This is a genomic window from Pseudomonas sp. FW215-R2 (assembly GCF_058789255.1).
The window spans coordinates 1-223,116 of record NZ_JBYTBO010000010.1 but is presented as its reverse complement, the minus strand read 5'-3'; the positions used below and the strand labels follow the sequence as shown (position 1 = coordinate 223,116).

Below are 223,116 nucleotides of genomic sequence, written 5' to 3'. Positions count from 1 at the left end.
TCGAATCGACCGGCGTGACGGTGTCTGGCGAAGAGATGGACCGTATCGTGACGGTGCAGGACATCTTCGATCTGGTAACCCTGAAAATGAAGGAAACCGCATGACCCTGCGCACCCTTTGCGGAGTGACCGTACGTGCGGTCACGTCCGCGTTGCCCGAGCGGCGTGTGGGGCTGGACGACTTCGCCGAACTGTTCGGCGCCAAGGAAGTGGCCCGCATCGCCAAAAGCACCGGCATCGAATCGATCAGGGAAGCCGGATCGCTGGACACGTCCGACCTGGTGATCGCCGCGTGCCGTCACCTGCTGGATCAGGGCGTGTGCGCAGCGCAGGAGATCGACGGACTGATCGTCGTGACCCAGACTCCGGACTCGTGGGTGCCGGGCGTCGGTTTCCTGGTTCAGCAGGCGCTCGGACTGCCCCAGCACTGTCTGGTACTGAACGTGTCCGCCGGTTGCTCGGGGTACGTCACTGCGCTGGTTCAGGCCGGCGCGCTGATCGCCGCCGGCGCGTGCAAAAAGGTGTTGCTGTGCACCGGGGATGTGACCACCAAGCTGCTGGACGGGCGCGACCGGCATGTGAAGATGCTGTTTGGCGATGCAGCGTCGGCCACTCTGCTGGAGGCGGGCGAGGGGACGTTCGAGTTCCTGTGCGGAGCCGACGGTAGTGGTCGTGAGGCCCTGGAATCCGACATCGCCTACACGCCTGAGGGTGACAGCCAGACTCGTGCCTCGATCCAGCGTCTGCAAATGGACGGTACGGCGGTGATGAACTTTGCACTGAACCGGGTACCGCAGACCGTCAAGTCGCTGCTTGAAGCGACGGGGTTGACGCCGGCGTCGCTAGACTTGCTGGTGCTGCACCAGGCAAACGGGTTCATGCTCAACTACCTGCGGCGGATGATCGGCGTCGCGCCGGAGAAGATGCCGATCGACATCGACGATGTCGGCAACACCAGCTCTACATCGATTCCGATTGTCCTGTCTCGCCACAGCGCAGTTGGCACAGCGCAGGCCCAGAACGTCGTGCTGTGCGGATTTGGTGCCGGTCTGTCCTGGGGCGCATTGAAGCTCGACCTTCGGCGCACGCTCGCTGTGCCGCCGTGCTACGTGCCTGAAAAGGCCACGCAGGCGGCCGGCACCGGCGAACGTCTGGAAGCCTGACGAGCCAATGCTGTCGGAGCTTTCGGGGATGTCTGCGGGCACTCCCGAAAGGACTCCGGATTTCTCCATCGGATGAAAAGGGAAGCCACTGCATGTTCGGGACATTCTGGAAAACGCTCGGGATCTATGGCGACGGAACCGATGCCCACGGGATTTCACCCTCGCCGTTTCTTCCGCGATTCAATTTTTACGAGTTTCACCAATCGGGCGCAATTGATGCTCAGCCCGATGCCATCATCGCCGCCGTGTGTGCCTTGGACATGCGCGCGGATCGGGTGGCCGATGCCTTGCTTCGCCTGCGCGAACTGCCGGCAAAGCTGATCAGAGCCATCGGCAACCGACCGCAGCCCGCGCCCGCGCCGTTCGGTTTTGACACCTTCACCTTGCTGCGGCGCACTGACCACGAAGTGTCCCTGGGACTGGCGGGGCGTTTTTGGCGCCCGGATCTGGACGCTTGCCTTGTGGCGGATGCTCCGGCGTTCATGTCGCTGGACGATTCCCGCGTCGCCAGGCTGGTGTTGCGTTTTCAAGTCATCGAGCAGGCAGAGGGCGCACGTACGTTACGCACCGAAACGTTCGTGTTTTGCCCCAACACTCGAACCCGATGGTTGTTCACACCGTATTGGCTGGCGATCCGCCTGGCCAGCGGCTGGATTCGACGTCGAACCCTGGCGACGATCCAGCGGCAATTTCCGGCACCCATCCAATAGGCCGGGGCTGGCCGCCCTATGGGGGGATCGAATCGAGGTTCTGTAATAATTTGCATCAATTGGTTACATTTATAGCCTCAGCGAATCAATTCCTCCCGAGTCTCCCATGGCCATCAACTTCGACCTCAACGACCTGCAAGCCTTTCGCGCCGTGGTCGAGCAGGGCAGTTTCCGCAAGGCCGCGGACACCGTGCGCATCTCGCAACCGGCCCTGAGCCGACGCATCGAAAAGCTTGAAGACGCCCTCGGCGTGAAGCTGTTCGAGCGCACCACACGCAAAGTCAGCCTGACCCAGGCCGGACGCGGTTTCATGCCGAGTGTCGAGCGTTTGCTGGATGATCTGGATGTGGCGTTGCTCGGCATCAGTGAAGTTGCCTCGAACCGTCAGGGCCATGTCACCGTCGCCTGCGTGCCGTCGGCGGCGTATTACTTCATGCCACGGGTGGTCGCCCGCTATCACCAGCAGTTCCCGCGAATCAAAGTCAAAGTCCTCGATTCCAGCGCCCATGACGTGCTGACGGCGGTGGTCAATGGCGAGGCGGATTTCGGGCTGAGTTTCATGGGTACCCAGGAGGCGGGCGTGGATTTCGAGCCGCTGGTGCAGGAGAGCTACGTGGTGGCTTGTCGTCGTGATCACCCGTTGGCGGGGCGCAGCAGCGTCAGTTGGGATGAGTTTTACCAGCAGGACTACATCTCGCTGGACAAGACGTCGGGCAATCGTTTCCTGCTCGATCAGGCACTGGCGAAGGTGGTGCCGCAGCGGCCGAGCATCTGCGAAACCCTGCACGTGACAACGATGATCGGTCTGGTGGAAGCGGGGTTGGGGGTGGCGGCGGTGCCGTTGATGGCGATGCCGGCGGCGGATCATCCGATCCTGACGCGGGTGCCGCTGACCGATCCGCAAGTGATGCGCAGCGTGGGCATCATCAAGCGCCGGGGCCGTACGCTGACCCCGGCGGCATTGGAACTGGAGCGGCTGGTGGTGGAAATGAAAGTCCAGCCGCCTAAGGTCAGCGCTTGACCGAGTCCAGCCCCGTGGCCTGTACGTCGGCCTGGGCGGCCGGCGCGGCCAGATAGGCGAGCAACGCCTTGGCTTCCTGCGGATGCTGCGCACCGACCGGAATCCCCGCTGCAAAACGTGTTACCGACTGCACCGACTCCGGAATCTTCCCGACAAAACTCACCCCCGGCACCGGCAGCAATTCGCTGACCTGCTGGAAGCCCAATTGATAGTCGCCGGTGGCGACCACCGAGCCCACCGGAATTTTCGGGATCATCTTCGCCTTCGGTTTCAGCTGATCTTCGATGCCGAGCTTCTTGAACAATTGCTGCTCGATGTACACGCCGCTGGCGCTGTCCGAGTAGGCCACCGATTGCGAATCGAGCAGGGTTTTCTTCAGGGCGTCGACGTTGCTGATGTCCGGTTTCGGCGCGCTTTCGCGCACCACCAGGCCGATCCGCGAATCCGCCAGTTCCACCCGCGAGGTCGGGTCGACCTTGCCTTGTTTGATCAAGTCGTCGAGGGCGTAGCCGACCATGATCACCACGTCGGCCTGCTCACCCCGGGCGAGGCGATTGGGGATCGCTTCCGGTGCCTTGCCCATGGACGGGCCGAGAATGGTGTCGAGGGTGTTGCCGGTGTTCGCGGCGAACTTCGGGCCGAGGACTTTATAAGCCGCGGTGAAGCCGCCGGAAGTCATCACCCGCAACTCCTCGGCTTGGGCGAATGCGCTGAAGGCGAGGAGGGCGAGAGCGGTCAGATTGAAGAGCTTTTTCATGTTGGCTGGCTCCTCAAGCGACCGCAGGTTGCAGACGACCACCTGCGCGGCGATACAGATACAGCGTCGCGCACAACGCACACAGCGCGCCGACGCTCATCCAGTAACCCGGCGCAGCCTTGTCGCCGGTGTACTGGATCAGGAAGGTCGACATCGCCGGCGTGAACCCACCGAACACGGCGGTAGCGAGGCTGTAGGCCAGCGAGAAACCGGCCACCCGCACTTCCACCGGCATGATTTCGGTCAGCGCCGGAATCATCGCGCCGTTGTACATGCCGTAGATGAACGACAGCCACAGCAGCGACATCAGCATGTGGCTGAAGCTCGGCGCCTGCACCAGATACGACAGCGCCGGATACGTGGTGGCCAGGGCAAGCAACGACATGGCAATCAACAGCGGACGACGGCCAATCCGGTCGGACAGCGCGCCGCCAATCGGCAGCCAGAAGAAGTTCGAAACGCCCACCAGCAACGTCACCAGCAACGCATCCGACGTGCTCAGGTGCAGCACGGTTTTACCGAAGGTCGGCGCGTACACGGTGATCAGGTAGAACGCGGTGGTGGTCAGGGCAACCATCAACATCCCGCCAAGCACCACGACCCAGTTCTGGCCGAGGGTGCGGAACACTTCTTTCATGCTCGGGCGATGTTTGCGGGCGGCGAACTCTTCGGTTTCCGCCAGGTTGCGACGCAGCAGGAAGATGAACGGCACGATCATGCAGCCGACGAAAAACGGAATCCGCCAGCCCCAATCGGCAATCACGTCCGGCGCCATCCACTGGTTCAAGGCAAAGCCCAGCGCAGCTGCAACGATGATCGCAACCTGTTGGCTGGCCGACTGCCAGGCCGTGAAGAAACCTTTGCGGCCCGGTGTGGCAATCTCCGAGAGATACACCGAAACGCCGCCCAGTTCAGCACCGGCCGAGAAACCCTGCAGCAAGCGCCCGACCAGCACCAGCGCCGGGGCAAACAGGCCAATGGTTTCGTATCCGGGTACCAGCACAATCAATATCGTGCCGCTGGCCATGATCGACAGGGTGACGATCAAACCTTTGCGACGCCCGACGTCATCGATGTACGCACCGAGCACGATCGCCCCCAACGGACGCATCAAAAAGCCTGCGCCGAACACCGCGAACGTCATCATCAGGGAAGCGAACTCGCTGCTCGCCGGAAAGAACACCGCCGCGATCTGCGTGGCGTAGAAGCCGAACAGAAAGAAGTCGAACTGTTCGAGGAAGTTGCCCGAGGTGACCCGGAAAATAGCGCCGGCCCGCGAGCCGCCGTGTGGGATTGAGGCTGTCATCGAAAAATACTCCACCGCTTTTATGACGTGCGCGACGGGGAGGCGGCGCACGGTTTTTATTGGGGCGGATAGTGGCGCAGGGGGATCAATCTGTTAATTGCATAGTTGGCATGGATTGATGCGTGTACCGGATCAATGTGTCTGGGGGCGACTACACTTTCCGATCCGTCATCATCAAGAAACAAGGAATGATTCCGGAACCCCGCAGTCGGAGTTCAGGTATCACACATCTGAAGGAGGTTCACCGATGAACAACAAGACCCTGATCGCCAGCCTGGCCCTCGTCGCCGGCATCGCCGGGATCAGCCCGCTCGTTCAAGCGGCGCCAACCTCGACCGACACCGTCGAACGTTCGCCCATCGACGGCCGCGAACTGAAGGTCAACGACCGTGCTCCGGATGTCTATCAGCGCAGCGAAAAAGCCATCAAGAACTGGAAACAGAAAGGCCTCAAGCAACCCGATCCTCAGGCGCAGTGGGTGCAGATGAATGACAAGTACGTGATGGTGATGATTACCAACGGGACGATTGTGGATATCAAGCCGGTGGAGCGTTAGGCCACCAGCAACAATTGGCCATGGACGGTTGATTGCATTCGAGCGCCGTTCGGGTAAAACGCGAGGGGCGTTTCGAGTGACTGGATGTCAGGAGCAATTCGTTGGAAAAGAAACCCCTTTACCGCAAAGTAAACACCACGGCCCACAACGTCTGGCGCAACAACCCGGGCGGGCATTATCGGCATCAGCGAAACACCAAGGCTGAAATTCACAGTGAGGCTACACGCGGCTCGATGCATGGCATCAAGCATCATGGCTACGATTACACGCCGTTGTTTCGCTTTCTGCTGTCGCGTGTCGGTGGTGATTGGGACGAGATTTTCAGTGAGGCGGTGTCGCGGCTGGATCGGCAGGAACCGGTGTTCTGGATGGTCGCTCTGCATGAACATGAGCGAAGCGATGTCGTGGGGATGGGTGAGTCCAGCATCTACAGTGGGTTATACGTCGATGAGAACAAGCGCCTTCAAATCGTCAATCCCGACCTGAAGGCTGAAGACATGACGCCCAACTGCCAATGCTGCACGCATACCTTCAACGGTGTCGTGTTCGGTACCCCTGAGCGCTGAGATTCAATCGACCCGACTGTGAGTCACCGCCTGCCCGCCACCCAACCGATACTGATTATTCCCGCTGCGCTTGGCCTCGTACATCGCCAGATCCGCAATGTGCAGCAGCCGGTCCATGGTCGGCGCATGGTCGGGGAACACGGCGACGCCGAGGCTGGTGCCGATGTGGCGCTGGTCGTTGCCGATGGTGATCGGTGGGGACAGTTCGATGAAGATTTTCTGGCAGATGCTCCGCGCTTCGTCCTGCAGATTCAGGCCGGGGGCGAGGCCCTGGAGAATGACCACGAACTCGTCGCCGCCGATGCGGGCGACGGTGTCGCTGACCCGCAGGATGCGTTTCAAACGCGTAGCGGTGGTGATCAAAACGCGGTCGCCGGCGGCATGGCCGTAGCGGTCGTTGATGCTTTTGAAACCGTTGAGATCGATGAACACCAGCGCCACCCGGGTCTCGGTAGCGCGGGCATGCTCCAGCGCTTCCGACAGGCGTTCTTCCAGCACCAGTCGATTGGGCAAACCGGTCAGCGGGTCGAAATGTGCCAGGTGCTGAAGGTAACTGGCCGAGGCCTTCTCTTCGGTGATATCGCGCACCACGCCCATCATCTTGATCATCGCGTCATGATCGTTCTTCACCACATTGCCGGTTTCCCTTAGCCAGCGAATCGTGCCATCGGGCCAGACCACGCGGTATTCCTCGTCGTGGTTCTCACCGGTTTCCAGGCAACGCAATTCCCCGGCGCGTACCTTGGCGCGGTCGTCCGGGTGCACGCAGGAACAAAACAAGGCGTAGGAGGGCGTCACTTCGCCGATCTTGAAGCCGAACATGCCGAAGATTGCGTCGGACCAATAGAGCCGATCAGTGTCGACTTCCCAATCCCAGGTGCCGATCCGGGCGAAATACTGACTGCGCTTGAAGCGTTCGGCATCGCCATCCTGGTGAATGTTCTGGCCTTCGGCGGCGCGGGTGAGCAGTTCGCGATACTCGGCAAGCTGCCGACGCAGGGCACGCTCGCGACGAATCAGCACGGCGATCACGACCATCAACACAACGACAAGGGCGAAGCTGATCCAGAGTTGAGTCATTCAAGCGGTGCTGTCATGGCGTATCGATCCGGGAGTGATGGCGTGTCGCTATCTTAATTCACGGCCAACGCCGGAAACAGCGGCAACCTTGGGTCAAACGGTTGCCAATGGCCGGCATTTCTGGGAAAACGGCGGCCAGCGGAACAATAGAGTGAATGTTATGAATGATGAACTGCAGATAATCGATCTTCAGCCCGGCGACGGAAAAGCCGCCGTCAAAGGCGCATTGATCACCACCCAATACACCGGTTGGCTGGAAGACGGCACCGAGTTCGACTCCTCCTGGAGCCGGGGCAAGCCGTTCCAGTGCGTGATCGGCACGGGCCGGGTGATCAAGGGCTGGGACCAAGGGATCATGGGCATGCAGGTCGGCGGTAAACGCAAGCTGCTGGTGCCGGCGCATCTGGGGTATGGCGAGCGGACGATGGGCAAGATTCCGCCGAATTCGAATCTGGTGTTCGAGATTGAGTTGCTCGAGGTTTTGACGCGGGAGGATTGATTCCGGCGTTTGATGATCACAGTCAGGAATTGGCGCATGGACGTGTGGCACATGATTTTCCAGTTTGCCGAGTGGTTGGGCGAGAAGCACTCGTCGCACGGGCGCTGGTCTTACGGGTATATGGCTGTGCTCAACGCTGCTGTGGCGGTTGGCACTTGGGTTGTGGCCAGGGAACAGATAGCAAAGAGCAAAGTGCTCAAGGATCGTGTGACGACGACGCTGGCGTCTCGAAGCCTGACAGTGACTTCCTTTGCAGAAGAAGGCGGGCAACAGGTCAGATTCACCGGCGTTCTGCTGGAGGAAGAGGGGGTTTATACCGTGACCCTGACTCGCCAGGATGTTCAAGGCTCCATCGTTTCTTCGAGCGACGGATTGCACTCGTTGGAAGAGGTCGACCGTTACCTGAGAGGTCATACGCCGTTTATCTTGTCTGACTTTCGGCGCTGATTGCGTCCGCCTATACAACCCGCTGCCTCTTTTTACGGAGCCAGCGGGTTTTTTCTTGCCTTTACCCGAGGCGTTACGCAGCCATCGCCATCTCATCCAGCGTTGCGGCAACCGTGCTGGTCAGGCTCGGAAATCTGCGTTTGACGCTGTGAAGTGCCGGCATTACTCGGTTGCGGTCCAGTTTGCCGTGATCGCGGGCGAGCTGGACGAGGGCTTCGAGAGCGGCGGTGACGATGGATTTTCTTTCGCTTTCGAGCAGGAGCAGGCAAGCCTTCTCGGCCCATTGGCTGTCTTTCTCGTTGAGGCCGATGGAGATCAGGGCGGCGACGACTTGTGCATCGGATTTGCTGGCCATGGTGTTTCCTCAGATCGCGGGGTCGATGGTGTCCAGCGCCCGGTTGACCGCCAGTTCGCCGAACATCACCACTTGGGCGATGCCTAGCACGGTACTGCGGTAGGGCGGGTCCAGCAGCGCGGCGAAGTCGCTGAGCATCACGCTGGCCGAGGCCATCGATTCGCAGGCGTGGGCCAGCAGGGAATGCTGATCCATGTCGGGGGCGACGAGGAACATGCGGCCGGGGCAGTGTCGTTTCGGGGCGGAAGGTTTCAGGTAGTGGTCGAGGGCGCGTTCGGCGGCTTCGTGGAGTTTTTTTGAATCGGTTGTGGAGTAGGGAGAGGTCGGGTCGGATTCGGACGATACGTCTGTTTCCGGAGGATTAGGCGTTGGCTTGATCATTTGCTTGGAAACCTCCAAAAGAGGCTGACACGTTCTTGCGACTAAACAATAGGTGGCAGCTGTACGCAGGTTAGTCGACCAGTATCCAAGCACTACTGGCGCGCCCTAGAGCGCCCTACGCACAGCCGCCATTGAGTACAGGCGTGGAAATGCCTGACTGAAAAACAGCTTGCGAGCTTGGATAAAACGCCGAGCGACTAAACCCGTTCACTGACCATTCAGTGATGCGAATCAAGTTACGGGCAGGCCCCAAACCGCACAAGCCGGCGGATTCTGGCGTAGTTGTAGGCAAAGGCGCAAGGCGATGTAGCCTCCCGGATGGGGGCAAAATGATGCGTCATTTGTCAGGCTTAATGGCTCCCGCATGGGTCGGTGCCGACCCAGGAAATGAGCCTGCTCGTGAACATCTTCTTTGTGATACCGAATATTTAATAAGCCACTTCAGACTTGATTTATATCGGTTTCGATATAGCCTGCGAAGCACATCCAGATACCAGGAATCAGGCTAAACCATGAAGGATCATCAAAAACCACCCCAGCGTTTCTCAAGCGTCTGGGATGCACTGGAAGACACGCCGCAGGAAGCGGCCAACATGCGTCTGCGGGCCAAGCTGATGCGTACACTGTGCGAAACGATTCGTGCCTGGGAGCTTCCGCAGAAGGAGGCGGCCAAGCGACTTGGCATCACTCAGCCGCGCCTCAACGACGTACTCAACGGCAAAATCGACAAGTTCTCTCTCGATGCGCTGGTCAACCTGTCGGCCGCAGCGCAACTGGATGTAGACCTCTGCTTCTCGTCGTCCTCGCCACTGCAATGGGCCTGACAGACGAGGGTACCCAACGGCCCTGCCTCTGAAAAACCTTCCAGAGGCGGCGCCATCTGACGCGCCGCCTCATTCTTTCGCATCAAAATCTCAACCCGCGACGGACGGTCGAAAACAGGCCTTGCCCCTATCGATCGGAACAGCGACCATGCTCGCCATATAGGGGTAGGGGGTATAGGTATGTCGCACACACACGAACACAAAGGCGAGTTGCTCAACCGGGTCCGGCGCATTGCCGGGCAGGTTCAGGCCGTCGAAAAGGCGCTGGAGTCCGAGGCCGATTGCGCCAAGACGTTGCACCTGATGGCGGCGATTCGTGGCGCAGTCAATGGCTTGATGGAGCAGTTCATCGAGGCCCATGCCCGCGAGCATGTCGCCCATCCCGACCTCAGCGATGAAGCCCGCGCCCAGGGCGTGGAAGAGTTGCTGCAAGCCATCCGCCGTTATTCCAAGTGAGCACCGACCCCATGAATCTGACGACTCGGTCTGACGACTTTTCCCACGATCACCAGTTTCTTGGCGCGTCCCATGACGACAACGCCCGCCGCACCTTGTGGGTGGTGGCGCTGACGTTCGTGATGATGATCGGCGAAATTGCTGCCGGTTACCTCACCGGTTCCATGGCACTGCTGGCCGATGGTTTCCACATGGCGACCCATGCTGGCGCCTTGGGCATCGCGGCGGCGGCCTATGGTTTTGCCCGGCGCAACGCCAACAACCGGCGCTACAGTTTCGGCACCGGCAAGGTCGGCGATCTGGCGGGTTTTGCCTCGGCCATGGTGCTGGGGCTGGTGTCGCTGGGGATTGCCGGGGAATCGGTTTTCCGCCTGTTCGAGCCCACCAACGTAGCGTTCGGCGAGGCCACCTTGATCGCCGTGGTCGGCCTGGGCGTCAACCTGCTCAGCGCCTTTTTGCTGGCTGGTCATCACGGTCATCATGACCACGGCCATAGCCACGATCATGGCCATCACCACCATCACGACAACAACCTGCGCTCAGCCTACGTGCACGTACTGGCCGATGCGTTGACCTCGGTGCTGGCGATTGCCGCGCTGCTTGCCGGTCGCTATCTGGGCTGGGTGTGGATGGACCCGGTGATGGGCATCGTCGGTTCGATCGTCATCGCCAAATGGGCCTGGAACCTGATGCGTGACAGCGCCGCCGTGCTGCTCGACACCACCGATGAGCCGGTGGCCGAGGAGATCCGCGAGTTGCTGGAAACCTCCGACGACGTACGCATCAGCGACCTGCACGTCTGGCAGGTCGGCCCGCAGGCGCGGGCCGCGATTGTCAGCGTAGTCGCGGCGGCTGGCGTGACTGCCGAGGCGATTCGCGAGCGGCTGGCACCGGTGCATGAGCTGTCGCACCTGACCATCGAATTGCGCAGCGCCTAAGGCTGTATTTCGCTGAACAGTGGAATTCGTCCGTTCAGCGAAGGGCGGTAGTGCCAGGCGAACCGCTTCAGGTCGATGTCATGGGTGAGGATTTCACCGATGGTGGCGCTGGCAACGGTCATCGCCAACCTTTGCCCCGGGCATTGATGACGACCACTGCCGAACGTGAAACTGCGGCGGTTCGGGCGATCCGGCAGGAATTGATCCGGGTATTCATTCAGTGCCGGGTCGCGATTGGCCGAGGCGAGCAACACCAGAATCACGTCGCCCGCTTCAAAGCGTACGCCGTCGATTTCGCAGGTGTTCGCGACAAAGCGTCGAGTGTTCTGCACCGAAGGGTCGAAGCGCTGGACTTCGGCCAACAGCGACTCGACTGACACGTTGCGTAATTCCGGCTGACGCTGCAACGCCACCAACGCGTTGCCGATCAGCCCTGCGGTAGCTTCAAAGGTCTGCGAGCAAAGGCCGATCAGGTTGGCGATCAGCACGTCTTCTTCGCCTGAAAAGCGCTGTTGGATGTCGGCGAGAAACGGGTTTGGCTCCGCCAGTAATTCAATGAAGTAACCGTACAATTGCTCAGCCGCTCGATGCGCTGCCGCCAGTTGCAGGTCATTGCTCAGCGGTGAAAGGCACGCTGCAAAATCCGCAGTCAGCTCACTGATTGCCCGCGCTTGCGCCGGAGTGAATCCGAGCAAAGCCGCAACCACGCACACAGGGCCGCGAAACATTGCCTTATATAAGCCGTCGGCATCGTTAGTCACCAACCGTGCGGCGACCAGCGCCCTGACATCTTCGTCATTGATCAGCCCCAGCGGCGGCTCAATGGCCGAACGTGGGCAGCGCTGAGCTTCGCCGTCATTCATGCGCATCAACTGGCTGAACACCTTGCCCGCCATGCCATCGGCGATGGCTTTGGGCACCGGTTCCTGCACCGGGCGCACCCGGCAATCCGCATGCGCCAGCACCGCGCACACCGCTCGGGCGCTGCTGGCGATCCACAGTTTCAGTCCGTGATGAAAGGTCAAACCGCCCGCCGCGCGCAGTTTGGCGTAGTAAGGGTAGGGATCGGCGTGAGTCGCAGCGATGATCGGGTCCATGGTTCGCAACCTTGTCGGTGGGGAAAGGGAGAGTCGAGCGCTGAGTTTGACAGACAATGGTCTTATAGAGATCAAGGCGTGTTTTGGTGTGAGATACTTTGATAGCCAGATGTTAAATGCTGGCCAGTTGAACTGAAGTAATGGTGTGAAAGCAAGTTTTTAGTCTTCTGAATGGACTGTTTTAGTAGCTAAGGGAAATGACATGTATAAAAAAGAAATTGAATTTGACAAAAACAATAAGGCTCGCATTTATCAATTGATAATGCTGAAGGGGCACTGTCTTTTTGCGGGTGATATGCTGGATCTGGATTTGGGGGCGAAAGTCGAACCAAAGTTGGGGCACACATTCTTTAGTGATATGTCAGGTGCAGTTGATGTGCTTTTGTATTTTTTTATGAATGATGAAGTTACAAATTGCCTGCCGGAGCGCGGCCCCCTTCAGGAGCTGTTTGCGGAATTGAAAACAGAACATTTTAAAGAAGAGGACGAAAGACTGTTTCGAATGGCGATGGATGACATCAAGGATATGTACGGTAATCGTGTTGAATACATGATAGGCAGTAGTTTTCTGGATTTTACAGTCAGTTCTTATTCAGTGTTCGAGTTCTGGATGGGTAGGCTTTACGAGTCAATTAAGGAAACGGACGCCAAACGGAGAGAAAAAAAAGAAGCGTTTGTGAAGGAGCAGATAGGAGAATATAACGCAAAAACTGAACCTGAACGCCAGCAGATACTAAAAAATATAATGGAAAAAAGCAGCCCATTTATGTCGGGCAAGGGGAAGGTTGATTATATTTTTTCGAAGATGCCTTCTGATCTCGATGACCTTGATTTTCATAAAGAGGTGGTAGAGTTTTATGGGGCCCTCAGAAATACGGTGCATAATCTCGGGATTCATAAGGGACATAGAGACTACGAGTTATCACTTGGAAGTGGTGAGGTAACACTTCGTATAGGTGAATCTCATAGGACCAGTAATTGGTCTACTTCTATTGAGCTGTGTTATAAGTTGGTCGCTATCTATGTTGCCGCTATAACAAGCTTGGGCAAGGTAAATGAAGATCTTTGTGTAATCTATAAGTAGTGGGTGTGGCGATGTGTATTCAATGTGAAGCGCGAGTGTCGGGTTCTTGGGAGCGATTGGCAATCGGTCAGACGTACGTGACGCCTGATCAGATAAGGGGGGTCGAGTTCGAAATTTCACAGGTTACACCCGATTTCATTCGAATACTTCCGCAGAATATTTTGATCAATCAAACTGCGTTTGTCGCTACGCTTGCATATCTTTTTCATAATGCACATGGCGTTGAAAATCCGTGCCTTGTGGGGGCGAGTAATGAGCCCGATGACTCGGGTGCGTTATGTGCCTCGTCGCGAATGGAAAACAGAGGAGTACGCTGTATCAATTATGTGCTGCCGATTTTGCAGCGATCGGGGATCGTAGGAATATATGGTGGCAGAAGTAACTCAACGTGGTTGTTAGCCGATTAAATTCGATAATCATGCTTGCCATTGAGGGTGGGAAGAAGCAAGTTATGGTCGCAACAGGTCTAATCTATGATTTTCCAGCAGAAGCTATCGAAGGTGTGACCTGTAAAAGCAAAAGCCCCCATCGATCACTCGATGGGGGCTTTTGTACATCTGGCCGTCAGATCAAACCTTGACGATCCAGCCGGCTGGCGCTTCGACGTCGCCGGTCTGCACGCCGGTCAGCTCTTTGTAGAGCTTCTGGGTCACAGGGCCGACTTCGGTTTCGCTGTGGAACACGTGCAGGTGGTCGTTGTAGCTGATGCCGCCGATCGGGGTGATCACCGCAGCGGTACCGCAAGCACCGGCTTCCTTGAAGTCCGACAGCTTGTCGATGAACACGTCGCCTTCGACCACTTCCAGGCCCAGACGGGACTTGGCCAGTTCGATCAGCGACAGACGGGTGATGCCCGGCAGTACCGATGGCGAGTTCGGGGTCACGAACTTGTTGTCGTGGGTGATCCCGAAGAAGTTGGCCGAACCGACTTCCTCGATCTTCTTGTGGGTCAGCGGATCCAGGTAGATGGCGTCAGCGAAGTGCGCTTTCTTGGCCTGGGAGCCCGGCATCAGGCTGGCGGCGTAGTTGCCACCGACCTTGGCGGCACCGGTGCCTTGTGGCGCGGCGCGGTCGAAGGAGGAGATCTGGAAGTTGTGCGGGGTCAGGCCGCCCTTGAAGTAGGCGCCCACCGGGATCGCGAACACCGAGAAGATGAACTCCGGTGCGGTGCGCACGCCGATGTTGTCACCCACGCCGATCACGAACGGACGCAGGTACAGCGCGCCGCCGGTGCCGTAAGGCGGGATGAAACGCTCGTTGGCGCGAACCACGTCCTTGCACGCTTCGATGAATTGCTCGGTGGACACATGCGGCATCAGCAGGCGGGCGCAGCTGCGCTGCATGCGGGCGGCGTTCTGGTCCGGACGGAACAGGTTGATCGAGCCGTCCTTGCAACGATAGGCCTTCAGGCCTTCGAAGCATTGCTGGCCATAGTGAAGGGCAGTGGAGCCTTCGCTGATGTGCAGCACGTTGTCTTCGGTCAGGGTGCCTTTGTCCCACTCGCCGTTGCGAAAGTACGACAGATAGCGTTTATCGGTCTTGATGTAATCAAAACCCAGCTTGTCCCAATTGATGCTTTCGTTACCCATGACACCCTCTATCACTTAACAACCGTCGAAACGGTTCAAGGCTTCTGACGTTTTTTTGGATGGGCACAACAATACTTCATTCTTGAGCGGTTTCGCAGCCCGGGCGATGGGGGGAGCAGCAGATTTATTAGCCTGCTTATGAAAAAACTCCCCCGCGTCGGGTTTTTACAGGTGCAACGCATGCCCGAGGGCACGCAACGCCGCTTCCTGCACCGCTTCACCCAGCGTCGGGTGCGCGTGGATGGTGCCGCCGATGTCCTCCAGTCGCGCGCCCATTTCCAGGCTTTGCGCGAACGCGGTCGACAGCTCCGACACCCCGACCCCGACCGCCTGCCAGCCGACAATCACATGATTGTCCCGACGGGCGACCACCCGCACGAAACCGGTTTTCGATTCCAGGGTCATCGCCCGACCATTGGCCGCGAACGGGAAGTTCGACACGATGCAGTCCAGTCCCGCAGCCTTGGCTTCATCCGGCGTCTTGCCGACGACCACCAGTTCCGGGTCGGTGAAGCACACGGCAGCGATGGCGGTCGGGTTGAATTCGCGGGTCTTGCCGCTGATCAGCTCGGCGACCATCTCGCCCTGAGCCATGGCGCGGTGGGCCAGCATCGGCTCGCCGCTCAGGTCGCCAATGGCGTAGACGTTGCGCATGCTGGTCTGGCAGCGGCTGTCGATCTTGATCGCCGAGCCGTTCATGTCCAGGTTCAACGCTTCGAGGTTCCAGCCCTGGGTATTGGGTTTGCGACCGACGGCCACCAGCACCTGATCGGTTTCCAGGTTCAGGGTGTCGCCGTTCGGGTCGCGGACCTGCAACGTACCGTCGAAGCCCAGCACGCTGTGCTTGAGATACAGCTTCACGCCCAGTTGCTTAAGCGCGTCGTGCACCGGTTGGGTCAGTTCGGCGTCGTAGGCTGGCAGGATCCGATCCTGCGCCTCGACCACACTGACCTCGGCGCCGAGCTTGCGGTAGGCAATGCCCAATTCCAGACCGATGTAACCACCGCCGACCACGATCAGGCGTTTCGGTACCGACTTCGGCGCCAGTGCTTCGGTCGACGAAATGATCGGCCCGCCAATCGGCAGGATCGGCAGGTTGACGCTTTTCGAGCCGGTGGCCAGCACCAGATGTTCGCACTGGATGCGGGTGTCGCCGACGTCCACGGTCTTGCCGTCGACAACCTTGGCCCAGCCGTTGATGACCTGAACCTTGTGCTTCTTCAGCAACGCGGCGACGCCGGTGGTCAGGCGATCGACGATGCCGTCCTTCCACTCGACGCTCTTGGTGATGTCGAGGGTTGGCGCGGAAACGCTGATGCCCAGTGCCGAATGCTGGTTGTGATGTTGAGTCTGGTGAAACTGCTCGGCCACATGAATCAGCGCTTTCGACGGAATGCAGCCAATGTTCAGGCAGGTGCCGCCCAGCGATTCGCCCTCGACCAGAATGGTCGAAATGCCCAGTTGTCCGGCACGAATGGCCGTTACATAACCGCCAGGGCCGCCGCCGATGATCAGCAGCGTGGTGTTCAGAGTTTGCATTGCATCACTCCACAAACAGGGTCGCGGGTTGTTCGATCAGGCCACGAATGGCCTGGATGAAGAGCGCCGCGTCCATGCCGTCGACCACGCGGTGATCGAAGGAGCTGGAGAGGTTCATCATCTTGCGGATCACCACCTGGCCTTTGACGACCATCGGGCGTTCGACGATTTTGTTCACACCGACGATCGCCACTTCCGGCAGGTTCAGCACCGGGGTGCTGACGATGCCGCCGAGGGCGCCGAGGCTGGTCAGGGTGATGGTCGAGCCGGACAGTTCATCGCGGCTGGCCTTGCCATTGCGGGCGGCGTTGGCCAGGCGGGAAATTTCTGCCGCGCTGTCCCACAGGCTGCGCGCCTCGGCGTGACGCACCACCGGCACCATCAGGCCCACATCGCTTTGGGTGGCGACGCCGACATGCACCGCGCCGAGGCGGGTGATGACCTGGGCTTCATCGTCGTAGCGGGCGTTCATCTGCGGGAAGTCGCGCAGGGCGACGACCAAGGCACGCACGAGGAAAGGCAGCAAGGTCAGCTTGCCACGGCTGGCGCCGTGTTTTTCGTTCAGGTGGGCGCGCAGTTCTTCAATCGCGGTGACGTCGATTTCCTCGACATAACTGAAGTGCGCGGCACGCTGAGTGGCGTCCTGCATGCGCTGGGCAATCTTGCGGCGCATGCCGATCACTTGAATCTGTTCTTCATCGTTACGCTGGGCGTAAGCGGCGGCGACAGGTGCTGAAGCGTTCGACTGACCTTGCGCCAGATAGGCGTCGAGGTCTTCGTGCAATACGCGCCCGGCCGGACCGGAACCACGCACCAGACGCAGTTGGATGCCCAGATCCAACGCATGTTTGCGCACGGCCGGCGAGGCCAGCGGGCGTTCATCGGCTTCGCGGGCGACCATCGGGCCCTGGCAAACGGTAGCCGCCGGACGCGGCGCGGCAACAGCAGGCTTGCTTTCAGCGACGGCTTCGACTTTGGGGGCAACAGGTTCTTTCGCAGGAGCAGGAGCCGGTTTGTCGGACTCCTTCAGATTGCCTGCGCCTTCCACTTCGATGCTGATCAGAATACTGCCGACCGCCATCACTTCACCCGGCTGACCGCCGAGTGCAATCACCTTGCCGTGGACCGGCGACGGAATGTCGACCATCGCCTTGTCGGTCATCACATCCGCCAGCACCTGATCTTCAACGACCAGATCGCCGACCTTGACGTGCCACTGCGACAGTTCTACTTCTGCGATGCCTTCGCCGATGTCCGGCATCTTGATAACGTGCGTGCCCATTCAGACCTCCATGACCCGTTTCAGCGCCGCGCCCACTCGGGACGGCCCAGGGAAATACGCCCACTCCTGCGCGTGGGGGTAGGGGGTGTCCCAACCGGTGACGCGCTCGATCGGCGCTTCCAGGTGGTGGAAGCAATGCTCTTGCACCAGCGACACCAGTTCGGCGCCGAAACCGCAGGTGCGGGTGGCTTCGTGAACCACGACGCAACGGCCGGTTTTCTTCACGGATTTGACAATGGTTTCCAGGTCCAGCGGCCACAGGCTGCGCAGATCGATGACTTCAGCATCAACGCCGGATTCTTCGGCGGCGACTTGCGACACGTACACGGTGGTGCCGTAGGTCAGCACGGTCACGTCCTTGCCCGGACGGGCGATGGCGGCGACGTCCAGCGGCACGGTGTAGTAGCCGTCAGGCACCTGCGCGGCCGGGTGTTTCGACCACGGGGTTACCGGACGTTCGTGATGGCCGTCGAACGGGCCGTTGTACAGGCGTTTGGGTTCGAGGAAGATCACCGGGTCATCGTTTTCGATGGAGGCGATCAGCAGGCCCTTGGCGTCATACGGGTTGGACGGCATGACAGTGCGCAGGCCGCAGACCTGGGTGAACAGGGCTTCGATGCTCTGGCTGTGGGTCTGACCACCGTAGATGCCGCCACCGCAAGGCATGCGCAGGGTCATCGGCGCAGTGAATTCGCCGGCCGAGCGATAACGCAGGCGTGCCGCCTCGGAAATGATCTGGTCGTAGGCTGGGTAGACGTAGTCGGCGAACTGGATTTCCACCACCGGACGCAGACCGTAGGCGCCCATGCCTACGGCGGTCCCGACAATGCCGCTCTCGGAGATCGGCGCGTCGAACACCCGCGAGGTGCCGTACTTGGCCTGCAGGCCTTCGGTGCAACGGAACACGCCGCCGAAGTAGCCGACGTCCTGGCCGAACACCACAACGTTGTCGTCACGCTCAAGCATCACATCCATGGCCGAGCGCAGGGCCTGGATCATGGTCATGGTGGTCGTGGTCATGGCGGTTTCCAACTGAATATTGTTGTTGTGATCGTTCATGTCAGATCCCCAACTGCTGACGCTGGCGCTTCAAGTGCTCCGGCATCTCTTTGTAGACGTCTTCGAACATGGTCGCGGCGCTCGGAATCTGGCCGCCGGCGAGGGTGCCGTACTGTTCGGCCTGTTTCTGTGCGGCGATCACTTCGGCTTCGAGCTCGGCGCTGACGGCGGCGTGCTCTTCTTCCGACCAGTGGCCGACCTTGATCAGGTGCTGTTTCAGGCGGGCAATCGGGTCGCCCAGCGGGAAGTGGCTCCAGTCGTCGGCAGGACGGTATTTGGACGGATCGTCGGAGGTCGAGTGCGGGCCGGCGCGGTAGGTGACCCATTCGATCATGGTCGGGCCGAGGCCGCGGCGGGCGCGTTCGGCTGCCCAGGCGGAGGCGGCGTAGACCGCGTAGAAATCGTTGCCATCAACCCGCAGCGAGGCGATGCCGCAACCGACGCCGCGTCCGGCGAAGGTGGTGGCTTCACCACCGGCGATGGCCTGGAAGGTCGAGATCGCCCACTGGTTGTTGACCACGTTGAGAATCACTGGCGCCCGGTAAACGTGAGCGAAGGTGAGGGCAGTGTGGAAGTCCGATTCGGCGGTGGCGCCGTCGCCGATCCAGGCCGAGGCGATTTTGGTGTCGCCCTTGATCGCCGAGGCCATGCCCCAGCCCACGCCCTGGATGAACTGGGTCGCGAGGTTGCCGGAAATGGTGAAGAAACCGGCGTCCTTGACCGAGTACATGATCGGCAGCTGACGGCCCTTGAGCGGGTCGCGCTCGTTGGACAGCAGTTGGCAGATCAGGTCGACCAGCGGTACGTCGCGGGCCATCAGGATGCTTTGCTGGCGGTAGGTCGGGAAGCACATGTCGTCGATGTTCAAGGCCAGGGCCTGAGCGCTGCCGATGGCTTCTTCGCCAAGGCTTTGCATGTAGAACGACATTTTTTTCTGACGCTGGGCGACCACCATGCGGTTGTCGTAGATCCGGGTCTTGAGCATGGCACGCATGCCTTTGCGCAGGATCTCGACCGGGACGTTCTCGGCCCATGGACCGAGAGCATTGCCCTGGTCGTCGAGCACTCGGATCAGGCCACGGGCCAGGTCGGCGGTGTCGGCGGGTTCAACGTCGATGGAAGGTTTGCGCACCGTGCCGGCATCGGTCAGATGCAGGTAGGAGAAATCGGTTTTGCAGCCTGGGCGGCCCGAGGGTTCAGGGACGTGCAGACGCAGCGGTTCATACGCTTGGGTCATGGCTTCTACGCTCGATCTTGTGAATTTCTTGTAGTGAGCTGGCAGTCATTCTTCGATAAAAGAAATCTTGTCCTACAACAATCATAGGCCCGGGCAAGAAGAATATTTCTCTCTGTTTCGTTGCACTGGAGATCATTTGCAGATAGAAATTCTGCATAAACATAAAAAACAGGTGGTTTTGTCTCATGCGCAAACTGGACCGTACCGACATCGGCATTCTCAACAGCCTTCAAGAGAACGCGCGCATCACCAATGCCGACCTGGCCCGTTCGGTCAATCTGTCACCGACACCGTGCTTCAACCGGGTCAAGGCGATGGAAGAGTTGGGCCTGATTCGCGAGCAAGTGACTCTGCTGGACGCCGACCTGCTCGGGCTGCACGTGAACGTGTTCATTCACGTGAGCCTGGAGAAGCAGGTAGAGGAAGCTTTGCAGCATTTCGAAGAGGCGATTTCCGACCGGCCGGAAGTCATGGAGTGCTACCTGATGGCCGGCGACCCGGACTATCTGATCCGGGTGCTGGTGCCGACCATTCAGTCGCTTGAGCGCTTCATGATGGACTTCCTGACCAAGGTGCCAGGGGTGGCCAACATCCGGTCGAGCTTTGCGCTCAAGCAGGTGCGTTATAAAACGGCGTTGCCGTTGCCGGCGAATGGTTTGACGTTGGGTGTTTGAAGTCTGGGGTGCAGGGCTATCGGGTCAGCAGACGTCCTGCACATTGCCACAGGCATCAGAAAATGCGTCGGTACAGGTTGCAAATCAGCGGGAATATCACTTTGTGAGCCAATTCAAGGGCGATGTAGGTAACGACGGCAGCAAGAAAAGGGTCGAAACCGAGTGTGGTATCGGTCAGCCCGCCAAGATTGGTGAAGTAGGTGAAATGGTTAACGCAGCCCGGTGTGTCGAAGGTGAGGCCATATTGGGCGACACTGTCGGGAACGGAGCTGGACTCGCAGATTTTCGTTCCGGCAGTTCCCTCGAATTTCAATAGCCAGCCTAATGCCAATATGGACGCCACCCCAAGAATATCCGCTACAAGCCCGAACCGCCTCCCCATTCCTATGAAAATGACCTTGGATATCGCTAGCTCAACGAGCATTAGAAATGCGGTTCCCAATATAAAAAATGTAGTCGTCATCGAGGATCTGGCTCCAAGCCTTGGAAAAGCAAAATGCGTCATCAATGATGGCAAGTGGCCTTTATTTGGGCAAGGAATAGTCTTTGGAAGACAAATGCTTGGAGCTATCCGTGTCTGCTGACAGGCAGGCGCTTCTTATTGTTTTGGCACCTTATAACTTGTTGACAGGGATCTTCAGGTAAGTCACGCCATTGTCCTCCGCCGGCGGCATGTTCCCCGCCCGCACATTCACCTGAATCGCCGGCAGCAACAGCGTCGGCATGCCCAGTCCTGCATCACGTTTGGTGCGCATCTCGACGAACGCGGTTTCGTCGACGCCGTCATGCACATGGATATTGCTTTTACGCTGTTCGCCAACGGTGGTCTGACACTGTGAGGCGCGACCTTGCGGCGGGTAGTCGTGGCAGACATAGAGCTTCACGCTGGCGGGGAAGGCCAGCAGTTTGTGGATCGAATTGAACAGTTGATTCGCGTTGCCGCCGGGGAAGTCGCAACGGGCGGTGCCGACGTCGGGCATGAACAGCGTGTCGCCGACCAGGATCTGTTCGCCGTCGATCAGGTAGGCCATGTCCGCCGGGGTGTGGCCGGGGACGTGCAGGGCGGTGGCCTTGAGATTGCCGATCCTGAACGACTCGTTCGGCGCGAACAGGTGATCGAACTGTGAGCCGTCGACACGAAATTCCGGCTCCAGGTTGAACAGCGCCTTGAACACGTTCTGCACTTTGCTGATCGATTCGCCAATCGCGATCTTGCCGCCCAGCTCACGGCGCAGGTAGGGCGCAGCGGAAAGGTGATCGGCGTGAGCGTGGGTTTCCAGCAGCCACTGCACTTGCAGCTTATGGGCGCGAACAAAGGCAATGATCTTGTCGGCCTGGGCCGTGCAGGTGCGACCGGCGGCGCCGTCGTAATCAAGCACCGGATCGACGATTGCGCACTGCCCGCCATCGGCCTCGTAGACCACGTAGCTGTAGGTCGAAGAGGCGGGGTCTAGGAAAGCTTCAATCAGCGCGGGCATGGACACGGTCCTGTGCAGGAAGGTGGAAAGTCAGGGTTGCAACACTTTATGTAAAAACATAATGTTCGCAGCTTAAGTGACGTTGAAGGCATCCTGCAAATGCAATCCAGTCTGACCGAATGTGAAGTCGCCCAACTGCGGGCCTCGGCCTCCAAGGCCTGTTCGCTGCTCAAGGCCTTGGCCAACGAGGATCGGTTGTTGATCCTGTGCCAGTTGACCCAGGGCGAACGCAACGTCGGCGAGCTGGAGAAAATGACCGGCGTGCGTCAGCCGACCCTGTCCCAGCAATTGGGCATCCTGCGTGATGAAGGGCTGGTCGCGACCCGTCGTGAAGGCAAGTACATTTTCTACGGTCTCGCCAGTCATGAAGTCATCCAGGTGATGAAAACACTGTCCGGACTCTACTGCGGAGCCGTGCTCAAAAGCTGGGCGCAATAGACCCGGCTATCCTTGCGTGCAGCAATAAGGAACAAGCAATGAACGATCAACACTGGGGCCCATCCATCAGTGCGGACATCGTGGTCATCGGCGGGGGCACTGCCGGCATCGGTTTTGTCGCGAGCCTGCTCAAACGTGACCCGCACCTGAATATCACGGTGATCGAACCGAGTGCCCAGCATTACTACCAACCGGCCTGGACGTTGGTCGGCGGTGGCGCCTACGACGCCAAAGACACCGCCCGACCGATGAACAAGGTACTGCCGCGTCAGGCCACCTGGATTCAGGCGGCAGTGACCAACATCGATCCTGACACACGCCTACTCACCCTCAACGATCAACGCACCGTCACCTATCAGAACCTGATCGTCTGCCCCGGCCTGCGCCTGGCGTGGGAGAAGATCGAAGGCCTGCAGGAAAGTCTCGGCCAGCACGGTGTGACGTCCAACTACAGCTATCAGCATGCGCAATACACCTGGGAACAGGTGCAGAAACTGCGCGGCGGCAAGGCGCTGTTCACTCAGCCGGCGATGCCGATCAAATGCGCCGGTGCCCCTCAGAAGGCGCTCTATCTGTCCTGCGACCACTGGCTCAAGAATGGCGTATTGAACAAGGTCGAGGTTGAATTCAACCTGGCCGGCGCCGCGCTGTTCGGCGTGGCGACTTTCGTGCCGCCGCTGATGAAATACATCGAGAAATACAACGCGCGGCTGGCGTTCAATTCCAATCTGGTGAAGGTCGATGGCCCGGCGAAAACCGCCTGGTTTGACATCAAGGACGCGGACGGCAACGTCACCCGTCAGGCGAAAACCTTCGACTTGCTACACGTGGTGCCGCCACAGGTTTCGCCGGACTTCATCGCGCAGAGTCCGCTGGCCGAAGCCGCCGGCTGGTGCGAGGTCAACCCGCACACGCTGCAACATCCGCGTTATCCCGAAGTGTTTGCGCTGGGCGATATCTGCGGCACCACCAATGCGAAAACCGCGGCGGCAGTGCGCAAGCAAGTCGTGGTGGTGGCGGAAAATCTGCTGGCGTTGCGCAAGGAACTGGCGCTGCCACTGAAGTACGACGGCTACGGTTCCTGCCCGCTGACGGTGGAAAAGGGCAAGGTGATTCTCGCCGAGTTCGGCTATGGCGGTAAGTTGCTGCCGACCTTTCCCCTCGACCCGACCGTGCCGCGCCGTTCTGCATGGTGGCTGAAGGCGACCCTGCTGCCGTGGTTCTACTGGCACGGCATGCTCAAGGGCCGCGAATGGCTGACGAGCCTGTCCAAAGTCGACTGAGAACACTCTATGTTGCTGGCAAGTCTGTTTGGCGTGTTGATGGGGTTGATCCTCGGTCTGACCGGGGCCGGCGGCGGGATTCTCGCGGTGCCCGCGCTGGTGCTCGGACTGGGCTGGACGATGACGCAAGCGGCGCCGGTGGCGTTGTTCGCCGTCGGCAGCGCGGCGGCGGTCGGTGCCATCGACGGTCTGCGCCATGGTCTGGTGCGTTATCGCGCGGCGCTGTTGATTGCGGCACTTGGTGCAGTGTTTTCGCCGGTGGGCATCTACTTCGCCCATCAGTTGCCGGAAAAGATCCTGATGATCCTGTTCAGCCTGCTGATGGTGATGGTGGCGTGGCGCATGCTGCGCCGCGAACGCCAGGAGCCGGGCCCGAGCGATCATGGCCACGCCAGTTGGGGGCAGAAGAACTGCATGCTCAACGAACAGACCGGTCGCTTCGACTGGACCGCCAAATGCACCGCGACCCTTGCGGCGCTGGGTGCTGTCACCGGCGTGGTGTCTGGTTTGTTGGGCGTTGGCGGCGGGTTTCTGATCGTGCCGGCGTTCAAGCAACTGACCGATGTGCAGATGCGCGGGATCGTCGCCACTTCCTTGATGGTCATCAGCCTGATTTCCGCCATTGGCGTGATTGGCGCATTTCATGCCGGGGTGCGGATCGATCATCTGGGCGCGGCGTTTATCGTTGCGAGCATCGTCGGCATGATCGTCGGCCGCAAACTTTGCGCGCGGGTACCGGCGCGGGCGTTGCAGGTGGGGTTTGCCAGTGTGTGTCTGGTGGTCGCGGCTTATATGCTGCTGCGGGCGTGAGTCGTTAAGCAGAGAGAAAATCGCAGCCTTGGCTGCGATTTTTTTGTCACTGGTTGTACGCCGCCTCGGTGTTGTCGATCAGCGGGTTTTTCTCGGTCAGCACCACCTGGGCAATCTGATCCTTGCGCATGAATGTCACCTTCGGATGCGATTGCGCGTAACGGATAAAACGTTCCATCGCCTCGACCATCGCCGGCGTGCCGCCGATGCGGTCGTGCAGACTCACCGACATCATCCGCCGCTTGCTCGCGCCTTCGGCGTAGAGGCGATCGAATTCCAGCACCAGTTGCTGATAGAACTGCTCGGCGGAGAAGTGCCGGCCCTCGACCAACACGATGTCGTTGTTGCGCAGGGTGTAGGGCACCACGGCGAATTTGCGCCCGCGAACCATCGTCACGAAGGGTTCGTCGCGGCTGACGTCGTCGATGTGGTAGGTGAAATTCAGATCCTGCAGGACCTTCAACGTATTGGGACTGCGCCGCAGCCAGTTGGCGTTGTAGCCGACCGAGCGCTGGCCGGTGATTTTTTCCACGGCTGCGACGCCGTCGCCGATGAACTGTTTTTCCTGGGCGTAGTTCATGTTGTACGAATCGGCCCAGCGCATGCCGTGGGCTGCCAGTTCATGGCCGCGCTCGGCGATGGCCTTGGCCAGTTCCGGGTGCTTGAGCGCCGCTTCGCCGACCACATGGGAAGTGACCTTGATGCCGGTGCGGTCCCACAGATCAAGCATGCGCCACAAGCCTTCCTTGTAGCCGTAATCGAACCAGGTCTGCGCCGGCAGGTCCGGGTAGCCTTTGGGCAACGGTGTACCGGAGAACGGACTTTCAGCACCCTCGGGCTGGCCGCCGGTTTCGAATTGCATCGACACCGAAATCACCAGTTGCGAGCCATCCGGCCAGGGTCGTTCCTGGGCGAAGGCGAGGGCAGGCAGCATCAGGGCGGCTGCCAGCAGGTTTTTCAGCAGACGCGGGGAGCGTTGCCAGCGGGAAGTGGTCATAACGGGCACCTTGCAGGTTGAGAAGTGCTGCAAGGTTGGCATTCGCTACGCTTGGGAAAAATCCGCTGCGGGCGAGATGACCTTTAAACAAAATTTACGAATCCCGGCGACCCCGGCACACTGAAGCCATCTTCGGCACAAGGCCTTTCAATGAATCAATACGCCCCGCGCGACTGGCAGCCTCACGAGAAGCCCAGTCTGCCCGGTTCCCCCTCGACGCCGCTGCACTCCAACCCCAGGCGCCTGGCCTATGCGCTGGTGGGGTTGCTGGTGGCGCTGACCGGTGGTTTGGGCAATTCGCTGGTGGTCGCCAACCTGCCTTACCTGCAAGGCGCGATTGGGGCGACGACGGCTGAAATGGCCTGGTTGCCGGCGGCGTATGTAATGACCAACGTGTCGATGAACCTGCTGCTGGTGAAGTTTCGCCAGCAGTTCGGTTTGCGGGCGTTCACCGAGGTGTTTCTGGTTTTGTATGCGCTGGTGACCTTCGGCCATTTGTTCGTCAATGACCTGAGCTCGGCGATTGCGGTGCGTGCCGCTCACGGCATGGTCGGCGCGGCGTTGAGCTCGCTGGGCCTGTATTACATGGTGCAGGCGTTCCCGGCCAAATGGCGGATGAAGGCGCTGGTGCTGGGGCTTGGCACTTCGCAATTGGCGTTGCCGCTGGCGCGATTGTTCTCCGAAGACTTGCTGCAGATCGCCGAATGGCGCGGCCTGTACCTGTTCGAATTGGGCATGGCGCTGCTGTCGCTCGGCTGCGTGTTGATGCTCAAGCTGCCGCCGGGTGACCGCTTCAAGACTTTCGAACCCCTCGACTTTCTCACCTTCGCCATCCTCGCCAGTGGCGTGGCCTTGCTGTGCGCGGTGCTGTCCCTAGGGCGGATCGACTGGTGGCTCGAAGCACAATGGATCGGCATCGCCCTTGCCGCATCGATTGCCTTGATCCTCGCGGGGCTGGCCATCGAACACAACCGCAGCAACCCGATGCTGATGACCCGCTGGCTCGGCAGCGGGGTGATGATCCGCCTCGCGCTGGCGGTGATCCTGATTCGCATGGTGACCTCGGAGCAATCCACCGGCGCCGTGGGTTTCATGCAGAATCTGAACATGAGCAGCCAGCAGTTGCACAGCCTCTACGTGGTGATGCTGATCGGCAGCGTCGCCGGGCTGCTGACCAGTGCGCTGACCATCGACCCGAAACACCTGCTGATGCCGCTGATCGTGTCGCTGGCGTTGATGGCCACCGGTTCGATCATCGACAGCTCTTCGAACAACCTGACCCGCCCCGAAAACCTCTATTTCAGCCAGTTCCTGCTGGCGTTCGGCAGCACATTCTTCCTCGGCCCGACCATGGTTCTCGGCACGCGCAACGTGCTGACCAATCCGCGCAACCTCGTGAGCTTTTCGGTGTTGTTCGGGATCTGCAACAACCTCGGCGGCCTGATCGGCGCAGCGTTGCTGGGGACATTCCAGATCGTGCGCGAGAAGTTTCATTCCAGCCATATCGTCGAGCAACTGGTGCTGTCCGATCCGTTGGTGGCCGCCCGGGTACAGAGCGGCGGTTCGGCGGTCGGCTCCCTGATTGCGGACCCGAGCCTGCGCAACCTGCAAGGCATTCGCAGCCTGGCCAACGCCGCCACCCGCGAAGCCAACGTGCTGGCCTACAACGATGTGTTCATGCTGATCGCGGTGATCGCGATCTTGACCATGATCTGGATTTCCCTCCGTGCGCTGTGGCTGATCAGCACCACCAAAGCCGTCGCCCCGACACCTTCCGTACCTTCCAGCGGTGCCACTTCTTCATGACCGAACCGACCACCACGACCACCAATGCCATCGCCGCCACTCCCGAGGGAGAGGCGCCGCCGTCATCACCGAACACTGAACCGCGCTCGCTGCGGGTGCGGATCATCTCGTCGCTGGGCTTTGCCGCGATTGCCATCGTCGGTGTGCTGATCGTGCTTTACGCCTGGCAGTTGCCGCCGTTCAGCAGCGCGGTCGAGACCACTGAAAACGCCTTGGTGCGGGGGCAGGTGACGATCATCGGTCCGCAGCTCAGTGGTTATGTGTTTGAAGTACCGGTGCAGGACTTCCAGTTTGTGAAGGAGGGCGATTTGCTGGTGCGTCTCGATGACCGCATTTATCAGCAGCGTCTCGATCAGTCGCTGGCGCAACTGGCGGTACAGAAGGCTGCACTGGCCAACGTCGTGCAGCAGCGCAACAGCGCCGAAGCGACGATCAAGTTGCGGCAGGCGGTGGTGGCCGACAGCGAGGCGCAGCTGCGCAAAAGCGAGGCTGACTTGCGACGCAACACGGCGTTGGTCAATGACGGCTCAGTTTCCAAGCGCGAGATGGACGTGGCGCTGGCCGCCAATGCGCAGGGCATTGCGTCGGTGGCGCAGGCCAAGGCCAACCTGGAGATCGCCCGGCAGGACCTGCAAACGGTGATCGTCAATCGCGGCTCGCTGGAAGCAGCGGTGGCCAGCGCCGAGGCGGCGGTGCAACTGGCGCGGATCGATCTGTCCAACACCCGGATCATCGCCCCGCGCGACGGCCAGCTCGGGCAGATCGGCGTGCGCCTCGGTGCCTACGTCAATTCCGGGGCACAGTTGATGGCGCTGGTGCCGGACCAGAAGTGGGTGATCGCCAACATGAAAGAAACCCAGATGGACAACGTGCGGGTCGGGCAACCGGTGACCTTCACCGTGGATGGCCTGAACCACCGCAAGTTCACGGGTCATGTGCAGCACATTTCGCCGGGCACCGGTTCCGAATTCGCCTTATTGCAGGCCGACAACGCCACCGGCAACTTCGTGAAAATCGCTCAACGGGTGCCGGTGCGTATCACCATCGATCCGGGGCAGCAGGAGAGCGAACGGCTGCGACCGGGGATGTCGGTGGTGGTCAGCATCGATACGGCGGCGGGTGATACCCAGAAGCACTGACGTCAGGCAGCGATCATCGGCGGCAGGGTGCCGAGCACGGACACGGCCGCCACGGCACCGATCCCCAGCAACCACTCGAGCATCACGCTGCGCTTGAGGGTGTCGATCCGTTGTTCGCAATCACTGATGCGCAAGCGGTTGAACAGCGCCAGTGCGAGCATGCCGAACACCAGCAATGCCTTGATCAACAGAATCAGGGCAAATCCCGAGAACAACGGCGTCGGCCACCATTGGCCAGTGAGGACGCGCACGTTGATCAGCCCGGTGATCAACAGGCCGGCGACCAACACGTAGCCGAGCCCGCTGAACCGTTGCAGGACCTCACGAACCGTTTCGCCGGACTGGCGCAGGATCATCACCAGCATCAGCAACCCACCGAGCCAGGCGCCGACGCACGTCAGGTGAACCACCTGATTGAGGATCAGCATCTGGCCGCTGAAGCCGTCGAGCATGGCCCCGTGACCGACCGGGGCGAGGGTCATCAGCAGCAACGCGCTCAGGCCCAGCCGCAATGGTTGGCTCGATCGCCACGGGGTAAACAGCAACGCCAGCAACAGTGCATTGATCAGCAGATGCCAGCGCCACACCTGACCGAAAAATGTATGGCCCAGCACCAGCTCGACGGTGTCCGGATCGAACGCCGCAGCGGCCGAACCGGCCATGCTCGCGGTGATCAGCAACGCCCAGGCAACGCCGCTGACCAGCGCAATCGCCGCCAGCCAACGGGCCAGCCGCGCCAGGTGTCGATCCAGCGCCGGCGCTTCACCCTTGAGCAGCAGCGGCCGGAACAGCCAGGCCCCGAACAGCATCAACACCACGATGAAATGCAGGAACCGGCACAACACCAGCGCTTCACTCATGAATTACTGGCCAACCTTGAACTGATAGGCGCCTTCGCTCTTGTGCGTATCGACCGACACCGCGTGCCATTCGACCTTGTATTCGCCAGCGGTCAACGGTGCTTCGGGCGTGACGATCAGGGTTTTCTTGTCGCCTTCGGTGGTCAGCGGCTTGACCTTCACCGGCGCGCCATCGTGGGTCACGATGACTTTGGTGAAGCTGGCTTCGACGCCTTCGGAAAACACCAGGCGCAGATCCGCCGGCGCGGCGACGGTGCTGTCGGCGGCCGGGGTCTGGCTTTTCAGATGTGCGTGGGCGAACGCCTGGGAAGTGACGACCAGCGAGGCGAGCAGCGCGCCGGCGGTGAACAGGTTTTTCAGCTTCATGGGCAATCCCTTTTCAGTGAGTGACGGCGGACAGTATAGGGTGTGCCGTGCACGTTGCCTTGAGGTGAGACAAGGAGGCGGGTGGCGATCCTAAACCAGAAAAATGCCCGGGTGTGTGAAGAATCGTTCTTGGCTGTCGCCCCTTGCCCAGAGCGGATGCTAGTCTTCAACAACGTTGTCTTCAGGGAGCCCTCATGGGCAATCACAAGATCGAAATCCGCCGCACCAATGTCGACAAGATCCTGCTGGCGGCGGAAAAGGTGTTCGCCGAAAAAGGCTTCGGTGGCACCGCCATGGCCGACATCGCCGCCGAAGTGCAATTGCCGCGTTCCAACCTGCATTACTACTTTTCGACCAAGAGCGAGCTGTACAGCGCGGTGCTGTTCGACCTGCTGGAAGTGTGGAAGCAGGACGCCCTGTGCTTCGAGATGTTCGATGATCCACGCGTGGTGCTCAGCAGCTACATCCGCGCCAAGATGAATCATTCGCGCAGCCGGCCGTATGGCTCGAAAGTCTGGGCCAACGAAATCATCCACGGCGCGCCGACCCTGGGTGAGGCGCTGGATGTCAGCCTGTACGACTGGGCCAAGATGAAAGAGGCGAAGATTCGTCAGTGGGTGGAAGACAAGCGGATTCTGCCGGTGGAGCCGTCGAGCCTGCTCTATATGATCTGGGCGTCGACCCAGCACTATGCCGACTTCGATCACCAGGTGAACATTCTGAATGAGCATCAGCCGTTGTCGGACATGCAGTTCGAGCGGGCGGTGCAGACGGTGACGAGTGTGATTTTGCGGGGGATCGGGTTGGAGCCTTGATCGATCGTTCCCACGCATCGACGTGGGAACGATCTTTGGCTCAGGCACTTACATGGTAGGGATTGCGCGGATCATGATTCCAGTCCAGAAACGGCTTGCCCGTCTCCATCGGCACCATCTCGATGCAGTCCGCCACCGGGCAGGTGATCTGGCACAGATTGCACCCCACACACTCATCATCGATCACTTCATATGTGTGCGTGCCATCGGCCTGTTTCAGGCTGCTGATTGCCTGGTGTGACGTGTCTTCGCAGGCAATGTGGCACCGCCCGCAACCGATGCACGCTTCCTGATCGATCTTCGCGATGACCTGATAGTTGATGTCCAGGTACTTCCAGTCGGTCGTATTGCCCACCGCACGCCCGGAGAACTCGGCGATGCTGGCGTAGCCCTGACTGTCCATCCACCGCGACAAGCCATCCTTCATTTCATCGACAATCCGGAAACCGTGGAGCATCGCCGCCGTGCACACCTGCACCGCACCGCTGCCCAGTGCAATGAACTCCGCCGCATCGCGCCAACTGCCGATGCCACCGATGCCACAGATCGGCAGGCCTTGAGTCTGCGGATCACGGGCGATTTCCGCGACCATGTTCAGCGCTATCGGTTTGACCGCCGAGCCGCAATAGCCGCCGTGGGTGCTTTTGCTGCCGACGGTGGGCAGGGCGACCATGTGTTCGAGGTCAACACTGGTGATCGAATTGATGGTGTTGATCAGCGACACCGCATCGGCGCCGCCCCGGTATGCGGCGCGGGCGGCGACGCGGATGTCGGTGATGTTCGGTGTGAGTTTGACGATCACCGGCAGCGAGCAATAGGTCTTGCACCAGCGCGTGACCTGCTCGACGTACTCCGGCACCTGACCGACTGCCGCGCCCATCCCGCGTTCGGGCATGCCGTGGGGGCAACCGAAGTTCAGCTCGATGCCGTCGGCGCCGGTGGCTTCCACCAGCGGCAGGATGTTTTTCCACGACTCTTCGACACACGGCACCATCAGCGACACGATCAACGCGCGATCCGGCCAGTCCTTTTTCACCTGGGTGATTTCCCGCAGGTTGATTTCCAGCGAGCGGTCGGTGATCAGTTCGATGTTGTTGATGCCCAGCACTTCGCGGTTGGCGCCGTAATGCGCCGAAAAACGCGACGACACGTTGACCGCCGCCGGGTCTTCACCCAGGGTTTTCCAGACCACGCCGCCCCAGCCGGCCTCGAAGGCGCGCACCACGTTATAGGCTTTATCGGTCGGTGGCGCGGAGGCCAGCCAGAACGGGTTGGGGGCTTTGATACCGGCGAAGACAATCGAGAGATCGGCCATTTACGCAGCCTCCACGTTGAGCATCAGTTGAGCGTTGATCGCCTCGGCGGCGCGCTTGCCGTGTTGCACCGCTTGCACGGTCAGGTCCTGATCGAGGCTGGTGCAGTCGCCGCCGGCGTACACGCCGGGGATGCTGGTGCGCAGGTTTTCATCGACCTGGATGCGTTCGCCCTGACGCTTCAGCTCGCGGGCCAGCGGGTCGGCGAGGGCGCTGCCGTCGAAGGCCTGGCCGATGGCTTTGAAGATCGCATCGGCGGCCAGCTCGAACGTCTCGCCAGTGGTTTGCAGGCGACCTTCCACCAGATGCGTACGGGCGAAGCGCATGCCGCGCACCTTGCCTTGAGCATCGAGCAGCACTTCGTCCGGTTGCGCCCAGGTCAGCAGCCGCACCTGATTGGCCTTGGCAATGTCCTGCTCGTGGCCGGTGGCGCCCATGTCTGCCGCGCCACGGCGATAGACCAGATTGACGTCGCGGGCACCGAGGCGGGCCATTTGCACGGCCATATCGATGGCGGTGTTGCCGGCGCCGAGGACGATGCAGTGTTCAGCCAGCGGCAGTTGTGACAGGTCATCGGCCTGGCGCAGCTCGCGGATGTAGTCGGTGGCCGCGAGCAGGCCGGGCGCGTCTTCGTGGGCCAGGCCGAGTTGCTTGCTGGCGTTCAGGCCGAGGCCGAGGAACACCGCATCGAACTGCTGATGCAGCTCGCTCAAGGTCAGGTTATCGCCGAGTTTCTGCCCGTGGCGGATTTCGATGCCGCCGATTTGCAGGAGGAAATCCAGTTCCTTCTGCGCGTAGTCGTCGACCAGTTTGTATTTGGCAATTCCGTATTCGTTGAGCCCGCCAGCCTTCTCCCGCGCTTCGAAAATCACCACGTCATGACCGTGCATGGCGCTGCGATGCGCGCAGGACAGACCCGCCGGGCCGGCACCGACCACGGCGATGCGTTTGCCGGTGGCGGCGGCGCGCTGGAACGGGTGCTCGGTGAAGTGCGCGTTGTCCACGGCGTAGCGTTGCAGCAGGCCGATCAGCACCGGCGCGCATTCGTGGGCGTTGTTGCGCACGCAGGCTTGCTGGCAGAGGATCTCGGTCGGACAGACCCGCGCGCAACTGCCGCCGAGGATGTTCGCCGAGAGGATTTTCTGCGCGGCGCCCGGCACGTTGTCCTGATGGATGTTGCGGATGAACGACGGGATATCGATCTCGCTCGGGCACGCATTCACGCACGGCGCGTCGTAGCAATACAGGCAGCGCGAAGCTTCCAGATGCGCCTGACGGTCGTTGAGCGGCGGTGCCAGATCAGTGAAATGGCCGGCGAGGGCGGCCGCACTTTCGTGCGGGTGCGGGAGATGATTCAGGGTCTCGATCACGGTTTTTTGCCTCACGGTTATTTGAGGTTTTCTGCCTCTGTCGGGCAGTGGTTTTTTGTTGTCGATCGTTCCCACGCTCTGCGTGGGAATGCCTCAAGGGACGCTCCGCGTCCAGTGACGCGGAGCGTCACGGGCTGCATTCCCACGCAGAGCGTGGGAACGATCATCGGTAATCAGGGAATCAGCGTTTGACGGCCACAGGTCTGTGCAACTCAGCCCGCTTGCTCAACAAGTCAAACACCGCCGGATACGCCGGCCGTTCGATATACCGCCCGGCCCCACGCTCGGCGCGCAGGTCGCCGTCGGCCCAGACCACCCGGCCCTGGCTGACGGTATGGCTCGGCACACCGGTCACGGTCTTGCCTTCGAAGATGTTGAAGTCCACCTGCTGATGGTGGGTCTTGGCGGAGATGGTGCGGGTGCCTTGCGGGTCCCACAGCACCAGGTCGGCATCGGCGCCGACGCGGATTGCGCCCTTGCGCGGATAGAGATTGAAGATTTTCGCGGTGTTGGTGGAGGTGAGGGCGACGAAGTCCTGCATCGACAACCGTCCCGAGTTCACCCCTTCATCCCACAACACCGCCATGCGGTCTTCGATGCCGGCGGTGCCGTTGGGGATCTTGCTGAAGTCGTCGCGGCCGGCGGCTTTCTGCTCGGCGCAGAAGCAGCAATGATCGGTGGCGGTGGTGTGCAGATTGCCGCTCTGCAAGCCATGCCACAGCGCCTCCTGATGCCCGCGCGGGCGGAACGGCGGGCTCATCACGTAACCGGCGGCGGTCTGCCAGTCCGGGTGCTGGTAGACGCTGTCGTCCAGCAGCAGATGCCCGGCCAGCACTTCGCCGTAGACCGGTTGACCCTTGCTGCGGGCGTAGGTGATTTCGTCGAGGGCCTCCTTGGTCGAGACGTGTACCAGGTACAGCGGCGTGCCGATGGTTTCAGCGATGCGGATCGCCCGGCTCGCGGCTTCACCTTCGACCTGCGAGGGCCGCGACAGCGGGTGCGCTTCCGGCCCGGTGATGCCCTGGGCCATCAACTTGCGCTGCAGGTGATAGACCAGCTCGCCGTTTTCCGCGTGCACGGTCGGCACGGCGCCGAGTTCCAGGCAGCGCTCGAAACTCGCCACCAGCGTGTCGTCGGCGGCCATGATCGCGTTCTTGTAGGCCATGAAATGCTTGAAGCTGTTGATCCCGTGCTGGCTGACCAGTTCGGCCATTTCCTCGCGGACCTGCTCGCTCCACCAGGTGATCGCGACGTGGAAACCGTAGTCGGAGGCGGACTTCTCCGCCCAGCCACGCCACTGATGAAACGCTTCGAGCAGCGACTGCTGCGGATTGGGAATCACGAAATCGATGATCGAGGTAGTGCCGCCGGCCAGGCCTGCGGCGGTGCCGCTGTAGAAGTCTTCGCTGGCCACGGTGCCCATGAACGGGAGTTGCATGTGAGTGTGTGGATCGATGCCGCCGGGCATCAGGTATTGGCCGCTGCCGTCGAGCACTTCGGCGCCGGCGGGAATATCCAGGTTTTCACCAATGGCTTTGATCACGCCGTCAGCGCAATAGACATCGGCGCGGTAACTTTCATCATGGGTAACAACGGTGGCGCCACGGATCAACAGAGACATTCCGAGTTCCTCGCAGGCATGACCGACTTGTGCCGGTTCTAGATGTTTTATTGTTTGCAGCGCCAATGCGTAATCTTGTCAGCGCTGTCAGGAATAGACGCTAGTCGCAGTTTTACAATTGAGCAAGAATATTTTTTATAAGCTTATATCTGTTTTAAGTGACTGATAAATAACGATAAAAATACAAAATCACCAAAATGGTGAGGTGCTTCACCATTTTGACGCACTTGACAGGTTGGAAATATGAGCAAGATTTCCTATGTGAAATCAGCCGCTTGAAGTTGAGCTGCGGTTGATCGCCCACGACGAAAAAAAGTGCAGTGCACCAGATTGAGTCCTGACAGTTCGGACAACTTGCCTGGCATTTAGCCTGAGTGTTCAGTCAAGTTTTCCCGGCCTCATAAGGTGAATAATTAAAACTGATAAACATCAGTTGGTTACGCAAAGTTGAAAGCACGGCCCGATGCGAAAGCGGGGCACCCGGCACGTTTATTGATGCCGCCGCTGACACCATGGCCGGTGCAAGAAAGTTGTCAGTTCCTCCGGCCATCGTCCGGCTTGCACCCGCGTGTGCAGCCGCCTGATGAGCAAAAAAATAATCAGAAGAACAGTGGAGCGGCCATGCAACAGAACAGATCACAAGTGATCGAGCGCGACGGCTTGTTCGAGCTCGAAGCCGGCAGCGACGTCCTCGACAGTCCCCGTTACAACCACGACATGGCACCGACCAAGGTGCGCGAACGAACCTGGAACAAATGGCACATCACCGCGCTGTGGATCGGCATGTCGATCTGCGTGCCGACCTACACCCTCGGCGGGGTGCTCACCGCGTACTTTGGCCTGACCGTTGGCGAGGCACTGCTGGCGATTCTGTTTGCCAACGTCATCGTTCTGATTCCCCTCACACTCAACGCGTTTCCCGGCACCAAGTACGGGATTCCGTTTCCCGTGCTGCTGCGTTCGTCGTTCGGAATTCTCGGCTCCAACGTGCCGTGCCTGATCCGGGCGCTGGTGGCGTGCGGATGGTTCGGCATTCAGACCATGTTCGGCGGGCTGGCAATTCACCTGTTTCTCGGCTCGGTGTTTGAGGGCTGGAAATCCCTCGGCGGGACGGGGGAGGTGATCGGTTTCATGATTTTTTGGGTGCTGAACCTGTGGGTGGTGATTCGGGGTGCCGAGTCGATCAAGTGGCTGGAAACCCTGTCGGCACCGTTGCTGGTGGCGGTCGGCATCGGCTTGCTGGTGTGGGCCATGCCGAATGTGTCGATGACTGAACTGCTGGCGATTCCGCCGAAGCGTCCCGAAGGTGCGAGCGTGGTCAGTTACTTCGCCGCCGGGCTGACAGCGATGGTCGGTTTCTGGGCCACCCTTTCGCTGAACATTCCCGATTTCAGCCGATATGCCCGCAGCCAGAAGGATCAGATCCTCGGGCAGATTTTCGGCCTGCCGCTGACCATGTTCCTGTTCGCCGCACTGGGCGTGGTGATGACCGCCGCGTCGGTGAAACTGGTGGGCGTCAGCGTCTCCGATCCGGTGACCCTGATCGGCCATATCCAGAGCCCGGTGTGGGTCGCGGTGGCCATGGCGCTGATTATCATCGCCACGCTGTCGACCAACACCGCCGCCAACATCGTCTCGCCAACCAACGATTTCCAGAACATCGCGCCCAAGGTCATCAACCGCACCAAAGCGGTGATCCTCACTGGCTTCGTCGGTCTGGCGCTGATGGGCCATGAACTGCTGAAAAAGCTCGGATGGATTGTCTCCGATGTCAGCCTGGAAACCGTGTATTCGAACTGGCTGCTGGGCTATTCCAGCCTGCTCGGGCCGATCGCCGGGATCATGGTGGTGGACTATTTCCTGATCAAGAAACAGCAACTGGACCTGGCCGGCCTGTACCGCGACGACGTGTACCCGGCGTGGAACTGGGCCGGGTTCATCGCGTTCGGCGTGCCGGTGGTGCTGACCCTGCTGTCGCTGGGCAGCAGCGCATTCAGCTGGTTTTACAGCTACGGCTGGTTCACCGGCTCGGCGCTGGGCGGGTTGATCTATTACGGGTTGTGCGCGATGCGGACCAGCCCGGTGGTCGTCAAATCGCCGTTGTAATTCCCATAAGAACTGCCTGAGGAGATCCCCATGAACGCAGCCGTAGACGTTCTGCAATCGACCCATCAGCACATCAACCGCGACCGCTTGTGGGCGTCGCTCATGGAACTCGCCAAACTCGGCGCCACGGTCAAGGGCGGGGTCTGTCGCCTGGCCCTGACCGACCTCGACCGCCAGGCCCGCGACCTGTTCGTGCAGTGGTGCAAGGACGCCGGTTGCAGCGTCACGGTCGATGAAGTCGGCAACATCTTCGCCCGCCGCCCTGGCCGTAACCCGAACCTGCCCCCGGTGATGACCGGCAGCCACATCGACACCCAGCCCACCGGCGGCAAGTTCGACGGTTGCTTCGGCGTGCTGGCCGGGGTCGAAGTGTTGCGCACCCTCAATGACCTGGGCGTGGAAACCGAGGCGCCGCTGGAAGTGGTGGTCTGGACCAACGAAGAGGGCTCGCGCTTCGCCCCGTGCATGATGGGCTCCGGCGTGTTCGCGGAAAAGTTCACCCTCGAGGAAACCCTGGCCAAGGTCGATGCCGACGGCGTAACCGTCGGCGAAGCGCTGAACGCCATCGGCTACGCCGGGCCACGCAAGGTCAGCGGGCACAAGGTCGGGGCCTACTTCGAAGCACATATCGAACAAGGACCAATCCTTGAAGACGAGCAGAAAACCATCGGCGTAGTACTCGGCGCGCTGGGGCAAAAGTGGTTCGACCTGAAACTGCGCGGCGTCGAAGCCCACGCCGGCCCGACCCCGATGCACCTGCGCAAGGATGCTCTGGTCGGCGCTTCGGTGATCGTCGGCGCGGTCAATCGCGCGGCCCTCGGCCACCAACCCCACGCCTGCGGCACGGTCGGTTGCCTGCAAGCCTATCCGGGCTCGCGCAACGTCATTCCCGGCGAAGTGCGCATGACCCTCGACTTCCGGCATCTGGAACCGGCACGTCTCGACTCGATGATCAGCGAGGTGAAACAAGTCATCGAAGCGACGTGCGAAGAACACGGCCTGAGCTATGAACTGACCCCGACCGCCGACTTCCCGCCGCTGTACTTCGAAAAAGGCTGTGTCGAAGCCGTGCGCGGTGCCGCCAAAGGTCTGGGCCTGTCGCACATGGACATCGTCAGCGGCGCCGGACACGACGCAATCTTCCTCGCCGAACTCGGCCCGGCCGGTATGATCTTCGTGCCGTGCGAAGGCGGCATCAGCCACAACGAAATCGAAAACGCCGCGCCGGACGATCTGGCGGCCGGCTGTGCAGTGTTGCTGCGGGCGATGCTGGCGGCTTCGGCGGCGGTGGCGGGAGGACAGCGCGCCGCCTGACTTCAAACTGTCATCTGTACGTGCGACGTTGCCGCCCCTGAAAGGAAAGCCAGGGACGCGCAATGTCGCCCATCAAAGTCATCACCTCAGGCTCGGCGTATCTGGACATCGACGCCTACGCCTGCTGCATCGCCTACGCAGAGTTGCTCAACCTGCAAGGCATTCCTGCCCGCGCCGTCAGCAGCGCAAAACCCAATGCCAGTGTTTCGAACACCGTGCTCGGCTGGGGCGCGGTGCTGCACGATTACCGCCCGACTTCGAACGACGAGTTCGTGCTGGTCGACGTCTCCGATTACCACCATTTCGACCCGATGGTCGCACTCGATCGGGTGGTGGAAGTCATCGACCATCATCCGGGCTTCGAAGACCATTGGGCACAGACACTTGGATCGGCCGCCGACATCCGCCCGATCGGCGCGGCAGCGACTCAGGTGTTTCAGCGCTGGAAAGCCGCAGGCTTGGTGCCAAGGATCAGCGAGCAAAGCGCCGCGCTGCTGGCCACGGCGATTCTGGACAACACGCTGAATTTCACCGGGCAGATGACCACAACGGCGGACATCGATGCCTACGCCGAACTCGCGCCACACGGGAAACTCACGGCGGACTGGCCCGGGCAATACTTCCTCGAGTGTCAGGCCGCCATCGAATCAGACATGTCGGCTGCATTGGCCGCCGATCTCAAACGCATGAAACCCGAAAGCCGGTTGCCTGAGGTTTTTGCGCAGATGACCGTGTGGGATGCCAACGCGCTGATCGAGAAGTATCGCAGCGAGATTTGCCGCTGGATGGAGGGGCAGGGTGATGACTGGTTGCTGAACGTCATCTGCATCAGCCAGCACAAGAGTTGTTTGCTGGCCGAACCCGTGGTCAGCCAGCAGAAGTTGAGTCGTTTGCTGCCGATGGAATGGCAGGCTGGGTTGGCGTTTCTAAAACCCTCGATCTTGCGCAAGGAACTACTGAGCCTGGGGCTGAACGCAAACTCAGGCGGGTGAAGTGATTACCCGGGATTGTCGGTTTTACTCGCCGCGCCTTTTCGTCGTTCAACGCCATTCGGGTTGCCAACGTCCAGCAATCGTCTTTCCACCAGCACGTTCTCGAGCGCCTGGCGTTCGGCTGGCGCCATCTGGTGTTCGCGCTTTTTCAGCTCCAGCAGGATGGGGCTGGACCAGGTGCGATAGGTCTGTTCGATGAGGCGGTTGGATGTCATCAGTCTCTCCTTGATCAAGAGCCCGGTGTAGCTGGCAGGGGCTCAATCCGATGAGGTACTAACGTTAGTCGAGAAAGCCGAAAGTCGCGAACGCCGCCGGTGGGAGCTGACGAGACCAATCGTCGCACCGTCGCAGACGTCCGGGCCGAGCCATCCGTGTTTCGCGTCGGCTATGACGACCCGCAGCTGCGCAATGAATTGCTGATCCACGAGCCGATCCACGTGGTGATGCCGGCGGATCACCCGTTGGCCCGGCGCGACGTATCGGGCGGACGATGCCTCGCCGGTGCTCAAGCTGTTTCTGGATACGCTGCGGGAACTGGCCGATCACGCATCGCGATAATCAGGGACAAAGTTGCCCGGCACGATCACAACGGCCTGCGGTCGTAAACTTCACATGCGTGCATTTGTGGAGAGCCAATGAGCCGGGACGTCCTGACCACCGAAACCAATCGCCGTCAGTTGCAGCAGATCATTGCCGGCCTGTCCGACGGGGTGATTCTGCTGGAACTCGACCAGACGATTCTCTGGGCCAACGAGGCGGCGCTGGCGATGCATGGCGTCAGTCGCATCGGCGAGTTGGGCAACAACGCCGGGGAATACGTCGAGCGTTTCAATCTGCGTTATCGCAACAACCATACACTGACGCTGGAGCAGTACCCGATCAGCCGTGTGGCCGCCGGCGAGACCTTCAGCGACGTGCTGGTCGAAGTCACCCCGCGCAGCGATGAGGAGCGCACCTGGGTGCACAGCGTGCGCAGCATGGTGTTGACCGACCGCGACGGCGAGACCGAGTCGTTGGTGCTGATCATGAGCGACGTCACCGATTGGGCCAACGCCGAGCAGCGCTTCGAAAAAACCTTCAATGCCAACCCGGCGCCGGCAGTGATCTGCCGCCTCAGCGATCTGCGTTACATCAAGGTCAATCCGGGGTTCCTGGAAATGACCGGCTACACCCGCGATCAGGTGATCGGCGCCTCGACCTATGAACTGGATATTCTCGAACAGGCCGAGCGCAAGGACCTGGCGATCCAGCGCCTGCGCGATGTCGCGACCATTCCGCAGATGCAGGCTGAATTGCGTCTGCCGGACGGTGGCAGCAAGCAGGTGATCGTGGCGGGGCAGCCGCTGGTGCTCAATGACGAGGACTGCATGCTGTTTTCGTTCGTCGACATGGAGCCACGGCACAAGGCGGAAGTTGCCTTGCGCCAAAGTGAAGAGCGGTTCGCCAAGGCCTTTCGCCTGACCCCGGTGCCGATCCTGATTTGCAGTGCCGACGAGCAGCGGCTGATCGACGTTAATCAGGCCTTTCTCGATGCCCTGGCTTACGAGAGCGACGACGTGCTCGGCAAGACCGTCGCACAACTGGAATTCATCGATGAACCGGCGGAACGCGCCCGGTTGCTGGCGGCGCTGGAGAAGACCGGTCGGGTCGATCGCGTCGATATGCGGATCCGCAAGAAAGACGCCGAATTGCTGGAGTGCGCGGTGTCCGCCGACACCGTCAACATTCAGGACACGGTGTGCTATCTGCTGGTGCTGATGGACATCACCGAACGCAAGCGCACCGAGCTTGAGCTGGTGGCGGCGATTGAAGAGGTGATGAAGGATGCTTCGTGGTTCAGCCGTACGCTGATCGAAAAACTGGCGAATGTGAAGAAGGTCAATTCGCCGCAACTGCCGAGCGTGTCGTTCACCGATCTCACCGCCCGCGAGCGCGATGTGCTGGGGCTGATCTGTGAGGGGCTGGCGGACAAGGAGATTGCTGCGCGCTTGAAACTGGCGCCGAACACGGTGCGCAATCATGTGGCGACGGTGTATTCGAAGCTCGATGTGCACAGTCGCAGTGAGGCGATTGTCTGGGCTCGGGAGCGTGGGTTGTTTTCGGGGAGCAGCAGAGGGCAGCGGTAAGGTGCAAATGCACTAGTTCATGGGGTGCAAATTCGGGTGTTTGATCGGGCGGGGTGTTCTTAGTCTGGTGAGGTGCGATGCATTTTTTTGGTGATCGTGTCTCTTTGGAACCTGCTAATGGATCAGCCCTTTATGAATGTGTTGTTTTTCGTTGAGTCTCGTTGTGCGGAGCTGGCGCGATGATTTATCTGGCGCAGTTGCGGGCTCGGCTTGAGCGCAGTTTTTCGCCGTTGGCTTGTGAGTGTGTGGTGGATGGGGATCACTCCCTTACGGTGAAGTTGTATGAGCCGGTTTCGGGGCGGGTGGATCTGGTGATCAGTGGGTTGAGTCTGGATGCGTTGCGGACGCCGGAAGCGGTGGATGCCTTGATTGATGAATTGCGGTATGAGCTTGAGAGTAATTCTTTGCGGTCGCCCGGGTGAGCTTGGCGGCCTTTGGGCCGACCATGCTCTGGGTGGGTTTGGGTGAATATCCGTTTCTTCGGGTGTTGCGGCTGGCGGTTCCGCTCTTACAGCGGGTCACTTTTGACAAACGCCTCAAAAGTAACCAAAAAGTCTTTACCCTGACGTTCGGCCCTCGCTGTGGCTCGGGTTCCTTCGCTCCGGGATTGATCCGGGGGCATCGCCTACGGTTTGCTTCGCTGCACCTCCTCTCGATGTGTTTGGCTTCGCCACACGGTCGCTGCGCTCCCACCCCGGATCAATCCCTCCACTCAGCCTGCCGACGGGCCCTGCGATCAAAAGCGGTACTCGAGCTAACGCTCATCGTGTTGAGTGGTGAGGAGCGCGAAGCCGACTTGTGTGCTCTTTGATCGTTCCCACGCTCCGCGTGGGAATGCAGCCCGGGACGCTCTGCGTCCCAATCTGACATTCACCTGTTGGCACTGGCTTGTCAGTGGTGGCGACGGATCAGTCGACTCGTTCAATTGATAGCTACTCATCCCAAAAATCGACAGCAAATCCCACCAGTTCAAGCCATTTCACTGGCACTCGCAGCCCACTGGTCTATAAGGAATGAGTGGTTCGGTTTCCATAACCGGGCATTTGTACGCTCGGCAACGGGAGTTTTCTTCCTTTCATCGCGGGTCATCCTATGAACAATCCTGGGAAACGCGTGTGTTCATCGTTGTTGTCGGCTTTCGGTCTGGTGCTGCTCAGTGGCTGCGCCAGTCCTCCACCCCCTCCGCCGGCCGCGCCGCCTCCGCCACCGGAGCGTACCTGTCAGGTGATTGAAAATACCGAGGTCGCCGGTGATGCGTATGCCGACGGTCAAGTGACTCGACACATCTCAACGACCCGTTGCGTCACTCAATAGCCCGGGCGCCTGTGAAGGCGCGGGTTGAGTGGATTGTGCTGGTGGCCGATCTGGTCGGCACCGCGGTGTTTGCGGTTGAGGGCGCGATTGCGGCGATGCGCAGTCAGCTCGATCTGCTCGGGGTGATGGTGATTGCCTTTATCGTCGCACTCGGCGGCGGGGTGACCCGTGATCTGTTGATCGGCGCTACACCACCCAAGGCTGTGGCTGACTGGCGTTATCCGGCGCTGGCGTTTGCCATGGGCGGGGTGGCGTTTGTTTTTCATGAGCAGGTGCTGGGCTGGTCCGGTTCTACCTTGATCGTGCTGGACGCGGCGGGGTTGGCGCTGTTTGCCGTGGCCGGGGCGCAGAAAGCGTTGAATTTCGGGATCTCGCCGTTTGTGTCCATGCTGATGGGCACGATTACCGGCGTCGGTGGCGGGGTGCTGCGTGACATCGTGCTGGCGCGGGTGCCGGTGGTGTTGCAGGCGGATTTGTATGCCAGTTCGGCGTTTGTCGGCGCGGCGGTGTTGATCATCGGGCGCAGGCTGGGGGTTCCGCCAGTGGCTGCGGCGTTGCTGGCGGGGGCGGCGTGTCTGTTGTTGAGGTTGTTGTCGGTGCATTTCGGCTGGCAGTTGCCGAAGGTTCTGGAGGCATGAAAAAGGCAGCCCTTGGGCTGCCTTTTCGTTTGCGTCAGAAGCGGATCAGGACAGGAAACCGCCGTCCACGTTCAGCGAAACGCCGGTGGTGTAGCTCGACGCATCACTTGCCAGGTACAGCACGGCGCCGGCCATTTCGCTCGGGTCGGCTACGCGCTTGAGCGGGATCTGCGTCAGGGCCTGTTTCAGGATCGCGTCGTTCTTCACCAGGGCCGAGGCGAATTTGGTGTCGGTCAGGCCCGGCAGCAGGGCGTTGCAGCGGATGCCGAACTGCGCACATTCCTTGGCGAAGACTTTGGTCATGTTGATCACGGCGGCTTTGGTCACCGAGTAGATGCCCTGGAAGATCCCCGGCGAAATGCCGTTGATCGACGCCACGTTGATGATGCTGCCGCCACCGTTTTCGCGCATCAGCTTGCCGGCTTCCACCGACATGAAGAAGTAGCCGCGGATGTTCACGTCGACGGTTTTCTGGAAGGCGCCGAGGTCGGTGTCCAGCACGTTGCAGAACTGTGGGTTGGTCGCGGCGTTGTTGACCAGAATGTCGAGGCGCCCGAACTGTTCCTTGATCCCGGCGAAGACCTGGCTGATCTGTTCCATTTCGCCGATGTGGCAGGCGACCGCTGTGGCCTTGCCGCCGGCGGCGATGATGGCGTCGGCCACGTGTTGGCAGCCTTCGAGTTTGCGGCTCGAAACGATCACATGGGCGCCTTGCTGGGCCAGCAGTTTGGCGATGGCTTCACCGATGCCACGGCTGGCGCCGGAAACGAAAGCGATCTTGCCGTCGAGGTCGAACAACTGAGTCTTGGACATGGGATTCCCTTGTAGTAAGCCTTGTTATAACGCCGTCATCAGAGGCTGGATTTGGCAATGACCTGCAGGCTCATGTGCTCCAGCAGTTTGTTCATGTGAATGAACTGCGCGAAGCGTTTGTCCTGGGTCTGGCCATGGAAGAAGCGGTAGTAGATCTGCTGCACGATGCCGGCCAGACGGAACAGGCCGTAGGTGTAGTAGAAGTCGAAATTGTCGATCTGGATGCCGGAACGCTCGGCGTAGTAGTCGACGAATTCGCGGCGGGTCAGCATGCCCGGGGCGTGGCTCGGCTGGCGGCGCATCAGTTGCACCGGTGCCGGGTCGTCGGCCTGGATCCAGTAGGCGAGGGTGTTGCCCAGGTCCATCAATGGATCGCCGAGGGTGGTCAGTTCCCAGTCGAGCACGCCGATGATCTGCATCGGGTTGTTCGGGTCGAGGATGACGTTGTCGAAGCGGTAGTCGTTGTGCACGATGCTGGAAGTCGGGTGATCGGCCGGCATCTTGTCGTTGAGCCAGGCTTTGACTTTCTCCCAGTGCGGTGCGTCCGGGGTCAGGGCTTTTTCGTAGCGTTCGCTCCAGCCTTTGATCTGGCGGGCGACGTAGCCTTCAGGCTTGCCCAGATCGCCGAGGCCGCAGGCGTTGTAATCGACCCGGTGCAGTTCGACGAAACGGTCGATGAAGCTCTTGCACAGGGCTTCGGTTTTCGCCGAATCCAGGCCCAGTTCCGGCGGCAGGTCCGAGCGCAGGATGATGCCCTTGACCCGTTCCATCACATAGAACTCGGCGCCGATCACCGATTCGTCGGTGCAGTGCACGTAGGCTTTCGGGCAATACGGGAAGCCGTCGCGCAACTGGTTGAGGATGCGAAATTCGCGGCCCATGTCGTGGGCGGACTTGGCTTTGTGGCCGAACGGCGGACGGCGCAGGACGAATTCCTGATCCGGGTATTCCAGCAGGTAGGTCAGGTTCGACGCGCCGCCGGGAAACTGGCTGATCTGCGGCGTGCCGGTCAGGCCCGGAATGTGCGCCTTGAGGTACGGATCGATCAGGCTGGCATCGAGTTCTTCGCCAGAGCGGATACGGGTGGACTGGTCAGTAAGCGCCATGCTTATCCCTTCTGCTTATTTTGGAGGCCAGACATCATTGGCTAATCTAATGGCGCGCTCGGGCGGTCACAAGCGCGGTTCGGTCTTATAGGTTAGCGTGTTGCACGATAATCACCTTTGGGAATGTGCGCGGCGGGCCGCAGGCGACTAAGGTTTAGCGCGAATGCCTTGTTCAGAAAGGAGCTTTGAAATGGGCTGCCCGCAAGTCTGTGCCAGCGCCACCCTGCAATGCAGTTTCGGCGCCGCGCCGGCGGTGCTCAACGTGCTGCCGGTCAACCGCACGTTGACCGGCGGAATGCCGGCGGCGAACATCATGGATCATATTCCGCTGGTCAACGTCACCACCTTCGGCATGTGCATGAGCATGGCCAACCCGATGGTCGCCGCTGCCACGGCTGCCGCGTTGGGTGTGCTGACGCCGATGCCGTGCATTCCCGCCACCGCCTCGCCGTGGATCCCCGGCGGCGCGCCGACCTTGCTGTTGGGCGGGATGCCTGCAATCGATGCCAACAGCACGTTGATGTGCAACTGGGCGGGGGTGATCAAGATCGTGATGCCGGGGCAGATGCAGATGTTGATTCCCTGAGTTTTGTATTTGGCGCGAAATCCAAACCCCTCACCCCAGCCCTCTCCCGGAGGGAGAGGGAGCCGACCGAGGTGTCTTTCGTTGTACATCGACCTGAAATACCTAGTCGATTATGGATTCACAGCAGACCGTTCACGTCGGTGTAATTCGCAAATATTCCCGGATCGGTTCCCTCTCCCTCTGGGAGAGGGCTAGGGTGAGGGGCTCTTCTGGGGTTTCAGGCCTGCGCCGGATCCGTCCATTTGCGAAACCACCAGCGCACCCGGGAAATCGGCTTGCCATCGGCATCCAGCGGTCGACCGTCCTCGGCAAATCCCTGTTCGGGTTCCATCAATTGCCCATTCAGATAACGCGCATCCACCGCCGGTTTACCGTTGGGATGAAAGCGCTGATAACGCCCCTCACGCACGCCGTCGCGATAGAACTCGGCCTCCGCCACTTGTCCGTCGGGAAAGTAATTGAACGCTTCGCCATGCAATAACCCGCGCCGGTAGGTGGCCTTGCGCTGCAACCAGCCTTCGGGCGCATAGAAGCTGGCGATGCCCTGCAGTTTGTCGCGCACGAACGGCATTTGCGCCGAGACCTTGCCGTTGGGGTGATAGAGCAGGGAGGTGCCCTGCAATTCGCCCTGGCTGTAATTCAGGTCTGCCTGTTGGCGACCGTCATCCTTGATGCTCAATGGACCATCGAGTTGCCCGTCCTGCAGACGTCCCTTGAGGTGTTTGTCATCCTGTTGCAAATCCAGCGGTGTGATCGCCATGGCTTCTCCTTGTCAGTTGACCTGCACCAGCCCGCCCTTGATGGTCAGCATGCCGCCGCCGTCCACGGTCTGCGAGGCCGCGCCCTTGTTGGTCAGGCTGATGCCTGCGTCGTTGGTCAGCGTCGTCCCGGCCTTGTTGTCCAGCGAGGTGCCGGCCTGGTTGGTCATGGCCGTGCCAGCCTTCTGGGTGATCGAGGTGCTGGCCGAGGCCGCGAGATCCGCGCCGCTCTTGATCGTGAAACTGCCGCCGCTTTGCAGGGTGAGGGTGCCGCTGACCTTGATTGTCAGGTTGCCGTCCACCGTCAGGCTGTAATCGCCGGTGACCTTGTCGGTGTAGTTGCCGCCGGTGCTGTGGTTCTGGTCGGCGCCGACTTTCACGGTACGACTGTCCTTCACATCGAGGCTGTCGCTGCCGGTCTGGATGGTCACACTGCGTTTGCCTTTTTCCAGCGTGACGGTCTCGTCGCCATCCTTGACCGTGCGGGTGCGGGCGTTCTGCACCGTGAGGGTTTCGTCGTGGCCGACGGTGGCGGTGGTGTCGTTGAGCACGTTGATCTTCAGGTCTTTCTGCGCTTGCAGGAACACCTCTTCGGCATCCTTCTTGTCCTCGAAACGCAGCTCGTTGAAACCGCCGCCGCCCTTGGACGACTGGGTCTTGATCCCCGATTGAGTCTGGTTGGCGGGCAAGGCATAGGGCAGGGCGTTGTCGCCGTTGTAGACGCATCCGGTGACCAGCGGCCGATCCGGATCGCCGTCGATAAAGGTCACGATGACTTCCTGGCCGATGCGCGGTACGAACTGCATGCCAAAACCCTTGCCGCTCCACGGCAACACCACGCGCACCCAGCAGGAGCTGGTTTCATCGTTCTTGCCGTCGCGATCCCAGGGGAACTGCAACTTGATCCGGCCGTACTCGTCGGTCCAGATTTCTTCCCCGGACTTGCCGACCACGAGGGCGGTCTGCGGATGCATGCGTGGTTTGGGTGTGGTGCGTTGCGGGCGGAACGGCGTGGCTTTGGGGATTGCTTCGAAGCGGTTGCGATAGCTTTCGTGGCTGGCGTCGTGGGTGACATGCGTGACCACCCAATCGATATTCAGGCTCGGATCTTCGTGGCCGTCGAGGGTGAACCAGTGGCCCGGGATCAACCAACGACAATCGCTTTCGCCGACAAATCGCTTCTCTTCACTGCGCAAACCGTCGACCCGTTGCTTGGTCAGCGCATCACCCCGAGCCTTGGCGTTGTAACCACCGGGATGCTCGTAGATAGAGCGCGGCCCGGCCACGGCTTCGGCCTGGCCATAGAGTGAAGTGGTCGGCGTGGTGAACTCGTAATCCGTCGCTCGATACACGCCCGCGACAGCCTGCACGCACACCTGGCCGGAGCGGATGCCGTGCAGCTCACGTTCACCCATTTGCTGACCCAGATACTTGACCTTCGGCCCGTTGGGGATCTGCACGAAGGCATCGTTGCTGTCGCCCAGCACCAGCGTGTGCTTGCCGTCCTCGTGGGTGAAAAACCAGAAGATGCCTTCCTCTTCCAGCAGTCGCGAGACGAAGGCGAAATCGGTTTCGCCGTACTGCACGCAGTATTCGCGTGGCGTGTAACTGCCGGTCAGCGACAGCTTGAAGTCGGTGAAACCGTGGGCCTTGAAAATCGTGGTGACGATGTCCGAAGTGGCGAGGTTCTGGAACACCCGGTTGTTGCTGGCCAGGGTCAGCCACCAGAGCCACGGGCGCAATACGAGTTGATAGCGTTCGGCGGTGGCGTCGGCAGGGAGTTGGCGGATTTCGGCGACCAGTGCGTCGAAGGGACGGAGTTGGGCGTCGTTGTGCAGGGTGGTGGTGACGTGAGTGGCGACAGCGCTGGTCAGGGTGAGGGCGGTGCCGTCGTTGAGGCCGTTGAGGGTTTGCGAGCCGAGTGAGTTGAGCGATTCGTCACCGGCCAGCGAATCGGGGTAAAGCGCCGACAGCGAGGGGGCGGTGAGGGAGAGCGTGGTATTGCTGTCGGTGGAGCGGGGCATCAAATGGCCTGCTATTGATAGTTCAACTCATGAACGACAGTACTGGCATTGCCGTCCTGATAGTAGAAGTGCCACTTTGAGGTGAACGGCCAGTATCGGGCCACGTATTCACCCCAGATGACAGCATCTGTCCATGGGCCAAAATGCGTATAGGAAGTCGCGTTGTTCAGAGTAGCCGCGTTGTACTTGTCCGCCGGCAATAACCAGGAAATGTTAGTGCCGTATCTGGCCAGATCATCACGGGAGAAGACCGGTTTGTGATCGTCCTCAGTCGCCAGGTTGTAATGACGAACCCTGATAAAACCACCGTAATTCTGAATGCCTACGCAACAGCCCGTGAGATTTGCCGTAAGAAAAACAATCGGGTCGGTTCCGGTGGGGGCGGCAGGCAGGTCAATAAACAGTCCGCTGTCCTCACGCCACGCCAGGTAGTAGGCCCGATAAGGCCCGCCGGAATTGACCAGCATGTATTGCGGACCGGAAGACGGACGTTCCAGGTCGAAGTCAACTGTTCCTGAATGAGTTGTGTCTATGTTCATCATCAGGTGTGTTTTTGTTCTTTCGAGAATACTTTTCAACATGATGACTTTTCCTTATGTCTACCACGTGCTGCCTCATCGACTCCCGTTTGATTCTCTGGAGCTGTTCTCTTGCCGTCCGGTTTGCTTTTACCAGGCGTCAGTCCAGGAACGTGCCCAGTAAAGGCTTGTTCTTGTTAAGCCACGTGTAGTCAGATCCCCACATCAATACGGTACAGCGGTAAACCGACCAGCCGGCATCGGTTTTTACCGAGACAACCGTGTGTTCAAACCAGGTCTTCACAAACTTGTTAATGTCCTTCGCGCCTTCCTCGGCAGCCTGTTTGGCTTTGACGATAAATGCGCTGAGGTCGGTGGAGTCGCTTCCGGAAAAGTCTGCATCTGTGCGGCGAAACTTGGGGAGGGGCTCAACACCTTCAGGTAACGGATCGGGCATGTGTTTGCCGTCGGCATCATGAAAGAAGCGGTTGCCGGTTGCCGTTCCATGAACGGACAGCGCACAACCGTTCATTGAACACGTCACAACCAGCGTGCCTGTGTCCTGCCCTTTTGGGACCTCGATAGAACCTGCGTCAAAGTTTTTATAGGGGATATACCAATCGATGCCCGCCGCCGTGACGTTCAATTGCAATACACTTTTATTGCCCGTCGAGACGGGTGAAACACTGCAGTCCGGGGTGGCGGAGCCGCCTCGCACAATCAGGGCATGGCTGCCGAAAAAGGCTTCAGGGTTTGTGCGCAGCAATGACAGCAATGCTTCAGGCTGATCGGCCTTTTTTGAGTTTGATGAGGTATTGCCCATGGTTGAACGCCTTTTGAATAAATAAGCAGCGAATGACGAATAGCTCGGCCCGTTTGATTCCTTGCAAATGAAGGGTGCTATTCCAGCACCCATTCCGCTAACTTCCCGGTCACCTGCGTCATCAACACGTTCTCGACATCACGCGCCCCGGCCGCGCTGCATTTGGCGAGTACTGCTTTGACGATTCCTGCATCAAACTCGAACTGTTTGCCGGTCGCCGCCTTGTAGCGCCCGCGCAGTTTTTCCAGCTTCGCCAACACAATTCCTTCCAGCGTCGCCTCATCCAGCGGCCGGTACGCAACCACCGTCATGCGTGCCAGAAATGCCGGGCGGAAGGCTTGCAAAAGGACTTTGTGCAGCGCCTCGTTGAAGGCTTCAGAGCCGATCTGTGACTCGGGCGTATCGAGCAACAGTTCAGCGCCGACGTTGCTGGTGGCGAGCATCACGGTGTTCTTGAAGTCCACCACCAGGCCGGTGCCGTCCTCCATCAAGCCCTTGTCGAAGACGTTGTAGAACGCTTCCAGCACATCCGGATGTGCCTTCTCGATTTCGTCCAGTAACACCACCGAATACGGTTTGCGCCGTACCGCTTCCGTCAGCACGCCGCCACTGCCATAACCGACGTAACCCGGAGGGGCGCCCTTGAGTTGGCTGACGGTGTGGGCTTCCTGATATTCCGAGAGGTTGATACTGATCAGATTGCGTTCGCCGCCGTACAAGGCATCGGCCAGCGCATACGCGGTTTCGGTTTTGCCAACGCCCGTGGGCCCGACCAGCAAGAACACACCGACCGGTTTTTGCGGATCGGTGAGCCCTGCGCGGTAGGCCTGCAAGCGCTGGGCGATGGTCGCGAGTGCCGTTTTCTGGCCCATCACGCGCAAGCCCATGCGCTGTCCGAGGGTGCGCACGGCATGGGCTTCGTCGGCAAGCATTTTGCCGACGGGGATGCCGGTCCAGCCTGCGATCACGGCAGCGACGGTTTTGCTGTCGACCTGTTCGGGCACCAGCGGATCGTCCTGGCGAATCGCATCGAGGCCTGCCTCAAGCCGCAACAATTCGGCTGCCAGATGATCAATGCGACTGTCGGTGGCTTCGTCGGGCTTGTCGCTGTCGGCGCGTTCACTGAGGTCGAGCAATTCGCGGCGGGTGTCGAGCAGTTCGCGCACGGCGACGCGCTCTTCGCTCCAGCGGGTTTCCAGTTCGCGGATCGCCTGGACGTTGGTCTTCGATTCACTTTCCAGCAGGGTGATGCGTTCGCGGTGGTCGAGCCCTGTGGCCTGTTCACGACGCAGGCGCTCAACCTCTTCTTTCAGGCTTTGCTGGCGATGGCGCAGGCTCTCCAGCGGTGGCGGCACGTCGTGCTGGCCGAGGGCGACCCGGGCGCACGCGGTGTCGAGGACGCTGATGGCTTTGTCCGGCAACTGACGGCCGGAGATGTAGCGGTGCGAGAGTTTCACCGCTTCATGGATCGCCGCATCCAGAACCTGCACGCCGTGGTGCTGTTCGAGTTTGGCGGCCACGCCACGGAGCATTTCCACGGCGGTGATTTCATCCGGTTCTTCGACCTGCACAAGCTGGAAGCGGCGGGCGAGGGCCGGGTCTTTCTCGAAGTATTTCTTGTATTCCATCCAGGTCGTGGCGGCGAGAGTGCGCAATTCGCCTCGGGCCAACGCTGGTTTCAGCAGGTTGGCCGCATCGCTGCCGCCCTCGGCACCGCCAGCACCGATTAATGTATGGGCTTCGTCGATGAACAGGATGATTGGCTTGTCGGCGCTGCGAACCGCGTCGATCACGCCTTTGAGCCGTTGTTCGAATTCACCTTTGACCCCGGCCCCGGCCTGCAACAGACCCAGGTCGAGTACCCGCAGGCTGACTTCCTGCAAGGAGGGCGGCACGTCCCCGGCAGCGATACGCAGCGCCAGGCCTTCGACCACGGCGGTTTTGCCCACGCCCGGTGCGCCGACCAGAATCGGGTTGTTTTGCCGGCGCCTCAAAAGAATGTCGATGCACTGACGAATTTCGCCGTCGCGACCCACGATGGGGTCGATGCGCCCGGCGTGGGCGTCGGCGGTCAGGTCCTGGGTGTATTGATCGAGTACCGAGTCTTGCCGTGGCGTTGGATTTCCAGAAGACACAGAACGCGGGCCAACATGCTCGCGGGAGTTCTCCGTCCACTCCAGCAGGTTCGCGCGCAGGGCTTCTTTTGGAATTCGCAGCAATGACGACGCGCTGTTGAGCAGCAGGCTGCGGCGCTCGTCACGGTCGATCAACGCCAATAAAAGCAGCCCGGAACGAATGCTGTCGATGCCCAGCACACTGGCCTGCACCACCGCATCTTCCAGCAATCCCAGCGTGTGCGAAGACAGCGCCGGCGTGCGGGTGCTGCCAGCCTTGAACAGGTCCAGCGCCTTGTTGATTTCAGCCGTCAATGCATCCCGTTCCAGTCCGAAACGCGGCAGCAGAAAGGCAAAGTCTCCGCCCTCGATGTCGAGCAACTCCAGCAACAAATGCTCGATCTCGACAAAGTGATGCCCGCGTTGCAGGCATCGTTGCGCGGCGCGTTCGAGGGCGCGGCGGTTGTCCGGGTTGAGGCGTCCGATCAGGCTGGCCAGTTCCATTTCAGGTGATCTCCAGCTGACGAAGACGGGTTTCGATCCGTTGTACTGCAAGGCTGGCCTGACGCTGCAAACCGCCGTTCCAGCTCAACAACGCCGGGGTCTGGCGACCGAGTTTCATCGGTCCGGCGCCGCGTACCAGCATCACCAGTTTCACGTCCAGATCCGGGCCGAAATACAGCGCTGCCAGGCTGGCCAGTGCCGGGTGCGCCTCGCCGTCCGGCAAAAAGCGCCCGGCCTGCGCCGAGGATAAGGGGCCGAGCGTCAGGCGAATTCCGGCGTGTTCATCCCAGACCCGAGTGCCGGCGACCGCAGTGCGACCGAGTTGCAGATTGCGTCCGCCGGCCTTCATGACGCTGCGGCTGGCGGCCGGAATCTCACGCCATGCGCCTTCATAGGCGCTCAGCTCCACCGGCACGGCAAATTGCTCGCGGACAATGGCTGCGAACCCCGCCAGCGACCGGCGGCCATCGGCGTACAACGCCGTGCAGGCCAGAACGGCGCAGTCGGGAATCGCCTGGCGTTCCTGCAACGACTTGGGCAGCAACCCGGTCAGCGCCCGCAATTGCGCCTGCACCGGCGAAGCGCCGGGCGTGGTAAAGCCGAGGGCGATCCGGTGTTTGCGCATCACCTTGTAGAGCAGGCTGAGCAACCGATGCTGGAACAGGTCGAGGAACTCGGCGGGCGCGTGATCCTTGGCCCGGGCCCGTTGTTGCAGCCATTCCTGATAGGCGTAAGGCAACGGGCCGTCGGGGCCGCCGAGGCCGAACATCGGTGTGTTCAGGGTCAGCGGTTCGCCCGGTTTTTCCTCAAGGCTTTCGATCTGGCTAGCGGCGAACACGGGCGTCAACGGCCCGCGCAATTTCAACGCTTCGGCCTGCGGCGAGGTACCCGAGCCGAGGGAATCGGCCTGCGGCTGTTCGCGCTCCAGCAACAGCAACGCCTGCAACCATTCGAATGCCTGCGGATCGCGGCGCAGTCGCTGGCCCAGTGTCAGAGCGACAGGGGCATGCCGGCTTGGGGTTGCCATGCCTTGACCTCCTTGTCAGCCTGCATGAGCACCGTGCGCACAAAGCGATTGGCCGTGGCGTACACCGAAAAGAATTGCGCGAGCACCGCCGAGAACAGCACCGCGCTGCTGCCGACGAAATGCTGCGGATCAAGCTGCAACTGCACTTCAAGTCCGTTGCGCCAGCCGCGCCAGGCATCGGCACCGACGTGGCCGATCACCCGTTCGCAAGCGAGGCTCAGCAAGCCTTCGATCTGGCGCAGGGCGCTGGCTTCATCGCGCAGGTTATGCAGATGAAGAATTTCCTTCAGTGCGTCCAGCGCCTGTGGCCCTTCGACCAGCGACAGGTGATTGAGGGTCAGTTGCGACACCAGCCGCCAGCGCGAATCGCCGTCCAGTCGCGGCAGACTCTGCGGGCTCGGCGGATTGCGCAGGCGTGCCCACGCTACCGGGCCCGGCCGTTCGAATCCCAGCGGCGTACCGGCCGGCAGACTCTGGGCCAGATGCCGGTTGGTGCACAGCAGTTCGGCCGTGAGGCTGTAGTCGGGCAGATCGGTTTGCGGTTCAAAACGGGTGTCGACGACGCTGACCAAAAGATCGCTGCCGAGCCGGTTCGGCGACTGGCCACTGACTCGCCGCGCATGCCAGTAACGCTGTTGATTACCACCGCTGTGCTGGCTGCCGTAATAGGCGGGCAGGCGTTGCACGCCGGCACTGGAACTGGCGCGCATGCCTCGGATGCTGTGGATTTCGACGCTGTTTTCCCGGTGGCTGTCGGCGACCAGTCGGTACTCGCTGCGTGTGCCGTCGGGGCGCAACGGCTCGGAGGTTCGCGGGAACAGATTGATCACCGGCGCACAGCCCAGTGCGATGTCGCTGGCCTGCAAGTGCAGTCGGCCGGCCGGCGCACGGTCGAAAACGATGTAGAGGTAGAGCGTCTGGCTGTCGCTGGAAACGCCGGCAAGCGGCAAGTCGAAGAAGTGGAATTTTTCCGGGAAGGCAAAGTATTCCGCCAACAGACGCATGCCCGGGTGTACGCCGTCCTCGTCCGGCAGCAGCACTTCGTCGTCAGCGAACCCGACGATCTGCGGCAGTCCCTTCACCTTCGCCGGAATACTCCCCGGCGAGCCTGCAAGTACCTGAACCGCATGGGCGCCGAGCAGGTCATAGAGACCGGCATTGATCACGGGCGAGGCGGCGAGGTGAATGCGTAAACTTTCGATCTCCAGCTCGGACCATTGGCTTTCGCCCAGGCAACGCAGGCTCAGGCGCAAGGCCGAACGGGACTGCGCCACGCCGGTCAGTGCCTGGGCTTCGTCGCTGCCAAGCAGCAGCGCTTCAGTCACTTCGATCGGCCACAGCCGCACGGCGGCACTGGTGCGAAAGTGAATGCTTTCGCCCTTGCTGGTGGTGACGAACAGCGGCGTGTCCCGGGGCAGGGGATAGCCGCCGTCGAGTTTGCCTTTGCTCGGATCAGGTTCGAACTGCACGATGGCGCAGGACGGCAGCGGGCGCACGGCCAAGGGATAGAGCTGCTCCAGCAAGGCATCGCTGAACTCTGCGTAGTCGTCATCCAGACGCCGTTGCAGGCGCGCCGCGAGCAGGGCGAAGCCTTCGAGCAATCGCTCGACGTGCGGATCCGGGCATTCACCGGGAGACAGTTCCAGCCGCCGCGCGACTTTCGGATAGCGTTCGGCAAACTGGCTGCCGGCGTGACGCAACCAGGTCAGTTCGCGTTGGTAATAGTCGAGCAGTTGCGGGTCAATCGAGTCGCTCATGGCGCACCTCCAGCCCTTCGTTGCCGGGCTCGATGACAAAGGCCACCGGCCAGTGCTGCGAGCCGCTGCGCAACTCGCCGAGCAGACGGATGCTCAATCGCTGTGGCTGATCGGGGAGGGGATTGACCTGAACCTCGCCCAGCAGCAGGCGCGGTTCGAAATGGGTGATGGCCTCACGAATGTCCCGCGCCAGACGACGGCGGTCATCGCTGCGCTGCTGTTGCAGAGCGCTCCAGTCGGCGATGCCGTAGTCGATCACGCTGGGGGGCACCGTCAATGTGCGCGGGCCACGGCGGGTGTTGAACAGGCGCCCGAGCTCGGTGTGCACCGAGTCGAGCAAATCCTGCCGATCGAACTCCGGCGGCTCGTCGGCCTCGCTCCAGGCGAGGCGTTCGAACAGCGGTGCGCGTATGCCGGTGCCAGCCATGGCGAGGGCGTCCGGTTACTTGCTGGCCTTGTTGGCCGCCAGGTCCCAGACCGTGCCGGCGGTGCCTTCCTTGGTGCCGTCGTCTTTTTGCGCCGTGAGTTCCCATTTGATCTTGGTGAAGTTCAGGGAAATGGTTTCCACCGGTTTGCCACCGGTACCGCCGCTGACGCTGACGTTGGACAGCACCACGTTGGTCAGGGTGTAGATGATGAACGGCATCAGTTGCCCGCTGCCTTCGGCGGCGTTGCGGCCGATGGTGATCTTGGCTTCCGGGATCGGTTTGCCGGCGCAGCAGTATTCGTTGAGGGAGGGCGTCGAGCTGTCGACGAATTTGGTCAGGGTGAACTCGCCGATGTGTGGGCGGCCGGAGGTGCGCTCCGAGTTGCTGACGTCGTTGGTCACCTGCATCGCCACGTTGTGGCTGTAGGACATGACTTCGATCTTGTCCTTGTAACCCTCGAGCAGGCTGTCGCCTTTGATGTCGCCGCCGAGGTCGAGAATGATTGCATCCATCGCTTGAAACTCCTGAAAGGTGTCGCGCTAGACAAACAGGGGAGCGCCCGCAGGAACATCCTGCGGGCGTATGCGGGTCAGGCGGCTACCGGAGGCGGCAGCGTGGCGACCAGGCGGATCGATGCCGTCAGTTCTTCCAGCTGGAAGTGCGGCCGCAGGAACACGGTCGCGCGATAGGCACCGGGTTTGCCGGCGACTTCGGTGACGTCCACCCGTGCTTCGCGCAGCGGGTACTGCGCCTTGATCTCCTGCGGCGCGTTGTCGTTGATCAGCACGTAGTCGGCGATCCAGTTGTTGAGGTAGGTCTGCACGTTGTCGCGGGTCATGAAACTGCCGACCTTGTCGCGCATGATCACCTTCAGGTAATGGGCGAAACGCGAGGCCGCGAGCACGTACGGCAACATCGCCGAGATTCGCGCGTTGGCGTTGGCCTCGTTGGTGTTGTAGACCTTGGACTTGTTGGTGGTCTGGCCGCCGAAGAACACCGCGATGTCGCTGTTCTTCTTGTGGCACAGGGCGATGAAACCGAGGTCGTTGAGTTCCTTCTCACGACGGTCGGTGATCGCCACTTCGGTCGGGCATTTGAGCGACAGGTCGCCGGAGCTGGTGCGGAAGGTGTGCGCCGGCAGGCCTTCGACCGCGCCGCCACCTTCAGCACCACGGATCGCCGCGCACCAGCCGTACTTGGCAAAGGCTTCGGTGATGCGTTGCGACAGCGCCCACGCGGCGTTGCCCCACAGGTATTTGCTGTGGTCGGTGCCGTTGGTGTCTTCGACGTAGTTGATGCCTTCCACCGGCGAAGTGTCCGGGCCGTAAGGCAGGCGCAGCAGAAAGTGCGGCAGCACCAACGAGACGTAGCGCGAGTCTTCGCTCTCACGGAACGAGCGCCACTTGATCAGCTCCTGGCTCTCGAACACTTTCGACAGATCACGCGGTACAGCCAGTTCGGTGAAGCTGTTCATGTCGAACAGACGCGGGCTGGCGGCAGCGATGAACGGGGCGTGGGCGGCTGCAGCGACGTTCGACAGTTTCTCCAGCAGGCCGATGTCCTGCGGGTGGCGGCCGAAGGTGTAATCACCCACCAGCAGGCTGAACGGATGGCCACCGAAGGTGCCGTATTCCTCTTCGTAGATCTTTTTGAACAACGCGCTCTGGTCGAATTCGACGGCTTTTTCCAGGTCGTTCTGCAGCTCTTTCTGCGTCACGTTGAGCAGACGCAGTTTCAACCGGGTGCTGGTTTCGGTGTTCTGCACCAGCATGTGCAGGCCGCGCCAGGACGCTTCGAGTTTTTGCAGGTCCGGGTGATGCAGCACTTCGTTGAGCTGGGCGCTGATCAGCTCGTCGATCTGGCTGATACGGTCGTTGATCATCGCCACAGTGTCCTTGTCGATGGCCATGCCTTCGTCGAGTACCTGGGTGGCGAATTCCGCGAGCATGTCGCGGGCGTAGTCCTGCTGGCTGTCGTCATGGGCCATGCGGCCCTCGGCGATGATCCGGTCAAGCAGGGATAAAGTCTCGGCAGCAGCATTTTCGCTGGCTTGATTCTGGGCGGCGGCGGGCATGGCGAATTCTTCCTCGGTCAGGTGGACGATCAGGCTTGCGGTTCGGCCGGAGCCTCGGCATCAGCTGCCGGGGTAGCGGTGTCCGGGCGGGCCGATTTGATCTCTTGCAAGCCTTCGGTGTTGGCGATGACATCGCGCAACAGCTTGTCCAGATCATCGTTGCCGTCGAGTTTGGTCAGCAGATCGCGCAGGCGCTGACGGGCTTCGAACAGGCGGCGCAGCGGGGTGACTTGCTCCACCACCTTGACCGGGTCGAAATCGTCGATGTGTTTGAAGTTGAGTTCGATGTTCAGCTTGCTGTCATCGCCGCTGAGGGTGTTGTTGACTTGCAGCGTGGCACGGGGGCCGATGGAGGCGAGCACTTCGTTGAAGTTGTCGCGGTCGATTTCGGTGAAACGTCGCTCAGTCAGTTTTGCCAATGGTTCGAGCGGTTTTCCCGAGAGGTCGGCCAGGATCCCGACGACCAGCGGCAATTCCTTTTTCTCGATGGCGTTGCCGATTTCGACGTCATAGGTGATTTGCACTCGAGGCGGGCGAACCCGGTCGAGCTTGTGCTGGGTACTTTCTGCCATGTCGGCGGACTCCGATGCGATGAGCGGGCGCAATGCATCGGGGAGGCCCGTTCATCGCTTTCCCTTGCTGGACCACAGGTTAGAAAGGGAGGCAGATGACCTGTCGTTCCTTTGACAAACCTTCCACATTCGGCTGTAGGAACCGAACTACCCAAGACGCTAGAACAGGTCTATAAAAATGCAAGCGAAAAACATTTTTGGACTGTCTCGCGAAAAGGAAAATTCATTTTGTCTGCACGACTTTTTCTAACACTCGGGTTTGCGCTGCTCGCGGGCTGTTCGTTCTTCGGGCCGAAAGTCGACCTCGACAGCCTGACCCTCGACGTCGCGCCCAAGGCCAATGACGACACACCGATCGCCGTGGATTTCATCGCGGTCAACGATCCGGATCTGCTCAAGCAACTGTCGGGCATCAGCGCCCAGCAGTGGTTCGCCGGGCGCGAGCAGTACCAGCGCGACTATCGTCAGTTGATGAGCGTGTGGGGACTGGAGCTGGTGCCGGGGCAATTCATCGACCGCCAACCCTTCCCGCTGGGGGGCAAGCGGGCGGCTGGACTTTTAGTCTTCGCCAGCTATAACACACCCGGAGCGCACCGCTTGCGGCTGGACGATCAGAGCGATGCCTGGCTCAAGTTCGACAGCCGCGAGATGAGCCTGGTCAGCAAGGAAAACTGAAAAACACCGTCCGCCGCCGGTTTGCGGTGCAGTCGAAGGGAGTCGTATGAGTCTGCTACCTGACGCGGTCTGCTGGCATGAAGGCATGCAATTGCTGCCACAGCATTTTCAGTTGCAGGGCCTGCGGGCCGAGGCGCTCGGCGCGCATCTGGCCCAGGCGTGCAACCCGTGGTTCTTTGGTGTCGGCCACATGGAGTTCGACCCTTCGGCGATGAGTGCCGGGGTGGTGCGGGTGCTGTCGTTGCAAGGGACGATGCCGGACGGTTTGCCGGTCAATCTGCAGGCGGGAGTCGGGCCGTTGCTGGAGCTGGATGTCGGCCCGTCGATCAACGAAACCGACGATGCGACCGTCACCGTTTACCTGGCGATCAGTCCGCTGTGGCGCGCCGGTCAACTGTTGCCGCTCAAGGGGCGATTGCAGTCGGTGGTCGGCGAGGCGCTGCCGGATCTCACCAGCGGCGAATTCCCCGAATCGATCACGGTGTGGCGACCCAACCCGCGTCTGTGCACGCAACTGAACAAGGCCGATTCGATCTGCCTGCCACTGCTGAAAATCCGCAAGGAGGGCGGCGGTTTCCTGCCGTTGCCCTATACACCGCCGACGCCGGTCCTGTTACCGGAGTCGCCGCTGGGTCGGCGCATTGCCGGGCTCTGCGCGCGAGCCCGGGAGAAATGCCTGTTCCTTGGCGGGCGTCTGCGTCAGGCACAACAGTCCGGCAATCAGGACGATGCGCTGGAGATCCGCCGCCAACTGACCGCGTTATGGACGCGGCTGCCGGAAGTCGAAGGTTCGCTGAACAGTCGCATTGCCCATCCGCAGGGTTTGTACGTGCAGTTGCTGGGGCTGGCCGGCGCGTGGTCGGCGCTGGATCCGCTGGCGGGCGTGCCGTCGTTCGCGCCGCTGGACTTTTTCGAGTTGCAGCGCGGATACGAACCGCTGCTGGACTGGCTGGAAACCACGCTGGAATTGATCCGCGCCGGTTACCGCAGCATCGCTTTCGAACGCAGTGAACACAGCTTTTCCATTCAGTTGCCGGACGAGCAACCCAGTCAGCGGCTGGTCATCGGCCTGCGCATGCCCAACGGTGCCAGCGAGCAGGCGGCCGGCGAGTGGCTGCGCGGTGCGATCATCGCCTCGGCGCCACACATCGCCTTGCTCAGCCGCCAGCGCATGAGCGGCCTGACACACCAGGCCATGAGCCGCAACGAACAAGTGGCCTACAGCGTCGGCGACGACACCCGACTGTTTGTGGTGACGGCCGAAGGCAACTGGTTTGACGCGCAGTTGCCGCTGATGATCGCCGCGCCGGCCACCCGGCTGACCAGCAGTCCGTGGCAAGTGGTGCTGTTTGTCGCCCAGAACAGTGAAAGTGCCTGATCACACAAGGAACGCCGTATGTCGCAAGGAAGTGCCGCAAGCCTTGGGTTGCAGGACGCACCGTTGAGCAGCGCGTTCCGTCAGACGTGGCAGCAATGGCAACTGGACTGGACTCAATTGCCCAAGGACATCGAGGACGATGCGGCGCTGGTCGAAACCGTGGTCGAGCTGTCCACCCAGGCTTCACAGCGCTTGTGGCGTACGGCGTTTTCGCGGGTCGGCGACTCGGCGACCGAACAGGTCAAGGCGCTGGTGTACGCCTTCGTTGCGCTGGTCGATGAAACCCTGCTGTTCAGCCCATGGCCGGGCCAGGGCGCCTGGCAAGACAAACCGCTGGAGTCGCGCCTGTATTCCAGCCGTCAGGCGGGTGAGCAAGTGCCGGCGGCGATTCAAACCCTTCTCGATGAACAACAACCCACCACCCGTGACCTCGCCAACGTCTATCTGCAATGTCTGATCCTCGGTTTCCATGGGCGTCTGCGTGGCGAGCACAGTCAGGCGCAATTGGAAAAGTGGCGGCTGGCGCTGTTCACCTTTGCCTGGCAGGACGAGGCCAGTTACGACGATGTCAGCGAACGACTGGTCCAGCCGTCGCTGGTCGCACCCCTGCAACTGCCGGTGCGCACGGCGTTGCCGGACGGTTTTCGTCTGGCGTTGGGCATTCTGGCGATGGTGCTGTTGCTGACCGGGGTCGGCCAGTTCTTGTGGAGTGACATTCGTTCCGAACTGGAGCCAGTGCTGCAAACCACCGACTCGATGGCGGCGCCGGAGCAAGACTCATGAGTACCTTGTCGATCGTCGCGTGGGTGGTCGCGGTGCTGTTGCTGCTGGTGATCGTCGGTGTGGCGGTGTGGTGGCTGCGCACTCGAAGCGGCGCGGCGATCCGCAGCTTCTATCTTGCGGTGCGGCACATGGAGCAAGAGCAGGGCACTCACGATCGCTATCAGTTGCCATGGTTGCTGATGCTCGGTGATGAGGTCCAGGGCACGCAACTGGTGACTGAGTGGCGCCTGCAACCCACCGACAAACCGGCCTGGTTCGGCCGTTGGTGGTCGGACCCGGAAGGTGCGGTGCTGGTGGTGCCCCAAGGCTTGTTTCTGCCGGAAGACGGCATGCATCTGCAACGTGGCGGCTGGTGGCGACTGCTCGGGCTGATCCTGCGCCTGCGCAGCAAGCGTCCGCTCGACGGGGTGATTTGGACCGTGCCGGTCAGTCGCCTCGGCAATCTGGAACAGGCGACGCAGTTGGGGCTTGCGGCGCGCCGACGCTTCATCGATCTGCTGCAGCGCTTTGGCCTGAGTGTACCGGTGTACGTGATCGTCACCGGGCTTGAGGAACTGCCGGGGTTTCAGGACCTGATCAGTGCGCTGCCTGATGAGGCACGCGAACGCACCCTGGGCTGGTCATCGCCGTTTGCGCGGGATGCGGTGTGGCAGGGGCAGTGGAGTGATCAGGCGCTGGATCGCCTGCACCGCGCCGTCGCCGAAGCAGTGATTGAACTCGGCACCTTGTCCGGGCATTTGAGTGCTGACCTGTATGCCTTGCCGGAGCGTCTCGAAACGCTGCGACGGGGTCTGCAAAACGTGCTTGAGCCGGTGTTTCAGGGCAACGCGCAGGGCGAGGCACCGTGTTTTCGTGGTGTGTATTTCAGCGCCAATCAACCCTGCGAGGATGCGCTCGACGGGTTCAGCGCCGATGACAGCGGCTTGCAGCGCAGTGTGTTCATGCGTCAGTTGTGGCGCCAGCGCCTGGTCGGTGAGCGTGGTCTGGCGCAAGGGGTGCCACGGCTGTTGCGCCTGCGTCAGCGTTGGCAACGGCTGACGGCCGGCGTGGCGCTGGTGGTCGGGGTCGTCTGGGCGCTGGCGATGTTCTGGGTGTGGAACCAGTCGGTCAAGGACGCCCATGAACTGGCGCGGCTGATGCAAGGCGCGCACAAGAGCTACGTCACGGTCACCGACGAGGCGCACCGCGTCGAGCCGACCCGGCGCAACGTGCAGAGCTTCTGGCGGGTACTGGAAAAAGCGCCGCACTGGCACTACGTGTCGCTGGCGTTTCCGTCTTCGTGGATTTCCTCTGTGGACGTGAAGATCGAACGGGCGGTGTTCCAGGCTGCCCAGCGTCATATGGTTCAGCCGCTGCATGCGTTGCTGGTGGCGGAGTTGACGAAGCTCAAGGCGATCCGCACCACTGATCGGCGCAACAGCGTCGAAAGCGAAGACCCGGCCCAGTGGCAGAACTACCAGAAGGCCACGGACCTGGTGGACCGGGCGCTGCGCCTGGAGCAGCAGAACCAGTTGTTCGCTGAGGTGCAGAACAATCAGCGGGCACCGCTGGACGATCTGGTGCAACTGAGCAACAACGCGCTGTCGCTCAACCTCAACGCGGCGACGGTGCCCCACGCCGCTTATTACAACCGGCTGTTGGCGGCAGGGGACAATGGTGATTTGCAGGCGCTGGATCTGAGTGTCGAGCGGCCGCTGATCGTCAGCAACTTCAACGGGCTGATGGAGCGCTGGCTCGATCAGTATTTCCTCGCCGACAACTTTGTCAGCAAGGCCGGCTACCTCAAGCTGCACCTGGAACAGCTTGAGGCCGGGAGTGGCAACAGCCTCAGCGAGCTGGAAGACCTGCGCGCGCTGATCGATGACCTGCAAGCGGCGATCGCCCTGACCAATTCGACCTGGAGTCGCGGCAAGGGCCAGGAACTGGTGCCGGGCTACCGCGAATTTCTCGACAAGGTGCGCAAGAGCACGTTGCTCGGGCCGGCGGTCGAGCAACAACTCGACGCCCAGGCGGGCAAGTTGCAGCAGAGTTTCCGTGATCAGTGGATCGCTCAGGTCGGTTCGCGCGGCAACTTGTTGGTGCAGCAGGGCAGCGGGCAACTGGCGTTGCAGGATCAGGTGGTGAAGCTCAATAACGCGGTGCAGGCGCTGTTCAAGCGCGACTTCGTGTCCATCGCCATGCGCGCCACCGAAGACAACGTCAACCTGCAAGGCCAGACCGTCGATGGCGACGATCTCAACACCTCGCTCAACTATTTCGCCAGCTACAAGAGTTATGTCGCCGAAGAACTGCCGCGCATTCCCCCGGCTTATCGCGGTGCGCTGCTGCAAGCGGCTGAAGGCGCGGCGGCGCAGGCCATGTGGCTGAGCCTGAAAGATCACAACGACCAGACGCATCCCTATGCGGTGTTCAATGTGCAGGCCGAGCAGGCCATGGCTTTGCAGAAGGCGTTTGTTGAAGTCCATCGCAGCGATCTGGCGGCGCGTCTGCAAGGTGCGTTGAACCGTCGGGCCATGGCGCAGATCATCAACGGTCTGGATGAAATCACCGCACAACCGCTGTTCGGCGGACGGACTGAAATCAGCCAGTGGGACGGCTCGAAAAACCTCGGCTTGCAGCTGTACGGCGCCAGCGATGTGCAGGACTTGAAGCTGAGCCTCAAGCAGCAATTCAACACCATGCTCGGCATCACCGAGCGGCGCACATCGGCGTTGCAGTGGCTGATGACCCAGCAGGGCAATCTGTCGGCGCTGGATTACGAACGGGTGACCCAGTTCAGCGCGCTCAACGACGAACTGCTCAAGTACAAGGATTCGAACCCGGCCAGTTCGCCGGCGCAGATCGAGCAATTGGTCAGCCGCGATTTCATCGAGATGGACACCGGCTCCTGCGTGCAGGTGTTGCAGACCGCCAATCTGGCGGGCGGGCGCGGCACTCTGGCAATGCGTGCGGTGGAATTGCAACAGTCGGCCATGCAGCGTTGCCAGTACCTGCAACAGCAACAGGCAGCAGCGGCGTGGAATGAACTGGCCAACTATTTCAATCAGTACCTGGCCGATCGCTTCCCGTTTGCCAACGGTTTGCAGGCGCAGGATGCGGACCCCGCGCGGGTGCAGCATTTTCTGGAAATCATCGACAAACGCCTGCCGGTCGCCCAGGCCGGGCTGGTGCTGAGTCAGACCCCGGAACGACTGGCGGCGGAAGATTTTCTCAACCGTTTGAAGCAGGCGAGCCTGTGGCTGACCCCGCTGTTCGTACGCGACAAGAGCGGCATTCTCGGTGTCGAGATGGACGTTCGCTGGCGCACCGATCGCGACGATGAGCGCGGTGCCGATCAGGTGATCGCCGGGGGCTTGCTGGCTGGCAGTCAGCAGATCAGCTATCCCGCCGCCGAGCAGACGAACCTGCGCTGGATGGTCGGCCAGCCGATCCGCCTGACCCTGCGCTGGGCGCGCAACGGTCGCGAGCGCCCGGTCAACGATCCGCTGCAACCGAACCTGGTGGTGCGGGACATGGAGGCGGGCTGGGAGTACGGCGGGCCATGGTCGTTGCTGCGGTTGATGCGCGCGCACTTCTCGGTCCAGCGACAGCCGAGTATGGATTACACGGACTTTCCGCTGACCCTACGCCTGCCGGTCACCGCGCTCAACGACAGTGTCACCACGGAGTTCACCCGGATGTTCGTGCGTCTGTCGTTGATGAGCCAGGGCTCGAAGCTGCCATTGTCGATTCCACCGTTGCCGACCCGGGCGCCGCGCTCGCCGTTTCAGGCAACGGGCACCACCGCCGCCATTGAATCCCGCGAGGAGGGCCTGTGAGCCTGCCATCTGCAACCATGCCGGACCTGATCGATCAGTTGCTCGCACCGATCAGCGCCGACGCGCCGTGTGGTGCGGATCTGCGTTACGAACGCGAGTTCGATCAATTGCGCGACCTGCGTCGCGAGGACGATGCGAGCCTGCCGACCGGGGTCTGGCAATCGACGCTGAAACAGGCGAACTGGCCGGAAGTGGAAAAACTCACCACGACGTTGCTGATCGAACGCAGCAAGGACCTGATGCTCAGCGCCTGGCTCGGCGAGGCCTGGCTGCACCTTCAAGGATTGGACGGATTGCCCGGCAGCCTGGCGCTGATCGCCGGATTGTGTGAGCGCTATCCCGAACAGTTGCACCCGCAGGCCGAGGAGGGTGATCAGTCGTGGCGGGTGATTCCGCTGGAGTGGCTGGTGCGTCGGTACAGTGAGGTGCTGCTGACCCGGGTGCCGCTGTTCGGCTCGCACAACAGCGATTTCGAGGCATACAACCTGGAAACCTGGCGCCGTTTGCAGGTGCAGCAGGTGCAGGTCAACGACAGCAAGAATGCCAAGGCCTCGGCGGAAACCGCACGCAATGAACAGAAGAAACTCAGCGATCAGGTGCGCGCCACGCCATTGGCATTCTGGCTGCGCCAACAGGGCAACCTGCTGCTGAGCCAGCAACACCTGCAGCGTCTGAACGCCTGGAGCGATACGTATCTGGGCGATCAGGGGCCGGGTTTGCAGCCCTTGCAGGAGATCATTCAAGCGCTGCTGAAACTGGTTCAGGAGTTCATCGCCATGCACCCACAAAAACCGGCGCCGGTCGCCCCTGTCGAAGCCCCCGTGGTGGAGGCGCAGCCGGTCGATGAAGCGCCCGTGGCGGCGCAGGTCTTTCGTGAGCCGGCGAACCGCGAAGAAGCCTATCGGCAATTGCTGCTGATCGCCGAATACCTGGCCCGCACCGAACCTCACAGCCCCGTGCCATACCTGATCCGGCGCGGGGTGGAGTGGGGCAACAAGCCGTTGAGCGAACTGCTCGGCGAGTTGATCTCGGCCGACGCCGAATCGCGGCGGCTGTGGACGTTGCTCGGCGTGCTTTAGTGCACGCGCTGGTTGTTTTGCTTCGGCGGCAGTGTCAGCGGTGTCAGCACCGGCTCCCCGGCAAAGAACGCCACCAGGTTTTTCCCCACCAGCTCCACGGTGCCCTGGGTGGCTTCCGGTGACAGCCCGGCGACGTGCGGGGTGAGAATCACGTTGCTCAGGGTTTTCAGTGCGTCCGGCACCCGGGGTTCGTGGTCGAACACATCCAGTGCGGCGCCGGCGATTCGCCGTTGCTCAAGTGCCGTGATCAGGTCCGCCGTGGCGATCACGCTGGCGCGGGCGATGTTGACGATAAAGCCTTTGGGCCCCAGTGCGTCCAGCACGGGACGGGTCACCAGATGCTGGCTGCCGATGCCGCCGGGCGTCGCCACCACCAGAAAGTCCGAGGCTCGCGCCAGTTCGGTGGGGGTCGAGCAGAAGGCGTAGGGCACGTCGTTGCGCACCTGGCGGTTGTGGTAGCTGATCTCCATGTCGAAACCCAGGTTTGCCCGTTTGGCGATGGCCATTCCCACCGCGCCGAGGCCGAGAATCCCCAGCCGCTTGCCCGCCAGGGACGGGCGCATGATCTTCGGCCATTCGCCACGACGCACGGCCGCGTCACAGCGCGGAATGTCGCGCACCAGCGACAGCAGCAACGCCATGGCATGGTCGGCCACCGACGAGGCGTTGACGCCGGCGCCGTTGGTGACGGTCAGGCCCCGGTTGCTGGCGGCTTGCAGGTCCACCTGTTCGTAGCCGGCGCCGATCACGCAGATGATTTTCAGCGCGGGCAACGCGGCGATTTCTTCGGCGTACAACCCCAGCGGGCCACGGGTCAGCACCGCGTCGATGCGTGCGCCGTGGGTGGCAATGGCCTGGGCGCGTTCGGCGGGTGTCGGGGCGAGGATCAGGTGAAAGCCCTGTCGTTCGAGAATGGGCAGGTAGTCATTGATGGTTTCAACCAGTACCAGAACGGTGGCGGGCATTGCTCGGCTCCTGTGATCGTCGGCGTGTCGGTCGCGAAAGTCGTGTCAGAGTGCTGATTCCAGAGCGGTTTGGCAATGGCCGGCACTGCCCCGCACCAGCCAGTGTAGGAGCTGATACGGGGAGCGCGCGGGCGCTTCGTCAGAAGGCAACGTCGGCAGTGTTGATCAACCGCGCGAACGCCGCGCCGAGGGTTGCGTTGTGGTGCTCGATGATCGCCTGGGCCGGTAGTGCGGGTGTGTCCATGCAAGTGTGGGCATCGGCTACCAGCAATGGTTTGAAGCCCAGATCGGCAGCGGCGCGGCAGGTGCTGTCGATGCAGAACTGGGTTTTCATGCCGACGATGTACAGATCTTCGATTTTCGCGGCGTTGAGTTGTTGAGCCAGATCTGTGCCGTGGAAGGCATTGGGGCGGGATTTGTCGATGAAGGTGGCGTTTGCGGCGTCCAGTTCAAACGCTGGCAATAACTGCCAGAACGCACTGCCGGCGGCAATCGGCGAGCCAACCGGCCCGGTGTGGCGCACGGCAAAGATCGGCACTTGCCGTTGGCGTGCCTGGGCGATCAAGTGCTGGATGTTGGCGAGCATACGTTCGCCGTCGTGGGGTTCTTCCTGACCCTGGAACAGGCCGACCTGCATATCGATGATCAACAGTGCTGCGGACATGGTGTTTCTCCTTCGGTACCAAACGTGCCGCACGGACGGGAGAAACAACAAGGCCCCGTCCATTGCTGGCGGGGCCTTGGGTTTGCTGCGCTGGATTTACCTCAGGCGCAAACACCACGACCCGCCGGTGGCGGTCGTGGTGGTACGGGTGAGGTGCAACGCGCAAAGGTTCATGGGGCCGATCATGCTGGCGGCGTCAACGGGCTGTCAACAGGTGCATCAACTGGCGTACTGGGCGATGCCGTTGCCGAATGACCAGTTTTCTTTCTTCACTTCCACCAGATTGATGAACACATCCTCCAGACGGATCGACAGGTGCGTGTTCAGGTTCTGGGCGATGGTCTGGTACAGCGCTTTTTTCTGCTCCAGCGTCCGGCCCTCATTGAGGGTGATCTGGATGATCACCAGTTGGTCGCTGCGCTGGATCCCCAGGTATTGCGTATCGAAGATGAAATGCTCGCCATCGTGCTCGGCCAGGATCTGGAAGTTGTCGTGCTCCGGGACATTGATCGTGCTGCGCATTGCGGCGTAGATCTGCTCGCCGACGCGTTTGGCGAAGGTCGGGTCGGGACGTTTCTTGAGTTCGACACGGACGAGGGGCATGAAAAGGCTCCTTGGGGCAGGGGGCTGGAAGCGGCTGTCAGTCGGTTCGCCATTGGGTATAGCCGAAAAATGCCAGTCGGTGAGGCTGTTTAAAAACGTTAGGAAGTGGACGCACCGTCCTGCGGGATTTACGGATGTTGCCTACGAGTGCTGCCGGATTTATCCGCTATACGGCGAGATGTGAAGCACGAAACCATAGAGAGCAGGACAGGACGCGCTCTTCAGGATGGAGCGGCGGTCTGGACGGAAATTGCCATCAGCCAAGGAAGGCCAATGCTTCAGAACAACCGTGAAAACCTGGAACTCGACAGGCTGCATAACGAAACGCGAAAACTTGTGGCTGAAAGGCAGAAGCTTCTGGCGGAAGAAAAGAAGCTGAAGTGGGAGACGTATTTTTATCCAGTCGCGGTAGTGGCCGGCGTGTTAACGGCAAGCGCGGCATTAGCGGGCGTCTTTTTCAAGTTTTGAGCGTTCGTTTTCGCAAACTTCAGACACATGACCCAAAAGGAAATCAACATGAGCACCTATGACGCCAAAGCCAGAATGGAACAACTGGAGCGGGAACACGATGAGTGGGCCGAGAAAATACGTATAAAAAACAAGAAAGAAATGCGCCCGATCTGGGGGTTGCTGGGGCTGGGCATCTTTTGCATGTTCCTTGGCTTCATATTGGCCCGATCGATTTGATCGGGTTTTGCCATGGCACATTCGGCGCCGGTACTTGCCATAAAACGACATCCGGCGTATCTGGCGCCGACATGATTTTTCCCAAAAACGACAACCGTTCAATCTGCTCCGCACAACCATTCCTCAGCTAAGTCTTTGCTTCCGCTCATTTATCGCGGAGAATCGCGCCCCTGTTTCGGCCGGAGCATGTCTGTCGGTTTTTTCCGACGCGTCCTGACCGAGTGGCAAGTGACCGGAATGCGGAGATCCGACCGGATGAATGATCAGGCCAATAGCGTCGAACAACGCTTTGAAGCGGCAGCACCAGCGCAACTGTCGAGCTGGAATCGCCATGACACTACCTGGATGTTGGGACTGTTTGGGACGGCCATCGGCGCCGGTACCCTGTTTTTGCCGATCAACGCAGGTCTGGGTGGCTTCTGGCCGCTGGTGATCCTCGCGCTGCTGGCCTTCCCCATGACCTTCTTCGCACACCGCGGTCTGACCCGCTTCGTGCTCTCCGGTCGCGAAGGCGCCGACATCACTGAGGTGGTGGAGCAGCATTTCGGCATCAAGGCCGGTGCGCTGATCACGTTGCTGTACTTCTTCGCGATCTTTCCGATCCTGCTGATCTACAGCGTCGGCCTGACCAACACGGTCGCCAGCTTCCTCGAACACCAACTGCACATCACGCCGCCACCGCGCGCGCTGCTGTCGTTCGTGCTGATCCTCGGCCTGCTGGCTGTGGTTCGCTGCGGCGAGCAAGTGATCGTCAAGGCGATGAGCCTGATGGTGTATCCGTTCATCGTTGCGCTGCTGTTCCTCGCCGTGTACCTGATTCCGCACTGGAACGGCGGCATCCTGTCCACCGCTTCGCAGGTGCCGGCGCCGTCGGCGCTGCTGCACACGCTGTGGCTGGCGATTCCGGTGATGGTGTTCTCGTTCAACCACTCACCGATCATCTCGGCGTTTGCGGTGGACCAGAAGCGTCGCTACGGTGTTCACGCCGACGAGCGCAGCTCGCAGATACTGTCCCGCGCCCACCTGCTGATGGTGGTGATGGTGCTGTTCTTCGTCTTCAGCTGCGTGCTGACCCTGTCGCCAGAGCAACTGGCCGAAGCCAAGGCGCAGAACCTGTCGATCCTGTCTTACCTGGCCAACCACTTCAGCAACCCGACCATCGCTTTCGCAGCGCCGTTGATTGCGTTCGTGGCCATCTCCAAGTCGTTCCTCGGTCACTACATCGGTGCCAGCGAAGGCCTTAAAGGTTTGATCGTCAAAAGCGGCAAGCGTCCGGGCGCCAAGGCGCTGGATCGCATCGTTGCGGCATTCATGCTGGTGGTGTGCTGGATCGTGGCGACCCTGAACCCGAGCATTCTCGGCATGATCGAGACCATCGGTGGCCCGGTCATCGCGGCGATCCTGTTCCTGATGCCGATGTATGCGATCCGCAAAGTGCCGGCAATGGCCCGCTATCGTGGCCAGGCGTCGAACGTGTTTGTCACCGCCGTGGGCCTGGTGGCGATTTCGGCGTTGATCTACTCGCTGACGGCCTGATTCCAGACCAGCAGCACCAAGCGGGGGCGAGCGATTCGCCCCCGTTTTTGCAAGACCTTCCGGTGCCTGATCCAGGGCACACATCCCACGACATAAACGGCTACGCTTGAAAGGCACTTTTCCCGGAGATGCCCCATGCCCCGTGCCCGACCGCAACTGATCAGCGCCAAACTGGAAAAACTCCATCCCACCCAGCTCACGGTCGGCCTCGCCGAAGTCGCCGACAAGCGTCAGGAATGGAAGAAGCTCAAACGCAAGGAGCGGGCGGCAGCGCTGGATAATCACTGGTTCCCCAGTGTGCTCGGGCCTGAAGGCGTCTATTACATCGTCGATCACCACCACTTCGGTCTTGCGCTGATTGAGGAAGAGGTCAAGAAGGCTTCATTGCTGGTGCTCAAGGACCTTTCCTTTGTCGACCCGGTGACGTTCTGGAGCGTGATGAACTTCAACCAGTGGGCGCATCCCTATGATGGTCGCGGTGCCAGGCGCTCCTTCGAAGCCATTCCCAAATCCATAGTCGATCTGCAGGACGATCCTTATCGCAGCCTTGCCGGACGCTTGCGCCGGGCCGGTGGCTACGCCAAGGACGCTACGCCCTACAGCGAATTCCTCTGGGCGGACTTCTTTCGCAGCCGCATCGCCAGCGACCAGATCAACGATCTGAGCCAAAAATTACAGACCAAAGCCATGAACCTGGCGCGCAGCCAGGAGGCTCGGTATCTGCCGGGGTGGGTGGGTCCGATTGTCAACTGAACCCCTGAGCGCTGCTTCCCGACCCGAAGTGCAAAGTCGCAGTCAGGACCTGCTGGCCGGGTTGTCGATTGCCGGCCTGTTGCTGCCCGAGGCGGTGGCCTACTCCAGCATTGCCGCGCTGCCACCCCAGGCCGGGGTGATCGCGTTGTTTGCCGGGTTGTTGTGTTACGCGCTGATGGGCACCAGTCGGTTTGCCGTGGTTTCGGCCACCTCATCCTCGGCAGCGGTGCTGGCAGCGGCGACGGCTTCGCTGGCCGGTGGTGATCCGGCATTGCGCCTGAGCCTGGCGGTCGGTCTGGTGTTGATGACCGGCGTGCTGTTTCTGCTGGCGGGACTGTTCAAGCTCGGCAGCGTGACTTCTTTCATCGCCAAACCGGTGTTACGCGGGTTCGCCTTGGGGCTGGCGGTGACGATCATCCTCAAACAGGTGGCGAGCGTCGTCGATGTTCACCTGACGGACAGCAACCTGATTCGCTTCCTGCCGCAGTTGCTGGAGCAGTGGCCGCAATGGAACGTGGCGGGTGCCGGGATCGCGCTGGTGGCGTTGCTGGTGTTGATGCTCTGCGCGCGGTTTCGTCGAGTGCCGGGTGGACTGATCGTCGTAGCGCTGGGTATTGCCGCCAGTCAATGGCTGAACCTGCCGGCTCACGGGGTGAAACTGATCGGGGTCATCGATCTGGCGCTGGAGGTGCCACGCCTGCCAAACATGCCGTTTGCCGACTGGCTGCGCCTCGGGGAACTGGCGTTTGCCATGGTGATGATTCTGTATGCCGAGTCTTATGGTTCGATCAGCTCGTTTGCCCTGAAGCACGGCGACAAGGTCTCTTCGAACCGCGATCTGTTGGCTCTAGGTGCATCCAATCTGTTGTCGGGGCTGTTTCATGGCATGCCGGCCGGAGCGGGGTATTCGGCAACATCGGCCAATGAAGCGGCGGGGGCCACATCGCGATTGGCCGGTATTGTCGCGGCGGCAGTGGTGCTGCTGATCGTGTTGACGGTGCTGCCGTACATCGCTCTGACCCCGGAACCGGTGCTGGCCGCTATTGTGATCCATGCCTTGGGACGGGCGTTGAGCCTGCAACCGCTGGGCCGCTACTTTATCTGGCGCCGCGATCGCTTGTTGGTGATCTGCGCCGTGGCGGCGGTGTTGGTACTGAGCGTGCTCGACGGTTTGCTATTGGCGGTAGCGATCAGCGTGGTGCTGATGCTGAAACAGATGTCATCGGCGGATATCCAGGTGCTGGGGCAAATGGGCGGTGGTCACGACTATGTCGACGTGCAGCGCCATCCGGATGCCCGGGAAATCCCCGGCGTGCTGATTGTGCGGCCAAGTGAGGCGCTGTTTTTCGCCAATGTGGAGCGCATTCTCGGCGGCGCGCTGCGCTTGGCCCGTCATGCGCCGGCAGCGGTGCACACGATCATCCTGAGTCTGGAAGAATCGCCGGACCTGGACGGCACCAGCATCGAAGCGCTGGAAGCGTTCTTCCTGCAGGTGCGGGCCGAGGACAAACTGTTGATTCTGGCGCGCCTCAAACATGAGGCGCAGACCGTGCTGGCGCAATTGCCAGAACTGGAACGCGAGCAGGTACTGCTGAGCGGTTTGAGTGTGGACGAGGCGGTACAGCAGGCACTCAAGCTCAATGCATGAGTTTCCGGAGGTATAAAAAAACGCCGCACATCTTGCGATGGGCGGCGTTTTTCATTGCGTTGCAGCGTTAGGCTTGAACGACCGGAATGTTGGCGTTCGCAGCAGCTTCACGGAACTCGGCAATCTGGTCGAAGGACAGGTAGCGGTAAACGTCGGCCGCCATGCTGTCGATCTTGCCAGCGTATTCCATGTACTCCTCGACGGTCGGCAGGCGACCCAGGATCGAAGCAACGGACGCCAGCTCAGCCGAAGCCAGGTAGACGTTCGCGCCGTCGCCCAGACGGTTCGGGAAGTTACGGGTCGACGTCGACACCACGGTGCTGTTCGGCTCAACGCGTGCCTGGTTACCCATGCACAGCGAGCAGCCTGGCATTTCCATGCGTGCGCCGGCCTTGCCGTAGATGCCGTAGTAGCCTTCTTCGGTCAGTTGGTGAGCGTCCATCTTGGTCGGCGGCGACAGCCACAGACGGGTTGGCAGCTGACCCTTGACCTGATCCAGCAGTTTACCGGCAGCGCGGAAGTGACCGATGTTGGTCATGCACGAACCGATGAACACTTCGTCGATCTTCTCGCCAGCAACGCTGGACAGCAGACGGGCGTCGTCCGGGTCGTTCGGCGCGCACAGTACAGGCTCGCTGATGTCGGCCAGATCGATTTCGATGATTTCGGCGTATTCGGCGTCGGCATCGGCTTCCATCAGCTCAGGGTTGGCAACCCAGGCTTCCATCGCTTGAGCACGACGTTCCAGAGTACGCGCATCGCCGTAGCCTTCGCCGATCATCCAGCGCAGCAGGGTGATGTTGGAGTTCAGGTACTCGGTGATCGACTCTTTCGACAGCTTGATGGTGCAACCGGCAGCCGAACGTTCGGCCGAGGCGTCGGACAGTTCGAAAGCCTGTTCCAGGGTCAGACCTTCCAGGCCTTCGATTTCCAGGATGCGGCCGGAGAAGGCGTTTTTCTTGCCTTTCTTCTCGACGGTCAGCAGGCCGTTCTGGATAGCGAAGTAAGGAATGGCATGAACCAGGTCACGCAGGGTGATGCCAGGTTTCATTTTGCCTTTGAAGCGCACCAGGATCGATTCCGGCATGTCCAGCGGCATGACGCCGGTGGCAGCGGCGAACGCGACCAGACCGGAACCGGCCGGGAACGAGATGCCCATCGGGAAACGGGTGTGCGAGTCGCCACCGGTACCTACGGTGTCCGGCAGCAGCATGCGGTTCAGCCACGAGTGGATGATGCCGTCGCCCGGACGCAGGGAAACGCCGCCGCGGGTCATGATGAAGTCAGGCAGGGTGTGGTGGGTAGTCACGTCGATCGGCTTTGGATAAGCCGCGGTGTGGCAGAAGGACTGCATCACCAGATCAGCGGAGAAGCCCAGGCACGCCAGGTCTTTCAGTTCGTCACGGGTCATTGGACCGGTGGTGTCCTGAGAACCTACGGTGGTCATCTTCGGCTCGCAGTAAGTGCCAGGACGAACGCCTTTGCCTTCTGCCAGACCGCAAGCCTTGCCGACCATTTTCTGCGCCAGGGTGAAGCCCTTGGTGCTTTCGGCCGGAGCTTCCGGCTTCTTGAACAGGTCGAACGCAGGCAGACCCAGTTCAGCGCGAGCCTTCTCGGTCAGGCCACGGCCGATGATCAGCGGGATACGGCCGCCGGCGCGGACTTCGTCCAGCAGAACCGGGGTCTTCATTTCGAAGGTGGTGATGACTTCGTCGGTACCGTGCTTGCAGACTTTGCCAGCGTGCGGGTACAGGTCGATCACGTCGCCCATGTTCATGTTCGATACGTCGAACTCGATTGGCAGTGCGCCGGCATCTTCCATGGTGTTGTAGAAGATCGGAGCAATTTTGCTGCCGAAGCAGAAACCGCCACCGCGCTTGTTCGGCACGTAAGGGATGTCGTCGCCGAAGAACCACAGAACCGAGTTGGTCGCGGATTTACGCGAGGAACCGGTACCGACCACGTCACCGACGTAGGCGATCGGGAAGCCTTCGCCGCGCATGGTTTCGATCTGCTTCATCGGGCCGGTCTTGCCTTGCTCGTCCGGAACGATGCCGTCACGGGCCATTTTCAGCATGGCCAGGGCGTGCAGTGGGATGTCTGGACGCGACCAGGCGTCTGGAGCAGGGGACAGGTCGTCGGTGTTGGTTTCGCCGGTCACCTTGAAGACGCGCAGGCTGATCTTGTCGGCCAGCACAGGGCGCTTCTTGAACCACTCGCCGTCAGCCCAGGATTGCAGCACGGCCTTGGCGTGAACGTTGCCGTTCTTGGCTTTTTCAGCCACGTCGTGGAAGGCATCGAACATCAGCAGGGTGTGCTTGAGTTCTTCGGCAGCCACTGGCGCCAGCTCGGCGTTGTCCAGCAGGTCTACCAGGGTCACGATGTTGTAGCCGCCCTGCATGGTGCCGAGCAGTTCTACAGCGCGCTTCTTGTCCAGCAGAGGGGAGGAGACTTCGCCCTTGGCCAGTGCGGAGAGGAAACCGGCCTTGACGTAGGCGGCTTCGTCCACTCCTGGTGGAACGCGATTGGTGATCAGGTCAACGAGGAAAGCTTCTTCGCCAGCCGGAGGATTCTTCAGCAGCTCGACCAGGCCTGCAGTTTGTTCGGCGTTAAGCGGCTGGGGAACGATACCCAGGGCTGCACGCTCTTCGATATGTTTGCGGTAGGCTTCAAGCACAGTTATTACCCTCATCAGTGGTCCCAAATGGGTGTCCGGGACGCTCATCCCGAAATTGCCGTACTCATGCTCCTCACGACGTTGTGGGTCGTTCGGCCAGAATTACCGGCAATTCCTTACAGAAGCTGCTTTCAAAGTTTTACGCCTGCAGAACGGGGAGCTGATGAGGGTTGGCGTATGGCTTTTCCCCGCTGGAAAAACCTTACGCCAACACCGCTCTGAAGGAACGACTGTGCTCGTGACGCTTTGAAAACAGCTTCTAACGGACATTGGCGCCTAAAAAGGCTGGCTGATTCTACGGCAAAAAAAATTTAAAGGTAAGTCGCGCTCTATTGGACTTTGGTTGCGTTGTGCACGGGTGGGGCAAACCTTGATCCAGCACTTGTCCCTGACGTTTGAGGGGTGATGAATGCCGGACAAAGGGCTAACATGCCGACCTGTTCCGCGTTTCAAGTGTTTTGCCCATTCTATGCCCAATCAGACCATCAAGACCCCCTGCGTCGGCCTCTGCTCCACTGTTTACGGTGATCTGGTGTGCCGTGGCTGCAAGCGTTTCCACCACGAAGTGATCCACTGGAACGGTTACAACGAGGAAGAAAAACGCGCGGTGTGGCTGCGTCTTGAGCAATTGCTGTCACAAGTGATGGCCAGCAAGGTCGAAGTCTTCGACCCGGCGCGGCTGCGCCAGCAACTGGAACAGCGCAAGATCCGCTTCGTGCCGCACCAATCGGAATATTGCTGGGCCTATCAGCTGATCGCCCGGGGCGCGCGGGTGATCATTAATCTGGAAGCCTACGGGATGGTGTTGCTGCCGGAGTTTCGCGACTGGAACCTGCCGGAACTGCGCGATGCCATTGATCGGGAATTTTTCCTGCTGTCGGAAGCGCACTATCAGCGCTACATCGCGCCCGGTTTTCTGAAGGATGCGCTGGGCGAGTGAGCATTACCTGTGGCGAACACGCTCGCCACAGGATGACAACAATGCTTAATGTTTCACCGCCAACTCCACCAGATGGTCTTCAACCTCCTGCGGCTTGAGCACCAGCACATCACTCTCCAGCGCATCCAGCACCACTTCGGCGGTATTGCCGATCAGCGCCCCTGACAACCCGGTGCGCGCCACGGTGCCAATCACGGTCACGGCCGCCTGCAGCTTGTGCGCCATAAATGGAATCAGCACATCCGCCGGGCCTTCCTCGACATGCAAATGCTCGTCGTCGACATCGAATTCAGCCTGAAACGCCCGGCATTGCTCGCGATAACGCGCCTCGATGGTTTCCTTGAGCTGGAAGGTCGGGTCTGCCGCCGACAGCATCGGTGACGGATGGGCGGTAATGACGTGCAGATGCCCCTTGGCCAGGCTCGCGATGTCATAGCCGTGATCAATGAGGGTGGTGTGCAGGTGGCGGTGCTCGCCATCGGCATTGCCCACATCGACCGCCACCAGAATCACTCGGTCTTTCCAGGAGGCCGAGGTCTTCACCAGCAGCACCGGGGTCGGGCAGTGGCGCAGCAGTTTCCAGTCCGCCGGGGTCAGCAGGGCCTTTTTCAGCGAGCTGTCGGGGAAATGCTGTTTGATCACCAACCCGCAGCCTTCGGCTTGCTGCACATCGATGATGGTTTCGTGCAGGCTCTCGTTCCACGCCTGTTCGGTGGTGACGCTATAACCGTCCGCCAGCAGCGCGGCCTTGAGCACGCTGAGCATGCCGGCGTGATCGTGCTTCTTGTCGCAGACCAGCAGGTGCAGATGGGCCTGGGTCACCCCGGCGATCAGCTTGGCGCGCTTGAGCGCCAGGCTTTCCGCGTGTTCGGGTTCGATGACCACCAGAATGCTGCGAATGGCTTGCATGAGTGAGTCTCCAGCAATGAAAAGGCACGGCGTTGCACAACTATAGTTGCTGCTCATCCGTCTGCGACTTGATGCATATCAACGCGGGCGGCTGGTGGTCTGCGGGCAGGCCGGTATAATCGGCGCCTTTCGCTCGAACACCTTTTGACCGTGAGCCCCATGATCCTTCCCGAAATCCACGAATTCCTTGGTTGCCGCACGCCTGACGCTTGGGTCCAGGCCGCGCTGGCCGATCAGGAAACCCTGCTGATCGACCACAAGAACTGCGAGTTCAAGGCCGCCAGCACCGCGTTGAGCCTGATTGCCAAGTACCATTCCCACGTCGATCTGATCAACATGATGTCGCGTCTGGCCCGGGAAGAACTGGTTCACCACGAACAGGTCATGCGCATCATGAAACGGCGCAAGATCGAACTGCGCCAGCTGCACGCCGGCCGTTATGCTTCGAGCCTGCGCAAAGTGGTGCGCAGCCACGAGCCGGTGAAACTGGTCGACACCCTGGTGGTCGGCGCCTTCATCGAAGCGCGCAGTTGCGAGCGGTTCGAAGCACTGGTGCCGCATCTGGACGAAGAACTCGGCAAGTTCTACTTCGGCCTGCTGAAAAGCGAGGCCCGGCATTTCCAGGGTTACCTGAAACTGGCCTACCAGTACGGTGACGCCAAGGACATTGCCCAGGTGATCGAGAAAGTCCGCGCCGCCGAGCAGGACCTGATCGAATCGCCGGACGAGGAATTCCGTTTCCACAGCGGCGTGCCCGTCGCGGCATGAATTGTTAAAAACTCTTAAGAGTATGAAACATCAACGAAAACCGGCCCAAGTGGCCGGTTTTTGCTGCCTGCGATAAACGTCTGGCCCGCGAATGCCGCCATAATGGCGCCCACTTCACTGAGGGTTGGCGACGGTTGTTATGGATAACCTGGGTTTTGGCAGAGTCCTGCTGGTGGAAGACGATGAGCGCCTGGCCGCGCTGATCGCGCACTTTCTCGAACAACACGGCTACGAGGTACGCACGGTGCATCGCGGCGATCTGGCCGTGGCCGCGTTTCTCGAATTCAAGCCCAAAGTCGTGGTGCTCGACCTGATGCTGCCGGGGCAAAGCGGCCTGCACGTGTGCCGGGAAATCCGCAGCGTGTCGGACACGCCGATTGTCATCCTGACCGCCAAGGAAGATGACCTCGACCACATTCTGGGCCTGGAGTCCGGGGCCGATGACTACGTGATCAAACCGATCAAACCGCCGGTCCTGCTGGCACGCCTGCGTGCCCTACAACGTCGGCAAGTGCCGGACAGCGGCGTGGTCAGCTCGCTGGAGTTCGGCAATCTGATCATCGATCGCAGTTGCCGCGAAGTGCGTCTGGCGGGCGAGTTGATCGAGCTGACCACCATGGAATTCGAACTGCTGTGGCTGCTGGCCAGTGCCGCCGGCAATATCCTGTCGCGCGATGACATTCTCAATCGCATGCGCGGCATCGCTTTCGATGGCCTCAATCGCAGCGTCGATGTGTACATCAGCAAGCTGCGCAACAAACTCAAGGACAATCCCCGCGAACCGGTGTGCATCAAGACCGTGTGGGGCAAGGGCTATCTGTTCAATCCGTTCGCGTGGGAGCTGTAGATGCTGCGGTTATTTCTGGGACTGTTTCTGGTGATGACAGTCGGGTTGGTGGCGGCGCTGCAAACCGTCGAACACACCTTCAACGCGTTGCTCGACAACCAGATGCAGGCCTACAACCGCGAGGCGGTGCGGGGCCAGGCCTGGTCGCTGATCGAGCACATGCGCGACCAGCAAGGTGCGGCGCGCGAGGCGCAGCTGGAGGCGTTGCGTCCGCATTACGGGCTGACGTTGAACCTGATCGAGTCCGATCAACTGGCCCTGACGCCCGAGGAAAAGGCTGAACTGGCGCAGAACCTGTTGGTGATTCGCGACAACTACACCCAGTTCATCAGCAACATCGACGGCGGTTCGCAGGTACTCAGCATCAAATTGCCGCCCGAGCCGAGCCTGATGCCGTTCTACATCGCAGCGGCCTATCTGATGCTGGCGGTGCTGCTCGGCATCGTCCTGTACTTCTGGGTCCGTCCGCACTGGCGCGATCTGGAAAAGCTGCGACTGGCCGCCGAGCGTTTTGGCGACAACGACCTGTCATCGCGCATCCAGCTTTCCAAACGCTCGAACATTCGCGATCTGGCCGAACACTTCAACCTGATGGCGGCGCGCATCGAAGGCCTGATCGCCAATCAGCGCGAACTGACCAACGCCGTGTCTCATGAACTGCGCACGCCGATTGCCCGGCTGTCGTTCGAACTCGACCAGCTCAAGCAACAACCGGACGCCAGTCAGAACCGCGAACTGATCGCCGACATGTACGCCGACCTTGGCGAGCTGGAAGAAATGGTCTCCGAGCTGCTGACCTACGCCAGCCTCGAACGCGGCGCGACGGTCATCACCCGTGAAAACATTCAGGCCGCCAACTGGCTCGACAGTGTGGTGGGCAGCGTCGCCCTGGAAGCCGAGGCCGCCGGGGTGCAATTGCTGATCGGCGAATGCCGGGTCGAAGAAGTGCGGATCGAGCCGCGTTTCATGGCGCGGGCGGTGATCAATCTGCTGCGCAATGCCATTCGTTATGCCGAGCAGCGGGTCGAGGTGTCGCTGGTGCGCATCGGCGATCAATACGAAGTGCAGGTCAACGACGACGGCCCGGGTGTACCGCTGGCCGGTCGGGAGAAGATTTTCGAACCGTTCTCGCGCCTGGACGCCAGCCGTGACCGCCGCACTGGTGGATTCGGCCTCGGACTGGCATTGGTGCGACGGGTGTCGCAGTCCCATGGCGGTCGGGTCGAGGTTGGCGATTCACCGTGGGGCGGGGCGTCATTTCGCATGACCTGGGCGCATCTGGATTGATTGAATATCCTCCCGCGAAGGGGGAGGCGTCGGATCAACTCAGCACGTAGTCCACGGGCTTCAGCGCCGGTGGCAAAGGCTCGGTGCCCAGCTCCGAGAGAATATCCCGCTCGATACCCCGCACCAGCGCATCGGTTGGCAGGTCGTTTTCATCCCGGCCGAACGGATCTTCCAGCTCATCGGCAATCGCATCCAGACCGAAAAAGGTGTAGCTGACAATCGCCGTGAACAGCGGCGTCAGCCAGCCCAGCGGTTCGGCCATGGCGAACGGCAGCAGGATGCAGAACAGGTAAATCGTGCGGTGTAGCAGCAGGGTGTAAGGGAAGGGCAGCGGCGTGTTCTTGATCCGCTCGCACACCGCTTGCGCCTGGGTCAGGCTGGTCAGGTGATTGGCCAGCAGCATGTAGCGCCATTCACTGAGATCGCCTGCCTCATGCAGATCGGAACATTGCTGGCCGACGGTTTGCAAAATGCGCCCGCTGTAGTCCGGCACCAGTGCATCGTGTTGTGGCGTGATCCATTCGGCGCTGGCGGCGGCTTCGTTTTCCCGGCGCAACCGCGCGTTCAGGGCATGGGCAAAGCCGCAGAGGTTGAGCAGCAACAGCCGACGCTGCGCCGACTCGCGGATGACGTGGGTTTCGCGGATCACCGAACGCACATGCACGATCACTTCGCCCCAGGCCTTGCGGGCCTCGTACCAGCGGTCGTAGCAGGCGTTGTTGCGAAAATTCATGAAGATCGACAGTGACAGACCGAGCAAGGTGAATGGCGTGGCGTTGACCTTGGTGAAGTTGCTCGGGTGGAGCATTTCCACCAGCACGATGGCCGACGCCAGCAGCGTGACCATCAGGGTGCGCAGGGCGATGCGCTTGGCAATCGACCCCTTGAGGGTAAACAGGACGGCGAACTGATTGATCTTGGGCCGGATGATCATGCTTTTTTTGCCTTGAAAACGTGGCGGTTCAGCCGCCGGTCATGTTCATGAAACGCACCACTTGCACGTCGTCGTTCACTTCAAAGTTGTGCCGGTAAGGCTTGAGCTTCATCGCTTCGATGATCGCTTTCTCCAGCCGCTCCGGTTGACCCGGATGGGCGCGCAGCACCGCTTTCAAATCCACCGAATGCTCGTTCCCCAGACACAGTAGCAAACGCCCCTCGACCGTCAGCCGCACCCGGTTGCAGGTGCCGCAGAAGTTGTGGCTGTGGGGCGAAATGAACCCCAGCCGAATGTGCGGTGCCTCCGCCAGCCGCCAGTAGCGCGACGGGCCCTGGGTCGACTCGGCGGAATCGATCAGGGTGTAGCGTTCGGCGATCTTTTCGCGCACCTGGGTGCTGGAAAAAAACGACTCGGCGCGACTGTGTTCGCTGATGATGCCCAGCGGCATTTCCTCGATAAAGGAAATATCCAGATCCCGTTCGATGGCGAACTGCACCAGGTCGTTGATCTCGTGATCGTTGCGGCCCTGCATCACCACGCAGTTGAGTTTAGTGCGGGTAAATCCGGCCTCACGGGCGGCATCGATGCCGTTGATCACTTGTGCCAGGTCGCCGGTGCGGGTCATCTGCTTGAAGCGCGCGGCATCGAGGCTGTCGAGGCTGACGTTGAGGCGCTTCACCCCAGCATCGAACAACGGGCTGGCGAGTTTGCCGAGCTGCGAGCCGTTGGTGGTCAGGCACAACTCGCGCAGGCCGGGCAGGGCAGCAATCTGCTTGCACAACCCGACGACACCGGGACGAATCAGCGGCTCACCGCCGGTCAGGCGGATCTTGCGGGTGCCCAGCGCAACGAAGCTCTGCGCCAGTTGATAGATCTCCTCCAGCGTCAGTACCCGTTGGCGTGGCAGAAACTGCATGTCTTCAGCCATGCAATACACGCAGCGAAAGTCGCAGCGGTCGGTGACCGACATACGCAGGTAGTCGACGCGGCGGTTGTAACCATCGATCAAGACGCGCTCTGACATGACAGCCTCGCTTGGGTGAAATCCGCTATTGAAGGGATTGGGTCGGCGCAGGTTATGAGCAACTTCGAACTGCGTCCAATCACTCTTAATGACCGGCCGATTGATGCTGTCGATGATGAAATAATTATTCCGGTTTTTGCGCTTCTTAGTTTTGCAAGTGCCCGTATTTAAAGGGTTTAACGCCGTGATAGATGATTTCGATAACGCAGTCATTAATAGCGATTAGACAAGTTTTTGCGGTGGTTCATATCCTTGGCTCCGTCAAACGAAACGACCGCTTTTGAACTTGAAAGTCAGTCGTCGCTGTTTAAATCCGATCAGGTTTTTGCCTGTGTGCATCGTCATGGAGAAGTCCCATGTCACAAGTCGACCGTTACAAACCCTACAAGGGCGCCGCTGCGGGTTGGGGCGCTGTGATCAGCCTCACCAAGAACTGGCTGGGCAGTGAAAACGCCCTGAAAAACATCCGCGCCATGCTCAAGACCAACCAGAACGGCGGCTTCGACTGCCCCGGTTGCGCCTGGGGTGAAGCACCCGGCGCGAGTATGCTGAAGTTCTGCGAAAACGGCGCCAAAGCGGTGAACTGGGAAGCCACTGGCCGCCTGGTCGATCCGGCGTTCTTCAACAAGTACACGGTGTCGACGCTGGCCGAGCAAAGCGATTACTGGCTTGAATACCAGGGCCGGATCACCCATCCGATGCGCTACGACGCCCGGGTCGATCGCTATGTCGAGACCACCTGGGACGAGGCGTTCGCGCTGGTCGCCAAGCACCTCAAAGGCCTGAAATCGCCCCACGAGGCCGAGTTCTACACCTCGGGGCGTGCCAGCAACGAAGCGGCGTTTCTCTATCAGTTGTTCGTCCGCGCCTACGGCACCAACAACTTCCCGGACTGCTCGAACATGTGCCACGAAGCCAGTGCGGTGAGCATGGGCGAGACCCTGGGCGTCGGCAAAGGCACGGTGGTCTATGAAGACCTGCACCATGCCGACGCGATTTTCGTCATCGGCCAGAACCCCGGCACCAACCACCCGCGCATGCTCGAACCGTTGCGTGAAGCGGTGAAGCGTGGCGCGCAGGTGGTGTGCATCAACCCGCTCAAGGAGCGTGGGCTGGAGCGTTTCCAGAACCCGCAAAACCCGATCGAGATGCTCAGCAACGGCTGGGAAGCGACCAACACCGCGTACTTCCGTCCAGCCTTGGGCGGCGACATGGCGATGATCCGCGGCATGGTCAAGTTCCTGCTGCAATGGGAACGTGAAGCCCAGGCCTCGGGCGGCGAACCGGTGTTCGATCACGCGTTCATTGCCGAGCACACGTCGGGCTTGGACAGCTATCTGGCCGAAGTCGATGCCACGAGCTGGGAGCACATCGTCGAACAGTCCGGCGTGCCGCTGCATGACATCGAACTGGCCGCGCGCATGTATGCCCGCGCCAAAAGCGTGATCATGTGCTGGGCCATGGGCCTGACCCAACACGTGCACTCGGTGCCGACCCTGCAGGAAGTCATCAACCTGCAACTGCTGCGCGGCAATGTTGGCCGTCCGGGAGCCGGGCTGTCACCGGTGCGTGGCCACAGCAACGTGCAGGGCGACCGCACGATGGGCATCAACGAACTGGCGCCGAAAGAGCTGATGGACGCCCTGGAAAAGCGCTTCAACTTCAAGGTGCCGCGCATGCACGGCCACAACACGGTCATGGCGATTGGTGCCATGGAACGTGGCGAAGCCAAGGTGTTTATCGGTCTGGGCGGCAACTTCGCCCAGGCCACGCCGGACACCCCGCGCACCCACGAAGCGATGCGCAAACTCGACCTGACCGTGCACATCTCGACCAAGCTCAACCGCAGCCATCTGGTGACCGGGCGTGACGCGCTGATCCTGCCGTGCCTGGGCCGTACCGACATCGACGTGCAGGCCGAAGGTCCGCAAGGCGTGACCGTGGAAGACACCTTCAGCATGGTGCACTTGTCGTTCGGTCAGTTGAAGCCGAAGTCGGCGCATCTGAAATCCGAGCCGGCGATCATTGCCGGGATTGCCGCCGCGACCCTGGGCAAACACCCGATCGACTGGGAATGGGCGGTGGGCGACTACGGGCGCATCCGTAACCTGATCGCCGACGTGATTCCGGGCTTCGAGAATTTCAACGAGAAGCTGCTGATCCCGGGTGGGTTCCACCTCGGCAACGACGCCTCCGACCGTGTCTGGAACACTGAATCCGGTAAAGCCCAGTTCACCCCGTGCGTGCTGCCGGAACATCTGATCAGCGAAGGCGTGCGCAACCTGCCGGTCAAGCCGCATCTGATCCTGCAAACCATGCGTTCCCACGATCAGTACAACACCACGCTGTACGGCCTCGACGACCGTTATCGCGGGGTCTACGGCATGCGCGACGTGGTGTTCGCCAACGAGCAGGATATCCGACGGCTCGGTTTCGAACCGGGGCAGAAGGTCGATCTGGTGGCGCTGTGGGGCGACGAGCGCGAGCGTCGGGTCAGCGGTTTCACCCTGATCGCCTACGACATTCCAGCGGGACAAGCCGCCGCGTACTACCCGGAAACCAATCCGCTGGTGCCGCTGGAAAGCTACGGTGATCGCACCTATACGCCGACCTCCAAATTCGTGGCGATCCGCCTCGAAGCGGCCGAGGCGAGCAACCTGATCCCGTCGTCGGTGGCCTGACCGATCCACGCGATCCAACCCTTTTGCAATTTGACTGGCTGCAGGCGTTCGCGCCTGGCGGTGGCCCGGCCGTGTGCTGCCGCTTTTCAGCCTTGATGAGGACATCATCATGTTCAACCTGGAGGCACTGGACCTGGCGCGAATTCAATTCGCGTTCACGGTTTCGTTCCACATCATTTTCCCGGCGATCACTATTGGCCTGGCGAGTTTCCTGGCGGTGCTCGAAGGCCTGTGGCTGAAAACCGGTAACGACACTTACCGCGATCTCTACCATTTCTGGTCGAAAATATTCGCCGTCAACTTCGGCATGGGCGTGGTGTCGGGTCTGGTCATGGCGTACCAGTTCGGCACCAACTGGAGCGGGTTTTCCGACTTCGCCGGCAGCGTCACCGGGCCGTTGCTGACCTATGAAGTGCTGACCGCGTTCTTCCTCGAGGCCGGGTTCCTCGGGGTGATGCTGTTTGGCTGGAACCGCGTGGGGCGTGGCTTGCACTTCTTTGCCACGGTGATGGTCGCCATCGGCACGCTGATCTCGACCTTCTGGATTCTCGCGTCCAACAGCTGGATGCAGACCCCGCAAGGCTTCGAAATCGTCGACGGTCGGGTAATGCCGCTGGACTGGCTGGCCATCGTGTTCAACCCGTCGTTCCCGTTCCGTCTGGCGCACATGGCGATTGCCGCGTTCGTGGCCACGGCGTTCTTCGTTGGCGCTTCGGCAGCCTGGCATTTGCTGCGTGGCAATGACAGCAAACCGGTGCGCAAGATGTTTTCCATGGCGCTGTGGATGGCGCTGATCGTGGCGCCGATTCAAGCAGTGGTCGGTGACGCCCATGGCTTGAACACCCTGGAACATCAACCGGCGAAAATTGCCGCCATCGAAGGTCACTGGGAAAACGCTGACAACGGACCGACCCCGCTGGTGCTGTTCGGCATCCCGGACATGCAGGCGGAGAAGACCAAATACGCGATCGAGATTCCGTACCTCGGCAGCCTGATCCTCACCCACAGTCTCGACAAGCAGATACCGGCGCTCAAGAGCTTCCCGAAAGAAGACCGGCCGAACTCGACCGTGATCTTCTGGAGCTTCCGTGTAATGGCTGGACTCGGCATGTTGATGATCCTCGTCGGTGTGCTGGGCCTGGCGTTGCGGCGCAATGGCAAGGTCTACCGTCATCGCGGCTTCCAGCGTCTGGTGCTGCTGATGGGGCCGAGCGGTCTGATCGCACTGCTGGCCGGCTGGATCACCACTGAAGTCGGGCGTCAGCCGTGGGTGGTGTATGGCCTGATGCGTACCCACGACGCCGCGTCCCACCACTCGGTGGCGCAGATGAGCACCTCGCTGGCGCTGTTCGTGGTGATCTACTGCTCGGTGTTCACCGTGGGCATCGGCTACATGATGAAACTGGTGAGCAAGGGCCCGCAGCCGCACCACGAACACCCGCCTGAAGGCACCCAGATACAGACCCCGCGCCGGCCTCTCTCGGCGGTCACCGACAACCTCGAATCCGCGACCCGGATCCACTGATAAAGGAGCGTTGAGTCATGGGTATTCAAGGTATCGATCTCTCGTTGATCTGGGGCGTGATCATTGCCTTCGGGGTGATGATGTACGTGATCATGGACGGCTTCGATCTGGGCCTCGGGATCCTGTTCCCGCTGATCAGCGACGAGCAGGAACGCGACGTGATGATGAACACCGTCGCACCCGTCTGGGACGGCAACGAAACCTGGCTGGTGCTCGGCGGTGCGGCGCTGTACGGCGCGTTTCCGCTGGCTTACGGGGTGATTTTGGAGGCGCTGTATCTGCCGCTGATCTTCATGCTGGCGGGTTTGATTTTCCGCGGTGTGGCGTTCGAGTTTCGCTTCAAGGCGCCAGCGGAAAAACGCTATCTGTGGGACTGGGCGTTCATCGGCGGTTCGCTGCTGGCGACGTTCTCCCAGGGCGTGGTGATCGGCGCGTATGTGGCCGGGATTCCGGTGGTGGATCGGCAGTTTGCCGGTGGCGGTCTCGACTGGCTGGCACCGTTCCCGCTGGTTTGCGGTGTCGGTCTGGTGGTCGCTTACGCCTTGCTGGGCAGCACCTGGCTGCTGGTCAAGACCGAAGGCATGTTGGAGTCTCGGATGCGTCACTACAGCCGTCCGTTGGCGTGGCTTCTGCTGGCGATGGTGGTGGTGATCGGCGCGTGGACGCTGCAACTGCACCCGGAACTGGCCACTCGCTGGTTCAACCATGCGCACCTGACCGTGTTCGCCGGGCTGGTGGTGCTGGCGGCATTGTCGCTGTTCGGGCTGTTGCGTTCGCTGCGTCAGCGGCACACCCACTGGCCATTCGTGTTCACTCTGGTGCTGATGTTCCTCGGTTACATCGGGCTGGCGCTGAGCATCTGGCCGAACATCATCCCGCCCTCGGTCAGCCTCTGGGCGGCGGCATCACCGGCCACCAGCCAGTTGTTCGCCCTGATCGGCGCACTGTTCATCCTGCCGGTGATCCTGATGTACACCTTCTGGAACTACTACGTGTTCCGCGGCAAAGTGAGGATTGGCGATGGCTACCATTGAAATGCGTGAAGTGAAAAGCCGCTGGTACAAACGACTGGGCTGGTTGCTGCTGATCTGGTCCGGCAGCGTGGTCTCGCTGGCGGTGGTGGCGAGTCTGCTGAAGCTGGCGATGTACGCAGCGGGGATGCGAACCCACTGACCAAAAAAACCGGAGCCTGGCTCCGGTTTTTTATTGCCTGCATTTTGCATCCTCCCCTGATGGGGAGGGTGCCTTGAGGTTTATTCCCCGCCAAACATCGCCGTCCAGTAAATGCCGGCGCTGCTCTTCGGATCGACGGCATAGGCCGCGCCCAGCTCACGGTATTGCGGGTTCATCAGGTTGGCGCAATGACCGGGGCTGGCGAGCCAGCCGGCAACGACTTTCTGCACGGTATCCTGCCCGGCGGCGATGTTCTCACCGACCTGCTGACCGCTGTAGCCGGCCAGTTCGGCGCGGTCGCCGGGGGTGCGGCCGTCGCGGTCCTTGTGGTCGAAATAATTGTTGTTGGCCATCTGACGGCTGTGATCCTGCGCCACACCGCCGAGCACGGCGTTCCATGCCAACGGCGCGGCGGCGGAGAAGGCCTGGCCGCCGCACTGGCGTGGCTGGCTGCGGGCAGCGTTGAGCTGTGTCAGCAACTTCTGGCCTTCGGCTTGCCCATCGCCCAGACGCGCCGACAGCAGTGGTCGCGCCAGCGTGATGCGCCAGTCACGGTCGGCGCGGCTGACGCCGATATCGACGAACTGCGGATCCAGCACCACCTGGCAGAAACTTTCCTGAATCGCCTTCATCGCCGACGCCGCATCCCGAGGACCGTTGAGGGTGATCGCCTGCACATTGACCATCGGGTAGCTGGCGCTGGCCATTGCCTGCTGCAGATCGACGACGCCGCTGGCCGGCAGAATCAGGCGCGGGTCGGCCGACAGCGGCGGCAACTCACTGGACGCCTGCGTGCCGCAACGCTGCGGCTGGCTGCGGTAGCTGTTGATCGACTCGACCAGTTGCGACTCGTCGGTAGCTATGGCCGAGGTGGCCAACGCCAGTCCCGTGGACAACACGGCGAGTCGCAGAACGGATGGCATGAAGCGCATGGAAATCTCCCTTGGGCTGAGTGCGCCCATGATGCGCGAAAGGCCCCGGGTTCGCGCAATGTCTTTTTCTTCACCGAGCGGTTTTTTCTGCGGAACGATGCCGCCGACTCTGCCGTCTACCCTCTGCGAGGGCCCCGGAATCCGGGCGTCTCAGCCACGTAACACTTTGCCCGCAACGGGCGCTGCCGGAAGAATTGATCATGAAATTGCACGGGCTGATCTGTTGTCTTGTGTTGACCCTGCTGAGCGGCGCGGCAATGGCCACCGATCAGACGCCAATCAAGGAAAAGGCCGAAGCGAAAGCCGAGGTACTGGAAGAGAAGGCTGCCGACAAACCCGATGCGCCTCCGGCGCCGAAGTCCGAAGCCATCACCCCCAAAGAAGTGCAAGCCGTCGACCCGGCCGGCACCGCGCCGCTCGACGACCCGATCACCTGCCTGGCGCGCAGCATCTATTGGGAAGCCAAGGGCAAGGACACGGCGGAAATGGAAGCCGTGGCCAACGTGGTGATGAATCGCCTCGGCCATGACGGTTTTCCAGGCACCGTGTGCGAGGTGGTCAAGCAGGGCTCGGAAACCAAGAGTTGCCAGTTTTCCTGGTGGTGCGATGGCAAGTCCGATCAGGTCAAGGAAGACGCCGAATACGCGCTGGCCAAGGAGATCGCCGGCAAGGCGCTGAACCGCCAGCTCACGGATCGCACCCATGGCGCGCTGTACTTTCATGACCACAACGTCGACCCGAGTTGGGCCAAGAAGTACACCAAGACCGCCGAGACCGGGAAATTCCTGTTTTACAAACCCAAGGACGGGGAGGCGCGCTAGGCGCAAACCTCTCGCACACAATTGCGCAACCAGCGATGCGCCGGATCGGCGTCCATGCGTGGATGCCAGAGCATGGACACGCAGATGTCCGGCATGCGCAGCGGCAGGGCGAAGCTGTGCAGGCCCGTCCGCAGTTTGCTGGTGTGACGTTCCGGGACAGTGGCGATCAGATCTGATTCACGGACCAGCGTCAGCGCGGCAGAAAAGCCGCCGAACGAGGTGACGATGTCCCGCGTCAGGCCGAAGGCGAGCAGCGCCTCGTCCACTGGGCCACTGCTGCGCCCGCGGCGTGACACCAGAATGTGCTGGCCCGCAGCGAAACGTTTGGCGCTGACCTTGCCGCTGCTCAACGGATGCCCCTCACGCACCACACCGATCCACTGGTCCCGGAACAGGATGCGACTGTGCAGCGTCGGGTCGGTGCTGTCGTCGACCACGCCGGTTTCCAGATCCACCCGGCCTTCGCGCAACAGCGTGCTGTCCTTGTCGGCCTTTTGCACAAAGCGCAGGCGTACGCCGGGCGCCTCTTCGGCGATGCGGGCGAGCAGGGCGGCGGCAAAGGTTTCGACAAACCCGTCGGTGTTGCGCAGGGTGAAGGTGCGCCGCAACTGGCCAGGATCGAGCACCTCTGCAGGGCGCAGAACCGCTTCGGCTTCCTGCACCAGATAACTGACCCGGTCGCGCAGCTCCAGCGCACGCGGGGTTGGCACCAGTCCGCGACCGGCGCGTACCAGCAGCGGATCCCCGGTGGTTTCCCGCAGACGGGCCAGCGCCCGGCTCATGGCTGACGGGCTCAGGCGCAGGCGCTCGGCGGCGCGGGCCACGCTGCCTTCGCTCAGCAGCACGTCGAGGGTGATCAACAGGTTCAGGTCCGGCGCATTCATGACATGGCGTTCTATGCAGGTATCAAGTGCAAAGCATGCGTCTTGCGCCTTGTATTGTCGAGGCTCAGGCTATGTCCCATGACCTTTGCCCTGTGAGCCCCCCATGCACCGAGAACCCCTGAGCCCTTCAGCCCGCTGGGCGTTGACCAGTCTGGCGCTGTCGATGCTGATGCCATCGCTGGACACCAGCATCGCCAACGCCGGGCTACCTACCCTGGCGGCGGCGTTCGATGCGACGTTTCAACAAGTGCAATGGATCGTGCTGGCCTACCTGCTGGCGATCACCACGTTGATTGTCAGCGTCGGGCGGCTGGGTGACGGCTTCGGTCGGCGGCGTTTGCTGTTGATCGGCATCGGCATCTTTACCGCCGCTTCACTGGCTTGCGCACTGGCGCCGAGCCTGGCCTGGCTGATTGGTGCGCGAGCGGTGCAAGGCTTGGGCGCGGCGATCATGTTCGCGTTGACGGTGGCGCTGGTGGCCGATGCGGTGCCCAAATCCCGGGCCGGCAGTGCAATGGGGTTGCTGGCTACCATGTCGGCCACCGGCACGACCCTTGGGCCGTCGCTCGGTGGGCTGTTGATGGCGCATGTCGGCTGGCAGTCGATTTTTGTGATCAACGTGCCGTTGGGGTTGCTCAACGCATGGCTGGTGTATCGCTATCTGCCGAAGGATCGAACCGCACGCTCGCCTGTTGCGTTTGATTATTTCGGCACCGCGGTGCTGATGCTGACGCTGGCGGCCTATGCACTGGCGATGACGATTGAAGGGTTCACTCAGACGTTGTTGCTGATCAGTCTGTTGGGCGTGGGGTTGTTCATTCTGGTCGAGAAGAAGAGCAAGGCGCCGCTGATTCACCTGTCATTGTTCACCGATACACGAATCAGCAGCAGTCTCGCCCTGACCTTGCTGGTGACCACGGTGATGATGACCACGCTGGTGGTCGGGCCGTTTTACCTGAGCCGAGGCTTGGGGCTCAGCAGCACTCAAGTCGGACTTGTGTTGTCGGTCGGGCCGTTGCTGGCGGCTTTCAGTGGCGTGCCGGCCGGGCGTCTGGTGGATCGTTTCGGGGCGCGGCGAATGGTGCCGGGCGCGTTGCTCGGACTGGCCTGCGGTTGCGGTTTGCTGGCGCTGTTGCCGGTGAGTCTGGGACTGCTTGCCTATGTGTTGCCGATAACGGTGGTTGCATTGAGTTATGCGCTGTTCCAGGCCGCCAACAATACCGGGCTGATGGCGGGTGTCGGGCAGGATCAGCGCGGGGTGGTGTCGGCCATGCTCGGGTTGTCACGCAATCTGGGGTTGATCACCGGGGCGGCGGTCATGGGTGCGGTGTTTGCCCTGGCCACGGACGATCCGACCCGGGCGACGGCTGCGGTCATCGCGAGCGGTTTGCACATGACCTTCGGCGTTGCCACGGCGTTGATGGTCGCGGCGCTTGCGCTCGGAGCCCTCACACACCTGCGTCTCGCGTCTCCCGGGCTGGAAAAAACAGCTCAAAGCAGGTGACACCATCAGCGCTGCTGACGCTGTAGCGGCCCTGATGCAATTGCATGATGGTCGCGACGATCGACAGACCCAGACCGTTGGATTGGGCCGAACGCTCGCGGGACGGGTCGGCGCGATAGAAGCGTTCGAACAGCCGCAACAGGTGTTCGGCAGGAATCGTCGCGCCCTGATTGCGCACCCGCAGATAGCTGCCGTCCGCTTCGGCAATGGCCTCAACCTGCATCGTCGAATCCGCTGCGCCGTACTTGATCGCGTTGGCGCACAGATTGGCCAGGGCCCGACGCAGCAACATCGGTTCGGCCCAGATCACGCCGCTGCCTCGGGCCTCGATGCTGATGCCGACATCCGCCGCCAATCCTTCGAAGTAATCGGCGATGCGCTGCATCTCATCGCAGGCGTCCAGCTCCTGACGCTGGCTCAAGGCACTGGCCGGGTCGGTGCGGGCGAGAAACAGCATGTTGTCGAGCATCCGCGCCAGCCGTTCGAGTTCTTCGACGTTAGAGGCGAGCAGCTGTTGATAGGCGTCGACGCTTCGGTGCTGTTGCAGGGCGACCTGGGTTTCGCCGAGCAGGTTGTTGATCGGCGTGCGCAGTTCGTGGGCCATGTCGGTGGAGACCTGGCTCAGTTGCGCAACACCTCGGTCGAGCCGGTCCAGCATCGCATTGAAGGCTTCGATCATCGGCTGCAATTCCCGAGGCGTGCCGTGGCGGTCGAGGCGTTCGCCGAGGTTGGCGATGCCGATCCCGTGGGCATGCCGGGCAATCCGCCGCAACGGCAACAGGCCGCGATACACCAGCAGGCAGCCCACCAGCGCCAGGACAATTGCTGCCAATGACGCCAGGCCGTACACGCTGAGTCGGTAGTTGGCGAGCATCGCCGTGCGTTCGCTCATCACCTTGCCGATCAGCACTTGCAGATTGCCCTGGTCGCCGGAGTCGATACTGGCTGCCACCGCCGAGAACGGCACGCCGTTGATGCTCGGCAAATGCTGCACGTCGTTGAGGGCCATTACATGGTCGACCGGCACGGCGGGCACACTCGGTAGTGCCAGGTCGCTGGGGTTGACCACGAACAAGGGCGGTTGCCCCGGTGCGCCGATGGTCAACAGCGCTTCGCGGTTGCCCAGCATGTTCTGGAACAACGCCGGTTTGTTCTTGATCAATTCCAGGGTGTTGCTGTCGTTGAGGATGGTGCGCAACTGATCGATGCGGCTGACCAACTGGATGTCGTCGCGGCGGGTCAGTTGTTCTTCCAGCTGGTTGTAAAGCGCCGCGCCCAGGCCTGCCAGCGCAGCAAAGGCGAGCACCGCGAACACCAGCGCCAGACGCAAGGTCAGGGAGTAAGTGCCGGTGACTTTCATGGCTGGGTGTCGAAGCGGTAGCCGATGCCGCGCACGCTGTGGATCAGCTTGAGCGGGAACGGGTCGTCGATCTTCGCCCGCAGGCGGCGTACGGCGACATCGACCACATTGGTGTCGCTGTCGAAGTTCATGTCCCACACCCGCGAGGCGATCAGCGAACGCGACAGCACCTGGCCGGTGTGGGTGGCGAACAGTTGCAGCAAGGCGAATTCCTTGTTGGTCAGGGTGATCCGGCTGCCGGCGCGGGTGACCCGGCGTTTGAGCACGTCGATCTGCAAGTCGGCCACCTGCAATTGCTCTTCTTCGTGGATCGGCCCGCGCCGGGTCAGGGTGCGCAGGCGCGCCACCAGTTCGGCGAAGGAAAACGGTTTGATCAGGTAGTCGTCGGCGCCCAGTTCCAGGCCTTTGACCCGATCCGCGATGTCGTCGCGGGCGGTGAGGAACAGCACCGGCGTGTCGGCTTCCTTGCGCAGCCGGCGCAGGACTTCCCAGCCATCCATTTTGGGCATCATCACATCCAGCACGATCACGTCGAAGTCGTGTTCCAGCGCCAGGTGCAGACCGTCGGCGCCGTCACGGGCCAGGCTTACGTTGTAACCCAGTTCCTGCAAGCCGTTGAGCAGGTAATTGCCAGCCTTGGGTTCGTCTTCGACGACAAGGATATTCATGGGCACTGCGCCTCACTGGTCAGTTGGTGCAACCGCTGCCTTGCACTTGATAGTCCAGCACATGTTCGCGGCCCTGGTGGTCGAGGTAGTTGAGTCGTGCGGGAATGACGCCGCAGGCTTGGGAAATATCGGTGCTGGAGAGGACTTTGTCGACATCCAGGTGCACGTAGAAGCCGTTGGTGTCGTGAATGACCGTGTTGTCCGGCATTTCGGCGGCGAACACAGTGCCAGTGGCGAGGAGGGCGGTGAAGGCAAGGATCAGGGTTTTCATGATGAGTCACTCGTGTCGGTGAAGTGGATCGGCAGTGGTGCCGGAACAACTTCAGGCTACCGAGCGATCCGCTCGGCAAACCGACAACTCAATGACAAAGCTGTAATGAAACCCTGAAAACACAAATCCCCTGTGAGAACAGGGGATGTTTTTTACAGCGAATATTTTCAGCTGCCGTGGGTGCTGAGAATGCTGGCGATCTGTTGCGGCTGGCAGTTGAGATACGGCGAGGACTTCAGCCAGTGCTGGTCCGGGTACCAGGAAAACATGTACTGGCCGTCCTTCAGACTGTCGATCACGCGTCTGGCAACTTGCGGCCGTACGGCCGGGCAACCCTGGCTGCGGCCCAGCCGGCCTGTACGTTTGCTCCAGAACAGATTCACGTAGTCGGCGGCGTGGATCACAATGGCGCGGTCACGGGCCATGTCGTTGACGCCCGGTTCCAGACCGTCCATGCGCAACGAATAACCGTGGGTGCCTTCGTAACTTTCCTGGGTGCGGAACAGTCCAAGGCTGGATTGGAAACTGCCTTCGCGGTTGGAGAACCGGGTGGCGAAGTTATCACCGGACATCGATCCGTGGGCGACCAGGTCGCGCAGGATCAGTTTTTTCTTGGTCAGGTCGAAGATCCACAGGCGTCGCTCGGTGGACGGTTGCGAATAATCGATGATCGCCAGGTGACGGGACTGCTTCGCGCCGTTGTTGATTGCGCATTGCATGGCGTTCAAGGCACCTTTCAGCGCCTGGGGATTGAGTTCCGGAGCGGCGTGGGCGAGGCTGTTGTAGAGAACCGGCTGCGAGGTGCCGGCGGCAAAAACCTGACTGGTCACCAGCCCGATGGCAGTGGCAGTCAGCAGAAGTCGGCGCAAAAACGTCAACATTTAAAGTGAGTCCTCACTGGTTACATGTTTGGCACTTTGGCTCCTGACGTCCAGTCGTCCCCGGCAGGCCCGCGAATCGGACCTGACTGTATCACCGCACCTGATGTAAGGTTGACCGTCAATCAAGACGGCCATGGATTGGAGTAAAGCAGTTGTTCAAAAAGTACGCATGCTACTTGAGCATTTGTTTGCTCGCTGCGCCGTTTGTCGTTTGTGCCGATGAGCCTCTGCCGGCCCTCCCGACGCTGCCGGCAGAAATGCCTGTCGAGCCGCAAAGCCCGCTGCAGGCCGCGTTGATCAGCCTGCCTCAGGCCTGTCCGGCGATTGCCGCCCGTCTCGGCGGCCCGGCGCTCGAACAGTTGCAGGCGTTCTATCAGCAGCAGGACTGGCTGCCGGTGTGGGCGGCGGCCGGGCAATTGCCGCAATTGCACGCGCAATTGCAGCTGCTGGCCGACGATGGCCTCAATCCGAAACGCTATCCGGTCGCAGAAACAGTTCCGCAGGACGGCGATCTGTGCGCCGACATCGACATCAGTCGCAACTACCTGCAAGCCTTGCAGGACCTGCATTACGGTCGTCTGCTGCAATCGCACTTCGAACCGCTGTGGCACGCCGACGAAACGCCACGTGACCGTCAGGCCGAACTGCTCGCCATCGCCGTGCCGGGCATGCATGACATGGCGGCGGCCTTCGATCTGGCGCGGCCGAACCTGGCGCAATATCAGAACCTGCGTCACCTCTATGCCGCACAACGCCTGCAAGCCTTGCCGCACTGGCAATCAGTGGGCAACGGGCCGCTGCTGCGTCCGGACATGGAAGACAAACGCGTACCGGAACTGGCCAAGCGGCTGTACAGCGAAGGTTATCTGAGCAGCGTGGTCGGCACGCCGGACAACGCCTATCACGGTGTCTTGGTGGAAGCCGTGAAAAGCTTCCAGGCCAACCATTCGTTGCAGGCCGACGGTGTGGTCGGACCGGGGACGATTGCCGAGATGAACATCAGCCCGCTGACGCGCCGCGAACAGCTGCGGGTCAACCTTGAACGGTTCCGCTGGCTGGCCCAGGACATGGAGCCCGACGGTTTGCTGGTCAACGTCGCCGCTGCCGAACTGACCCTGTACCAGGGCGGCGAGCCGGTGTGGCAGACCCGCACCCAGGTCGGTCGCGCCGAGCGCCAGACGCCGCTGCTCAAATCCCGGGTTACGCGCCTGACGCTGAACCCGACCTGGACCGTGCCGCCGACCATCTGGAAAGAAGACAAGCTGCCGGCAATCCGCAAGGATCAGACCTTCCTCAGTCGTCAGAACCTGCAAGTGCTCGACGCCAATGGCCAGCCACTGGCCGCCGCCGACATCGACTGGGACAACCCCGGCAACATCCTTCTGCGTCAGGATGCCGGGCCGCGCAATCCGCTGGGGCAGATGGTCATCCGCTTCCCCAACCCGTTCTCGGTGTACCTGCACGACACGCCGAGCAAGGCGCTGTTCGACAAGGGTCCACGGGCGTTCAGTTCCGGTTGTGTGCGGGTCGAGCATCCGATGAAACTGCGCGACTTCCTGCTCAGCCCGGCGGAAAGGGCCCGTACCGACACCTTGCTCGCCACCGGCGCTACCCATGAATTCCGCCTGAGCAACCCGGTGCCGATCCTGATGACTTACTGGACGGCACAGGTCGACGGGAAGGGCCGCGTGCTCTACGCGCCGGACATCTACAGCCGCGACAGCGCGTTGCTGGCGGGCCTTGACCGGGCGCATTGATCCTCAGCGGCTGGCGCGTTTCCAGAAAAAACGCGCCAGCCACGCATCCACACTCAATTTGCCGGCCCCGGCAAACACCAGCGGCACCAGCGCAGCCAGGTAAATCGCCGGCAGCTTGAAGTTGCCGAAGCCCTTGTTGGTGATCGCGTAGCCCTGCGCCAATTCGCTCAATGACGACCAGTCTGCCGGCCAGTGCACGGCGGCGGTGGCGACGACCGTCACGACGATCAGCGAAATGGCCGAGATCCGCGTGCCGAGTCCGATCAGAATCGCCAGCGCGCAGATCAGCTCGGCCCACATCGACAGCTCCCAGTTCAGCGTCGCCGGCAAGTGATCGAAGGGAAACGGGAAACGGTCCTGAATGTCTTCGAACCAGTTCTGGCCGTTGAATTTCTCCAGGCCCGATTCGAAAAACTCCCAGGCGATGAACAGGCGCAGGGTCAGCGGCGCCAGCCATTGGCCTGCGCGGTCGAGGTTCAGGTGCAGGCCTTTGACGGCCGTCGAGAGAGCAGTGGTCATGGGATGGCTCCGTTCAATCAAGGGAAAACGGGACACCGGCGTGCCCCGTGAAGAGGGTTATTCGCCGGCACCGCACTTGCCTTCGCCGCATTTGCCTTCCGAGGTTTTTTCCGGGGTGTCGGCCTGAGCCTGGGTCTGGCTGTAGCCGTGATCCAGTTGCTTGACGCTGAACGCCTCGGAGGCCGAAGCAGCGTTGGACAGGGCCAGGCCACCGGCAAGCAGCAGGCCGAGCGTCAGGGAGGTTTTCGAGAGTTTGGTCATGGTGAATCTCCGATACGAAATGTGAGTTCAAAGGCTTGATCGGTGTTGCCGATCGACAGGTTCATTTGAACGTCGGGCTGTATCGGTGATGTGTCGCGAACGGGGGGATTTGTGCTCGTGGTGTGTCCGTCGCCGCGTCGTATACAGTGCGATACACAAACGCGGTGTGATTCGGCTGGCGGGCGCAGCGTCTAGCCACGGTGTCCCCGCAATCCCATGGGGCGAGACTTCGAGACCCGGCATGCAAGCGCTGTTGAACGAGATCCTTGACGCTGTCCGGCCCCTGATCGGGCAGGGCAAGGTGGCTGACTACATTCCCGCCCTCGGCACCGTGCCGCCCGATCAACTGGGCATCGCGGTGTACGGCAACGACGGCGAGATGTATTGCGCCGGCGATGCCGAGACACTGTTCTCGGTACAGAGTATTTCCAAGGTGTTCAGCCTGGTGCAGGCCATCGAACACTCCGGCGAGGCGATCTGGGAACGACTGGGCCACGAGCCGTCCGGCCAGCCGTTCAACTCGCTGGTGCAGCTGGAATTCGAACGCGGCCGTCCGCGCAATCCGTTCATCAACGCCGGGGCGCTGGTGATCTGCGATATCAACCAGTCACGTTTTGCTGCACCGGCCTTGTCGATGCGCGATTTCGTGCGTCGGTTGTCGGGCAATCCGCAGGTGATGGTCGACGGCAAAGTGGCCGAGTCTGAATACCAGCACCGCGCACGCAACGCGGCGATGGCCTACCTGATGCAATCCTTCGGCAACTTCCACAACGACGTCGAAGCGGTGCTGCGCAGCTACTTCAGCCACTGCGCGTTGCGCATGAGTTGCATCGACCTGGCCCGGGCGTTCTGCTTCCTGGCCAACGACGGCTATTGCAAGCACAGCGGCGAACAGATCCTCACCCGCCGCCAGACCCAGCAAGTCAACTCGATCATGGCCACCAGCGGCCTGTACGACGAGGCCGGCAACTTCGCCTACCGTGTCGGTTTGCCGGGCAAGAGCGGTGTCGGTGGCGGCATCGTTGCCGTAGTGCCGGGGCAATTCACGGTGTGCGTGTGGTCGCCTGAACTCAACGCAGCGGGCAACTCGCTGGCGGGCATGGCGGCGCTGGAAATGCTCAGTTCGCGGATCGGCTGGTCGGTGTTCTGAGCCTGTGTTGCTTTGAGGGTGGGCAAGCTATACATTTTCCGGCCGCCCTCAATATGGTGAATCCGCTCCATGTCTCTCGCGCTCGAACGTCTCGTCGCTGGCACGCCCATCCCTTTCGCCGGTAACCGCGTCACCGTGGTCAGCCCCGAACTGGCCGAGCGTTTCCGACCCGGCGACCACCTGTTGGTGGAGCAGGTGAGTGGCGAGTTGTTGCTGATTCCCGTGGTGGACCAGCAGGCGGCTTCGGTGGCGATCGAGCGTGCAGCGGCGGCGTTTACTGCGTTGTCTGCGGTGTCGGATGAGGCCATCAGCCGTTTCTTCGATCTGTTTGCCCAACGCCTGGAAAACCCGGACGCCTGGGCGCTGATCGAAACCGCCAACCTCGCTGACATCGAACGGGCCAAGGCGCGCGGTCGTTCGACCACCCGTTTGTTCGCCGACGAGCGCATGCGCCGCGACATGATCGCCGGCCTGCGCGCCTGGCGTGATGCGCCGGCCACGCGCGGCAAGGTTATCAGCAGCGTCGAACACGACGGCTGGAAGGTCGAGCAAGTGGTGTCGCCGCTGGGCATCGTCGCGTTTGTGTTCGAAGGCCGGCCGAATGTTTTCGCCGACGCCGCTGGCGTACTGCGCACCGGCAACACCGCCGTGCTGCGCATTGGCAGCGATGCATTGGGCACCGCGCAAGCCATCGTCACTCACGCCCTGAACCCGGCGCTGGCCGATGCCGGTCTGCCGGCGGGTGCGGTGTCGCTGGTCGAGAGCGTCAACCACGCCGCCGGTTGGGCGATGTTCGCCGACCGGCGTCTGTCGCTGGCGGTGGCCCGTGGTTCGGGCCGTGCGGTCAGCCAGTTGGGCAGCATCGCCCAGCAGGCCGGCACCGCCGTCAGCCTGCACGGCACCGGTGGCGCGTGGCTGATCGCCGATCGCGATGCCGACGCCAAACGCTTCGCCGCTGTGGTGCGCAACTCGCTGGATCGCAAGGTCTGCAACACCCTCAACGTCTGCCTGATCCAGCGCGAGCGTGCCGCTGAACTGGTGCCGTTGTTCCTCGACGCGTTGCAGCAGGCCGGCACCGCGCGCGGTCAGGGCTGCAAATTGCACATCGTCGAAGGCAGCGAAAGCTACCTGCCGAGCGACTGGCAGAACGCGACGGTCGAGGTCTATCGCGCCGAGGGTTACCAGACCGAAGCCCTGGCCGAGCCATTGCCGGAAGCGCAACTGGGCCGCGAGTGGGAATGGGAAGAAACCCCGGAAACCAGCCTGATGATCGTCGACGATCTGGATCAGGCCATCGCACTGTTCAACCGCTACAGCCCGCAGTTCACAGTGTCGCTGATCAGCGAAGACGCGGCGGTTCAGGAGCGTTTCTACAGCGCGGTCAACGCGCCGTTCGTGGGCAACGGGATTACCCGTTGGGTCGACGGCCAGTACGCGCTGAACAAGCCGGAACTGGGACTTTCGAACTGGGAGAGCGGACGGTTGTTCGCCCGCAGCGCAATTCTTTCCGGAGACGGTGTCTTCACCGTGCGCAGCCGCATGACCCAGGTCGATCTGGGCGTAAAACGCTGAAACCAAAACGCCGCGCCTGTCGCAATGACAGGCGCGGCGTTGTTGTTTCACTTGGCGGTGGCGGCGGATTCGATCAGGCTGGCCACGGTTTTCGGATTCGACACCATCACCATATGGGACGCGCCTTTGACCACCACGGTCTGTCTGGCGTGCGCCCGTTCGGCCATGAACGCCATCGCTTGCGGCGGGATGTTCTTGTCCTTGTCGCCGTACACGAACCACGACGGAATCATTTTCCAGGCGGGCTCGCTGGCTGCCTCGTTCAGCGCGGCCTCGGTGACCGGGCGCTGGGTAGCGGCCATCAGTTTTGCGTCAGCGTTCGGAACATCGGCGGCGAACTGGTCGTGGAACTTGTCCTGCTGGATGTACAGATCCTTGCCGCCATCCTTCAGGGTAACGGGCGGCGCGAGAGTCGGGCCGAGGGTGCTTCCGGGGAATTTGCCGGCCAGTCCGGCCACGGTTTCACCGGCTTCGGGCGCCAGTGCCGCGACATACACCAGCGCCTTGACGTTGGCGTTGCCGTACGCGGCTTCACTGATCACCGGCCCGCCGTAGGAGTGGCCGACCAGCACCACAGGCGACTTGATTCCGGCCAGCACATCGGCGACTGATTGCGCATCGCCCTTGAGCGTACGCAGCGGGTTGGCCGCCGCGATCACCGGATAACCGTCCTTTTCCAGAATCTTCACCACACCGTTCCAGCTGCTGGAGTCGGCGAAGGCACCGTGCACCAGCACCACGGTGGGTTTCTCGGCGGCCATCGCCGAGGTGGCGCCGGCCATGGCGGCGGCGAGGGCCAGTCCTGCAAACAGCTTGTTCATCGAATGTTCCTTGTGTCGGGAGGAGGGATGCAGCGTCAGGGCATATTCAAGGCGTCCGCTGTATCGCTGATGTGTCCGCCTTCCGGTGCGGGTGCATGGAACTGTGTCTGGCAGGGCGCTGGCTACACGCTGATACAAAGCAAACGCCCCGGCAGGTGCGGGGCGTTCGGTTCAGGCGGCATCGACCGTTTGGCCATACACCGCGCACGTCGATGGTTGCTCAGCCAGCGAGACGAAGGTGCGGCGGTCGGCGCTCAAGGCATCGATGGAGCCGGTCTCGATGTCATAGACCCAGCCGTGCAGGTTCAGCAGGCCTTTCTCCTGGGCCAGACGCACGCTCGGGTGGGTCTGAATGTTCGCCAGTTGGGCGATCACGTTCTCGCGCACCATCGAACTCAGCTTGGCCGCGTCATTGGCGTGTGGCCGCGATTCGTTGACCACCTTCGCCGACTCGGCATGTTGCAGCCAGCCGCTGACAGCGGGCAGGTGATCCATGCATTTGCACTGGGCGATGGCGGTCATGGCGCCGCAATCGGAGTGGCCGCAGATCACGATGTCGGTCACGCCAAGCACGGCCACCGCGTATTCCACCGTCGCCGAAACCCCACCCGGATGCGGGCTGTAGGACGGCACGATATTGCCGGCGTTGCGGATCACGAACAGTTCGCCGGGTTCTTGTTGGGTCAGCAGTTCCGGAATTACACGGCTGTCGGAGCAAGTGATGAACAAGGTGCCCGGGGTTTGGGTAGTCGCCAGGTATTTGAACAGTTCAGTGCGTTGCGGAAAGGCTTCGCTCTGGAACTTCAGGAATCCTTCGATCAGGTTTTTCATGGTGTGTCCTCTCAGTTGGAGCAGCCAGTGCCGAACTCGCTGTATTGAAGAATGTGTTTTGCGCCGTGACTGTCGAGGTAGGTCATCTCGACCGGCACTACGCCGCAGACGTCGGCGACCGGGGTGATGCTCACGACCTGCGCAATGTCCAGTTGCATGCCGTAGCGGTAGGCGACAGCTTCTTCACTGGCCTGGGCTTGAGCGCAAAGGCCGGCGAGCAGGGCCAGGGACAACAGAATTTTTTGCATGGGGCAGCCTCCAGACGGATGTGGTGACGACTTGGCAATTCAGGTTTGGGCGGGCCCGCACGCGGGGTGCGGGCTCGGGATGGATCAGAACGGACGCAGCGGGAGGAACTTGCCGTCGAGGGTGACCACGGCGCGGGAGCCGCCTTCAGGGTCTTCGACTTTCTTGATGTCGAGCTTGAAGTTGATCGCGCTGATGATGCCGTCGCCGAATTGTTCGTGAACCAGTGCCTTCAGGGTGGTGCCGTAGATCTGGATCATTTCGTGGAAGCGGTAGATGGTCGGGTCGGTCGGCACACCATCGAGGCTGCCGCGCAGCGGGATGATTTGCAGGGCGGCGACGTCTTCGGCGCTCAGTTGCAGTTTGTCGCCCACGACTTCAGCGGCGGCTTTTGGCAGCGGGTGCTGGCCGAGGAGGGCGGCGGTGACGTAGGCCAGGCTCAGGCCGGTGCCGTCGGCCAGCTCCTGCCACGACAGGTTTTTCTGTGCCTTGGCATCCAGAGCGCGAGTGGTCAGGGCGATGCGGCTGTCGTTGTAGGCTTGAGATTGCATGGTGTTTCTCCTTTCGGGGTTGGCTTGCTGTGTGGGGTTCATCTTCTGCCGATTGATCCATAGCGTCCAAGACCGATATACAATGCAAGGCATAAGCACTGCCTATAGATGGAGAGCCCCATGCTGCTGCGACATTTGCGTTACCTGCTGGCCGTGGCCGATCACGGCGGTTTCACCCGGGCGGCCGAGGCGCTGCACGTGTCGCAGCCGACCCTGTCGCAACAGATCCGCCAGTTGGAGGAAAGCCTCGGTGTAGATCTGTTCGACCGCACCTCGCGTTCGGTCAAACCCACTGACGCCGGCCAGGCCTACATCGAATGCGCACGACGGGTGCTGGTGGAGCTGGAGGCGGGCAAGCGCGCGTTGCATGACGTGAAGGATCTGTCCCGAGGCTCACTGCGTCTGGCCATGACCCCGACCTTCATGGCGTATCTGGTGGGGCCATTGGTGCGCGATTTCGTGGCGCGGTATCCGGGGATTCACCTGGAGATTTTCGAGTTGTCGATGGATGACATCGAGGCCGGGCTGGCGGATGACTCGCTGGATATCGCGATTGCTTTCACACCGGTGCGTAACCCGGACATTGAATGCATTCCGGCGTTTGTCGAGACGCTGGGCGTGATGGTCGGGCGTGAACATCCGTTGTATGACAGTGCTGCAGTGCTGACGCCGGATGACATTGCGCAGCTGGATTTCGCTCTGTTGGCGCCGGACTTCATCACGCGGCTGTCGATTGACGAGTATTTCCGTCAGCACGGCATCACGCCCAAGGTGCAGATCGAAGTGAACTCGGTAAGTACATTGCTGGAAGTGATCCGGCATGCGCCGATTGCGACCATGCTGCCGGAGGCGATTGCGACGGAGGATCGGGCGTTGCGCCGGTTGCGGGTCGAGAGTGAGGCGCCGCAGCGGGGGGCGGCGTTGTTGCGGCGCAAGAACAATTATCACAGTGCGGCGGCGGTGGCGTTCATGGAGATGGTGTTGGAAAACCGTTCATGAACATTGCGGGTGATCAATAAAAAAGGGCCTGCTCCTTATCGGAAGCAGGCCCTTTTGTTTATTGAAGTTAGAACTCAGTAGAACCGATCAATCACCCGAACTTCGTTCTTGTTCTGCATCGAGTCCCACGCCTGTTTCAGCGTTTGCAGAACATTACCGATGAAGTCCTTGTCGGCCGCGGCTTTCTTGCCGACATAGCCGTGGCCGCGGCGGTACATCTTCAGGCGGGCCAGCAGGTTCTGGTTGTTCCGGTCGAACTCGTCTTCACCAGCATGGGGCGACAGGCAGTCGATATGCACCTGACCCGACTTGCTGATCCACAGAATATGGCTGTCGTGGCTGTCTTTTTGCGCAGCGAACATACGAGCCAGTTCTTCGATAGTTGGTTGATTGTTCAGATTCATGATTTTGCCCCTTGACCAGTCTGGTGATCTTTCAAAGTTGATTCGCTAATACAGGTAGCCCATCGGTTAGTTGATCCCTGGCACCGAAACCAGGACGTCAGCGGTCGCCCGTATGAAGTACGGGGTCATGCATCTGTTGCATGTAGTCGTGTTGAATAACTGCTACGCAATAGCGTCACAACGAGGAGAAGCAGCGAAAACCGGGAGGCTCCTTGACGACGTTTTCAGGGTCGACCACAAGCGTCTTGAGAATTTTCGCCAGCGCTTCTCGTCCTTGTACTGGATGTTCAGGCCAGGTCAGCTTCTTCAATCTGCCTTGTGGGCAGCGTGTATCCGGAAAAAACAGCTCGGCGGTCAGACGAGCTTGCTCAAGCGTGTTGCCAGTGCTCCCGATCGGGGAGACGTCTGCATCATGCAAAAGCAAAACGACGCCGTCAACGGTTTTGTAGTGATTATTTTTGGTCACTACATATTGTCGGACAAAGTCATTCTGGAATGAGAAAAGAGCCGTTCAGGCAGCGTGGGAGGGGCTGCGCAGGCAGTAGAACGTGCAGGGATAACCGTCTACGGTTTTCTGCTGGCGAGTGAAGTCGCCCTCGCTCACCTCGGGGATAACCCTGGCCCAGAACCGCTGCGCAGGCAGGTTGGCGTCGACATGGAAAATCTGCCATTGACCGGGCAAGTGGCTCAAGAGGGCAGAGGCGACAAACTGCGCGACGCCTTGGCCACGCCAGCGCCGGCTGACGAAGAAATAGCCGATGTTGTAGTCGGCGCCTTCGATGAGAAGGTGGTCGTCGACGGTCACGAACCCCGCCAGTTCGCCGTCGACGTGAATCAGGAACGGACGGGTTGCCGGTTGGCGCCAGTAATCGTCCTTCAACTGGATCGGGAAGAAACCATGCCCACCCAGCTTCAGCGGCAGCCATTCGCTGAAGTCGTAGGTGTAGAACTGCATCAGGTTTTCGAGGGTGTCCAGTTCGTCGCGCCGGGCGACGCGCAGTTCGATGACAGACATGTCGCTGGCTCCTGACCATCACTGCAGAAACAGTAGCGCGCAGCGGGCTATTTGGCTGCCGGTTTCGTCGTACGTTTGCTGGTGCCGGTGGTTTTGCGCCGAGTGGTCTTGCGCTTGTTCTTCCACGGTGCAGCGGCTTTGCCGGCAGGGGGCGGGCCGCTGATGGTCAGGCTCAGGCCGGCACAACGGGTCACTTGCTTGCTCATCCACGCGGCCTGTTTGGTGACGAACTCTTCCAGACTCATCTCGCCGCTCTGCACCATGTCCAGCGCCTGTTCCCAGATCGCCGTGGTGCCGGGGTCGGCAATCGCTCGCGGCACCGCGTCGATCAGGCTGAACGCGGCGGGCGTGGCCGCGAGAGCCTTGCCGTTTTTCACCAGATAACCGCGATCCAGCAGGCCCTGGATGATCGAAGCGCGGGTGGCTTCTGTGCCGATGCCGGTGGTGTCCTTGAGTTTCTGCTTGAGCAGCGGGTCTTCCACCAGTTTGGCGACGTTCTTCATCGCCTTGATCAGATCGCCTTCGGTGTAGGGCTTGGGCGGCTGCGTCCACAGGTCCTTGAGCTTCACATCCGCCACGGCGCATTCGTCGCCCTGGCTCAGCGTCGGCAGGGTTTGTGGCGCAGGGGCTTCTCGGCCCTTTGCCGGCGCCAGTGCCTCCGGCAACGCGCGTTTCCAGCCCGGCTCGATGATCTGCTTGCCGACGGCGCGCAGGGCTTCACCAGCGCAATCGAAATCGGCCTGAGTGCGGTCGTATTCATGATTGGGCAGGAACTGCGCCAGATACCGCGCACGAATCAACGTGTAGACCGCCCGGTGCTTGCCGGTCAGGCGTTCGAGATTCTTCGCGGCGGCGGTGGGAATGATGCCGTGGTGGGCGCTGACCTTGGCGTCGTTCCAGGCGCGGGAGCGGCGCTGTGGCTCCAGATGTTCGCGCAAGGCGTCGAGGCTCGGGTCGGCTTGGCGCAGCGCCGTGAGAATCCCCGGCGCCTCGCTGTGCTGGCTCACGGGCAGGTAGCCGCAATCGCTGCGCGGGTAGGTGATGACTTTGTAGGTTTCGTAGAGGGCCTGGGCGATGTCGAGGGTTTCCTGGGCGCCGAGGCCGAGCTTCTTCGAGCAGACTTCCTGCAACGTGCCGAGATCGAAGGGCAGGGGCGCCACTTCGCGCATGCGCTCGGTGCGCAGTTTGATCACCCGGGCGCTGGCGGCGCTGCTGATTGCCGCAGCCGCTTGCTGGGCGAGAGCCTGATTGAGGCAGCGGTCCTGATCGTCACAGGCATCGTTCGGCGCACGCCATTGCGCAGTGAACGCCGTGCCGTTGTGCAGCAGTTGCACGTCGATGGCCCAATACGCCACCGGCACGAAGTCAGCGATGCTGCGGTCGCGATCCACCACCAGCCGCAGGGTCGGCGTCTGCACCCGGCCCACCGGCAATACGCCTTGATAGCCCGATTGCCGGCCAAGCAGGGTGAACAGGCGACTCATGTTCATCCCGATCAGCCAGTCTGCTCGTGAACGCCCCAATGCCGAGTGATAGAGGCTGAAGGTTTCTGCGCCCGGCTTCAGAGCCGCCAAAGCCTTGCGGATCGATGCTTCGTCCAGTGCCGACAGCCACAAGCGGCGGATCGGCCCGCGATAGCGGCAATGTTCCACCAGTTCCCGGGCGATCATCTCGCCTTCGCGGTCGGCGTCGGTGGCGATGATCAGTTCGCTGGCCTCGCCGAGCAGGCGTTTGACTGCCTTGTACTGGCCGGCAGTGCGCGGCTTGACGGTCATTTTCCATTTGTCCGGGATGATCGGCAGGTCCGCCAGCACCCAGCGCTTGTAGCGTGCGTCGTAGGCGTCCGGCGGGGCGGTTTCCAGCAAGTGGCCGATGCACCAGGTCACCGTGACGTCCGTTCCCAGCCAGCAGCCGTCGCCTCGGCGCCTGGCGCCCAGCACGGCCGCAATATCCTTGGCCTGGGAAGGTTTTTCACAGAGGTACAGCCGCATAACCACCGTCGTCGATCATTGCCCGAAGAGGCGCACAGAATGGCCTGACTCGGGCGAAGGGGCAACTTTTATCTGTATGGATATACAGATAAAAGGATTGCCGGTCATGACAGCTGTCGCCGGGGCAATCGGGGACGCTATCGAGAAATTGATTAGCGCCCCCCTTGGCGGCTGTGGCAGGTTCAATCTGCCTCAACAGGGCGAGTGACAGGACGATCTCGCCAGAAGATCGCCGTTTTTCTGTCTGACACTGACCATTTAGAAACAAGGACGTACACCATGTCTCAACCTTCCTCTCAGGCCACCAGCGCCTTCACCGCGGTCGACACTTTCAGCCACCTGTATGACCGTGGCACCGGGACCGTCAACGGCAAGCCGTCGTTCACCGCCGACCAGGCCGCCGACGAAATCCTGCGCAAGGGCATGTCGTGGCAAGACAAGAACGCTGACGGCAAGATTGATCTGACCTACACGTTCCTGACCGACAAACCGTCGAACTACAACCCGAAACTTGGCAACTTCAGCGAGTTCAGCGATCAGCAGAAAGACCAGGCCATCCTGTCGATGCAATCGTGGTCGGACGTGGCCAAAGTCACCTTCACCGAGGGCAAGGGTGGCGACGGTCACATGACCTTCGGCAACTACGACGTCAGCACCGGCGGCGCGGCGTTTGCCTACCTGCCGCAGGGCAGCAGCTACGACGGTCAGTCGTGGTATCTGATCAACGATAAGTACCAGGTCAACAAGACCCCGGACACCAACAACTACGGGCGTCAGACCCTGACCCACGAAATCGGCCACACCCTCGGCCTGTCGCACCCGGGCGCCTACAACGCCGGCAATGGCAACCCGACCTACGGCGACGCCAAGTACGCCGAAGACACCCGTGGCTACAGCCTGATGAGCTACTGGAGCGAAGCCAACACCGACCAGAACTTCAGCAAGGACGGCAGCGGCGCCTACGCCTCCGCACCGTTGCTGGACGACATCGTCGCCGTGCAGAAACTCTACGGTGCCAACCTGGAAACCCGTGCCGACGACACCGTGTACGGCTTCAACTCCAACGCCGACCGCGACTACTACAGCGCTACTTCGGACACCTCCAAAGTGGTGTTCTCGGTGTGGGACGGCGGCGGCAATGACACCCTGGACTTCTCCGGCTTCAGCCAGAACCAGAAGATCAACCTCAACGAAGGTTCGTTCTCCGACGTCGGCGGCCTGGTGGGCAACGTCTCCATCGCGTATGGCGTGACCGTTGAAAACGCAGTGGGCGGCTCGGGCAATGACCTGTTGATCGGCAACGCAGCGGCCAACGACCTGATTGGCGGTGCCGGCAACGACATCATCTACGGCGGTGGCGGTGGTGATTCGCTGTGGGGCGGTGAAGGCGCAGACACCTTCGTGTTCGGCGCTGCCAGCGATTCGACCATGACCGCACCGGACTGGATCATGGATTTCACCAGTGGCCTGGACAAGATCGACCTGTCGGGCATCGCTGGCTTCGCCTCGGGCGCGGCCACGCTGAACTTCGTCAGCGGCTTCACCGGGCACGCGGGCGACGCGATCCTCACTTACTTCGAACAGACCAACCAGACCAGCCTGATGATCGACCTGACGGGCCAGGGCTCGGTGGACTTCGCAGTGGGTGTAGTGGGCCAGGCCGTGGCGACCGATATCGTCGCCTGATCTGAAACCGGAAAACCGCAGCCTTCGCCGGCTGCGGTTTTTTTATGGGCGGAAAACCGTTCGGCTGCGAACCCGACGAGATCCGGCCGCATGGGTTATACCTGAAGCGCTCCCTTCGCTGCTGTCAGGAGAAACCGATGAAAACCTCCGGTCCCAGTCCCGTCATCACCATCGCCGAGCAGCCAGGCTGCCTGCTGGTGAAGTTCCATGGCATACAAGTCGCCGCCTCCGCCCGAGCATTGGTGCTGCTCGAGGCCAATTATCCGCCGGTCTACTACATCCCCCGCGAAGACATCGACGAAAAATACTTCGCTCGCACCGACCACACGAGTTATTGCCCGTACAAGGGCGACGCCAATTATTTCAGTCTGCAAGTGCCCGGGCATGAGGGGGCGAACGCGGTGTGGACGTACGAACATCCGAAGATTTCGGTCAGCCAGATCAAGGATTACGTTGCGTTCTATCCCGATCAGGTGAAGTTTGAATTGCTGGAGGCGGAGGTCTGAAATTCAGTGCGGTGGCGAGGGTGTGAACCCCTCGCCACCCTGATCAAGGATCAGTTCTTGTCGAGGTCGATATTCTTCGTCTCACGCAGACAAATCATTCCCACCACCAGGCTCACCCCGGTAATCAGCACCGGGTACCACAGCCCGTAGAAAATATCCCCGGTGTACACCACCAGCGCAAACGACACGGTCGGCAGGAAACCCCCGAACCAGCCGTTGCCGATGTGGTACGGCAAGGACATTGAGGTGTAGCGGATGCGGGTCGGGAACAGTTCGACCATCAGCGCCGCGAGCGGGCCGTAGCACATGGCGGAGATGATGATCAGGGCGACGATCAGGGCCACGATCATCGGCTTGTTGATCTGCTGCAGGTCAGCCTGTTGCGGGTAGCCGGCGAGGGTGATCGCGCCGCGCAGGGACGCTTCGTCGAAGCCATCGAGTTTGACATCGCCGACGCTCACTTGCACCGCGCTGCCCGCCGGGGCGGCGACGCTGGAGTAGGGCAGGCCTTGCTTGACCAGGAAGGTCTTGACCTTGTCGCACGGGCTGTCGAATTTGGCCTTGCCCACCGGGTCGAACTGGAAGGTGCAGGTGGCCGGATCCGCCACAACGGTGATCGGCGCCTGTTGGCTGGCATGGTCGATGGCCGGGTTGGCGTAGTGGGCCAGGGATTTGAAGATCGGGAAGTACAGCGCCGTCGCCAGCAGCAGGCCGAGCATCAGCACCGGTTTGCGTCCGACCTTGTCCGACAGCCAGCCGAAAATGATGAAGAACGGCGCGCCGATCACCACGCTGATGATCAGCAGACTGTTGGCCACTGCCGGGTCCATTTTCAGGAACTGGGTGAGGAAGAACAGCACGTAGAACTGTGCGGCGTAGAAGGTCACCGCTTGCCCGGCGTTGATGCTGAACAGGGCGATCAGCACGACTTTGAGGTTTTCCCATTTACCGAAGGATTCGCGGATCGGCGCCTTGCTGGCCTTGCCTTCCTCTTTCATCTTCAGATAGGCCGGCGACTCGTGCAGGCTCAGGCGAATCCAGGTGGAAATCCCCAGCAGTACGATCGACAGCAGGAACGGAATACGCCAGCCCCAGACTTCGAACTGATCACCGGTGAAGTAGCGGCACCCGAGCACCACCAGCAGTGACAACAGCAAGCCGAGGGTCGCGGTGGATTGAATCCAGCTGGTGTGGAAACCGCGTTTGCCGATGGGCGCGTGTTCTGCCACGTAAGTCGCGGCGCCGCCGTACTCGCCGCCGAGGGCCAGGCCCTGAAGCATGCGCAGCCCCACGAGAATGATCGGCGCGGCGATACCGATGCTGGCGTAGGTCGGCAGCAGGCCCACGGCGAACGTCGCCACGCCCATCAGAATGATGGTCGCCAGGAACGTGTATTTGCGCCCGATCATGTCCCCCAACCGACCGAACACCAGCGCCCCGAACGGCCGCACGATGAAGCCTGCGGCAAACGCCATCAACGCGAAGATGAATGCCGTGGTGTCGTTGACCCCGGCAAAGAACTGCTTGCTGATCACCGCCGCCAGGGCGCCGTAGAGAAAGAAGTCATACCACTCGAACACCGTCCCCAGGGACGAGGCGAAGATGACCTTTCGGGTATCGGGGCTGGCGTCCGCGCTGCGCACGGCGTCCAGAGACTGAACGTGTTCTGACATATCGGTATCCCTCACAGTGATTGTTTTTGTTGTTCCACTGTCGGCGCCGACCTCGTGGGCTGGCGCCGCTATTCCTTTGGTCAAGAGAGTGCGGGCAATGCTTTTTCTTCGGCGGGAAAACTCCGGGCGGTTGGGTTGAGGATCAGCTGTGCCGCTTTTTCGGCAATCATCAGCGTAGGCGAACAGGTGTTGCCCGAGGTAATGCGCGGCATGATCGACGCATCGGCAATCCGCAGACCGGGCACACCGTGCACGCGCAATTGCGCATCGACCACCGCGTTCGCGTCATTGCCCATGCGACAGGTGCCGACCGGGTGGAAAATCGTCGTGCCGATTTTCGCCGCCGCTTCGTGCAGTTGTTCTTCGGTTTGCAGGTTGGCGCCAGGCAGGTATTCCACCGGGTTGAAGGCTTGCAGGGCCGGGGCGCTGACGATGCGCCGGGTCAGGCGAATCGCATCGGCGGCCACGCGCAGGTCTTCGGGATGGCTCAGGTAATTGGGCTGGATCAGCGGCGCTTCCTGAGGATCGGCGGAACGGATCTCGATCCGGCCACGGCTCTGTGGCCGTAAATCACACACCGACGCGGTGAACGCGGGGAAGCTGTGCAACGGCTCGCCAAAACGCTCCAGCGACAGCGGCTGCACGTGGTATTCGAGATTGGCCGAGGTCTGTTCCGGCCCTGAGCGGGCAAACGCGCCCAACTGACTCGGCGCCATCGACAACGGCCCGCTGCGGTCATACAGATAGCGCAGGCCCATGCCCATCTTGCCCCACACGCTGCCGGCGATCTGGTTGAGGGTGCGGGCATTTTCCAGTTTGTAGATCAGCCGCAGTTGCAGGTGGTCCTGCAGATTACCGCCGACGCCCGGCAGTTCATGCACCACGCCGATCCCGAGCTTTTCCAGCAGCGGACGCGGCCCGATCCCGGAGCGTTGCAGAATGCTCGGCGAGCCCACGGAGCCGGCACACAACACGATCTCCTTGCGCGCCTTGAAGCGCTTTTCTTGACCCTGCCAACGTGCGCTGACCCTTGAGGCGCGACCATCCTCGAACAACACCCGATCCACCTCGACGTCGGTCAACACCGTGAGATTGGCCCGATCGCGAATCGGCTTCAGAAACGCCTTCGCCGCATTCCAGCGCACCCCGGCCTTCTGGTTCACCTGAAAGTAGCCGCAACCCTCGTTGTCGCCCTGATTGAAGTCATCGATGCTGGCGATGCCGCTCTGTTCGGCAGCGCTGCGAAACGCATCGAGAATCGGCCATGACAGGCGCTGGCGTTCGACTCGCCATTCACCTTGGTCACCATGAAAGTCCGCCGCGCCGGCAAAGTGGTTTTCGCTCTGTTTGAACAGCGGCAGCACGTCATTCCAGGACCAGCCCGGATTGCCCTCGGCGGCCCAGCCGTCGTAGTCGTTGGCCTGGCCGCGCATGTAGATCATGCCGTTGATTGACGAGCAGCCGCCCAGCACTTTGCCACGCGGATAACTCAGTGCGCGGCCGTTGAGGCCCGGTTGTTCTTCGGTCTTGAAGCACCAGTCGGTGCGCGGGTTGCCGATGCAGAACAGGTAACCCACGGGGATGTGAATCCACGGATAGTTGTCGCGCCCGCCGGCCTCCAGCAACAGCACCCGCTGCTGTGGGTCCGCCGACAGCCGATTGGCCAGCAAACACCCGGCCGGCCCGGCGCCGACCACGATGTAATCGAATTCATCGAGGGAAGTCTGCATTCCCTGACCTCGCTTATTGTTTTTGTTGTCAGTCATCCTAGTTGTTAGCTTTCGTCAAAAGAATGTTAGTTTTTGCGCAGCCGCTGTGCGTTTTCAAACAGCGCTTCCTGACGATAGCCGACAAGGACAAGCCATGTTCGACTGGAACGACCTGCGGTTCTTTCTCGAATTGCAACGCAGCGGCCGACTGCTTACCGCCGCCCGCCGCCTGAACACCACCCACGCCACCGTCGCCCGGCATATCGAGGCCATCGAAAAAAGCCTCGGCACCGCGCTGTTCGTCCAACACGCCCAAGGCTACGAAATGACTCCGGCGGGGGAGGCGCTGCTCAAACATGCTGAGGCCATGGAAAACGTCGCGTTGCTGGCTCAGGAGGAAATCACCCAATCCACGGCGCCGCTGGGCAAGATCCGCGTCGGCGTCACGGAAGGGCTGGGCATCATGTTCCTCGCCAGCCGCATGATCGGGCTGTTCGAGCGCTATCCGGGGCTGGAAGTGGAATTGGTGGCGGTGCCGCGCTTCGTCAGCATCCTCAATCGTGAGGCGGAAATCAGCATTCACCTGGAGCGGCCCGCGGCAGACATGCTGGTCACCCGCAAACTCACCGATTACCGGCTCGCCCTCTATGCCAGCCGCGCTTACCTCGACAATGCGCCGCCGCTGCGTACCCGCGAGGATCTTGGCCGGCATGCGTGGATCGGTTACGTAGATGATCTGCTGTTCAGTCAGGAGCTGATGTTCCTCAACAGCTTTTGCCGCAATCCACGGGTGGTGTTTCACAGCACCAGCGTGATCGCCCAGCAGCAGGCGGCACGTTCGGGGCTGGGGATTGCGGTGCTGCCTTGTTATATGGCAGCGGCCGATCCGGATCTGGTGGCGCTGCTGCCGGATGAGAGTATCGAGCGCAGTTACTGGATCAGTACGCGGCGCGAGTTGCACAAGTCAGTGCGGTTGCGGGTGGTCTGGGATTATGTCGTGGGGTTGTGTGAGGCGGAGCAGGGGTTGTTGCTCAACCCCTGAGATCGAGAAACGATTCGTCAGAACGTGCCAATGCTTTTGGGTGTAGGGCTCCACGCGGTGGTCACCTGGTTATTGGCGCCGGTCTGCCACTGTTTCACGTCCGATGGATTCGTCTCACTGCGGATGATGCATTTCCATTCCACGGAGGTCTTTTCAGTTAAAAGGGTGAACTTGGTCTGACCGGTCCATGTCGGGTAGGCAGAGGGGGTCAGTTTCACTGCCTTGGTCACATCCCAATTGCCGATTTCCGGTAGGTTGCCGACGACGTAGACGCTGTAGCCCGGCGTTGTCACACCGTTGTTACACTGAAAGTCCACAGGAAGAAAATAGGTAAACGTAACGGCGCTTTGTGCGTGACTGATCAAACTCAGCATCGCCAACAAGAGAATGCCCTGTGGCACATAATGACGAATCCGGAACATGTTGAACGCCTCGATTTACTGTCGTTGAGGCCAGCGTAAACCTGGCCAGACGGCAAGTAACCTGACAGAACTGACAGTCCTTTAGAGCACTTGGCGATAGTGCCACCAGGTTCTCGTCAATTCTTCTGCAATGCGCTGCCTTTGGGGCAAGATCGCCCCGCCGTTCCATGCAACTTAAATCCCCCGCAAAAGGTCATTTCAATTGCGGAGGTTGAGTCATCTCGCAGAACCTCGACAACGAAGACGTTACCCGTGGCCAATCACCTCGATCGCCGCAATAACCTGTCCCTCGACAGCCTGAATTTCTTCCTCGCCGACGTGCGTGACGGGCTCGGTCCTTATCTCGCGATTTATCTGTTGGCGGTTCACCACTGGGAGCCAGCGAGCATTGGTCTGGTCATGACGATTGCCGGAATCGCTGCGCTCATCACCCAAACCCCGGCAGGTGCGCTGGTCGACAGCACACGCTTCAAACGAGCGCTGATCACGATTGCCGCGCTGGTGGTGACCGGAAGCTGTCTGCTGCTGCCGTTCGTGACGTCATTCAGTCTGGTGGCGCTGACGCAAGCCATCAGTGCCGTTGCCGCTTCAATCTTCGCCCCCGCCATCTGCGCGATCACCCTCGGCATTACTGGACCTCGCGCCTTCACGCGAAGAACCGGGCGCAACGAAACCTTCAACCACGCCGGCAACGCCTGCGCCGCGCTGCTGGCCGGTTTGTCTGCGTACCTGTTCGGCCCGGTTGCCGTATTTTATCTGATGGCGGTCATGGCGCTGGCCAGCGTGATTGCCGTCTCGTTCGTATCGGCCGATGCCATTGATCACGATCTCGCCCGAGGTCTTTCACCCAGCGAAACGGGGCAGGGCAAGCAGCCTTCGGGGCTTTCCGTGTTGCTCACCAACAGACCGCTGCTGATGTTCGCGATTTGCTGTGCGCTGTTTCATCTGGCGAACGCGGCGATGTTGCCGCTGGTGAGTCAGAAACTGGCGCAAGCCAATCTGCAGATGGCCACGCCGCTCACCTCGGCCTGCATCGTGGCGGCGCAAATGGTGATGGTGCCGGTCGCGTTGCTGGTGGGCGCAAAGGCTGATCTGTGGGGGCGCAAGCCGTTGCTGTTGGCGGGGTTCCTGATCCTGCCCTTGCGTGGCGTGTTGTATGTGCTGTCGAACGATCCGTGGTGGCTGGTTTCGGTGCAGTTGCTCGATGGTATCGGCGCGGGGATTTTCGGCGCGCTGTTTCCGGTGGTGGTGAAAGACCTGACGCAGGGAACAGGGCATTTCAATGTCGGCCTCGGGGCGATTTCGACGGTGTTCGGTCTGGGCGCCGCGTTGAGCAACAGCCTGGCGGGGGTTGTGGTTCAGGAGGCGGGGTACAGCGCAGCGTTCCTGACGTTGGCAGGGGTGGCGATGGCAGCGCTGGTGCTGCTTTGGGTGGCAGTGCCGGAGACGGTACCGCGGTCTGGTGTTGAGTTAATCGGGCACCCGGGTGCTGTCGTGCCTTGATCTTTGATCCGGGTTCAATTTCTCAAAAAAGCGGCCGATGGAGTTCGCATACTTTCAACGGACAGACTCCATGAACAAGGCTGTTGCTTTATTGGCTCTGGTGACCCTCGTCGCAGGCTGTAAAACCACCCCGCCAACACCCCAGGAACAGAGCTTGACCGGCATGCGATGCCGGATATTCGCCACGACAAAAGACATCTCCAGAGACTGGGTCGAATACATCCGCGAGGCCAGCGACAACGGCAATCCGCAATGCCAGATTGCGCTTGGCGTACTGTATGAGTTTGGCCGTGGGCTGCCGCAAGACATGGGCAAGGCCAAAGCCCTTTATGAGTCCGTTGCTGCCGACGATGCCGCTGGTTACGAGCAGCTCGCGCGCATGGCGGAAGAGGGCAGCGGTCAAGTGGCAGACGCTAGTGAAGCGCGACGGTTGTATCAGCGAGTGCAACCTGGCAGTGCGTACAGTGATGCCCGGCTGGCGCGCTTGATGGAAGAGGGCAGAGGTGGCCCACAGGATCTGTCCGGTGCAATGACGCATTACCTGAATGCCAGCCGATACGTCGGCGACACCCCATGGGAAGGCGTTCAGCGAGTTCGTGCTCAAGGTCTGGCCATGACGGCCGAGCAGGTCGAGCGCTACAACACAATCTGGTATGAGAGTACCGGCAACAGCCTCTCCGGAACGGTGGGCGACATGGAGTTTGCCCTTAAGAAACAGATCAAACCTGGTTCCGCCAGTAAACCCGTCACGCTGGAAATCAAAGGCAAACCCGGCTCGCTGGTGCCCGAAATCATATTGGTCGAGAGTTCGGGAAACGCCGCTGTCGATCAAGCCGTGCTCGAGGCCTTTGGCAATTACCGCTTCCCCGCCGAGCCGATAATGAAGGCTGGACAAGAGTCCTGGTCATCAAAACTTTCCGTCAGGGCAGGTTTGAACTGAGACAAACGGGTGCACTTGCCGGGCCAGCGTTTGGCGTCCAATCTATCGCTCGACGACAAGGAGCGTTATCCGACACTCCGTCGAGATCTCAGGGAGCTTGCAGCATGAGCGAAGACGCAAAAGTGAAAGGCCCGGCATCCTACTTTCCTTCAATCGAAAAGAAGTACGGCCAGCCCATCGATCACTGGCTGAAGCTTCTCGCCAGTATCACCGACAAAAAACACATGGAACTGGTCACCTGGCTCAAAACCGAGCACGGCATGGGCCACGGGCATGCGAACGCGCTGGTCGCCCATCATCTGGCAAGCGGCAAAAAGTGAGGGCAGGGCAGCCATGAACTTGAACCACAGGCCGGTGAAGGCTGACGACGTCAAAACCATTTGCAGTTTTCCGCAGGGCGTTCAGGAGTTGTATTTCATGTTCCCGAAGGCGGAATTTCCGTTGACGGAAGCGCAGATGAACGCCGCGATCAGTCAGCGCTTCGACTCCACGGTTTTCGAGGTGGATGACGTGGTGGTCGGGTTCGCCAACTTCTATCGCGCCGAGCGCCAGGGTATTTGCTGCATCGGCAATGTGATCGTGGCACCGAGTGCCCGGGGCAAAGGCGTGGCCCGGTTTATCGTCGAGACCATGACTGAACTGGCCTTCGAGCGCTGGGAGGCCAAAGAGGTGCAGTTGTCCTGTTTCAACGAAAACACGGCGGGATTGCTGCTGTATCCGACGCTCGGGTTTGTGCCGTTTGATATCGAGGAACGCGCTTCGCCGGGAGGTGGGCGGACGGCGTTGATTCATATGAGGCGCAGCAGAAGTGCGGCTTGATCCACTATCGGTTTGACCGTCAGGGTTGTGCTAACTACGCTGCTTTTCATGGAAGTGTCATCTCGCACGACAAGGAGTGTCGGTTATGCGCGCAGCCGTTCGTTCGCCTTTTATCCTGAGCCTGTTCCTGCCCTTGGCATTCAGCGCCGTGGCTGCCCAGCCACCCCTGGATCCGCTGGAAACCCTGAACCGCATCAATCGCAACTACAACACCCTCAAGGATGCGTGCCAGGAGCCTGACACCGGCGCCGCTCGCGGGCATTACTACTGCAGTGGCGTGACGTTGCGCATGGTCAACGACGGGCCGTTCAACCCTTGGGACTACAGCCCTTACGCGATCAAGATCGGCGCAACGTCCTACTCGTGGATTCGCAAGGATCTGAGCACGCGCATCCTCATTCACCCGGCCGGTTTCATCCTGCGCAATCCCACCGATGCAGCGGCGCTGCAACTGCCGGTCAAAGAGCAAGGCTTCACCTGCATCTACGCGTTCGATGGCGGCACCGGGCCCGAGCGCAAGTGGTATGGCTGCGGCTTTTTCGACAGTCGTGAACCGCCGCGCGCCGCCCAACCACCGATGAACAACAAGAACGCTGCGCTGGCTTATGGCACCTGCGCGGAGGCCGGAGTGAACACTGCCGAGCAGTGGACCAACAAATACACCGGGCTGATGAAAGGGCCGATCCAGTACGGCCAGTGTTCCTGGAACGCGGAGAAGCCCAGCGACTGGAATGCGATGATCCGTGTCCACGAATCGCGGGTGAACACCACCAACAAAGACCCCTTTGCCTTCAGCGCACAGGTCAACGAATTCATGTTGAAGAATGCCTCGGCCACCAACGATGGCAGCGAAAACATGAAGTACATCGACGCCTTCATCTACAACGTCAACAGCACCCAGAACTTCGCCACTCGCGGCGATCAGGCGCCACCCAAACCGGAAGACGGCCTGAACAGTGCGCGCAATTTCCAGAAGAAACTCCAGGCCCAGGGTTACAGCGTGCCGATCCTGCGGCTGGATTTCACCAAACCACCGGAGCAGCGCTTCAGCTATGTCGCGGCGGATCAGGCGATTGATCTGACAACGGCCGGCAACGGTCAGCCTGCACCTGTTACCTCTCGCTATATTGCCTCGGCCAATTGGGTCGAGCGCCACGACCCCGGCACTGGCAAGAACGAGTGGGCGCTCAACGTCACGCCCACCGCTCAGGGCAAGGCGATTCAGGCCAGCGACCAGGAGGCGTTGTACAAGGAGTTGTTCGCGCTGCGCGGTGCCGACAGCCAATGGCGCGACAACGAAAAATCCCCCGGCAGCATGCGTCAGCAACTCAGTTGTCTGGTGCAGAACTACCCGGGCAAGACCGAGTGGAATCTGGAGCCGTTCCGCCCCGTCGTCACCCCTCAGGAAGCCGCCAAGGCCGGTTGCAACCCGCTGCCGGTCAAGGCACCGCAGTACATCGCTTCCGCCGACTGGGTCAAACGCTACGACCCGGGCACCCGTCAGGACGAATGGACCTTGAGTGTCGTGCCAACGGCGGCCGGACGCGCTTTGCCCAACGACCAAATCGATGCTCTGTACCAGCAGTTGTTCGCCCTCAAGGGTGCCGATGGCAACTGGCGCGACAACGAGAAATCCGCCGGCAGCATGCGCCAGCAATTGAACTGCGTATTGGTGAATTACCGCGCCAAGACACCGTGGAATCTTGAGCCGTTCCGGCCTGCGCTTTCGGACAGCGAGACCCGTGCGGCGGGGTGCAATCCGGTTACGCGCTAAGCCCCGCCGGGTACCGGACGTCATTGAACAGGGAAGACGAGAAGAACAATCAGGGAGAAACACGTCATGAAAGAACGCTGGAGCAGGATCGTCCCACTACTTGCGGTTCCGTTGTTTCTGCACGCGACCTCGGCCAACGCCGAGTCCTGCGAAGACACGCTGAAACGCGTTGAAAGCTTGTACAACAACACCACCGCCAGTTGCGGCAAAGACCCGGCGTCAGACTGTTCGGGATTGCTGATTCGCGGCACTCACCGTGCCGATCCGGCAAAAGGGCAGAAGTGGGATGTCTGGAACCCAAGCCCCAAAGCGGTCGAGCTGGGCACGTTTGCCGCGTCCTACATGCGGGCCGATGGCATCAGCTACGAAGACCCCGGCATGAGCACCCAGAACGGCTACATCATCACCCCGGTCGACATGGTGCGTGACCCGGAAAATCCGGTGCACGTTTACTGCGCGTTTCCCAACGATGCCTGGACCGATTTTCGCGACGACCGTGGCTGCGGCAACAACAAGAACACCAGTCAGACCGAGGCAGTCTGCCAGTCCATGGCCCCGCCGATCACCAACGTCAACGCCTGGGTCGCGCACTTCACCAAGTTCAACAACGACCGCAAGCAGGACCAGTTGCAATGCGGCTTCAACATGCGCAACCCGATGAGCAGCCAGGATCGGGTCAACGCGTTCCAGAACTTCATGGGCGCCCGACGCGTCATCAACACCCGTGAATTCCAGACCCAGACCGAACTGCGCCTGGGCAACCCGAAGACTGATGAGTTGCCGATCCTGGCCTTTTTCTACAGCGATTCACGGGGTCTGAACGACGCCCTGGCCAACCAGCGCGACTACAAAGCCAAGACCGGCAAGGACCGCAACATCGTCAAGATCGACTTCCCAAAAACGCCGACCAGCAAGGCTACGTTCTCGTGCATCCAGACCGCGGCGCCACCGGCCCAACAGTTCTGCGACAAGTACATCGAATCCAGCACCTGGGCCCAACGCGACGACCCGAAACTCGGGCCGAAGACCTGGTCACTGCAAGTCGTGCCGACTGCTTGCGGGCGTGCGATCAAGGATGACCAGACCGACCGGATGTTTGCCGAGTTGTACAACAAACACAAAGACGACGAGCAATGGCGGATGTACAGCGTCAATGGCGGGTCATTGCGCCGGCAGCTGGTCTGTCATCTGGCCGCATCGTTCGATGGCAAGCCTGTGAGGAACAAGCCTGAGTGGAATCTTGAGCCAGCGCGGCCGTATGTGGATCAGGCGACGGCGGTGGCTCAGCGGTGTAATCCTTACTGAGGTTGTTGAGTGGTGGAGCCCTGTCTGCCGATGCCTTGGGTATCGGCAGGCAGGATTGTGAGCAGCTGTCCCTTGCTCATCAGATCAGAGGGCACTCAGCAGCGCTTCTCTTCAGGCATCACTATATTCGACTCGATCTTTTTCCCCATGCTGATGCGCGGTTCGGTCGAGTACCCCAGAGATTCGTAAAAGTTTTTGACGCCTTCATTTGTGCTGACGATTTGCAGGTTGATTTTCATGCAGCCACGCACGGTCAAGGCGACCTCGGCGTGGTGCACAAGTCTCGCGCCCAGGCCATTTCTACGATGTGCCGGGTGCACCGCAACCGAGTAGAGCCAGCCACGATGACCGTCGTATCCCGCGAGAACGGTACCGATAACGTCATGTCCTGCCAACGCTACAAAAAAGAGACCGTCCTCAACAGCCAGTTTCTTGTCGATAGCAAGGCCGGGAGTGTTATGCGCGGTTTCGTAACCGAAAACGGTTTCCCAGAGTTCCACGACACCGCGGCGATGGTGCTCATCTGAGTATTCGGCAATAGCATCCATGGTGTAGCCCTCGAAATGAAGGGACTGACGCTAGCGTCTTGGGGTAGGGAATGTCTACTTTCTCTTTTTGGCCGTCAGGGGACGCTCGCTGAGTATTCATCGTTGATGTCCCCGACTGATATTGATGCCAACACGAAGCTGATCAGTACCGGTCGACAGTTTTCGTCGACCACGGCTAAGATCGGCGTCCATTTTTTCAAGGACGATCACCCGCGATGTACCGTACGATCAACGTTCATGTCGATGAGGCCAGTTGGCCTGGTGCCGGCAAGATTCCAGATTTTCCGTCTGCGTTCACTGCCGGCGCCAGCAGTTTCAATCTGAACATCAACTCGATGTTATTGACGATCGGCTACCTGACAACACCGACTTCTGTCACTGGCGTTTCACTCGCAGAATTCTGGGCGTGGGTAAGGTATCTGGCAGCGATCACCCCCCATGATGCAGACCTGCGTTTGACAAGAAGCTATGCAGATCTTGATGCGCACCAGAAAACCATCCTGAGCGATGACTTCGGAATGGGAGTGCCGATGGTCTGGCTTATGAGGCATTTGCCATTGGCAGAGATTGTTGATGGTCGTTATTTTTTGCAGCGCTATGGTGCGAGTCATGGCGCACACCAACATCGCACCGCAAAGCGAGGGCCGAACAAGACACCTGATTTTGTGGCACGAGACCGCGATGGCAACTGGCACATCATGGAATGCAAGGGTACTCAATCGGGCGAGGCTTTCAGGGATCGTCAAATCAATTCGGGCATATCCCAGAAACTCTCGATCATATTCCCGCCCGGGCACACAGGCCAACGGTTGGTCTCAGGTCTCAGCATCGGAATTGAAGATGGCAATCCGAGTCACCTGATGATCATTGATCCAGTCCCAGACGATCCTGTAACAATTGCCGAAAGTGAAATGGAGTTTGCCAAGGATGCCGCAACCCGTGGCGTAATGGCCAAATTGCTTCGGTCGACAGGCTTCGAGGTTGCCGCAGAGGCGCTAGCGGCACCGTTCGGCAAACCACAGGCCATGCCTCCCTCGAAAGGAAAAGCGGATAAGAAACGCGTCGAGTACCTGATGGATCGAGACCGGCGCGCACGAGAAGAGCTGCTGGAAAGTACCTCAAGGCATCACCTTTTCGATGATCGCTATCGAGGTCGAGAGGTTGCTTTTCAATTGCCGAGACCCATCTATATTCAAGGCGCTGCGATTTCAAAAGTTACCGTAAGACAAGGTATCAATCTGGATGCACTCGATCTGCTCCGAGAGCAACCTACCATCGAGACATTGGTCGACCCATCCCGTAATCATTGGATCGATATGATGGGAACAAACATTATTGACGATGACGACAAAACTGCGACGCTGCAAATCGGGGACATTTTCCGCTCCGAGTTGATTCTTGAATGATGGCTTGATGGCTAGTCCCAATTCATTCCAGATTGTTCTGCTGCACGGTGCCGTAAAGATTCATCTTGCGATACGGCGTGGAGCGCAAAATACCAGCGGATTTTCCAGCGCCGGCGGTGCAACGGCTACAGCAGGCAGGCGGAGAAAATAAATCAGTCCCCATTTATAGGGGGAGCCGCTCTGATCGTCCATCACCCTTATGGACGATCAGAGCATCACGCGGGTCAGAGATTCGGGGTGTAAGAGAAACCTTGCGAAGCTTCGCTATCGGAGAACGGCGTAACCGGAGATTTCTTGTTGAACAGGCCATTGATGACCGAGCCAGGGAACATTTCGATGGAGTTGTTGAACAGCTCGACGTTCCGGTTGTAAATGGTGATGGCCGCGCCGACATTCTCTTGCTGTTCGGCAATTTCACGCATCATGTTGTTCGCCGCTTCCGATGCTTTCAGATCAGGGTAAGCCTCAAACGCGATGTGCAAGCCACCCATCAGCGCCTTCGTGGCGGTTTCAACGGTCGCGAGGGCATTGCCGTCCGCTCCGGCAGGAAGGCTTTTTACGGCGCTGCGAAGGCCGGCTATTTTTTCGAGGAGGCTGGCCTCAAAGACCATGAAGTCTGCAAGCACCTTTTGCAGTTGATCGAGAATCTTCGTCTTCTGGCGTTCGTAAACGAGGACGTCCGCCCAGGCACGTTGTACTCGATTGTGCCCCCCGATAATGCCGTTGTAGATGACGAAGCCCGTCACGATTATGACTGCAGCGATAATGGCGGAGAGGGCGAGTGGGATGTCCATGTCTTACTTCTCTTGGCGGTTTTTTGGGAGAGAGGAGGTAAAGTTGTCGTCGTGCAGCTCACTGAGTGCATGGCTCCATTGGAGCGCAGACATCAGGCGTGGCAGATCGACACCAGCAGAAATTTCTGCGTAAAACTCGTTGGGTGAAGACAGCGAATATTGAGTACCGAACGCGAGCAGGTCGCTATCCGCGAAGCTCAGGCAGAGCTTTCCACTGTCGGCGAACTCCAGGTTCGGACGATGGAGAATGTTGAACAGCTTCAGCAAGTGGAGCACCGTCGAAGGCTTGATGAATTTCGCACAGAGCATCTCGCTGCCACCCGTCAAACGGAACGCTTTATTAAAATCCGGAGAAGCGGTGTCCATGCGGCACGGATAGTCGTTCTCTGACTGATCATCAGATCTGACCGATACCCCGGTGACCCATGGAAAGTCGATGACCAGACTGTACCTGTCGTAATGGTCATAAATCACTCGAGTCTCCGTTTTTGTTTTTCCCTGGTCGTCGGTAACAGTGGTTTTCTCCGTTCGTTTGTTGATGTAGTGCAGCCGGTGGTACTCGTAAGGGAGGTTGCGGAGCGTGCCGGTAAATACACCCTGCATCGAATCGATCAACTCGCGGCTGTAGTTGCCGCGCCAGTAATCACTAAACTGCGCATCCAGCTTTTTGAGGGTCAAGCTCGAGTCTTCTTGCAGGTGAGTCAATCCGTTGTGGAAGTAGGATGACAGTCGAGCAATTTTGCTACTGAGTGCAGGCAAGCGATCAGATTTGGATTTCATCCATAGCAGACTCCAAATGGCAGACACGATGCCAAGCAAGCCAGAGCCCATGCCGAACAAGACGGGATCAATTTGCAGCCGGTAAAAAAAAGAAGCGACGTTACGGGAATCCAGATACCCATAAAGGGCCACAGTGCTCGCAATCAATAACATGCCAGTGCCGAAAAACCACCATGCGCGTGTGTAATTGAACTTGAGCGGGCCATTGTACGAGGCGAACTCTTGGATCACTTCCAATAGGTCGTCCTTGGATTCAGCCCTGTCCAGGCGGGCTTCGTTCACCGCCAGCAACTTATTTAATCTCGCGTTCTGCGATGTGTTGGGCATGTAGACATCCATCAACGAGAGCAAGGTAGATGACTCACAGAAACATTGGGATGGCATGTTGGTCCCGCGTCCCCCGTAGGCACAGGACGGTGGTCAATGAAACCGGTAAAACACACGACCGCAATGCTTTCGTTCAAAGGCTTGAAGTCGGCGAGTGTAAGGTTTTCGGATTCAATGGGAAGAGCGGGTGATTCATGGATGCCTGGTGCGGGAGCAATGGCCCAGATTGAGGATTTGACTCTATTCATAATCTCTCAGTAATTTTGAAAAAAAAGTGGACAATATTGGTTCTGGCCGAAAGCGGTCAGTCATGAGCAACTGGTTACGGCCAGTCCCAGGGGGCAAGGGCGAACTTTCTCAATACTGCAACGCCACTCTTGCGCCCGCTGGGTCCCGAAGGGGCGTTCCCCCACCCTTTAGTAGAGGTTTATGAATTCAGACCCCACAGCCGACTCGTCCACAAAATATATTCTTTAGTTTCTTGTATCAAGCCCGCCCATTTGATTCGGGGTACTCCGTGTGATGTGGCCGTCGCTGTAATAAGTATCCTGCCCTCCGTTTATGTTTGAAGTGCTTTGAGATGTACGGCCATCGCTGTAGGTGGTGTTTTGCCCACCCATCTGGTTGGAGCTACTTTGTGACGTGCTGCCATCACTGTAACGAACAGATTGTCCGCCATTAATGTTCGGACTGCTTGTTGAAGTTCGGCCATCGCTATAGAAGGTATTCAGTCCTCCCAAGCTGTTGCTAGTGCTAATAGAGGTTGTACCATCATCATATGTGCAGTTGTAACCGCCGGTCGAGTTGGCGCTGCAAGTTTCAGCAATGGCTTGATATACCGGTGAGGCGAACAAGATCGAACCCAGCAGGACAACTTTCAGATTCATGGCGGTTCCTTGTGAGAGCTATCGAGATAGTAAGTAAAGTAAGTGGTTTTCACGCGGCTGTGTGGAGTTTGAATTTTTGGTATGCAAGAGGAAATGCAGTGGTTTGGTTCCTCGAACTCCTTGAATAAGACTAGAGAGAAAGGCTGTTTTGCACATCACATTGGAGCTAATGGAGGTGGCAAGCTGCCATTATCTATACAGACTTTACGACCCTAATTAAGTTTCCGTCACGTGAGCTTATTTTTTAGCCGACACAACGTGAGCGTTTCGCGAGGTTACGTTTTCGGCCAGGGTGAGGCGCGCTGGTTACGATGCTGTCCGATTTGGCTTGTAAACAACCACTCGCGAACGTCTGCTAATGGCCGATTGTCTTCACGCAGAGGCGGCCGATATTGACTGTGGGTTCAACCGGCAGACGTCTGATCACGTTATTCAACGGCGCTGCGCAGTGGTGTAATCCGTACTGAGGTTTTTCGCGGTGAGATTCGGTCTGCCGATGCCGTGGGTGTCGGCAGACCGGTTTGTTTTCCGTTGGTCAAACAGCGTATTGACATATCGAATAATCTCGATATTATCGCGGCATGGACCTGATCGAAGTATTCAAAGCACTCTCAAACCCGGTACGGCTTGAAATCCTGAAAGGCTTGAAGGACCCCGTAAAGAACTTCCCCCCGCAGGATGAGGGCGACGTTCACACGGTGGGCGTGTGTGTGAGCAGTATTCAAGAGGGCATCGGACTCTCGCAGTCAACGGTGTCCGGTTATCTTGCAACGCTGCAGCGCGTGGGCCTGGTTGAAGTCAGGCGCATCGGTCAGTGGACCTACTACAAGCGCAATGAAGCCAACATCAGCGCTTTGGCCGAGGTCATAGGGAAAGAGCTGTAAAAAAATTTACCGCATTATATCGAGATATCTCGATATCCCTTATTATCGATACGAGGACTTACCATGAAAGCGATGCTGCTTGAATCATTTGGCAACCCGGAATCGTTCACACTCTGCGACGTACCCAAGCCCGTGCCGGAAGCGGGGCAAGTGCTGGTCCGGGTACACGCCACCTCGATCAATCCGCTGGATTACCAGGTCCGACGCGGCGACTATCCCGACCTGGTACAACTGCCGGCCATCACCGGACATGACATCTCCGGCGTAGTCGAAGCGGTTGGCCCGGGCGTGACGGCTTTCGCACCGGGCGACGAAGTCTGGTACACGCCGCAAATCTTCGATGGCCCCGGCAGCTATGCCGAAAACCACGTGGCGTCCGCCAGCATCATCGGCAAAAAGCCGCGCTCGCTGAGCCATCTCGAAGCGGCCAGTCTGAGCCTGGTGGGCGGGACGGCATGGGAAGCCCTGATCGTGCGGGCGGCGCTCAGAGTGGGGGAGAGCATTCTGATCCACGGCGGCGCAGGAGGCGTCGGACACGTCGCCATTCAGCTCGCCAAAGCGATGGGCGCCAAAGTGTTCACCACCGCGCGCGAAGCAAACGCCGAGTTCGTCCGCCGCATGGGCGCCGATGTGGTCATCGACTACGAAAAGGAAGACTACGTCGACGCCATCCTGCGAGAAACCAATGGCCTCGGAGTGGACGTGGTGTTCGACACCATCGGCGGCGACACCCTGTCGCGCAGCCCCGACGCCCTCGCACAACTTGGCCGCGTGGTCTCGATCGTCGACATCGCCCGGCCACAAAACCTGGTTCAGGCCTGGGGCAAGAACGCGAGCTATCACTTCGTTTTTACTCGCCAGAATCGCGGCAAGCTCGATGAATTGAGTGCCCTGGTGGAACGCGGTCAACTGCGGCCACATGTTGGCGCGGTGTATTCGCTTGCGGAGATTCCGCTGGCCCATGCTCGGTTGGAAAGTCCCAACAATGGTCTTCAGGGGAAAATTGCGATTGCGGTCGAGCCGGCGCTTCGGGCGGGTTCTGTGGGGGATGCGTCATGATTTATGAGATCGCTTTGTTGCCTGTTCACGCAGAACGTGTTGATGAGTTCCGGCGTGCATTTGGCCAGGTTGCGTCTTTGCTACGCCGGGCAAAGGGGTACGGCGGGCACATGCTTGCGCAGGGTATTGAAACGCCGGAGCGGTTCAACTTGATTGTGCGGTGGGAATCGCTTGAGGCTCATACGGATTTTGAGGCGGGGGAGGATCACAGGGTCTTTATGTTGGGGCTGGAGGGGTATTTTTCGGAGGAGCCGCAGGTTTATCACATTGAGGGGGCGGGTTTTAGTGCTGGTGAAGGTGATGGGGCGCTTTGGCCCGGAAACTGAAACATGCTTTTGTGATGAGGGCGCCGGACTGGGTGACAGTCCGGCTTTTGTCCGGAGTTAAACGCGGTGCGCATTGGTTGTTTAAACCAGTCCTACAGTCACACCCGGATGCCCACAGCGCCTTGCGCCGTCCCCTACACCTAAGACAGAATCCGCCGGCTTGTGCGTCTGGACCCCCGACCGTAACTTGATTCCCGTTACTGCCAATCAGTGATCGGGTCTGCAAGCCCGCCGGAAAACCAGTCGCACAGCCTGCCAAAAGGACGCTCGTTCGCGTCCGCTCAATGGCGGCTTTGTGCGGGAGACCCTCGGGTCTGCCGGGTGCCTGGTTTCCCGGTCTTGCAGACCCGCACATGGCTGCCACCCATCATCTGCAAGTGATGCTGGTAGCTCCTATTGAAGAATCAGGAGTTTCACCATGATCAAACCAACACCGAATCCCCCGGAAACCGATCCGGTTTCCCCCTATAAATTCCCCGACTCCCGAACCTTGAACGAGGCCGCCGAACGCGCGCTCGATCATTACCTCACTCCGCAGCAACGGGTCATGGGGAGTCACCACAAACACGATCCGATGTACCTGGCCAATCCGGCGTACGACATCGAATCACTGCTCGCCAACGCCAGCGAATCTCTCGGTTCGGCCAGCGAAATGCTCAACAACTTTGCGGCCACGCTGGAGCCCGCTCACCGTAAGACTGCGATAGGGATTGCGCAGATTGTGATGCTCGGGGAGTTGGCGGTGAATCAGGCGTTGGATAACGTCGAACTGAAGACTTAAGGCTGTCCTTCAGTAAAAAGGGAGCAGATTCACTACCTGAATCTGCTCCCTTTTTTGTTTTGAGCTCAGCCGTTGGCGTTTGCTCTCTTTTCCGCCGTCACGATGCAAGCCTTGTAGAAATTGGAATGGAAATCGCTGATCGCTTTCTGCTGCAAATTCTCGCTTGAGTATTGAGGAATCTCGTACGCCTCGCGGATCAACGACTTGAACACCTCACCCACATACTCGTTCTGCTTACCTGTCGCTTCGGCCAGTTCCAACACCGAAGCCATGGGCACGCCTTGCTGTCTGGTTTTCATGACCTGTTTGGCCGAGTTTTCTATACGTTGGCACTCTTCTAGCTCTTCCTGCGGCACGGGAGAGGCAAGAGCGGAAAAGCTGATGGCGAAGGTTACTGCTGCTGCCAGACATTGTTTGTGCACGAGGTGTCGTCCCTGGTTTTGAGGCTGAACCTTAGCATTCGTGGCTCGGCGCCACCATTGTTGGCAAAGGGAGGGGGTAGTAGTCAAAAATCCGGTGCTTTACCGGGCTCTGAACGCTTGAAAATTCAAAAAAATTAAATCTGTCTCATTATTTCGTGGGGCTTGGGAAATAGGCTCATGCTATCAGGCTAAGAAAGTCGCAAGGACACAAGCTGAAATTGAGCCATTAGTGTCGACCCTCCGGGCAAAAACGAAGGGCGTTATGTTTATAAATGTCAGTGAAACGGCTAAGCGTTATATCGATAGGTTTGGTGTTCTACGTGGTAGTTGTAATCATTGGGACGAGCAAAGGAAATAGTCACCGTTTTTATTTCAGTGATGAATGGAATCTGTGCTCGAAAAAATCGGTTCTGGTCGCCTCCGCCTTTCCAAACTGCTTGTGTTTGTGGCTAAAAGCCATTATTAATTATGAGCTGCGCGTCAATTTTGCTGTGGGGCGCAAATGTAAGGGCTGTGTCAATACAACTTTAGTATCGTGTACTGTTAGGAGGGCGCATGTGGGAAGAACGAATTGAGAATATTGGTAACGATAACTTCGATAGAGACCAGTATGCTCGCGACAGGGCAAGGGTAATTCATTCTGCTTTTTTTCGTCGACTACAAGGTAAAACCCAAGTTCTTGGCCTTGGGGAGAGTGATTTTTATAGAACTCGGCTGACCCATTCCTTAGAAGTTGCGCAACTTGGTAGTGGGCTTGTGGAGTTTTTAAGTTACAAGCATAGAGATGAGGTAGGTAAGACAAAGTTTTTGCCTTCCAAGGAGTTGATAGAGACCATAGGTCTGGCGCATGATATTGGACATCCTCCATTCGGGCATGGAGGCGAAGTTGCATTGAATTATTCAATGAGGGAAAGTGGTGGTTTTGAGGGGAATGCTCAAACTCTCAGAGTATGTACGGAATTGGGTGAGTACTCGGATCAAGCTGGGTTGAATCTCACTAGGAGATCGTTACTAGGCGTCCTAAAGTATCCGGCAACTTACAGTGAAGTGGTGAATTTAAAGGCTTATAGTGCTGGGGGGCGAAAAAACATCGATGGCTATAAGCCTCCAAAATGTGTATTTGACTCTGGTGTCTCATCGCTTGATTGGATTTTAAAGGGCCTAGGTTTAAGTGAGCGGCAGTTGTTTTCGTCACTTGATAGTTTTGAAGGTAAGCATAGTAAAACAAAGTATAAGTCTCTCGACTGCAGTATTATGGAGATTGCTGATGATATTGCCTATGGAGTCCATGACTTAGAAGATGCAATAGCATTGGGGTTGGTAACGATAGGCTCGTGGGGTTTGGAAGTTGTAGAGCCGATAAAAAGTTCTTTGGGGAAGTATAGTTTAGAAAGTAAAATTGATGATTTAACGTTGGATCTGTTTTCAGGTGTTAATAGGCGTCGAAAAAAGGCCATCGGTGAATTGGTTAATCACTTCATAACGGCTTCAACTGTCTCCGGATCTGGGTTGTTCTCTGATTCGATATACGATTACTCAGCGGCAATTGATGCTGAGGCTAGAGCCAGTTTAGATCTCCTTCAAGGGTTTATACGTAAAAATGTAATATCAATTCCAGAGGTTCAAACGCTGGAATATAAGGGGCAGCAGATGATAATGGATTTGTTTGAAGCTATTGCTAATAATCCAGATCGCCTTTTGCCATTGAAATATAGGGAGCGTTTTAGAGAGTCTGGGTTCAACTTGCGAGTGGTTTGTGATTATCTGTCTGGTACCACTGATGATTATGCTACACGGCTTTATCATAAAATTTTTACTCCGTCCTCTGGTTCTATATTTGATCGCCTATGAAAAGTATTAGAGCTGTTACAGATAACCAGGTTTGTAGGTCTTTATTGCAGAAGGCTGTGCGGCGAGGGGCTGTATCAGTCGTAGAAAAAGTTGTGGTTCACCTTTTACAGAAAGGAGAAGCAACTTGGCTTAGAAACAGACTTGGGGTCATCGCTTGTGAAGAATCGTGGATGTATTTGGGTGAGCTCACGTTTACGACTAATGAAGAAGTGCTAATAAAACAATATATGGATTTGGCGAGCTGCTCGAAAAACAAAAACGCAGCAGGCTTGGGTAGCTTGGCTTATGAGTTATCAAAAGGAGTCGAGAGTGTAATTGTAGGAGATGACATAAATAGTAAGCATATTAAAATTGTGGCGGAAGCAATAAGGCGACCTGATGATTTTTGGTCCTGGGTGAAAAAAAATCAGATGGATAGTAAAGATTTAAAGTTTTTAGCTAATGCAGAAAGTGGTTTTAAAATGGCGGGGTGGCCATGGGATAAAGCTTTTACGCTGGCGAGTGCATATTTATCTATTATTGGAGATGTTCCGCAAATAGTGATGAATGAGTCGTCAAATTCTGCGTTCTTTCCTTATTGGGTTGCTATAGATAAACATACTTCTTTAGGCAAAAGATCGCTATTGAAATGCGCCGAAAAATTCAGCTTGGATAAAGGAGGGCTAGGATGGGTTCAGTTTTATTTAGAAAGTGCAAAGTGCGAAAATCTCCAATTTTCTTGGTGGTGGGAAAAAGAAAAAAAGTGGAGGTTCGAGAGTGAGGGGTTGGGAGAGGGGAGGGCTGAGGCTATCTGGTCTGATGCGTGCGTTTTTTTACATGAGCTATTATTTTCTAAAGGTTTAGCTATTGCTGAGGAGTTGGATGGTTCTTTTGATAGATACAACAAAATAATGAAAAATCAAGGCAGCCTAATTTAGCAAGGAGTGAGCTATGGCAATTACAGATGCGAATGAAGTAGAGAAGATTGTTAGGGTTTTGGAAGCGCGGGGCGCTAATTTGTTTCATGCTTGTCAGCTTAAGGATTTTAGATCTTATGTAAAGTTGGGAGGTGTTCCATCTCGCAATAAGCTGCTTAATAGTGGTCTCGATTTCACGGTTTTTGATACGGACGCGATTGATAAAGAGAACAAGGTTTGGGATAAGGTATTTGGTAATTTTTCGGATTTTGGTCGGCAATTTGCTAAGCCGGAAACAAGATCGCAACCTAATCCTTATGGACCAATTCAAATTGTAATGAAACCTAACATTTTGAGGTCGGTTACTGATTTGTCAATCACACTGAGATCTGCCGGTGCTCGTGATTTCGATAGAGATAATGAATGCTTAAAAGACTCCCAAGATTTTGAAAAGATATTTCAGTTTGCTGATGCAAATCAAACGCAAAATGTTAACCAAAGAAGGAATATAGCGTTTGAGCGTGAGTTAAATATTAGGTTTGGTCGGAATAATTCTAAATCTCCAGAGTTTAATTGTGCGGTGGATAGTGAGATTCTCAGTTTTTCTGACGCGATTTACATACTCGTGGATGCCTGTGTGTATAGGGGGGAGGAACTTTCGGTTGAGGTTCAGCGACTGACGGGTAAAAGAGTAATAAAAAGAAGTTACCAATGTCCGGATAAAGAAAAGATAATTAAGGAGCTGTCTGAGTTGTCGGTTGTTAATGATTGTACGCGTGAGTCATTACTTGCGGGAAATTTTGCAAGTGAGCGTCTAAGGCAGTGGGTGGGTGAGTGCGATGGTTTTTACTATGATAGATTTATTTCTTATCTGACTAATGGTACAGTTCGCGCTTGATGGTAGAAATTAATTAGTGGGTTTGAGAAGAGGCTAAATGATATCCGTTGGGGCGGTATATATTTCAATAGATACGCCCCTTACGTGTTGGTTTGGTTTATGGGTTTTCATTGTTTTTTGTTTAGTCTTTGTGTTGTTGTGAAATTTCACGTAGGCCTGATTCCTGCAGGTTGTTGCGATCGTAACATTCCTTTTTTATGATGATATTTTCTCTTTTGTATTGATTTAATAAGGTTCTGTTATTTGTGAGCTGGAGTTTTTATATTCGGAATGGGTCATGCTCAAAGGTTGAGTTTCTATATTTTTTGTTTTCTGGCTATTGATTTTTGGGCTGGTCAGTTTTGGTCGCTGATCGGAGAAGACTTTTAAGTTGAAGTTCGCGTCTGGCATGATTTTAAGTGTTATTCAATAACTACATTGAATGCGGTACTTGTTATTCCCTTTCCATTAACCATCACATGCACCACATGCCCCCCCGCATAATGCTTCCTCGTAGTGAAATCCTTAATCACCTGCCGCCGCACCACAACCTCACTCCCAAATCCCGCCAACACCAACGTCTTCAACTTGAAAACCTTGGCCGAAGTCCCACCATTCGCCTTCACATAGTCAATCGCATAATCAATCACCAACCGCTGTTCCACCGGCACCAACGACCGCACGGTGAATGACAAAGTGATCGTCTCTCCGAGCCGCACAACCGCCGGTTCAACCTTCACATCCAGCAACTCAACCTCAGCCTTGGCCCCCGCACCAATAACGGTGAGCGCCCGTAAATCCCCCTGTTTGATCAAGCTCCGCAACGCATGCTTCGCAATCCACGCTGTATGTTTGTTCTCCAGCGCCCATCCCTCAACCGTATCCAGCACCCATTCCGGATGTTCCTTGGTCACGTCGTTCAAATGATTCGCCACGGACTTGCGCACGTACAAACTCTCATCGGCCTTCAGTCGATCAAGAATCCCGGCGGCCAAGCGCGGATCAGCCTGCACCGGTTCCAGGCGAAACGACCATGGCAGGCGAGGGCGGCTGCCTTCGCTGGCGAGGCGGCGGACGTGGTGATTTTCGTCTCTTGCCCAGTCGTGCATCAGTTCCAGCGAGCGCTCCAGGTCGCTGCGCAGGAAGTGGCGGATGGCGAATTCGGAGGAGCCGAAGGTGGTGAAGTACTTCAGGGCCTCCATCGAGGTGCCGAACGCGTGCGTGCCGTAGCTTGCGACGTAGTGCGGCAGGCACATGCTGACGAAGCCGCTGTTCAGGCGCGGGGCGAGTTCACGTAGTACGGCGAGGGAATCTTCGTAGTCCAGTGGCAGCACGGCGTGCAGGCTTTCGCTGACGCGGGCCATGCGTTGCATGACGGATAGGTCGGCGAGACCGTCGTTGGCGTGCTTGAGAAATGCCTTGGCCTTGAACGCCGGGTACACGGCGCTCATTTCTGTGGCGATGTGTTGCAGGCGTTCGGCGTTGAAAATTTCTTTCAGGGCCGGGGCGGCGGTTTCGGTTGTGCTCATGGTCAGGTCATCGGGGTACTGATGAACGCTTGGAGGCCTTCGGCGTACGCGGTGTATTGAGCGATGCGCGGGAATCGTCCGGCGTCGATCTGGTCGGGGACGACGAGGTTGGTGAAGCTCCAGGCGACGGCGAGGGTGATGCCGTCCTGCTGGAGGGTGCCGTCGGTGGGCAGTGGGTGTTTTTGCAGCTCGTGTTCGAGGGCAGAGAAGGCGGCGGCGAGTTGGCCTTCGACGCGTTCGACCCACGGCTGATATTGAATGTCGGCCGGGCGCAGGTTGCGTTCGTAGTAGAGCTGCACAGCTTTTTCGCAGGCGGCGAGACCGAGGCCGATCAGGCGCAGGGCTTTCACGCGTTGTGGCAGGTCGGTGGGCAGCAGGGTTTTGCCGGACAGGGCTTCGAGGTAATCGAGGATCAGCGTCGAGTCGATCAGTACCTGGCCGTCGTCGAGCACCAGGGTCGGCGCCTTGACCACCGGGTTGATCTGCTGGAATCGCTCGAAGTGGCGGAACACCGACACCGGGTCGTGTTCCAGTTCGATCCCGAGGCACTTGGCGGAGATCGCCACGCGGCGCACGTAAGGGGAGTCCAGCATGCCGATCAGTTTCATGACGCGTTCCTTCAAGTCGAACCGGGGGAGGGCATAACGTAGCTGAGGTTGGAAAAAATGTCAGTCTTGGGAGCAGGCTGGTTTTGCCGTCGGGGATTGTAAAGAAATGCGACAAAGCGCCGCTCATCCGCCGTTTGTCTTCTATATACATCCGTTCGACTGAATTTCTTGCTATAAACGCACTCCGATGACCGCCGTGAAGCCTGTGTCAGAGCACTTTCCGGGCTTTGTCGGACAAATTCCCTGTATTTACAGTTGCTGAGGCCTCAAACGGGCCTTAGACTGCCGCCCCTTCGTAAATTGAGTGCCGGGTGGCGTTTGCAATAAACGATGCCTTTCCGATGACCGCAGGCGGTTCGCCGGAACGCTCCCTAATTCGCCTTAATGCACGTTTTTTTATAGAGATATCAATGACAAAGGACAAGTTGCTGGCCATGCCGGCAGATGACTACATGAATGCCGAGCAACACGCTTTCTTCAGCGAGCTGTTGCAGAACATGAAAGTCGAAACCCATGAGCGCATTGAGCAGAACCGTATTGCCATCGAGAGCCTGGACACCCCGGCTGACCCGGCGGACGCCGCCTCGGTGGAAGAAGAGCGCACCTGGCTGGTAAACGCGATCGATCGCGACCAGCGCATGCTGCCGCAACTGGAACAAGCCCTTGAGCGTATCAAGGAAGACAGCTTTGGCTGGTGCGACGACAGCGGCGAGCCTATCGGCCTGAAACGCCTGCTGATCAGCCCGACCACCAAGTACTGCATCGAAGCTCAAGAGCGTCACGAGCAGATCGACAAGCACCAGCGTCAGGCCTGATTCCTGAGGCGACCCCTTCAGTGTGGGTCGTCGCGAAAAGATCGCAGCCTTCTGCAGCTCTTATTTAAAGCGGCAGAAGGCTGCGATCTTTGCTTTTTCTCGTCTGCCGGAAATCCCCGCACCGTTCCATTGACCTGCCACAGACCCACGACTAACGGACCATGGATAATGGCCTTGTAGTGGCGTTTAATGCAGCCACAACAATGAGAACAAGCGTGGGGTAACGAAATGACGAGAGATGGATCTCTGGTTGCGGCTCTGCCTGCACCAGTTGTTTTGCCGAAGAATCGCTGGTTGACGCCGACCCTGCAAAGCATCGCCCTGATGCTGTTGCTGGCCGGGATGACTCTGGGCGAATGGCCGTTATACGTGGGCATGCCGCTGGCGGTACTGATCGTCTGGCTGCCGCGCCTGCGCTCCCGAGCGGTCCCCGATGCGCAACCGGTCGATAGCAGCAATGCGATGTCCGAGCTGACTCGCGATCTTTCCTACACCACCAGTCATAACGCGCTGTCAGCCGCCGGCGTGGCGTTTTCCGTCAAGGAACTGGCCGGCAAGTTGCAATCGCAACTCGACGCCGCCGCGCAGATCGTCAACAACGCCGAAGTCATGATCGCCACTGAACAAGCCACTTCCCAACTCAGCCGCGAAGCATTGGGCGCCGCCAGTGAAGCTCACCACAGCAGCGCAGCGGGGCGGACCGAACTGGTCGATTCCATTTCGCGCATGCATCAACTCAGTCAGCGCGCCAATGCCAGTCGTGAACTTATCGAAGCCTTGAGTCAGCGCAGCGACGACATCCAGCGTGTGACGCTGGTTATTCAGTCCATTGCCAGTCAGACCAACTTACTGGCATTGAACGCCGCCATCGAAGCGGCCCGGGCCGGCGAGCATGGGCGCGGCTTTGCGGTGGTGGCGGATGAGGTGCGCGGTCTGGCGGCTCGTACGGCGACGGCCACCGGTGAAGTGGGCGAGATGGTCGCCGACATCCAGCAACGCACGGCGCAGGTGGTGGAGCAGATCCGCCAGCTCTCCGACGATTTGCACACCGGTGTCGAGCAGGTCGAACACACCGGCCAGCACCTGGAAAACATCGCGCGACTGGCTGCCGGGGTTGAAACTCAGGTCGGTGAAATCGCCCGCGGTGCCGAGACCAATCGCGAGCAACTCGACAGCCTGTTCACCGCCATCGAGCAGATGCGCAGCGATCTGGCGATCAGCGATCAGCAGACCCGGCGCCTGGCCGAGGCGGCGGTGCAGATGGAGGGGCAGGCAGAAACCATCAGCGAGCGCCTGGCCGAAGTCGGTCTGGATGACTATCACCAGCGCATCTACGACCTGGCCCGAGAAGGTGCGGGGCAGATTGCCGCGCGTTTCGAGGCCGATATCGAGCAGGGCCGGATCAGCCTTGATGACTTGTTCGACCGCCAGTACCAGCCGATCCCGAACACTCAGCCTGCCAAGTTCCAGACTCGTTTCGACCGCTACACCGATCAGGTACTGCCGGCGATTCAGGAGCCACTGTTGCCGTGCCATGAGGGTCTGGTGTTCGCCATCGCCTGCACGCAGCAAGGTTATGTACCGACCCACAACCAGGCGTTCAGCCAACCGCTGACCGGCGATGTGCAGGTCGATACCGTGCACAACCGCACCAAGCGCAAGTTCGCCGACCGCACCGGTATTCGCTGTGGCAGCCATCAGCAACCGGTGCTGTTGCAGACATACACTCGCGATACCGGCGAGCTGATGCACGACTTGTCGGTGCCGATCATGGTCAAGGGGCGGCACTGGGGCGGGTTGCGACTTGGGTACAAACCAGAGAACCCGCGGTGAGGCATTGTTGCCGGAACTGCAATTAAGCTGTGCACGAGCGTTGCTTTTTCCTCTTGATTGAAATCATTAACATGCCTGCATAGTTAGGTTGCTAATGAATTCGGGAGGTCAGCATGCAATGCAGAGTCGATGTCGCGGTGATGATCGGCAGCGGTGTTCCGGCCGGGCTGCGTGCGATGGGGCAAAGCGTCTGCTGGGTGGTACTGCTCAATGGCGAGCGCCGGGGCACGGCGTTCGCCAGTCGTGGCGAGGCGGAGGAGTGCAGGGCTGCGTGGCTTGCGCAGTTGGGAGCCGAATCCGCTGACAGCCTGCACTGATTGCGCTTAATGGCCGTGTGCTGCCCGTGACTCCAGCGAGCGGGCGAGAGCACAGGCTGCGTTGTGATCCTCACGGAAACCTCTGACGCGACCTGTCGACTTTTCCCTGATATGGAAAAAGGCGTTGCCGGCCGGGACCACCTGAAACAGTGGCTCCCGGCCACATCGTTCCGGTGCGTAGTCAGTCCCCAGGCTTGGGCCATTCAAGACAAAGGGTGGTTCGTGGGCCACGGCAAAGTGGGTCAAAGTGCACATATGAAGTCCTTTTCATGGATTGACCCGCATTTACAGACGGTTGCGGGTAGTCGCGAGCAGCGTCGCTGCTCTAGAATCGCCAACACCTGTTGACGGCATGACGTTATCTAAAGCAATTTTTTGCGTGCGATATGTCGGAAAAGTGCTTTTCTTGGTGAGTTTTTTCCCTAAAGTTCGTAGTCAGTTTTCTCTGGCCGACCGTGAGGCGTTTTCCTTCAACATTTGGAGAACGTCTTTGCAGGTTTCGCGAGTGGCATTCCAGTAGTCTTGTGAACCTCGCGTTGAATGAGCACTTGGCTCGTTCAGGCTTTTATTCGAGTCATTGCGCAACACCATCGGCCTGGCCGTTTTTACTGTCGTGCGCGTTTTTCGCGTGCGGCACTCTTTCAAGTGTGGGGATGTTTCTTTGGCAGTCAGTAACCTCGATATGCATGCTTTGTTCGTGCTGGGTGATTTGCGGGCAAAGCTGGTCAAGCAGTTTCAATCGCGTTTTGTTTACATCACCGAGCAAAACGCCGAAGGCATTTACGTTGCCGAAATCGACACCGAAAGCGCATTGGTGGTCGACGACAAGCCCGGCCTCAAGCTCAAGGTCGGCGACCATTTCAGCGCTTCGGTATTGCCCAGCCGTGAAGGCGGCAAGATGGACATCCGTTTTCGCGAGATCAAAATGACCGTGTACGGCCTGGGCGACTATGCCTTCGTCACCACGGCCGATGGCCATGCCATCGTATTCAAGGAAGGCCATAGCGCAGTTACGGTGTTCGCCGCCAACGAGCAGCTACAGGAAGGCCTGACCAAGACCCTCAAGGCTGTCACTGCCAAGGCCGCCAAGTGGCGCAAGGGCGAATTGGTGACCTTCAAGGCCAGCGAGTGACGGGCGTGAGTCGCGCCGATTTCCATCTGCAGAACCTCGATAGCGCCCGCGACGAAGCCCGGCGCCTGTTCGATGCAAAGACCGAATTGAAGGGTGCCTGGCTCGGTTGGGTCGCCTCGCAGATCTACGCTTTGCAGCCTGCTGAATACGCCAGCATGGTCAGACGCGAGCTTCAACGCTTGAAGGAAATGTCTGAAAAGTAGCCTTGTCCGTGTCATGCCCCTGAAAAAGCAGGAACCTCGTCTACAGTCAGTTGACTGAGTATTCAGAGGCCCCAGGCCTTCCTGCTATTGCTGTGAACAGCACGAGGTGCAAAAGCATGAACGGATTTCGACGGTTGCTGGCCGCTTTTATGGCCACATTCGGCTTGATGGCTGCGGTGCCGGCGGTCAGTGCGGCGCAGACCCCGATTCACTTCGCCGACCTGAACTGGGAAAGCGGCAGCCTGATCACCGATGTCCTGCGGATCATCGTCGAGAAGGGTTATGGCCTGCCGACGGATACGTTGCCAGGCACCACCATTACCCTGGAAACCGCGCTGGCCAACAATGACATTCAGGTCATCGGCGAGGAGTGGGCCGGGCGCAGTCCGGTGTGGGTCAAGGCCGAGGCCGAAGGCAAGGTCGCCAGCCTTGGCGATACGGTCAAGGGTGCCACCGAAGGCTGGTGGGTGCCTGAGTACGTGATCAAGGGCGACACCGCCAAAGGCATCAAGCCGCTGGCGCCGGACCTGCGCAGTGTCAGTGATCTGAAGAAGTACAAGGACGTGTTCAAGGACCCGGAAACCCCGAGCAAGGGGCGGTTCCTCAACAGCCCGATCGGCTGGACGTCGGAAGTGGTGAACAAGCAGAAGCTCACGGCTTATGGGCTGCAGGATGACTTCACCAATTTCCGCAGCGGCTCCGGTGCGGCGCTGGATGCCGAAATCAGTTCGTCGATCCGCCGGGGCAAACCGGTACTGTTCTATTACTGGTCGCCGACGCCGTTGCTCGGCAAGTTCAAACTGGTGCAACTGGAAGAGCCACCGTTCGACGCCGAGGCCTGGAAGACCCTGACCGACGCCGACAATCCCAACCCGAAACCGACCCGTTCGTTGGCCTCGAAACTGTCGATCGGGGTGTCTGCACCGTTTCAGAAGCAATACCCGCAGATCGCGGCGTTTTTCAGCAAGGTCGATTTTCCGATCGGCGATTTGAACAAGGCACTGGCCGATATGAGCGAGAAACACACCCCGCCACGGGAAGCGGCGGAGGCGTTCATGAAGGCCCATCCGGACGTGTGGCAGGCATGGTTGCCGAAGGATGTGGCGGAGAAGGTGCAGGCAGGTTTGTAGTGAAGTGGCGAGGGGGCTTGCTCCCTCGCCAGGTTGAGTCAGAACCGGGTCTGCACTGCCAGTTCAAAGGTGCGCGGTGTGCCCAGGTAGTAAGCCGGCGACACATGGGCGAATTCGGCATACACCTCGTTCGTCAGGTTACGCACGCGGCCGGTGATAGTGGTGTGCGTATCGACCTTGTAACTGAGGAAGCTCCCGAACAACGTGTACGACGGTACGGTCATGGTGTTGGCATTATCCGCATACACCGAGGCCACATACCGCGCATCAACCCCGCCTTGCCACTGTGGCGAAAAGTCATAGGTCAGCCACAGATTGCCGACCCGATCCGGCACATTGGTCGGCGTGTTGCCCTTGCGTGATACCACCACGCCGGCGGCGTTCTTCTCGTTGAACTCATCGTATTGCGCATCGACCCAGGCAAAATTGCCCTCGGCCAGCAGCTTGTCAGTGATCCGCAGTGAGCTGGCAATCTCGATGCCTTTGGATGTCTGCTGGCCGACCGGAATGCTGTTGGTCGGGTCCAGTGGATCGGTGACGGCAAAGTCTTTGCGCTCGATGGTGTAAGCCGCGACTGTCGCGGAACCGCGACCGTTCAGATAGTCGAACTTGCTGCCGATTTCCCATTGCTTGCCCGTTGAAACATCGAAGTCCTGAGTACCACCGGGTTGCTCGGCGGCGGTGCTGTATTGCACATAAACGTTGGCTGATGGAATGAACTGGTAGGTCAGGCCGACGCGCCCGGTGACCGGTTCCCAACTGCGCTTGAGGTGGCGCGGGTTGCTCGCCGTCACCGTGCGATGGTTGGTCACGTCCAGATCGATGTCGTCATAGCGCAGGCCGGTGAGCAACGAGAGTTTGTCAGTCAGTGCCAGGCGGTTTTCGGCGAACAACGCCTTGGTGGTGACCTCGTTGGTTTTGTCGCTGACAAATCCCGGCTTCGTGCCCGGAATGTCATAGAAGTGCCCCGGGCGATAATTGTTCGGGTCCACGGTGCTCGCGCCTTTGACGTTGAGCGGCGAGTTGGTGGTCTGGTTGACCTTGTACTCGAAGCCGCCGGACCAGGTGGTGTCGAGGCCGAACAGCGTGTTGTCGTGGCGCAGTTCGAACTGATTGCCGTCCTGCTCACCCTGATGCCGCACCTGATACGCAGTGGAGCGGTTCACGGCGCTGTTGTCGGCGTTGTACTGGTAGGTTTCGAGGTTGCGGTAATCACGCTGGCTGTCGAGGTGATAGAGCGTGTTGCGCAGGGTGGTGCTGTCATTGATCCGGTAATCGATGATCGAGCGCACCCAGATCGTCCGTTGCTCGTAGCGGCCGTCCTCGACGTTGTAGTTGTTGAAGCGATTGTGGCGGTCGATTTTCAACTCGCCGGCCTTGGGGTTGAGCACCGGGGTGCCCCAGTACGGGCTGTCTTCGTGTTCGTCTTGGTATTCCAGGGCCAGGGTGTGCGACAGGTTTGGCGTCAGGTCGCTGAGCAGAGAGAACGCCATGCTCCAGGCATCGCGTTCCTGACGGTCGATGTAGCCGTTGCTGGTGTTGTGGCTGACGTCGAGGCGGGCGTAATGCTGCACGTCGGCGCCGGGCTGGCTGAGGGCGTGGTTGAGGCCGAACGCGGTTTCGGTGGTGTCGTAGGTGCCATAGCTGACCCGGCCTTCGGCGGCTTGCTCGTCGCGAGTGGCCAGTTTGGTCACGTAGTTCAGCGAGCCGCCCACCGAACCGGCGCCGTTGATCAGCGACGACGGGCCGCCGACCAGCTCCACCCGATCATAGATCCACGAGTCCACCGGCCGCGCCAAACCACCAGAGACATTGACGCCGTTGAACATCTGGGTGATCTGGCTGCTGGTAAAACCGCGATAGGACACGAATCCGCCAAACCCCGGCGGGGCACTGGCGTTGACGCCGGGCAGGGTGTTGGCGGCGTCCTGGAAGTTCTGCGCACCGTGGCGCTCAATGTCGTTGCGGTTGGCGATGGCCACCGAAGCCGGGGTGTCGCGTACGCTCAGGCCTAGGCGCGAGGCCATGCCGCTGGACTGGTCGAGGCTTAGGCCGGGTTCGGCGCTGGACTCGCCGTCAATGGTGATCGGCGCCAGATCCACGGTGGATTGTGCCCAGGCGTTGACGGACAGGCAGCCGCACAGGCTCGCCAGCAAGGTAAGTTGTTTCATCGATTGAATCCTGAATGCTTGTCTAGGAGTCAGCGCACAGGCGAACGCCGCGCGTTGGCGCAGTGGGCTGACAAATCAAAAAGGCAAAGACACTCAGGCGAGCGGCGGGGCGCGGGGGTTGGCCGAAGGCCAGGTGAAGCGGGCAGGGAGGTCGGCGCTGACAATGATCGGCAGCGGCGGGCTGTGTTGTTCCGGCAGGATCGCCAGGGTCAGGCTGGAGTTGAACGCCGGGCCCATGCCGCCGGTGGAGCACAGCGGACAGCCAAAGGCTTTGGCCAGAGTCGGCAGTTTTTCTTCGGAAGGATTGGACGCAAGTGGCGCCTGGGTGCTCGGGTCGACGGCGCAGAACTGGCCACCGATTCCGTTGAGCTGCATCCCGACCATTTGTCCGTGACCGATGCTGCAGGCGAACACGTTGAACAGGACGCAGCAATAGAGCATCCAGGCCAGCAGTGAGCGATCGGTACGGGTGAATTTCATGGGGCGGCACTTTACCGCACCGCTGACCGGTCGTGCACATGTAAAAATGCCGACTAGGATGTTTTGTTCAAGTCCCTTGAAAGGATTCTCGACCATGACCTTTGTGTTGGCTCAATGGCTGGTGACGATATTTGCGGCGATCAGCCTGATGCATGTGTATTGGGCGATGGGTGGAGAGTGGGCGGCTGTGGCGGTGGTGCCGCAGGTTCCGGTGGATAACGGCGGACTGACGCTCAGGCCGGCGTTCAAGCCGTCAGGCTGGATCACGTTGGCGGTGGCGGCAGCCCTGCTACTGATTGCCGCACTGGTGTGCATGAGGGTGGGCTGGTGGTTTTCGCCGGTGCATCACTGGGCGTTGCAGTGGGTGATCAGCGCGATTGCGCTGCTGATGTTTGCAAGGGCGATCGGTGATTCGGAACTGGTGGGCTTTTTCAAGGAAGTGAAGGGTTCGCGGTTTGCCCGGCTCGACACTTGGATTTACTCACCGTTGTGTCTGATTCTGGGAGCCGGGCTGTTGGCTGTTGCCTGGATCTAGCTGCCGCTCTCGGTGCGTCGGCTGCTCACCTCGGCCGGCACATCGTCCCCGGCCATGCGTTTGCGGAACAACGCCGCACGCGCCAGCAGCAGGGTGGTCACCGGCACGGTGATCGACAGCAAGATCGGGATCAGCCACGCGTGCAGCACCGGCCCGGACTTGAGCGCGGAAAAGCAGATGATCGACGCCAGTGCCACGCACCACGCGCCGAGGGTCGAGGCCAGCGCCGGCGGGTGCATGCGCTGGAAGTAATCCTTCATCCGCAACAGCCCGGCTGCGCCGATCAGGGCAAACACGCCGCTGAGCACCAGCAGGATCGCCACCGGGATTTCCACCCACAGAGACAATTCAGCGTTCATTCGATCACCTCGCCACGCAACAGGAATTTCGCCAGGGCAAACGAGCCGACGAAACCGAACAGCGCGATCAGCAGCGCCGCTTCGAAATAGGTGTCGCTGGAATAACGAATCCCCAGCGTCAGCATCATCAACATGGCGACGATGTACAGGTAGTCCAGCGCCAGTACCCGGTCCTGTGCCGACGGCCCTTTGAACAGGCGAATCAGCGTCAGCACCATCGCCAGCGAGAACAGGAACAGCGTCAGCAGAATGGCATTCGACAGCAGCGGGCTCATTCGAAAATCTCCATCAACGGCCGCTCGTAAGTGACCTTGAAGTGCTGGATGAATTGCGCCTCGTCATCCAGGTCCCAGACGTGCAGCAACAGAATGCTGCGATCCAGCGCCAGCTCCGACCACACCGTGCCGGGCACTACCGTACAGATCATCGACAGCGCCGCCAGACCGTTGGCATCGCGCAGGTCCAGTGGGACCTTGATGAAGCGTGAGCGGGGCGGCCGGCGACCAGCATTAAGTACGCCCCACGCCACTGCGAGATTGGAGATGATTACGTCACGGCCGACCAGCAGGAACAGGCGCAGAATTGCACCGGGCCGGCGGATGTGGGTCTGTTGCGGGCGCAGTTTGCGCATCATCAGCGGCGCGCAGAAACCCAGCGCCGCCCCCAGCAGCAGGTTGCCGGGGCTGATCGACAGGTTCAGCACCAGCCACAGCAGCCACAGCGCAAGCGACAGCCACGGAGCAGGAAACAGACGCTTCATGGTTGCACCTCCAGCAGCGCAGCCTTGGCTTCCGGGCTTGGCACGGCGCGGGTACCAAGCACCGCCATCACGTATTGCTGCGGGTTGTTCAACGCGTCTGCGGCGGCCTGGGTGTAACGCAGCAGCGGCTCAGCCTTGAAGGTCAGGGCGATGCTCAGGCCGAGCAGCAGGAAAATCGGAACGCATTCGAGTTTGCGCAGCACCGGCGACGGGCGCTCTTCCGGCGACCAGAAACGCTGGATACCCAATCGCGAGAAAGCCATCAACGAGCCGAGGCCGGTGAGGATCAGCAATGCCAGCAACGTCCAGGCAGCAGTTGAGATCGGTTCGCCAGTGCCGAGCCCCAACGGGTTGAGCAATGCGCCGATCAGGCTCAGCTTGCCAATGAACCCCGACAGCGGCGGCATGCCGATGATCAACAGCGCACACGCAATGAAACTCAAGCCGAGGAAGGCCATGGTCCACGGAATCACCTGGCCGACGACGGCTTGCTGATCGTCGTCGAGGTTGATGCCCTTGACCGGTCGTTGCCATTCCTGTGGACGCGGCAGCAACTCGTTTTCGTCTTCGAGCGGTATTTCGATGGCGGTGCGCGAACGTTCGATCAGTTCCGCCAGCAGGAACAGTGCGCTGAGTGCCAGAGTCGAGCTGACCAGATAGAACAGCGCCGCGCCGATCAGGTTCGGCTGGGCGAAACCCACCGCCGACAGGAGAATCCCCGCCGATACCAGAATGCTCAGGCTGGCCATGCGCTCCAGGCGTTGCGCGGCGATGATCGCCACGCCCGCGCAGAGCATGGTCGCCATGCCGCCGTAGATCAGCCAGTCGCCGCCGAAGTAGGCCGAGGCGCCGGCCTGCCCGGAGAACAGCAGCGTCCACAGGCGCAGCAAGGTATAGACGCCGACCTTGGTCATGATCGCGAACATCGCCGCCACCGGCGCACTGGCCGAGGAATAGGCCGGCACCAGCCAGAAGTTCAGCGGCCACATCCCGGCCTTGGCCAGGAACGCCACCGCCAGAATCGCCGCGCCGGCATGCAGCAAGCCACGATCGGCCTCCGGCACCAGCGGAATCTTCATTGCGAGGTCGGCCATGTTCAGCGTGCCGGTGACGCCGTAGATCAGCGCCGCGCCAATCAGAAACAGCGACGAAGCCAGCAGGTTGATCGAAATGTAATGCAGCCCCGACGACACCCGTGCCCGGCCCGAGCCGTGGAGCAGCAAACCGTAGGAGGCCGCGAGCAGCACTTCGAAGAACACGAACAGGTTGAACAGGTCAGCCGTCAGGAACGCGCCGTACAGGCCCATCAACTGAATCTGGAACAGCGCGTGGAAGCTTGAGCCTGCGCCATCCCAGCGCGCCATGGCGAACAGCAGGGCGCTGACGCCGATGATGCCGGTCAGCACCAGCATCAAGGCCGACAGCCGATCGACCACCAGCACGATGCCGAACGGCACTTGCCAGTTGCCCGGCAGGTAGACGCCGATGGAGCCGGGTACGCCGGTGGTCTGGGTCCATTGCAGCAACAGCACGGAAATGCCCAGGCCCAGCAGGCTGGAGAACAGGTTGATCTTGGCCTTCAGCGGCCGGTGTTTCTCGCCGAGCATCAACATGATGGCGGCGGTCAGCAGCGGCAGCAGAATCGGCGCAGCGATCAGGTGAGTCATCGCCGTCATTCCTTGGGCTCCCGACCGTCCACATGGTCGGTGCCGGTCAGGCCCCGTGAAGCGAGCAGCACCACCAGGAACAGCGCGGTCATGGCGAAGCTGATGACGATGGCCGTCAACACCAGCGCCTGAGGCAGCGGGTCGGTGTAATTGAGCAGATCCTGCGGTACGCCGTCCTTGATGTTGGGTTCCTTGCCGATGAACAGGCTACCCATGCTGAAGATGAACAGGTTGACGCCGTAGGACAGCAGGCACAGGCCCATGACCACCTGGAACGTCCGCGGGCGCAGGATCAGCCAGACGCCGGAGGCGGCGAGCACTCCGATGGCGATTGCGATGACTTCTTCCATCAGACGGCTCCTTTGATGGCAGCGGTTTTATGACCCCGGACCGATTGGTGGGCGAGGGCGGTAAGGATCAACAACGTCGAACCGACCACCACCGCATACACGCCGATGTCGAAGAACAGCGCGCTGGCGATATGGATGTCACCCAGCACCGGCACGCTGAAATGCCAGGTGTGTGTGGTGAGGAACGGATAACCCGCCAGCATCGCGCCAAGACCGGTGACCGTGGCGAACAGCAACCCGGTGCCCATCCAGCGCAGCGGTCGCAGGCTCATTTGCGCCTCGACCCACTGGGTGCCGGCGACCATGTATTGCAGGATGAACGCCACCGACATCACCAGGCCGGCGACGAACCCGCCGCCCGGTTGGTTGTGGCCGCGCAGGAACAGGTAGAACGACACCACCAATGCAATCGGCAGCAACAGGCGAACCAGCACCGCCGGCACCATCATGAAACCGAGTGCGGTGTCGCTGGCCGAACGCGGGTTGACCAGATCGGTGACCACGTCCGGCGCCAGCAGGCGTTGCTGGGCTGGCAGTTGCAGGCTTTCTTTCGGTGGGCGGAAGCGTCGCAGCAGGGCGAATACGGTCAGCGCCACGGCCACCAGTACGGTGATTTCACCGAGGGTGTCGAAACCACGGAAGTCCACCAGCATCACATTGACCACGTTGCTGCCGCCACCTTCAGGCAGGGCACGGCTCAGGTAGAACGAGGAAATGTCGTTCGGGGTCTGCCGGGTCAGCATCGCGTAGGACAGCAGCGCCATGCCGCCGCCGACGGCAATCGACAGCAGCAAGTCGCGCAGACGCCGCACACGGGCCTTGCGCAGGCTGCTCGGCAGCGGCGAAACCTCTTCGATCCGTCGTGGCAGCCAGCGCAGGCCCAGCAGGATCAGCACCGTGGTCACCACTTCGACCACCAGTTGTGTCAGGGCCAGATCCGGTGCCGAGAACCAGACGAAGGTCACGCAAGTCATCAGGCCGCAGACGCTGACCATGGTCAGGGCGGCGAGACGGTGATACTTGGCCTGCCACGCGGCGCCGAGGGCGCAGGCGATTGCCAGCAGCCACAGGGTCACGAACACGATGGAGCCGGGGATCTTCGGCCGGTCACCCCAGCTCAGGCTGCTGTGCAGCATCGGGATCAGCCCGGCGAGCACTGCCGCCAATACCATCAGGAACAACTGCGTTTGCAGGCGTTTGGTGCCGATTCGCCGCTCCAGACGTCGGGCCAGGCGCATCATCGCCACCAGGCTGCGCTCGAACAGACGCTTGCCGTTGAAACGGCCCACCAGCGGCGGGAACTTGAAGCGGCCACGCTTGAGCTGATTACGCAACAACAGGTAGACCACGATGCCGCCGGACATGGCGATCAGGCTCATGATCATCGGTGCATTGAGACCGTGCCAGATCGCCAGACTGTATTCCGGCAGCACGCCACCGACCACCGGCAACGCCGCGGCGGCCAGCAACGGGCCGACCACTTGAGCCGGGAAAATCCCTACCAGCAAACAGGTGAATACCAGCAACTCAACCGGTGCACGCATCCAGCGTGGCGGCTCGTGCGGTGTGTGCGGCAGATCGGTGGCGGTCGGGCCGAAGAACACGTCGACGGTAAAGCGCAGCGAGTACGCAACGCTGAACGTACCGGCGATGGTCGCCACGATGGGCAGCGCGGCTTCAACCCACGCCGTGGCATTGATGAACACGGTTTCGGCGAAGAACATTTCTTTCGACAGGAAACCGTTGAGCAACGGCACGCCGGCCATGGACGCACTGGCGACCATCGCCAGGGTGGCGGTGAACGGAATCAGTTTGAACAGGCCGTTGAGCTTGCGGATGTCGCGGGTGCCACTTTCGTGGTCGATGATCCCGGCAGCCATGAACAGCGAAGCCTTGAAGGTCGCGTGGTTGAGAATGTGGAACACCGCCGCGACCGCTGCCAGCGGACTGTTCAGGCCCAGCAGCAAAGTGATCAGGCCGAGGTGGCTGATGGTCGAGTAGGCCAGCAGCCCCTTGAGGTCGTTCTGGAACATCGCGCAGTACGCGCCGAGCAACAGCGTGGCGGCGCCGGCACCGCTGACGATGTAGAACCATTCTTCGCTGCCGGACAGCGACGGCCATAACCGCGCGAGCAAGAAGACCCCGGCCTTGACCATGGTCGCCGAGTGCAGATAGGCCGAAACCGGTGTCGGCGCCGCCATCGCGTGGGGCAGCCAGAAGTGGAAGGGGAACTGGGCGCTTTTGCTGAGGGCGCCGATAAGAATGAGGGGAAGCAGGATAGGGTAGAGGGCATGTGCGCGAATCTGATCGCCGGCGGCCAGGACCTTGTCCAGGTCATAGCTGCCGACCACATGGCCGAGGATCATGACCCCCGCCAGCAGGCACAATCCGCCGGCACCGGTAACCATCAGCGCCATATAGGCGCCGCGCCGGGCGTCGTGGCGGTGGTGCCAGTAACCGATCAACAGGAACGAAAAGAGGCTGGTCAGCTCCCAGAAAAACACGATCTGGATCAGGTTGCCCGAGATCACCAGCCCGAGCATGGCGCCCATGAACGCCAGAAAGAACGCGAAGAAACGCGGCACCGGGTCATCCGGCGACATGTAATAACGGGCATACAAGGAAACGAGGGTGCCGATGCCCAGCACCAGCATCGAGAACAGCCAGGCGAAGCCGTCCATGCGCAGGACGAAGTTCAGGCCCAGGCTGGGCAGCCACATGAACTCTTCACGGATCACGCCGCCATGGGCGATTTGCGGGAACAGCAAGGCGACCTGGACAGTACCGATCAAAGCGACCAGACCTGCCAACAGGGATTCGGCGTTACGTGCGTTGTGCGGCAGCACGGCTGCCAGACAGCTGCCCACAAAAGGCAGAAGCAGTAGAACTATCAGGGACATAGGCTTCTAATCTGCGGAAGTTTGTGAAGCATCATACGTGCCAGCTCCCGGATCGCCAAACGCGAGGATGTCTCTGAATCCTACAAAGTAGCCGGAAATTGTTTGGTTCACATTGTTTCAGGGAGGGGAAATGCGCGAACCCACGCTTTAGCGTGGGTTCGATCAGTGCTCGGTTTCGCGGCTCAGCTCTTCTTCGAGGTCCGACGTGGTTTTGCCCTTGGTCTTCAACTCACTGACGATCACCGCCGCCACAATCAACCCGGCGCCCACCAATGCAATCGCCGGCAGACGTTCACCGGCAATCCGACCGGCGATCCCTGCCCAGACCGGCTCACCCGCGTAGATCAGGGTCGCACGAGTCGGCGAAACGCTTTTCTGCGCCCAGTTCATCGCCACCTGAATCGCTGCGCTCATCGCACCTAATCCCAGGGCGGTGCTCAGCAGTAACCACGAGAAGTCCGGAAGCGCTTCACCGGTCGGCACCACCATCAAAAACGCCAGTGCCGAGGTCACCGCCAGTTGCACCACCGTTACCCGGCGCACATCGACCTGGCCCGCATAAGTGCTGATCAGGATGATCTCCGCCGCTATGGCGATGGCGCTGATCAGTGTGGCGATTTCACCGGGACTGAAATTCAACGATGCGCCGGACGGCCCCGACAGCAGCATCAACCCGGTAAACGCCAGCATGATCCCGATGCTCGGCATCAAACCGGGACGACGACCGAGTACCAACCATTGCAGCAGCGGCACAAACGGCACGTACAACGCGGTGATGAACGCCGATTGACTGCTGGGGATGGTCTGCAAGCCAACGGTCTGCAAGCCATAGCCGAGCATGATCGCCACGCCGATGAACGCGCCGGCCTTGAGTTCGAACAAGGTCAGCTCACGCAGGTGTTTCCACGAAAACAGCGCGACGATGCTCGCCGCTGCGGCAAAGCGCAGGCCAACGAAAAACATCGGCCCGCTGACGGTCATCGCGTGCTGCACCAGCAAAAAAGTGCCACCCCAAAGCATGGTGATCAGCACCAGCACGCATTCGGCTTTGCTGAACCGGGAAAACCGCAGGGGAGTTTGGGGGGAGTTGGCTGACGTCATGACCTTGCGCACTTTTGAAGAGGCGACGCACAATGCGCCAAATGTTGCGCAGTATACTGCCCAACCCCAGCCAGTGAGCAATATAGTGCACAAAGATTCTGTACAGCGGGCTTCGGTCCTGCAACACGTCAGCCAGAACGTCCGACGCCTGCGCCACGCCGCCGACATGAGCCAGACGGCCTTGGCGGAAAAGTCCGGGGTCAGCCGGCGCATGCTGGTCGCGATCGAGGCCGGCGAAAAAAACGTCAGCCTGACCACCCTCGATCGTGTCGCCGAAGCCCTCGAAGTGGCGTTCAGCGATCTGATCCAGGCCCCGGACAACCGCGATCCGGGCCGTATCAACGAACTCGCCTGGGCCGGCAGCATTCCCGGCAGCAAAGCCGTTTTACTGTCCAAGGCCAACGCCACTCGCGCGGTAGAACAGTGGGAATGGTGCCTGCAACCGGGTGAGGTCTATCCCTCGCAACCGGACGCCGAGGGCTGGAGCGAGCAGATTTTCGTCTTTGAAGGCTGCCTGACCCTGATGCTCGGCGACCAGCCGCAGCACATCGCCGCCGGCGAGTTTTTCATGTTCGCCAGCAACCAGCCGCACACCTATCGCAATGACGGGGAAGTCGCGGCGCGGTTCGTGCGTAATGTGGTGATCTGACTGTTGCAGGGCCGACAGCGGATAAACAGTTTGCTCTATTCTGCGTGCAGACTGCTTTAAGTTGTTCTATCAATCTATTGATAAATAAAGAAAATATATTCAGGCATGACTCCTGCTAAGGGTTCTGGATCCTCATCCGGAAACCACGGAGTCGCCTCACATGACCATCTCAAATCACACCACCAAATGCCTCCTGAAAATCGGGAGTGCCGTCTGATGCCCCGTGAAATCCGCCTCAACGCCTTCGACATGAACTGCGTCGGCCACCAGTCGCCGGGCCTGTGGGCGCACCCTCGTGATCGCTCCTGGCAGTACAAGGATCTAGAGTACTGGACCGATCTGGCGAAAATCCTCGAACGCGGCAAGTTCGACGGCTTGTTCATCGCCGACGTGCTGGGCATCTACGACGTGTACAACGGCAATGGCGAAGCGGCCATCCGGCAGGCGGCGCAAGTGCCGGTCAATGACCCGTTGCAACTGATCCCGCCGATGGCGCTGGTGACCGAACACCTGGGGTTCGGCCTGACAGCTTCGTTGTCCTTCGAACATCCGTATCCGTTCGCCCGACGCCTCTCGACCCTCGATCACCTGACCAAGGGCCGCGCCGGCTGGAACATCGTCACGTCCTATCTGGAGAGCGGTGCGAAGAACATCGGTCAGCAAGCCCAGACTGAACACGATGCGCGCTACGACTTCGCCGAAGAATACCTGGAGGTCTGCTACAAACTCTGGGAAGGCAGTTGGGAAGAGGGCGCGATTCTGCGGGATCGCGAACGGCGGATTTTCAGTGACCCGAGCAAAATCCACGAGATCCGCCACCACGGTAAACACTTCCAGGTGCCGGGCATTCACCTCTGCGAACCGTCGCCGCAGCGCACGCCTGTTCTCTATCAGGCGGGCGCTTCCAGCCGGGGCAAGCAGTTTGCTGCCGAGCATGCCGAGTGCGTTTTCGTCGCTGCGCCGTCGAAAGTGCTGCTCAAGAAAACCGTGGCCGACATTCGCCGCCGCGCTGCGGAGGCAGGGCGCGATCCGTCGAAGATCCTGATCTTCAACCTGCAAACGGTGATCCTCGGCGAAACCGATGCCAAGGCCAAAGCCAAGTTCGAGGAGTACAAATCCTGGGTCAGCTACGAGGGCGCGATGGCGCTGATTTCGGGCTGGACCGGCATCGACTTCAGCCGCTTCAAACCGGACGAACCGCTCAAGCATGTGCACACCAACGCGATTCAGTCGGCGGTCGAGGCGTTTTCCACGGCGGATCCGAACAAGGTCTGGACCCCCAACGAACTGGCCGACTGGGTCGGCATCGGCGGTTTCGGCCCGTTGTTCGTCGGCAGCCCGGAAACGGTGGCGGACCTGTTGCAGGAATGGGTCGACGAAACCGATGTCGACGGCTTCAATCTGGCCTACGCGCTGACCCACGAAACCTTCATCGACGCCGTGGAATTGCTGGTGCCGGAGTTGCAGAAACGCGGTGTTTACAAGACCGAATACACGCCGGGGACCTTGCGCGAGAAGCTGTTTGGCGAGGGGCCGAAATTGCCGCAGGTCCATCCGGGCAGCGGTTATCGAAACCTGGGCGAGTTGCATCGGCAGGAGAAAAAGGTCGCGTCTGTCTAGACTCGCTCGCAGCGTCTGCACGACACTGACTTGAGCAAACCCTCAGCAGCGAGAATGGCATGACTCAAACCGATACGACCGCCATCCGTCACGCCGACATCCTGATTGTCGGCGGTGGCCTCAGCGGCGCGATGCTGGCGGTGCAATTGCTGCGTCTGCCGGGCCGGCGGCGGATTCTGGTGATCGAACCCCGGGCCGAACTGGGCCGGGGCGAAGCGTACAGTGCGGTGGAGCTGGGCCACACACTCAACGGCAACGCCGCACGGATGAGCGTCGACCCGGACAATGCCGATGACTTGACCCAGTGGCTGACCGATCACATTGCCGGCGGCGGCTGGCCTGAATCCGATCAGCAACATGTACCGGTCAGCGAGCTGTTTCCGCCCCGGGGCCTGTTCGGCGTCTATGTGCAGCAGCGTCTGGCCGAAGCGCAGCAGGTGGGCGCGCAACATGGTTCGACGGTCGAGCATGTGCGCGCAGAGGTGATTGATGTGCAGGCTTCAGTTGATTCGGTGCAGCTCACCTTGAGCGACGGCCAGCGACTGCAAGGCGCTTTTGCGGTGCTCGCCACCGGCATGTTCCCCGCCGCCCGTACGCCGCAAAAGCAGTCCAGCGGCCTCAATGCCGCCGCGCTCGACCCGTGGGATGTGGGCGCCATGCGCCAGCTCGATCCGCAATCCACGGTGTTGATCATCGGCTCCGGCCTGACCATGGTCGATGCCGTGGTCTCGCTGGAGCAGGCCGGGCATCGCGGGCCGATCGAAGTGTTTTCCCGGCACGGGCTGTTGCCCCATGTGCGTCGACAGCCGCCGGCGTGGGCGGACTTTCTCGCCGAGGATCACAGCCTCCGCACGCCACGCCAGTTGCTGCGCGAATTGCGCCGGCATTGCCAGGTCGCCATCGCCCAAGGCATCGACTGGCAGGCGCCGCTGGATACGGTGCGCGCGCATATCGGTCGGCTGTGGAGCCAGGCGAGCGATGCGCAGCGCCGGCAATTCGTGCGGCATGTGCGGCCGTGGTGGGAGAGCCATCACCATCGTTCGCCGCCGCTGAGTGCGGAGCTGGTCGAGCGTCTGCACCGCGAAGGGCGCCTGCGTATTCACGCCGCGTCCTATAAAGGTCTTGAGCCGGTGTCGGGCGGAGGTGTCGGCATTCGCGTCCGTCGTCGGGGCGAGAGTGAAACGCGCGTGGTGCAAGGCGCGGCGCTGATCAATTCCAGTGGTATCGAGTATGACTGGCGCCGGGTCGACCGGCCCTTGCCTCAGCAGTTGCTGGCCCGTGGGCTGGTGCAACCGGGGCCATTGGCGCTGGGGATTGCGGCGGCGGTGGACGGCGCGGTGCTGGATGCTCAGGGGAAAGTGTCACAAAGACTGTTCGCGATGGGCCCGCCACTCAGAGGGATGTGGTGGGAAAGTACCGCAGTGACCGATGTCGCGTCACAGGCCAAGGCGTTGGCGGCGCGGCTGGTGGCTCAATAGTCGTAACCGTACTCGGAGGCGTTCTGCGCAACGTAGAGCGTCTGCTCCAGGCTGCCCGTGGCTTCGCTGCCAAGGCCGACGGTGTCAACGTTCAATGTGCCGGACTGACCGACACTGGTCATGGCTACGACGTGCCCGTTGCCGTGGGCGTTGGCAATCGCTGAGGTGGCGCCGATCAGCGCGACGATGAACCCGAGGGCAATGAAGTCTTTCATGGGTGCACCAGAAAGTGGGAAGAAGATGACCGCCACTTTATGGCCACGGGCGCCAGAAGAAAAAACACCTTTTCAGATAGTTGTTATCAAAGGCGTTGATGCGTGATCAGCGCGGCAGGGTGTTGCTCAGCCAGCGCTGGCGCATTTTCTCCAGGCGGCCGTCGGCGCGCAGCGTATCCAGTGCCTGTTGCCAGCGTGCGACCTGTTTGGGGTCGGTCTGTCGGGAGAACGCGATGTAGGTGTCCTGCTTCATCAACGGCAACTGGTACTGCAAACGCCCCGGTTCCATGCCCTGCTCGCGGGCGAGGGCGGCGCTGGACAAGGTGTCGGACACCACAAAGTCGGTCCGCCCGAGACTGAACAGACGCATCATCTGTTCCGGGGTTTCCACGCCGTAAAGGTTGGTCAGGTCCTGTTCCTGCAAATAGCTGTAGACCAGCCATTTGCGTGGCACGGTGATCCGGCCCAGGTGATCGGCTTCACGCAGGCTGCGTACCGGTGGGTGAAAATTGTCGTGGGCATACAGCGCGGTTTCGACTTCGATCAACGGCCCGACCCATTGGTAGCTGTCGTCGCGTGCGTCGGTGCGCAGGACAGTAAATACGCCGGTGTCCGGGGTATCGCTGGCCATGCGCAGGGCGCGCAGCAGCGGCACTTGCTGCAAGTGAATGCGATCGCCGGTCTGCGCGGCCAGGGCCTGCACCACATCCACGCCGAAGCCCACCAGTTGATCGCCCTGAAGGAAATGCAGCGGAGGATGATTGTCGGTGAGCAGTTGCAGATCTGCCGCATTGGCCGTCAGGGCCAGAAAAGACAGCAGGCAGGCGGCAAAACGTTTCATGGATCGTCCCTGAACAAATCAATCGCCCAGCTTAGTACGCCCACATGACGGCTGTCGTGGGGAATCAGCGGGGCTTTTGTGTCAGAGAGCAGGGCGGATCGGTAGTGTCGATGAGCCATGAGGGAGCGAGCTCACTCCCTCATGGTCAAACTGCATCGATTGCGGTCAGGAAACCACGCGATAGCACGGCACGTACGCCGCGCCGCCCGGCAGTTTCATCCGGTGCTGGGCGACGAAGGCTTTGAGCAGCAGGTCCAGCGGCTGCATGATCGCGGCGTCGCCACGGATCTGATACGGGCCGTGTTCCTCGATCAGGCGAATGCCCTTGTCCTTGACGTTGCCGGCGACGATCCCGGAGAACGCGCGGCGCAGGTTGGCTGCCAGTTCATGCGGAGGCTGGTCGCGGTGCAGCTTGAGGTTGGCCATGTTTTCGTGGGTCGGGTCGAACGGACGCTGGAAGCCTTCGTCGATCTTCAGCAGCCAGTTGAAGTGGAACGCGTCGTTGCGTTCGCGGCGGAACTGCTTCACGGCTTTGAGGCCCGCGGTCATCTGGCGCGCCACTTCGGCCGGGTCGTCGATGATGATTTCGTAGTGCTGTTTCGCCGCTTCGCCGAGGGTGGCGGTGACGAAAGCGTCCAGTTGCTCCAGGTACGGCGCGGCATGTTTCGGCCCGGTCAGGATCACCGGGAACGGCAGGCCGGCGTTGTCCGGGTGCATCAGGATGCCCAGCAGGTACAGGAACTCTTCGGCGGTGCCGGCGCCGCCCGGGAAGATGATGATGCCGTGGCCGACGCGGACGAAGGCTTCGAGGCGCTTTTCGATGTCCGGCAGGATCACCAGCTCATTGACGATCGGGTTCGGCGCCTCGGCGGCGATGATGCCCGGTTCGGTCAGGCCCAGATAGCGGCCACCGTGGATGCGTTGTTTGGCATGGGCGATGGTCGCACCTTTCATCGGGCCTTTCATCACGCCGGGGCCGCAGCCGGTGCAGATATCGAGGCTGCGCAGGCCCAGTTCGTGGCCGACTTTCTTGGTGTATTTGTATTCTTCGGTGTTGATCGAGTGGCCGCCCCAGCACACGACGATCTTCGGCTCGACGCCCGGACGCAGGGTGCGCGCGTTGCGCAGCAGGTGGAAGACGTAGTCGCTGATGCCCTGTGAGGTGCTCAGGTCGATGCTCAGGGCATCGAGTTCGTTCTCGGTGTAGACGATGTCGCGCAGGGCACTGAACAGCATTTCCCGGGTGCTGGCGATCATTTCGCCGTCGACGAAGGCGTCGGCCGGGGCGTTCAGCAGTTCCAGGCGCACGCCGCGATCCTGCTGGTGGATGCGGATTTCGAAGTCTTTGTAGGCTTCCAGAATGGTTTTTGCGTTGTCGACATGGGCGCCAGTATTGAGGATTGCCAGGGCGCACTGGCGGAAGAGGGTGTAGGTACTGCCGGTTCCGGCCTGGCTCAGTTGCTGAACTTCACGTTGGGAAAGGGTTTCCAGGCTGCCTTTTGGGCTGACCGAGGCATTGATTACGTGTCGTTGGGTCATGCAGTGATCCTTAAAACGATGTCATTGCCGGCCTGGCCAATGGCATCCGAATAGTGTGTATCCATGAATGAAGATGGCACGATCTGCGTGGTATCGCCATGTCCCCGTTGGACGCTGAAAAGATGAAAAGGAGCTCCAGCATAGCTAAATCCGCCTCAGAGGCGATAATGCGCCGGCCTCTTTTTATTTCAAGCCATGGAAGCCTGTCACGATGTTCGAGATTCAACCGATCGATGCCATCACTTATCGCCAGCAGACCCGGCGCAGCACGCTGATCATCGCGCTGCTGTTCCTGTTACTGGCGATGGCGTTTTCGACCGTGGCGGTGGCGCTGTTCGGCGAGCCGGGCGGGGATAATCTGCGGTTCAATGTCGGCGGGGTGTTCGGCGCATTTCTGTTGACGGCGGCGTTGTTGCGCGGGCGTTTCTGGCATCAGACCTGGATGGCCCCGGCGGTGTACGGCTGGCGGCTCAAGCGCAGCCTGATGAGCGTGACCAACGTCATGCATCAGGTGACGGCGGCGGTCGAGAAGGGGGATCCGACGGCAATGAAAGTACTGCGTTTCTATCATCTTGGCCTGACCCAAATGCACGAATTGGACGGCAACTCCAGCGATTATGCGCAATTGCATCGGGAAGTCGAGGCGCACAAGGCTCGGATGGAGGCGCTCGGTCTGGACACCGATCAGACGCGCCTCGATCCGGCCTGGCTGGAAGCCTTGAAGTCGCGTTAAAACGGAATGCGGGCGGCGCGACGCAGTTTCCACTGACGGATCAGACGCCCGTATACCAGCAGGTTGATCGCCAGCACCACGCTGCCCAGCGCTAGTTGAATCTGCGGGGTCAGCCCCGCCGGGTAGATGATCGGCCAGACGTAATGCTCGATGAAACCGCCGGCATACTCGGTCTGCCCGGCGGCGTGGCGCATCAGGTTTTCCCAGTAGGTCAGCGGGCAGGTCAGGTGCAACACCTCGACCATCACGCCCCAAGTTGCGGCCGGCAGATGCAGCCACGCCACTCGGTGCCATTTGAGCACCAACAGCCCGCCAAACAGCACGAACAGAATGAACGATAGGTGAAACAGCACCAGCCCGTCGGCGGCAATTCGATACAGCATGTCGTCTCCCTGACGAAGATGTGAGTGGCTGCAATGGTACGCCGGTCGGCGGCTCGCGGCTGAGAGATTTCTGGCAACTGCGCAAGATTGTTCAAGCCATGAAAAGGCGTTTACTGGCAGAGTCCGGGGTCTTGTCTCACGGTTGAAGAGCGTTATGTCTGACTCATTAATGCCGCGCAGTGCCTTTCTTCGCGGAGCCGCGGCGATCATGCCGTTATCCCTGGCGACCGCGCCGTGGGGGCTGCTGGCCGGCTCCATGGCGATCGAAGCCAACCTCACGCCGCTGCAAGGGCAGGGCCTGTCGAGCATCGTGTTCGCTGGCGCTGCGCAACTGGTGGCGATCGGCATGCTCAAGGGCGGTGCCGGGATTTTCTCGATATTGCTGACCACGCTGCTGCTGACGTCGCAGCATTTGCTTTACGGCATGAGCATGCGTCATGTGATTTCGCCGTTGCCGGGTCGCTGGCGCATTGGCCTGGGCTTTTTGCTCACCGATGAACTGTTTGCCCTGACCAGTCAGCACGACCGTCAGCAGTTCAATCGCTGGTATGCCCTCGGCGTCGGCCTGACGTTCTATATGGCCTGGAACCTCTTCACCCTGGCCGGCATCGTGCTCGGCAGCAGCATTCCGGGGCTTGAGCATCTGGGGCTGGACTTCTCGATTGCCGCGACCTTCATCGCCCTGATCACCCCGGTGGTGCGCAACGTGCCGACCGTGGTTTGCGTGGCGGTGTCGCTGTTCTGCTCGGTGCTGTTCAGTTATTGGCAGTGGGGTTCGGCGCTGGTGCTGTCGGGACTGGCGGGAATGACCGCAGGGTTTATCTGCAACAAGCTATATCGGGAGCGCACATGATCGTCTGGGCAGTGATTTTCGGCATGGGGATTCTGGTATTCCTCAACCGCTATGTATTTCTCGAACCGCGCTTGCCGGTGCGTTTGAGCAGTAACGCACGGCAATTTCTGGGTTTCGCCGTACCGGGGATGTTGACCGCGATTTGCGGGCCGATCGTGTTCATGCCGGATAAACAGCTGAATCTGCAGTGGGATAATCCCTATTTGCTGAGTTCTTTAGTCGCCATCGGACTAGTGATCTACACGCGTAATACGTTGCTTAGCATGCTATTGAGTATGGCGTTCTTCTTTCTGTTGCGCTGGTGGTTGTAAGTTGCCTGTCTGAATCTGTTCTACGCTATAAGGATGACTGACGACTTATGGCAGCGAGGTGAACATGGCAACCGAGCAGAAACGTCCCGAAGAAGATGAAGAGCCGAGCGAAGAAGAGATCGAGCGGGAGAAACACAAGGAGCAGACCTGGAAACATGACGACAGCCGCGAGTTGTCCGATCGCGACCAGGAACGCCCGCTCAAACCTTGAGCGCTACTACGAAAAAGCCCCGCGATTGCGGGGCTTTTTCGTTTCATCAAAGATCGTCCAGCTGTGTGAAATCGGGGTGTGAAGCCCGATAGCCCAAGGTCTTGTCGATCCAGGCATTCAGCTCGTTGACCATCACCGGCGGGTGGCAGGGATAGTGTTGGAGAGTGGTGCGCAGAATGCGGTCGATCTCGGGTACGTCACGCAGGTTTCGAGTCTTTATGTAGTGGGCGATAAAACAGTCGAGTTGAAAGCGTTCTGTCATGGACAGATAAATACACTCCAGGCCGTTGGCCTGTTTGATTGCAAAATCGTCGCGCAACTTAGTTCTCTGCAAGGCTTGTAAGTTTGTAGGGTATTCCCGGTTTGTTGACTCTTTGGTCAACTGGTATGCCAATAGGAAATGCGGCGCGCATGCTATCTGTAGTGTTACTAAATGTATGTATGACGATTGAAATGTCAGACAGGCGGTTGGTTTTAATCAAACGATTGATTCAATGATTGTTTCGAGATTGAAACACTGACTGTAACGAACGGTTTTCACTTGCACTGTGGCATCAATCTGATTCGCACCTTCCGACTATTTGATAGACGTGTCACCCCGGACAATATTTAGGCCACCACTTCAATCAATTCCGCGCCCTGATTGCGTGAGTTGCCGACAGCTTTGCCGACTTTGTGCCATTCGAAGGCCTCGCTGCCCAACCCTTCGAACAGCAGCATTTGCTCGGCGCGCTCCACGGGCGTGGCGGGATCGAGCCATTCCCGCGCCCCCTCGGCAGACAACACGATGGGCCGGCGATCATGCAGATCGAGCAGGCCGCCTTCGCTGTCGGCGGTGATGATCACGAAACCGTCGTCTTCCCTCGATTGCGCATCGGGTGCCGGAAACTGGCCGATGGCGGCGCAGAAAACCGGTTGATGATCGACCCGATGGATCAGCCAGGGTTGGCGGCTCTTGTCCGGCCCGTCGACCCACTCGAACCAGTTGTCGACCGGCACGATCAGGCGGTGACGCCAGATCGCCCGAAAGAACGGGCCGTGGACGACTTTTTCGACCCGCGCATTGATCGGCGCAGCGCGATCCCTGGCCCAGTGTGGGCGCCAGCCCCAGCGCAGGTTATCGGCGTACAAGCGTTGTTCGTGTTGATGAAGAATGGCCAGCGCAGTGGTGGGCGCCGCGTTGTAGTGCGCCAACGGTGCGTCGCCGACGTGATTGATCAACGCATCGGGAATGCTCAGCACCGCAACGAAATCGTGGATGCCGCGGTACTGCGAAAGTCTTCCGCACATCGGCCGAGCCTCCGGCGAACACTGCCTGAAGGTTCAGCTTAGTTGTGCGGATCAGTCCTTGCTGCCCTGACCGGTGAAGGTGTCGCGCCAGGCCAGCCAACGGCGCTCGAGCGCGGCGAGCAGGCCATCGCTGAGTTTGCCCAGCAGCGCCAAAACGATGATCGCCGCCAGCACGATGTCCGGGCGCGAGGTTTCACGACCGTCGCTTAACAGGTAACCGAGGCCCTTGGTCGCTGCGATCAGTTCGGCCGCCACCAGAAACATCCACGCCAGGCTCATGCCACTGCGCAGCCCGGTGAACAGGCCGGGCAGGGCGGCGGGCAGCAGAATCCGGCGCACCAGTTGCAGGCGACTGAAACCATAGATATGGCCGACTTCCACCAGTTTGCGGTCGATGTTGCGGATCGCCGCGACCACGTTGACGTACACCGGAAAGAACGCACCGATGGCGATCAGGACGATTTTCGAGGTCTCGTCGATGCCCAGCCACAGCAGCAACAGCGGCACCCAGGCCAGACTGGGAATTGAACGCAGGGCGGCGAAGGTCGGCTCAAGGTACGCCTCGGCCTCACGGCTCAGACCAACCCACGCGGCAAACACCAGCGCCAGACTTGCGCCGATGGCAAACCCGATCAGCACGCGAATCAGGCTGGCACCGATGTGTTTCCACAAGGCGCCTTCGGCCAGATCAGTCAGGGTCAGGGCGACTTCGCTCGGCGCAGGCATCTGATAGGACGGCAGCCAGCCGACGCGCACGATGATCTCCAGGGCGATCACGATCAACAGCGGCAGGGCCAGCCCTTTGAGGCGCCGCCGCCAAAGCGGATTCAACGGCAGGGTTTGTCGGCGCGGCAGCGGCGCGGCCAGGCGGGCGGGCAGGTCATTGCTCATGGACGGTTCTCCGCTCACGACAAATCCGCGACGGGCGCGGATTCGTTGTGAGCCTGATCGGTTACTGGGCGGCGGCCACTTGCTGGAAACCGGTGTCGATCAGTTGATCGATCACCTGATCGACATTCACCCCACGACGCACCAGTTCTTCGGAGACCAGAATCGGCGCGGCGGCTTTCGAAGCCAGCACGTCCTTGGCGGTCAGTTGCGGGCTGCTCAGGTCGGTGCGCGACAATTGCAGCTTGGCCACATCCAGCGGCAGGCCGGATTCGCTGGCGAGCAGTCGGGCCAGTTCGTCCGGGTTTTTCACCGACCACTCGCGAGCCTGTTCGTAGGCCTTGATCACCGTTTCGATGGTTTGCGGGTGTTCCTTGGCGTATTGCTCGGTGACGCTGACCACGCCGTAGCTGTTGAAGTCGCGATTGCGGTACAGCAGGCGTGAACCGGCCTGTACCTGACTGGCGGCCATGTGCGGATCGAGGCCGGCCCAGGCGTCGACGTCGCCTTTCTCCAAAGCGGTTCGGCCGTCCGGGTGTTGCAGGTGCACCAGTTCGACGTCGTCCTTCTTCAGCCCGGCCTGTTGCAGGCTGCGCAGGGTGAACAAGTACGGGTCGGTGCCTTTGGTGGCGGCGATTTTCTTGCCCTTGAGGTCGGCGACGGTCTGGTACGGCGAATCCTTGCGCACCACCAGCGCCGTCCACTCCGCGCGGCTGTAAACGTACACCGATTTGATCGGGCTGCCGTTGGCGCGGCTCAGCACCGCCGCGAGGCTGGCTGACGAAGCGAAGTCCACGCCACCGCTGTTGAGGTATTCCAGCGAACGGTTGCTGCCCTGGCTCAGCACCCAACTGACTTTGCTCTGGGGCAGGGCTTTTTCCAGATAACCCAAGTGCTTGAGCGCCAGGCTGACCGGCGAGTAATAGGCGTAGTCCAGATGCACTTCGACAGGTGGCGCTTCGGCGGCGTGGACGAGAGGTTGCAGACTCAGGGCTACTGCGCAGGCCGCGAGCAGCGATTTGACTCGGGAAAACGGTAATAGGGATTTCATGGGCACGCTCCGGCAAGGCAACAGATTCTTATGTCCAAAAAGATATTTTTATCGAATGCTTCCTGCATGAATGGAATATTGCAGGCTCTGTGCCATATGCTCTGAAGCCCGTGTTTATGGGATTCTGAGAGGGTTTGTGTGTTTTGAACTGTTGCAGGGAAAACACTGTGCCGCGCCACTGTTGCCAGACAAACAGCGCTCATCGACAGTGCTGAGCTTATGCGCTAATCGAATTTCAAATCCGATTTGTAAGAGCGTTATGGTCTATAAAAATCCCCTTTGCAGGACTCGCCATGAAGCTCTCCCGTTTCCTACGTGCTGCGTTGACCAGCGCCATGATTGCATCGCCTCTGGCCTACGCGGCCGAACCTGTGGTCCTGCACGTTGGTGACCAGAATTACTACAACATCCGCGCCTCGGTAGAAGCGTCCGGCGTCTTGAAGGACGCGCCTTACACCGTCGACTGGAAACACTTCCAGGCTGCCGCCCCGCTGGCTGAAGCGTTGCAGACCGGCTCGCTGGACCTGGGCTTTCTCGGCGACTCGGGTTTTCTGTTCCTCGCCGCGAAACAGGCGCCGGTGAAACTGATCGGCGTGTCGCGGCAGAACCCGGACACCATCGCGCTGCTGGTGCCCAAGGATTCGCCGGTGAAATCCATCGAGGATCTGAAAGGCAAGAAAGTCGCCTACTGGCCGGGTGCCTGGAGCCAGCAGTTGACCCTGCGAGCGCTGGAGCAGGGCGGCCTGCCGGAGAACTACGTCGACTTCGTCAAACTGATGCCGATCGATGCCGCCGCCGCGTTGCCTCAGGGCAGCATCGATGCCTTTCCGGTGTGGGAACCGTACATTTCCCAGCAGATCGTGTTTTCCGGTGCGCGACCGATTCTGACCGCGAAAAACCTGATGCCAGGCTTGAGCGCCATCGCGGCTTCCGCGCCATCCATCGACAGCAAGCGCGAGGCGATCGCCGATTTTCTCGGACGCCTGAAGCTGGCCCGGGCCTGGGTCGACAGCCACACCGACGAATACGCGGACCTGTGGGCGAAGAAGGCCAATCTCGATCAAGAAGTGTCGCGGCACTGGTTGCGCCAGGCGCACATGACCGTCGGTCCGGTGGATCAGCAAGCCGCTGCAGACCTGCAAGGCACCGCGGATTTCCTGTTCAAGGTCAAGGCGCTGCCAGCTCCCCTGGCCACGGCAGGCATCATCGATACTTCGTTCCAGCAGGCACTGGCGCGCTGAGCGAGCGCCGGAACCAAACCCTGTTATCTTTATCCAACCTCGGCCCATTTCGGTGGGCCGCAGGGAGGCAGTAGCGGCGAGGGAGTTTTGCCAATCGACAACGTGACCGCGACGGTCGGGCTCAAGGCAAAACATGAAACACTGGTTCAAGCTTTTCTGCGCTGTGACCCTCATCACCGGGCTGGCCGGTTGCATTGCTGCTCCCATCGAAATGACCGCGCAAACCCGATCACGGCTGGATGCGCAGGCACCGGTCAGGTTTCTGCTGACCTTTGATGACGGCCCCAGTGCTTCGAGTTTCTACAACCCCACCGAAACCGTGCTCGACAGCCTGAAAGACAACCCGTTGCAGCCCAACATCAAAGCCGTGTTTTTCGTCCAGACCCGTGCGCCGAGGGCCGGCAACAGCGAGATCGGCCGGCGGATCATGCATCGCGAACACGATGAAGGGCACATTCTGGGTTTTCACACCGCCACCCACTGGCACACCAACCACCGATCGCTCGATCCACAGGAACTCGAAACGTCACTGACCAACGGCACGGCGGACATCGCCGCGATCACCGGCGCGCCACCGGTACTGTTGCGCCCGCCATTCTGGAATTACGACAAGCGTACGTTTGCGGCCTATCAGTTACACGGCCTGCATGTATTGCTTACGGATCTGAGCGCCAACGACGGCAAGATCTGGGGCTTCAATGGCAGCCCCAGACGCCGCGCCAACATGCTGCGTCAGCTGTCGGAAGTGCGTGAGCGGATTGCCCTCGGCGAGCTGCCGACGGTGGACGGGGTGATCCCGGTGGTGGTGACGTTCCATGACCTCAACCGCTACACAGCGCGGCATGCCCGCGAGTATCTGCAGATTCTGCTCGACAGCGCAGCGGCCACCGGCGTGCGCCTGGCCGATAAACCGTTCTACGACGATCACGCGCAACTGGAGAAAGCAGCGCTGGCGCGAACGGTTCAGAAAAGCTCGGATCCGGTGCGTCTGCCAGGGATCTGGAACTGGATCTGGGGCCGCGACGCCAACTGATCGGCATCGCGCAAAGATGTGAAGCGGTTGGCACTTTCTGCGGCCGGACGCTCGCGCAAGGTCGAAAAAGCTCATCTATGCTCAATCGATCGACCGATCCATCGCCTGCGAGGCGTCCGCCCATGCTTGCCATTGCCGACATTTGCCGCATCGTCGAATCCGGCTTTTCGCCCCTTTACTGTGATTGCACGGAAACGGGGCAGGGCTTGTTGCAGATCAAGGTTTACGAACCGGACAGCGGGCGTGTCGATTTGCTGCTCAACGGCGTGTCACCGGAGCATCTGGTCACCATTCGTGACATCTCCAACTTCATCGGTGAGTTGCGCACTGAAATGAGTGCCGGACGCCGGGCGTTCGCCGGTTGATTCAGAGCCGCCGCTGAAAGGCGCGGACGATTTGCAGGGTCGCCTCACTGATACTCAGGTTCTGCACCGTGTCCAGCGGGTGCCAGATGCAATCGATGATCTCGTTCTGTGGCCGAACTTCATCAATATTCAGCACCGACGCCTCGTAGACGTGGTGGCGCGTGCTGCCAGCCTCCAGCTCCATCAGATACAGCATGCCATCGGCGAGCAGGCCGGTTTCTTCCTCAAGTTCTCGCGTCGCGGCGTCGGCCCTGGTCTCCCCGGGCTCGACCTTGCCCCCCGGCAAATTCCAGCGGCATCGGGGTTTGCGCACCAGGAGAATATGTCGATCCTGCTCGCAGATGATGGTTGCACGTACTTTCATTTGTTACCCGATTGCCGGTTGTCATAAATCGGTCATGAAAATGCAATATTCAAGCCGTGCCGTGGTTTAGACGCGCTCGTAATGTCTGAGTGGTCGAAAGGCGCAAAAGTGCCAGACACTTGACGCCGACATGGGGCGACGTCTGGTCGGCACACGGCGTTGTACCCGGTGTAAGGTAAAAACGTGCAGTTGGACTATCGATAGTCGACAGGAGGTGCCTATGAGCATGGCGATACTGAACAGAATGCACATGAACGGCTACGACGTACTCAGTGTGAACAACGGCCCGTGGCGGGTCTGCACGCAGGGTGATCGACTGGCGTCTTTCGCCAGCCGGGAGGAGGCACTGGCGTATGCCGCTGCACTTCCGGGTTACAAGAGCCGCACGCACGGCCGCAAGACAGGCTGAAGGCCTGCAATGAAAAAGCCCCGGATTGTCCGGGGCTTTTTGTTGTGGGGTGTCAGTGGACTTTCGTTCGGCTGATGGCGCGGGCCTTCACTTCCCTGGCATAGAGTTGCAAACGTTCTTCATCGCTTTGCAGCACCTCGCAGGACCTGAGCACGGTTTGCGCATCCGCTTCGTTGCCGGATTTGCGCAACTGCTCGGCAATGCGCTTGAGGTCGACGGCCGACCATCTCAGGTCCGACGCCACGCTTTGCAGGTCACGTTGAAGTTCGTGTTCGTATTCATTGAGCCGCATGATCACCTCCGGAACATTCTCGGTAGAAAATAGTAGCCGCATTTTCCGGGAGCAGGGCAAGTGGTTCTGGTCAGTGAGCTGAACGGGCGTGAACAAGTCGCCGTTGGTCGGAGTAATAGTCTGCTGCGGCGCCGCAGAACCCGGTTTTCGGGGTCAAAGCATTGCGCCACGATGGATGTTCGAACAGTTAAAAGGTAAATTCGCCTTTTTTAAAATGAAGGATTCAATATGCGGATGTTGATCGGGGGCCTGCTGATGGCAGCGTTGGCCGGTTGTTCACTGCCGGCATCACTGGTGCCGGGCGAACCGAACTTCAGCAAGGTCAGTGGCAAGGCTCCCAAGGACTACGCCGCATGTGTGTTGCCGCTGTGGCAGCAGGACATTCCCAAGACCTCGCAGGTCGCGATTTCCAACGGTTACAGGATCAAGGCGCCGAGTATCGTCACCGCCGACGAGATTCTCGATATCGTCAAATACAAGGACGGCAGCCGCGTGTCGCTGTACCAGGGGCCGCCGTGGGCCAAGTCTGGCTCGTTGCGCAAATCGGTGCGTGATTGCCTCTGAGGGCAGAACGGCTGAAATGAAAAAAGCAGAAACCGTGTGACCGGTTTCTGCTTTTTTTTCGCCTGTCTGCCGGAATGGCTCAGTCGGTGATGTCGGCGAGCGGGATGCCCGAGCCGCCGGTCTTCTTGTCACGACGATCCTGCATCCAGTTTTCCACCTGGCTGTTGAACTCTGCCGGTGCCTTGCGCCCGACCTTTCTGGCGATATCGAGAATGGTCTGCTGGGCGAGGGCCTCTTCCATGCGCTTTTGCGCAACCATCATCGCCCCATGAATCGAGCACGTTCCGTCCAAGGCCCATTCCGGGGGCGAGCCGTCGAACAGCGCGCAGCGCCCACGGATGTCGCGGCATTCGAAAATGTTCTTCGGGCCGTCGATGGCGTTGACGATATCGAGCAGGGTGATCTCATCCGCCGGGCGCGCCAGCGTAAAGCCGCCGCGTACGCCGCCGGTCGCCACCACCAGTTTGCCCTTGGCCAGTTTGGTGAAGATCTTCGCCAGGTAATCCAGCGGCACCCCTTGCAAGTCCGCCAGGTCGCGCACGCTCGCTTCGCGACTGTCACCGCCGCTGCCCACCAGAAACGCCAGGCAATGGATGCCGTACTCGATGCCCGCACTGTAAAGCGACATAGCTATCTCCGACTGTAATTGTCGCAGATGTTAGCAGGGTAATTCGTGGCGGACAAATCTGATGAGCGCGTGAATCTTTGCCTTAAAGCCCTTTTAATCTCGGTGTCTTGCGATTTTTATGGTTAGTGTGTCGTCAGAAGAGGCCCTATTAGCTATCGAAAATTTCGATTCGAATGATCGGATAATCTGACTTGTTGGATATAACGGCGACCAATACAGTCGCCGTTATCCGGTGAGCAACGTTCAGCGCTTGCAGAAGCCACAAGCGTGCCGACTCCCGATAAACGTGAATTCTTGACCTCTTTCTACGACTTGGCTTCGGGCCTGGAGACAACAATGAAACAGCACATTCTGGTAATCGGCGCAGGTTTCGGTGGCATGTGGACGGCATTGAGCGCCACGCGTCTGGTGGACATTCACAATCGAGACAACATCGATGTAACCGTACTGGCACCGCAGGCGGAACTGCGTGTGCGTCCGCGTTTCTACGAGCCGAATGCCCACACACTGGCCGCGCCGCTGGGCGATCTGTTCGACGCGGTGGGTGTCAACTTCATCAAGGGCGCCGCGAACACCATCGACGTGAACGCCAAAACCGTGGGCTACACCGATGCCAACGGCACTGCTCAGGTTTTTCACTACGACAAACTGGTGCTGGCTTCCGGCAGTGGTCTGGCCTTGCCGGACACCCCGGGCGTGGCGCAATACGCGTTCGACGTTGACCAGATCGAAGCCGCGATTCGCCTGGAAAACCATCTGAAGTCCCTGGCCGATCAGCCTGCCAGCCCGGCGCGCAACACCGTAGTGGTCGCCGGCGGCGGTTTCACCGGCATCGAAACCGCCACAGAAATGCCGGCGCGTCTGCGGGAAGTGTTGGGCGAGCAGGCAGACGTTCAAGTGATCATCGTCGACCGTGGGCAGAAAGTCGGCGCGGCCATGGGCGAGGCCATCAGCGTGTCGATTGCCGAAGCGAGCACAGAGTTGGGCGTCGAATGGCGACTGGGTGTGTCGGTGCTGTCGGTCGATGCAAACGGCGTAACCCTGTCGGACGGCCAGCGCATCGAGGCAAAAACCGTGGTCTGGACCACCGGTGTGCGCGCCAGCTCCCTGACCGAGCAGATTCCAGCCGAGCGTGATCGTCAGGGTCGCCTGCATGTTGATGCGCACCTGAAAGTCATCGGCCAGGACGACATCTTCGCCACCGGCGACGTGGCATACGCGGCCACCGACGATATCGGCAACTTCGCCTTGATGACCTGCCAGCATGCGATTTCTCTCGGCCGCCATGCCGGCAACAACGTCGCGGCGCAGATTCTGGGTGTCGAGCCAACGCCTTACAGCCAGCCGAAATACGTGACGTGTCTCGACCTCGGCGCCTGGGGCGCGGTGTACACCGAGGGCTGGGATCGTCAGGTGAAACTGGTCAAGGAGGAGGGCAAGTCGCTCAAGACCCAGATCAACACCCAGTGGATCTACCCGCCGGCGGCTGACCGTGCCATCGCGCTGGCCGCTGCGGATCCGATGATTCCTGTCGTCGCGTAATCCGCACAGTCCGAAAAATCCCGCTCCCGAGCGGGATTTTTTTCGCCATCACAAAAGGCTATGACTAAAAGTCATTGCCCCATGATTTTTAATGGTTACGGGTGCCCCGATACCCGGTGTTAAAAAATCGCAAACACAGCTCATCAATAACAACCAGAGAGCGTTTGCAGCCATGTCCCGATTCTTCCTTCGCGTCTCCCCACGTCCGTTATTGATCCCGTTGGCCATTCGGTCCGCGTGAGCTGTCGATCACCCCAAAAAATCCCTCTGCATCGCAAAGAGTAATGACAGATGAAAGAACTCGACCTGTACATCGGTGAAGGTTTCGAAGGCCCGGGCGTGAACGCCGCGCACATCAACATCCTGATCGGCCCGCGCAACGGCCCGGCGGGGCAGGCGTTTGCCAACAGCCTGGCGTCGCCGAGCCAGGGTCATTGCCCGTTCATGGTGATCGCCCAGCCGAATATTCCGGTCAAGCCGATGACCCTGTACGTCAACAAGGCTGCCATCAGCAGCGATCTGCACGGCAACGCAACCTGGGGCGCTTCCCAGGCCGGCATCGCCAAGGCTGTGCTCGAAGCGTTGCTCGACGGCACGCTGCCGCCGGAAGCCGAAGACGAATGGGCGATCGTCACCGCCAACTGGGTCAACCCGGCCTGCGATGACCTCGATGCGGTCTACCTGAACAACTACAACGCCTGCCGCACCGCGATCCGCGCCGCCCTGACCGGCAAGCCGGAAACCGCGCAGCTCAAGGATGTGGTCAATCACATCAGCAACCCTTTCTACACGCCAAAAGCCTGAGGTCCGCGCCATGCAATACATCCGTTTGGGCAACTCCGGCCTGCAAGTCTCCCGCCTGTGCCTGGGCACCATGAACATGGGCACCCCGGACTGGAAACCGTGGATCTTCAATGAAAAACAAAGCGAGCCGATCGTCGCCCACGCCCTGAACAACGGCGTGAACTTCATCGACCTGGCGGACTTCTATTCTGCTGGTGTCGGCGAGGAAGTGGTGGGGCGCATCGTCAAGCGTCTGGCCCGTCGCGAAGACCTGGTGATCACCACCAAGGTCGGCTACGGCACTCGCAACGCGATCAACGCCAGTGGCCATTCGCGCAAGCACATCATGGACAGCATCGATGCCTCGCTGAAACGTCTGGACATGGATTACGTCGACGTGTTCATGCTGCATTACTTCGATGTGAACACCCCGGTCGAGGAAACCATGGGCGCACTGAACGACATCGTGCGTTCCGGCAAGGCGCGTTACATCGGCGTCTCGACCATGCTCACCGGTCAACTCGCGAAGATCCTCATGGCCTGCGAGCGCAACGGTTGGGTCAAGCCGATCAACATGCAGCTGCAACTGAACTGCGCCTATCGCGAAGAAGAGCGCGAGATGATTCCGTTCTGCCGCGATCAGGGCATCGGTGTGTCGGTGTTCAGTCCGCTGGCCCGTGGCCTGTTGACCGGTGATGTGCAATCGACCCGCAACCAGACCGACTTCTTCACCCAGCAGATGTACAGCGACGAAGCCTCGTTCGAGATCGCCCATTCGGTGCAGCGCGTGGCCCGTGCCCGTGGCGTGTCGAACGCGCAGATCGCCCAGGCCTGGGTCGCCAATCATCCGGGCGTGGACTGCATGCTGGTCGGCGCCGACACCACCGCACAGTTCGACAGCGCACTCGCCGCACTGGAAACCAAACTCGACGCCGAAGAACTGCACGAGCTGGAGCGCAACTACACCCCGTGCGACGTGATCAATGACTACACCGCCGGCAAACGCATCCTGCGCACGGCGCGTCTGGGGCATGAACGCTTCACATTGCAGGGGGCGGTGGCATGAGCGGGTTGATTCGTCACGGCAACTTCATCGACGGCCAGTGGGGTTCGGGCGGCGCCACTTATCCGGTGCGCAACCCGGCCAATGGCGAGTTGATCACCGAGGTGCAGAAGGCCGGTGCCGAGGAAACCAACCTCGCCATCGAGGCGGCCAATCGTGCCCTGCCGGCGTGGCGCAAACTCACTGCCAAGGAACGCAGTCAGCGCCTGAAACGCTGGAGCGATCTGATGCTCGCCAACCAGCAGGAACTGGCGACCTTGCTCAGCCGCGAACAAGGCAAACCGCTGGCCGAGGCGAAAGGTGAGGTGGTCTACGCCGCGAGTTTTCTCGAGTGGTTCGGTGAGGAAGCCAAGCGTGCCTACGGTGATGTGATCCCGAGCCACAAGGCCGATGCGCGGATCATCGTGACCAAGGAAGCCATCGGCGTGGTTGCGGCGATCACTCCGTGGAACTTCCCGCTGGCGATGGTCACCCGCAAGGTCGGCCCGGCGCTGGCGGCGGGTTGCACGATGATTCTCAAACCGTCGGAAGAAACCCCGCTGTCGGCATTCGCTTTGGCGGTACTGGCCGAACAGGCCGGGATTCCGGCCGGTGTGTTCAACATCGTTTCCGGCGATGCGGTGGCCATCGGCGGTGCGCTGCAAGCTTCAAGCGTGGTGCGCAAGCTGTCGTTCACCGGCTCGACCCGCACCGGCAAACTGCTGATGCGCCAGGCCGCCGACACCCTGAAAAAGGTCTCGCTGGAACTGGGCGGCAACGCGCCGTTCATTGTCTTCGACGACGCCGACATCGATGCGGCCGTCAAAGGCGCGATGGCCTCGAAATTCCGCAACACCGGGCAGACCTGCGTGTGCGTCAACCGCTTCTTCATTCAGGACGGCGTCTACGAAGCCTTCACCGGCAAACTCGCCGAAGCCGTGGCGGCGATGCGCGTGGGCAGTGCGCTGGACGGTGACACCGAGCAAGGCCCGCTGATCAACGCCGCTGCGCTGGCCAAGGTCGAAGCCCACGTCAGTGATGCGTTGGAGAAGGGCGCCACGCTGTTGTGCGGCGGTCGTCGTCATGCCCTCGGCGGCACGTTCTACGAACCGACCATCCTCACCGAAGCCAGTGGCGACATGCTCATCGCTCAGGACGAGACCTTCGGCCCGGTGGCCGCATGTTTCCGCTTCAAGGACGAAGCCGAAGTGCTGGCGCGGGCCAACGACACGCCATTCGGTCTGTCGGCTTACTTCTACAGTCGCGACATCGGTCGTGTCTGGCGCATGGCCGAAGGGCTGGAAGCCGGGATGGTCGGCATCAACGAAGGGATCATCTCCACGGAGGTGGCGCCGTTCGGTGGTATCAAGGAATCGGGCCTTGGGCGTGAAGGTTCGAAGTACGGTCTGGATGACTATCTGGAGATCAAATACCTGTTGATGGGCGGTCTCTAGACCCCCCCGAATCCTGTGGGAGTTCGCTCCCGCAGGTTTCTCCCAGAGCTTTCCGTTTCTCCGTCAATAACAACAATTGGAGACGAACATGTCCGCTCAACCCGTAAAGATCGATGACCTGCCCATCGGGCACTTCCACCTCAAGATCGCCGGCCTGACCTTCGGCGCGCACTTCACCGACGGCTACATCCTTGGCCTGATTGGCATCGCGTTCACCTTGCTCAGCCCGCAGATGCACCTTGATGCGTTCTGGCAGGGCTTGATCGGCGCATCGGCGCTGATCGGGCTGTTTCTCGGCAGTCTGTTTTTCGGCTGGATCTCGGACAAGGTCGGCCGGCAGAAAATCTTCCTGGTCAGCTTCGTGCTGATCACCATTGCCTCGGTGATGCAGTTCTACGTCGAAACCGCCATGAGCCTGTTCCTGTGTCGGGTGCTCATTGGCATCGGCCTGGGCGGCGATTTCAGTGTCGGCCACGCAATGCTCGCCGAGTTCGCGCCGAAGAAGCATCGCGGTGTGCTGCTGGGTTCGTTCAGCGTGATCTGGACCTTCGGCTACGTCGCGGCGACCTTCGTCGGCACCGCCATGCTCAGCCTCGGTGATGATGCCTGGCGCTGGATGCTGGCGTCGTCGGCGATTCCCGCCGCGTTGATTCTGATCGCGCGGATCGGCACGCCGGAATCACCGCGCTGGCTGGTCAATCAGGGGCGCATCGCCGAGGCGCGGGCGATCGTCAAAAAACACCTGGGCGACAACGTCGAGCTGGACGAGAGCCAATCCACGGAAACCCGCTCGGGCTACGCGGTGCTGTTCAGCCCCGAGTACCGTAAGCGCACGGCGTTCAACTGCCTGTTCTTCGTCTGCATCGTCATGCCGTACTTCGCCATCTACACCTTCCTGCCGTCGATCCTGCAGAAGATGGGCCTGGCCGAAGGCTTCGGTACCGAGCTGATGCTCAACATGCTGCTGATCCTTGGCGCGTTGATCGGCATCTGGTGCACGATCAAATTCACTCGACGCGGATTCCTGATCAACTCGTTCATCATTCTGGCGGTGGCGTTGTTTCTGCTGGCGGTGTTGCCGGGCAGTGCAGCGTGGCTGATGGTGCTGGTGTTCGGTTTGTTCACGTTAGTGTTGTCGGCGGTCAGCAACCTAGTGGGCGTGTTCCCGGCGGAGAGCTTCCCGACGGAAGTGCGGGCCAGCGGAATTGGTCTGGCGACGGCGGTAAGTCGTTTGGGTTCGGCGATCAGTACGTTCCTGCTGCCGGTGAGTGTGGCGGGGATCGGCTTGAGCCCGACCATGGGCATTCTTGCGGCGATTCTGGGGATTGGCGCGTTGCTGTCTTGGGCGTGGGCGCCGGAGACCAAGTCGTTGACGTTGAGTCAGGCGTGCAAGGCGCAGAGTCCGGTGGAAGTCGCGGTAGGGACGGTCGGGAAAGTCGCTACCCCCGTCTGATGAGTGCAGGTCAGGGGTTGCTGACAACCCCTAGCCACTCGGTAAACAGCTTCACCTTCGACAACCCCTGCTTGTCGTTCGCCACATCCAGCCAATACCCATAAGGGCCGATCACCTCAATCGGGGTGATCGGCAGCAGGCTGCCGTTGGCCAGTTCCTTCTCGATCATCTGCCGGTCGATCACCGCCAGGCCGCCGCCGGCCAGCGCGGTGTGGATCACCTGGTCCAGGGTGCTGAATTCCAGCCCTTGCCCGGCATCGATGTCATCCCGGCCCATGGCCGCCAGCCAGTTCTCCCAGACCTTCAAGCGCTTGCCGTCGTGCAGGATGTGCAGCAGTGGATATTCCCGCAGATCCGGCGGCTGATCGCCGTTGAACAGCTCCGGGCTGGCCACTGCGATGTGCCGTTCCATCACCAGCAATTGGCTGGAGCAATGGGGCGCTGCCGCGAGGCCGAAGCGGATGTGGCAATCGACTTCCGTGAGGCTGTCGTGGCCGATCTGGTTGGTCACGCTGAGGTTGATGTCCGGGTAGCGCTGACAGAACGCGCGCAGGTGTGGCGACAGCCAGCGCGTGGCCCAGGTCGGCGGTGCGAGCACTTTCAAGCGTTGGCGCAGATTCGGCACACGTACGGCTTGCAGGGCGCGTTCGATGTGGTCGAAAGCCTCGGCCAGATGCGGGGAAAGATTGCTGCCGGCTTCGGTCAGCGACAGCCCTTGAGGCGTGCGCACGAACAGCGCCACGCCGAGGTAGTCTTCAAGCTGTTTGATCTGGCGACTGACCGCGCCCTGGGTGACATTCAGCCCGATGGCGGCCTGGCTGAAACTGCGATGACGGGCGACTTCTTCGAACACACGCAGGGTGTTGAGCGAGGGCAGTTGACGCATGGAGGCGGGACTCCGGATCGGGCGGTTTTTGTTGTTTTGGGGTGAGGGCTATCTGACTATCGGGGCGGCGCGGATGCAAGGTGAATTCGCAACGGGCAGGCAAAAAAAATCGCAGCCCTGGCTGCGATTTTTTCGAACGTCAGAAGTAATACCCGACGTTCACATATAACTGGTTCTCCCACTGATTCAGCCCGCCCGCGCCAAGGCTCTGGGTGTAGCTGCTGCCTCCTATGTACGGATCGTTTTTGCCGAACAGCCATTCGGTCGCGACCCACAACTTGCTGACCGAGAACGAGGTGCCGAGGATCATCCGCTCGGAGGTTTTGAAGCCGCTGGCGGATTTGTCGAAGGCGCTGTAGTTGGCGTAGAGCTTGATCCCGCTGATCTGGTCAAACAGGTATTTGCCGCCCACGTCGTAACTCAGGTCGGCCACGTACAAATTGCCGCGACTGGCGACGTTGTAAGTGCCGTCGTAACCACCAAGGGTCACCACTTCATCGCTGCCGGGGTTGCGCGGCGACATCTGCTGCCGCGCCGCCTGCAACTGCACGCCCCACGGGCCGTTCTTGCCCATGTAGTGCACGGCCACGGCGTTGCGTCGGCCGTCGTTGTTGGTGTCCTTGTTCTCGATGCTCGAGGTCAGGCCGGAGATCCCGACCTCGGATTTCCACGGCCCCAGATCCAGCGACCTGGCCACTCGCAGCACCACGGTGTTGCGTTCCTGGTTGTTGCTGCCGTCGGCCACGTAGCTGTCGGCTTCGGACACCACGCTCGAGTACGTCACGCCTTTGCTGGTGCCTTTGCCTTGCCAGGCCGGACGCAGGTAGTAACCGGCCTGGAGGTTCCAGTCGCCGCTTTGCTGGATGTATTTGGTGCCGATCTGTTGCACGTCTTCCAGGCCGATGACGTTGCCCAGGGTTTCGTAGAAGGTGCTGCCGAAGTAAGGCTGCAAACCGAACGGCACGGTGTTCAGGCCCACTTGCACTTGCTGGTCGGGATTGAACTTGTAGCCGACCCACGCGAACTTGGCGAAGCGAATATCGCCGTAGTTCTTGGTGTACTGGTACGGGTAGGAGCGACCGTAGAAGCGGTACTGCGCCTCACCGATCCACGAGTCGGAGTTGTACTTGGCGCTGAGGAACACCGTGTCGAGGCCGAACTTCTGGATGTCGCGGTCCGGGTCCACGTCCCAGCGGGCACGAATGGCGCCACCAAGGTCGAGATTGTCGGTGACTTGTACCGCCATGGCCGGGGCGGCAAAGCTGCAGAACAGAGCGATGGAAGTTGTGCGCAGGCGCAAAGAGGCTGGGAGGGGCATGGAGCGGCTCTCGATTGTTTTTATTAGAGATGCCGCGCAGTTTTGCCATCTGCGGGGTGTTGAACAAACGATAAAAACGGTGGGGAAACCTGCATCGAATGCATGTTACTCGGAAAATCCTGTAGGACAATTCGCCAATGTCGTGGGATGCTTTGCGCCTTGTCAGTGGTTTTCGAGTGCCTTGTATGAAACGCAAAATGCCCGGCCTGAATGCACTCAAAGCATTCGAAGTGGCCGGCAGCACCGGCAGCTTCACCCGCGCCGCCGAGTTGCTCAACGTCACCCAGAGCGCGGTCAGCCGTCAGGTGCGGCAACTGGAAGAGCAGCTCGGCGAGAGTCTGCTGGAACGCCGTCATCACCATCTCGAACTGACTGGTGCCGGCAAGATTCTGCTGCGGGCGTTGCACCAGTCGTTCGACAAGATCGAGCTGACCGTGCGCAGCATCCAGCAGAAAACCCACGCCAATCGCCTGCACATCAACGCGCCGCCCACCTTCACCAGCCGCTGGTTGATGCCGCGCCTGGGGCGTTTGCGCGAGCAGCATCCGGAACTGGAACTGAGCATCACCACCCGTTTGCAGGACAGCCTCGCGGAAACCAGCACCCTCGATTGCGCGATCCGTTTTGGCGACGGCGAGTGGGACGGGCTCGACAGTTCGCTGCTCATTCAGGAGCGGCACATCGCGGTGTGCGCGCCGACCCTGTATGCGCGAGAGGGCGGCGATCAGGGCATCGACCTCAATCGCCTGACGCTGCTGCATGTGCTGGCCCGGGAGGATCAGCGTTACCTGACCTGGAAGCACTGGCTCGACGCGGCGCGCATCACGGGTGTCGATACCCAGGGCGGTTATGAATTCGACCTGCTGGATCTGGCGATTCAAGCGGCGGTCGATGGTCTGGGGATCACCATTGCCGACTGGCACATGGTCGCCTCGGAACTGGCCAGCGGGCAGTTGACCCAGGTGCACAACGTGCATGTGGAAGGCCACCAGTCCTACTGGCTGGTGACCCGCCCGGAACAGACGCAGATGCCGCAATTGCAGGCGTTCAGTCAGTGGTTGCAGGAAGAGATCTGGCTGGCGCAGCGCCAGCTTGAGCCTTCGAAGGCAATTTTCTGAGTAACGTGCCTTTTTCGAATGTTTGATCGCCGGATAAATCGTTTGTTGAACCCGCTGTCGATGACAAGACTGGCGGCATCGATAAAAACAAACGATGGGCGATGCACATGCGAGTCGAGCGAAATTTTGTTAACGGCCACTTCATCGAGCCGGCCAGCGCGGCGCTGATCGCGGTCTACAACCCGGCCACCGAAGCGTTGGTGGGTCATGTTTCGGCTGCCACCGCCGAAGAAGCTACGGCGGCAGTCGATGCCGCCGCCAAGGCGCAAAAGACCTGGGGCAAACTCACCAGCATCGAACGCGCCGAGCACCTGCGAGCGTTTGCGGCTGCCCTTGAAGATCGCGCCGAAGCCATCGGCGCCGCTCTGGCCGCCGAATCCGGCAAAAGCCTGAGCGATGCCAGCAACGAAGCCCGTTATGCCGCGCAGATCACCCGTTACCACGCTGAGTGGGCGCGCCGCATCGAAGGCGAGATCATTCCCAGCGACAGCCCCGACGAAAACCTGTTTCTGCACCGCGAGCCGATTGGCGTCGTCGCGTGCCTGATTCCGTTCAACTACCCGGTCTACACCCTGCTGCGCAAAATCGCTCCGGCGCTGATTGCCGGCAACACTGTGGTGGTGCGCCCGAGCAACAACACCCCGACCTCGGCATTCGAAATCGCCAAAGCCGTGGAGAAATCGGGCATGCCGGCCGGGGTGATCAACATCCTGACCATGGATCACGCCACCGCTGCAGCCGTTTGCACGCATAAAGCCGTGGGCCTGATCACTCTGACCGGCAGCGTCAACGCCGGGCGCATTGTCCTCGACTACTGCAAGGCCAACATCGCCAAACCGTCGCTGGAACTGGGCGGCAAGACCCCGGCAATCATCGAAGCCGACGCCGATCTTGAAGCGGCCGCGAGCGCAATCATCGCCTCCAAGACCACCCATTGCGGCCAGTTGTGCACGGCGGTGGAACGGGTCTACGTGCAGGAAAGCGTTCACGACCGTTTCCTCGCGCTGCTCAAAACCAAGATTGCCGCTGTGAAGTTCGGCGACCGCGCCACGGACGCGAGCCTGATGGGCCCGCTGGTCAACGCCAGTTCGCAGAAGAACATCCACGCCATGGTCGAGCGCGCAATTGCCGACGGCGCCGTCCTCGAAAGCGGCGGTGTGCTGCCGGAAGGCCCGGGGCATTTCTACCCGCCAACGCTGCTCAGCGGCTGCCGTCAGGACATGGAAATCGTCCAGGAAGAAATCTTCGGCCCGGTGCTGCCCGTGCTCAAGTACCGCGACATCGACGAAGCGCTGGCCATGGCCAACGACCACCAGTTCGGCCTGTCGTCGGTGCTGTACACCGAGAACTACCGCACCGCGCAGAAAGTCGCCAACGCCATCGAAGCCGGCGAGTTGTACGTCAACCGCACCCCGGCCGATCCGTACCAGGGCTACCACGCCGGCTGGAAACGTTCGGGCCTGGGCGGCGATGACGGCAAGCACGGCATGCTCGAATTCACCCAGACCCGACTCGTGGTCATGAAGTACTGATCCACCGCATCACGCCTCACGCTACACCTATAAAAACAATTATCAGGGGCGCCCGGAGCACGGGTTGCCCGAGGTCACTTCAATGTCCAAGCATGCATCCTCTGCTGCCGCTGTTCAGGGTTCCAATTCGGCTTCGAAAAGCCAGAGCGACAAGGGAAGTCGCTATTTCCAACTGATGTTGCTGGTGCTCGCCGCCGGTGCGATCTACCCGATTCTGTACCTGCGCCAGGTCTACCAGACCACCATGCTCGAGGTGTTCCAGATCAACCACAGCGAGCTGGGTTATCTGTACTCGATGCTTGGCACGATCTTTCTCCTCAGCTACTTACCGAGCGGTTGGCTGGCCGACCGTATCGCGCCGCGTTTCCTGATCTTCTTCTCGCTAGTGGCAACCGGCGTGCTGGGGCTGTGGTACTCGACCGCTCCGTCGATGACCGGGCTGATGATCATCTTCGGTTGCTGGGGTCTGACCACCGGCCTGACGTTCTGGGCCTCGGTGCTCAAGCGCGTGAAGATGATTGCCCATCACACCGAACAGGGTCGTTTCTTCGGCATTCTTGATGGCGGTCGCGGACTGGTCGAAGCATTGCTGGCGACGGTTGCGCTGGGGCTGTTCGCCTACGCCACCGAAACCCGTGGCGAGTCCACCGCCGAAGGTTTCAAGCACGTGGTTTACCTCTACGCCTTCACCTGTATTGCCATCGGTTGTGTGCTGGTGCTGATCAAGGACCCGAAGTCGATGGAGGACACGCCGCCAGTGGAGAAGGGCAAGTTCAACCTGCTCACTGACCTGGCAACTTTGGTGAAGATCCCTGAACTGTGGCTGGTCACTGCGATCGTGTTCTGCGGTTATCACATCTTCTGGGCCACCTACAGCTTCTCGGACTACCTGCAAGGCAGCGGCCTGACCGCCGTCATGGCAGGCACCATCACCACCATCAAGCTGTGGATGCGCCCGATCGGCGGCATCGGTGGCGGCTGGCTGGGAGACAAGTTTTCGAACATCTCGGTGCTGATTGTCGCGCTGTTGCTGGCGAGTCTGGCGATTGTCGGGTTGATCGTGTTCCCGGCGCTCAACAGCATGGGGTTGCTGATCGCGACAGTGATTTTCATCGGCTTGATGACCTATGCGATTCGCGGTCTGTACTGGGCGATCCTCGACAGCTGCAACATTCCGCTGCGCATCACCGGACTGGCCATCGGCATCGTCTCGGTGGTCGGTTACATGCCGGATGCCTTTATCCCGTTGATCAACGGCTACCTCACTGAGCATTTCCCTGGCGCCCTCGGCTACCAGCTGTACTTCGGCTACATCGCCGCTATCGGTCTGATCGGCACCCTGGCTGCCGTGACCCTGCGTGCCCGGATCAATCGCAAATCCTTGAACAAGACCTCTTTGAACAAGACAGGTGCCTGAGATGAAAATCGTCGCCCTTGAAACCCATATTGTCGCCGTACCCCCACCGCACATCGGCGGCATGTACTGGCTGTTCGTCAAGCTCAAGACCGACTGCGGCATCGAAGGCGTCGGCGAGATCTACGCCGCAACTTTCGGCCCCAAAGCCATGCTGCCGATCATCGAAGACGTGTTCGAGCGCTACCTGCTGAATCAGGATCCGCACCACATCGAGCGCTTCTTCCGTCAGGCCTATTCGAGCGGTTTCACCCAGCGTCCCGACCTGACCATGATGGGCGTGGTCAGCGGTCTGGAAATGGCTTGCTGGGACATCATTGGCAAGGCCGCGAACAAACCGGTCTACGAACTGCTCGGTGGCAAGGTCCATGAACGCCTGCGTTCCTACACCTACCTGTACCCGGTCAACAGCCGTGGCGAGTACGACTACGACGACCCGGACCTGGCGGCAGAGTGCGCCATCGACAACATGAACAAGGGCTTCACCGCTGTGAAGTTCGACCCGGCCGGGCCGTACACCGCGTACTCCGGGCACCAGATTTCGCTGGAAGTGCTGGAACGCTGCGAAACCTTCTGCCGCAAGATCCGCGAAGCGGTGGGCAACAAGTGCGATTTGCTGTTCGGCACTCACGGGCAAATGGTGCCGTCTTCGGCGATTCGTCTGGCCAAGCGCCTGGAGAAATACGACCCGCTGTGGTTCGAAGAGCCGGTGCCGCCGGGCCAGGAAGAGGCCATGGCGCAAGTCGCGGCCAAGACCAGCATTCCGATTGCCACCGGTGAGCGCCTGACCACCAAGTACGAGTTCTTCAAGCTGTTGCAGGCCGGCGGTGCGTCGATTCTGCAGATGAACGTGGCGCGCTGCGGCGGCCTGCTCGAAGGCAAGAAGATCGCCAGCATGGCCGAGGCCTATTACGCGCAAATCGCCCCGCATCTGTACAACGGGCCGATCGGTGCAGCGGCAAGTTTCCAGCTCGCGGCCTGCACACCGAATTTCCTGATCCAGGAAAGCATCGAGACCTGGGGCGGCTTCCACGCCGAGGTCCTGAAAAAACCGTTGCAGTGGGAGGACGGCTACATCATTCCGTCCACCGAGCCGGGCCTGGGCGTGGAGCTGAACATGGACGTGGTGCGCAAGCATTCGCCGTACACCGGCGAACGCCTGCACCTGCAAATGGCCCCGACCCCGGCCGACGTCAAAGACACATCGCCGGCCAAGGGCTGACGGGATTTCCCCGCCCGGCAACGGGCGGGTTCGATAAAAAGACTTACGCGGTAACCGTGCATGACATACGACTACATCATCGCTGGCGCAGGCGCCGCTGGCTGCGTGCTGGCCAACCGGCTCTCGGCCTCGGGCCAACACACGGTGCTGCTGCTGGAGGCGGGCGGCAAGGACAGTTCCCTGTGGTTCAAGATTCCGGTCGGCTTCGCCAAAATGTATTACAACCCGACCTTCAACTGGATGTACTACAGCCAGCCGCAGAAGCAGTTGGGCAATCGCGAAATCTACGCCCCGCGCGGCAAGGTCCAGGGCGGTTCGGGCTCGATCAACGCGATGATCTACGTGCGTGGTCAGGCCCATGATTTCAACGACTGGGCAGCCAACGGCAACGATGGCTGGGGCTTCAAGGATGTGCTGCCGTACTTCCGCAAACTGGAAAACCATCCGCTGGGCGACAGCGAATACCACGGCGGCAGCGGCCCGATCAGCATCACCCCGATGGCCGGTCAGACTCACCCGATCTGCGATGTATTCCTCAAGGGCTGCGATGAACTCGGCTACCCGCGCAGCGACGATTTCAACGGGCCGAAATTCGAAGGCGCGGGCATCTACGACGTCAACACCCGCAACGGTCAGCGCAGCTCCAGCAGCTTCGCCCATTTGCACCCGGCGCTGAGCCGGCCGAACCTGACGGTCGAGCATTACGCGTTGGTCGATCGTGTCCTGTTCGATGAAAGCCAGCAGCGCGCCACCGGCATTTCCATCACCCAGCATGGCGTGGTGAGGACCTTCACGGCGCGCAAGGAAGTGATCCTGTGCGCCGGCGCGGTCGACACGCCGAAGATCCTGCAACTGTCCGGCGTGGCGGATCGCGCCTTGCTGGCCAAACATCAGATTCCGGTGGTGAAACACCTGCCGGCGGTAGGGCAGAACCTGCAGGATCACCTGTGCGTCAGCTACTACTACAAGGCCAATATCCCGACCCTGAACGATGAGCTGAGCTCGCTGTTCGGCCAGTTCAAACTCGGCGTGAAGTACCTGTTGACCCGCAAGGGCGCGCTGGCGATGAGCGTCAATCAGGCTGGCGGATTCTTCCGGGGTAACTCGGAGCAGAGCCATCCGAACCTGCAGCTGTATTTCAACCCGCTGTCGTACCAGATTCCAAAAAACAACAAGGCCAGCCTCAAGCCCGAGCCGTATTCAGGTTTCCTGTTGTGCTTCAACCCGTGCCGCCCGACCAGTCGCGGGCACATCACGATTGCCTCGAAGAATCCCCGTGATGCGGCATTGATCGACCCGAACTACCTGAGCACGCAAAAGGACATCGACGAGGTGATCCAGGGCAGTCGCCTGATGCGCAAGATCATGGGCGCTCCGTCATTGAAGGGCATCACGGTCGATGAAGTTTTGCCGGGGCCGGCGGTGGAAACCGACGAGCAGATGCTGCAGTACTTCCGCGACAACTGCGGCTCGATCTATCACCTGTGTGGCTCCTGCGCGATGGGCGCGGACGAGCAGAGTTCGGTGGTCGACAAGCGCCTCAAAGTGCACGGTATCGAGGGGTTGCGGATTGTCGATGCGTCGATCTTCCCCAACGTGACATCGGGCAACACCCATGCGGCGGTGCTGATGGTGGCGGAGAAGGGCGCGGATCTGATTCTGCAGGATGCGTAATGCGCGGTGACAGTTGATCACAAGCCTCTTTCCAGCATGCACTAGGCTTTGAATGCCGGCCCATTACGGGCCGGCATCATCTCAAAGCGTCTGCACCAGCCAATCCCGAAACGCCTTCAACGACGCCAATGATTCATTACGCGCCGGGTACACCAGGTAATAGCTGCGCCGGCTGCTGATCGGTTCGCCCAGTTGCAGCAACTCACCGTTGTGCAATTCATCCTCCACCAGAATCCTCGGCACCAGTCCGATGCCGATATTGGCGCGCACGGCCTGGATCAAGTGAGAGGTCATCTCGAAGCTTGGCCCGATGCGCATGCTGCGATGGGGCAGGGCGTGATGGCTGAACCATTCGGACCAGGCTTGGGCGTTGCTGCTGACATTGAGAAGAAGCTGCCCGGCGATATCCTTGTTGGCCGCGAGACGTTCGGCGTCGGACAATTGCGCGCTGGCGATCACCACCAGTTCTTCGGTGTGCAGGCGGTGGGCGGTCAGCCCCGGCCAGTCACCGCCGCCGACACAAATCGCCGCGTCGATTTCGCTGGTGTCGAAGTCGATGGCCTCGATCCGCGAGTGCAGGTGCACGGTCATGCCCGGGTGCGCCGTGTAGAAATCCTTCAGGCGCGGCAGCAGCCATTTCGAGCCGAAAGTCGGCAAGGTCGCCAGGCGCAGGCTGTGAATCCCCGAGCCAAACGCCATGGCCTGCAACGTCGCGCTGCGGATCTGCCCGAGGGCTTCGGACAGTTCGCGCTGATACATGCGCCCGACGTCGGTAAGGATCACCCGCCGGCCTTCACGGCTGAACAGGCGCATGCCGAGCATCTTTTCCAGAATCTGCACCTGACGGCTGACCGCGCTCTGGGTCAGCGACAGTTCGTGGGCGGCGCGGGTGTAGCTTTCATGGCGTGCGGCGGCTTCAAACGCCAGCAGCAACGACATCGAGGGGGTGAGGGTTCGCGGATTCATTCGTTTTAGTCATGGATTGCGGGTCGATTTTACGGTTGTCCCGGCATCGCTCTGCAATGAACATAAGGCCTATGAGATGGCGGGAGCGTGACGCAATCATTCATTGCGCACAACTGTTCACCGCCACATGGCCCGTTTTTGACCGAGATTGCACGCCCGATGATTGCCCAGCTGTCGCCTTCCACCGCGTTGAACACCGATTACCAGCAGTTTCTCAAAGCCCTTGAAACCGGCGGTTTTCGTGGCGAAATCAGTGCCGACTACGCCAGCCGCGTGGTGCTGGCCACCGACAACTCGATCTATCAGCGCTTGCCGCAAGCGGCGGTGTTCCCGCGTGACGCCGATGACGTGGCGCTGCTGGCGCGTCTGATCGCCGAACCGGCTTACCAGAAAGTGGTGATCACGCCTCGCGGCGGCGGCACCGGCACCAACGGGCAATCGTTGACCGATGGCATCGTCGTCGACCTGTCGCGCCACATGAACCGCATTCTCGAAATCAACGTTGAACAGCGTTGGGTGCGGGTGCAGGCCGGTGTGGTGAAGGATCAACTCAACGCGGCACTGAAATCCGCCGGGCTGTTTTTCGCCCCGGAACTGTCGACGTCGAACCGCGCCACCGTTGGCGGCATGATCAACACCGACGCCAGCGGCCAGGGCAGTTGCACCTACGGCAAGACCCGTGACCATGTTCTGGAATTGCACATGGTCCTGCGCGGTGGCGAGCGATTGCACGGCCGCCCGTTGGAAGAAAGTGAGCTGGCAGCGGAATGCGCCCGTGAGGGGCGGGCCGGCGAGGTGTACCGTTGCGCGCGGCAGATCATCGATGAGCAGGGCGAACTGATCCGGGAAACGTTCCCCGACCTCAACCGCTGCCTGACCGGCTACGACCTGGCGCACCTGCGCGAGGCCGACAACCGTTTCAACCTCAACAGCGTGCTGTGCGGTGCCGAAGGTTCGCTGGGGTTTGTGGTCGAGGCCAAGCTCAGCGTGTTGCCGATCCCCAAGCACACGATGCTGGTGAACATCCGCTACGCCGGCTTCATGGACGCGTTGCGCGATGCGCGGGCGTTGATGGCGCTCAAGCCGCTGTCGATTGAAACCGTCGACTCCAAAGTGCTGTTGCTGGCGATGCAGGACATCGTCTGGCATGGCGTCGCCGAGTATTTCCCGGAAAGCGCCGAGCGGCCGACGCTGGGAATCAACCTGGTGGAGTTCAGCGGCGACGATCCCGAGGAGCTGCAAGGTCGGGTTGAGGCCTTTGTCCAGCACTTGGGTAACGATGCCACGGTCGAACGGCTGGGCCATACGCTGGCCGTCGGGCATGCAGCGGTGAACCGCGTCTACGGCATGCGCAAGCGTGCGGTGGGTTTGCTCGGCAACGTCGCCGGTGAAGCGCGGCCGCAGCCGTTTGTCGAAGACACGGCCGTGCCGCCGCAACACCTGGCCGAATACATCGCCGAACTGCGCGAGCTGCTCGACAGCCACCAGTTGCAGTACGGCATGTTCGGCCACGTCGATGCCGGTGTGCTGCACGTGCGGCCGATTCTCGACATGAAAGATCCACAACAAGCCGCACTGGTGCGACCGGTGTCCGATGGCGTCGCCGCGCTGACCCAGCGTTACGGCGGCCTGCTGTGGGGCGAGCACGGCAAGGGCCTGCGCTCGGAATACGCCCCGGCCTTTTTCGGTGAGCTGTACCCGGCGTTGCAAGCCTTGAAGGCGGCGTTCGACCCGTTCAACCAGTTCAACCCCGGCAAGATCGCCACGCCGAATATTCCCGGCGCGGCATTGCTGAAGATCGACGAAGTGACCCTGCGCGGCGAACTGGACTGGCAGATCGACGAGAAAGTCTGGCAGGACTACGGCGCGGCCATGCACTGCAATGGCAACGGCGCCTGCTACAACTTCGATCCCGACGATGCGATGTGCCCGTCGTGGAAAGCCACCCGCCAGCGTGCGCAGTCGCCCAAGGGCCGCGCCTCGCTGATTCGCGAATGGCTGCGGTTGCAGGGCGAGGCGGGGGTGGATGTGTTGTCCGATGCCAGTCGTTGTCCGCCGTTTTTCAGCACATTGCTGCAGCGCTGGCGCAACAGCCGTGCGCAGGAAAAAGACTTCTCCCACGAGGTGTACGACGCCATGGCCGGCTGCCTGGCGTGCAAGTCCTGCGCGGGACAGTGCCCGGTGAAGGTCAACGTGCCGGATTTCCGTTCGCGGTTTCTCGAGCTGTACCACACCCGTTACCTGCGGCCGGCGCGGGATTATCTGATTGCCTCGCTGGAATACACGATTCCGTACATGGCGCGTATTCCGTTTCTCTACAACGGTTTGATGGGGGCTTCGTTCAGCCGTCGCTTGATCGAGCGCCTTGGTGGCATGGTCGATGTGCCGTTGCTCAGCCGTTTCGATTTCCACGCGGCCATGCGTCGCTGGCAGGTGCAGCCGGCGTCGGTCGAGGTGCTTTCGACGCTGACTCAGGCGCAACGCGAACGCAGTGTGGTGCTGGTGCAGGACGCGTTCACCCGGTATTTCGAGGCGCCATTGCTGGCGGATCTGATCGAGCTGATTTCGCGACTGGGGTATCAGGTTTATCTGGCACCGTTCAGCGCCAACGGCAAGCCGCTGCATGTGCAGGGTTTCCTGTCGGCGTTCAACCGCGCGGCGTTGCGCAATGCCGGGCAATTGCGTGCTCTGGCCGAGATCGGCGTGCCGCTGGTGGGGCTCGACCCGGCGATGACCCTGGTTTATCGCCAGGAATACCTCAAGGTGCCGGGGATGGAGCAATGCCCCGAGGTGGCGCTGGTGCAGGAGTGGCTGCTGAAGGTCATGCCGCAACGGACGGATTCACAGAATGGCGAAAGCTTCCGCCTGCTCGCGCACTGCACCGAAAAAACCAACGCGCCCGCCGCAACCCGGCAATGGGAGCAGGTGTTCGAACGTGTCGGCTTGAAACTGACGACCCAGGCCACCGGATGCTGCGGGATGTCCGGCACCTACGGGCACGAAGCGCGCAATCGCGACACCTCGGCGGTGATTTACGAGCAGTCCTGGGCGAAGCAGATCGAGGCACCGGCAGAGCGGGGCGAAGCACTGGCGACCGGCTATTCGTGCCGCAGCCAGGTCAAGCGTCAGGCCGACCGAGCGGTGCGTCATCCGTTGCAGGTGCTGCTTGAGCAACTGCGCACGGCTTGAGAACCGTTAGCAATTGAAGCGGCTTTTCATGTTATAAGGTAACGCAAATAGTCGGGCCGTTTGCACGCGGCCCGATCGAACTCTTCACTCGATTGCGAACCTTTCATGACCGTTGCTGCTCCTCGAAACGTCCCGCCGGCGACTGGCCGGCTGCTGTCCATTGATGCGCTGCGCGGCCTGGTCATTCTGTTCATGTTGCTGGATCACGTGCGCGAAACCTTTCTGCTGCATCGTCAGGTCTCCGATCCGATGGACATCGCCAGTACCGAGCCGGCGCTGTTTTTCAGCCGCACTCTGGCGCATCTGTGCGCGCCGGTATTCGTGCTGCTGACCGGGTTGTCGGCCTGGCTGTTCGGGGAAAAGTACGACGGCAAGGCTGATGTCAGTGCCTTTCTGTTCAAGCGTGGTCTGTTCCTGGTGGTGCTCGAATTCACCCTGGTGAATTTCGCCTGGACGTTCCAGCTGCCGCCGAGCGTGATCTACCTGCAAGTGATCTGGGCGATCGGCCTGAGCATGATTGCGCTGTCGCTGTTGGTCTGGCTGCCACGCTGGCTGTTGTTGACGTTGAGCCTGGTGATCATCGCCGGACACAACCTGCTCGACGGTCTGCACTTCGGAACGGAGTCGGCGCTGCACGTGCCTTGGGCAATCCTGCATGACCGGGGCTGGATCGAAGTCAGCGAGAGCTTGCGCTTGCGCACGTCGTACCCGCTGCTGCCGTGGATCGGTGTGATCGGTCTGGGTTACGCGCTGGGGCCATGGTTTGCCCGAATGGCCGATGCGGGTGTGCGTCAGCGGCGTTTACTGATCGTTGGCATCGCCGGGCTGATGGGTTTCGTGGCGTTGCGGCTGGTCAACGGTTACGGCGAGAAACCGTGGTCGCTCAATGACAGCAGCCTGCAAACCCTGATGAGTTTTTTCAACATCACCAAGTACCCGCCATCGCTGTTGTTCATCACGCTGACGGTGAGCGTCGGGCTGCTGCTGTTGCTGGTGTTCGAGCGCGCGCAGGATCGGCGCTGGATTCGCTGGCTGACGGTGTTCGGTTCGGCGCCGATGTTTTTCTATCTGCTGCACCTGTATGCGCTGAAGGTGCTGTACCTGATTGGCGTGGCATTGGTCGGGCTCAATCAGGGCAGTCATTTCGGTTTCTCGACGGTGGCGGCGGTGTGGCTGGCGGCGATGGTGCTGGCGGTCGCGTTGTTTCCGGCCGTGCGCTGGTTCTCGGCATTGAAGGCCCGGCGACGGGACATCGCCTGGTTGAAATATCTGTAGCTAGCCCGTTTTGCCGTCGCGAACGTTGCGGGCAAAGTCGATGAAAGCCTTGAGCGGCGCCGGTACATGGCGCCGGCTCGGGTAATACAGATGCAGGCCGGGATAGTACGGGCACCAGTCCGCCAACACCTGCACCAGACGCCCGGCCGCGAGGTGCTCGCTGACCATGTCTTCGAACACATAGGCCAGCCCCAAACCTTGCAGCGCCGGGCCGACCATCAGGCTGACATCGCCCAGGGTCAGCGGACCGTTGACTTCGATTTCCTGTTCAATGCCACCACGTTCGAATTCCCAGCGGTACATCGAACCGCTCGGGAACCGATGGCGGATGCAGGGCAGGGCATGCAGGTCTTCCGGTTTCTGTGGCGCGGGATGTCGCTGGAAAAACGCCGGCGAGCCGACCACAACTGACCGCAGATTCGGCCCGATGGGCAGCGACACCATGTCCGCCTCCAACCGGTTGCCGAAGCGCACACCGGCATCGAACCCAGCGGCGACGATATCCAGCAGCGCATCGCTTTCGACCACCTCCAGACGGATGTCCGGGTAGGCCTGCAGGAACTCGCTGGCAATCGGCAGCAGCACCAGTTCGCACGCCTGGCGCCCGGAGGTTATGCGCAGGTTGCCCGAGGGCTTGTCGCGAAAATGGTTGAGGTCTTCAAGCGCATCTTCGATATCGCGAAACGCCGGTTTCAACCGGGCGTAAAGGCGCTCACCTGCCTCGGTCAGGGCCACGCTGCGGGTGGTGCGATTGAACAGACGCACGCCGAGGCGGTTTTCCAGAGCCCGCAACGAGTGACTCAGCGCCGACGGTGTCAGGCCCAGATCCACCGCTGCACGACTGAAATTCAGATGCTGCGCGATGCTCAGAAAGATCGACAGATCCGCCGTGGACGGGTTTTTCATTGATGAGCGCCTTTCACAAAGTCATGTAATTTTGTTGGGATTATCACATCAGTAGCACGGCTTTAAAGTCGCATCAACTCATCGAGAAGGCCCGGCAATAACGCCAGGGTCACTGACAGGAGGAGTTGCTATGCGTACCTGGCTGATTACCGGAGCTTCCCGTGGTTTTGGCACCCTCATCGCAGAACATGCCCTGCGTGCCGGCGACGCCGTGATTGCCACCGCCCGCAATCCGCAAGACATTACCGACCGCCTCGGCGAGCACCCGAACCTGCTGGCGGTGCGCCTGGACGTCACCCGCGAAGAAGAGGCCCACCAAGCGGTGGCGGAAGGCATCAAGCGTTTCGGCCGCATTGATGTGCTGATCAACAATGCCGGCTTCGGCGTGTTGGGCGCGGTGGAAGAAACCAGCGCCAGCGAAACCGAGCGCCTGTTCGCCACCAACGTCTTCGGTCTGCTCAACGTGACTCGCGCCGTGCTGCCGCACATGCGCGCCCAGCGTAGCGGGCGGGTCATCAACATCTCATCGATTGGCGGCTATCAGGCCTACATGGGCTGGGGTGTCTACGGCTCCACCAAGTTCGCGGTGGAAGGCATCAGCGAAGCGCTACGTCAGGAACTGGCGCCGCTGGGCATTCATGCCACGGTGGTCGAGCCGGGCTTCTTCCGCACTGATTTCCTCGATGAACAATCGCTGGTCAAGACCGCGCTGGTGCTGCCGGACTACGACGAAACCGTCGGCAAGATGCGCACCTTCGCCGAAGCCGCCAACCATGCGCAGCCGGGTGATCCGGTGAAGTTTGCCGAAGCCATGCTGGCGCTGGTCAATGCGCCGAACCCGCCGCAACGGCTGGCGCTGGGCAGCGACACCGTCGCGCGGATCGAAGCGAAAAATCGATTGGTGGCGCAGGAACTGGCCGAGTGGAATGCGCTGGCGCTGTCCACGGACTTCAAGGACTGACACGCCGCCCGACTCAGCAATCGCAGGCTGCGCTCTGTTGATCGCAGCCTTATTTTTTCTTTTCATTGGACGAAATCATGACAACCGTCTCCCAGCCCCATGGCGCGCGCGACAAACTGCTGATCCTCGCGGCCATTTGCCTCTCGGCACTGGTCCTTCCGTTGAGTTTTACCGGTGGCGCGGTGGCGACGCCGGCCATCGGCCGTGACTTGGGCGGCAGCCCGGTGGCGCTGACCTGGATCACCAATGCGTTCATGTTGTCCTTCGGCAGTCTGCTGATGGCGGCGGGGGCGTTGGCCGATGTCTATGGGCGCAAGCGCCTGTTCACGGGCGGCATGCTGCTATTTACCGCTGCGTCGATTGCCCAGAGCCTGGCGCCTTCGGTGTTCTGGCTGGATGTGTTGCGGGCGATACAGGGCGTGGCCGGGGCTGCGGCGCTGGCCAGTGGTTCGGCAGCGCTGGCGCAGGAGTTCGAAGGCCATGCGCGCACCCGTGCCTACAGCATGCTGGGCACCACGTTTGGCATCGGCCTGGCGTTCGGCCCATTGGTGGCCGGGGCGCTGATCGAGGCGTTCAACTGGCGTGCGATCTTTGTCTTCACCGCGCTGATCGGTGTGATCGCGATGGTCTTCGGTCTGCCGCGCATGCGTGAGACCCGCGACCCAGACGCCAGCGGTCTCGACTGGCCGGGCAGTGTGACGTTCAGTTCGATGCTGGCGCTGTTCACGTTCGGTGTGATCCAGGCCCCCGAAAGCGGTTGGGGCAGTCCGTTGGTAGTGGGGCTGTTGGGCGCTTCGGCGTTGTTGCTGGCGCTGTTCGTCCTTATCGAAATGCGCGTCAAGCGCCCGATGCTTGATCTGACCCTGTTCCGTTTTCCGCGCTTCATCGGTGTGCAGATGCTGCCGATTGGCACCTGCTTTTGCTACATCGTGCTGGTGGTCATGCTGCCGCTGCGGTTTATCGGCGTCGAAGGCTTGAGTGAAATCGATGCCGGCCTGCTGTTGCTCGCGTTGTCGGCGCCGATGCTGGTGGTGCCGATGCTCGCGGCGTCCATGACCCGTTTTGTCTCGGCCGGTATTTTGTCAGGCGTGGGTTTCCTGATTGCTGCTGTAGGTCTGCATTGGCTGAGCCTGTACAACGTCGGCGAGCCAAAATTTGCGCTGGTGGTACCGATGGTGTTGATCGGGATTGGTGCGGGGTTGCCGTGGGGCTTGATGGACGGGTTGTCGGTCAGCGTAGTGCCGAAAGAACGCGCCGGCATGGCGGCCGGGATCTTCAACACGGTGCGGGTGGCGGGCGAGGGGATTGCACTGGCCAGCGTGGCGGCGATTCTTGCCTCGCTGCTGCATACCAATCTGCAGGCCGTGGCCGGTGGTGCAGACGCCGCGCTGATTGCCGAGACCGCGCACCGGGTGACCACTGGCGACATGGCTCACGCGATCAACACGATTCCAGGGTTGGCCAACGAACGTCTGGTGCAAGGTTACGCCTCGGCGTTCCAGTATCTGCTGCATATCCTGACGATCATCACGCTGGCGTCGGCAGCTGTGGTGCTGGGGTTGTTGAGCAAGGAACGGACGGTATCGGAGCCACAACAGGCTGCGGCATAAATGAAAAGCCCGGAAGCGCAAAACGTTTCCGGGCTTTGTTCATTGGATCAGCGGCGATCCAGCCACACGGTCTGCGCATTGCAGAACTCGCGCACGCCGAAGTGCGACAGCTCGCGGCCAAAACCGCTTTTCTTCACACCGCCGAAGGTCACGCGCGGATCGCTGGCGGAGTAGCCGTTGATGAACACACCACCGGTTTCCAGTTCGCTGGTCAACTGCTGGGCCAGGGTGACGTTGGCGGTGTAGATCGTTGCGGTCAGACCGAACTCGCTGTCGTTGGCCAGGGCCACGGCATGGGCGCAGTCGCGAGCGGTGATGATAGAGGCTACCGGGCCGAACAATTCCTGTTTGAACGAGGTCATGCGGTCGGTGACGTCGGCCAATACGGTCGGCTCGTAGTAGTTACCCGAACCCTCTACTTTGCTGCCACCGAGCAGCAGGGTGGCGCCTTCTTCCAGGGTATCGCGCACTTGTTGATCCAGTTCGTCGCGCAGATCGAAACGGGCCATCGGGCCGATGTAGTTGTCGGCAGACAACGGATCGCCCATTTTCAACTGGCGGGTGGCTTCGACGAATTTACGGGTGAACTCTTCGACCACGCCTTCTTCGATGATCAGGCGTTTGGCGGCGGCGCAGACCTGGCCGGAGTTCTGGTAACGACCGATCACTGCTGCTTGCACGGCTTCGTCGATATCGGCGTCGTTGAGCACGATGAACGGATCGGAACCACCCAGTTCCAGCACGCATTTCTTCAGCGCTGCACCGGCCTGTGCGCCGATGGCCATGCCGGCGCGGACGCTGCCGGTCAGGGTCACGGCGGCGATGCGCGGGTCGGCGATGGCGGTGGACACGCCTTCCGGGGTGACGTTGATCACTTCAAACACGCCATCGGCAAAACCGGCGCGAGTGAAGGCATCACGCAACAGATAGGCGCTGCCCATCACGTTCGGCGCATGCTTGAGCACGTAGGTGTTGCCGGCGATCAACGCCGGGACGGCGCCGCGCAGCACTTGCCAGATCGGGAAGTTCCACGGCATTACGGCGAGGATCGGCCCCAGCGGACGGTATTCGATGCGCGCCTTGCCGCCTTCGACCAGTGTTGCTTCGGCGTTGAGCATGGCCGGGCCGTGTTCGGCGTACCACTCGCAAAGCTTGGCGCATTTCTCGATTTCGCCACGGGCCTGGGCGATCGGCTTGCCCATTTCCTGGGTGATCATGGTCGCCATGGCTTCGCTGCTGTCACGCAGGGCGCCGGCCAGCGCGGTCAGGGCGCGGGAGCGATCCTGCAGCGGTTTGCGTTTCCACTTGCCGAAACCGAACGCGGCACGGGTCAGCGCGGCATCGAGGGCCTCGGCGGATTCGAAGGCGTAGTGACCGATCTGCTCGCCAGTGGCGGGATTGATCGAGATGGCGTGGGTCTGGCTGGAAATCGGGCTCATGGCATCGTCCTGCGAGGTCAGTGGATGCGCTCAGAGTAGGGTGGCGTTTGATTTCTGGAAACTGAATAATAAAGAGCGTTTCTTTCACGATTGGAGAATGACTGTGGATCTGGTGCAACTGGAAATCTTCAAGGCCGTTGCCGAGCACGGCAGCATCAGCGCGGCGGCGGCGCAGATCCACCGCGTGCCGTCGAACCTGACGACGCGCATCAAGCAGTTGGAGGAGGATCTGGGCGTCGACTTGTTCATCCGCGAGAAAAGCCGCCTGCGTCTGTCGCCCGCCGGTTGGAGTTTTCTGGAGTACGCGCGGCGCATTCTCGATCTGGTGCAGGAAGCGCGCGCCACGGTGGCTGGCGAGGAGCCGCAAGGCGCGTTCCCGCTAGGCTCGCTGGAAAGTACGGCGGCGGTACGCATTCCCGGTTTGCTGGCGACGTATAACCAGCAACACCCCAAGGTCGATCTGGACCTGTCGACCGGGCCGTCGGGGACGATGATCGACGGTGTCCTCTCCGGGCGCCTGGCGGCCGCATTTGTCGACGGCCCGGTCTTGCACCCGGCGCTGGAAGGCATCCCGGCGTTCGAAGAGGAAATGGTCATCATCTCGCCGCTCCACCACGGCCCGATCCAGCGCGCTGCGGACGTGAATGGCGAGAACATCTATGCCTTTCGCTCGAACTGCTCCTATCGCCATCACTTCGAAAAATGGTTCAGCACCGACGCTGCCGTACCCGGCAAGATCTTCGAAATGGAGTCCTATCACGGCATGCTCGCCTGCGTCAGTGCGGGCGCCGGTCTGGCCCTGATGCCGCGCAGCATGTTGCAGAGCATGCCCGGTTGCGCGACGGTGAGTGTCTGGCCGCTGGCGGCGGATTTTCGTTTTCTGACGACGTGGCTGGTGTGGCGCCGGGGCACGGTGTCGCGCAGTCTGAGCATGTTTGTGCGCTTGCTCGAGGAGCGCGGCGTGGTGCGTGCAGAAGAGAATTGACACTTTGTGTCATGGTTGTATCTTAGGCGTCCTGTTTCGCAATATAAAAAACTATACAGCGCAAGCGATGCGCGATTAGCCAGAAGGAATCAGCGATGACCACAGCCCTGAGCGGTAAAGAAGCGGTAGGTGAACGTTTTGTGCTGGAAACCATGCGCCACGCCCAGCAGTTGACCTGGAAGGCCGTGGACGAGATCGCCAAGGTGATCAAACCCGGCATGCGCGAATCCGAAGCCCATGCTCGGGGCAAGGAAATCCTTGTCGAACTGGGCATGGACCGGATCTGGCATCCGCTGCTGATCCGCTTCGGTGCCAACACGCTGAAGACCTTCAAGGAGCGCTCCGAAGGCGATCCGGTGCTGGGCGAGAACGACATTTTCTTCATCGACATGGGCGTGGTCTGGGAAGGGCATGAAGGTGATGCCGGGGCGACGTTTGTCACTGGCTCCGATCCGCAAATGATCGCTTGCGCGGCGGCCTCCAAAGAACTCTTCGACAAGGTCGAGGCTTTCTGGCGTCAAGGTGTAACCGGTGTCGAGTTGTATCGCTACGCCACCGATCAGGCTGAGGCGATGGGTTGGAAACTGAACCTGGACATCAAGGGCCACCGGGTCAGTGATTTTCCTCACGCGATCTATCGCGGCGGTAATCTGGGGGATCTCGATCAGGCTCCGAATGCCGGTGTGTGGATTCTGGAAATCCAGATCGAACACCCTGAGCTTCCGTATGGCGCCTTCTATGAAGACCTGCTGATCTGATTCACTTTGGCGGTGCTAGAGTCAGGAGTCGATGTTCATTCAGGTGCAGCGCTGTAGTTGTAACTACATAGCGCTTGCTCAGATGATGCAGGCCGTTTCCTAACTCCAAAGTCAAAAAAAAGGACGTCCATCATGAAAGTCAGTGCCCGCAACGTTTTCAAAGGTCAGGTCAGCCAGGTTCAGGAAGGCTCGGTCAATGCGGAAGTCGTCCTGACCCTGCCGGGCGGCGAAAAACTGGTCGCTGTCGTGACCCTGGCCAGCCTCAAGAGCCTGGGCATCGCGGTGGGCAAAGAAGCCGTTGCGCTGGTCAAGGCGCCTTGGGTGATGCTGATGACCGAATCCGACGGCATTCGCCTGTCGGCCCGCAACTGTCTGCAAGGCAAGGTGCTGAGCGTGACCGATGGCGCCGTCAACGCTGAAGTAGTGATCGAGCTGGCCGGCGGTTCGAAGGTCTATTCGATCGTGACCCGCGACGCGGTGAACGAACTGGGCCTGGCGGCTGGCGTGAGCGCGACGGCGGTGATCAAGGCTTCGCACATCATTCTGGGTGTGCCGGCCTGATTAAACGCGCGACTCGATAAAAATGCCCGGTTCGGTGATTTGCCGAACCGGGCATTTTTTATTGGCCATCGATACTGCGGGGTAGGTCGAGTAGATTACCGTCGCGCAACACTTCCGGCAGCAACGCATCCGGAAAACCCTGATACGCCACCGGCCGCAAAAAGCGCTCGATCGAGGTCATGCCGACCGAGGTGAAGCGACTGTCCGAAGTGGCCGGGAACGGCCCGCCGTGCACGGTGGCGAAAGTCACTTCCTGAGGATGGGCGAAGGCGTTGACCACGATGCGCCCGGTGCGACGTTCAAGGATTGGCAACAGACGCCGAGCCAGGTCCAGATCGCGGTCTTCAAGGTGAATGGCCGCGCTCAGTTGGCCCTTGAACGACCGCGCGACCGCCAGCAATTCTTCCTCATCGTTGACCGTTACCAGCAACGCGGCCGGACCGAACACTTCATGGGCCAGCGCCGGTTCGCCGAGCAGGCGTTGACCGTCAACTTCCAGCAGCGCCGAGCGGCCTTCAAATTGGCCATCCGCTGGTGCGCCGACTGCCACCAGATTCGCACCAACGCTTTCCATCGCCACCAGCCCTTTGACGTATGAACCGTGAATCCCCGGGGTCAGCATCGTGCGTGCCGGTGCATCACTGATCCGTTTGATCATGGCGCTGCGCAATGCTTGCAGGCCATCACCCTTGACCGCGATCAGGATCGACGGACACAGGCAGGCCTGCCCGACATTGACCAGCATCCGCTCGGCGAAACCATCACCGATTTCCGCGCCGCGTGCCGCCATTGCTGCGGGCAGGATGAAGGTCGGGTTGACGCTGGTCATCTCGGTGAACACCGGGATCGGGTCGGGACGCAGCTGTGCGCGGCGATAGAGCGCCATGCCGCCCAGTTCCGATCCGGTGAAGGTCACTGCCTTGATCAGCGGGTGATCGACCAGCGCCTCACCGATGGCATTGCCGCCGCCGCGCACCATCGAAAACACACCCTCGTGCAAGCCATGCGCCTGTACGGCCTTGCGGATGGCGCGGGCCTGGATTTCCGAGGCGCCGGGGTGGGCGTTGTGGGCCTTGAGAATCACCGTCGCACCGGCCGCGAGTGCCGAGGCGGTGTCGCCACCGGCCACCGAATAGGAGATCGGGAAGTTGCTGGCGCCGAAGATTGCCACCGGACCTATCGCGACTTTCTGCAGGCGATGATCCATCCGTGGCCGGGGCTGACGTTCAGGTTGTGCCGGGTCGATGGCCAGTTGCAGGAAGCGTCCCTTGCGCACCACATCGGCGAACTGGCGGAACTGGGTCGCGGCCTTGGCGGCTTCGCCTTCGAGCTGTGCCTGAGGCAAACCGGTTTCCAGTGCGGCGCGGGCGGCCAGTTCCTCACGAACGGCGTCGAGGTTGTCGGCGATGCTCTCCAGAAACGCCGAGCGTTCGGCCAGCGAGGTATGGCTGTAGCTGTCGAATGCCGCGTCGGCAAGGGTTGCAGCCTGATCGACCTGGGCCGCGCCGCCAAAGGCGAACTCTGGTTCGATCAGTTGATGGGTTGCCGGATTAAGCGCTTTCATCGTGCCCTCGGTGGCGGGGATGTCAGAGGCGCCGATCAGCAGGTGGCCAGTCAGACTCATTTCGACTCACCCTGTGTGTTGAGGCTGGCGATCAACTCGTCGGTGGTCGTGACGACATGGGCGAAGGTCGGGCCGTTCAGCTCATGGGCGGAATGCATCATCTCCGGTTTGAACGCCGCCGTTGCGTCGCGCACCAGCGTGACGTGGTAACCCAGTTCGCTGGCGTAGCGGGCGGTGGCTTCGATGCAGGTGTTGGCCAGCAAGCCGACGATGATCACGTGGGTGATGCTCTTCTGCTTGAGGCGAAAATCGAGGTCGGTGTTGGCAAAACCGCTGGAGCCCCAATGCTCCTGAGCGACGATGTCGCCGTCCTTCGGCGCGAAATCCGGGTGCCATTCACCGCCCCATTCGCCACGGGCAAAGTGGTGCATGTGCATGATCTTTTGTTGGGTAGGGCTTGGGTGATCCCAGTTCTCGTAGTCGCCTTTGACCCAGCGGTGATGCGGTACGATGACCACCGGAATCTGCAGGCCACGCACGGCGCGGTCGAGTTTGCGCAGGTTGTCGAGCAGACCGTTCTGGTCGGCGATCGGTTTGATCAGCGGAAAGATCTTGCCGCCATCCGATAAAAAATCGTTGTACGGATCGACCAGCAGGTAGGCGGTTCTGTCGAGTGGATAGAGAGGTTTCGACATGACGATGTACTCCGGCAATGAGAGTGATCGATGCTCAGGGCTTGTTCCCGCATCGTGTTGATATGATAATCATAGTAACTGTGAAAGAGGCAAGCCCTGATGGCTGTAAACGATAGTCTTCCCGATACGCTGTGCCCGATTTCCCGGGCCGAGGCGATCGTCGGCGACCGCTGGACGGTGCTGGTTTTGCGCGAGTTGTTCATGGGCAGCCATCGCTACGACGAGATTCAGGCCCAGACCGGCGGTACGCCGCAGATGGTCGCCGCTCGTCTGAAAAGCCTGGAAGCAGACGGACTGGTCGAACGTCGCTTGTACAACGAGCGGCCGAAACGCTACGAGTACCACCTCACCGCGAAGGGCGAGGCGTTCTACCCGGTGGTGATTGCGTTGCGCGCCTGGGGAGAGACCTGGTGCAAGTCGCCGGAGGAGGGGCTGGCCGTGAACATGATCCACAAGCACTGCAATCACAGCGCCGGCCTCGGACCGCTGTGCGATCACTGCGGCGAACTGTTGCGGCGCGAGGATCTGATCAGCCAGCCGCAAGAAGCCTATGTCGCTGAACGGCAGGCGCGGCGCGAGGCGTTCAAGGCGAAATAGGCGGTTCCAGCCAAAGCAAAAGGCCCTCGCTTCGAGGGCCTTCGTGTGTCACTGCAGAACTGATCGTTTACAGACTGCCCGCCAGCTTCCCGGTCATCAGCCGCCGACGATAAGCACTGTCACGACTGGCCAACCAGAAATACAGCGGCGACGTCACCAGCAACCCCACCAGCCAGGAAAGGTCCGCGCCGTTGATGTGCGCCGACACCGGGCCAACGTACAGCGGCGTGTTCATGAACGGAATCTGCACCGCGATCCCGATCGCATACGCCAGCAAGGCCTGCGGGTTGTAGCGGCCGTAGATGCCACCGTCGACCTGGAAGATCGAGGCGATGTCGTACTGGCCTTTGTGGATGGCGTAGAAGTCGATCAGGTTGATCGCTGTCCACGGCACCAGCACGACCAGCAGCACCAGCACCATGTCGACGAAGTGGCCGATGAAGTCTGACGACGCGCCGACGGCAGCGAAGCAGCAGGCGAGCAGCACGATCAGCGAAATCACCGCGCGGCTCTTGGCGGTCGGAATCCAGCGGTAGGCGAAGGTCTGCACCAGAGTGATCAGCGACAGCACCGCGCCGTACAGGTTGAGCGCGTTATGGCTGATCACGCTGAGCAGGAACAGCACCAGCATCAACGGGCCGATCGAGCCGGTGGCGAGTTTCACCGCATCCATGGTGTCCATGCCCACCGGGGTTGCCAGCACGGCAACCGCACCGAAGATGAACGACAGGCTGGAGCCCAGTGCGGAACCGAGGTAAGTGGTCCAGAACGTCGCGGCCACCGGCACATTCGCCGGCAGATAGCGCGAGTAATCCGACACATACGGCGCAAACGCAATCTGCCACAACGCCGCCAGCGACACGGTGGCGAGCCAGCCCGACAGGTTGAAACCGCCACGGGTGAGGAAGTCAGCCGTCTGCACGTGAGTCAGGATGTAGCCAAAGCCGACCACGATGCCGATCCCCAACACCCAGGTGCCGATGCGGTTGAGCACGTGGATGAAGCGGTAACCGATGATCCCGATGATTCCCGAGCCCAGCGCGCCGATCACGATGCCGACCGGTACCGGAACGCTGTCAACCACGCCATGCAGGGACTTGCCGGCGAGCACGATGTTGGAGGCGAAGAAACCGATGTACATGACGCCGGCAATCAACACCACCAGCAGCGCGCCGAGGGAACCGAATTGCGCACGACTCTGGATCATCTGCGGAATGCCCATCTGTGGGCCTTGCGCCGAGTGCAGCGCCATCAGCACACCGCCGACCAGATGGCCGACCAGAATGGCGACGATGCCCCACACCAGATTCAAGTGAAACAGCTGCACGCCGAGGGCGCCGGTGACGATGGGCAGCGGCGCGATGTTGCCGCCGAACCAGAGGGTGAACAGATCCCTGACCTTTCCGTGGCGATCTTCGGGCGGCACATAGCCGATCGTATGTTTTTCAATGAGCGGTGCGGACGTTGTTGCAGAGGTGGCCATGACGAACTCCAAGGCAAGGACGAGTACGTGGACGTACTTCAGTGAGCGCCGGCACGGACGGCGCATTTCTTGTTGGGGTCGATCATGGGCAAGGAAAGGGGAGAGATAAATTAGTAGTTTTGTTGCTTCAGGCGTTAAAAAAACGAGGTTCTCCGTTCAGGTGAAAGCGCTCTGTTTCGGGTGTTTCAGCGCCATGAGCGACAACGCAGCTGACCTCCATCGGAGCAGCTGTCTGTCGGTGATATTGCGGCTTGGCTGCGGACGCGAGTCCTGCAGCCAGACCGTTTTTTTCAAAGGCGAATCGAAGCCAGCATCCGTTGCAGCATCTCATCGCAGGCCTTGAGCTGATCGCGGCTGACAAACTCGTCCGGCTTGTGACCCTGGTCCATGCTGCCGGGCCCGCACACCACCGTGGGAATCCCCACCGCGTCGAACAAGCCGCCTTCGGTCCCAAACGCAACAGTGCCGAAATCGTCCGAGCCACAGAACGTGGCGATCAATTCCGCCGCCTGGCTCCGAGCATCAGTCGCCAGCCCCGGATACGCCGACAGTTCGCTGAAACGGATATCACTCTGCCCGCTGACGGCCCGCATGCGCGGCAGTATTTGCTGTTCGGCATAGGTCTTGAGTTGCTGCGCGACGACCGTCGGATCCTGCGAGGGCAGGGCGCGGATTTCGAAGTCGAAACGGCAATCGGCGGGGACGATGTTCAACGCCTTGCCGCCGCTGATCACGCCGGTTTGCACCGTTGAATACGGCGGGTCAAAGCGCGGGTCGAGGTGTTCATCCTTGAGCTGGCGGCCGATGCGTCCCAACTCGCCGATCAACTCGGCGGCGCATTCGATGGCATTGACCCCGAGTGGCGCGTAGGCCGAATGACAGGCGTGCCCCTGGACATCGCAGCGCATCGCCAGTTTGCCCTTGTGCCCGAGCACCGGTTTGAGTTCGGTCGGCTCGCCGATGATGCACAGCAACGGTTTGACCGGACGTTGCTCCAGCACCTTGAGCAGCGAACGCACACCGAGGCAACCGACCTCTTCGTCGTAGGACAGCGCAATGTGTACCGGCATGCGCAGCGGTGCTTTGACCAATGACGGCACCAACGCGAGCACGCAGGCGATGTAGCCCTTCATGTCCGCCGTGCCGCGACCGTACAACTTGCCGTCGCGCTCGCTGAGTTCGAACGGCGGTAGCGTCCATGGCTGACCGTCGGCCGGTACCACATCGGTGTGCCCCGACAGCACGATGCCCGGCTGATCGGCCGGGCCAATCGTGGCGAACAGGTTGGCCTTGCTGCGCTCATCGTTGTAGATCAGCTCGCATGGCACATCGAAACTTTCGAGGTAGCTACGCACGAAGTCGATCAATTGCAGGTTGGACTCGCGGCTGGTGGTGTCGAACCCCACCAGCGTTTTGAGCAACGCGACGCTGTCGCTCATCGGTCGTCTCCGGCAACTCCGTAGCCCGGCGCCTTCGCCGGATCGAGGGCGCGGTCGATGTAGTCCTGAAGCTGCGGGCGATAGGCGTCCCAGAGTTTTTGCAATTGGCCGATCGGGTCTTCATCGGCCCAGTCCACCCGAAGGTTGACGATGGGCCAGGTCAGTTCACCTACCACGACCACGGCTGCCGAATGCACCGGTCCCGCTTCACCGCCCAAGGTCTGGGCGGCGTGCAGGGCCTTGATCAGACGGTCGGTCAATTGGCCTTCGCCTTCTTCGAACGCGCTGACCATGGCTTCGATCACCGAGCGCCCGGCGAGCATGTTGCCCGCCGCCACGCATTGCTCGCCCGACACGGCGTTGTGCACGCCCAGGGTTTGCGCGCCGCTGAAATGCGCGGTCTGCCCGAGGTGGTTGATCGCGGTGATCTGCCGGTACTGACTGTAGCCGTTGCGGGTGAGCACCTTGTCCAGCGCTGCCTCGGGCGCCAGGCCTTGCTCCATCAAGGCGAGCACTTCCGGGCCGAGTGACGGCAGGGTGATGTTCTGGCTCGATACCGCGCCGACACCCGGCAGCAGCCACGGGCAACGGGCGCCGACGGCGATGCTGGAGGAACTGATGGCAATGCCGAACTGACCGGTTTCGGGGCAACGGGCGGCGATGGAAAATGTCATGTGTGGCCTCCTTTCGCTAAGGTCGAGTTACTCGGGAATCACCGCTACCACATCAATTTCCATCAGCCACTGCGGCTGACCCAGCGCGGACACCACCAGCCCGGTGGAGATCGGGAAAACACCCTTCAGCCATTTGCCGACTTCCTGATACACCGGCTCGCGGTAGCGCGGGTCGATCAGGTAAGTGGTGGTCTTGACGATATGGCTCAGGTCGCTGCCGGCCTCTTCCAGCAGTTGCTTGACGTTGCGCATCGCCTGTTCGGTCTGTGCGCGCGGGTCGCCGAGGCCGACCAGTTCACCATCGAAATTGGTGCCGACCTGACCACGGACATACACGGTATTGCCGGCGCGCACGGCCTGGCACAAGTCATTGTCCAGGGTCTGGTTCGGGTAAGTGTCCTTGGTGTTGAACATGCGAATGCGGGTGTGGGTTGGCTGACTCATGTGAAACTCCTGACGAATTCGGGCCCGGCGCGATGGGCGCCGGAGCGGTAATGGGGGATCAAGCGTCGACGGTGTCGACAGCGTTGCTATGCAGCACGGCTTCGCGTTGTTCGGCATCGCGATAGGCCAGGTATTTGCGCTGGGTAGCGATGTGATCGGCCACGTGCTTGGCGTCGTGCCACACGCCCCAGATGAACGACGAACCGCGCCGCGACTGCCACGGCAAACCGAGGAAATACACACCCGATTCGCTGGACACACCGCGCTGATGTTGCGGCTTGCCGTTGTCGTCGAACGCCGCGACTTTCAGCCAGGAATAGTCCACGGCAAACCCGGTGGCCCAGATGATCGACGTGATGCCGGCGGCGGCCAGATCAAGATTGGCCAGCGGGTTCTTCACGCATTCCGGGTCTGGGTACGTCTCGCGGGCTTCCGGTTCCAGCGGCAGATCGAGGCCGTTGCGTTCGATGTAGGCATCGGCGGCATCCAGCAGTGCGAGGTAGTTCTCGTCGCCACGCTTGAGGTTGTCGCGCAGATCCTGTTTGAAGGTCACCACGCCGTCGTTGAAGGATTCGGTGACGCCGACCAGGGTCATACCGCGATGGGCCAGGCCACGGAAATCGATGGTGCGGCCACCGTGGGCGCCGCTGACGGCGATGGTCACGTGCTCGCGGCCAGGTTTCATGGCGGCCTGATCCCACTCGCCGAGTACGCCGAGCCACCAGCAGAAATCGCGGTTGCGGTAAGCACGAGGAGGGCGGTCATGGGCACCGACCGAGAGAAACACCTGCTTGCCCGAGCGCTGCAATTCATCGGCGATCTGCACGCCAGACGAACCGGCACCGACCACCAGTACTGCGCCGGCCGGCAGTTGTTGCGGGTTGCGATAGTCGGCCGAGTGAATCTGCAACAGACGCTCATCCTTCGGCGCAATGGCCGGGATCACTGGTCGTTGAAACGGGCCGGTGGCGGCGACGACGCGGGCGGCTTCGATCACGCCCTCGGAGGTCTCGACGGTGAAGCCCGGGCGACCGACATTGCGCAGCACGCTTTTCACGTCCACGCCGGTGCGGATCGGCGCGTTGAATTTCTTCGCATAGGCCTCGAAGTAGTCGGCGACGCGCTCCTTGTGGGCGAAACCATCCGGATCGACATCATCGAATTCCATCCCCGGAAACCGGTCATGCCACGCCGGACCGTTGGCCACGAGTGAGTCCCAGCGCCCGGTGCGCCAGCGCTCGGCAACGCGGCTGCGCTCCAGCACCAGGTGCGGCACACCGAGTTTGCTCAGGTGTTCACTCATGGCCACACCCGCTTGACCGGCGCCGACAACAAGCGTGTCTGTTTTTATTATTTCAGTGGTCATCTCTGATCCCTTCTCACGAGGCCGTTGGATTCAGGCCGCTGTCGACCTGTTCTCTGTGCTTGGGATCAGACTAGGGAGGGGGTGGTTATCGGTAAAATATTATTAAGCTGGGATGTGAAGATAAAAACGTGATGCAGAGGCCTGAAAGTCCTGTAAACACGGGGCTTCGCCATGACACCGGAATCCGGGACAACGAAAAAAAAGGGCCGCCGACAGGGTAGTCGGCGGCCCTTTTTCGCGCATGTTCAGTTCACAGCGAACTCAGCGATCCAGAAACGCCAGCAGGTCTTCATTCAATTGCTGCGCATGGGTGACCGCAAAGCCGTGTGGCGCGCCTGCGTAGACTTTCAGCTCAGCGCCCTTGATCTGTGCAGCGGCCCGTTTGCCGGTGGTTTCGAATGGCACGATCTGATCACCGTCGCCGTGAATCACCAGCGTCGGCACATCGATTTTCGCCATGTCCGGGCGGAAGTCGGTTTCCGAGAACGCCGTGACGCAATCCACGGTGCCTTTGAGCGAGGCGAGCAGGGCGATGTTCAGGGTTTGCGTCAGCACGCCGTCGGAGACTTTCTGACCCTGATTGGTGCCATAGAACGGGGCGTTGAAGTCTGCGATGAACTGCGCGCGGTCCTTCAGCAGGCCGGCCTTGATCCCGTCGAACACCGACGTGTCGACACCTTCGGCGAAGTCCGGTTTCTTGCCGAACAGCGGCGTCACCGCGCCCAGCAGCACCAGCCCGGCGACGCGCTCGCTGCCATGGCGCGCAATGTAGCGGCTGACATCGCCGCCGCCCATGGAGAACCCGACCAGGGTCACGTCACGCAGATCGAGGTGTTCGATCAACTGCGCGATGTCGTCGGCGAAAGTGTCGTAGTCGTAGCCGGTCCATGGCTGCTCGGAACGGCCGAAACCACGACGGTCGAACGCGATGGTGCGGTAGCCGCGGCTGCTCAGGTATTCCATCTGGTATTCCCACATGTCGGCGTCCAGCGGCCAACCGTGGCTGAACAGCACGGGCTTGCCGCTGCCCCAGTCCTTGAAATAGATTTCGGTGCCGTCTTGAGTCGTGAACGTGCTCATGGAAACTCCTTGGGTGTGGGCTTGCGTGGATGCCGTGATGGCAACGTTCACTATCGCGGCAAAGTGCACCGGCCACTTGTACGCAGGTGCTAAGTTCGAGGCGCACGGCGTTATCGGTTTTGCAGCGCGGGTTGTAAGATGCAACCGCATCGAACCTGCCGATTTGCTGGAGACACCCGAAATGAAGCGCAAAAGCCTTGCCGGCAATGCCTGCCCGATCGCCCGGACACTGGACCTGATCGGCGACTGGTGGTCGTTGCTGATCATCCGCGATGCGCTGGAAGGCATTTGTCGTTTCGGCGATTTCGAGAAGAGCCTGGAGATTGCCAAGAACATGTTGAGTGTCCGGCTCAAAGGGCTGGTGGAGCGCGACATCCTGCGCATGGTGCCGGCGTCCGATGGCAGCGCCTACAAGGAGTACGTGCTGACGGAAAAGGGTCGGGCGTTACAAACCGTGATCGTTGCGCTGTCGCAGTGGGGAGGGGAACACCTGTACGCGCCTGGCGAACCGGGCTCGGTGATGGTCGATGTGCAGAGGGGACAGCCGATCCGCAAGCTTGAGTTGCTGTCAGCCGATGGTCGAGTGCTGGCGCCGGAGGATGTGGCGACGAAACTGGCTGTTGAGCACTGAGGTGAAGTGAGCGGGTTCTGTCGGACGTTTCGTTTTTCGGAACGTTCTCTGATGCGGCGACCGGTTTTCCTTGGTTGATCTGCGAAACATCCTGCATCTCTGTCGGAGTCGGACGATTTCACCGATGCCGTTCGTCGGCAACAATGGTTGGGTGAATCCATAAATTGACGCAGCACATTGCTGAACCAGCAGGGTGCGATCCTTGCCAATGGCAGCCACGCAGAACTCGCGCTGGGCACCGGTAACCTGCAGAACCAGGGTGGCACGCTGCAGGCCGACACCCTGAACATCACCAGCACCAACCTCGACAACAGCGCGGTCAATGGCAAGGCCGGTTTGATCTCCAGTCTGTTGGGCGATTTGCAGCTGACGGTGACACGTCTGACCAACCATGCCGGCAAGCTCTTCGGCAAGGATCAGGTCATTTTCAAGGGCGCCAACCTGGATAACGCAGGCGGCGAGATCAGCGGCAATCGCCTGGGGCTCGAAGCGGTCACTCAGATTCTCAATCAGGGCGGACTGATCGAGTCGGCGACGGATCTGCAACTGATCGGCGGCCAACTGGACAACAGCGCCGGCGGGCAGATTCGTGCATTGGGCGGAGCCACCAGCACGATCAAGCTGAACGGCAACCTGAATAACCAGAACGGCGTCATCGAGATCGGCAGCGAGGATCTGGAACTGGCCGGTGCCCAGCTCAACAACCTCAGCGGCTGCGTTCGTCACGCTGCAAAAGGGCTGTTCGATCTGGACCTGAGCAACCTGACCGGCTCTCAAGGCAGCCTCACCGGTCTGGGCAAAGGCGTTTGGGATATCGCGTCGGTCAATGGCGTCGGCACCTGGCAACTGAACGGTGGCCTGACCTACACCAGCACGCAGGGCCGTAATCTTTACAGGAAACCATCAAACCTTATCCATATTCCTGAAGTGGAAAAGGGGACAGTGAAAAGGGAAAAGTGATTAATAAATCTGTCCCCTTTTTTCTGTGATTTTGCAGAGTCTCTGTTGGAAATAGGTATTAATCGGGTCAGTGGCGCTGTTGCCAAAGTTTGCCTTGTTGCCTGTGGGGAACGTAAGGTTCTGCAAGGTCATAGGCGGCATTTGGCGGGTAGTTCTATAAGTGGTATTCCTGTTTTTGATATTGCAGGCTGGCCGGATAGTCGGTACAAAGATGAAGTGGGCTATTTGGAAGTTGCAGAGAACGAAGCGGTGCTTGTAATGTTTTTTCTTCCGAGAAGGTCGTTGAATTAGTGTATGAGTTTTCGGGTGTAAGATTTGGTGTTGCTTTGGGGGGGATTTGGAATGCTGTAGATAAGTTAAGGTGAAAGTCGCCATTTGAAAAAGGGGACAGATTTATTTGATTTAATAATTCTGTCCCTTTTTTGCAATAAGGTTAAATATAAACTAAACTCTGAGGGGGGTATCAGGCGGATCTTGAAAAAAGACAGCATTTTATAATTCATCTGGTCAAAGGTTGGTTTGTAAGAACGACATATGGGTCTTGAAATGATTAAAGTGAACTGGTTTGCCCCCATCGTCCCAGGTGTAGAACTAGCTGGTATTGAGTTGGGGGCAACGCGTGAGGAGTTTGAATCCATGCTCCTTGAGTGTTGTGTAGATCCGAAAGCGAGGGTGTATAAGTTTTCTGATACTCCATTGTTGGTTTTGGATGTTACAGAAAGTTCAGGTAAGACATTTTTTCGGTTTGATATTTTTGATTTGAATCTCACGGGCTGGGATTTGCAGTTTCCAGGTTCAGAGAAAGTGTTATCCGAGACTAGGGCACTTGTGGTCGGGTTTTTGAATGGTAGGGTTTCCAATATCTCCGTATGGATGTTCGATTATTTCGGCTCGCTGGGAGACAAAAGACTAACTTACTCCTATCAGGGGAAAGTGGAGGGTAGGGGACTTGGTTCGCGAGTTGATTGCGCAGCTACTTGTTTTGAGCTGATTTATGATGAGGCTGAAGAATGGTTTTATGCTCGTACCGATAGAATAATTTTCGGTGGTGGAGGGGGAGGCAGTCTGGAAGATTCTGAAGATCAATTGATTCATATGATTATGATTTTTTAGAAAGTGATTTGGAGTGGGCGTCGGTTGTTTTGAAATGAAAAGCGGGCTGGGCGGAAATGACACATTTAATTAATTAAATGTGTCTCCTTTTGAGTTTTGGTTTTTTTGACTGTTCTAATAATGCGGCGATCTACAGGTAATAAAATTGCCCCTTTTTTAATCGAATGATTGACGCCAAAATAGTGGCCATCTAATATCGCGCCGATGTTTGATATCACCTCCGTCTCGTTGCGCTCATTAGGGAAGATTCACACGTGAACAAACCTGCACTCGTCACTTTGACCTTGGCGTTCGCGCTTTCAGGTTGCCATTCCAACGTTCGGGATTCTTCTCCCAATCTGCTGAAGGACGGTGTCCAACTGCACCAGAATACGGTGGCGGTCGATGCGCAGCACGCCAAGGTTGTGATGAAAGCGTCGGGCTCGACGATTCCGGTGGAGTTTTCGATCCGTCGTGCAGATGATCCCGACCGCCGCATGGAAGAACTGGGAACCGTGGTGGATTCGGGGCGAGGCCAGGTGTTCGGCTGGATTGCCAAGCTCAACGAAGTGGGCAACAGCGCGGTGGCCAAACGCTTCCCGCAACTGGAAACCCAGGCCGATGCCGATAAGACAATTGAAGTGTCGGGCTATGCGAATGGCCCTCGCACCGGAGTTCTCCATACCTGCGGGCCAGTGAGCAATTCGTTTACGCCAGAGCGTGGCAAAGCCTATCTGGTTGAGTTTGAGTTTGTGGGCGGCAGTTGCGAGCAGCACGTCTACGACGTTACTCAGCCCGAGCAGCGCATTCCTGTAAAGAGCTGACCTGCTGAATTCAGAGAGCCCATCAATGCGTGAGGAAGAATTTGCCTGTGAGTGATGTGAATTATCCGCGTCTGAAGGTTTTCCTGGCTTTTCTTCTTTGCCCGTTGGCGCCGGGTTTTATCGCCGGCTTCTTCAAGACGATTGCGACCGTCGCCCATCTGGCCATGAACCCACGGTTGATGGGGGAGGTCGCAGGGGCGGAATTGATGTTGATGCCATTCCTCGGACCTGTTCTGGCTCAAGTGGTATTTCTCGTGCCATTTCTGCTGTTTTCATTGGTGATCGCATCGATGAAAGTCAAAAGGACAAGTCGAGCCTGTTCCGTGATAGCGCTGTCGGGCGCGGTGCTGGCCACTTTATGGGTTACTCCGTTTATCGTCGCCGTTGTACGGGATGTAGAGAGTGCGAAGTTTTCCGATGAGATTTTCGGAATGGTCGTACTCTTTGTCACTTCAATGGCGACATGCTGGTTGACTGCCCGTTTCTTCCTGCCTGATCCGACAGAGCTGGAGACTGATATCCGTCAGGTTGGTTATTGAGCCGAAACCCAAAAAGACAATGCCCCGATTAGCTCGTGGCTTTTTCACAGGCTGCTAGATCATGAAGATTGAGAGCGATGAAGGTCACCTTCTGAATGTTGTTGCGGATATTGGCAGCCTGGAGTGGCGGAAATATCGGCAACGTTATCCCGACGTAGTGGTCGGAGGTAAAGTGCAGCGAGAGGATCATTCTGCTTTTCTCCCTTTCATCGCTTTCAGATTTAAATCTGTTAGAGACGGTGATATTGAAAAATTAAGATGTGTGGTAGAAAGTTATAAAGGGGCATTGTCATGGTCGCTTGTTGGGAGAACGCGCGAAGGTCTCCCGGGGATTAACTGGATGATAGCCCCGTCAAGACTGTTGGAGGTTGATGCGTTGGCGTTGGGTTTAAGAATGACTGCCGCCGATTACTTGTCTGTTTATGAGCCTTTACTTGGTCCGGCGGCGTACGAGGATTTGATGGGCCTTACCGAATATGTTCGCTCGGAATTTTCAAATTCTTGACAGGAACTAATGCCCTTCGCTTTATTGTATTTTGGTCGAATTTATTAAAGCTAATGATCCAAACGCAGTTCCCTTGAGGTGATATTGTGGGTATGTATATCGCGATTGCTGATGGTGTAGGCTGGGCAACCTCCAGTGGCGTGTTTGATTGCATTGTCGAAGGTACGAGAATCTATCTTGAGGGAACAGACAGGGCATGCCTTCGAAGAATATACAGATCGCTGGACGAAGAGGCTCAAAACTTCATAGTGCTCAAGAGTGTCGAGGTAGAGTGCTTTAATAAGTTTTACTTTTGTTGCAAAAAGGCGATGTTGGATTTTTCGGGTAGCAATGCAGCTCACGAGATACCAAGCGATCACTTGGAGGGCATTCTCTGGAACTGGGATGAAGTGCTGAAATTGATGAGGCATGATCCTCGATATAGAATGGGCGAATATTAGAAAAATGGGATTAATTAAATTTGTCCACCTTTCAGTTCGTTCATTCAGGTGCAAGAATGATTAAGCAGTCCTCGTATTATAGAAATCTGCCAGACTCAATGCCTGTTGATGACCTGCTTGAAGAGTTTCTTTATCTTGTTGATGGGGGGTATGCCTATAAACAGAAAGCCGATTTTATGGAAAGTCTCCTGGAGCTAAGCGATAGGCAGTGGCATACATATACGAATTTGTGTGAGGATTTAAAAAATAAAATTGAGGAAATCCTGATCTCTTCGTGGGACGGCTTCGATTTCGACGTAGCCGATGCGGCAATTATTATTTGCTCGCGGCTTGGGCTTGTGAAATTTTTTGAGTTTATGAAAAATCAAAGCGTGCTCGATATGTCCCCGGATGTTTTTGCGCAAGTCAAAAGCGCAATCGTCGAGTTTGGCAACGATGTTGGTAATCCATACAGCGGTATGCCAGTCGCATGAACTGGAAATTGCACTGCTAAGGGTCGGTATCTTTGCTCTGCTCAGGCGTAAGGTTCTTTGAAGTTCAGGGGGCGACTCATTTAATAGCTAAGCCTTTTTGTTTTTTAGAGTGCTTCTTAAAGGAGTCCAAGGAATGAAAGTCAATCAAACAATTTTTGATGAACTCTGGAACGGTGATAAAAACATTTGCTTCTTTGTTTGTTCAGGCAAGAGCTTTTGGGTCGTAGACGAAAAATGCAACTTCACCCTTGATGCGGAAAAAGACTACCGTGCTTACCTGGACGCCGGGAGTATAAGCCGGGAGCAATATGAACTCGCTTGCAAGGCGTTTAGAGGGGGTGTCCTCAAAATGACTGCGGATAACTTCCCCAAGTACCTCCACGACTCAAGCGAAAAAATTCTGTCTTCCCACGATCTGCAGGATTTTATCGGGGCAGATGCAGAGGTTTTTAAAAGGGTTGAGCATTACTACCAGACAGGCGAGGGCTTGACGCCTGATGTGTACAAGCGTGCCAATGTTACTAGCTCGCGCTTCCCAAGTTTTTATATCAATTTTGATCGGAAAATATTCATGCACATGGATGATGTGCGTGTTCATGAGGATCTGGTCGAGCCGGGCTGGGCTGCAGAGAATGCTGATTTCAGCTTTCTGATTCCGGCGAGTGAGCGGTACTGGGTAGTAGCAGGGAACGATTACTGGAAACTCAGATTTGTATGAAAGGGTCCCTGTCGCGCCCTCGCTGATATGTACATTTCTTGCCAGACGCAAAATTGAACGCCAGAAAAAAGAATGGGTTTTGGAAGCGTGGGCACAAAAAACGCCCTGGATTATCAGGGCGTTTTTATTGGGCAGATACAATCAGCACAGTCGTTAACGAAACGCCGGCACCACATGCTTGATAAACAGCTCCAGCGACTTCTTCTTTTCTGCATGCGGCAAGCTGTTGTCGCACCAGAAACTGAACTCATCCACCCCCAGTTCCTGGTAGTACTTGATCCGCGGAATGATCTCTTCCGGCGTGCCGATCATCGCCGTCTTGTGCAGGCTCTCCAGTTCAAACTCCGGCCGCCCTGCAAATTTCTCTTCCGGACTCGGGGCGAGGAATCCGTTCACCGGCACTTCCTTGTTGCCGAACCAGGCGTCAAACGTGCGATAGAAACGTGAGATGGCTTTGGCACCAAGCTTCCAGCCTTCCGGGTCATCCGCCGAGTGCACGTGGGTATGACGCAGCACCATCAATTGCGGACGCGGCACATCAGGGTTGTTGTCCAGCGCGTTCTGGAATTTGTTTTTCAGGTCGAGGACTTCTTCGTCGCCCTTCATCAACGGCGTGACCATCACGTTGCAGCCGTTGGCCACAGCGAAGTTGTGCGAGTCCGGGTCGCGGGCGGCGATCCACATTGGCGGGTTGGGTTTCTGGATCGGTTTCGGCACGCTGGTCGATGTGGGGAATTTCCAGATGTCGCCATTGTGGGCGTAGTCGCCTTGCCAGAGGGCGCGGACCACGGGGACCATTTCCCGCAGGGCCTGGCCGCCGGATGAGGCAGGCATGCCGCCGGCCATGCGGTCGAATTCCACCTGATAGGCGCCACGGGCCAGACCGACTTCCATCCGGCCGTTGCTGATCACGTCGAGCAGGGCGCATTCACCGGCGACCCGCAGCGGATGCCAGAACGGCGCGATGATGGTGCCGGCGCCCAAGTGAATCGTGGTGGTCTTGGCAGCGAGGTAGGCCAGCAGCGGCATCGGGCTCGGCGAGATGGTGTATTCCATGGCGTGGTGTTCGCCGATCCACACGGTGCTGAAACCGCCGGCCTCGGCCATCAACGTCAGTTGGGTCAGGTCTTCGAACAGTTGACGGTGGCTGACGCTTTCGTCCCAGCGCTCCATGTGTACGAACAGGGAAAATTTCATGACGCTACCTCGAATCTCTTGTGGTCGGCCGGTCGCTTGCCGGCCTGTTTAAGTGCAATCGTGCGGGTCAGGCAAAGGCGGGCAGAGCGCCCATCTTGCCGTGGCAATACACCAGCGGGCCGGCGTCCTGCTGGGGCACGATGAGGTTTTTCACCGCGCCGACCATGATCGCGTGGTCGCCGCCTTCGTATTCGCGCCACAACTCACATTCGATGATAGCTGTCGCGTTGGCCAAAATCGGGTTGCCCAGTTCGCTCAGCGTCCACTCGATGCCCTGCGCCTTGTCCTTGCCTTTGCGGGCGAACGCGTAGGCTTCGCTCTGCTGGCCGCCGGACAACACGTGAATGGCAAAGCGTTTGTTCTTGATCAGGACGGGGTAGGAATCGGAGCTGTAGTTGGGGCAGAACAGCACCAGGGCCGGGTCCATCGACAGCGAGCTGAAGGCGCTGGCGGTCAGGCCGACGATCTGGCCGTCGTCATCAAGCGTGGTGATGACGGTGACGCCGGACGGGAACGAGCCCATGACTTGTTTGTAGACGGCAGCATCGATCATTGGTCAATCCTCGAGTGCGGTGAAGCGTGTTTTTATGTGTTTATGGGTCTGATGGTATACCGTAATACATCGATTGCAAGTGCTTTTTTGGTGAAACGATAAACGTGGTTCATCCGTCGGAAAGTCAGCATTTACGGGGCTTTTGTCTAGCTGTAAAGCCTGGCGATCAGGGAGGATGCCGGATCAGATGCTGTCGCAAACAGCGGATCAGTCTTGTGAAAATGTTGGAATACCATAATATGGTCTGCATCTGAGGGGCGGCCACGAAACGCCCCCGGTTTGGCTTCATACAACGATAAGAACAGACCCAATCGAGTTCATTTTTATGTCCCAGATGTCCCGGCAAGATCCGTTGATCGAGAATCACACGGTCGACTACGTTCCACTCGCGGAACGCCACGGGAAGGCCCGCGACCTTTTCACTCTCTGGTTCAGCACCAACATTGCGCCACTGCCCATCGTCACCGGCGCCATGGTGGTTCAGGTGTTTCATCTCGACCTGTTCTGGGGGCTGCTGGCGATTGCGCTGGGGCACATGATCGGCGGGGTGGTGATCGCCCTGGCATCGGCGCAGGGCCCGCGCATGGGCATTCCGCAGATGGTGCAGAGTCGTGGTCAGTTCGGGCGTTACGGTGCGCTGCTGATCGTGTTCTTCGCGGCGATCATCTACATCGGTTTTTTCATTTCCAACATCGTGCTGGCCGGTAAGTCCATCGTCGGCATTGCGCCGTCGGTGCCGGCGCCGTTGAGCATCCTGATCGGCGCCCTCAGCGCCACGGCGATCGGCGTGATCGGCTACAACTTCATCCATACGCTCAATCGCATCGGCACCTGGGTGATGGGCAGCGCGCTGCTGGCCGGATTCATCTACATCTTTGCCCATGACTTGCCGGCAGATTTCTTCACCCGCGGCAGCTTCAACCTGTCCGGGTGGCTGGCGACGGTGTCTCTGGGGATCATCTGGCAGATCAGCTTCTCGCCGTACGTTTCTGACTATTCGCGTTACCTGCCGGCGGACATCGGCATCGCCAAGCCATTTATCGCAACTTATCTGGGCGCCACGCTGGGCACGATTCTGTCGTTCACATTCGGCGCGGTGGCGGTGTTGGCGACACCCGAAGGGACCGAGGCGATGGCGGCGGTCAAGCAGTCCACGGGTTGGCTGGGGCCGATTCTGATGGTGCTGTTCCTGCTCAACATCATCAGCCACAACGCGCTGAATCTGTACGGCGCGGTGCTGTCGATCATCACCTCGATCCAGACCTTCGGCAGCCAATGGACGCCGAGCATCAAGGTGCGGGTGATGCTGTCGAGCGTGGTACTGGCGGGTTGCTGCGTGGTGGCGCTGGGGGCGTCGGCGGATTTCATTTCCGAGTTCATCGGGCTGATTCTGGCGTTGCTGCTGGTGCTGGTGCCGTGGGCGTCGATCAACTTGATCGATTTCTATCTGATCAAGCGCGGCAGCTATGACATCGCCTCGATCTTCCGCGCCGATGGCGGGATCTACGGGCGTTACAATCTGCACGCGATCATTGCCTATTTCATCGGCATCATCGTGCAGTTGCCGTTTGCCAATACCTCACTTTATGTCGGCCCTTACGCCAATCTGGTGGACGGCGCAGACCTGTCATGGCTGGTCGGCCTGATCGTGACCTGCCCGTTGTATTACTGCCTGGCGACGCGTGGACAGGCGCAGGAGAGCAGGGCGACGCGGTTGGGCTTTACCGACTGATCCTGCGTACGCTACTCAAACAATGCCCGGCCAATCGCCGGGCATTGTCGTTTCAGTATTCTGGCGGTCACGCAAATTGGCCATATCGATCCCCTTTTGGCCAACCGGCCACTGTGCTCCGACTACGCTGTCGGCAAGAATCGAAGCCACAACTAAACGCTGCACCTTCCTTGCCCTTGGCTGATCTGACAGCCGCTGCCGTGTACAGAACATAAAAACCATCGACTCACGCTGCATTCGGGGAAACACAATATGGTCACGATGAAACGCATTCTGGGCGCCACTGTGTGCGGGCTGACGCTGCTGGCCAGCGCCGTGCAAGCCGAACAGCGCGAACTGCGGGTGTACAACTGGGCGGATTACATTCTGCCAGCGGTGCCCAAGGATTTCGCCGCCAAAAGCAACATCAAAGTGACCTGGGACACCTTCGACACCAACGAATCCCTCGAAGCCAAGTTGCTGACCGGCAACTCCGGTTACGACCTGGTAGTGCCGTCGAACCAGTTCCTCGATACCCAGATCAAGGCCGGCGTGTTCCAGAAACTCGACAAGTCCAAGCTGCCGAACTGGAGTCACCAGGACCCGGCGCTGCTCAAGTTGCTCGACTCCAACGACCCCGGCAATCAGTACGGCGTGCCGTACATGGTCGGCACGGTGCTGATCGGTTTCAACCCGGCCAAGGTCAAGGCTGCGCTTGGCGAGAATGCGCCCGTGGACAGTTGGGACCTGGTGTTCAAACCCGAGAACATGGAGAAACTGAAATCCTGCGGCGTGGCGATGCTTGATTCGCCGTCGGAAATCCTGCCGCTGGCCCTGCATTACCTGGGCCTGGACCCGAACAGCCAGAACCCGGCCGACTATGAGAAAGCCAAGGACCTGATGCTCAAGGTTCGCCCTTACGTCACCTACTTCAACTCGGCCAAGTACATGACCGACATCGCCAACGGCGACATCTGCGTGGCCATCGGTTACTCCGGCAGTTTCTACCAGTTCGGCAACCGAGCCAAAGAGGCGGGTAACGGCGTGGTGGTCGACTGGCGCTTGCCGAAGGAAGGCGCGCCGATCTGGTTCGACACCTTCGCCATTCCGAAGAGCGCGAAGAACGTTGAAGAGGCTCACGAGTTCCTCAACACCTTGCTTGAACCGAAAGTCATCGCGTCGATCAGTGACTTCCTCGGCTATCCGAACGCCAACAAGGATTCGCTGCCGCTGATCAACAAGGAAATCACCGGCAACCCGAACCTGACGCCGACCAGCGAAGCGCTGAAGACGTTGTACGTGGTGCAGCCATTGCCGCAGAAGCTGGAGCGGGTGCGGACACGGGTGTGGACCAGCATCAAGTCGGATAAATAAGCTCAAAACCGAGGGAGCGAACGATGTTCGTTCCCTCGGCCGTTATTTCGCCCGACTTTCTTCAGGCGACTTGTCCTTCGTCAGGATCAGACTCAGCAACACCGACGCCAGAATCAGTCCGCCGACAATCGCCAGCGACCACTCCACCGGCATGTGAAACCACGGCATCGCCGTCATCTTCCCGCCGATGAACACCAGCACCAGCGCCAGTCCGTACTTGAGCAAATGAAAGCGGTCGGCCATGTCCGCCAGCAGAAAATACAGCGCCCGCAGGCCCATGATCGCGAAGATGTTCGACGTGAAAATGATGAACGGATCGGTCGTCACCGCGAAAATCGCCGGGATGCTATCGACCGCAAACATCAGGTCGCTGGCCTCGATCAGCACCAGCACCAGAAACATCGGTGTGGCCCAGCGCACGCCGTTCTGCAGCACGAAAAAGCGCTCGCCATGAAAGCCGTTGGTGATCCGCAGATGTCCGCGCACCCAGCGCAGGAGCGGATTGTTATCGAGGTCCGGTTGCTGTTCGGCGAACACCAGCATCTTGATCCCGGTGATGATCAGGAACACGCCGAACACATACAGCAGCCAGGTGAACTGCGAGACCAGCCACACCCCGGCAAAGATCATCGCCGCGCGCATCACGATCGCGCCGAGCACGCCGTACAACAGCACCCGCCGCTGCAACTCCGGCGGCACGGCGAAGTAGCCGAAGATCATCACGAAGACGAACATGTTATCGATCGACAGCGACTGCTCGATCAGATAGCCGGTGAGGAATTCCAGGGTCTTGCGCTGGGCGATTTCGGGCCCGAACTCGCCGTTCAGATACCACCAGAGCAATCCGGCGAAGGCCAGCGCCAGCATGCACCAGGCAATGACCCAGGATGAGGCTTCGCGCACCGAGACCCGATGCGCCTTGCGCCCGCCGAAGACAAACAGGTCAACAGCCAGCATGGCGAGGACAAAAACGATGAAGGCGACCCACATCCAGGGTTCGCCGATGTTGATGGGGTGCATGTCGTTCTCCCTGTCTTTGTGTTTTTCGGGGTAGACGGGGCCATGCTAGTAGGAGAATTCCGACGAAGAAAAATCGTTTATTTCGCGGGTATTGTTCGTTAAAAGCGAAGTGTCGGACGACACGGGCAGCGCACGGGTAATACTTCATTCAACACTTCTTTGCTAACCTCGCTGTCGAACCAGTCCATCACGCCAGGAGCGACGATCATCGACACGCCAGATCCTCAAGCCGTCTGCAGCCCGATCACCAGCGCTGCAATATTCATCGTGGCGACCCTCAACGCCGAAGCCGAGGCGGCCGAAAAAGTCCGTGGCTGGTGCGCCGATATCGCGGGTTTGACGCGCTCGGTCGGCAAGCGCGTTCCTTCGGGAAGCCTGTCCTGCGTCTGTGGTTTTTCTTCCAGCGCCTGGGATCGCCTGTTCGGCAGTCCGCGACCGGCGTCCTTGCATGACTTTCGCGAATTCGGCGTAGAAGGGCGGCGCGCCGTCTCCACGCCGGGCGACCTGCTGCTGCACATTCGCGCCGATCAGATGGATTTGTGTTTTGAGCTGGCGACGCAGTTGATGTCGGCGCTGGACGGCGCCGTGACGGTTACTGACGAAGTGCAGGGTTTCCGCTATTTCGACATGCGCAGCATCATCGGATTTGTCGACGGCACGGAAAATCCGGTCGGGCGCAAGGCCGAGCATTTCACCCTTGTAGGCGATGAAGATCAGGCGTTCAGCGGCGGCAGTTATGTGCTGGTGCAGAAGTATCTGCACAACATGAAGGCATGGAACGAATTGCCGGTCGAGGCGCAGGAACGGGTGATCGGGCGAACCAAACTGTCTGATATCGAACTGGATGACGCGGTCAAACCGAGCAACTCCCACAGCGCTTTGACGACCATCACCAAGGACGGCGAGGAAGTCAAAATCCTGCGCGACAACATGCCGTTCGGCCGGCCCGGCGCGGGGGAGTTCGGCACTTATTTCATTGGCTACGCACGCTCGCCGGAGCCGCTGGAGCAGATGCTGGAGAACATGTTTGTCGGCAAGCCGCCGGGCAACTATGACCGGTTGCTGGACTTCAGCACGGCGGTGACCGGCAGTCTGTTCTTCGTGCCTTCGGCAGATTTACTGGAAGAACTGGCAGAGCGATAAAAAAACGGCGGGATCAATTGATCCCGCCGTTTTGCATTTACTTGCCTGCCGCCAGTGCCGGCGTACGTGGCGGCACCAAACGTTTCGACCCGGTCGCTTCGAACGCTGCTGCCAGTCGCAACAGTGTCGAATCGTCATAGGCCCGCCCGGCAAACGTCAGACCGACCGGCATGCCGATATCGGCCATCACGCCCATCGGCACGGTGACGGTCGGTACGCCGAGGTGACGAATTGCGAGGTTGCCGTTGGCGACCCAGATGCCGTTGCTCCAGGCGATATCCGCCGAGGCTGGGTTGACGTCGGCGTCGGCCGGGCCCACGTCAGCGTTGGTCGGGAACAGCACGGCGTCGAGGCCGAGGCGATCCATCCAGTCTTCTAGATCGAGCTTGCGGGTCTTCTCCAGGCCGCGCAGGCCGTCCGGCAGTGTCGGGATCTGATCCCACGGCGTGATGCCGCGCTCGGCCATGCGCACGTATTCGTCCATACCGGCGGCGAGGTCGCCTTCACGGTTGGGCAGGGTACCCGGGTCGTGCGGGAAGATTTTCGGCCCGTCGACGTCCGCCAGTCGATTGAGTTTCGGATCACCGTTGGCACGCAGGAAGTCATCGAACGCCCAGGCCGACAGGTCCCACAGTTCGTGGTGCATGAACTCTTTGGAGACGATGCCGCGATTGAACACGGTTGGCGCGCCCGGACGATCGCCTTCGCAGTTGGAGACCAGCGGGAAATCCACTTCGATCACTTCGGCGCCGGCCGCTTCGAGGGCCTGGCGTGCCTGTTTCCACAGATCGATCACCGAGGCGCGAGTGTTGATGCGTTGCCCGGTCGGGCCGCCGATGCCCGGTTCTTCGCTGGTGCCAGCTTCGGGATCGGCGTTGATGTACATGCGCGGCACGCCCAGGCGTTTGCCGGCCAGCGCATCACTTTTCACTGCCAATTCCAGATAGGAAGCCGGGCGCACCGAGGCGACGCTCGGGATCGGCACCCAAGGCTGCAGGCGCCACAGGTCGCCACGGGTGTCGGTGTCTTCGGCGACAACTACGTCGAGGACTTCCAGCAGATCGGCCATGGTGCGGGCGTACGGCACTACCACGTCCATGGTCGGCGTCAGCGGCCAGTTGCCGCGCACCGAAATCACCCCACGGGACGGCGTGTAGGCGCACAGGCCATTGTTGGATGCAGGGCCGCGACCGCTCGACCAGGTCTCTTCCGCCAGACCGAATGCCGAGAAGCTTGCGGCGGTGGCGGTGCCGGCGCCGTTCGACGAGCCGGAAGCAAACGGCGCAGTCAGATACGCGGCGTTGTAAGGACTTTCAGCGCGACCGTAGACCCCGCGCTGCATCCCGCCATTGGCCATCGGCGGCATATTGGTCTTGCCCAGGCAGATCGCGCCGCCCGCACGCAGGCGCTCGATGGTGAATGCATCGCGCTGGGCCACCAGATCGGCGAACGCCGGGCTGCCGGACGCAGCGGTCAGGCCTTTGACCAGATAGCTGTCCTTGGCGGTGTAGGGGATGCCGTCCAGCGGACCAAGGGTTTCGCCTTTGGCACGACGGGCATCGGAGGCCTGCGCCTCTTTCAAGGCCTCGGGGTTACGCACAATCACTGCATTCAAGGCAGTGGCGGTGTCCGGGCCGTCAAAGGCGTCGATGCGCGCCAGATACGCCTGCACCAGTTCAACTGCGGTGGTCTGACCGGATTCGAGCGCGGCGCGCAGTTGGGCAATGGAGACTTCAGTGACTTCGATCATGCTGTTACCGCCGACAGGTTCGCTAAAGGGTTGTTGATCATTGTTATCGTCGAAAGATGTCAAAGATTCTTGATGGGCGAAACTCTACCCTGAAGTTTGCCGAATGGCATGTCTTAATTCGATAAATATCGACAAAACTCATCGAAAAAATTCTCCGGGCGTTTCGCCAAACTGCTGGCGAAAGGCTGCGATGAAGGCCGACGTCGAATCATAACCGCAGGCTAGAGCCACTTCCGTGACACGTTCGCCACGTTCCAGCGGCGTCAGCGCACCCAGCAGACGCAAGCGCTGGCGCCAGGCGCGAAAAGTCAGGCCGGTATCGCGCAGGAACAGCCGGCTCAGGGTTTTCTCGGTCACGCCGAACTTTTCGCTCCAATGACTGAGTGTGGTCTGCTGTTCCGGATGTTGCTCGAGACTTTGATAGATCTGCCGCAAACGAAGGTCCTGGGGCAGTGGCAGCATCAGGTCGATTTGCGGGGCTTCGGCCAGTTGATCGAGGATCACCTGCGCCAGGCGTCCGTGAGGACCGCTCTGGTCATACTCGACAGGAATCTGACTGAAGGCCCGAATCAGCTCGCGCAAGAGATCACTGACGCCGAGTACATGGCAACGCTCCAGCGCCCAACTCGCCACGCTGCAATCGATGTACAGACTGCGCATTTCCGTGTGCGGGGAACTGAATACCCGATGCGGCACACCCGCCGGAATCCACACGGCCCGCTCCGGCGGCGCAACGAAACGACCGGCGGCAGTCTGCACTTCAAGTACACCCTGAATCGCGTAAGACAACTGCACCCACGGATGACTGTGGCGGCGGGTCAGGGCACGATTGGGCAGCGATTCGGTGCGTCCGTACAACGGACGCGGAAGGCTCGGCAGCCCGGGAATGCTGCGTCTGACGCTCTTGTCGTGTCCTTTTGGCGGCATCTTGAGGCTCTTAGGCGTTAGTCGGTAATTTCCAGTCACGTTAGAGTCGCTTCCACGTACTGGCAACCCCCGGATGAGCAAACCATGACGCGCCCAAGATTCTTGCCCGACAACTTCACCCTGACCCTGATCGGCGTGGTGCTGCTCGCCAGCTTCCTGCCCGCCAGTGGTCAGGTCGCGGTCGGCTTCGGCTGGCTGACCAATATCGCGATTGCGCTGCTGTTTTTCCTGCACGGCGCCAAGCTTTCGCGCGAATCGATCATCGCCGGCGCCGGCCACTGGCGCCTGCACCTGTTGGTGTTCGGTCTGACCTTTGTCCTGTTTCCGCTGTTGGGGCTGGCGCTCAAACCGCTGCTGTCGCCGCTGGTGGGCGACAACCTGTACATGGGCATGCTCTACCTCTGTGCACTGCCGGCCACGGTGCAGTCGGCGATTGCCTTCACGTCGCTGGCCCGGGGGAATATTCCGGCGGCGATCTGCAGTGCGGCGGCGTCCAGCCTGTTCGGGATCTTTCTCACGCCGTTGCTGGTGACGCTGTTGCTGAATGTGCATGGTGACGGCGGTTCGACCGTCGACGCGATCCTGAAAATCAGCGTGCAATTGCTGCTGCCGTTCATCGCCGGTCAGATCGCCCGCCGCTGGATCGGCGCCTGGGTCGGTCGCAACAAGAACTGGCTGAAATTCGTCGATCAGGGTTCGATTCTGCTGGTGGTCTACGGCGCGTTCAGCGAGGCGGTGAACGAAGGCATCTGGCATCAGATTCCAGTGATCGATCTGTTCGGTCTCGTGGTGGCCTGCTGCATTCTGCTGGGGCTGGTACTGCTGGCGTCGACGGTGTTGGGCAAGGCATTCGGCTTCAGCCAGGAAGATCGCATCACCATTTTGTTCTGCGGCTCGAAAAAGAGCCTGGCCACTGGAGTGCCGATGGCGCAGGTGCTGTTTGCCGGCAGCACGATCGGTGTGCTGATTCTGCCGCTGATGTTGTTTCACCAGATTCAATTGATGGTCTGCGCGGTGCTGGCGCAGCGTTATGCGAAACGGCAGGAATCGGTGCCTGAGCTGATGGCGCAGGTTGATCCTTGATGTTCATTTGCAAACCATCGGGTATGCGCCGGGCGAAACGTCAAACGCTCTGAGCGTGATAACCTTCTCCGTTTTTGCACGCAGATAACGTGCTACTTGAATTCTAGGGAGGGAGTTGGATGCAAAATGAATCGGGTGTGATATCGGCATTTGTCGATAATTTGCTTACTGCCGCGCGAGAATGTTCGGCGACGTTCAAACAGTTTCCAACCGGTGGGCAGGACGAAAAGCTTTTGGCCGATACCATCTTTACCAATCTGGCTAATTACAGCCTGATTGAATTCAAGGATACGGTATTAAAAAGCAAAACGGAGAATAGTAAAGTTGACCGTGTTTATGCGGTTTGTTCTGCTGTCTTTTCAGACCCGCAACTCCGGGAACTGCACGACAGCTGCCATCTGTTTGCTGGAGATGATAACGACGGGAAGCAGGTTCTCTATATTTACAGGAATGCGGTGTGCAACGTAGAAGTGCTTAGGAATGTCCCATCTGGTAAGGCAGGGTGCCTTGCTGAACGTTGTGAAGATAAAGACAAGATTAAGTTGCACATATATGCGAAAGATCTGTTTTCTGGTAACGCGAAGTACGCGTTGCCGGTAGAAGAGTTTGCAAAGTATATCGATCTGCTCGTGGCGACGACTTCGCAAGGGACGAAAGGAAGCGAAGTGTGTCTAGTGGTTGGTTACAAGGATGGAAGCGGTGAGTTTTGTTCCGAGCGATTTGAAAGCATTACAGCGCTGCATGTATGGTTCAAGGCTGAACAATCCAAACAGCACGCTAATGCAAATGTTAAAGCCGGGCCGGCGCAAGGTTCGGACTCCAGTGCCAGTCCCGGTTCCGGGAGAAAGCGCCGTGGCGGTGGCGATGGCGGAATGAGTGGCCCGAAATGATGCGCGCGCAAACATTGATTCAATTGCGCGTCGTAGACTCTTCACGAGTCCATTAGTCTGTCATGCGGGCTTCCTGACGTTGCAAGCCGATCGAAAGCATAAATGTGCAAATACGGCGCAACCAGTCGTTGGCTGGTTGCGCCGGCAAGCATCACTGAGGACTATTGAACTGATCCGAATAGCTGCCGTTCATGAGGGCGGAAGCGACCTGGTCAGAGCCTACGCCAACGCGAGTGGACGCGAATCGACTGGCCCCCACTTTATCGCCGCCATCGGAGGCGAGGGCGCCCGCGCGGACGTGGTCGGAACCGTCAGAAGCTACAGCGCCAGCGCCAACGTGATCGGAACCATCAGAAGCTACGGCTCCGGCGCCAACGTGATCGGAACCATCCGAAGCCACCGCTCCGGCACCAACGTGATCGGAACCATCCGAAGCCACCGCTCCGGCACCAACGTGATCGGAACCATCAGAAGCAACCGCTCCGGC

223 protein-coding genes (1 of these 223 only partly in view) are annotated in these 223,116 nt (G+C 60.0%); 118 read left to right on the top strand and 105 right to left on the bottom strand.

The window, feature by feature from the left end:
- The 4 genes from AC3WRD_RS16315 to AC3WRD_RS16300 all read left to right on the top strand — a co-directional run.
- Positions 1-104, top strand: the 3' portion of a protein-coding gene (locus AC3WRD_RS16315) for an acyl carrier protein (protein ID WP_096822577.1). Its footprint begins 139 nt before the window's first position; 104 of the gene's 243 nt are visible here — the last part of the coding sequence; its start codon lies beyond the left edge, outside the window; its stop codon occupies positions 102-104.
- Positions 101-1,162 carry a 3-oxoacyl-ACP synthase III family protein gene (locus AC3WRD_RS16310; RefSeq protein ID WP_096822576.1) on the top strand — a complete coding sequence of 354 codons (1,062 nt, stop codon included), beginning with the start codon at positions 101-103 and terminating at the stop codon, positions 1,160-1,162. The genes AC3WRD_RS16315 and AC3WRD_RS16310 overlap by 4 nt, the downstream gene beginning before the upstream one ends.
- A gap of 92 nt (positions 1,163-1,254) precedes the next feature.
- Positions 1,255-1,872, top strand: a complete 618-nt coding sequence (locus tag AC3WRD_RS16305) for a hypothetical protein (RefSeq protein WP_255261971.1) — start codon at positions 1,255-1,257, stop codon at positions 1,870-1,872.
- A 106-nt stretch (positions 1,873-1,978) separates the two neighbouring features.
- A complete protein-coding gene (locus AC3WRD_RS16300; protein WP_102622005.1) occupies positions 1,979-2,893 on the top strand; it encodes a LysR family transcriptional regulator in 915 nt (304 codons plus the stop codon).
- Here the strand turns inward: AC3WRD_RS16300 and AC3WRD_RS16295 are convergent.
- Both AC3WRD_RS16295 and AC3WRD_RS16290 read right to left on the bottom strand, forming a co-directional pair.
- Entirely contained in the window at positions 2,883-3,650 is a 768-nt protein-coding gene (locus AC3WRD_RS16295; RefSeq protein ID WP_102622004.1) for a substrate-binding domain-containing protein, read from the bottom strand. The two genes, AC3WRD_RS16300 and AC3WRD_RS16295, sit on opposite strands and share 11 nt — an antisense overlap.
- Positions 3,651-3,663: 13 nt before the next feature.
- The gene (locus tag AC3WRD_RS16290; protein WP_096822573.1) at positions 3,664-4,956 is read right to left on the bottom strand and encodes an MFS transporter; all 1,293 of its coding nucleotides are present in this window, start codon (positions 4,954-4,956) and stop codon (positions 3,664-3,666) included.
- Positions 4,957-5,203: 247 nt separating this feature from the next.
- On the opposite strand from AC3WRD_RS16290, the gene AC3WRD_RS16285 reads away from it, so the two are divergent.
- Together AC3WRD_RS16285 and AC3WRD_RS16280 are read left to right on the top strand one after the other, a co-directional pair.
- Entirely contained in the window at positions 5,204-5,512 is a 309-nt protein-coding gene (locus tag AC3WRD_RS16285) for an RcnB family protein (RefSeq protein ID WP_102622003.1), read from the top strand.
- Between the two features lie 101 nt (positions 5,513-5,613).
- Positions 5,614-6,078, top strand: coding sequence for a hypothetical protein (locus AC3WRD_RS16280; RefSeq protein ID WP_102622002.1), 465 nt, complete (start codon positions 5,614-5,616; stop codon positions 6,076-6,078).
- A 3-nt stretch (positions 6,079-6,081) separates the two neighbouring features.
- Here AC3WRD_RS16280 and AC3WRD_RS16275 read toward each other — a convergent pair whose 3' ends face one another.
- Positions 6,082-7,158 (bottom strand): sensor domain-containing diguanylate cyclase, encoded by a 1,077-nt coding sequence (locus AC3WRD_RS16275; protein WP_102622001.1) that lies wholly within the window; start codon positions 7,156-7,158, stop codon positions 6,082-6,084.
- 160 nt (positions 7,159-7,318) lie between these two features.
- Between AC3WRD_RS16275 and AC3WRD_RS16270 the strand changes: the two genes are divergently transcribed.
- The gene (locus tag AC3WRD_RS16270) at positions 7,319-7,657 is read left to right on the top strand and encodes an FKBP-type peptidyl-prolyl cis-trans isomerase (RefSeq protein ID WP_007952931.1); all 339 of its coding nucleotides are present in this window, start codon (positions 7,319-7,321) and stop codon (positions 7,655-7,657) included.
- A gap of 36 nt (positions 7,658-7,693) precedes the next feature.
- Positions 7,694-8,104, top strand: coding sequence for a hypothetical protein (locus AC3WRD_RS16265; protein WP_096822569.1), 411 nt, complete (start codon positions 7,694-7,696; stop codon positions 8,102-8,104).
- 73 nt (positions 8,105-8,177) lie between these two features.
- Here the strand turns inward: AC3WRD_RS16265 and AC3WRD_RS16260 are convergent, their stop codons facing one another.
- Together AC3WRD_RS16260 and AC3WRD_RS16255 are read right to left on the bottom strand one after the other, a co-directional pair.
- Positions 8,178-8,459 (bottom strand): hypothetical protein, encoded by a 282-nt coding sequence (locus tag AC3WRD_RS16260; protein ID WP_102622000.1) that lies wholly within the window; start codon positions 8,457-8,459, stop codon positions 8,178-8,180.
- A gap of 9 nt (positions 8,460-8,468) precedes the next feature.
- Positions 8,469-8,840, bottom strand: coding sequence for a DUF6124 family protein (locus AC3WRD_RS16255; protein WP_096822567.1), 372 nt, complete (start codon positions 8,838-8,840; stop codon positions 8,469-8,471).
- Between the two features lie 512 nt (positions 8,841-9,352).
- On the opposite strand from AC3WRD_RS16255, the gene AC3WRD_RS16250 reads away from it, so the two are divergent.
- The 3 genes from AC3WRD_RS16250 to dmeF all read left to right on the top strand — a co-directional run bounded on the left by AC3WRD_RS16250 (position 9,353) and on the right by dmeF (position 11,058).
- Positions 9,353-9,664, top strand: coding sequence for a helix-turn-helix domain-containing protein (locus AC3WRD_RS16250; RefSeq protein WP_102621999.1), 312 nt, complete (start codon positions 9,353-9,355; stop codon positions 9,662-9,664).
- 180 nt (positions 9,665-9,844) lie between these two features.
- A complete protein-coding gene (locus AC3WRD_RS16245; RefSeq protein WP_102621998.1) occupies positions 9,845-10,120 on the top strand; it encodes a metal/formaldehyde-sensitive transcriptional repressor in 276 nt (91 codons plus the stop codon).
- Positions 10,121-10,131: 11 nt separating this feature from the next.
- Positions 10,132-11,058, top strand: coding sequence for a CDF family Co(II)/Ni(II) efflux transporter DmeF (dmeF, locus tag AC3WRD_RS16240; protein WP_102621997.1), 927 nt, complete (start codon positions 10,132-10,134; stop codon positions 11,056-11,058).
- On the opposite strand, the gene AC3WRD_RS16235 is transcribed toward dmeF, so the two are convergent.
- The gene (locus tag AC3WRD_RS16235) at positions 11,055-12,155 is read right to left on the bottom strand and encodes a cytochrome P450 (protein WP_102621996.1); all 1,101 of its coding nucleotides are present in this window, start codon (positions 12,153-12,155) and stop codon (positions 11,055-11,057) included. The two genes, dmeF and AC3WRD_RS16235, sit on opposite strands and share 4 nt — an antisense overlap.
- 202 nt (positions 12,156-12,357) lie before the next feature.
- Between AC3WRD_RS16235 and AC3WRD_RS16230 the strand changes: the two genes are divergently transcribed.
- Complete coding sequence (locus AC3WRD_RS16230; protein WP_102621995.1) at positions 12,358-13,239, top strand: hypothetical protein; 882 nt, start codon at positions 12,358-12,360, stop codon at positions 13,237-13,239.
- Positions 13,240-13,808: 569 nt separating this feature from the next.
- Here AC3WRD_RS16230 and AC3WRD_RS16225 read toward each other — a convergent pair.
- From AC3WRD_RS16225 to AC3WRD_RS16205, 5 genes are all read right to left on the bottom strand, one after another.
- The gene (locus AC3WRD_RS16225; RefSeq protein WP_096822558.1) at positions 13,809-14,828 is read right to left on the bottom strand and encodes a branched-chain amino acid aminotransferase; all 1,020 of its coding nucleotides are present in this window, start codon (positions 14,826-14,828) and stop codon (positions 13,809-13,811) included.
- A gap of 165 nt (positions 14,829-14,993) precedes the next feature.
- A complete protein-coding gene (gene lpdA, locus AC3WRD_RS16220; RefSeq protein WP_102621994.1) occupies positions 14,994-16,367 on the bottom strand; it encodes a dihydrolipoyl dehydrogenase in 1,374 nt (457 codons plus the stop codon).
- A gap of 4 nt (positions 16,368-16,371) precedes the next feature.
- Positions 16,372-17,649 (bottom strand): dihydrolipoamide acetyltransferase family protein, encoded by a 1,278-nt coding sequence (locus tag AC3WRD_RS16215; protein ID WP_102621993.1) that lies wholly within the window; start codon positions 17,647-17,649, stop codon positions 16,372-16,374.
- Positions 17,650-18,708 (bottom strand): alpha-ketoacid dehydrogenase subunit beta, encoded by a 1,059-nt coding sequence (locus AC3WRD_RS16210; protein WP_085711528.1) that lies wholly within the window; start codon positions 18,706-18,708, stop codon positions 17,650-17,652. It lies immediately after the preceding gene.
- A 1-nt stretch (position 18,709) separates the two neighbouring features.
- A complete protein-coding gene (locus AC3WRD_RS16205; RefSeq protein ID WP_007965287.1) occupies positions 18,710-19,945 on the bottom strand; it encodes a 3-methyl-2-oxobutanoate dehydrogenase (2-methylpropanoyl-transferring) subunit alpha in 1,236 nt (411 codons plus the stop codon).
- Between the two features lie 185 nt (positions 19,946-20,130).
- Here AC3WRD_RS16205 and bkdR point away from each other — a divergent pair, with 185 nt between their 5' ends.
- Positions 20,131-20,619 (top strand): Bkd operon transcriptional regulator BkdR, encoded by a 489-nt coding sequence (bkdR, locus tag AC3WRD_RS16200; RefSeq protein ID WP_096822555.1) that lies wholly within the window; start codon positions 20,131-20,133, stop codon positions 20,617-20,619.
- A gap of 55 nt (positions 20,620-20,674) precedes the next feature.
- On the opposite strand, the gene AC3WRD_RS16195 is transcribed toward bkdR, so the two are convergent.
- Both AC3WRD_RS16195 and AC3WRD_RS16190 read right to left on the bottom strand, forming a co-directional pair.
- A complete protein-coding gene (locus AC3WRD_RS16195; protein ID WP_102621992.1) occupies positions 20,675-21,082 on the bottom strand; it encodes a hypothetical protein in 408 nt (135 codons plus the stop codon).
- 151 nt (positions 21,083-21,233) lie between these two features.
- Entirely contained in the window at positions 21,234-22,097 is an 864-nt protein-coding gene (locus tag AC3WRD_RS16190) for an MBL fold metallo-hydrolase (protein WP_102621991.1), read from the bottom strand.
- Positions 22,098-22,196: 99 nt separating this feature from the next.
- On the opposite strand from AC3WRD_RS16190, the gene AC3WRD_RS16185 reads away from it, so the two are divergent.
- The 3 genes from AC3WRD_RS16185 to AC3WRD_RS16175 are packed head-to-tail and all read left to right on the top strand — an operon-like array spanning position 22,197 to position 24,628.
- On the top strand, positions 22,197-22,535 hold the full coding sequence (locus AC3WRD_RS16185) for an ArsR/SmtB family transcription factor (RefSeq protein ID WP_007952897.1): 339 nt from the start codon (positions 22,197-22,199) through the stop codon (positions 22,533-22,535).
- Positions 22,536-22,573: 38 nt separating this feature from the next.
- Entirely contained in the window at positions 22,574-23,818 is a 1,245-nt protein-coding gene (locus tag AC3WRD_RS16180) for an NAD(P)/FAD-dependent oxidoreductase (RefSeq protein WP_102621990.1), read from the top strand.
- 9 nt (positions 23,819-23,827) lie between these two features.
- On the top strand, positions 23,828-24,628 hold the full coding sequence (locus AC3WRD_RS16175) for a sulfite exporter TauE/SafE family protein (protein WP_096822551.1): 801 nt from the start codon (positions 23,828-23,830) through the stop codon (positions 24,626-24,628).
- A 46-nt stretch (positions 24,629-24,674) separates the two neighbouring features.
- Here AC3WRD_RS16175 and AC3WRD_RS16170 read toward each other — a convergent pair whose 3' ends face one another.
- Positions 24,675-25,625 (bottom strand): polysaccharide deacetylase family protein, encoded by a 951-nt coding sequence (locus AC3WRD_RS16170; protein WP_102621989.1) that lies wholly within the window; start codon positions 25,623-25,625, stop codon positions 24,675-24,677.
- 150 nt (positions 25,626-25,775) lie between these two features.
- On the opposite strand from AC3WRD_RS16170, the gene AC3WRD_RS16165 reads away from it, so the two are divergent.
- Both AC3WRD_RS16165 and AC3WRD_RS16160 read left to right on the top strand, forming a co-directional pair.
- A complete protein-coding gene (locus AC3WRD_RS16165) occupies positions 25,776-27,431 on the top strand; it encodes an MFS transporter (RefSeq protein WP_096822549.1) in 1,656 nt (551 codons plus the stop codon).
- Positions 27,428-28,570 carry an HlyD family secretion protein gene (locus AC3WRD_RS16160; protein WP_102621988.1) on the top strand — a complete coding sequence of 381 codons (1,143 nt, stop codon included), beginning with the start codon at positions 27,428-27,430 and terminating at the stop codon, positions 28,568-28,570. Before AC3WRD_RS16165 ends, AC3WRD_RS16160 begins: the two co-directional genes overlap by 4 nt.
- A gap of 2 nt (positions 28,571-28,572) precedes the next feature.
- Here AC3WRD_RS16160 and copD read toward each other — a convergent pair whose 3' ends face one another.
- Both copD and copC read right to left on the bottom strand, forming a co-directional pair.
- Positions 28,573-29,430: a copper homeostasis membrane protein CopD gene (copD, locus tag AC3WRD_RS16155; protein WP_102621987.1), complete on the bottom strand. Its 858-nt coding sequence runs from the start codon at positions 29,428-29,430 to the stop codon at positions 28,573-28,575.
- Between the two features lie 3 nt (positions 29,431-29,433).
- Entirely contained in the window at positions 29,434-29,796 is a 363-nt protein-coding gene (copC, locus tag AC3WRD_RS16150; RefSeq protein WP_096822546.1) for a copper homeostasis periplasmic binding protein CopC, read from the bottom strand.
- Between the two features lie 194 nt (positions 29,797-29,990).
- Between copC and AC3WRD_RS16145 the strand changes: the two genes are divergently transcribed.
- Positions 29,991-30,611: a TetR/AcrR family transcriptional regulator gene (locus AC3WRD_RS16145; RefSeq protein WP_007952885.1), complete on the top strand. Its 621-nt coding sequence runs from the start codon at positions 29,991-29,993 to the stop codon at positions 30,609-30,611.
- A 40-nt stretch (positions 30,612-30,651) separates the two neighbouring features.
- Here the strand turns inward: AC3WRD_RS16145 and preA are convergent, their stop codons facing one another.
- The 3 genes from preA to hydA form a co-directional block, all read right to left on the bottom strand.
- Positions 30,652-31,926, bottom strand: a complete 1,275-nt coding sequence (gene preA / locus AC3WRD_RS16140) for an NAD-dependent dihydropyrimidine dehydrogenase subunit PreA (protein ID WP_102621986.1) — start codon at positions 31,924-31,926, stop codon at positions 30,652-30,654.
- Positions 31,927-33,294, bottom strand: a complete 1,368-nt coding sequence (locus AC3WRD_RS16135; RefSeq protein ID WP_102621985.1) for an NAD(P)-dependent oxidoreductase — start codon at positions 33,292-33,294, stop codon at positions 31,927-31,929.
- Between the two features lie 181 nt (positions 33,295-33,475).
- Complete coding sequence (gene hydA, locus AC3WRD_RS16130) at positions 33,476-34,915, bottom strand: dihydropyrimidinase (RefSeq protein ID WP_102621984.1); 1,440 nt, start codon at positions 34,913-34,915, stop codon at positions 33,476-33,478.
- A 621-nt stretch (positions 34,916-35,536) separates the two neighbouring features.
- Here hydA and AC3WRD_RS16125 point away from each other — a divergent pair.
- The 3 genes from AC3WRD_RS16125 to AC3WRD_RS16115 all read left to right on the top strand — a co-directional run bounded on the left by AC3WRD_RS16125 (position 35,537) and on the right by AC3WRD_RS16115 (position 39,327).
- The gene (locus AC3WRD_RS16125; protein WP_102621983.1) at positions 35,537-37,021 is read left to right on the top strand and encodes an NCS1 family nucleobase:cation symporter-1; all 1,485 of its coding nucleotides are present in this window, start codon (positions 35,537-35,539) and stop codon (positions 37,019-37,021) included.
- Between the two features lie 30 nt (positions 37,022-37,051).
- Entirely contained in the window at positions 37,052-38,335 is a 1,284-nt protein-coding gene (locus tag AC3WRD_RS16120) for a Zn-dependent hydrolase (protein WP_102621982.1), read from the top strand.
- Positions 38,336-38,406: 71 nt separating this feature from the next.
- Positions 38,407-39,327, top strand: a complete 921-nt coding sequence (locus tag AC3WRD_RS16115; protein ID WP_173861400.1) for a DHH family phosphoesterase — start codon at positions 38,407-38,409, stop codon at positions 39,325-39,327.
- Between the two features lie 5 nt (positions 39,328-39,332).
- Here the strand turns inward: AC3WRD_RS16115 and AC3WRD_RS16110 are convergent, their stop codons facing one another.
- Complete coding sequence (locus AC3WRD_RS16110; protein ID WP_096822539.1) at positions 39,333-39,542, bottom strand: hypothetical protein; 210 nt, start codon at positions 39,540-39,542, stop codon at positions 39,333-39,335.
- Positions 39,543-39,962: 420 nt separating this feature from the next.
- On the opposite strand from AC3WRD_RS16110, the gene AC3WRD_RS16105 reads away from it, so the two are divergent.
- The 3 genes from AC3WRD_RS16105 to AC3WRD_RS16095 all read left to right on the top strand — a co-directional run bounded on the left by AC3WRD_RS16105 (position 39,963) and on the right by AC3WRD_RS16095 (position 43,405).
- The gene (locus AC3WRD_RS16105; RefSeq protein WP_102621980.1) at positions 39,963-41,453 is read left to right on the top strand and encodes a helix-turn-helix transcriptional regulator; all 1,491 of its coding nucleotides are present in this window, start codon (positions 39,963-39,965) and stop codon (positions 41,451-41,453) included.
- A 179-nt stretch (positions 41,454-41,632) separates the two neighbouring features.
- A complete protein-coding gene (locus AC3WRD_RS16100) occupies positions 41,633-41,875 on the top strand; it encodes a DUF1652 domain-containing protein (RefSeq protein ID WP_102621979.1) in 243 nt (80 codons plus the stop codon).
- A 933-nt stretch (positions 41,876-42,808) separates the two neighbouring features.
- Positions 42,809-43,405 (top strand): trimeric intracellular cation channel family protein, encoded by a 597-nt coding sequence (locus AC3WRD_RS16095; RefSeq protein ID WP_256581051.1) that lies wholly within the window; start codon positions 42,809-42,811, stop codon positions 43,403-43,405.
- Positions 43,406-43,450: 45 nt separating this feature from the next.
- Here AC3WRD_RS16095 and AC3WRD_RS16090 read toward each other — a convergent pair whose 3' ends face one another.
- Positions 43,451-44,218 (bottom strand): SDR family oxidoreductase, encoded by a 768-nt coding sequence (locus AC3WRD_RS16090; RefSeq protein WP_085687598.1) that lies wholly within the window; start codon positions 44,216-44,218, stop codon positions 43,451-43,453.
- Between the two features lie 38 nt (positions 44,219-44,256).
- Complete coding sequence (locus tag AC3WRD_RS16085; RefSeq protein ID WP_102622091.1) at positions 44,257-45,324, bottom strand: phosphotransferase family protein; 1,068 nt, start codon at positions 45,322-45,324, stop codon at positions 44,257-44,259.
- A gap of 190 nt (positions 45,325-45,514) precedes the next feature.
- Here AC3WRD_RS16085 and AC3WRD_RS16080 point away from each other — a divergent pair, with 190 nt between their 5' ends.
- The gene (locus tag AC3WRD_RS16080; RefSeq protein WP_085732036.1) at positions 45,515-45,910 is read left to right on the top strand and encodes a DUF4280 domain-containing protein; all 396 of its coding nucleotides are present in this window, start codon (positions 45,515-45,517) and stop codon (positions 45,908-45,910) included.
- 217 nt (positions 45,911-46,127) lie between these two features.
- Here AC3WRD_RS16080 and AC3WRD_RS16075 read toward each other — a convergent pair whose 3' ends face one another.
- The 11 genes from AC3WRD_RS16075 to tssB form a co-directional block, all read right to left on the bottom strand.
- The gene (locus AC3WRD_RS16075; RefSeq protein WP_102622090.1) at positions 46,128-46,670 is read right to left on the bottom strand and encodes a toxin-antitoxin system YwqK family antitoxin; all 543 of its coding nucleotides are present in this window, start codon (positions 46,668-46,670) and stop codon (positions 46,128-46,130) included.
- A 12-nt stretch (positions 46,671-46,682) separates the two neighbouring features.
- A complete protein-coding gene (locus tag AC3WRD_RS16070; RefSeq protein ID WP_102622089.1) occupies positions 46,683-48,692 on the bottom strand; it encodes a type VI secretion system Vgr family protein in 2,010 nt (669 codons plus the stop codon).
- Between the two features lie 11 nt (positions 48,693-48,703).
- Positions 48,704-49,273, bottom strand: a complete 570-nt coding sequence (locus AC3WRD_RS16065; protein WP_096820219.1) for a hypothetical protein — start codon at positions 49,271-49,273, stop codon at positions 48,704-48,706.
- 97 nt (positions 49,274-49,370) lie between these two features.
- Positions 49,371-50,033, bottom strand: a complete 663-nt coding sequence (locus tag AC3WRD_RS16060) for a hypothetical protein (RefSeq protein ID WP_102622088.1) — start codon at positions 50,031-50,033, stop codon at positions 49,371-49,373.
- Between the two features lie 77 nt (positions 50,034-50,110).
- Positions 50,111-52,651 (bottom strand): type VI secretion system ATPase TssH, encoded by a 2,541-nt coding sequence (gene tssH / locus AC3WRD_RS16055; RefSeq protein ID WP_102622087.1) that lies wholly within the window; start codon positions 52,649-52,651, stop codon positions 50,111-50,113.
- Position 52,652: 1 nt separating this feature from the next.
- Entirely contained in the window at positions 52,653-53,678 is a 1,026-nt protein-coding gene (gene tssG / locus AC3WRD_RS16050) for a type VI secretion system baseplate subunit TssG (RefSeq protein WP_102622086.1), read from the bottom strand.
- A complete protein-coding gene (gene tssF, locus AC3WRD_RS16045) occupies positions 53,642-55,435 on the bottom strand; it encodes a type VI secretion system baseplate subunit TssF (RefSeq protein WP_102622085.1) in 1,794 nt (597 codons plus the stop codon). Before tssF ends, tssG begins: the two co-directional genes overlap by 37 nt.
- Complete coding sequence (gene tssE / locus AC3WRD_RS16040; RefSeq protein WP_102622084.1) at positions 55,419-55,862, bottom strand: type VI secretion system baseplate subunit TssE; 444 nt, start codon at positions 55,860-55,862, stop codon at positions 55,419-55,421. The genes tssF and tssE overlap by 17 nt, the downstream gene beginning before the upstream one ends.
- A 15-nt stretch (positions 55,863-55,877) precedes the next feature.
- A complete protein-coding gene (locus AC3WRD_RS16035) occupies positions 55,878-56,375 on the bottom strand; it encodes an Hcp family type VI secretion system effector (RefSeq protein WP_102622083.1) in 498 nt (165 codons plus the stop codon).
- A 77-nt stretch (positions 56,376-56,452) separates the two neighbouring features.
- Positions 56,453-57,937, bottom strand: a complete 1,485-nt coding sequence (gene tssC, locus AC3WRD_RS16030; protein ID WP_039767165.1) for a type VI secretion system contractile sheath large subunit — start codon at positions 57,935-57,937, stop codon at positions 56,453-56,455.
- Between the two features lie 29 nt (positions 57,938-57,966).
- Positions 57,967-58,509 carry a type VI secretion system contractile sheath small subunit gene (gene tssB / locus AC3WRD_RS16025; protein WP_064117633.1) on the bottom strand — a complete coding sequence of 181 codons (543 nt, stop codon included), beginning with the start codon at positions 58,507-58,509 and terminating at the stop codon, positions 57,967-57,969.
- Between the two features lie 228 nt (positions 58,510-58,737).
- Here tssB and AC3WRD_RS16020 point away from each other — a divergent pair, with 228 nt between their 5' ends.
- Genes AC3WRD_RS16020 through tssA form a run of 5 tightly spaced genes read left to right on the top strand, consistent with a single transcriptional unit; the run spans position 58,738 to position 66,242 of the window.
- Positions 58,738-59,184 (top strand): type VI secretion protein, encoded by a 447-nt coding sequence (locus AC3WRD_RS16020; protein WP_096820236.1) that lies wholly within the window; start codon positions 58,738-58,740, stop codon positions 59,182-59,184.
- A gap of 46 nt (positions 59,185-59,230) precedes the next feature.
- Positions 59,231-60,562 carry a type VI secretion system baseplate subunit TssK gene (gene tssK, locus AC3WRD_RS16015; protein WP_102622082.1) on the top strand — a complete coding sequence of 444 codons (1,332 nt, stop codon included), beginning with the start codon at positions 59,231-59,233 and terminating at the stop codon, positions 60,560-60,562.
- A gap of 18 nt (positions 60,563-60,580) precedes the next feature.
- Positions 60,581-61,345 carry a DotU/TssL family secretion system protein gene (locus AC3WRD_RS16010; RefSeq protein WP_096820211.1) on the top strand — a complete coding sequence of 255 codons (765 nt, stop codon included), beginning with the start codon at positions 60,581-60,583 and terminating at the stop codon, positions 61,343-61,345.
- Entirely contained in the window at positions 61,342-65,163 is a 3,822-nt protein-coding gene (locus AC3WRD_RS16005) for a type VI secretion system protein (protein ID WP_102622081.1), read from the top strand. Before AC3WRD_RS16010 ends, AC3WRD_RS16005 begins: the two co-directional genes overlap by 4 nt.
- Positions 65,160-66,242, top strand: a complete 1,083-nt coding sequence (gene tssA / locus AC3WRD_RS16000; RefSeq protein ID WP_102622080.1) for a type VI secretion system protein TssA — start codon at positions 65,160-65,162, stop codon at positions 66,240-66,242. Before AC3WRD_RS16005 ends, tssA begins: the two co-directional genes overlap by 4 nt.
- On the opposite strand, the gene AC3WRD_RS15995 is transcribed toward tssA, so the two are convergent.
- The 3 genes from AC3WRD_RS15995 to AC3WRD_RS15985 form a co-directional block, all read right to left on the bottom strand.
- Entirely contained in the window at positions 66,239-67,207 is a 969-nt protein-coding gene (locus AC3WRD_RS15995; protein ID WP_102622079.1) for a 2-hydroxyacid dehydrogenase, read from the bottom strand. The two genes, tssA and AC3WRD_RS15995, sit on opposite strands and share 4 nt — an antisense overlap.
- A 139-nt stretch (positions 67,208-67,346) precedes the next feature.
- Entirely contained in the window at positions 67,347-67,871 is a 525-nt protein-coding gene (locus AC3WRD_RS15990; protein WP_102622078.1) for a cysteine hydrolase family protein, read from the bottom strand.
- A 219-nt stretch (positions 67,872-68,090) separates the two neighbouring features.
- Positions 68,091-68,474 carry a tautomerase family protein gene (locus AC3WRD_RS15985; RefSeq protein ID WP_096820206.1) on the bottom strand — a complete coding sequence of 128 codons (384 nt, stop codon included), beginning with the start codon at positions 68,472-68,474 and terminating at the stop codon, positions 68,091-68,093.
- A 273-nt stretch (positions 68,475-68,747) separates the two neighbouring features.
- Between AC3WRD_RS15985 and AC3WRD_RS15980 the strand changes: the two genes are divergently transcribed.
- The 5 genes from AC3WRD_RS15980 to AC3WRD_RS15960 all read left to right on the top strand — a co-directional run bounded on the left by AC3WRD_RS15980 (position 68,748) and on the right by AC3WRD_RS15960 (position 73,098).
- Entirely contained in the window at positions 68,748-68,942 is a 195-nt protein-coding gene (locus tag AC3WRD_RS15980) for a hypothetical protein (RefSeq protein WP_064597508.1), read from the top strand.
- 48 nt (positions 68,943-68,990) lie between these two features.
- Positions 68,991-69,161, top strand: coding sequence for a hypothetical protein (locus AC3WRD_RS15975; RefSeq protein WP_173861353.1), 171 nt, complete (start codon positions 68,991-68,993; stop codon positions 69,159-69,161).
- 255 nt (positions 69,162-69,416) lie between these two features.
- The gene (locus tag AC3WRD_RS15970; RefSeq protein WP_096820204.1) at positions 69,417-70,697 is read left to right on the top strand and encodes an HAAAP family serine/threonine permease; all 1,281 of its coding nucleotides are present in this window, start codon (positions 69,417-69,419) and stop codon (positions 70,695-70,697) included.
- A gap of 135 nt (positions 70,698-70,832) precedes the next feature.
- Positions 70,833-71,450 (top strand): ParB-like protein, encoded by a 618-nt coding sequence (locus AC3WRD_RS15965; RefSeq protein ID WP_102622077.1) that lies wholly within the window; start codon positions 70,833-70,835, stop codon positions 71,448-71,450.
- Positions 71,440-73,098, top strand: coding sequence for a SulP family inorganic anion transporter (locus tag AC3WRD_RS15960; RefSeq protein ID WP_256580617.1), 1,659 nt, complete (start codon positions 71,440-71,442; stop codon positions 73,096-73,098). The genes AC3WRD_RS15965 and AC3WRD_RS15960 overlap by 11 nt, the downstream gene beginning before the upstream one ends.
- Positions 73,099-73,165: 67 nt before the next feature.
- Here the strand turns inward: AC3WRD_RS15960 and acnB are convergent, their stop codons facing one another.
- Complete coding sequence (gene acnB, locus AC3WRD_RS15955; RefSeq protein ID WP_096820202.1) at positions 73,166-75,775, bottom strand: bifunctional aconitate hydratase 2/2-methylisocitrate dehydratase; 2,610 nt, start codon at positions 75,773-75,775, stop codon at positions 73,166-73,168.
- A gap of 469 nt (positions 75,776-76,244) precedes the next feature.
- Here acnB and AC3WRD_RS15950 point away from each other — a divergent pair, with 469 nt between their 5' ends.
- Positions 76,245-76,715, top strand: coding sequence for a DUF1289 domain-containing protein (locus AC3WRD_RS15950; RefSeq protein WP_085711613.1), 471 nt, complete (start codon positions 76,245-76,247; stop codon positions 76,713-76,715).
- A gap of 45 nt (positions 76,716-76,760) precedes the next feature.
- On the opposite strand, the gene AC3WRD_RS15945 is transcribed toward AC3WRD_RS15950, so the two are convergent.
- The gene (locus AC3WRD_RS15945) at positions 76,761-77,624 is read right to left on the bottom strand and encodes a universal stress protein (protein WP_096820201.1); all 864 of its coding nucleotides are present in this window, start codon (positions 77,622-77,624) and stop codon (positions 76,761-76,763) included.
- 159 nt (positions 77,625-77,783) lie between these two features.
- Between AC3WRD_RS15945 and AC3WRD_RS15940 the strand changes: the two genes are divergently transcribed.
- The 3 genes from AC3WRD_RS15940 to AC3WRD_RS15930 all read left to right on the top strand — a co-directional run bounded on the left by AC3WRD_RS15940 (position 77,784) and on the right by AC3WRD_RS15930 (position 80,526).
- The gene (locus tag AC3WRD_RS15940; protein ID WP_085610660.1) at positions 77,784-78,392 is read left to right on the top strand and encodes a MiaE family protein; all 609 of its coding nucleotides are present in this window, start codon (positions 77,784-77,786) and stop codon (positions 78,390-78,392) included.
- 139 nt (positions 78,393-78,531) lie between these two features.
- Complete coding sequence (locus tag AC3WRD_RS15935; RefSeq protein WP_096820200.1) at positions 78,532-79,239, top strand: response regulator; 708 nt, start codon at positions 78,532-78,534, stop codon at positions 79,237-79,239.
- A complete protein-coding gene (locus AC3WRD_RS15930) occupies positions 79,240-80,526 on the top strand; it encodes an ATP-binding protein (protein WP_096820199.1) in 1,287 nt (428 codons plus the stop codon).
- Between the two features lie 34 nt (positions 80,527-80,560).
- Here AC3WRD_RS15930 and AC3WRD_RS15925 read toward each other — a convergent pair whose 3' ends face one another.
- Together AC3WRD_RS15925 and moaA are read right to left on the bottom strand one after the other, a co-directional pair.
- Complete coding sequence (locus AC3WRD_RS15925) at positions 80,561-81,460, bottom strand: bestrophin family protein (RefSeq protein WP_102622076.1); 900 nt, start codon at positions 81,458-81,460, stop codon at positions 80,561-80,563.
- Between the two features lie 28 nt (positions 81,461-81,488).
- Positions 81,489-82,487 carry a GTP 3',8-cyclase MoaA gene (gene moaA, locus AC3WRD_RS15920; RefSeq protein ID WP_102622075.1) on the bottom strand — a complete coding sequence of 333 codons (999 nt, stop codon included), beginning with the start codon at positions 82,485-82,487 and terminating at the stop codon, positions 81,489-81,491.
- Between the two features lie 356 nt (positions 82,488-82,843).
- Here moaA and AC3WRD_RS15915 point away from each other — a divergent pair, with 356 nt between their 5' ends.
- From AC3WRD_RS15915 to AC3WRD_RS15900, 4 genes are all read left to right on the top strand, one after another.
- Positions 82,844-85,168, top strand: a complete 2,325-nt coding sequence (locus AC3WRD_RS15915) for an FdhF/YdeP family oxidoreductase (RefSeq protein ID WP_102622074.1) — start codon at positions 82,844-82,846, stop codon at positions 85,166-85,168.
- A 109-nt stretch (positions 85,169-85,277) separates the two neighbouring features.
- The gene (locus AC3WRD_RS15910; RefSeq protein ID WP_102622094.1) at positions 85,278-86,693 is read left to right on the top strand and encodes a cytochrome ubiquinol oxidase subunit I; all 1,416 of its coding nucleotides are present in this window, start codon (positions 85,278-85,280) and stop codon (positions 86,691-86,693) included.
- Positions 86,694-86,710: 17 nt separating this feature from the next.
- Positions 86,711-87,727, top strand: a complete 1,017-nt coding sequence (cydB, locus tag AC3WRD_RS15905) for a cytochrome d ubiquinol oxidase subunit II (RefSeq protein ID WP_096820195.1) — start codon at positions 86,711-86,713, stop codon at positions 87,725-87,727.
- The gene (locus AC3WRD_RS15900; protein ID WP_074688757.1) at positions 87,714-87,866 is read left to right on the top strand and encodes a DUF2474 domain-containing protein; all 153 of its coding nucleotides are present in this window, start codon (positions 87,714-87,716) and stop codon (positions 87,864-87,866) included. The genes cydB and AC3WRD_RS15900 overlap by 14 nt, the downstream gene beginning before the upstream one ends.
- A gap of 80 nt (positions 87,867-87,946) precedes the next feature.
- Here AC3WRD_RS15900 and AC3WRD_RS15895 read toward each other — a convergent pair whose 3' ends face one another.
- Positions 87,947-88,798: a CAP domain-containing protein gene (locus tag AC3WRD_RS15895; protein ID WP_102622073.1), complete on the bottom strand. Its 852-nt coding sequence runs from the start codon at positions 88,796-88,798 to the stop codon at positions 87,947-87,949.
- A gap of 200 nt (positions 88,799-88,998) precedes the next feature.
- Between AC3WRD_RS15895 and AC3WRD_RS15890 the strand changes: the two genes are divergently transcribed.
- On the top strand, positions 88,999-89,619 hold the full coding sequence (locus AC3WRD_RS15890; protein ID WP_102622072.1) for a cell wall hydrolase: 621 nt from the start codon (positions 88,999-89,001) through the stop codon (positions 89,617-89,619).
- Here AC3WRD_RS15890 and AC3WRD_RS15885 read toward each other — a convergent pair.
- Positions 89,616-90,503, bottom strand: coding sequence for a LysR family transcriptional regulator (locus AC3WRD_RS15885; protein WP_102622071.1), 888 nt, complete (start codon positions 90,501-90,503; stop codon positions 89,616-89,618). The genes AC3WRD_RS15890 and AC3WRD_RS15885 overlap by 4 nt on opposite strands.
- Before the next feature lie 103 nt (positions 90,504-90,606).
- On the opposite strand from AC3WRD_RS15885, the gene AC3WRD_RS15880 reads away from it, so the two are divergent.
- Positions 90,607-92,007 (top strand): MFS transporter, encoded by a 1,401-nt coding sequence (locus AC3WRD_RS15880; protein WP_102622070.1) that lies wholly within the window; start codon positions 90,607-90,609, stop codon positions 92,005-92,007.
- On the opposite strand, the gene AC3WRD_RS15875 is transcribed toward AC3WRD_RS15880, so the two are convergent.
- From AC3WRD_RS15875 to AC3WRD_RS15860, 4 genes are all read right to left on the bottom strand, one after another.
- On the bottom strand, positions 91,952-93,367 hold the full coding sequence (locus tag AC3WRD_RS15875; RefSeq protein WP_102622069.1) for a heavy metal sensor histidine kinase: 1,416 nt from the start codon (positions 93,365-93,367) through the stop codon (positions 91,952-91,954). The two genes, AC3WRD_RS15880 and AC3WRD_RS15875, sit on opposite strands and share 56 nt — an antisense overlap.
- Positions 93,364-94,035: a heavy metal response regulator transcription factor gene (locus tag AC3WRD_RS15870; RefSeq protein ID WP_085732003.1), complete on the bottom strand. Its 672-nt coding sequence runs from the start codon at positions 94,033-94,035 to the stop codon at positions 93,364-93,366. Before AC3WRD_RS15870 ends, AC3WRD_RS15875 begins: the two co-directional genes overlap by 4 nt.
- Positions 94,036-94,054: 19 nt before the next feature.
- Positions 94,055-94,306, bottom strand: coding sequence for a DUF2790 domain-containing protein (locus AC3WRD_RS15865; RefSeq protein ID WP_085711463.1), 252 nt, complete (start codon positions 94,304-94,306; stop codon positions 94,055-94,057).
- Between the two features lie 167 nt (positions 94,307-94,473).
- Positions 94,474-95,187 carry a murein L,D-transpeptidase catalytic domain family protein gene (locus AC3WRD_RS15860; RefSeq protein WP_096820189.1) on the bottom strand — a complete coding sequence of 238 codons (714 nt, stop codon included), beginning with the start codon at positions 95,185-95,187 and terminating at the stop codon, positions 94,474-94,476.
- A 152-nt stretch (positions 95,188-95,339) separates the two neighbouring features.
- On the opposite strand from AC3WRD_RS15860, the gene AC3WRD_RS15855 reads away from it, so the two are divergent.
- On the top strand, positions 95,340-96,944 hold the full coding sequence (locus tag AC3WRD_RS15855) for a L,D-transpeptidase family protein (RefSeq protein WP_102622068.1): 1,605 nt from the start codon (positions 95,340-95,342) through the stop codon (positions 96,942-96,944).
- A gap of 3 nt (positions 96,945-96,947) precedes the next feature.
- Here AC3WRD_RS15855 and AC3WRD_RS15850 read toward each other — a convergent pair whose 3' ends face one another.
- Together AC3WRD_RS15850 and AC3WRD_RS15845 are read right to left on the bottom strand one after the other, a co-directional pair.
- Positions 96,948-97,463: an HvfX family Cu-binding RiPP maturation protein gene (locus AC3WRD_RS15850; protein WP_096820187.1), complete on the bottom strand. Its 516-nt coding sequence runs from the start codon at positions 97,461-97,463 to the stop codon at positions 96,948-96,950.
- Positions 97,464-97,520: 57 nt separating this feature from the next.
- Positions 97,521-97,724 carry an HvfA family oxazolone/thioamide-modified RiPP metallophore gene (locus AC3WRD_RS15845; protein WP_085711459.1) on the bottom strand — a complete coding sequence of 68 codons (204 nt, stop codon included), beginning with the start codon at positions 97,722-97,724 and terminating at the stop codon, positions 97,521-97,523.
- A 241-nt stretch (positions 97,725-97,965) separates the two neighbouring features.
- Between AC3WRD_RS15845 and glsB the strand changes: the two genes are divergently transcribed.
- Positions 97,966-98,874: a glutaminase B gene (gene glsB / locus AC3WRD_RS15840; RefSeq protein ID WP_096820185.1), complete on the top strand. Its 909-nt coding sequence runs from the start codon at positions 97,966-97,968 to the stop codon at positions 98,872-98,874.
- A gap of 69 nt (positions 98,875-98,943) precedes the next feature.
- Positions 98,944-100,446 (top strand): aldehyde dehydrogenase family protein, encoded by a 1,503-nt coding sequence (locus AC3WRD_RS15835; protein WP_102622067.1) that lies wholly within the window; start codon positions 98,944-98,946, stop codon positions 100,444-100,446.
- Between the two features lie 47 nt (positions 100,447-100,493).
- Here AC3WRD_RS15835 and AC3WRD_RS15830 read toward each other — a convergent pair whose 3' ends face one another.
- From AC3WRD_RS15830 to cynS, 4 genes are all read right to left on the bottom strand, one after another.
- Positions 100,494-101,267, bottom strand: coding sequence for an alpha/beta fold hydrolase (locus tag AC3WRD_RS15830; protein WP_102622066.1), 774 nt, complete (start codon positions 101,265-101,267; stop codon positions 100,494-100,496).
- A 171-nt stretch (positions 101,268-101,438) separates the two neighbouring features.
- Positions 101,439-102,098 (bottom strand): carbonic anhydrase, encoded by a 660-nt coding sequence (locus AC3WRD_RS15825; RefSeq protein WP_096820182.1) that lies wholly within the window; start codon positions 102,096-102,098, stop codon positions 101,439-101,441.
- A gap of 11 nt (positions 102,099-102,109) precedes the next feature.
- Entirely contained in the window at positions 102,110-102,346 is a 237-nt protein-coding gene (locus tag AC3WRD_RS15820; protein WP_096820181.1) for a DUF2790 domain-containing protein, read from the bottom strand.
- An 84-nt stretch (positions 102,347-102,430) separates the two neighbouring features.
- On the bottom strand, positions 102,431-102,895 hold the full coding sequence (gene cynS, locus AC3WRD_RS15815) for a cyanase (protein ID WP_102622065.1): 465 nt from the start codon (positions 102,893-102,895) through the stop codon (positions 102,431-102,433).
- Between the two features lie 120 nt (positions 102,896-103,015).
- Here cynS and cynR point away from each other — a divergent pair, with 120 nt between their 5' ends.
- Positions 103,016-103,894, top strand: a complete 879-nt coding sequence (gene cynR / locus AC3WRD_RS15810; protein ID WP_102622064.1) for a transcriptional regulator CynR — start codon at positions 103,016-103,018, stop codon at positions 103,892-103,894.
- 74 nt (positions 103,895-103,968) lie between these two features.
- Here cynR and AC3WRD_RS15805 read toward each other — a convergent pair whose 3' ends face one another.
- The 4 genes from AC3WRD_RS15805 to AC3WRD_RS15790 all read right to left on the bottom strand — a co-directional run bounded on the left by AC3WRD_RS15805 (position 103,969) and on the right by AC3WRD_RS15790 (position 107,304).
- Positions 103,969-104,298: a hypothetical protein gene (locus AC3WRD_RS15805; protein WP_102622063.1), complete on the bottom strand. Its 330-nt coding sequence runs from the start codon at positions 104,296-104,298 to the stop codon at positions 103,969-103,971.
- Positions 104,299-104,473: 175 nt separating this feature from the next.
- On the bottom strand, positions 104,474-104,764 hold the full coding sequence (locus AC3WRD_RS15800; protein ID WP_158243866.1) for a hypothetical protein: 291 nt from the start codon (positions 104,762-104,764) through the stop codon (positions 104,474-104,476).
- Positions 104,765-104,809: 45 nt separating this feature from the next.
- The gene (locus AC3WRD_RS15795) at positions 104,810-105,313 is read right to left on the bottom strand and encodes a GNAT family N-acetyltransferase (protein WP_102622061.1); all 504 of its coding nucleotides are present in this window, start codon (positions 105,311-105,313) and stop codon (positions 104,810-104,812) included.
- Between the two features lie 47 nt (positions 105,314-105,360).
- Positions 105,361-107,304, bottom strand: a complete 1,944-nt coding sequence (locus AC3WRD_RS15790; protein WP_102622060.1) for a DNA topoisomerase III — start codon at positions 107,302-107,304, stop codon at positions 105,361-105,363.
- A gap of 279 nt (positions 107,305-107,583) precedes the next feature.
- Here AC3WRD_RS15790 and AC3WRD_RS15785 point away from each other — a divergent pair, with 279 nt between their 5' ends.
- Positions 107,584-108,990: a serralysin family metalloprotease gene (locus AC3WRD_RS15785; protein WP_102622059.1), complete on the top strand. Its 1,407-nt coding sequence runs from the start codon at positions 107,584-107,586 to the stop codon at positions 108,988-108,990.
- Positions 108,991-109,127: 137 nt separating this feature from the next.
- On the top strand, positions 109,128-109,496 hold the full coding sequence (locus AC3WRD_RS15780) for a DUF427 domain-containing protein (protein WP_096820174.1): 369 nt from the start codon (positions 109,128-109,130) through the stop codon (positions 109,494-109,496).
- A 50-nt stretch (positions 109,497-109,546) separates the two neighbouring features.
- Here AC3WRD_RS15780 and AC3WRD_RS15775 read toward each other — a convergent pair whose 3' ends face one another.
- On the bottom strand, positions 109,547-111,169 hold the full coding sequence (locus tag AC3WRD_RS15775) for an MFS transporter (protein WP_096820173.1): 1,623 nt from the start codon (positions 111,167-111,169) through the stop codon (positions 109,547-109,549).
- 80 nt (positions 111,170-111,249) lie between these two features.
- Positions 111,250-112,899, bottom strand: a complete 1,650-nt coding sequence (locus AC3WRD_RS15770; RefSeq protein ID WP_102622058.1) for a GMC family oxidoreductase — start codon at positions 112,897-112,899, stop codon at positions 111,250-111,252.
- 133 nt (positions 112,900-113,032) lie between these two features.
- On the opposite strand from AC3WRD_RS15770, the gene AC3WRD_RS15765 reads away from it, so the two are divergent.
- Entirely contained in the window at positions 113,033-113,920 is an 888-nt protein-coding gene (locus AC3WRD_RS15765; protein WP_102622057.1) for a LysR family transcriptional regulator, read from the top strand.
- A gap of 17 nt (positions 113,921-113,937) precedes the next feature.
- Here AC3WRD_RS15765 and AC3WRD_RS15760 read toward each other — a convergent pair whose 3' ends face one another.
- Positions 113,938-114,342: a carbohydrate-binding module family 20 domain-containing protein gene (locus AC3WRD_RS15760; RefSeq protein WP_102622056.1), complete on the bottom strand. Its 405-nt coding sequence runs from the start codon at positions 114,340-114,342 to the stop codon at positions 113,938-113,940.
- Positions 114,343-114,594: 252 nt separating this feature from the next.
- Between AC3WRD_RS15760 and AC3WRD_RS15755 the strand changes: the two genes are divergently transcribed.
- The 6 genes from AC3WRD_RS15755 to AC3WRD_RS15730 all read left to right on the top strand — a co-directional run bounded on the left by AC3WRD_RS15755 (position 114,595) and on the right by AC3WRD_RS15730 (position 120,683).
- Positions 114,595-115,845 carry an MFS transporter gene (locus AC3WRD_RS15755; protein WP_102622055.1) on the top strand — a complete coding sequence of 417 codons (1,251 nt, stop codon included), beginning with the start codon at positions 114,595-114,597 and terminating at the stop codon, positions 115,843-115,845.
- Between the two features lie 70 nt (positions 115,846-115,915).
- Positions 115,916-116,785 (top strand): tetratricopeptide repeat protein, encoded by an 870-nt coding sequence (locus AC3WRD_RS15750; protein ID WP_158243865.1) that lies wholly within the window; start codon positions 115,916-115,918, stop codon positions 116,783-116,785.
- Positions 116,786-116,889: 104 nt separating this feature from the next.
- Entirely contained in the window at positions 116,890-117,105 is a 216-nt protein-coding gene (locus AC3WRD_RS15745) for a DUF4287 domain-containing protein (RefSeq protein ID WP_102622053.1), read from the top strand.
- A 13-nt stretch (positions 117,106-117,118) separates the two neighbouring features.
- On the top strand, positions 117,119-117,604 hold the full coding sequence (locus AC3WRD_RS15740) for a GNAT family N-acetyltransferase (protein ID WP_102622052.1): 486 nt from the start codon (positions 117,119-117,121) through the stop codon (positions 117,602-117,604).
- 85 nt (positions 117,605-117,689) lie between these two features.
- Entirely contained in the window at positions 117,690-119,378 is a 1,689-nt protein-coding gene (locus tag AC3WRD_RS15735) for a DUF2599 domain-containing protein (RefSeq protein WP_102622051.1), read from the top strand.
- Between the two features lie 66 nt (positions 119,379-119,444).
- Positions 119,445-120,683 (top strand): DUF2599 domain-containing protein, encoded by a 1,239-nt coding sequence (locus tag AC3WRD_RS15730; protein ID WP_096820164.1) that lies wholly within the window; start codon positions 119,445-119,447, stop codon positions 120,681-120,683.
- Positions 120,684-120,778: 95 nt separating this feature from the next.
- On the opposite strand, the gene AC3WRD_RS15725 is transcribed toward AC3WRD_RS15730, so the two are convergent.
- Positions 120,779-121,231, bottom strand: coding sequence for a GNAT family acetyltransferase (locus AC3WRD_RS15725; protein WP_102622050.1), 453 nt, complete (start codon positions 121,229-121,231; stop codon positions 120,779-120,781).
- Between the two features lie 335 nt (positions 121,232-121,566).
- On the opposite strand from AC3WRD_RS15725, the gene AC3WRD_RS15720 reads away from it, so the two are divergent.
- Entirely contained in the window at positions 121,567-122,637 is a 1,071-nt protein-coding gene (locus AC3WRD_RS15720; RefSeq protein WP_102622093.1) for a hypothetical protein, read from the top strand.
- A 224-nt stretch (positions 122,638-122,861) separates the two neighbouring features.
- Here the strand turns inward: AC3WRD_RS15720 and AC3WRD_RS15715 are convergent, their stop codons facing one another.
- From AC3WRD_RS15715 to AC3WRD_RS15705, 3 genes are all read right to left on the bottom strand, one after another.
- A complete protein-coding gene (locus AC3WRD_RS15715) occupies positions 122,862-123,431 on the bottom strand; it encodes a LemA family protein (protein ID WP_102622049.1) in 570 nt (189 codons plus the stop codon).
- A gap of 3 nt (positions 123,432-123,434) precedes the next feature.
- Positions 123,435-124,538: a hypothetical protein gene (locus tag AC3WRD_RS15710; protein ID WP_102622048.1), complete on the bottom strand. Its 1,104-nt coding sequence runs from the start codon at positions 124,536-124,538 to the stop codon at positions 123,435-123,437.
- A gap of 473 nt (positions 124,539-125,011) precedes the next feature.
- Positions 125,012-125,425 (bottom strand): hypothetical protein, encoded by a 414-nt coding sequence (locus AC3WRD_RS15705; protein ID WP_102622047.1) that lies wholly within the window; start codon positions 125,423-125,425, stop codon positions 125,012-125,014.
- A gap of 581 nt (positions 125,426-126,006) precedes the next feature.
- Between AC3WRD_RS15705 and AC3WRD_RS15700 the strand changes: the two genes are divergently transcribed.
- The 4 genes from AC3WRD_RS15700 to AC3WRD_RS15685 all read left to right on the top strand — a co-directional run bounded on the left by AC3WRD_RS15700 (position 126,007) and on the right by AC3WRD_RS15685 (position 128,475).
- Positions 126,007-126,309 carry an ArsR/SmtB family transcription factor gene (locus AC3WRD_RS15700; protein ID WP_007950555.1) on the top strand — a complete coding sequence of 101 codons (303 nt, stop codon included), beginning with the start codon at positions 126,007-126,009 and terminating at the stop codon, positions 126,307-126,309.
- A 63-nt stretch (positions 126,310-126,372) separates the two neighbouring features.
- The gene (locus tag AC3WRD_RS15695) at positions 126,373-127,368 is read left to right on the top strand and encodes a zinc-dependent alcohol dehydrogenase family protein (RefSeq protein WP_102622046.1); all 996 of its coding nucleotides are present in this window, start codon (positions 126,373-126,375) and stop codon (positions 127,366-127,368) included.
- The gene (locus AC3WRD_RS15690) at positions 127,365-127,694 is read left to right on the top strand and encodes an antibiotic biosynthesis monooxygenase family protein (protein WP_102622045.1); all 330 of its coding nucleotides are present in this window, start codon (positions 127,365-127,367) and stop codon (positions 127,692-127,694) included. The genes AC3WRD_RS15695 and AC3WRD_RS15690 overlap by 4 nt, the downstream gene beginning before the upstream one ends.
- A gap of 418 nt (positions 127,695-128,112) precedes the next feature.
- On the top strand, positions 128,113-128,475 hold the full coding sequence (locus AC3WRD_RS15685) for a DUF6124 family protein (protein WP_102622044.1): 363 nt from the start codon (positions 128,113-128,115) through the stop codon (positions 128,473-128,475).
- 65 nt (positions 128,476-128,540) lie between these two features.
- On the opposite strand, the gene AC3WRD_RS15680 is transcribed toward AC3WRD_RS15685, so the two are convergent.
- A complete protein-coding gene (locus AC3WRD_RS15680) occupies positions 128,541-128,897 on the bottom strand; it encodes a hypothetical protein (RefSeq protein ID WP_102622043.1) in 357 nt (118 codons plus the stop codon).
- A gap of 555 nt (positions 128,898-129,452) precedes the next feature.
- Here AC3WRD_RS15680 and AC3WRD_RS15675 point away from each other — a divergent pair.
- Genes AC3WRD_RS15675 through AC3WRD_RS15665 form a run of 3 tightly spaced genes read left to right on the top strand, consistent with a single transcriptional unit; the run spans position 129,453 to position 132,542 of the window.
- A complete protein-coding gene (locus tag AC3WRD_RS15675) occupies positions 129,453-130,748 on the top strand; it encodes an anti-phage deoxyguanosine triphosphatase (RefSeq protein WP_102622042.1) in 1,296 nt (431 codons plus the stop codon).
- Positions 130,745-131,665: a hypothetical protein gene (locus AC3WRD_RS15670; protein ID WP_146013088.1), complete on the top strand. Its 921-nt coding sequence runs from the start codon at positions 130,745-130,747 to the stop codon at positions 131,663-131,665. Before AC3WRD_RS15675 ends, AC3WRD_RS15670 begins: the two co-directional genes overlap by 4 nt.
- Positions 131,666-131,678: 13 nt before the next feature.
- Positions 131,679-132,542: a hypothetical protein gene (locus AC3WRD_RS15665; RefSeq protein WP_102650852.1), complete on the top strand. Its 864-nt coding sequence runs from the start codon at positions 131,679-131,681 to the stop codon at positions 132,540-132,542.
- Positions 132,543-132,943: 401 nt separating this feature from the next.
- On the opposite strand, the gene AC3WRD_RS15660 is transcribed toward AC3WRD_RS15665, so the two are convergent.
- Together AC3WRD_RS15660 and AC3WRD_RS15655 are read right to left on the bottom strand one after the other, a co-directional pair.
- Entirely contained in the window at positions 132,944-134,050 is a 1,107-nt protein-coding gene (locus AC3WRD_RS15660; RefSeq protein ID WP_102620894.1) for a DNA alkylation repair protein, read from the bottom strand.
- A 2-nt stretch (positions 134,051-134,052) separates the two neighbouring features.
- A complete protein-coding gene (locus AC3WRD_RS15655) occupies positions 134,053-134,658 on the bottom strand; it encodes a glutathione S-transferase (protein WP_102620895.1) in 606 nt (201 codons plus the stop codon).
- A 410-nt stretch (positions 134,659-135,068) separates the two neighbouring features.
- On the opposite strand from AC3WRD_RS15655, the gene AC3WRD_RS15650 reads away from it, so the two are divergent.
- From AC3WRD_RS15650 to AC3WRD_RS15640, 3 genes are all read left to right on the top strand, one after another.
- A complete protein-coding gene (locus AC3WRD_RS15650; protein ID WP_007935965.1) occupies positions 135,069-135,473 on the top strand; it encodes a TraR/DksA family transcriptional regulator in 405 nt (134 codons plus the stop codon).
- A gap of 228 nt (positions 135,474-135,701) precedes the next feature.
- Positions 135,702-137,306: a methyl-accepting chemotaxis protein gene (locus AC3WRD_RS15645; protein WP_102620896.1), complete on the top strand. Its 1,605-nt coding sequence runs from the start codon at positions 135,702-135,704 to the stop codon at positions 137,304-137,306.
- Positions 137,307-137,419: 113 nt separating this feature from the next.
- Positions 137,420-137,623, top strand: a complete 204-nt coding sequence (locus AC3WRD_RS15640; RefSeq protein WP_096820153.1) for a hypothetical protein — start codon at positions 137,420-137,422, stop codon at positions 137,621-137,623.
- Between the two features lie 6 nt (positions 137,624-137,629).
- Here AC3WRD_RS15640 and AC3WRD_RS15635 read toward each other — a convergent pair whose 3' ends face one another.
- A complete protein-coding gene (locus AC3WRD_RS15635; protein ID WP_102620897.1) occupies positions 137,630-137,878 on the bottom strand; it encodes a hypothetical protein in 249 nt (82 codons plus the stop codon).
- 406 nt (positions 137,879-138,284) lie between these two features.
- Here AC3WRD_RS15635 and AC3WRD_RS15630 point away from each other — a divergent pair, with 406 nt between their 5' ends.
- The 3 genes from AC3WRD_RS15630 to AC3WRD_RS15620 all read left to right on the top strand — a co-directional run bounded on the left by AC3WRD_RS15630 (position 138,285) and on the right by AC3WRD_RS15620 (position 140,088).
- Positions 138,285-138,755, top strand: a complete 471-nt coding sequence (locus tag AC3WRD_RS15630) for a hypothetical protein (RefSeq protein WP_007950541.1) — start codon at positions 138,285-138,287, stop codon at positions 138,753-138,755.
- A 5-nt stretch (positions 138,756-138,760) separates the two neighbouring features.
- The gene (locus AC3WRD_RS15625) at positions 138,761-138,958 is read left to right on the top strand and encodes a hypothetical protein (protein ID WP_102620982.1); all 198 of its coding nucleotides are present in this window, start codon (positions 138,761-138,763) and stop codon (positions 138,956-138,958) included.
- Positions 138,959-139,074: 116 nt separating this feature from the next.
- Complete coding sequence (locus tag AC3WRD_RS15620; RefSeq protein WP_102620898.1) at positions 139,075-140,088, top strand: ABC transporter substrate-binding protein; 1,014 nt, start codon at positions 139,075-139,077, stop codon at positions 140,086-140,088.
- Between the two features lie 38 nt (positions 140,089-140,126).
- Here the strand turns inward: AC3WRD_RS15620 and AC3WRD_RS15615 are convergent, their stop codons facing one another.
- Positions 140,127-142,259 (bottom strand): TonB-dependent receptor, encoded by a 2,133-nt coding sequence (locus AC3WRD_RS15615; protein WP_102620899.1) that lies wholly within the window; start codon positions 142,257-142,259, stop codon positions 140,127-140,129.
- A gap of 93 nt (positions 142,260-142,352) precedes the next feature.
- The gene (locus AC3WRD_RS15610) at positions 142,353-142,739 is read right to left on the bottom strand and encodes a DUF2946 domain-containing protein (RefSeq protein ID WP_102620900.1); all 387 of its coding nucleotides are present in this window, start codon (positions 142,737-142,739) and stop codon (positions 142,353-142,355) included.
- Between the two features lie 94 nt (positions 142,740-142,833).
- On the opposite strand from AC3WRD_RS15610, the gene AC3WRD_RS15605 reads away from it, so the two are divergent.
- A complete protein-coding gene (locus AC3WRD_RS15605) occupies positions 142,834-143,274 on the top strand; it encodes a DUF3995 domain-containing protein (protein WP_102620901.1) in 441 nt (146 codons plus the stop codon).
- Here AC3WRD_RS15605 and AC3WRD_RS15600 read toward each other — a convergent pair.
- The 7 genes from AC3WRD_RS15600 to AC3WRD_RS15570 form a co-directional block, all read right to left on the bottom strand.
- The gene (locus tag AC3WRD_RS15600) at positions 143,271-143,633 is read right to left on the bottom strand and encodes a Na+/H+ antiporter subunit G (protein ID WP_096820147.1); all 363 of its coding nucleotides are present in this window, start codon (positions 143,631-143,633) and stop codon (positions 143,271-143,273) included. The genes AC3WRD_RS15605 and AC3WRD_RS15600 overlap by 4 nt on opposite strands.
- Positions 143,630-143,908 (bottom strand): K+/H+ antiporter subunit F, encoded by a 279-nt coding sequence (locus AC3WRD_RS15595; protein ID WP_003225959.1) that lies wholly within the window; start codon positions 143,906-143,908, stop codon positions 143,630-143,632. Before AC3WRD_RS15595 ends, AC3WRD_RS15600 begins: the two co-directional genes overlap by 4 nt.
- Positions 143,905-144,393 (bottom strand): Na+/H+ antiporter subunit E, encoded by a 489-nt coding sequence (locus AC3WRD_RS15590; RefSeq protein ID WP_102620902.1) that lies wholly within the window; start codon positions 144,391-144,393, stop codon positions 143,905-143,907. Before AC3WRD_RS15590 ends, AC3WRD_RS15595 begins: the two co-directional genes overlap by 4 nt.
- Positions 144,390-146,069: a monovalent cation/H+ antiporter subunit D gene (locus tag AC3WRD_RS15585; RefSeq protein WP_102620903.1), complete on the bottom strand. Its 1,680-nt coding sequence runs from the start codon at positions 146,067-146,069 to the stop codon at positions 144,390-144,392. The genes AC3WRD_RS15590 and AC3WRD_RS15585 overlap by 4 nt, the downstream gene beginning before the upstream one ends.
- Complete coding sequence (locus AC3WRD_RS15580) at positions 146,066-146,410, bottom strand: Na+/H+ antiporter subunit C (protein ID WP_096820144.1); 345 nt, start codon at positions 146,408-146,410, stop codon at positions 146,066-146,068. The genes AC3WRD_RS15585 and AC3WRD_RS15580 overlap by 4 nt, the downstream gene beginning before the upstream one ends.
- The gene (locus tag AC3WRD_RS15575; RefSeq protein WP_102620904.1) at positions 146,410-149,310 is read right to left on the bottom strand and encodes a monovalent cation/H+ antiporter subunit A; all 2,901 of its coding nucleotides are present in this window, start codon (positions 149,308-149,310) and stop codon (positions 146,410-146,412) included. The genes AC3WRD_RS15580 and AC3WRD_RS15575 overlap by 1 nt, the downstream gene beginning before the upstream one ends.
- A gap of 162 nt (positions 149,311-149,472) precedes the next feature.
- Positions 149,473-150,411 carry a DMT family transporter gene (locus tag AC3WRD_RS15570; protein WP_102620905.1) on the bottom strand — a complete coding sequence of 313 codons (939 nt, stop codon included), beginning with the start codon at positions 150,409-150,411 and terminating at the stop codon, positions 149,473-149,475.
- An 85-nt stretch (positions 150,412-150,496) separates the two neighbouring features.
- Between AC3WRD_RS15570 and AC3WRD_RS15565 the strand changes: the two genes are divergently transcribed.
- The 3 genes from AC3WRD_RS15565 (at position 150,497) to AC3WRD_RS15555 (ending at position 154,158) form a co-directional block, all read left to right on the top strand.
- Positions 150,497-151,060, top strand: a complete 564-nt coding sequence (locus tag AC3WRD_RS15565; RefSeq protein ID WP_096820141.1) for a helix-turn-helix domain-containing protein — start codon at positions 150,497-150,499, stop codon at positions 151,058-151,060.
- 216 nt (positions 151,061-151,276) lie between these two features.
- Positions 151,277-152,680: an LLM class flavin-dependent oxidoreductase gene (locus AC3WRD_RS15560; RefSeq protein WP_102620906.1), complete on the top strand. Its 1,404-nt coding sequence runs from the start codon at positions 151,277-151,279 to the stop codon at positions 152,678-152,680.
- Between the two features lie 59 nt (positions 152,681-152,739).
- A complete protein-coding gene (locus AC3WRD_RS15555) occupies positions 152,740-154,158 on the top strand; it encodes an FAD/NAD(P)-binding protein (RefSeq protein ID WP_102620907.1) in 1,419 nt (472 codons plus the stop codon).
- On the opposite strand, the gene AC3WRD_RS15550 is transcribed toward AC3WRD_RS15555, so the two are convergent.
- The 3 genes from AC3WRD_RS15550 to ppnN form a co-directional block, all read right to left on the bottom strand.
- Positions 154,152-154,373, bottom strand: coding sequence for a hypothetical protein (locus AC3WRD_RS15550; RefSeq protein WP_096820138.1), 222 nt, complete (start codon positions 154,371-154,373; stop codon positions 154,152-154,154). The two genes, AC3WRD_RS15555 and AC3WRD_RS15550, sit on opposite strands and share 7 nt — an antisense overlap.
- A gap of 106 nt (positions 154,374-154,479) precedes the next feature.
- The gene (locus AC3WRD_RS15545; protein ID WP_096820137.1) at positions 154,480-155,214 is read right to left on the bottom strand and encodes a substrate-binding periplasmic protein; all 735 of its coding nucleotides are present in this window, start codon (positions 155,212-155,214) and stop codon (positions 154,480-154,482) included.
- 165 nt (positions 155,215-155,379) lie between these two features.
- Complete coding sequence (gene ppnN / locus AC3WRD_RS15540) at positions 155,380-156,753, bottom strand: nucleotide 5'-monophosphate nucleosidase PpnN (protein WP_064597381.1); 1,374 nt, start codon at positions 156,751-156,753, stop codon at positions 155,380-155,382.
- A gap of 211 nt (positions 156,754-156,964) precedes the next feature.
- Between ppnN and AC3WRD_RS15535 the strand changes: the two genes are divergently transcribed.
- The gene (locus AC3WRD_RS15535) at positions 156,965-157,486 is read left to right on the top strand and encodes a DUF3087 family protein (RefSeq protein WP_102620908.1); all 522 of its coding nucleotides are present in this window, start codon (positions 156,965-156,967) and stop codon (positions 157,484-157,486) included.
- Here the strand turns inward: AC3WRD_RS15535 and AC3WRD_RS15530 are convergent.
- Positions 157,483-157,869, bottom strand: coding sequence for a DUF2784 domain-containing protein (locus AC3WRD_RS15530; RefSeq protein ID WP_096820132.1), 387 nt, complete (start codon positions 157,867-157,869; stop codon positions 157,483-157,485). The two genes, AC3WRD_RS15535 and AC3WRD_RS15530, sit on opposite strands and share 4 nt — an antisense overlap.
- A gap of 154 nt (positions 157,870-158,023) precedes the next feature.
- On the opposite strand from AC3WRD_RS15530, the gene AC3WRD_RS15525 reads away from it, so the two are divergent.
- From AC3WRD_RS15525 to AC3WRD_RS15515, 3 genes are all read left to right on the top strand, one after another.
- Entirely contained in the window at positions 158,024-158,722 is a 699-nt protein-coding gene (locus AC3WRD_RS15525; protein ID WP_102620909.1) for an AzlC family ABC transporter permease, read from the top strand.
- Positions 158,722-159,033: an AzlD domain-containing protein gene (locus AC3WRD_RS15520; RefSeq protein WP_164872179.1), complete on the top strand. Its 312-nt coding sequence runs from the start codon at positions 158,722-158,724 to the stop codon at positions 159,031-159,033. Before AC3WRD_RS15525 ends, AC3WRD_RS15520 begins: the two co-directional genes overlap by 1 nt.
- A 64-nt stretch (positions 159,034-159,097) precedes the next feature.
- Entirely contained in the window at positions 159,098-159,244 is a 147-nt protein-coding gene (locus AC3WRD_RS15515; RefSeq protein ID WP_169430743.1) for a hypothetical protein, read from the top strand.
- Between the two features lie 46 nt (positions 159,245-159,290).
- Here AC3WRD_RS15515 and AC3WRD_RS15510 read toward each other — a convergent pair whose 3' ends face one another.
- The 4 genes from AC3WRD_RS15510 to AC3WRD_RS15495 all read right to left on the bottom strand — a co-directional run bounded on the left by AC3WRD_RS15510 (position 159,291) and on the right by AC3WRD_RS15495 (position 162,473).
- Positions 159,291-159,563, bottom strand: a complete 273-nt coding sequence (locus AC3WRD_RS15510; protein WP_096820129.1) for a hypothetical protein — start codon at positions 159,561-159,563, stop codon at positions 159,291-159,293.
- A gap of 290 nt (positions 159,564-159,853) precedes the next feature.
- Entirely contained in the window at positions 159,854-160,534 is a 681-nt protein-coding gene (locus AC3WRD_RS15505) for an SOS response-associated peptidase family protein (protein ID WP_102620910.1), read from the bottom strand.
- 51 nt (positions 160,535-160,585) lie between these two features.
- Positions 160,586-161,425 carry an ABC transporter permease gene (locus AC3WRD_RS15500; protein WP_102620911.1) on the bottom strand — a complete coding sequence of 280 codons (840 nt, stop codon included), beginning with the start codon at positions 161,423-161,425 and terminating at the stop codon, positions 160,586-160,588.
- A 61-nt stretch (positions 161,426-161,486) separates the two neighbouring features.
- Positions 161,487-162,473 carry an aliphatic sulfonate ABC transporter substrate-binding protein gene (locus AC3WRD_RS15495; RefSeq protein ID WP_102620912.1) on the bottom strand — a complete coding sequence of 329 codons (987 nt, stop codon included), beginning with the start codon at positions 162,471-162,473 and terminating at the stop codon, positions 161,487-161,489.
- Between the two features lie 293 nt (positions 162,474-162,766).
- On the opposite strand from AC3WRD_RS15495, the gene AC3WRD_RS15490 reads away from it, so the two are divergent.
- The 3 genes from AC3WRD_RS15490 (at position 162,767) to AC3WRD_RS15480 (ending at position 165,112) form a co-directional block, all read left to right on the top strand.
- Positions 162,767-163,714, top strand: coding sequence for an ABC transporter substrate-binding protein (locus AC3WRD_RS15490; protein WP_102620913.1), 948 nt, complete (start codon positions 162,767-162,769; stop codon positions 163,712-163,714).
- Between the two features lie 133 nt (positions 163,715-163,847).
- On the top strand, positions 163,848-164,747 hold the full coding sequence (locus tag AC3WRD_RS15485; RefSeq protein ID WP_102620914.1) for a polysaccharide deacetylase family protein: 900 nt from the start codon (positions 163,848-163,850) through the stop codon (positions 164,745-164,747).
- Between the two features lie 122 nt (positions 164,748-164,869).
- Entirely contained in the window at positions 164,870-165,112 is a 243-nt protein-coding gene (locus AC3WRD_RS15480; RefSeq protein ID WP_096820123.1) for a DUF1652 domain-containing protein, read from the top strand.
- A 1-nt stretch (position 165,113) separates the two neighbouring features.
- Here the strand turns inward: AC3WRD_RS15480 and AC3WRD_RS15475 are convergent, their stop codons facing one another.
- The gene (locus AC3WRD_RS15475; RefSeq protein ID WP_102620915.1) at positions 165,114-165,476 is read right to left on the bottom strand and encodes an NUDIX hydrolase; all 363 of its coding nucleotides are present in this window, start codon (positions 165,474-165,476) and stop codon (positions 165,114-165,116) included.
- A gap of 220 nt (positions 165,477-165,696) precedes the next feature.
- Between AC3WRD_RS15475 and AC3WRD_RS15470 the strand changes: the two genes are divergently transcribed.
- Positions 165,697-165,885, top strand: a complete 189-nt coding sequence (locus AC3WRD_RS15470; protein ID WP_096820121.1) for a DUF2188 domain-containing protein — start codon at positions 165,697-165,699, stop codon at positions 165,883-165,885.
- Between the two features lie 52 nt (positions 165,886-165,937).
- On the opposite strand, the gene AC3WRD_RS15465 is transcribed toward AC3WRD_RS15470, so the two are convergent.
- Positions 165,938-166,177 (bottom strand): hypothetical protein, encoded by a 240-nt coding sequence (locus AC3WRD_RS15465; RefSeq protein ID WP_065259780.1) that lies wholly within the window; start codon positions 166,175-166,177, stop codon positions 165,938-165,940.
- A gap of 228 nt (positions 166,178-166,405) precedes the next feature.
- Here AC3WRD_RS15465 and AC3WRD_RS15460 point away from each other — a divergent pair, with 228 nt between their 5' ends.
- The gene (locus AC3WRD_RS15460) at positions 166,406-166,741 is read left to right on the top strand and encodes a hypothetical protein (protein WP_096820120.1); all 336 of its coding nucleotides are present in this window, start codon (positions 166,406-166,408) and stop codon (positions 166,739-166,741) included.
- Between the two features lie 79 nt (positions 166,742-166,820).
- Here AC3WRD_RS15460 and AC3WRD_RS15455 read toward each other — a convergent pair whose 3' ends face one another.
- Positions 166,821-167,369, bottom strand: a complete 549-nt coding sequence (locus AC3WRD_RS15455) for an RrF2 family transcriptional regulator (protein ID WP_102620916.1) — start codon at positions 167,367-167,369, stop codon at positions 166,821-166,823.
- Positions 167,370-167,705: 336 nt separating this feature from the next.
- Here AC3WRD_RS15455 and AC3WRD_RS15450 point away from each other — a divergent pair, with 336 nt between their 5' ends.
- The 5 genes from AC3WRD_RS15450 to AC3WRD_RS15430 all read left to right on the top strand — a co-directional run bounded on the left by AC3WRD_RS15450 (position 167,706) and on the right by AC3WRD_RS15430 (position 173,643).
- On the top strand, positions 167,706-168,911 hold the full coding sequence (locus AC3WRD_RS15450; RefSeq protein WP_102620917.1) for an NAD(P)/FAD-dependent oxidoreductase: 1,206 nt from the start codon (positions 167,706-167,708) through the stop codon (positions 168,909-168,911).
- 291 nt (positions 168,912-169,202) lie between these two features.
- The gene (gene fae, locus AC3WRD_RS15445) at positions 169,203-169,715 is read left to right on the top strand and encodes a formaldehyde-activating enzyme (RefSeq protein WP_007950493.1); all 513 of its coding nucleotides are present in this window, start codon (positions 169,203-169,205) and stop codon (positions 169,713-169,715) included.
- A 10-nt stretch (positions 169,716-169,725) separates the two neighbouring features.
- Positions 169,726-170,760, top strand: coding sequence for an aldo/keto reductase (locus AC3WRD_RS15440; RefSeq protein ID WP_102620918.1), 1,035 nt, complete (start codon positions 169,726-169,728; stop codon positions 170,758-170,760).
- Complete coding sequence (locus AC3WRD_RS15435; protein WP_102620919.1) at positions 170,757-172,190, top strand: NAD-dependent succinate-semialdehyde dehydrogenase; 1,434 nt, start codon at positions 170,757-170,759, stop codon at positions 172,188-172,190. The genes AC3WRD_RS15440 and AC3WRD_RS15435 overlap by 4 nt, the downstream gene beginning before the upstream one ends.
- A gap of 88 nt (positions 172,191-172,278) precedes the next feature.
- A complete protein-coding gene (locus tag AC3WRD_RS15430) occupies positions 172,279-173,643 on the top strand; it encodes an MFS transporter (RefSeq protein WP_102620920.1) in 1,365 nt (454 codons plus the stop codon).
- 10 nt (positions 173,644-173,653) lie between these two features.
- On the opposite strand, the gene AC3WRD_RS15425 is transcribed toward AC3WRD_RS15430, so the two are convergent.
- Both AC3WRD_RS15425 and AC3WRD_RS15420 read right to left on the bottom strand, forming a co-directional pair.
- Positions 173,654-174,529, bottom strand: coding sequence for a LysR substrate-binding domain-containing protein (locus AC3WRD_RS15425; RefSeq protein WP_102620921.1), 876 nt, complete (start codon positions 174,527-174,529; stop codon positions 173,654-173,656).
- Between the two features lie 139 nt (positions 174,530-174,668).
- Entirely contained in the window at positions 174,669-175,847 is a 1,179-nt protein-coding gene (locus AC3WRD_RS15420) for a hypothetical protein (RefSeq protein WP_102620922.1), read from the bottom strand.
- Positions 175,848-176,032: 185 nt separating this feature from the next.
- Here AC3WRD_RS15420 and AC3WRD_RS15415 point away from each other — a divergent pair, with 185 nt between their 5' ends.
- The 5 genes from AC3WRD_RS15415 to AC3WRD_RS15395 all read left to right on the top strand — a co-directional run bounded on the left by AC3WRD_RS15415 (position 176,033) and on the right by AC3WRD_RS15395 (position 182,807).
- A complete protein-coding gene (locus AC3WRD_RS15415) occupies positions 176,033-176,965 on the top strand; it encodes a LysR substrate-binding domain-containing protein (RefSeq protein WP_096820112.1) in 933 nt (310 codons plus the stop codon).
- 107 nt (positions 176,966-177,072) lie between these two features.
- On the top strand, positions 177,073-178,497 hold the full coding sequence (gene aldA / locus AC3WRD_RS15410) for an aldehyde dehydrogenase (protein ID WP_102620983.1): 1,425 nt from the start codon (positions 177,073-177,075) through the stop codon (positions 178,495-178,497).
- A gap of 82 nt (positions 178,498-178,579) precedes the next feature.
- Positions 178,580-179,914, top strand: a complete 1,335-nt coding sequence (locus tag AC3WRD_RS15405; protein WP_102620923.1) for an MFS transporter — start codon at positions 178,580-178,582, stop codon at positions 179,912-179,914.
- 1 nt (position 179,915) lies between these two features.
- Positions 179,916-181,133: a mandelate racemase/muconate lactonizing enzyme family protein gene (locus tag AC3WRD_RS15400; RefSeq protein ID WP_085731929.1), complete on the top strand. Its 1,218-nt coding sequence runs from the start codon at positions 179,916-179,918 to the stop codon at positions 181,131-181,133.
- A gap of 60 nt (positions 181,134-181,193) precedes the next feature.
- Positions 181,194-182,807 (top strand): GMC family oxidoreductase, encoded by a 1,614-nt coding sequence (locus AC3WRD_RS15395; protein ID WP_102620924.1) that lies wholly within the window; start codon positions 181,194-181,196, stop codon positions 182,805-182,807.
- A gap of 81 nt (positions 182,808-182,888) precedes the next feature.
- Here AC3WRD_RS15395 and AC3WRD_RS15390 read toward each other — a convergent pair whose 3' ends face one another.
- Positions 182,889-183,773 carry a LysR substrate-binding domain-containing protein gene (locus tag AC3WRD_RS15390; RefSeq protein WP_096820109.1) on the bottom strand — a complete coding sequence of 295 codons (885 nt, stop codon included), beginning with the start codon at positions 183,771-183,773 and terminating at the stop codon, positions 182,889-182,891.
- Between the two features lie 159 nt (positions 183,774-183,932).
- Between AC3WRD_RS15390 and ydiJ the strand changes: the two genes are divergently transcribed.
- Positions 183,933-186,962: a D-2-hydroxyglutarate dehydrogenase YdiJ gene (gene ydiJ, locus AC3WRD_RS15385; RefSeq protein ID WP_102620925.1), complete on the top strand. Its 3,030-nt coding sequence runs from the start codon at positions 183,933-183,935 to the stop codon at positions 186,960-186,962.
- A gap of 105 nt (positions 186,963-187,067) precedes the next feature.
- The gene (locus AC3WRD_RS15380; protein ID WP_102620926.1) at positions 187,068-188,237 is read left to right on the top strand and encodes an acetyltransferase domain-containing protein; all 1,170 of its coding nucleotides are present in this window, start codon (positions 187,068-187,070) and stop codon (positions 188,235-188,237) included.
- On the opposite strand, the gene AC3WRD_RS15375 is transcribed toward AC3WRD_RS15380, so the two are convergent.
- Positions 188,238-189,143, bottom strand: a complete 906-nt coding sequence (locus AC3WRD_RS15375) for a LysR family transcriptional regulator (RefSeq protein ID WP_085711376.1) — start codon at positions 189,141-189,143, stop codon at positions 188,238-188,240. It abuts the gene before it with no gap.
- A 130-nt stretch (positions 189,144-189,273) separates the two neighbouring features.
- On the opposite strand from AC3WRD_RS15375, the gene AC3WRD_RS15370 reads away from it, so the two are divergent.
- Positions 189,274-190,104 (top strand): oxidoreductase, encoded by an 831-nt coding sequence (locus tag AC3WRD_RS15370; RefSeq protein WP_102620927.1) that lies wholly within the window; start codon positions 189,274-189,276, stop codon positions 190,102-190,104.
- 77 nt (positions 190,105-190,181) lie between these two features.
- A complete protein-coding gene (locus AC3WRD_RS15365; RefSeq protein ID WP_102620928.1) occupies positions 190,182-191,714 on the top strand; it encodes an MFS transporter in 1,533 nt (510 codons plus the stop codon).
- 47 nt (positions 191,715-191,761) lie between these two features.
- Here AC3WRD_RS15365 and AC3WRD_RS15360 read toward each other — a convergent pair whose 3' ends face one another.
- Positions 191,762-193,153 carry an aldehyde dehydrogenase family protein gene (locus tag AC3WRD_RS15360; RefSeq protein ID WP_102620929.1) on the bottom strand — a complete coding sequence of 464 codons (1,392 nt, stop codon included), beginning with the start codon at positions 193,151-193,153 and terminating at the stop codon, positions 191,762-191,764.
- A gap of 103 nt (positions 193,154-193,256) precedes the next feature.
- On the opposite strand from AC3WRD_RS15360, the gene ptrR reads away from it, so the two are divergent.
- From ptrR to AC3WRD_RS15345, 3 genes are all read left to right on the top strand, one after another.
- Positions 193,257-194,138, top strand: coding sequence for a putrescine utilization regulator PtrR (gene ptrR / locus AC3WRD_RS15355; RefSeq protein ID WP_064600875.1), 882 nt, complete (start codon positions 193,257-193,259; stop codon positions 194,136-194,138).
- 95 nt (positions 194,139-194,233) lie between these two features.
- Positions 194,234-194,896: a M24 family metallopeptidase gene (locus AC3WRD_RS15350; protein WP_102620930.1), complete on the top strand. Its 663-nt coding sequence runs from the start codon at positions 194,234-194,236 to the stop codon at positions 194,894-194,896.
- 132 nt (positions 194,897-195,028) lie between these two features.
- Positions 195,029-195,457 (top strand): TOBE domain-containing protein, encoded by a 429-nt coding sequence (locus AC3WRD_RS15345; protein ID WP_102620931.1) that lies wholly within the window; start codon positions 195,029-195,031, stop codon positions 195,455-195,457.
- A gap of 58 nt (positions 195,458-195,515) precedes the next feature.
- Here AC3WRD_RS15345 and AC3WRD_RS15340 read toward each other — a convergent pair whose 3' ends face one another.
- A complete protein-coding gene (locus AC3WRD_RS15340; RefSeq protein ID WP_102620932.1) occupies positions 195,516-197,081 on the bottom strand; it encodes an aldehyde dehydrogenase (NADP(+)) in 1,566 nt (521 codons plus the stop codon).
- The gene (locus AC3WRD_RS15335; protein WP_096820099.1) at positions 197,078-197,716 is read right to left on the bottom strand and encodes a cysteine hydrolase family protein; all 639 of its coding nucleotides are present in this window, start codon (positions 197,714-197,716) and stop codon (positions 197,078-197,080) included. The genes AC3WRD_RS15340 and AC3WRD_RS15335 overlap by 4 nt, the downstream gene beginning before the upstream one ends.
- Positions 197,717-197,815: 99 nt before the next feature.
- Here AC3WRD_RS15335 and AC3WRD_RS15330 point away from each other — a divergent pair, with 99 nt between their 5' ends.
- A complete protein-coding gene (locus tag AC3WRD_RS15330; RefSeq protein ID WP_096820098.1) occupies positions 197,816-198,313 on the top strand; it encodes a winged helix-turn-helix transcriptional regulator in 498 nt (165 codons plus the stop codon).
- Positions 198,314-198,380: 67 nt separating this feature from the next.
- Here AC3WRD_RS15330 and AC3WRD_RS15325 read toward each other — a convergent pair whose 3' ends face one another.
- The 6 genes from AC3WRD_RS15325 to AC3WRD_RS15300 form a co-directional block, all read right to left on the bottom strand.
- Positions 198,381-199,796 carry a purine-cytosine permease family protein gene (locus AC3WRD_RS15325; protein WP_102620933.1) on the bottom strand — a complete coding sequence of 472 codons (1,416 nt, stop codon included), beginning with the start codon at positions 199,794-199,796 and terminating at the stop codon, positions 198,381-198,383.
- 290 nt (positions 199,797-200,086) lie between these two features.
- The gene (argE, locus tag AC3WRD_RS15320; RefSeq protein ID WP_102620934.1) at positions 200,087-201,235 is read right to left on the bottom strand and encodes an acetylornithine deacetylase; all 1,149 of its coding nucleotides are present in this window, start codon (positions 201,233-201,235) and stop codon (positions 200,087-200,089) included.
- On the bottom strand, positions 201,232-201,909 hold the full coding sequence (locus tag AC3WRD_RS15315) for a DUF1028 domain-containing protein (RefSeq protein ID WP_102620935.1): 678 nt from the start codon (positions 201,907-201,909) through the stop codon (positions 201,232-201,234). The genes argE and AC3WRD_RS15315 overlap by 4 nt, the downstream gene beginning before the upstream one ends.
- Before the next feature lie 27 nt (positions 201,910-201,936).
- Entirely contained in the window at positions 201,937-202,353 is a 417-nt protein-coding gene (locus tag AC3WRD_RS15310; RefSeq protein WP_007950460.1) for a RidA family protein, read from the bottom strand.
- A 58-nt stretch (positions 202,354-202,411) separates the two neighbouring features.
- Positions 202,412-203,719 (bottom strand): flavin-containing monooxygenase, encoded by a 1,308-nt coding sequence (locus tag AC3WRD_RS15305; RefSeq protein WP_102620936.1) that lies wholly within the window; start codon positions 203,717-203,719, stop codon positions 202,412-202,414.
- A gap of 261 nt (positions 203,720-203,980) precedes the next feature.
- Positions 203,981-204,799 (bottom strand): alpha/beta fold hydrolase, encoded by an 819-nt coding sequence (locus AC3WRD_RS15300; protein WP_102620937.1) that lies wholly within the window; start codon positions 204,797-204,799, stop codon positions 203,981-203,983.
- 181 nt (positions 204,800-204,980) lie between these two features.
- Here AC3WRD_RS15300 and AC3WRD_RS15295 point away from each other — a divergent pair, with 181 nt between their 5' ends.
- The 8 genes from AC3WRD_RS15295 (at position 204,981) to AC3WRD_RS15260 (ending at position 210,981) form a co-directional block, all read left to right on the top strand.
- Positions 204,981-205,430, top strand: a complete 450-nt coding sequence (locus AC3WRD_RS15295; protein WP_102620938.1) for a winged helix-turn-helix transcriptional regulator — start codon at positions 204,981-204,983, stop codon at positions 205,428-205,430.
- 177 nt (positions 205,431-205,607) lie between these two features.
- Entirely contained in the window at positions 205,608-206,390 is a 783-nt protein-coding gene (locus tag AC3WRD_RS15290) for a hypothetical protein (RefSeq protein ID WP_256580620.1), read from the top strand.
- Between the two features lie 534 nt (positions 206,391-206,924).
- Positions 206,925-207,503 carry a hypothetical protein gene (locus AC3WRD_RS15285; RefSeq protein WP_102620939.1) on the top strand — a complete coding sequence of 193 codons (579 nt, stop codon included), beginning with the start codon at positions 206,925-206,927 and terminating at the stop codon, positions 207,501-207,503.
- Positions 207,504-207,757: 254 nt separating this feature from the next.
- Complete coding sequence (locus AC3WRD_RS15280; RefSeq protein ID WP_102620940.1) at positions 207,758-208,306, top strand: hypothetical protein; 549 nt, start codon at positions 207,758-207,760, stop codon at positions 208,304-208,306.
- Positions 208,307-208,353: 47 nt separating this feature from the next.
- Positions 208,354-208,845, top strand: a complete 492-nt coding sequence (locus tag AC3WRD_RS15275; protein WP_173861354.1) for a hypothetical protein — start codon at positions 208,354-208,356, stop codon at positions 208,843-208,845.
- Between the two features lie 61 nt (positions 208,846-208,906).
- Positions 208,907-209,350 carry a hypothetical protein gene (locus AC3WRD_RS15270; protein WP_146013090.1) on the top strand — a complete coding sequence of 148 codons (444 nt, stop codon included), beginning with the start codon at positions 208,907-208,909 and terminating at the stop codon, positions 209,348-209,350.
- 496 nt (positions 209,351-209,846) lie between these two features.
- On the top strand, positions 209,847-210,263 hold the full coding sequence (locus AC3WRD_RS15265) for a hypothetical protein (RefSeq protein ID WP_102620942.1): 417 nt from the start codon (positions 209,847-209,849) through the stop codon (positions 210,261-210,263).
- A 133-nt stretch (positions 210,264-210,396) separates the two neighbouring features.
- Positions 210,397-210,981, top strand: a complete 585-nt coding sequence (locus tag AC3WRD_RS15260) for a hypothetical protein (protein ID WP_102620943.1) — start codon at positions 210,397-210,399, stop codon at positions 210,979-210,981.
- A 153-nt stretch (positions 210,982-211,134) separates the two neighbouring features.
- Here AC3WRD_RS15260 and AC3WRD_RS15255 read toward each other — a convergent pair whose 3' ends face one another.
- A complete protein-coding gene (locus tag AC3WRD_RS15255; RefSeq protein WP_102620944.1) occupies positions 211,135-212,178 on the bottom strand; it encodes an LLM class flavin-dependent oxidoreductase in 1,044 nt (347 codons plus the stop codon).
- Between the two features lie 67 nt (positions 212,179-212,245).
- Positions 212,246-212,731 carry a flavin reductase family protein gene (locus AC3WRD_RS15250; protein WP_007950450.1) on the bottom strand — a complete coding sequence of 162 codons (486 nt, stop codon included), beginning with the start codon at positions 212,729-212,731 and terminating at the stop codon, positions 212,246-212,248.
- A 325-nt stretch (positions 212,732-213,056) separates the two neighbouring features.
- On the opposite strand from AC3WRD_RS15250, the gene AC3WRD_RS15245 reads away from it, so the two are divergent.
- A complete protein-coding gene (locus tag AC3WRD_RS15245; protein ID WP_102620945.1) occupies positions 213,057-214,463 on the top strand; it encodes a purine-cytosine permease family protein in 1,407 nt (468 codons plus the stop codon).
- A 252-nt stretch (positions 214,464-214,715) separates the two neighbouring features.
- Positions 214,716-215,816 carry a polyamine ABC transporter substrate-binding protein gene (locus tag AC3WRD_RS15240; protein ID WP_096820082.1) on the top strand — a complete coding sequence of 367 codons (1,101 nt, stop codon included), beginning with the start codon at positions 214,716-214,718 and terminating at the stop codon, positions 215,814-215,816.
- 42 nt (positions 215,817-215,858) lie between these two features.
- Here the strand turns inward: AC3WRD_RS15240 and AC3WRD_RS15235 are convergent, their stop codons facing one another.
- Complete coding sequence (locus tag AC3WRD_RS15235; RefSeq protein WP_102620946.1) at positions 215,859-216,836, bottom strand: TerC family protein; 978 nt, start codon at positions 216,834-216,836, stop codon at positions 215,859-215,861.
- A 159-nt stretch (positions 216,837-216,995) separates the two neighbouring features.
- On the opposite strand from AC3WRD_RS15235, the gene AC3WRD_RS15230 reads away from it, so the two are divergent.
- Positions 216,996-217,979 carry a Dyp-type peroxidase gene (locus AC3WRD_RS15230; protein ID WP_259332140.1) on the top strand — a complete coding sequence of 328 codons (984 nt, stop codon included), beginning with the start codon at positions 216,996-216,998 and terminating at the stop codon, positions 217,977-217,979.
- Positions 217,980-218,016: 37 nt separating this feature from the next.
- Here AC3WRD_RS15230 and AC3WRD_RS15225 read toward each other — a convergent pair whose 3' ends face one another.
- On the bottom strand, positions 218,017-219,729 hold the full coding sequence (locus AC3WRD_RS15225; protein WP_102620947.1) for an amidase: 1,713 nt from the start codon (positions 219,727-219,729) through the stop codon (positions 218,017-218,019).
- 138 nt (positions 219,730-219,867) lie between these two features.
- Positions 219,868-220,656, bottom strand: a complete 789-nt coding sequence (locus AC3WRD_RS15220) for an AraC family transcriptional regulator (protein WP_096820079.1) — start codon at positions 220,654-220,656, stop codon at positions 219,868-219,870.
- A gap of 84 nt (positions 220,657-220,740) precedes the next feature.
- Here AC3WRD_RS15220 and AC3WRD_RS15215 point away from each other — a divergent pair, with 84 nt between their 5' ends.
- The 3 genes from AC3WRD_RS15215 to AC3WRD_RS15205 all read left to right on the top strand — a co-directional run.
- Positions 220,741-221,739 (top strand): bile acid:sodium symporter family protein, encoded by a 999-nt coding sequence (locus tag AC3WRD_RS15215; RefSeq protein WP_102620948.1) that lies wholly within the window; start codon positions 220,741-220,743, stop codon positions 221,737-221,739.
- 119 nt (positions 221,740-221,858) lie between these two features.
- The gene (locus AC3WRD_RS15210) at positions 221,859-222,629 is read left to right on the top strand and encodes a hypothetical protein (protein WP_102620949.1); all 771 of its coding nucleotides are present in this window, start codon (positions 221,859-221,861) and stop codon (positions 222,627-222,629) included.
- Positions 222,616-223,116, top strand: a 501-nt coding sequence (locus AC3WRD_RS15205; RefSeq protein ID WP_492604506.1) for a hypothetical protein, incomplete at its 3' end; no start/stop codon positions are given. The genes AC3WRD_RS15210 and AC3WRD_RS15205, both read left to right, overlap by 14 nt.

Bases quoted from the DNA above. Each gene is read 5' to 3' on its own strand.
- AC3WRD_RS16310 (WP_096822576.1), top strand. From the start codon at position 101: ATGACCCTGCGCACCCTTTGCGGAGTGACCGTACGTGCGGTCACGTCC.
- AC3WRD_RS16305 (WP_255261971.1), top strand. From the start codon at position 1,255: ATGTTCGGGACATTCTGGAAAACGCTCGGGATCTATGGCGACGGAACC.
- AC3WRD_RS16300 (WP_102622005.1), top strand. From the start codon at position 1,979: ATGGCCATCAACTTCGACCTCAACGACCTGCAAGCCTTTCGCGCCGTG.
- AC3WRD_RS16295 (WP_102622004.1), bottom strand. From the start codon at position 3,650: ATGAAAAAGCTCTTCAATCTGACCGCTCTCGCCCTCCTCGCCTTCAGC.
- AC3WRD_RS16290 (WP_096822573.1), bottom strand. From the start codon at position 4,956: ATGACAGCCTCAATCCCACACGGCGGCTCGCGGGCCGGCGCTATTTTC.
- AC3WRD_RS16285 (WP_102622003.1), top strand. From the start codon at position 5,204: ATGAACAACAAGACCCTGATCGCCAGCCTGGCCCTCGTCGCCGGCATC.
- AC3WRD_RS16275 (WP_102622001.1), bottom strand. From the start codon at position 7,158: ATGACTCAACTCTGGATCAGCTTCGCCCTTGTCGTTGTGTTGATGGTC.
- AC3WRD_RS16270 (WP_007952931.1), top strand. From the start codon at position 7,319: ATGAATGATGAACTGCAGATAATCGATCTTCAGCCCGGCGACGGAAAA.
- AC3WRD_RS16265 (WP_096822569.1), top strand. From the start codon at position 7,694: ATGGACGTGTGGCACATGATTTTCCAGTTTGCCGAGTGGTTGGGCGAG.
- AC3WRD_RS16260 (WP_102622000.1), bottom strand. From the start codon at position 8,459: ATGGCCAGCAAATCCGATGCACAAGTCGTCGCCGCCCTGATCTCCATC.
- AC3WRD_RS16255 (WP_096822567.1), bottom strand. From the start codon at position 8,840: ATGATCAAGCCAACGCCTAATCCTCCGGAAACAGACGTATCGTCCGAA.
- AC3WRD_RS16250 (WP_102621999.1), top strand. From the start codon at position 9,353: ATGAAGGATCATCAAAAACCACCCCAGCGTTTCTCAAGCGTCTGGGAT.
- AC3WRD_RS16245 (WP_102621998.1), top strand. From the start codon at position 9,845: ATGTCGCACACACACGAACACAAAGGCGAGTTGCTCAACCGGGTCCGG.
- dmeF (WP_102621997.1), top strand. From the start codon at position 10,132: ATGAATCTGACGACTCGGTCTGACGACTTTTCCCACGATCACCAGTTT.
- AC3WRD_RS16235 (WP_102621996.1), bottom strand. From the start codon at position 12,155: ATGGACCCGATCATCGCTGCGACTCACGCCGATCCCTACCCTTACTAC.
- AC3WRD_RS16230 (WP_102621995.1), top strand. From the start codon at position 12,358: ATGTATAAAAAAGAAATTGAATTTGACAAAAACAATAAGGCTCGCATT.
- AC3WRD_RS16225 (WP_096822558.1), bottom strand. From the start codon at position 14,828: ATGGGTAACGAAAGCATCAATTGGGACAAGCTGGGTTTTGATTACATC.
- lpdA (WP_102621994.1), bottom strand. From the start codon at position 16,367: ATGCAAACTCTGAACACCACGCTGCTGATCATCGGCGGCGGCCCTGGC.
- AC3WRD_RS16215 (WP_102621993.1), bottom strand. From the start codon at position 17,649: ATGGGCACGCACGTTATCAAGATGCCGGACATCGGCGAAGGCATCGCA.
- AC3WRD_RS16210 (WP_085711528.1), bottom strand. From the start codon at position 18,708: ATGAACGATCACAACAACAATATTCAGTTGGAAACCGCCATGACCACG.
- AC3WRD_RS16205 (WP_007965287.1), bottom strand. From the start codon at position 19,945: ATGACCCAAGCGTATGAACCGCTGCGTCTGCACGTCCCTGAACCCTCG.
- bkdR (WP_096822555.1), top strand. From the start codon at position 20,131: ATGCGCAAACTGGACCGTACCGACATCGGCATTCTCAACAGCCTTCAA.
- AC3WRD_RS16195 (WP_102621992.1), bottom strand. From the start codon at position 21,082: ATGACGACTACATTTTTTATATTGGGAACCGCATTTCTAATGCTCGTT.
- AC3WRD_RS16190 (WP_102621991.1), bottom strand. From the start codon at position 22,097: ATGCCCGCGCTGATTGAAGCTTTCCTAGACCCCGCCTCTTCGACCTAC.
- AC3WRD_RS16185 (WP_007952897.1), top strand. From the start codon at position 22,197: ATGCAATCCAGTCTGACCGAATGTGAAGTCGCCCAACTGCGGGCCTCG.
- AC3WRD_RS16180 (WP_102621990.1), top strand. From the start codon at position 22,574: ATGAACGATCAACACTGGGGCCCATCCATCAGTGCGGACATCGTGGTC.
- AC3WRD_RS16175 (WP_096822551.1), top strand. From the start codon at position 23,828: ATGTTGCTGGCAAGTCTGTTTGGCGTGTTGATGGGGTTGATCCTCGGT.
- AC3WRD_RS16170 (WP_102621989.1), bottom strand. From the start codon at position 25,625: ATGACCACTTCCCGCTGGCAACGCTCCCCGCGTCTGCTGAAAAACCTG.
- AC3WRD_RS16165 (WP_096822549.1), top strand. From the start codon at position 25,776: ATGAATCAATACGCCCCGCGCGACTGGCAGCCTCACGAGAAGCCCAGT.
- AC3WRD_RS16160 (WP_102621988.1), top strand. From the start codon at position 27,428: ATGACCGAACCGACCACCACGACCACCAATGCCATCGCCGCCACTCCC.
- copD (WP_102621987.1), bottom strand. From the start codon at position 29,430: ATGAGTGAAGCGCTGGTGTTGTGCCGGTTCCTGCATTTCATCGTGGTG.
- copC (WP_096822546.1), bottom strand. From the start codon at position 29,796: ATGAAGCTGAAAAACCTGTTCACCGCCGGCGCGCTGCTCGCCTCGCTG.
- AC3WRD_RS16145 (WP_007952885.1), top strand. From the start codon at position 29,991: ATGGGCAATCACAAGATCGAAATCCGCCGCACCAATGTCGACAAGATC.
- preA (WP_102621986.1), bottom strand. From the start codon at position 31,926: ATGGCCGATCTCTCGATTGTCTTCGCCGGTATCAAAGCCCCCAACCCG.
- hydA (WP_102621984.1), bottom strand. From the start codon at position 34,915: ATGTCTCTGTTGATCCGTGGCGCCACCGTTGTTACCCATGATGAAAGT.
- AC3WRD_RS16125 (WP_102621983.1), top strand. From the start codon at position 35,537: ATGCAACAGAACAGATCACAAGTGATCGAGCGCGACGGCTTGTTCGAG.
- AC3WRD_RS16120 (WP_102621982.1), top strand. From the start codon at position 37,052: ATGAACGCAGCCGTAGACGTTCTGCAATCGACCCATCAGCACATCAAC.
- AC3WRD_RS16110 (WP_096822539.1), bottom strand. From the start codon at position 39,542: ATGACATCCAACCGCCTCATCGAACAGACCTATCGCACCTGGTCCAGC.
- AC3WRD_RS16105 (WP_102621980.1), top strand. From the start codon at position 39,963: ATGAGCCGGGACGTCCTGACCACCGAAACCAATCGCCGTCAGTTGCAG.
- AC3WRD_RS16100 (WP_102621979.1), top strand. From the start codon at position 41,633: ATGATTTATCTGGCGCAGTTGCGGGCTCGGCTTGAGCGCAGTTTTTCG.
- AC3WRD_RS16090 (WP_085687598.1), bottom strand. From the start codon at position 44,218: ATGTCCAAGACTCAGTTGTTCGACCTCGACGGCAAGATCGCTTTCGTT.
- AC3WRD_RS16085 (WP_102622091.1), bottom strand. From the start codon at position 45,324: ATGGCGCTTACTGACCAGTCCACCCGTATCCGCTCTGGCGAAGAACTC.
- AC3WRD_RS16080 (WP_085732036.1), top strand. From the start codon at position 45,515: ATGGGCTGCCCGCAAGTCTGTGCCAGCGCCACCCTGCAATGCAGTTTC.
- AC3WRD_RS16075 (WP_102622090.1), bottom strand. From the start codon at position 46,670: ATGGCGATCACACCGCTGGATTTGCAACAGGATGACAAACACCTCAAG.
- AC3WRD_RS16070 (WP_102622089.1), bottom strand. From the start codon at position 48,692: ATGCCCCGCTCCACCGACAGCAATACCACGCTCTCCCTCACCGCCCCC.
- AC3WRD_RS16065 (WP_096820219.1), bottom strand. From the start codon at position 49,273: ATGTTGAAAAGTATTCTCGAAAGAACAAAAACACACCTGATGATGAAC.
- AC3WRD_RS16060 (WP_102622088.1), bottom strand. From the start codon at position 50,033: ATGGGCAATACCTCATCAAACTCAAAAAAGGCCGATCAGCCTGAAGCA.
- tssH (WP_102622087.1), bottom strand. From the start codon at position 52,651: ATGGAACTGGCCAGCCTGATCGGACGCCTCAACCCGGACAACCGCCGC.
- tssG (WP_102622086.1), bottom strand. From the start codon at position 53,678: ATGGCAACCCCAAGCCGGCATGCCCCTGTCGCTCTGACACTGGGCCAG.
- tssF (WP_102622085.1), bottom strand. From the start codon at position 55,435: ATGAGCGACTCGATTGACCCGCAACTGCTCGACTATTACCAACGCGAA.
- tssE (WP_102622084.1), bottom strand. From the start codon at position 55,862: ATGGCTGGCACCGGCATACGCGCACCGCTGTTCGAACGCCTCGCCTGG.
- AC3WRD_RS16035 (WP_102622083.1), bottom strand. From the start codon at position 56,375: ATGGATGCAATCATTCTCGACCTCGGCGGCGACATCAAAGGCGACAGC.
- tssC (WP_039767165.1), bottom strand. From the start codon at position 57,937: ATGCCCGCCGCCGCCCAGAATCAAGCCAGCGAAAATGCTGCTGCCGAG.
- tssB (WP_064117633.1), bottom strand. From the start codon at position 58,509: ATGGCAGAAAGTACCCAGCACAAGCTCGACCGGGTTCGCCCGCCTCGA.
- tssK (WP_102622082.1), top strand. From the start codon at position 59,231: ATGAGTCTGCTACCTGACGCGGTCTGCTGGCATGAAGGCATGCAATTG.
- AC3WRD_RS16010 (WP_096820211.1), top strand. From the start codon at position 60,581: ATGTCGCAAGGAAGTGCCGCAAGCCTTGGGTTGCAGGACGCACCGTTG.
- AC3WRD_RS16005 (WP_102622081.1), top strand. From the start codon at position 61,342: ATGAGTACCTTGTCGATCGTCGCGTGGGTGGTCGCGGTGCTGTTGCTG.
- AC3WRD_RS15995 (WP_102622079.1), bottom strand. From the start codon at position 67,207: ATGCCCGCCACCGTTCTGGTACTGGTTGAAACCATCAATGACTACCTG.
- AC3WRD_RS15990 (WP_102622078.1), bottom strand. From the start codon at position 67,871: ATGTCCGCAGCACTGTTGATCATCGATATGCAGGTCGGCCTGTTCCAG.
- AC3WRD_RS15985 (WP_096820206.1), bottom strand. From the start codon at position 68,474: ATGCCCCTCGTCCGTGTCGAACTCAAGAAACGTCCCGACCCGACCTTC.
- AC3WRD_RS15980 (WP_064597508.1), top strand. From the start codon at position 68,748: ATGCTTCAGAACAACCGTGAAAACCTGGAACTCGACAGGCTGCATAAC.
- AC3WRD_RS15975 (WP_173861353.1), top strand. From the start codon at position 68,991: ATGAGCACCTATGACGCCAAAGCCAGAATGGAACAACTGGAGCGGGAA.
- AC3WRD_RS15970 (WP_096820204.1), top strand. From the start codon at position 69,417: ATGAATGATCAGGCCAATAGCGTCGAACAACGCTTTGAAGCGGCAGCA.
- AC3WRD_RS15965 (WP_102622077.1), top strand. From the start codon at position 70,833: ATGCCCCGTGCCCGACCGCAACTGATCAGCGCCAAACTGGAAAAACTC.
- AC3WRD_RS15950 (WP_085711613.1), top strand. From the start codon at position 76,245: ATGCCCAATCAGACCATCAAGACCCCCTGCGTCGGCCTCTGCTCCACT.
- AC3WRD_RS15945 (WP_096820201.1), bottom strand. From the start codon at position 77,624: ATGCAAGCCATTCGCAGCATTCTGGTGGTCATCGAACCCGAACACGCG.
- AC3WRD_RS15940 (WP_085610660.1), top strand. From the start codon at position 77,784: ATGATCCTTCCCGAAATCCACGAATTCCTTGGTTGCCGCACGCCTGAC.
- AC3WRD_RS15935 (WP_096820200.1), top strand. From the start codon at position 78,532: ATGGATAACCTGGGTTTTGGCAGAGTCCTGCTGGTGGAAGACGATGAG.
- AC3WRD_RS15930 (WP_096820199.1), top strand. From the start codon at position 79,240: ATGCTGCGGTTATTTCTGGGACTGTTTCTGGTGATGACAGTCGGGTTG.
- AC3WRD_RS15925 (WP_102622076.1), bottom strand. From the start codon at position 81,460: ATGATCATCCGGCCCAAGATCAATCAGTTCGCCGTCCTGTTTACCCTC.
- moaA (WP_102622075.1), bottom strand. From the start codon at position 82,487: ATGTCAGAGCGCGTCTTGATCGATGGTTACAACCGCCGCGTCGACTAC.
- AC3WRD_RS15915 (WP_102622074.1), top strand. From the start codon at position 82,844: ATGTCACAAGTCGACCGTTACAAACCCTACAAGGGCGCCGCTGCGGGT.
- AC3WRD_RS15910 (WP_102622094.1), top strand. From the start codon at position 85,278: ATGTTCAACCTGGAGGCACTGGACCTGGCGCGAATTCAATTCGCGTTC.
- cydB (WP_096820195.1), top strand. From the start codon at position 86,711: ATGGGTATTCAAGGTATCGATCTCTCGTTGATCTGGGGCGTGATCATT.
- AC3WRD_RS15900 (WP_074688757.1), top strand. From the start codon at position 87,714: ATGGCTACCATTGAAATGCGTGAAGTGAAAAGCCGCTGGTACAAACGA.
- AC3WRD_RS15895 (WP_102622073.1), bottom strand. From the start codon at position 88,798: ATGCGCTTCATGCCATCCGTTCTGCGACTCGCCGTGTTGTCCACGGGA.
- AC3WRD_RS15890 (WP_102622072.1), top strand. From the start codon at position 88,999: ATGAAATTGCACGGGCTGATCTGTTGTCTTGTGTTGACCCTGCTGAGC.
- AC3WRD_RS15885 (WP_102622071.1), bottom strand. From the start codon at position 90,503: ATGAATGCGCCGGACCTGAACCTGTTGATCACCCTCGACGTGCTGCTG.
- AC3WRD_RS15880 (WP_102622070.1), top strand. From the start codon at position 90,607: ATGCACCGAGAACCCCTGAGCCCTTCAGCCCGCTGGGCGTTGACCAGT.
- AC3WRD_RS15875 (WP_102622069.1), bottom strand. From the start codon at position 93,367: ATGAAAGTCACCGGCACTTACTCCCTGACCTTGCGTCTGGCGCTGGTG.
- AC3WRD_RS15870 (WP_085732003.1), bottom strand. From the start codon at position 94,035: ATGAATATCCTTGTCGTCGAAGACGAACCCAAGGCTGGCAATTACCTG.
- AC3WRD_RS15865 (WP_085711463.1), bottom strand. From the start codon at position 94,306: ATGAAAACCCTGATCCTTGCCTTCACCGCCCTCCTCGCCACTGGCACT.
- AC3WRD_RS15860 (WP_096820189.1), bottom strand. From the start codon at position 95,187: ATGTTGACGTTTTTGCGCCGACTTCTGCTGACTGCCACTGCCATCGGG.
- AC3WRD_RS15850 (WP_096820187.1), bottom strand. From the start codon at position 97,463: ATGACCACTGCTCTCTCGACGGCCGTCAAAGGCCTGCACCTGAACCTC.
- AC3WRD_RS15845 (WP_085711459.1), bottom strand. From the start codon at position 97,724: ATGACCAAACTCTCGAAAACCTCCCTGACGCTCGGCCTGCTGCTTGCC.
- glsB (WP_096820185.1), top strand. From the start codon at position 97,966: ATGCAAGCGCTGTTGAACGAGATCCTTGACGCTGTCCGGCCCCTGATC.
- AC3WRD_RS15835 (WP_102622067.1), top strand. From the start codon at position 98,944: ATGTCTCTCGCGCTCGAACGTCTCGTCGCTGGCACGCCCATCCCTTTC.
- AC3WRD_RS15830 (WP_102622066.1), bottom strand. From the start codon at position 101,267: ATGAACAAGCTGTTTGCAGGACTGGCCCTCGCCGCCGCCATGGCCGGC.
- AC3WRD_RS15825 (WP_096820182.1), bottom strand. From the start codon at position 102,098: ATGAAAAACCTGATCGAAGGATTCCTGAAGTTCCAGAGCGAAGCCTTT.
- AC3WRD_RS15820 (WP_096820181.1), bottom strand. From the start codon at position 102,346: ATGCAAAAAATTCTGTTGTCCCTGGCCCTGCTCGCCGGCCTTTGCGCT.
- cynS (WP_102622065.1), bottom strand. From the start codon at position 102,895: ATGCAATCTCAAGCCTACAACGACAGCCGCATCGCCCTGACCACTCGC.
- cynR (WP_102622064.1), top strand. From the start codon at position 103,016: ATGCTGCTGCGACATTTGCGTTACCTGCTGGCCGTGGCCGATCACGGC.
- AC3WRD_RS15805 (WP_102622063.1), bottom strand. From the start codon at position 104,298: ATGAATCTGAACAATCAACCAACTATCGAAGAACTGGCTCGTATGTTC.
- AC3WRD_RS15795 (WP_102622061.1), bottom strand. From the start codon at position 105,313: ATGTCTGTCATCGAACTGCGCGTCGCCCGGCGCGACGAACTGGACACC.
- AC3WRD_RS15790 (WP_102622060.1), bottom strand. From the start codon at position 107,304: ATGCGGCTGTACCTCTGTGAAAAACCTTCCCAGGCCAAGGATATTGCG.
- AC3WRD_RS15785 (WP_102622059.1), top strand. From the start codon at position 107,584: ATGTCTCAACCTTCCTCTCAGGCCACCAGCGCCTTCACCGCGGTCGAC.
- AC3WRD_RS15780 (WP_096820174.1), top strand. From the start codon at position 109,128: ATGAAAACCTCCGGTCCCAGTCCCGTCATCACCATCGCCGAGCAGCCA.
- AC3WRD_RS15775 (WP_096820173.1), bottom strand. From the start codon at position 111,169: ATGTCAGAACACGTTCAGTCTCTGGACGCCGTGCGCAGCGCGGACGCC.
- AC3WRD_RS15770 (WP_102622058.1), bottom strand. From the start codon at position 112,899: ATGCAGACTTCCCTCGATGAATTCGATTACATCGTGGTCGGCGCCGGG.
- AC3WRD_RS15765 (WP_102622057.1), top strand. From the start codon at position 113,033: ATGTTCGACTGGAACGACCTGCGGTTCTTTCTCGAATTGCAACGCAGC.
- AC3WRD_RS15760 (WP_102622056.1), bottom strand. From the start codon at position 114,342: ATGTTCCGGATTCGTCATTATGTGCCACAGGGCATTCTCTTGTTGGCG.
- AC3WRD_RS15750 (WP_158243865.1), top strand. From the start codon at position 115,916: ATGAACAAGGCTGTTGCTTTATTGGCTCTGGTGACCCTCGTCGCAGGC.
- AC3WRD_RS15745 (WP_102622053.1), top strand. From the start codon at position 116,890: ATGAGCGAAGACGCAAAAGTGAAAGGCCCGGCATCCTACTTTCCTTCA.
- AC3WRD_RS15740 (WP_102622052.1), top strand. From the start codon at position 117,119: ATGAACTTGAACCACAGGCCGGTGAAGGCTGACGACGTCAAAACCATT.
- AC3WRD_RS15735 (WP_102622051.1), top strand. From the start codon at position 117,690: ATGCGCGCAGCCGTTCGTTCGCCTTTTATCCTGAGCCTGTTCCTGCCC.
- AC3WRD_RS15730 (WP_096820164.1), top strand. From the start codon at position 119,445: ATGAAAGAACGCTGGAGCAGGATCGTCCCACTACTTGCGGTTCCGTTG.
- AC3WRD_RS15725 (WP_102622050.1), bottom strand. From the start codon at position 121,231: ATGGATGCTATTGCCGAATACTCAGATGAGCACCATCGCCGCGGTGTC.
- AC3WRD_RS15720 (WP_102622093.1), top strand. From the start codon at position 121,567: ATGTTATTGACGATCGGCTACCTGACAACACCGACTTCTGTCACTGGC.
- AC3WRD_RS15715 (WP_102622049.1), bottom strand. From the start codon at position 123,431: ATGGACATCCCACTCGCCCTCTCCGCCATTATCGCTGCAGTCATAATC.
- AC3WRD_RS15710 (WP_102622048.1), bottom strand. From the start codon at position 124,538: ATGCCCAACACATCGCAGAACGCGAGATTAAATAAGTTGCTGGCGGTG.
- AC3WRD_RS15705 (WP_102622047.1), bottom strand. From the start codon at position 125,425: ATGAATCTGAAAGTTGTCCTGCTGGGTTCGATCTTGTTCGCCTCACCG.
- AC3WRD_RS15700 (WP_007950555.1), top strand. From the start codon at position 126,007: ATGGACCTGATCGAAGTATTCAAAGCACTCTCAAACCCGGTACGGCTT.
- AC3WRD_RS15695 (WP_102622046.1), top strand. From the start codon at position 126,373: ATGAAAGCGATGCTGCTTGAATCATTTGGCAACCCGGAATCGTTCACA.
- AC3WRD_RS15690 (WP_102622045.1), top strand. From the start codon at position 127,365: ATGATTTATGAGATCGCTTTGTTGCCTGTTCACGCAGAACGTGTTGAT.
- AC3WRD_RS15685 (WP_102622044.1), top strand. From the start codon at position 128,113: ATGATCAAACCAACACCGAATCCCCCGGAAACCGATCCGGTTTCCCCC.
- AC3WRD_RS15675 (WP_102622042.1), top strand. From the start codon at position 129,453: ATGTGGGAAGAACGAATTGAGAATATTGGTAACGATAACTTCGATAGA.
- AC3WRD_RS15670 (WP_146013088.1), top strand. From the start codon at position 130,745: ATGAAAAGTATTAGAGCTGTTACAGATAACCAGGTTTGTAGGTCTTTA.
- AC3WRD_RS15665 (WP_102650852.1), top strand. From the start codon at position 131,679: ATGGCAATTACAGATGCGAATGAAGTAGAGAAGATTGTTAGGGTTTTG.
- AC3WRD_RS15660 (WP_102620894.1), bottom strand. From the start codon at position 134,050: ATGAGCACAACCGAAACCGCCGCCCCGGCCCTGAAAGAAATTTTCAAC.
- AC3WRD_RS15655 (WP_102620895.1), bottom strand. From the start codon at position 134,658: ATGAAACTGATCGGCATGCTGGACTCCCCTTACGTGCGCCGCGTGGCG.
- AC3WRD_RS15650 (WP_007935965.1), top strand. From the start codon at position 135,069: ATGACAAAGGACAAGTTGCTGGCCATGCCGGCAGATGACTACATGAAT.
- AC3WRD_RS15645 (WP_102620896.1), top strand. From the start codon at position 135,702: ATGACGAGAGATGGATCTCTGGTTGCGGCTCTGCCTGCACCAGTTGTT.
- AC3WRD_RS15640 (WP_096820153.1), top strand. From the start codon at position 137,420: ATGCAATGCAGAGTCGATGTCGCGGTGATGATCGGCAGCGGTGTTCCG.
- AC3WRD_RS15635 (WP_102620897.1), bottom strand. From the start codon at position 137,878: ATGTGCACTTTGACCCACTTTGCCGTGGCCCACGAACCACCCTTTGTC.
- AC3WRD_RS15620 (WP_102620898.1), top strand. From the start codon at position 139,075: ATGAACGGATTTCGACGGTTGCTGGCCGCTTTTATGGCCACATTCGGC.
- AC3WRD_RS15615 (WP_102620899.1), bottom strand. From the start codon at position 142,259: ATGAAACAACTTACCTTGCTGGCGAGCCTGTGCGGCTGCCTGTCCGTC.
- AC3WRD_RS15610 (WP_102620900.1), bottom strand. From the start codon at position 142,739: ATGAAATTCACCCGTACCGATCGCTCACTGCTGGCCTGGATGCTCTAT.
- AC3WRD_RS15605 (WP_102620901.1), top strand. From the start codon at position 142,834: ATGACCTTTGTGTTGGCTCAATGGCTGGTGACGATATTTGCGGCGATC.
- AC3WRD_RS15600 (WP_096820147.1), bottom strand. From the start codon at position 143,633: ATGAACGCTGAATTGTCTCTGTGGGTGGAAATCCCGGTGGCGATCCTG.
- AC3WRD_RS15595 (WP_003225959.1), bottom strand. From the start codon at position 143,908: ATGAGCCCGCTGCTGTCGAATGCCATTCTGCTGACGCTGTTCCTGTTC.
- AC3WRD_RS15590 (WP_102620902.1), bottom strand. From the start codon at position 144,393: ATGAAGCGTCTGTTTCCTGCTCCGTGGCTGTCGCTTGCGCTGTGGCTG.
- AC3WRD_RS15585 (WP_102620903.1), bottom strand. From the start codon at position 146,069: ATGACGGCGATGACTCACCTGATCGCTGCGCCGATTCTGCTGCCGCTG.
- AC3WRD_RS15580 (WP_096820144.1), bottom strand. From the start codon at position 146,410: ATGGAAGAAGTCATCGCAATCGCCATCGGAGTGCTCGCCGCCTCCGGC.
- AC3WRD_RS15575 (WP_102620904.1), bottom strand. From the start codon at position 149,310: ATGTCCCTGATAGTTCTACTGCTTCTGCCTTTTGTGGGCAGCTGTCTG.
- AC3WRD_RS15570 (WP_102620905.1), bottom strand. From the start codon at position 150,411: ATGACGTCAGCCAACTCCCCCCAAACTCCCCTGCGGTTTTCCCGGTTC.
- AC3WRD_RS15560 (WP_102620906.1), top strand. From the start codon at position 151,277: ATGCCCCGTGAAATCCGCCTCAACGCCTTCGACATGAACTGCGTCGGC.
- AC3WRD_RS15555 (WP_102620907.1), top strand. From the start codon at position 152,740: ATGACTCAAACCGATACGACCGCCATCCGTCACGCCGACATCCTGATT.
- AC3WRD_RS15550 (WP_096820138.1), bottom strand. From the start codon at position 154,373: ATGAAAGACTTCATTGCCCTCGGGTTCATCGTCGCGCTGATCGGCGCC.
- AC3WRD_RS15545 (WP_096820137.1), bottom strand. From the start codon at position 155,214: ATGAAACGTTTTGCCGCCTGCCTGCTGTCTTTTCTGGCCCTGACGGCC.
- ppnN (WP_064597381.1), bottom strand. From the start codon at position 156,753: ATGACCCAACGACACGTAATCAATGCCTCGGTCAGCCCAAAAGGCAGC.
- AC3WRD_RS15535 (WP_102620908.1), top strand. From the start codon at position 156,965: ATGTTCGAGATTCAACCGATCGATGCCATCACTTATCGCCAGCAGACC.
- AC3WRD_RS15530 (WP_096820132.1), bottom strand. From the start codon at position 157,869: ATGCTGTATCGAATTGCCGCCGACGGGCTGGTGCTGTTTCACCTATCG.
- AC3WRD_RS15525 (WP_102620909.1), top strand. From the start codon at position 158,024: ATGTCTGACTCATTAATGCCGCGCAGTGCCTTTCTTCGCGGAGCCGCG.
- AC3WRD_RS15515 (WP_169430743.1), top strand. From the start codon at position 159,098: ATGGCAACCGAGCAGAAACGTCCCGAAGAAGATGAAGAGCCGAGCGAA.
- AC3WRD_RS15505 (WP_102620910.1), bottom strand. From the start codon at position 160,534: ATGTGCGGAAGACTTTCGCAGTACCGCGGCATCCACGATTTCGTTGCG.
- AC3WRD_RS15500 (WP_102620911.1), bottom strand. From the start codon at position 161,425: ATGAGCAATGACCTGCCCGCCCGCCTGGCCGCGCCGCTGCCGCGCCGA.
- AC3WRD_RS15495 (WP_102620912.1), bottom strand. From the start codon at position 162,473: ATGAAATCCCTATTACCGTTTTCCCGAGTCAAATCGCTGCTCGCGGCC.
- AC3WRD_RS15490 (WP_102620913.1), top strand. From the start codon at position 162,767: ATGAAGCTCTCCCGTTTCCTACGTGCTGCGTTGACCAGCGCCATGATT.
- AC3WRD_RS15485 (WP_102620914.1), top strand. From the start codon at position 163,848: ATGAAACACTGGTTCAAGCTTTTCTGCGCTGTGACCCTCATCACCGGG.
- AC3WRD_RS15480 (WP_096820123.1), top strand. From the start codon at position 164,870: ATGCTTGCCATTGCCGACATTTGCCGCATCGTCGAATCCGGCTTTTCG.
- AC3WRD_RS15475 (WP_102620915.1), bottom strand. From the start codon at position 165,476: ATGAAAGTACGTGCAACCATCATCTGCGAGCAGGATCGACATATTCTC.
- AC3WRD_RS15470 (WP_096820121.1), top strand. From the start codon at position 165,697: ATGAGCATGGCGATACTGAACAGAATGCACATGAACGGCTACGACGTA.
- AC3WRD_RS15465 (WP_065259780.1), bottom strand. From the start codon at position 166,177: ATGCGGCTCAATGAATACGAACACGAACTTCAACGTGACCTGCAAAGC.
- AC3WRD_RS15460 (WP_096820120.1), top strand. From the start codon at position 166,406: ATGCGGATGTTGATCGGGGGCCTGCTGATGGCAGCGTTGGCCGGTTGT.
- AC3WRD_RS15455 (WP_102620916.1), bottom strand. From the start codon at position 167,369: ATGTCGCTTTACAGTGCGGGCATCGAGTACGGCATCCATTGCCTGGCG.
- AC3WRD_RS15450 (WP_102620917.1), top strand. From the start codon at position 167,706: ATGAAACAGCACATTCTGGTAATCGGCGCAGGTTTCGGTGGCATGTGG.
- fae (WP_007950493.1), top strand. From the start codon at position 169,203: ATGAAAGAACTCGACCTGTACATCGGTGAAGGTTTCGAAGGCCCGGGC.
- AC3WRD_RS15440 (WP_102620918.1), top strand. From the start codon at position 169,726: ATGCAATACATCCGTTTGGGCAACTCCGGCCTGCAAGTCTCCCGCCTG.
- AC3WRD_RS15435 (WP_102620919.1), top strand. From the start codon at position 170,757: ATGAGCGGGTTGATTCGTCACGGCAACTTCATCGACGGCCAGTGGGGT.
- AC3WRD_RS15430 (WP_102620920.1), top strand. From the start codon at position 172,279: ATGTCCGCTCAACCCGTAAAGATCGATGACCTGCCCATCGGGCACTTC.
- AC3WRD_RS15425 (WP_102620921.1), bottom strand. From the start codon at position 174,529: ATGCGTCAACTGCCCTCGCTCAACACCCTGCGTGTGTTCGAAGAAGTC.
- AC3WRD_RS15420 (WP_102620922.1), bottom strand. From the start codon at position 175,847: ATGCCCCTCCCAGCCTCTTTGCGCCTGCGCACAACTTCCATCGCTCTG.
- AC3WRD_RS15415 (WP_096820112.1), top strand. From the start codon at position 176,033: ATGAAACGCAAAATGCCCGGCCTGAATGCACTCAAAGCATTCGAAGTG.
- aldA (WP_102620983.1), top strand. From the start codon at position 177,073: ATGCGAGTCGAGCGAAATTTTGTTAACGGCCACTTCATCGAGCCGGCC.
- AC3WRD_RS15405 (WP_102620923.1), top strand. From the start codon at position 178,580: ATGTCCAAGCATGCATCCTCTGCTGCCGCTGTTCAGGGTTCCAATTCG.
- AC3WRD_RS15400 (WP_085731929.1), top strand. From the start codon at position 179,916: ATGAAAATCGTCGCCCTTGAAACCCATATTGTCGCCGTACCCCCACCG.
- AC3WRD_RS15395 (WP_102620924.1), top strand. From the start codon at position 181,194: ATGACATACGACTACATCATCGCTGGCGCAGGCGCCGCTGGCTGCGTG.
- AC3WRD_RS15390 (WP_096820109.1), bottom strand. From the start codon at position 183,773: ATGAATCCGCGAACCCTCACCCCCTCGATGTCGTTGCTGCTGGCGTTT.
- ydiJ (WP_102620925.1), top strand. From the start codon at position 183,933: ATGATTGCCCAGCTGTCGCCTTCCACCGCGTTGAACACCGATTACCAG.
- AC3WRD_RS15380 (WP_102620926.1), top strand. From the start codon at position 187,068: ATGACCGTTGCTGCTCCTCGAAACGTCCCGCCGGCGACTGGCCGGCTG.
- AC3WRD_RS15375 (WP_085711376.1), bottom strand. From the start codon at position 189,143: ATGAAAAACCCGTCCACGGCGGATCTGTCGATCTTTCTGAGCATCGCG.
- AC3WRD_RS15370 (WP_102620927.1), top strand. From the start codon at position 189,274: ATGCGTACCTGGCTGATTACCGGAGCTTCCCGTGGTTTTGGCACCCTC.
- AC3WRD_RS15365 (WP_102620928.1), top strand. From the start codon at position 190,182: ATGACAACCGTCTCCCAGCCCCATGGCGCGCGCGACAAACTGCTGATC.
- AC3WRD_RS15360 (WP_102620929.1), bottom strand. From the start codon at position 193,153: ATGAGCCCGATTTCCAGCCAGACCCACGCCATCTCGATCAATCCCGCC.
- AC3WRD_RS15350 (WP_102620930.1), top strand. From the start codon at position 194,234: ATGACCACAGCCCTGAGCGGTAAAGAAGCGGTAGGTGAACGTTTTGTG.
- AC3WRD_RS15345 (WP_102620931.1), top strand. From the start codon at position 195,029: ATGAAAGTCAGTGCCCGCAACGTTTTCAAAGGTCAGGTCAGCCAGGTT.
- AC3WRD_RS15340 (WP_102620932.1), bottom strand. From the start codon at position 197,081: ATGAGTCTGACTGGCCACCTGCTGATCGGCGCCTCTGACATCCCCGCC.
- AC3WRD_RS15335 (WP_096820099.1), bottom strand. From the start codon at position 197,716: ATGTCGAAACCTCTCTATCCACTCGACAGAACCGCCTACCTGCTGGTC.
- AC3WRD_RS15330 (WP_096820098.1), top strand. From the start codon at position 197,816: ATGGCTGTAAACGATAGTCTTCCCGATACGCTGTGCCCGATTTCCCGG.
- AC3WRD_RS15325 (WP_102620933.1), bottom strand. From the start codon at position 199,796: ATGGCCACCTCTGCAACAACGTCCGCACCGCTCATTGAAAAACATACG.
- argE (WP_102620934.1), bottom strand. From the start codon at position 201,235: ATGAGCGACAGCGTCGCGTTGCTCAAAACGCTGGTGGGGTTCGACACC.
- AC3WRD_RS15315 (WP_102620935.1), bottom strand. From the start codon at position 201,909: ATGACATTTTCCATCGCCGCCCGTTGCCCCGAAACCGGTCAGTTCGGC.
- AC3WRD_RS15310 (WP_007950460.1), bottom strand. From the start codon at position 202,353: ATGAGTCAGCCAACCCACACCCGCATTCGCATGTTCAACACCAAGGAC.
- AC3WRD_RS15305 (WP_102620936.1), bottom strand. From the start codon at position 203,719: ATGACCACTGAAATAATAAAAACAGACACGCTTGTTGTCGGCGCCGGT.
- AC3WRD_RS15300 (WP_102620937.1), bottom strand. From the start codon at position 204,799: ATGAGCACGTTCACGACTCAAGACGGCACCGAAATCTATTTCAAGGAC.
- AC3WRD_RS15295 (WP_102620938.1), top strand. From the start codon at position 204,981: ATGAAGCGCAAAAGCCTTGCCGGCAATGCCTGCCCGATCGCCCGGACA.
- AC3WRD_RS15285 (WP_102620939.1), top strand. From the start codon at position 206,925: ATGGGTCTTGAAATGATTAAAGTGAACTGGTTTGCCCCCATCGTCCCA.
- AC3WRD_RS15270 (WP_146013090.1), top strand. From the start codon at position 208,907: ATGAAGATTGAGAGCGATGAAGGTCACCTTCTGAATGTTGTTGCGGAT.
- AC3WRD_RS15265 (WP_102620942.1), top strand. From the start codon at position 209,847: ATGATTAAGCAGTCCTCGTATTATAGAAATCTGCCAGACTCAATGCCT.
- AC3WRD_RS15260 (WP_102620943.1), top strand. From the start codon at position 210,397: ATGAAAGTCAATCAAACAATTTTTGATGAACTCTGGAACGGTGATAAA.
- AC3WRD_RS15255 (WP_102620944.1), bottom strand. From the start codon at position 212,178: ATGAAATTTTCCCTGTTCGTACACATGGAGCGCTGGGACGAAAGCGTC.
- AC3WRD_RS15250 (WP_007950450.1), bottom strand. From the start codon at position 212,731: ATGATCGATGCTGCCGTCTACAAACAAGTCATGGGCTCGTTCCCGTCC.
- AC3WRD_RS15245 (WP_102620945.1), top strand. From the start codon at position 213,057: ATGTCCCAGATGTCCCGGCAAGATCCGTTGATCGAGAATCACACGGTC.
- AC3WRD_RS15240 (WP_096820082.1), top strand. From the start codon at position 214,716: ATGGTCACGATGAAACGCATTCTGGGCGCCACTGTGTGCGGGCTGACG.
- AC3WRD_RS15235 (WP_102620946.1), bottom strand. From the start codon at position 216,836: ATGCACCCCATCAACATCGGCGAACCCTGGATGTGGGTCGCCTTCATC.
- AC3WRD_RS15225 (WP_102620947.1), bottom strand. From the start codon at position 219,729: ATGATCGAAGTCACTGAAGTCTCCATTGCCCAACTGCGCGCCGCGCTC.
- AC3WRD_RS15220 (WP_096820079.1), bottom strand. From the start codon at position 220,656: ATGCCGCCAAAAGGACACGACAAGAGCGTCAGACGCAGCATTCCCGGG.
- AC3WRD_RS15215 (WP_102620948.1), top strand. From the start codon at position 220,741: ATGACGCGCCCAAGATTCTTGCCCGACAACTTCACCCTGACCCTGATC.
- AC3WRD_RS15210 (WP_102620949.1), top strand. From the start codon at position 221,859: ATGCAAAATGAATCGGGTGTGATATCGGCATTTGTCGATAATTTGCTT.